The sequence below is a fragment of the Kitasatospora sp. NPDC087314 genome, from assembly GCF_044744365.1.
In the GTDB taxonomy this organism is placed as follows: Bacteria; Actinomycetota; Actinomycetes; order Streptomycetales; family Streptomycetaceae; genus Kitasatospora.
In genome coordinates this window covers 226,990-454,270 of sequence record NZ_JBIUYE010000001.1, presented here as the reverse complement: position 1 = coordinate 454,270, position 227,281 = coordinate 226,990, and the positions used below count along the sequence as shown (strand labels likewise).

General features: G+C 72.8%; 201 protein-coding genes, 1 tRNA gene, 1 other RNA gene, 1 pseudogene and 3 riboswitches (2 of these 207 running past the window's edge). Of the genes and pseudogenes, 100 read left to right on the top strand and 104 right to left on the bottom strand.

Features of this window, described 5'->3' with window-relative positions; genetic code table 11:
* The 6 genes from ACIO5E_RS02065 to ACIO5E_RS02040 all read right to left on the bottom strand — a co-directional run.
* Positions 1–108 carry the start of a hypothetical protein gene (locus ACIO5E_RS02065; protein WP_400662465.1) on the bottom strand. The gene continues 1,038 nt to the left of window position 1, outside the view, so 108 of the gene's 1,146 nt are visible here — the first part of the coding sequence; the start codon lies at positions 106–108; the stop codon falls past the left edge of the window.
* 53 nt (positions 109–161) lie between these two features.
* Positions 162–1,208, bottom strand: a complete 1,047-nt coding sequence (locus ACIO5E_RS02060; protein WP_400662463.1) for an NlpC/P60 family protein — start codon at positions 1,206–1,208, stop codon at positions 162–164.
* Positions 1,209–1,435: 227 nt separating this feature from the next.
* On the bottom strand, positions 1,436–2,587 hold the full coding sequence (locus ACIO5E_RS02055; protein ID WP_400662461.1) for an NlpC/P60 family protein: 1,152 nt from the start codon (positions 2,585–2,587) through the stop codon (positions 1,436–1,438).
* A 10-nt stretch (positions 2,588–2,597) separates the two neighbouring features.
* A riboswitch (cyclic di-AMP (ydaO/yuaA leader) is annotated at positions 2,598–2,751 on the bottom strand.
* Between the two features lie 334 nt (positions 2,752–3,085).
* Positions 3,086–4,120 (bottom strand): NlpC/P60 family protein, encoded by a 1,035-nt coding sequence (locus tag ACIO5E_RS02050; protein ID WP_400662459.1) that lies wholly within the window; start codon positions 4,118–4,120, stop codon positions 3,086–3,088.
* Between the two features lie 200 nt (positions 4,121–4,320).
* On the bottom strand, positions 4,321–5,799 hold the full coding sequence (locus tag ACIO5E_RS02045) for an NYN domain-containing protein (protein ID WP_400662456.1): 1,479 nt from the start codon (positions 5,797–5,799) through the stop codon (positions 4,321–4,323).
* Positions 5,800–5,937: 138 nt separating this feature from the next.
* Positions 5,938–6,201 carry a hypothetical protein gene (locus tag ACIO5E_RS02040; RefSeq protein ID WP_400662453.1) on the bottom strand — a complete coding sequence of 88 codons (264 nt, stop codon included), beginning with the start codon at positions 6,199–6,201 and terminating at the stop codon, positions 5,938–5,940.
* A gap of 201 nt (positions 6,202–6,402) precedes the next feature.
* On the opposite strand from ACIO5E_RS02040, the gene ACIO5E_RS02035 reads away from it, so the two are divergent.
* Positions 6,403–7,185, top strand: coding sequence for a rhomboid family intramembrane serine protease (locus tag ACIO5E_RS02035; protein ID WP_400662450.1), 783 nt, complete (start codon positions 6,403–6,405; stop codon positions 7,183–7,185).
* Between the two features lie 42 nt (positions 7,186–7,227).
* Complete coding sequence (locus ACIO5E_RS02030) at positions 7,228–7,509, top strand: Lrp/AsnC ligand binding domain-containing protein (RefSeq protein WP_030240061.1); 282 nt, start codon at positions 7,228–7,230, stop codon at positions 7,507–7,509.
* Positions 7,510–7,523: 14 nt separating this feature from the next.
* Here the strand turns inward: ACIO5E_RS02030 and ACIO5E_RS02025 are convergent, their stop codons facing one another.
* The 3 genes from ACIO5E_RS02025 to ACIO5E_RS02015 all read right to left on the bottom strand — a co-directional run bounded on the left by ACIO5E_RS02025 (position 7,524) and on the right by ACIO5E_RS02015 (position 10,842).
* Positions 7,524–8,888, bottom strand: a complete 1,365-nt coding sequence (locus ACIO5E_RS02025; RefSeq protein ID WP_400662448.1) for an aminotransferase class V-fold PLP-dependent enzyme — start codon at positions 8,886–8,888, stop codon at positions 7,524–7,526.
* 50 nt (positions 8,889–8,938) lie between these two features.
* Positions 8,939–9,056: riboswitch (SAM riboswitch) on the bottom strand.
* 143 nt (positions 9,057–9,199) lie between these two features.
* Entirely contained in the window at positions 9,200–10,276 is a 1,077-nt protein-coding gene (gene trpD, locus ACIO5E_RS02020; RefSeq protein ID WP_280674575.1) for an anthranilate phosphoribosyltransferase, read from the bottom strand.
* A gap of 140 nt (positions 10,277–10,416) precedes the next feature.
* A complete protein-coding gene (locus tag ACIO5E_RS02015; RefSeq protein ID WP_280674577.1) occupies positions 10,417–10,842 on the bottom strand; it encodes a hypothetical protein in 426 nt (141 codons plus the stop codon).
* A 395-nt stretch (positions 10,843–11,237) separates the two neighbouring features.
* Between ACIO5E_RS02015 and ACIO5E_RS02010 the strand changes: the two genes are divergently transcribed.
* From ACIO5E_RS02010 to ACIO5E_RS01990, 5 genes are all read left to right on the top strand, one after another.
* Positions 11,238–11,858, top strand: a complete 621-nt coding sequence (locus ACIO5E_RS02010) for a heme-copper oxidase subunit III (RefSeq protein ID WP_280674579.1) — start codon at positions 11,238–11,240, stop codon at positions 11,856–11,858.
* A 187-nt stretch (positions 11,859–12,045) separates the two neighbouring features.
* Positions 12,046–12,855: a c-type cytochrome gene (locus tag ACIO5E_RS02005; protein ID WP_400662444.1), complete on the top strand. Its 810-nt coding sequence runs from the start codon at positions 12,046–12,048 to the stop codon at positions 12,853–12,855.
* 8 nt (positions 12,856–12,863) lie between these two features.
* Positions 12,864–13,916, top strand: a complete 1,053-nt coding sequence (locus ACIO5E_RS02000; protein WP_400662442.1) for a Rieske 2Fe-2S domain-containing protein — start codon at positions 12,864–12,866, stop codon at positions 13,914–13,916.
* The gene (locus ACIO5E_RS01995) at positions 13,913–15,571 is read left to right on the top strand and encodes a ubiquinol-cytochrome c reductase cytochrome b subunit (protein ID WP_280674585.1); all 1,659 of its coding nucleotides are present in this window, start codon (positions 13,913–13,915) and stop codon (positions 15,569–15,571) included. The genes ACIO5E_RS02000 and ACIO5E_RS01995 overlap by 4 nt, the downstream gene beginning before the upstream one ends.
* 107 nt (positions 15,572–15,678) lie before the next feature.
* The gene (locus ACIO5E_RS01990; protein ID WP_400662438.1) at positions 15,679–16,050 is read left to right on the top strand and encodes a GntR family transcriptional regulator; all 372 of its coding nucleotides are present in this window, start codon (positions 15,679–15,681) and stop codon (positions 16,048–16,050) included.
* Positions 16,051–16,079: 29 nt separating this feature from the next.
* On the opposite strand, the gene ACIO5E_RS01985 is transcribed toward ACIO5E_RS01990, so the two are convergent.
* The 4 genes from ACIO5E_RS01985 to coxB all read right to left on the bottom strand — a co-directional run bounded on the left by ACIO5E_RS01985 (position 16,080) and on the right by coxB (position 20,556).
* A complete protein-coding gene (locus ACIO5E_RS01985) occupies positions 16,080–17,336 on the bottom strand; it encodes an Ig-like domain-containing protein (protein ID WP_400662435.1) in 1,257 nt (418 codons plus the stop codon).
* A gap of 177 nt (positions 17,337–17,513) precedes the next feature.
* Entirely contained in the window at positions 17,514–17,930 is a 417-nt protein-coding gene (locus tag ACIO5E_RS01980) for a cytochrome c oxidase subunit 4 (RefSeq protein WP_400662433.1), read from the bottom strand.
* On the bottom strand, positions 17,930–19,705 hold the full coding sequence (ctaD, locus tag ACIO5E_RS01975) for a cytochrome c oxidase subunit I (RefSeq protein WP_400662430.1): 1,776 nt from the start codon (positions 19,703–19,705) through the stop codon (positions 17,930–17,932). The genes ACIO5E_RS01980 and ctaD overlap by 1 nt, the downstream gene beginning before the upstream one ends.
* Complete coding sequence (gene coxB, locus ACIO5E_RS01970; protein ID WP_400662427.1) at positions 19,702–20,556, bottom strand: cytochrome c oxidase subunit II; 855 nt, start codon at positions 20,554–20,556, stop codon at positions 19,702–19,704. Before coxB ends, ctaD begins: the two co-directional genes overlap by 4 nt.
* A gap of 362 nt (positions 20,557–20,918) precedes the next feature.
* Between coxB and ACIO5E_RS01965 the strand changes: the two genes are divergently transcribed.
* On the top strand, positions 20,919–22,316 hold the full coding sequence (locus tag ACIO5E_RS01965) for a cysteine desulfurase/sulfurtransferase TusA family protein (protein ID WP_400662424.1): 1,398 nt from the start codon (positions 20,919–20,921) through the stop codon (positions 22,314–22,316).
* On the opposite strand, the gene ACIO5E_RS01960 is transcribed toward ACIO5E_RS01965, so the two are convergent.
* The gene (locus tag ACIO5E_RS01960; RefSeq protein ID WP_400662421.1) at positions 22,309–23,286 is read right to left on the bottom strand and encodes a carbohydrate kinase family protein; all 978 of its coding nucleotides are present in this window, start codon (positions 23,284–23,286) and stop codon (positions 22,309–22,311) included. The two genes, ACIO5E_RS01965 and ACIO5E_RS01960, sit on opposite strands and share 8 nt — an antisense overlap.
* A gap of 282 nt (positions 23,287–23,568) precedes the next feature.
* On the opposite strand from ACIO5E_RS01960, the gene ACIO5E_RS01955 reads away from it, so the two are divergent.
* Together ACIO5E_RS01955 and ACIO5E_RS01950 are read left to right on the top strand one after the other, a co-directional pair.
* On the top strand, positions 23,569–23,778 hold the full coding sequence (locus tag ACIO5E_RS01955) for a hypothetical protein (RefSeq protein WP_400662418.1): 210 nt from the start codon (positions 23,569–23,571) through the stop codon (positions 23,776–23,778).
* 126 nt (positions 23,779–23,904) lie between these two features.
* A complete protein-coding gene (locus ACIO5E_RS01950) occupies positions 23,905–24,594 on the top strand; it encodes a hypothetical protein (RefSeq protein ID WP_400662415.1) in 690 nt (229 codons plus the stop codon).
* 84 nt (positions 24,595–24,678) lie between these two features.
* Here the strand turns inward: ACIO5E_RS01950 and erpA are convergent, their stop codons facing one another.
* Positions 24,679–25,032, bottom strand: coding sequence for an iron-sulfur cluster insertion protein ErpA (gene erpA, locus ACIO5E_RS01945; protein WP_280674605.1), 354 nt, complete (start codon positions 25,030–25,032; stop codon positions 24,679–24,681).
* 245 nt (positions 25,033–25,277) lie between these two features.
* Between erpA and ACIO5E_RS01940 the strand changes: the two genes are divergently transcribed.
* Positions 25,278–26,138, top strand: a complete 861-nt coding sequence (locus ACIO5E_RS01940; protein WP_400662412.1) for a GNAT family N-acetyltransferase — start codon at positions 25,278–25,280, stop codon at positions 26,136–26,138.
* Between the two features lie 82 nt (positions 26,139–26,220).
* On the opposite strand, the gene ACIO5E_RS01935 is transcribed toward ACIO5E_RS01940, so the two are convergent.
* Together ACIO5E_RS01935 and ACIO5E_RS01930 are read right to left on the bottom strand one after the other, a co-directional pair.
* Positions 26,221–27,588, bottom strand: coding sequence for a pyridoxal phosphate-dependent decarboxylase family protein (locus ACIO5E_RS01935; RefSeq protein ID WP_400662409.1), 1,368 nt, complete (start codon positions 27,586–27,588; stop codon positions 26,221–26,223).
* Between the two features lie 197 nt (positions 27,589–27,785).
* Entirely contained in the window at positions 27,786–28,250 is a 465-nt protein-coding gene (locus ACIO5E_RS01930; RefSeq protein ID WP_280674611.1) for an Lrp/AsnC family transcriptional regulator, read from the bottom strand.
* 372 nt (positions 28,251–28,622) lie between these two features.
* Here ACIO5E_RS01930 and nadA point away from each other — a divergent pair, with 372 nt between their 5' ends.
* Positions 28,623–29,807 carry a quinolinate synthase NadA gene (nadA, locus tag ACIO5E_RS01925; RefSeq protein ID WP_280674613.1) on the top strand — a complete coding sequence of 395 codons (1,185 nt, stop codon included), beginning with the start codon at positions 28,623–28,625 and terminating at the stop codon, positions 29,805–29,807.
* Between the two features lie 87 nt (positions 29,808–29,894).
* On the opposite strand, the gene ACIO5E_RS01920 is transcribed toward nadA, so the two are convergent.
* Both ACIO5E_RS01920 and ACIO5E_RS01915 read right to left on the bottom strand, forming a co-directional pair.
* A complete protein-coding gene (locus ACIO5E_RS01920) occupies positions 29,895–30,188 on the bottom strand; it encodes a hypothetical protein (RefSeq protein WP_400662405.1) in 294 nt (97 codons plus the stop codon).
* A 38-nt stretch (positions 30,189–30,226) separates the two neighbouring features.
* Positions 30,227–31,030: a PspA/IM30 family protein gene (locus ACIO5E_RS01915; RefSeq protein ID WP_400662402.1), complete on the bottom strand. Its 804-nt coding sequence runs from the start codon at positions 31,028–31,030 to the stop codon at positions 30,227–30,229.
* A gap of 298 nt (positions 31,031–31,328) precedes the next feature.
* Here ACIO5E_RS01915 and ACIO5E_RS01910 point away from each other — a divergent pair, with 298 nt between their 5' ends.
* On the top strand, positions 31,329–31,925 hold the full coding sequence (locus ACIO5E_RS01910) for a DUF3043 domain-containing protein (RefSeq protein ID WP_400662399.1): 597 nt from the start codon (positions 31,329–31,331) through the stop codon (positions 31,923–31,925).
* A 158-nt stretch (positions 31,926–32,083) separates the two neighbouring features.
* Complete coding sequence (locus ACIO5E_RS01905) at positions 32,084–32,824, top strand: class I SAM-dependent methyltransferase (RefSeq protein ID WP_400663397.1); 741 nt, start codon at positions 32,084–32,086, stop codon at positions 32,822–32,824.
* Between the two features lie 17 nt (positions 32,825–32,841).
* Here the strand turns inward: ACIO5E_RS01905 and ACIO5E_RS01900 are convergent, their stop codons facing one another.
* The gene (locus tag ACIO5E_RS01900) at positions 32,842–33,042 is read right to left on the bottom strand and encodes a hypothetical protein (protein WP_400662396.1); all 201 of its coding nucleotides are present in this window, start codon (positions 33,040–33,042) and stop codon (positions 32,842–32,844) included.
* A gap of 116 nt (positions 33,043–33,158) precedes the next feature.
* Here ACIO5E_RS01900 and cobU point away from each other — a divergent pair, with 116 nt between their 5' ends.
* From cobU to ACIO5E_RS01865, 7 genes are all read left to right on the top strand, one after another.
* Positions 33,159–33,731 (top strand): bifunctional adenosylcobinamide kinase/adenosylcobinamide-phosphate guanylyltransferase, encoded by a 573-nt coding sequence (cobU, locus tag ACIO5E_RS01895; RefSeq protein WP_400662394.1) that lies wholly within the window; start codon positions 33,159–33,161, stop codon positions 33,729–33,731.
* Between the two features lie 28 nt (positions 33,732–33,759).
* Positions 33,760–34,875, top strand: a complete 1,116-nt coding sequence (locus tag ACIO5E_RS01890) for a nicotinate-nucleotide--dimethylbenzimidazole phosphoribosyltransferase (protein WP_280674624.1) — start codon at positions 33,760–33,762, stop codon at positions 34,873–34,875.
* A gap of 88 nt (positions 34,876–34,963) precedes the next feature.
* Positions 34,964–35,743 carry an adenosylcobinamide-GDP ribazoletransferase gene (locus tag ACIO5E_RS01885; protein WP_400662392.1) on the top strand — a complete coding sequence of 260 codons (780 nt, stop codon included), beginning with the start codon at positions 34,964–34,966 and terminating at the stop codon, positions 35,741–35,743.
* A gap of 257 nt (positions 35,744–36,000) precedes the next feature.
* The gene (locus ACIO5E_RS01880; protein WP_400662389.1) at positions 36,001–37,506 is read left to right on the top strand and encodes a leucyl aminopeptidase; all 1,506 of its coding nucleotides are present in this window, start codon (positions 36,001–36,003) and stop codon (positions 37,504–37,506) included.
* Between the two features lie 406 nt (positions 37,507–37,912).
* A complete protein-coding gene (lpdA, locus tag ACIO5E_RS01875) occupies positions 37,913–39,301 on the top strand; it encodes a dihydrolipoyl dehydrogenase (protein ID WP_280674629.1) in 1,389 nt (462 codons plus the stop codon).
* 56 nt (positions 39,302–39,357) lie between these two features.
* Positions 39,358–41,094: a 2-oxoglutarate dehydrogenase, E2 component, dihydrolipoamide succinyltransferase gene (sucB, locus tag ACIO5E_RS01870; RefSeq protein ID WP_400662386.1), complete on the top strand. Its 1,737-nt coding sequence runs from the start codon at positions 39,358–39,360 to the stop codon at positions 41,092–41,094.
* Between the two features lie 184 nt (positions 41,095–41,278).
* Complete coding sequence (locus tag ACIO5E_RS01865) at positions 41,279–41,794, top strand: DUF4240 domain-containing protein (protein WP_280674832.1); 516 nt, start codon at positions 41,279–41,281, stop codon at positions 41,792–41,794.
* Positions 41,795–41,809: 15 nt separating this feature from the next.
* Here ACIO5E_RS01865 and ACIO5E_RS01860 read toward each other — a convergent pair whose 3' ends face one another.
* Together ACIO5E_RS01860 and ACIO5E_RS01855 are read right to left on the bottom strand one after the other, a co-directional pair.
* Positions 41,810–42,874 (bottom strand): DUF2510 domain-containing protein, encoded by a 1,065-nt coding sequence (locus tag ACIO5E_RS01860; protein WP_400662383.1) that lies wholly within the window; start codon positions 42,872–42,874, stop codon positions 41,810–41,812.
* 177 nt (positions 42,875–43,051) lie between these two features.
* Positions 43,052–43,549: a GNAT family N-acetyltransferase gene (locus ACIO5E_RS01855; protein ID WP_400662380.1), complete on the bottom strand. Its 498-nt coding sequence runs from the start codon at positions 43,547–43,549 to the stop codon at positions 43,052–43,054.
* A 64-nt stretch (positions 43,550–43,613) separates the two neighbouring features.
* On the opposite strand from ACIO5E_RS01855, the gene ACIO5E_RS01850 reads away from it, so the two are divergent.
* From ACIO5E_RS01850 to ACIO5E_RS01840, 3 genes are all read left to right on the top strand, one after another.
* A complete protein-coding gene (locus ACIO5E_RS01850; protein WP_400662377.1) occupies positions 43,614–44,519 on the top strand; it encodes a TIGR01777 family oxidoreductase in 906 nt (301 codons plus the stop codon).
* 564 nt (positions 44,520–45,083) lie between these two features.
* Entirely contained in the window at positions 45,084–46,415 is a 1,332-nt protein-coding gene (locus ACIO5E_RS01845; protein ID WP_400662374.1) for an NAD(P)/FAD-dependent oxidoreductase, read from the top strand.
* Between the two features lie 105 nt (positions 46,416–46,520).
* Positions 46,521–47,027, top strand: a complete 507-nt coding sequence (locus ACIO5E_RS01840; RefSeq protein WP_400662371.1) for a cation:proton antiporter — start codon at positions 46,521–46,523, stop codon at positions 47,025–47,027.
* Positions 47,028–47,267: 240 nt separating this feature from the next.
* Here the strand turns inward: ACIO5E_RS01840 and ACIO5E_RS01835 are convergent, their stop codons facing one another.
* Complete coding sequence (locus tag ACIO5E_RS01835; protein WP_400662368.1) at positions 47,268–49,160, bottom strand: regulator; 1,893 nt, start codon at positions 49,158–49,160, stop codon at positions 47,268–47,270.
* 309 nt (positions 49,161–49,469) lie between these two features.
* On the opposite strand from ACIO5E_RS01835, the gene ACIO5E_RS01830 reads away from it, so the two are divergent.
* The 7 genes from ACIO5E_RS01830 (at position 49,470) to ACIO5E_RS01800 (ending at position 57,318) form a co-directional block, all read left to right on the top strand.
* On the top strand, positions 49,470–50,231 hold the full coding sequence (locus ACIO5E_RS01830; RefSeq protein WP_400662365.1) for a 3-hydroxybutyrate dehydrogenase: 762 nt from the start codon (positions 49,470–49,472) through the stop codon (positions 50,229–50,231).
* A gap of 320 nt (positions 50,232–50,551) precedes the next feature.
* Entirely contained in the window at positions 50,552–51,943 is a 1,392-nt protein-coding gene (locus ACIO5E_RS01825; protein ID WP_400662362.1) for an MFS transporter, read from the top strand.
* A 59-nt stretch (positions 51,944–52,002) separates the two neighbouring features.
* Positions 52,003–53,910: a helix-turn-helix domain-containing protein gene (locus ACIO5E_RS01820; RefSeq protein ID WP_400662359.1), complete on the top strand. Its 1,908-nt coding sequence runs from the start codon at positions 52,003–52,005 to the stop codon at positions 53,908–53,910.
* Positions 53,911–54,088: 178 nt separating this feature from the next.
* A complete protein-coding gene (gene lipB, locus ACIO5E_RS01815) occupies positions 54,089–54,859 on the top strand; it encodes a lipoyl(octanoyl) transferase LipB (RefSeq protein WP_400663394.1) in 771 nt (256 codons plus the stop codon).
* 179 nt (positions 54,860–55,038) lie between these two features.
* A complete protein-coding gene (gene lipA, locus ACIO5E_RS01810) occupies positions 55,039–55,992 on the top strand; it encodes a lipoyl synthase (protein WP_280674647.1) in 954 nt (317 codons plus the stop codon).
* Between the two features lie 223 nt (positions 55,993–56,215).
* Positions 56,216–56,401 carry a hypothetical protein gene (locus ACIO5E_RS01805; protein WP_400662356.1) on the top strand — a complete coding sequence of 62 codons (186 nt, stop codon included), beginning with the start codon at positions 56,216–56,218 and terminating at the stop codon, positions 56,399–56,401.
* Between the two features lie 218 nt (positions 56,402–56,619).
* Positions 56,620–57,318, top strand: a complete 699-nt coding sequence (locus ACIO5E_RS01800) for a DUF4191 domain-containing protein (RefSeq protein ID WP_400663391.1) — start codon at positions 56,620–56,622, stop codon at positions 57,316–57,318.
* A gap of 150 nt (positions 57,319–57,468) precedes the next feature.
* On the opposite strand, the gene ACIO5E_RS01795 is transcribed toward ACIO5E_RS01800, so the two are convergent.
* A complete protein-coding gene (locus ACIO5E_RS01795) occupies positions 57,469–57,936 on the bottom strand; it encodes an RDD family protein (RefSeq protein WP_280674653.1) in 468 nt (155 codons plus the stop codon).
* A gap of 264 nt (positions 57,937–58,200) precedes the next feature.
* Here ACIO5E_RS01795 and glnA (ACIO5E_RS01790) point away from each other — a divergent pair, with 264 nt between their 5' ends.
* Positions 58,201–59,613, top strand: coding sequence for a type I glutamate--ammonia ligase (gene glnA, locus ACIO5E_RS01790; protein WP_400662352.1), 1,413 nt, complete (start codon positions 58,201–58,203; stop codon positions 59,611–59,613).
* Between the two features lie 1,145 nt (positions 59,614–60,758).
* On the opposite strand, the gene ACIO5E_RS01785 is transcribed toward glnA (ACIO5E_RS01790), so the two are convergent.
* The 3 genes from ACIO5E_RS01785 to ACIO5E_RS01775 form a co-directional block, all read right to left on the bottom strand.
* Entirely contained in the window at positions 60,759–62,549 is a 1,791-nt protein-coding gene (locus ACIO5E_RS01785) for an ATP-dependent nuclease (RefSeq protein ID WP_400662349.1), read from the bottom strand.
* 88 nt (positions 62,550–62,637) lie between these two features.
* Positions 62,638–62,853 carry a KTSC domain-containing protein gene (locus ACIO5E_RS01780; protein WP_400662346.1) on the bottom strand — a complete coding sequence of 72 codons (216 nt, stop codon included), beginning with the start codon at positions 62,851–62,853 and terminating at the stop codon, positions 62,638–62,640.
* A gap of 565 nt (positions 62,854–63,418) precedes the next feature.
* Entirely contained in the window at positions 63,419–65,392 is a 1,974-nt protein-coding gene (locus ACIO5E_RS01775) for a restriction endonuclease (protein ID WP_400662343.1), read from the bottom strand.
* Positions 65,393–65,792: 400 nt separating this feature from the next.
* Here ACIO5E_RS01775 and ACIO5E_RS01770 point away from each other — a divergent pair, with 400 nt between their 5' ends.
* From ACIO5E_RS01770 to ACIO5E_RS01760, 3 genes are all read left to right on the top strand, one after another.
* The gene (locus ACIO5E_RS01770) at positions 65,793–66,188 is read left to right on the top strand and encodes a hypothetical protein (RefSeq protein WP_400662340.1); all 396 of its coding nucleotides are present in this window, start codon (positions 65,793–65,795) and stop codon (positions 66,186–66,188) included.
* 367 nt (positions 66,189–66,555) lie between these two features.
* Positions 66,556–66,813 carry a hypothetical protein gene (locus tag ACIO5E_RS01765; RefSeq protein WP_400662337.1) on the top strand — a complete coding sequence of 86 codons (258 nt, stop codon included), beginning with the start codon at positions 66,556–66,558 and terminating at the stop codon, positions 66,811–66,813.
* Entirely contained in the window at positions 66,810–67,556 is a 747-nt protein-coding gene (locus ACIO5E_RS01760; protein ID WP_400662334.1) for a hypothetical protein, read from the top strand. The genes ACIO5E_RS01765 and ACIO5E_RS01760 overlap by 4 nt, the downstream gene beginning before the upstream one ends.
* Before the next feature lie 1,103 nt (positions 67,557–68,659).
* Here the strand turns inward: ACIO5E_RS01760 and ACIO5E_RS01755 are convergent.
* Positions 68,660–69,697 (bottom strand): PP2C family protein-serine/threonine phosphatase, encoded by a 1,038-nt coding sequence (locus tag ACIO5E_RS01755; RefSeq protein ID WP_400662331.1) that lies wholly within the window; start codon positions 69,695–69,697, stop codon positions 68,660–68,662.
* 266 nt (positions 69,698–69,963) lie between these two features.
* Positions 69,964–71,181 carry a cytochrome P450 gene (locus tag ACIO5E_RS01750; protein ID WP_400662328.1) on the bottom strand — a complete coding sequence of 406 codons (1,218 nt, stop codon included), beginning with the start codon at positions 71,179–71,181 and terminating at the stop codon, positions 69,964–69,966.
* Positions 71,182–71,360: 179 nt separating this feature from the next.
* Between ACIO5E_RS01750 and ACIO5E_RS01745 the strand changes: the two genes are divergently transcribed.
* Complete coding sequence (locus ACIO5E_RS01745; RefSeq protein WP_400662325.1) at positions 71,361–71,717, top strand: arsenate reductase family protein; 357 nt, start codon at positions 71,361–71,363, stop codon at positions 71,715–71,717.
* 18 nt (positions 71,718–71,735) lie between these two features.
* Here the strand turns inward: ACIO5E_RS01745 and ACIO5E_RS01740 are convergent, their stop codons facing one another.
* Complete coding sequence (locus ACIO5E_RS01740; protein ID WP_400662322.1) at positions 71,736–72,206, bottom strand: pyridoxamine 5'-phosphate oxidase family protein; 471 nt, start codon at positions 72,204–72,206, stop codon at positions 71,736–71,738.
* Between the two features lie 103 nt (positions 72,207–72,309).
* Between ACIO5E_RS01740 and ACIO5E_RS01735 the strand changes: the two genes are divergently transcribed.
* Together ACIO5E_RS01735 and ACIO5E_RS01730 are read left to right on the top strand one after the other, a co-directional pair.
* A complete protein-coding gene (locus ACIO5E_RS01735; protein ID WP_400662319.1) occupies positions 72,310–72,858 on the top strand; it encodes a DUF1697 domain-containing protein in 549 nt (182 codons plus the stop codon).
* A 136-nt stretch (positions 72,859–72,994) separates the two neighbouring features.
* Positions 72,995–73,552, top strand: coding sequence for an FHA domain-containing protein (locus tag ACIO5E_RS01730; RefSeq protein ID WP_400662316.1), 558 nt, complete (start codon positions 72,995–72,997; stop codon positions 73,550–73,552).
* Here ACIO5E_RS01730 and ACIO5E_RS01725 read toward each other — a convergent pair.
* Entirely contained in the window at positions 73,549–73,716 is a 168-nt protein-coding gene (locus ACIO5E_RS01725; RefSeq protein ID WP_400663459.1) for a hypothetical protein, read from the bottom strand. The genes ACIO5E_RS01730 and ACIO5E_RS01725 overlap by 4 nt on opposite strands.
* A gap of 69 nt (positions 73,717–73,785) precedes the next feature.
* On the opposite strand from ACIO5E_RS01725, the gene ACIO5E_RS01720 reads away from it, so the two are divergent.
* The gene (locus ACIO5E_RS01720) at positions 73,786–74,379 is read left to right on the top strand and encodes a DUF6891 domain-containing protein (protein WP_400662313.1); all 594 of its coding nucleotides are present in this window, start codon (positions 73,786–73,788) and stop codon (positions 74,377–74,379) included.
* Between the two features lie 46 nt (positions 74,380–74,425).
* Here ACIO5E_RS01720 and ACIO5E_RS01715 read toward each other — a convergent pair whose 3' ends face one another.
* From ACIO5E_RS01715 to ACIO5E_RS01705, 3 genes are all read right to left on the bottom strand, one after another.
* On the bottom strand, positions 74,426–74,833 hold the full coding sequence (locus ACIO5E_RS01715; protein WP_400662310.1) for a hypothetical protein: 408 nt from the start codon (positions 74,831–74,833) through the stop codon (positions 74,426–74,428).
* A gap of 229 nt (positions 74,834–75,062) precedes the next feature.
* Positions 75,063–75,842: a hemerythrin domain-containing protein gene (locus ACIO5E_RS01710; protein ID WP_400662307.1), complete on the bottom strand. Its 780-nt coding sequence runs from the start codon at positions 75,840–75,842 to the stop codon at positions 75,063–75,065.
* Positions 75,843–76,204: 362 nt separating this feature from the next.
* A complete protein-coding gene (locus ACIO5E_RS01705) occupies positions 76,205–77,263 on the bottom strand; it encodes an alpha/beta hydrolase (protein ID WP_400662304.1) in 1,059 nt (352 codons plus the stop codon).
* A 450-nt stretch (positions 77,264–77,713) separates the two neighbouring features.
* Between ACIO5E_RS01705 and ACIO5E_RS01700 the strand changes: the two genes are divergently transcribed.
* Positions 77,714–78,457: an SDR family oxidoreductase gene (locus ACIO5E_RS01700; protein WP_400662301.1), complete on the top strand. Its 744-nt coding sequence runs from the start codon at positions 77,714–77,716 to the stop codon at positions 78,455–78,457.
* A 203-nt stretch (positions 78,458–78,660) separates the two neighbouring features.
* Here ACIO5E_RS01700 and ACIO5E_RS01695 read toward each other — a convergent pair whose 3' ends face one another.
* The 3 genes from ACIO5E_RS01695 to pulA all read right to left on the bottom strand — a co-directional run bounded on the left by ACIO5E_RS01695 (position 78,661) and on the right by pulA (position 89,070).
* Positions 78,661–80,400 carry a carbohydrate-binding module family 20 domain-containing protein gene (locus ACIO5E_RS01695; RefSeq protein ID WP_400662298.1) on the bottom strand — a complete coding sequence of 580 codons (1,740 nt, stop codon included), beginning with the start codon at positions 80,398–80,400 and terminating at the stop codon, positions 78,661–78,663.
* Between the two features lie 269 nt (positions 80,401–80,669).
* On the bottom strand, positions 80,670–83,003 hold the full coding sequence (locus ACIO5E_RS01690; protein ID WP_400662294.1) for a M4 family metallopeptidase: 2,334 nt from the start codon (positions 83,001–83,003) through the stop codon (positions 80,670–80,672).
* Positions 83,004–83,553: 550 nt separating this feature from the next.
* Positions 83,554–89,070, bottom strand: a complete 5,517-nt coding sequence (gene pulA / locus ACIO5E_RS01685) for a pullulanase-type alpha-1,6-glucosidase (RefSeq protein WP_400662291.1) — start codon at positions 89,068–89,070, stop codon at positions 83,554–83,556.
* Between the two features lie 315 nt (positions 89,071–89,385).
* Here pulA and ACIO5E_RS01680 point away from each other — a divergent pair, with 315 nt between their 5' ends.
* On the top strand, positions 89,386–90,351 hold the full coding sequence (locus tag ACIO5E_RS01680; protein WP_400662288.1) for a phosphatase PAP2 family protein: 966 nt from the start codon (positions 89,386–89,388) through the stop codon (positions 90,349–90,351).
* A gap of 54 nt (positions 90,352–90,405) precedes the next feature.
* Here ACIO5E_RS01680 and ACIO5E_RS01675 read toward each other — a convergent pair whose 3' ends face one another.
* Positions 90,406–93,441 carry a bifunctional [glutamine synthetase] adenylyltransferase/[glutamine synthetase]-adenylyl-L-tyrosine phosphorylase gene (locus ACIO5E_RS01675; RefSeq protein WP_400662285.1) on the bottom strand — a complete coding sequence of 1,012 codons (3,036 nt, stop codon included), beginning with the start codon at positions 93,439–93,441 and terminating at the stop codon, positions 90,406–90,408.
* 289 nt (positions 93,442–93,730) lie between these two features.
* Positions 93,731–95,092: a type I glutamate--ammonia ligase gene (glnA, locus tag ACIO5E_RS01670; RefSeq protein WP_280674688.1), complete on the bottom strand. Its 1,362-nt coding sequence runs from the start codon at positions 95,090–95,092 to the stop codon at positions 93,731–93,733.
* Positions 95,093–95,255: 163 nt separating this feature from the next.
* Here glnA (ACIO5E_RS01670) and ACIO5E_RS01665 point away from each other — a divergent pair, with 163 nt between their 5' ends.
* Positions 95,256–97,013 (top strand): NAD+ synthase, encoded by a 1,758-nt coding sequence (locus ACIO5E_RS01665; protein WP_400662282.1) that lies wholly within the window; start codon positions 95,256–95,258, stop codon positions 97,011–97,013.
* A gap of 3 nt (positions 97,014–97,016) precedes the next feature.
* On the opposite strand, the gene ACIO5E_RS01660 is transcribed toward ACIO5E_RS01665, so the two are convergent.
* The 3 genes from ACIO5E_RS01660 to ACIO5E_RS01650 form a co-directional block, all read right to left on the bottom strand.
* Positions 97,017–98,075, bottom strand: a complete 1,059-nt coding sequence (locus tag ACIO5E_RS01660; RefSeq protein WP_400662279.1) for an endonuclease/exonuclease/phosphatase family protein — start codon at positions 98,073–98,075, stop codon at positions 97,017–97,019.
* 209 nt (positions 98,076–98,284) lie between these two features.
* Entirely contained in the window at positions 98,285–98,935 is a 651-nt protein-coding gene (locus ACIO5E_RS01655; protein WP_400662276.1) for a TetR/AcrR family transcriptional regulator, read from the bottom strand.
* 165 nt (positions 98,936–99,100) lie between these two features.
* Entirely contained in the window at positions 99,101–100,711 is a 1,611-nt protein-coding gene (locus ACIO5E_RS01650) for a DHA2 family efflux MFS transporter permease subunit (protein ID WP_400662273.1), read from the bottom strand.
* A 314-nt stretch (positions 100,712–101,025) separates the two neighbouring features.
* Between ACIO5E_RS01650 and panB the strand changes: the two genes are divergently transcribed.
* The 3 genes from panB to ACIO5E_RS01635 all read left to right on the top strand — a co-directional run bounded on the left by panB (position 101,026) and on the right by ACIO5E_RS01635 (position 103,871).
* On the top strand, positions 101,026–101,895 hold the full coding sequence (gene panB / locus ACIO5E_RS01645; RefSeq protein ID WP_400662271.1) for a 3-methyl-2-oxobutanoate hydroxymethyltransferase: 870 nt from the start codon (positions 101,026–101,028) through the stop codon (positions 101,893–101,895).
* Positions 101,896–102,039: 144 nt separating this feature from the next.
* On the top strand, positions 102,040–103,062 hold the full coding sequence (locus ACIO5E_RS01640; protein ID WP_400662268.1) for an ATP-binding cassette domain-containing protein: 1,023 nt from the start codon (positions 102,040–102,042) through the stop codon (positions 103,060–103,062).
* Complete coding sequence (locus ACIO5E_RS01635) at positions 103,059–103,871, top strand: ABC transporter permease (protein WP_280674702.1); 813 nt, start codon at positions 103,059–103,061, stop codon at positions 103,869–103,871. The genes ACIO5E_RS01640 and ACIO5E_RS01635 overlap by 4 nt, the downstream gene beginning before the upstream one ends.
* Positions 103,872–103,988: 117 nt before the next feature.
* Here the strand turns inward: ACIO5E_RS01635 and ACIO5E_RS01630 are convergent, their stop codons facing one another.
* Entirely contained in the window at positions 103,989–107,366 is a 3,378-nt protein-coding gene (locus tag ACIO5E_RS01630) for an AfsR/SARP family transcriptional regulator (RefSeq protein WP_400662265.1), read from the bottom strand.
* Between the two features lie 181 nt (positions 107,367–107,547).
* Between ACIO5E_RS01630 and ACIO5E_RS01625 the strand changes: the two genes are divergently transcribed.
* Complete coding sequence (locus ACIO5E_RS01625; RefSeq protein ID WP_400662264.1) at positions 107,548–108,363, top strand: site-2 protease family protein; 816 nt, start codon at positions 107,548–107,550, stop codon at positions 108,361–108,363.
* On the opposite strand, the gene ACIO5E_RS01620 is transcribed toward ACIO5E_RS01625, so the two are convergent.
* A complete protein-coding gene (locus ACIO5E_RS01620; RefSeq protein WP_280674709.1) occupies positions 108,360–108,551 on the bottom strand; it encodes a hypothetical protein in 192 nt (63 codons plus the stop codon). The two genes, ACIO5E_RS01625 and ACIO5E_RS01620, sit on opposite strands and share 4 nt — an antisense overlap.
* Before the next feature lie 116 nt (positions 108,552–108,667).
* Positions 108,668–109,360, bottom strand: a complete 693-nt coding sequence (gene npdG, locus ACIO5E_RS01615) for an NADPH-dependent F420 reductase (protein WP_400662261.1) — start codon at positions 109,358–109,360, stop codon at positions 108,668–108,670.
* Positions 109,361–109,407: 47 nt separating this feature from the next.
* Here npdG and ACIO5E_RS01610 point away from each other — a divergent pair, with 47 nt between their 5' ends.
* Positions 109,408–110,013, top strand: coding sequence for a hypothetical protein (locus ACIO5E_RS01610; protein WP_400662258.1), 606 nt, complete (start codon positions 109,408–109,410; stop codon positions 110,011–110,013).
* Between the two features lie 142 nt (positions 110,014–110,155).
* Positions 110,156–111,442, top strand: a complete 1,287-nt coding sequence (locus ACIO5E_RS01605) for an MFS transporter (RefSeq protein ID WP_400663388.1) — start codon at positions 110,156–110,158, stop codon at positions 111,440–111,442.
* A gap of 41 nt (positions 111,443–111,483) precedes the next feature.
* Here ACIO5E_RS01605 and ACIO5E_RS01600 read toward each other — a convergent pair whose 3' ends face one another.
* Positions 111,484–111,714 carry a hypothetical protein gene (locus ACIO5E_RS01600; protein WP_280674717.1) on the bottom strand — a complete coding sequence of 77 codons (231 nt, stop codon included), beginning with the start codon at positions 111,712–111,714 and terminating at the stop codon, positions 111,484–111,486.
* Between the two features lie 104 nt (positions 111,715–111,818).
* Between ACIO5E_RS01600 and map the strand changes: the two genes are divergently transcribed.
* A complete protein-coding gene (map, locus tag ACIO5E_RS01595; protein ID WP_400662254.1) occupies positions 111,819–112,664 on the top strand; it encodes a type I methionyl aminopeptidase in 846 nt (281 codons plus the stop codon).
* Between the two features lie 48 nt (positions 112,665–112,712).
* Here map and ACIO5E_RS01590 read toward each other — a convergent pair whose 3' ends face one another.
* Positions 112,713–113,414 carry a bifunctional DNA primase/polymerase gene (locus ACIO5E_RS01590; RefSeq protein ID WP_400662252.1) on the bottom strand — a complete coding sequence of 234 codons (702 nt, stop codon included), beginning with the start codon at positions 113,412–113,414 and terminating at the stop codon, positions 112,713–112,715.
* A gap of 426 nt (positions 113,415–113,840) precedes the next feature.
* Between ACIO5E_RS01590 and ACIO5E_RS01585 the strand changes: the two genes are divergently transcribed.
* Together ACIO5E_RS01585 and ACIO5E_RS01580 are read left to right on the top strand one after the other, a co-directional pair.
* Positions 113,841–114,071: a hypothetical protein gene (locus ACIO5E_RS01585; protein ID WP_280674723.1), complete on the top strand. Its 231-nt coding sequence runs from the start codon at positions 113,841–113,843 to the stop codon at positions 114,069–114,071.
* 43 nt (positions 114,072–114,114) lie between these two features.
* Positions 114,115–114,312, top strand: a complete 198-nt coding sequence (locus tag ACIO5E_RS01580) for a hypothetical protein (protein ID WP_400662249.1) — start codon at positions 114,115–114,117, stop codon at positions 114,310–114,312.
* Positions 114,313–114,348: 36 nt separating this feature from the next.
* On the opposite strand, the gene ACIO5E_RS01575 is transcribed toward ACIO5E_RS01580, so the two are convergent.
* Positions 114,349–114,993: a PadR family transcriptional regulator gene (locus tag ACIO5E_RS01575; RefSeq protein ID WP_400662246.1), complete on the bottom strand. Its 645-nt coding sequence runs from the start codon at positions 114,991–114,993 to the stop codon at positions 114,349–114,351.
* A 175-nt stretch (positions 114,994–115,168) separates the two neighbouring features.
* Here ACIO5E_RS01575 and ACIO5E_RS01570 point away from each other — a divergent pair, with 175 nt between their 5' ends.
* Together ACIO5E_RS01570 and ACIO5E_RS01565 are read left to right on the top strand one after the other, a co-directional pair.
* Positions 115,169–115,567, top strand: a complete 399-nt coding sequence (locus ACIO5E_RS01570) for an ACT domain-containing protein (protein ID WP_280674727.1) — start codon at positions 115,169–115,171, stop codon at positions 115,565–115,567.
* Positions 115,568–115,668: 101 nt separating this feature from the next.
* Complete coding sequence (locus ACIO5E_RS01565; RefSeq protein WP_400662242.1) at positions 115,669–115,926, top strand: Prokaryotic metallothionein; 258 nt, start codon at positions 115,669–115,671, stop codon at positions 115,924–115,926.
* Positions 115,927–115,998: 72 nt separating this feature from the next.
* Here ACIO5E_RS01565 and rnpB read toward each other — a convergent pair.
* The 3 genes from rnpB to ACIO5E_RS01550 form a co-directional block, all read right to left on the bottom strand.
* An RNA gene (gene rnpB, locus ACIO5E_RS01560) (RNase P RNA component class A) lies at positions 115,999–116,395 on the bottom strand.
* Positions 116,396–116,408: 13 nt separating this feature from the next.
* Complete coding sequence (locus ACIO5E_RS01555) at positions 116,409–117,896, bottom strand: MFS transporter (RefSeq protein ID WP_400662239.1); 1,488 nt, start codon at positions 117,894–117,896, stop codon at positions 116,409–116,411.
* A gap of 151 nt (positions 117,897–118,047) precedes the next feature.
* Positions 118,048–119,505: an RNB domain-containing ribonuclease gene (locus ACIO5E_RS01550; RefSeq protein ID WP_400662237.1), complete on the bottom strand. Its 1,458-nt coding sequence runs from the start codon at positions 119,503–119,505 to the stop codon at positions 118,048–118,050.
* 209 nt (positions 119,506–119,714) lie between these two features.
* On the opposite strand from ACIO5E_RS01550, the gene yaaA reads away from it, so the two are divergent.
* Positions 119,715–120,500, top strand: coding sequence for a peroxide stress protein YaaA (yaaA, locus tag ACIO5E_RS01545; protein ID WP_400662235.1), 786 nt, complete (start codon positions 119,715–119,717; stop codon positions 120,498–120,500).
* 83 nt (positions 120,501–120,583) lie between these two features.
* Here the strand turns inward: yaaA and ACIO5E_RS01540 are convergent, their stop codons facing one another.
* The 3 genes from ACIO5E_RS01540 to ACIO5E_RS01530 are packed head-to-tail and all read right to left on the bottom strand — an operon-like array spanning position 120,584 to position 123,331.
* Positions 120,584–121,723 carry a bifunctional RNase H/acid phosphatase gene (locus tag ACIO5E_RS01540; RefSeq protein WP_400662233.1) on the bottom strand — a complete coding sequence of 380 codons (1,140 nt, stop codon included), beginning with the start codon at positions 121,721–121,723 and terminating at the stop codon, positions 120,584–120,586.
* Between the two features lie 4 nt (positions 121,724–121,727).
* Positions 121,728–122,471, bottom strand: a complete 744-nt coding sequence (locus tag ACIO5E_RS01535) for a zinc ribbon domain-containing protein (RefSeq protein WP_400662231.1) — start codon at positions 122,469–122,471, stop codon at positions 121,728–121,730.
* Between the two features lie 23 nt (positions 122,472–122,494).
* Entirely contained in the window at positions 122,495–123,331 is an 837-nt protein-coding gene (locus tag ACIO5E_RS01530) for a Nif3-like dinuclear metal center hexameric protein (RefSeq protein ID WP_400662229.1), read from the bottom strand.
* A gap of 853 nt (positions 123,332–124,184) precedes the next feature.
* Between ACIO5E_RS01530 and ACIO5E_RS01525 the strand changes: the two genes are divergently transcribed.
* The 6 genes from ACIO5E_RS01525 to ACIO5E_RS01500 all read left to right on the top strand — a co-directional run bounded on the left by ACIO5E_RS01525 (position 124,185) and on the right by ACIO5E_RS01500 (position 133,990).
* Positions 124,185–127,181: a lanthionine synthetase LanC family protein gene (locus ACIO5E_RS01525; protein ID WP_400662227.1), complete on the top strand. Its 2,997-nt coding sequence runs from the start codon at positions 124,185–124,187 to the stop codon at positions 127,179–127,181.
* Positions 127,178–129,169, top strand: coding sequence for an alpha/beta hydrolase family protein (locus ACIO5E_RS01520; RefSeq protein ID WP_400662224.1), 1,992 nt, complete (start codon positions 127,178–127,180; stop codon positions 129,167–129,169). The genes ACIO5E_RS01525 and ACIO5E_RS01520 overlap by 4 nt, the downstream gene beginning before the upstream one ends.
* A gap of 188 nt (positions 129,170–129,357) precedes the next feature.
* Positions 129,358–129,501 carry a VenA family class IV lanthipeptide gene (locus tag ACIO5E_RS01515; RefSeq protein ID WP_159398410.1) on the top strand — a complete coding sequence of 48 codons (144 nt, stop codon included), beginning with the start codon at positions 129,358–129,360 and terminating at the stop codon, positions 129,499–129,501.
* 151 nt (positions 129,502–129,652) lie between these two features.
* Complete coding sequence (locus ACIO5E_RS01510) at positions 129,653–131,308, top strand: ATP-binding cassette domain-containing protein (protein ID WP_400662221.1); 1,656 nt, start codon at positions 129,653–129,655, stop codon at positions 131,306–131,308.
* A gap of 506 nt (positions 131,309–131,814) precedes the next feature.
* Positions 131,815–133,650, top strand: a complete 1,836-nt coding sequence (locus ACIO5E_RS01505; protein ID WP_400662218.1) for an ATP-binding cassette domain-containing protein — start codon at positions 131,815–131,817, stop codon at positions 133,648–133,650.
* Positions 133,651–133,816: 166 nt separating this feature from the next.
* Positions 133,817–133,990, top strand: a complete 174-nt coding sequence (locus ACIO5E_RS01500) for a hypothetical protein (RefSeq protein WP_280674760.1) — start codon at positions 133,817–133,819, stop codon at positions 133,988–133,990.
* Between the two features lie 73 nt (positions 133,991–134,063).
* Here ACIO5E_RS01500 and ACIO5E_RS01495 read toward each other — a convergent pair whose 3' ends face one another.
* Positions 134,064–135,152 (bottom strand): alcohol dehydrogenase catalytic domain-containing protein, encoded by a 1,089-nt coding sequence (locus ACIO5E_RS01495; protein WP_400662216.1) that lies wholly within the window; start codon positions 135,150–135,152, stop codon positions 134,064–134,066.
* Between the two features lie 222 nt (positions 135,153–135,374).
* Here ACIO5E_RS01495 and ACIO5E_RS01490 point away from each other — a divergent pair, with 222 nt between their 5' ends.
* From ACIO5E_RS01490 to ACIO5E_RS01475, 4 genes are all read left to right on the top strand, one after another.
* On the top strand, positions 135,375–136,037 hold the full coding sequence (locus ACIO5E_RS01490) for a class I SAM-dependent methyltransferase (protein WP_400662213.1): 663 nt from the start codon (positions 135,375–135,377) through the stop codon (positions 136,035–136,037).
* Positions 136,038–136,207: 170 nt separating this feature from the next.
* Positions 136,208–137,398, top strand: a complete 1,191-nt coding sequence (locus ACIO5E_RS01485) for a hypothetical protein (RefSeq protein WP_400662210.1) — start codon at positions 136,208–136,210, stop codon at positions 137,396–137,398.
* A gap of 7 nt (positions 137,399–137,405) precedes the next feature.
* A complete protein-coding gene (locus ACIO5E_RS01480; RefSeq protein WP_400662208.1) occupies positions 137,406–138,371 on the top strand; it encodes an N-acetylmuramoyl-L-alanine amidase in 966 nt (321 codons plus the stop codon).
* A gap of 196 nt (positions 138,372–138,567) precedes the next feature.
* Positions 138,568–139,497: a hypothetical protein gene (locus ACIO5E_RS01475; RefSeq protein ID WP_400662205.1), complete on the top strand. Its 930-nt coding sequence runs from the start codon at positions 138,568–138,570 to the stop codon at positions 139,495–139,497.
* Positions 139,498–139,585: 88 nt separating this feature from the next.
* Here the strand turns inward: ACIO5E_RS01475 and ACIO5E_RS01470 are convergent, their stop codons facing one another.
* The 3 genes from ACIO5E_RS01470 to ACIO5E_RS01460 form a co-directional block, all read right to left on the bottom strand.
* Complete coding sequence (locus ACIO5E_RS01470; RefSeq protein WP_400662202.1) at positions 139,586–140,647, bottom strand: prenyltransferase; 1,062 nt, start codon at positions 140,645–140,647, stop codon at positions 139,586–139,588.
* Entirely contained in the window at positions 140,644–141,378 is a 735-nt protein-coding gene (locus ACIO5E_RS01465) for a class I SAM-dependent methyltransferase (protein ID WP_280685598.1), read from the bottom strand. The genes ACIO5E_RS01470 and ACIO5E_RS01465 overlap by 4 nt, the downstream gene beginning before the upstream one ends.
* Before the next feature lie 82 nt (positions 141,379–141,460).
* Entirely contained in the window at positions 141,461–142,771 is a 1,311-nt protein-coding gene (locus tag ACIO5E_RS01460) for a glycosyltransferase family 4 protein (protein WP_400662199.1), read from the bottom strand.
* A 241-nt stretch (positions 142,772–143,012) separates the two neighbouring features.
* On the opposite strand from ACIO5E_RS01460, the gene ACIO5E_RS01455 reads away from it, so the two are divergent.
* From ACIO5E_RS01455 to ACIO5E_RS01425, 7 genes are all read left to right on the top strand, one after another.
* The gene (locus tag ACIO5E_RS01455) at positions 143,013–143,621 is read left to right on the top strand and encodes a TetR family transcriptional regulator (RefSeq protein ID WP_400662197.1); all 609 of its coding nucleotides are present in this window, start codon (positions 143,013–143,015) and stop codon (positions 143,619–143,621) included.
* A gap of 102 nt (positions 143,622–143,723) precedes the next feature.
* A riboswitch (cobalamin riboswitch) is annotated at positions 143,724–143,799 on the top strand.
* A gap of 117 nt (positions 143,800–143,916) precedes the next feature.
* Positions 143,917–145,152 carry a prenyltransferase/squalene oxidase repeat-containing protein gene (locus ACIO5E_RS01450; protein WP_400662194.1) on the top strand — a complete coding sequence of 412 codons (1,236 nt, stop codon included), beginning with the start codon at positions 143,917–143,919 and terminating at the stop codon, positions 145,150–145,152.
* 41 nt (positions 145,153–145,193) lie between these two features.
* Positions 145,194–145,817, top strand: coding sequence for an SCO2322 family protein (locus tag ACIO5E_RS01445; RefSeq protein ID WP_400662191.1), 624 nt, complete (start codon positions 145,194–145,196; stop codon positions 145,815–145,817).
* Between the two features lie 45 nt (positions 145,818–145,862).
* Positions 145,863–146,966, top strand: a complete 1,104-nt coding sequence (locus ACIO5E_RS01440) for a CbiQ family ECF transporter T component (protein ID WP_400662189.1) — start codon at positions 145,863–145,865, stop codon at positions 146,964–146,966.
* Positions 146,963–148,564, top strand: a complete 1,602-nt coding sequence (locus tag ACIO5E_RS01435; RefSeq protein WP_400662186.1) for an ABC transporter ATP-binding protein — start codon at positions 146,963–146,965, stop codon at positions 148,562–148,564. The genes ACIO5E_RS01440 and ACIO5E_RS01435 overlap by 4 nt, the downstream gene beginning before the upstream one ends.
* Positions 148,561–149,394: an ECF transporter S component gene (locus ACIO5E_RS01430; protein WP_400662183.1), complete on the top strand. Its 834-nt coding sequence runs from the start codon at positions 148,561–148,563 to the stop codon at positions 149,392–149,394. Before ACIO5E_RS01435 ends, ACIO5E_RS01430 begins: the two co-directional genes overlap by 4 nt.
* Positions 149,395–149,458: 64 nt before the next feature.
* Positions 149,459–150,445: an RICIN domain-containing protein gene (locus ACIO5E_RS01425; protein ID WP_400662181.1), complete on the top strand. Its 987-nt coding sequence runs from the start codon at positions 149,459–149,461 to the stop codon at positions 150,443–150,445.
* A gap of 150 nt (positions 150,446–150,595) precedes the next feature.
* On the opposite strand, the gene ACIO5E_RS01420 is transcribed toward ACIO5E_RS01425, so the two are convergent.
* The 4 genes from ACIO5E_RS01420 to ACIO5E_RS01405 form a co-directional block, all read right to left on the bottom strand.
* Positions 150,596–151,339, bottom strand: a complete 744-nt coding sequence (locus ACIO5E_RS01420) for a hypothetical protein (RefSeq protein WP_400662178.1) — start codon at positions 151,337–151,339, stop codon at positions 150,596–150,598.
* A gap of 313 nt (positions 151,340–151,652) precedes the next feature.
* Positions 151,653–152,345 carry a DUF4232 domain-containing protein gene (locus tag ACIO5E_RS01415; protein ID WP_400662175.1) on the bottom strand — a complete coding sequence of 231 codons (693 nt, stop codon included), beginning with the start codon at positions 152,343–152,345 and terminating at the stop codon, positions 151,653–151,655.
* Between the two features lie 333 nt (positions 152,346–152,678).
* Positions 152,679–153,824, bottom strand: coding sequence for an RNA polymerase sigma factor (locus tag ACIO5E_RS01410; protein ID WP_400663385.1), 1,146 nt, complete (start codon positions 153,822–153,824; stop codon positions 152,679–152,681).
* Between the two features lie 8 nt (positions 153,825–153,832).
* On the bottom strand, positions 153,833–154,240 hold the full coding sequence (locus tag ACIO5E_RS01405) for a YciI family protein (RefSeq protein ID WP_400662172.1): 408 nt from the start codon (positions 154,238–154,240) through the stop codon (positions 153,833–153,835).
* Positions 154,241–154,729: 489 nt separating this feature from the next.
* Between ACIO5E_RS01405 and ACIO5E_RS01400 the strand changes: the two genes are divergently transcribed.
* The 5 genes from ACIO5E_RS01400 (at position 154,730) to ACIO5E_RS01380 (ending at position 160,311) form a co-directional block, all read left to right on the top strand.
* Positions 154,730–155,845: a Rieske 2Fe-2S domain-containing protein gene (locus tag ACIO5E_RS01400; RefSeq protein WP_400662170.1), complete on the top strand. Its 1,116-nt coding sequence runs from the start codon at positions 154,730–154,732 to the stop codon at positions 155,843–155,845.
* A gap of 113 nt (positions 155,846–155,958) precedes the next feature.
* Positions 155,959–156,918, top strand: a complete 960-nt coding sequence (gene pip / locus ACIO5E_RS01395) for a prolyl aminopeptidase (RefSeq protein ID WP_400662168.1) — start codon at positions 155,959–155,961, stop codon at positions 156,916–156,918.
* A 145-nt stretch (positions 156,919–157,063) separates the two neighbouring features.
* Positions 157,064–157,255 (top strand): LysR family transcriptional regulator, encoded by a 192-nt coding sequence (locus ACIO5E_RS01390; protein ID WP_400662165.1) that lies wholly within the window; start codon positions 157,064–157,066, stop codon positions 157,253–157,255.
* Between the two features lie 235 nt (positions 157,256–157,490).
* Positions 157,491–158,696, top strand: a complete 1,206-nt coding sequence (locus ACIO5E_RS01385; protein ID WP_400662163.1) for a glycosyltransferase 87 family protein — start codon at positions 157,491–157,493, stop codon at positions 158,694–158,696.
* A gap of 1 nt (position 158,697) precedes the next feature.
* Positions 158,698–160,311 carry a DUF2079 domain-containing protein gene (locus ACIO5E_RS01380; protein ID WP_400662160.1) on the top strand — a complete coding sequence of 538 codons (1,614 nt, stop codon included), beginning with the start codon at positions 158,698–158,700 and terminating at the stop codon, positions 160,309–160,311.
* A gap of 137 nt (positions 160,312–160,448) precedes the next feature.
* On the opposite strand, the pseudogene ACIO5E_RS01375 reads toward ACIO5E_RS01380, so the two are convergent.
* The 3 genes and pseudogenes from ACIO5E_RS01375 to ACIO5E_RS01365 all read right to left on the bottom strand — a co-directional run.
* Positions 160,449–160,646, bottom strand: a pseudogene (locus ACIO5E_RS01375) (antibiotic biosynthesis monooxygenase family protein); the annotation flags it as partial.
* A gap of 199 nt (positions 160,647–160,845) precedes the next feature.
* Positions 160,846–161,178 (bottom strand): hypothetical protein, encoded by a 333-nt coding sequence (locus ACIO5E_RS01370; RefSeq protein ID WP_400662157.1) that lies wholly within the window; start codon positions 161,176–161,178, stop codon positions 160,846–160,848.
* A 151-nt stretch (positions 161,179–161,329) separates the two neighbouring features.
* A complete protein-coding gene (locus tag ACIO5E_RS01365) occupies positions 161,330–161,794 on the bottom strand; it encodes an ATP-binding protein (protein WP_400662155.1) in 465 nt (154 codons plus the stop codon).
* Between the two features lie 168 nt (positions 161,795–161,962).
* Between ACIO5E_RS01365 and ACIO5E_RS01360 the strand changes: the two genes are divergently transcribed.
* Both ACIO5E_RS01360 and ACIO5E_RS01355 read left to right on the top strand, forming a co-directional pair.
* A complete protein-coding gene (locus ACIO5E_RS01360; RefSeq protein WP_400662152.1) occupies positions 161,963–163,246 on the top strand; it encodes a hypothetical protein in 1,284 nt (427 codons plus the stop codon).
* Between the two features lie 17 nt (positions 163,247–163,263).
* Positions 163,264–163,977 carry a creatininase family protein gene (locus ACIO5E_RS01355; protein ID WP_400662149.1) on the top strand — a complete coding sequence of 238 codons (714 nt, stop codon included), beginning with the start codon at positions 163,264–163,266 and terminating at the stop codon, positions 163,975–163,977.
* A gap of 61 nt (positions 163,978–164,038) precedes the next feature.
* On the opposite strand, the gene ACIO5E_RS01350 is transcribed toward ACIO5E_RS01355, so the two are convergent.
* Positions 164,039–164,365 carry an antibiotic biosynthesis monooxygenase gene (locus ACIO5E_RS01350; protein ID WP_280685582.1) on the bottom strand — a complete coding sequence of 109 codons (327 nt, stop codon included), beginning with the start codon at positions 164,363–164,365 and terminating at the stop codon, positions 164,039–164,041.
* 87 nt (positions 164,366–164,452) lie between these two features.
* Positions 164,453–164,863, bottom strand: coding sequence for a cupin domain-containing protein (locus ACIO5E_RS01345; protein WP_400662146.1), 411 nt, complete (start codon positions 164,861–164,863; stop codon positions 164,453–164,455).
* Positions 164,864–164,926: 63 nt separating this feature from the next.
* On the opposite strand from ACIO5E_RS01345, the gene ACIO5E_RS01340 reads away from it, so the two are divergent.
* Together ACIO5E_RS01340 and ACIO5E_RS01335 are read left to right on the top strand one after the other, a co-directional pair.
* Positions 164,927–165,403: a MarR family winged helix-turn-helix transcriptional regulator gene (locus ACIO5E_RS01340; RefSeq protein WP_280685580.1), complete on the top strand. Its 477-nt coding sequence runs from the start codon at positions 164,927–164,929 to the stop codon at positions 165,401–165,403.
* 38 nt (positions 165,404–165,441) lie between these two features.
* Positions 165,442–166,452 (top strand): S41 family peptidase, encoded by a 1,011-nt coding sequence (locus tag ACIO5E_RS01335; protein ID WP_400662142.1) that lies wholly within the window; start codon positions 165,442–165,444, stop codon positions 166,450–166,452.
* A 58-nt stretch (positions 166,453–166,510) separates the two neighbouring features.
* Here ACIO5E_RS01335 and ACIO5E_RS01330 read toward each other — a convergent pair whose 3' ends face one another.
* Positions 166,511–168,610: an MFS transporter gene (locus tag ACIO5E_RS01330; RefSeq protein WP_400662139.1), complete on the bottom strand. Its 2,100-nt coding sequence runs from the start codon at positions 168,608–168,610 to the stop codon at positions 166,511–166,513.
* A gap of 309 nt (positions 168,611–168,919) precedes the next feature.
* Between ACIO5E_RS01330 and ACIO5E_RS01325 the strand changes: the two genes are divergently transcribed.
* The gene (locus ACIO5E_RS01325) at positions 168,920–170,053 is read left to right on the top strand and encodes a peptidoglycan-binding protein (protein ID WP_400662137.1); all 1,134 of its coding nucleotides are present in this window, start codon (positions 168,920–168,922) and stop codon (positions 170,051–170,053) included.
* Positions 170,054–170,070: 17 nt separating this feature from the next.
* Here the strand turns inward: ACIO5E_RS01325 and ACIO5E_RS01320 are convergent, their stop codons facing one another.
* The 4 genes from ACIO5E_RS01320 to ACIO5E_RS01305 all read right to left on the bottom strand — a co-directional run bounded on the left by ACIO5E_RS01320 (position 170,071) and on the right by ACIO5E_RS01305 (position 174,795).
* Positions 170,071–170,661, bottom strand: coding sequence for a TMEM165/GDT1 family protein (locus ACIO5E_RS01320; RefSeq protein ID WP_400663383.1), 591 nt, complete (start codon positions 170,659–170,661; stop codon positions 170,071–170,073).
* Positions 170,662–170,860: 199 nt separating this feature from the next.
* Positions 170,861–171,643: an ABC transporter permease gene (locus ACIO5E_RS01315; protein ID WP_400663380.1), complete on the bottom strand. Its 783-nt coding sequence runs from the start codon at positions 171,641–171,643 to the stop codon at positions 170,861–170,863.
* Positions 171,644–171,714: 71 nt separating this feature from the next.
* Positions 171,715–173,325, bottom strand: a complete 1,611-nt coding sequence (locus tag ACIO5E_RS01310; protein WP_400662134.1) for a dolichyl-phosphate-mannose--protein mannosyltransferase — start codon at positions 173,323–173,325, stop codon at positions 171,715–171,717.
* A 165-nt stretch (positions 173,326–173,490) separates the two neighbouring features.
* On the bottom strand, positions 173,491–174,795 hold the full coding sequence (locus ACIO5E_RS01305) for an MFS transporter (protein ID WP_400662131.1): 1,305 nt from the start codon (positions 174,793–174,795) through the stop codon (positions 173,491–173,493).
* A gap of 146 nt (positions 174,796–174,941) precedes the next feature.
* Between ACIO5E_RS01305 and ACIO5E_RS01300 the strand changes: the two genes are divergently transcribed.
* Positions 174,942–175,502, top strand: a complete 561-nt coding sequence (locus tag ACIO5E_RS01300; protein ID WP_280685576.1) for a MarR family transcriptional regulator — start codon at positions 174,942–174,944, stop codon at positions 175,500–175,502.
* A gap of 106 nt (positions 175,503–175,608) precedes the next feature.
* On the opposite strand, the gene ACIO5E_RS01295 is transcribed toward ACIO5E_RS01300, so the two are convergent.
* The 3 genes from ACIO5E_RS01295 to ACIO5E_RS01285 form a co-directional block, all read right to left on the bottom strand.
* Entirely contained in the window at positions 175,609–177,408 is a 1,800-nt protein-coding gene (locus ACIO5E_RS01295; RefSeq protein WP_400662127.1) for a glycosyl hydrolase family 18 protein, read from the bottom strand.
* Between the two features lie 310 nt (positions 177,409–177,718).
* Positions 177,719–178,339, bottom strand: coding sequence for a hypothetical protein (locus ACIO5E_RS01290; RefSeq protein WP_400662125.1), 621 nt, complete (start codon positions 178,337–178,339; stop codon positions 177,719–177,721).
* A gap of 159 nt (positions 178,340–178,498) precedes the next feature.
* Positions 178,499–179,059 (bottom strand): DoxX family protein, encoded by a 561-nt coding sequence (locus ACIO5E_RS01285; RefSeq protein ID WP_400662122.1) that lies wholly within the window; start codon positions 179,057–179,059, stop codon positions 178,499–178,501.
* A 201-nt stretch (positions 179,060–179,260) separates the two neighbouring features.
* Here ACIO5E_RS01285 and ACIO5E_RS01280 point away from each other — a divergent pair, with 201 nt between their 5' ends.
* Entirely contained in the window at positions 179,261–179,893 is a 633-nt protein-coding gene (locus ACIO5E_RS01280; protein ID WP_400662120.1) for a MarC family protein, read from the top strand.
* 66 nt (positions 179,894–179,959) lie between these two features.
* Here the strand turns inward: ACIO5E_RS01280 and ACIO5E_RS01275 are convergent, their stop codons facing one another.
* Entirely contained in the window at positions 179,960–180,499 is a 540-nt protein-coding gene (locus ACIO5E_RS01275; protein WP_400662117.1) for an NADPH-dependent FMN reductase, read from the bottom strand.
* 63 nt (positions 180,500–180,562) lie between these two features.
* Positions 180,563–180,997 (bottom strand): Lrp/AsnC family transcriptional regulator, encoded by a 435-nt coding sequence (locus tag ACIO5E_RS01270; RefSeq protein WP_280685570.1) that lies wholly within the window; start codon positions 180,995–180,997, stop codon positions 180,563–180,565.
* Positions 180,998–181,211: 214 nt separating this feature from the next.
* On the opposite strand from ACIO5E_RS01270, the gene ACIO5E_RS01265 reads away from it, so the two are divergent.
* The 5 genes from ACIO5E_RS01265 to ACIO5E_RS01245 all read left to right on the top strand — a co-directional run bounded on the left by ACIO5E_RS01265 (position 181,212) and on the right by ACIO5E_RS01245 (position 185,339).
* Positions 181,212–182,042: a tryptophan 2,3-dioxygenase gene (locus ACIO5E_RS01265; RefSeq protein ID WP_400662112.1), complete on the top strand. Its 831-nt coding sequence runs from the start codon at positions 181,212–181,214 to the stop codon at positions 182,040–182,042.
* Between the two features lie 14 nt (positions 182,043–182,056).
* A complete protein-coding gene (kynU, locus tag ACIO5E_RS01260) occupies positions 182,057–183,283 on the top strand; it encodes a kynureninase (protein ID WP_400662109.1) in 1,227 nt (408 codons plus the stop codon).
* A gap of 73 nt (positions 183,284–183,356) precedes the next feature.
* Positions 183,357–183,992: a TetR/AcrR family transcriptional regulator gene (locus tag ACIO5E_RS01255; protein WP_400662107.1), complete on the top strand. Its 636-nt coding sequence runs from the start codon at positions 183,357–183,359 to the stop codon at positions 183,990–183,992.
* The gene (locus ACIO5E_RS01250) at positions 183,989–184,753 is read left to right on the top strand and encodes a glucose 1-dehydrogenase (protein ID WP_400662104.1); all 765 of its coding nucleotides are present in this window, start codon (positions 183,989–183,991) and stop codon (positions 184,751–184,753) included. Before ACIO5E_RS01255 ends, ACIO5E_RS01250 begins: the two co-directional genes overlap by 4 nt.
* Positions 184,754–184,841: 88 nt before the next feature.
* The gene (locus tag ACIO5E_RS01245) at positions 184,842–185,339 is read left to right on the top strand and encodes a hypothetical protein (protein WP_400662101.1); all 498 of its coding nucleotides are present in this window, start codon (positions 184,842–184,844) and stop codon (positions 185,337–185,339) included.
* 142 nt (positions 185,340–185,481) lie between these two features.
* On the opposite strand, the gene ACIO5E_RS01240 is transcribed toward ACIO5E_RS01245, so the two are convergent.
* A complete protein-coding gene (locus ACIO5E_RS01240) occupies positions 185,482–186,954 on the bottom strand; it encodes a choice-of-anchor A family protein (protein WP_400662099.1) in 1,473 nt (490 codons plus the stop codon).
* A 262-nt stretch (positions 186,955–187,216) separates the two neighbouring features.
* Between ACIO5E_RS01240 and ACIO5E_RS01235 the strand changes: the two genes are divergently transcribed.
* From ACIO5E_RS01235 to ACIO5E_RS01225, 3 genes are all read left to right on the top strand, one after another.
* A complete protein-coding gene (locus tag ACIO5E_RS01235) occupies positions 187,217–187,924 on the top strand; it encodes a 4'-phosphopantetheinyl transferase family protein (RefSeq protein ID WP_400662096.1) in 708 nt (235 codons plus the stop codon).
* Between the two features lie 140 nt (positions 187,925–188,064).
* A complete protein-coding gene (locus tag ACIO5E_RS01230; RefSeq protein ID WP_400662093.1) occupies positions 188,065–188,547 on the top strand; it encodes a DUF2269 family protein in 483 nt (160 codons plus the stop codon).
* 56 nt (positions 188,548–188,603) lie between these two features.
* Entirely contained in the window at positions 188,604–189,440 is an 837-nt protein-coding gene (locus ACIO5E_RS01225) for a helix-turn-helix domain-containing protein (RefSeq protein ID WP_400662091.1), read from the top strand.
* Between the two features lie 7 nt (positions 189,441–189,447).
* Here ACIO5E_RS01225 and ACIO5E_RS01220 read toward each other — a convergent pair whose 3' ends face one another.
* Entirely contained in the window at positions 189,448–189,921 is a 474-nt protein-coding gene (locus ACIO5E_RS01220; RefSeq protein WP_400662088.1) for a hypothetical protein, read from the bottom strand.
* A 167-nt stretch (positions 189,922–190,088) separates the two neighbouring features.
* Positions 190,089–191,078, bottom strand: a complete 990-nt coding sequence (locus tag ACIO5E_RS01215; RefSeq protein WP_400662085.1) for an Lrp/AsnC family transcriptional regulator — start codon at positions 191,076–191,078, stop codon at positions 190,089–190,091.
* A 112-nt stretch (positions 191,079–191,190) separates the two neighbouring features.
* Here ACIO5E_RS01215 and ACIO5E_RS01210 point away from each other — a divergent pair, with 112 nt between their 5' ends.
* The gene (locus ACIO5E_RS01210) at positions 191,191–192,081 is read left to right on the top strand and encodes an inositol monophosphatase family protein (protein ID WP_400662082.1); all 891 of its coding nucleotides are present in this window, start codon (positions 191,191–191,193) and stop codon (positions 192,079–192,081) included.
* A 59-nt stretch (positions 192,082–192,140) separates the two neighbouring features.
* Here ACIO5E_RS01210 and ACIO5E_RS01205 read toward each other — a convergent pair whose 3' ends face one another.
* The 6 genes from ACIO5E_RS01205 to ACIO5E_RS01180 form a co-directional block, all read right to left on the bottom strand.
* Complete coding sequence (locus ACIO5E_RS01205; RefSeq protein ID WP_400662079.1) at positions 192,141–193,058, bottom strand: amidohydrolase family protein; 918 nt, start codon at positions 193,056–193,058, stop codon at positions 192,141–192,143.
* Complete coding sequence (locus ACIO5E_RS01200) at positions 193,055–194,689, bottom strand: acyl-CoA dehydrogenase family protein (RefSeq protein WP_400662077.1); 1,635 nt, start codon at positions 194,687–194,689, stop codon at positions 193,055–193,057. Before ACIO5E_RS01200 ends, ACIO5E_RS01205 begins: the two co-directional genes overlap by 4 nt.
* Positions 194,673–195,431 (bottom strand): TetR family transcriptional regulator, encoded by a 759-nt coding sequence (locus ACIO5E_RS01195; RefSeq protein ID WP_400662074.1) that lies wholly within the window; start codon positions 195,429–195,431, stop codon positions 194,673–194,675. Before ACIO5E_RS01195 ends, ACIO5E_RS01200 begins: the two co-directional genes overlap by 17 nt.
* A 137-nt stretch (positions 195,432–195,568) precedes the next feature.
* Positions 195,569–197,053, bottom strand: coding sequence for a S28 family serine protease (locus tag ACIO5E_RS01190; protein ID WP_400662072.1), 1,485 nt, complete (start codon positions 197,051–197,053; stop codon positions 195,569–195,571).
* 321 nt (positions 197,054–197,374) lie between these two features.
* Entirely contained in the window at positions 197,375–198,307 is a 933-nt protein-coding gene (locus ACIO5E_RS01185) for a serine protease (RefSeq protein WP_400662069.1), read from the bottom strand.
* Between the two features lie 131 nt (positions 198,308–198,438).
* Positions 198,439–199,068: a TetR family transcriptional regulator gene (locus ACIO5E_RS01180; protein WP_400662066.1), complete on the bottom strand. Its 630-nt coding sequence runs from the start codon at positions 199,066–199,068 to the stop codon at positions 198,439–198,441.
* A 159-nt stretch (positions 199,069–199,227) separates the two neighbouring features.
* On the opposite strand from ACIO5E_RS01180, the gene ACIO5E_RS01175 reads away from it, so the two are divergent.
* From ACIO5E_RS01175 to ACIO5E_RS01165, 3 genes are all read left to right on the top strand, one after another.
* Positions 199,228–199,383, top strand: a complete 156-nt coding sequence (locus tag ACIO5E_RS01175; RefSeq protein ID WP_350593115.1) for a hypothetical protein — start codon at positions 199,228–199,230, stop codon at positions 199,381–199,383.
* Between the two features lie 34 nt (positions 199,384–199,417).
* Complete coding sequence (locus ACIO5E_RS01170) at positions 199,418–199,720, top strand: DUF4190 domain-containing protein (RefSeq protein WP_400662064.1); 303 nt, start codon at positions 199,418–199,420, stop codon at positions 199,718–199,720.
* Between the two features lie 209 nt (positions 199,721–199,929).
* Positions 199,930–200,814 carry a metallophosphoesterase family protein gene (locus ACIO5E_RS01165; protein ID WP_400662061.1) on the top strand — a complete coding sequence of 295 codons (885 nt, stop codon included), beginning with the start codon at positions 199,930–199,932 and terminating at the stop codon, positions 200,812–200,814.
* A 79-nt stretch (positions 200,815–200,893) separates the two neighbouring features.
* On the opposite strand, the gene ACIO5E_RS01160 is transcribed toward ACIO5E_RS01165, so the two are convergent.
* The 9 genes from ACIO5E_RS01160 to ACIO5E_RS01120 form a co-directional block, all read right to left on the bottom strand.
* Complete coding sequence (locus ACIO5E_RS01160; protein ID WP_400662058.1) at positions 200,894–203,482, bottom strand: FtsX-like permease family protein; 2,589 nt, start codon at positions 203,480–203,482, stop codon at positions 200,894–200,896.
* On the bottom strand, positions 203,479–204,234 hold the full coding sequence (locus tag ACIO5E_RS01155; RefSeq protein ID WP_400662055.1) for an ABC transporter ATP-binding protein: 756 nt from the start codon (positions 204,232–204,234) through the stop codon (positions 203,479–203,481). Before ACIO5E_RS01155 ends, ACIO5E_RS01160 begins: the two co-directional genes overlap by 4 nt.
* Positions 204,231–204,509 (bottom strand): SHOCT domain-containing protein, encoded by a 279-nt coding sequence (locus ACIO5E_RS01150; protein ID WP_400662053.1) that lies wholly within the window; start codon positions 204,507–204,509, stop codon positions 204,231–204,233. The genes ACIO5E_RS01155 and ACIO5E_RS01150 overlap by 4 nt, the downstream gene beginning before the upstream one ends.
* A 301-nt stretch (positions 204,510–204,810) precedes the next feature.
* Positions 204,811–205,488: a response regulator gene (locus tag ACIO5E_RS01145; RefSeq protein WP_400662050.1), complete on the bottom strand. Its 678-nt coding sequence runs from the start codon at positions 205,486–205,488 to the stop codon at positions 204,811–204,813.
* The gene (locus tag ACIO5E_RS01140; protein WP_400662048.1) at positions 205,485–206,747 is read right to left on the bottom strand and encodes a sensor histidine kinase; all 1,263 of its coding nucleotides are present in this window, start codon (positions 206,745–206,747) and stop codon (positions 205,485–205,487) included. Before ACIO5E_RS01140 ends, ACIO5E_RS01145 begins: the two co-directional genes overlap by 4 nt.
* A gap of 110 nt (positions 206,748–206,857) precedes the next feature.
* Positions 206,858–209,392 carry an ATP-dependent Clp protease ATP-binding subunit gene (locus tag ACIO5E_RS01135; protein ID WP_400663377.1) on the bottom strand — a complete coding sequence of 845 codons (2,535 nt, stop codon included), beginning with the start codon at positions 209,390–209,392 and terminating at the stop codon, positions 206,858–206,860.
* 88 nt (positions 209,393–209,480) lie between these two features.
* A complete protein-coding gene (locus tag ACIO5E_RS01130) occupies positions 209,481–210,185 on the bottom strand; it encodes a VIT family protein (protein WP_400662045.1) in 705 nt (234 codons plus the stop codon).
* 237 nt (positions 210,186–210,422) lie between these two features.
* Positions 210,423–210,635, bottom strand: coding sequence for a hypothetical protein (locus tag ACIO5E_RS01125; protein WP_400662043.1), 213 nt, complete (start codon positions 210,633–210,635; stop codon positions 210,423–210,425).
* Positions 210,636–210,720: 85 nt separating this feature from the next.
* Positions 210,721–210,792: transfer RNA gene (locus tag ACIO5E_RS01120), tRNA-Val, on the bottom strand.
* Positions 210,793–210,959: 167 nt separating this feature from the next.
* On the opposite strand from ACIO5E_RS01120, the gene ACIO5E_RS01115 reads away from it, so the two are divergent.
* Together ACIO5E_RS01115 and ACIO5E_RS01110 are read left to right on the top strand one after the other, a co-directional pair.
* Entirely contained in the window at positions 210,960–212,321 is a 1,362-nt protein-coding gene (locus ACIO5E_RS01115) for a hypothetical protein (protein WP_400663375.1), read from the top strand.
* A 97-nt stretch (positions 212,322–212,418) separates the two neighbouring features.
* The gene (locus tag ACIO5E_RS01110; RefSeq protein ID WP_280676698.1) at positions 212,419–212,640 is read left to right on the top strand and encodes a zinc ribbon domain-containing protein; all 222 of its coding nucleotides are present in this window, start codon (positions 212,419–212,421) and stop codon (positions 212,638–212,640) included.
* 53 nt (positions 212,641–212,693) lie between these two features.
* Here the strand turns inward: ACIO5E_RS01110 and ACIO5E_RS01105 are convergent, their stop codons facing one another.
* From ACIO5E_RS01105 to ACIO5E_RS01095, 3 genes are all read right to left on the bottom strand, one after another.
* Positions 212,694–213,533: an HAD family hydrolase gene (locus tag ACIO5E_RS01105; RefSeq protein ID WP_400662041.1), complete on the bottom strand. Its 840-nt coding sequence runs from the start codon at positions 213,531–213,533 to the stop codon at positions 212,694–212,696.
* A complete protein-coding gene (locus ACIO5E_RS01100; protein WP_400662038.1) occupies positions 213,533–215,962 on the bottom strand; it encodes a phosphoribosyltransferase in 2,430 nt (809 codons plus the stop codon). The genes ACIO5E_RS01105 and ACIO5E_RS01100 overlap by 1 nt, the downstream gene beginning before the upstream one ends.
* A gap of 148 nt (positions 215,963–216,110) precedes the next feature.
* On the bottom strand, positions 216,111–217,307 hold the full coding sequence (locus ACIO5E_RS01095) for an HpcH/HpaI aldolase/citrate lyase family protein (RefSeq protein ID WP_400662035.1): 1,197 nt from the start codon (positions 217,305–217,307) through the stop codon (positions 216,111–216,113).
* A 384-nt stretch (positions 217,308–217,691) separates the two neighbouring features.
* Here ACIO5E_RS01095 and ACIO5E_RS01090 point away from each other — a divergent pair, with 384 nt between their 5' ends.
* Positions 217,692–218,870, top strand: a complete 1,179-nt coding sequence (locus ACIO5E_RS01090; RefSeq protein ID WP_400662033.1) for a TerD family protein — start codon at positions 217,692–217,694, stop codon at positions 218,868–218,870.
* A gap of 66 nt (positions 218,871–218,936) precedes the next feature.
* Here ACIO5E_RS01090 and ACIO5E_RS01085 read toward each other — a convergent pair whose 3' ends face one another.
* Positions 218,937–219,686, bottom strand: a complete 750-nt coding sequence (locus ACIO5E_RS01085) for a Tellurium resistance (RefSeq protein ID WP_280676708.1) — start codon at positions 219,684–219,686, stop codon at positions 218,937–218,939.
* 348 nt (positions 219,687–220,034) lie between these two features.
* On the opposite strand from ACIO5E_RS01085, the gene ACIO5E_RS01080 reads away from it, so the two are divergent.
* Positions 220,035–221,195 carry a DUF2637 domain-containing protein gene (locus ACIO5E_RS01080; protein WP_400662029.1) on the top strand — a complete coding sequence of 387 codons (1,161 nt, stop codon included), beginning with the start codon at positions 220,035–220,037 and terminating at the stop codon, positions 221,193–221,195.
* Positions 221,196–221,265: 70 nt separating this feature from the next.
* On the opposite strand, the gene ACIO5E_RS01075 is transcribed toward ACIO5E_RS01080, so the two are convergent.
* From ACIO5E_RS01075 to ACIO5E_RS01055, 5 genes are all read right to left on the bottom strand, one after another.
* Positions 221,266–222,360, bottom strand: a complete 1,095-nt coding sequence (locus ACIO5E_RS01075; protein ID WP_400662026.1) for a DUF475 domain-containing protein — start codon at positions 222,358–222,360, stop codon at positions 221,266–221,268.
* Between the two features lie 150 nt (positions 222,361–222,510).
* A complete protein-coding gene (locus tag ACIO5E_RS01070; RefSeq protein WP_280676714.1) occupies positions 222,511–223,089 on the bottom strand; it encodes a TerD family protein in 579 nt (192 codons plus the stop codon).
* A 210-nt stretch (positions 223,090–223,299) separates the two neighbouring features.
* Positions 223,300–223,875 carry a TerD family protein gene (locus tag ACIO5E_RS01065; RefSeq protein WP_400662024.1) on the bottom strand — a complete coding sequence of 192 codons (576 nt, stop codon included), beginning with the start codon at positions 223,873–223,875 and terminating at the stop codon, positions 223,300–223,302.
* Between the two features lie 197 nt (positions 223,876–224,072).
* Positions 224,073–224,531 (bottom strand): peroxiredoxin, encoded by a 459-nt coding sequence (locus ACIO5E_RS01060; RefSeq protein WP_400662022.1) that lies wholly within the window; start codon positions 224,529–224,531, stop codon positions 224,073–224,075.
* 224 nt (positions 224,532–224,755) lie between these two features.
* Positions 224,756–225,196 (bottom strand): DUF3052 domain-containing protein, encoded by a 441-nt coding sequence (locus tag ACIO5E_RS01055; RefSeq protein WP_400662019.1) that lies wholly within the window; start codon positions 225,194–225,196, stop codon positions 224,756–224,758.
* Between the two features lie 517 nt (positions 225,197–225,713).
* Between ACIO5E_RS01055 and aceE the strand changes: the two genes are divergently transcribed.
* Positions 225,714–227,281, top strand: the 5' portion of a protein-coding gene (gene aceE / locus ACIO5E_RS01050) for a pyruvate dehydrogenase (acetyl-transferring), homodimeric type (protein ID WP_400662016.1). 1,183 nt of this gene lie beyond the right edge of the window; only the first 1,568 of its 2,751 coding nucleotides appear in the window; it begins with the start codon at positions 225,714–225,716; the stop codon falls past the right edge of the window.

The following is a 227,281-nucleotide window of genomic DNA, read 5'->3' as shown; positions in this document are numbered from 1 at the left end:
CCGCCGGTCCGCCGCCCGCCCGGTCGGCGCCGCGGGGGCGGCCGGCGGCAGCGACAACTGGGCCAGCCCACCGGCCGCGAGCAGCAGCGCACCGCGCCGGGACAGCACGCGGCGGTCCCCGCATATCGGCCGGGGGCCGTCGGGGTCGGACGGCGTCGGGCTCAGAGCCGGACCACCCCCGTGACCGGCATCGTGTTGACGCTCTCGTAGCGGACCTTGGCACCCGGGTAGGGGGCGTGCACGATCACCCCGCCGCCGGCGTACATGCCGACGTGGTGCATGTCCCGGTAGAAGATCACCAGGTCTCCCGGCCGCGCTTCGGAGAGGCTGACCCGCTGACCGGCGTACGCCTGGGCCTGCGAGGTGCGCGGCAGGGTCACTCCGGCCTGCCGCCAGCTGTAGTACATCAGACCGGAGCAGTCGAAGGCGCGGGGCCCGGTGGATCCGTAGACGTAGGGCGAGCCGATCATCCTCACCGCGGCGGCCAGCGCGGCCGCCCCGCGCTCGGAGGCGGGCGGGGCGGAGCCGAGGTCCAGCCGGTCGGTGCCGCGGGTGGCGCGCCGCTCGGCGTCCTGGGCGTCCTGGACGGCCAGCCGGGTCCGCTCGGCGGCGCCCAGGCTGTTGAGCAGCCGCTGCGCCGTGGCCAGCCGCTGCTGGATCTGCTGCTTGCTGTCGGCGAGCGAGCGGCGGGCCTGTTCCAGGTCGGCGAGCTTGCCGGAGGTCTCGGTGCGGCGCTGGTCGAGCCGGCGCTGGCGGGTGACCAGTTCGTGCAGGGTCTCCTGCTGCCGCTCGGCGGCCTGGCCGAGGGTGCGGGCCCGGTTCAGGTAGCCCTCCGGGTCGGTGGAGAGCATCAGCTGGACGGTCTGGGCCATACCGCCCCCGCGGTACTCGGCGCCGGCCACGGTGGCGAGGTCGCCGCGCAGCTGGTTGAGCTGGTCCTGGGCGGCGGCGACCTCGCCCTGCAGGACGGTGGTCTCGCCCTGGAGGCGCTGCTGGGCGTCCTGCGCGGCGTTGTACTTCTCCGACGCCTGCTCGGCCTCGTCGTAGAGCTGCTCCACCTGCGCCCTGACGTCCTTGTGGGTGGGCGTGTCCGGCGTGCCGGGGGCCGCCTGGGCGCTGCCGCCCGCCGTCACGCCGAGGGCGGCGGCGGCGGCCGCGGTCAGCACCAGCGCACGGGCGAGCAGTTGGGAACGGCGGTGCACGGGCATGGCGGCAGCGGCTCCAATCCTGCGGTGCGGCCCCGCCGCCGCACCAAAGGGGCGGCCCTCGAAGCGGGAGTCCGGTGGCAGACGTTAGCGAGTCCGGGCAACCGAGTCCAAACCCCTCCCAACTCGAATATTTGACCAGTAATCGGACACCAGCCCGAGTCGCCGGAAAAGCCGCAGGCCCGGCCTTCCGTGGTGGAAGGCCGGGCCCGTCAGGACCTGAGCGGGGATCAGACCCGCACGATGGAGGTCAGCGGCATGTTGGAGACCGCCTCGTAGCGCACCGACGCGCCCGGCTTGGGGGCGTGCAGCACCTGGCCGTTGCCGGCGTAGATCCCCACGTGGTGGGCGTCGCCGAAGAAGATCAGCAGGTCGCCGGGCTGGGCCTGGGAGAGGTCCGTACCGATCCGGGTGCCGGCGTGGGCCTGCTCCTGCGAGGTGCGCGGCAGCGACACGTCGACCTGGTTGAACGCCCACACCATCAGGCCGGAGCAGTCGAAGGAGCCCGGACCGGAGGCGCCGTACACGTACGGGCTGCCGATCTTGGAGGCGGCGATGGACAGCGCGGCGGCACCGCGCGAGCTGCCGGCGGTCGGCTTGGGGGCCGGCGCGGACACCTGGGCGCTCGGGTCGGTGCGGCTGCTGTCGCGGGAGGAGCGGTCGGCGCCCTGCTGGGCGGCGGCCTGCTGAGCGGCGGCCTGCTGAGCGGCCTTCGCGGCGGCGTCGGCCTTGGCTTTGGCCTCGGCGGCGGCCTTCTCCTCGGCCGCGCGCAGCGCCTGGCGCTCCTGCTCGGTCAGGGTGTTGAGGAGGTCCTGCGCGGCCTTGAGCTTGCCCTGGACCTCGTCCTTGGCCGACTTCAGCTGCTGAGTGGTGGTCTCCATCTCGGCGAGCTTGCCCTGGGCCTCGGAGCGCACCTGGTCGAGCTTGCGCTGCTCGTCCTGGAGCTGCTTGAGCTGGCCCTTCTGGGTGCCACCGGCCTGGTTCAGGGTGTCGGCCTGGCTCAGGAAGTTGTCCGGGCTGGCGGAGAACATCAGCTGGACGGTCTGGGATATACCGCCGTTGCGGTACTGCTCGCCGGCGATCTCGGCCAGGCCGCCCTGCAGGTCGGTCACCTGCGCCTGCTGCCGCGCCACCTGGTCCTGCAGGCCGGTGACCTGCTTCTGCAGCTCCTGCTGCTTCTCCTGCGCGGCGTTGTACTTCTCCGACGCCTGTTCGGCCTGCTCGTTGAGCTGGTCGACCTGCTCCTTGACCTGGTCCTTGGTCGGCTGCGGGTCGGCGTGAGCGCCGGACTGCGCGGACAGCGCGACGGCTGCGGCGGCGACACCGGTCAGGATCGACACCCGGGCGCGGCCGGCGGGCTTGGGACGACGATGGGACGCCACGAAGGCGGACTCCTTCTTCCTACGGCCGCCTACCGGGTGAGCTGACGGGTTCGGGCCGGAAGCATGCCCTACGACGCCTCACGGCCGTTCCACCGGCCGACCTGGCGCCGATTCACCCCGGAGGAACGTGGTTCCCCGGCTCCGCTCGACAGCGCCCCCGACTGCTGGGCTCCCCGTCGGGCAGGCACTCGGCCCGCCCCGCTGCGTCGCGAACTCGACGGAAACCACCGCCGCCACCCCGGCTGGGCGATCGACAGTGCGGTGGTTCGAAGCATGACCCTAGTAACTGAACCGTGATCCGTTCAAATCCTTGTCAGAAAAAAGACGGAAGAAGACCAAAGTTCTTCTGTGAATATGACAGATGGTGATCACCGCCACACGCAAAGCTGATCGGCTTTCACGATGTGGTCGCCCGGCGGGCAAAACCGAACGCCACCCCCCGGTCGGAGGGTGGCGCGGATCACAGGCCCGGACGGGGCCGGCGGGCGTGTCGGGCCGTCAGACCCGGCGGATCGTGTTGATCGGCATCGCGTCGGCCTTCATCACCTTCACCACGTCGCCGGTGTGCGGCGCGTGCACCACCATGCCGTTGCCGATGTACATCGCGACGTGGTGCCGGTCGGGGCCGTAGATGACCAGGTCGCCCGGCTGGGCCTGGTCCAGCGTGACCCGGGTGCCGACGTTGCCCTGCTCCTGCGAGGTGCGCGGCAGCGAGATGCCGGCCTGGCCGTACGCCCAGACCATCAGGCCCGAGCAGTCGAAGGTGGTCGAGCCGGTGGCGCCCCACACGTACGGCGAGCCCTGCTTGCTCATCGCCTTGGCGACGGCCACGCCCGCGTAGCCACCGGCCTGCGGGAGGCTGCCGAGGTCGGTGCGCTCGCTGCCGCGCGAGGCCCGGTCGTCCTGCGTCTGCTGGGCGCGCAGCGCGGCGCGGTCCGAGGCGCTGAGCGAGTTCAGCAGGTCCTGAGCTGCCTTGAGCTTCTGGTTGACGTCCGACTTGGCCTGGTTCAGGTCCTTGGTGGTGGAGTCGAGTGAGGCCAGGACGGCGGCGGCCTCGGCCTTCTCCTGGTCCAGCCGGCGCTGCTGGTCCAGCAGACCCTTGAGCGCCTCGGTCTCACTGGTGCTGGCCTGCTGGACGGTGGAGGCCTTCTCCAGGTAACCGGACGGGTCGGAGGAGAGCATCAGCTGGACGGACGGGTCGATCCCGCCGGTGCGGTACTGCTCGCCCGCCACACCGGCCAGGCCGGTCTGGAGCCGGGTCATCTGGTCCTGGCTGCGGGCCACCTGGTCCTGCAGCTGGTCGGCCTGCTTGCGGAGCTGGTCGGCCCGCTCCTTGGCGCCGTTGTACTTCTCAGCCGCCTGCTCCTGGTCCTGCTGGAGCTGGTCGATCTGCGCCTTGACGTCGCTCTTGTTCGGCTGGGGCGCGGCGTGCGCGGCGACCTGTGCGGAGAGTGCGACCGCAGTCGCAGCGGCGGCAGTGAGCACGGAGACCCGCGCGCGGCTCGGCTGCTTGGGACGGCGGTGGGAGGCCAAGGGAACTGCTCCTTCTTCCATCGGCCTCACCCGATCAGGTGAGAATCCGGAAAATAGGTTTGACGCCAGACCCTAGTGAAGATCTACGCGTTTTGCCACTCCCCCGAAGGCGTGAACTCCATTTCCCCCGCTGAATTCACGGGATGTGCACACCCTCGCAAACAGGGCGCTGACCAGGCGTCATCCCGCCCGGGCAGTGGTCAGGGCCGGGCCAGCCGGTTCAGCAGCAGAACGGAGGCCACGGGGCGCGCGCCCGCCTTCCGCACGCCCTCCGCGACCTCCCGGTCGGTGGACACCACCACCACCGGCCGGCCCTGCGGTTCGGCCCGCACCAGACGGCGGATCAGCTCGTCCGCGGTCTCCCCGGTCCGGCTGAACCGTACCCGCACACCGCGCGGTGGCGCCATGATCACCGGAACGTCCAGGTCCTGCCCGTCGAACACACAGGTGACCTCCGCCTGGGTGCGCTGGGCCAGCATCGCCAGCCCGCCCAGCAGCCGGATCCGCTGCTGCTCCAGCGGCAGCGCCGGATAGCCGGTCTTGGTCACGTTGTAGCCGTCCACCACCAGGTGCACCTGCGGGATCGCCAGCAGCTGGTCCAGCAGCGCCGGATCGTCGTCGGCCAGGCCGCGCCGGGCCACGTCGTGCGGCGAGGCCGACCCCGGCACCACCGCCTCCACCAGGTCCGCCGGGCGGATCTGGGAGACCGGCAGCGCCAGCTCCCGCTGCAGCCCCTGTGCCGACTGCAGCACGGTGTCCAGCAGCAGCCGCAACCGCATGTCCTCGACGCTGCGCCCCTCGCGGGCCGACCGGCGGCCCTGCTCGGCGGCGGTCTCCAGCTCCCCGACCCGGTGCCGCAACCGCCGGGCCTCGGTCTCCGCGGCGCCGCGCTCGGCCGCCGCCTGCGCCTTCGCGGCCTCCAGCTCCCCGGCCAGCCGCCGGGTCTCGGCCTGCGCCCGGCGGGTGTCGCTCTCCAGCGAGCGCACCTTCTTGCGCAGCGACTCGGCCTCCCGGCGGACGTCCTCGGACTCCGCACGCTGCCGGTCCAGGTCCGCCCGGGCAGCCGCCCGCAGCTCGGCCAGCTCGGCCTGCAGCTTCTCCACCAGCCGGGCGGCCTCGGCGGCCACGCCCTCGGCACCGGCCCGCTCGGCCTCCTCCCCGGCCTCGGCGACCAGCCGGCTCCAACCGGCCGAGCGCACCAGGTAGGCGGCGGCCGCGACGTCCATCGGATCGGCGGCGCCCGGGACACTGCCCGACTCCAACGCCTTCACCAGGTCCGGCTGGCCCAGCCGCAGCCGCTCCGCTATCCGCACCCGGAAGGCCGGCTCCGCCTCCAGCGCCGCGGCCAGCGCGGTGGCCGCGTACTTGGCCCGGCGGGCCGGGGTGAACTTGACGTACTGGCGCAGGCTCTGCGGCAGCTCGCCCTGCGGCAGTCCGCCGAGCGCGTCCGAGGCCAGGCCGACCACGCGCCGGCGCACGCCCTCGGGCAGCGGCCGGTCGAGCTTCTCGACGGCCTGCTCCGCCTCCGCCGACCCGTCGGTGCCACCGCGCTCGCCGGAGTCCGCCGCCCCGCCGGGGGCCGAGGACTCGGACGGGGCCGTGTCCGCGGCCGGCGCCTGCGCGTCCGCAGCGGGCTGAAGCCCCTGCGCTTCGGCGGGCTCCCTCGCTGCGTCCACCACGTCCTCGGCTCCGATCCTGGTCCTACGGGGCACGGCCCGCGGCCGCCGCCCCTGTCGTCACGCTCCGTGCGTCCTGTCTGTATTGTCCCAGTGCGGTGGCCGGGCGCGCCGCGCACCCGTCCACCGGACCGTCGGGCGTCAACCCTGCTCGGCGGGGGCCTCCGCGCCCTCGGCGCCCGGACGGGCCACCAGCTCGACCTGGTCCACGGCGTTGCACCAGCGGCAGCGCACCGACTCGACCGTCTCGCTCAGCACCTCGGTCTCCTCGACCTTGGACTCGCCGGCCAGGTCGAAGTGCAGGAACTCGGTGACCCGCGCGGTGCGGGTCAGGTCGAAGCGGGTGAGGTTTCCGCACAGGGTGCAGCGCCAGCGCGTCTCGGCAGTCAGGGCGGGGACGGTCATCGGGGGTCCTCTCGGGTGGTCCCTGGGTGGGCTAGGCGCTCCCCCCGGAGCCCCGGCGTCGGCGGCGGGAGGCGGGAATGCCCGCCCCAAGCCTATTGCCTGAGGCAACCGTCCCGGCCACCGGTCAGGGGAACCGCAGGGCTAGTCCACCTGCCGTACAAGGCGGTGTCACACGCCCTGGCCGGAGGGATGCTTGGCCGCATGGCACTGACCGCCCCCGGGCACACCGACGCGCGGGGCGACCGCCCGGCCGTGCCCGCCCCGGTGGTCACCTACACCCTGATCGCGGTCAACACCCTGGTGTTCCTGCTGGGCCCGGCCGCCGGGCTCAACCCGCTCTACGGCACCGGCCAGACCCGGCTCTGCGCGGAGCAGCGGTACGAGCAGCGCTGGGGTGTCATCCCCGCCGAGGTACTGGCCGGACGGCCGCTGACCGCCGAGCAGCTGGCCGAGGCCCCGGAGCCGGCCCCGGGCTGCCCGGCCAGGCCCACCCCGGGCAAGCGCCCGGCGCTGTCCGTCCTCACCGGGCTCTTCCTGCACGCCGGCTGGCTGCACCTGCTGGGCAACCTGCTCTTCCTCTACGTCTTCGGCCCCACCGTCGAACAGCGGCTGGGCCGGGCCCGGTACGCCCTCTTCTACCTGGCCGCCGGCAGCCTGGCCACGTACGGCTTCGCCCTCGCCGAGGCGCACTCCGCGGACTCCACCCGGGTGCTGATCGGCGCCTCCGGCGCGATCTCCGCCGTCCTCGGCGCCTACCTGCGCTTCCATCCGCGCTCCCGGGTGACCACGCTCGTCCCGCTGCTGCTGTTCCTGCCGCTGCGCTTCCCGGCCTGGCTGGTGCTCGGCCTCTGGTTCGCCCTGCAGTGGTGGTCGGTCCACTCGGCCGGGCCCGGGGTCGCCTATCTGGTCCACGTGATCGGCTTCTCGGCGGGCTTCCTCTACGCCTGCACGGTGGTCAGCCACCCCCCGCGACGACCCGGCTGACGCCCGATACGCTGGCGGCACCCCACGAAGGAGCCCGAAACAGTGATCACCGCCATCGTCCTGATCAAGACCAGTGTCGACCGCATCCCGGAGATCGCCGAGGCCATCGCGGCCATCGAGGGCGTCAGCGAGGTGTACTCGGTGACCGGTGGCTACGACCTGGTGGCGATGGTCCGGGTGCGCCGGCACGACGACCTGGCCGAGGTCATCCCGGGTCGGCTGAACAAGGTCCCCGGGGTGGCGCACACCGAGACCCAGATCGCCTTCCGCACCTACTCCCAGCACGACCTCGAGGCCGCCTTCGCCCTCGGCCTGGACGAGTAGCCCCGCCGGCCCCGTCAGCCCTCCCGGCGCGTGTCGACGACGCAGCGGCCGCCCTCGTTGCGGTAGTTCCACGCCGCACCGTCCGTGACCAGCTCGCGGACGGCGGTCAGGAAGCGGTCGACGTGCTCGTCCGGGGTCCCGGCCCCGAAGCTCACCCGGATCGCGTTCAGGCTGCGCTCGCCGGGCAGCGACGGCTCGGGCGCCCCGCACTCCGAAGGGGCCACGTCCTCCTCCCCCAGCAGGGTGCGCAGCAGCGGGTGCGCGCAGAACAGGCCGTCGCGGACCCCGATGCCGTACTCGGCGGACAGCGCGGCCGAGAAGTGCGAGCTGTTCCAGTCCTGGACGACGAAGGACAGCACGCCCACCCGGGCCGACCCGGCGCCGAACAGGTTCAGCACCTTGACCTGCGGAATCTCCGCCAGCCCCGCCGTCAGCCGGGCGATCAGCTGCCGCTCCCGGGCCTCCAGCGCGTCGAAGCCCGCCTCGCTCAGCGCCCGGCAGGCCGAGGCGATCGCGTAGGCGCCGATGACGTTCGGCGAACCGGCCTCGTGCCGGGCCGGGCCGCCGTGCCACTGAACGGCCACCGAGCCGTCGGCCTCCCGGGCCACCGTCCGGGTCGCGCCGCCGCCGGCCAGGTACGGCTCGGCCGCGTCCAGCCAGTCCGCCCGACCGGCCAGCACGCCGGCGCCGAACGGCGCGTAGATCTTGTGGCCGGAGAAGGCGATCCAGTCGACGTCCAGATCGCGCACCGAGACCCGGTGGTGCGGGGCCAGCTGGGCGGCGTCCAGCACCACCCGGGCGCCGTGCCGGTGCGCGGTCTCCGTCAGCTCGGCGACCGGCCAGAGCTCGCCGGTCACGTTGGAGGCGCCGGTGACGCAGAGCAGCTTGGGGCCCTCGGGCGCCCCGGCGAGCGCGGCGTCCAGGGCTGCGACCGCCTCGGCGTGCGAGCGCGGCGCCCTCAGGTAGCTGACGTCCAGCCCGGCGTGCGCCCAGGGCAGCAGCGAGGCGTGGTGCTCGGTCTCGAAGGCGAACACCCGGGTGCCGGCCGGGACGGCCGCGGCGAGCAGGTTGAGCGAGTCGGTGGTGGCCCGGGTGAAGACCACCTGGTCGCCCTCGCGCAGGTCGAGGAACTCGGCGACGGTGCGGCGGCTCTGCTCGAACAGGTCGGTGGACAGCTGGGAGAGGTACCCGGCGCCGCGGTGCACGCTGCCGTAGTACGGGGCGTAGGCGGCGACGTCGTCCCAGACCCGCTTCAGCGCCGGGGAGCTGGCCGCGTAGTCGAGGGCCGCGTAGCCGACCTTCTCACCGCTGGCGAGCGGGACCTGGACGTCGTGGCCGAGGACGGCGAGCGGGGCGCAGAGTTCGGTGGAAACGGACATGGGAATGCACTCCTTCGGGGTGTGGGACCCCGGGAGTGCTAGTCGTCGGGCGTCCGCGCTTGCCGCGCGGACGGTTTGCCGAGCGACCCGGTCCTCACCCAGGGCACCCCGCCACGGACGGAGGGTTGCCGGACAGCAAGCTGGGGCTTGACGCTGTCACTCATGACCTGGCGAAGACTCTAGGTCGCGTCCCGCGGGTGGTCAAACAGGTATCCACCATCCGGACGGCGCTCCCGCCCGCCCGCCACCGGGCTGGGGGGGAACGCGAGGAGCCCGTGCCGGCGTCCCGGCACGGGCTCCCAAGTACCGCGTCACACCCGGCTGGTGGCCTCCGACCAACGCCGCAGCAGTTCCTGCGCCGCGCCCGAGTCGATGGCCTGCGCCGCCCGCGCCATGCCGGCGGCGAGCTGCTCGGCGAGCGGCGCCTCGCCCAGGTCGAGCGCGACCAGCGCCGCCGCCGTGTTCATCAGGACGGCGTCCCGCACCGGCCCGTGCTCACCGGCCAGCAGCCGGCGCGCGACCTCGGCGTTGTACCCCGGGTCCGCCCCGCGCAGCGTCTCGATGCCGGCCAGCTCGATGCCGACGTCCCGCGGGTCGAAGGTGGTCTCGGTGACGGTCCCGTCCCGCACGATCCACACCCGCGAGGTGGTGGTGATGGTCAGCTCGTCCAGGCCGTCGTCGCCCCGGAAGACCAGGGCGGTCGAGCCGCGCCGGGCGAGCACCCCGGCGATCAGCCCGGCGAGCCGGGTGTCGAAGCAGCCGATCGCGTGCGCGGTGACCTTGGCCGGGTTGGTCAGCGGACCGAGGATGTTGAACGCGGTCGGCACCCCGAGGTCGCGCCGGGCGGTGGCGGCGTGCCGCATCGACGGGTGGAACTTGGCCGCGAAGCAGAAGGTGAGCCCGACCTCCTCGGCGACCTCGGCGATCCGCCGGGCCGGCAGGTCGAGGCTGACGCCGAGCTTCTCCAGCACGTCCGAGGAGCCGCTGGCCGAGGAGGCGGCCCGGTTGCCGTGCTTGATCACCTTGGCCCCGGCCGCCGCCGCGACGATCGCCGACATGGTGGAGATGTTGACGGTCTTGGCCCGGTCGCCGCCGGTGCCGACGATGTCCACGGCGGGGCCGGGGATGTCCAGCGGCTCGGCGTGCGCGTACATCGCGTCCACCAGGCCGGTGATCTCGTCGACCGTCTCGCCCTTGGCCCGCAGCGCCACCATGAACCCGGCCACCTGGACGGGGGACGCCTCGCCGCTCATGATCCGGTCCATCGCCCACGCGGTGGCCGAGCGGTCGAGGTCCTCCCCCTTCAACAGCGCCGCCAGGACGTCCGGCCAGGCGCGGACCACCTGCGCGGGGTCGGTACCACCGTTCGCAGGGTTCACGTTCACCATGGCTGACTCCAGCTGTTGTCGGGTTCCCCGCAGCGGGGGGACGTCCGTACGGATGGAGTCAGCCTATCGACCGGCGGCGTGCCCACGACCCCGTCTTCTCTAGTACTGAGACGGCGCCGTCCGCCCTGCGGCGACCTGGCTCAACGGCCGACCGGGGCCCGCTTGGCCAGTCGCGCCCGCAGCAGGGTGGCGACCGCCTCGGCCAGCGCCACCGGGTCCACCGGGCGGGAGATCGCGGCGTCGGCCCGGCTCCACGCGGCCAGCCAGGAGTCCTGCGGCCGTCCGATCAGCACCAGCACCGGCGGGCAGCCGTAGATCTCGTCCTTGAGCTGGCGGCCGAGCCCGAGCCCGCCGGCCGGCACCGCCTCGCCGTCCAGGATGCAGAGGTCCACGCCGCCCTTCTCCAGTGCCTTCAGTACCGCGGGGGTGGTCGCGCACTCCAGGTAGGACAGTTCCGGAAGGTCCTCGGCGGGCCGACGGCCGAGCGCCGTCAGCACCTGCTCGCGGGTGTTGCGGTCGTCGCTGTAGACGAGGACGGTGAGCGTCTCGTCGGTCGTGTACGCCATGGGCCCTGCTCCCTCAAGTGTGATCCGGACCACGTTCGCCTGATCCGGATGCTACTCCCGATCACCGCTCGCCGAGCCCCCCTCGCCGACGTTCCTTCTCAAGGCGCCGCGCCCGGGACTCACCCGCCCGGAGGACAGCCCGTCACCCGGACCCGCCCGGTCCACCCGTACGGCCGACACGGCGCCCGCGCCCTACCGCCGGAGGCTCCGCCAGACGTGCAACGACACGCTGGGCAACGGGGTCGCAGGCTCCTCCGAGGAACCGTCAGAAAAGGGACACGCCGCTGCTCAGCCGCCATCCGGACACCCCGTCGCCCCTCAGGGGGGCATACCGCACGCACCGGACACTCCGAGGGACACCCCCCGACGTGAAGACGGAATAAGGGACCGACATAATGTCCGTCGTGGCGACAGCAACAGCAGTAGAAACCGGGCACGCGCACGGATCGGTCAACCGGCCGAACATGGTCAGCGTCGGAACGATCGTCTGGCTCAGTTCCGAGTTGATGTTCTTCGCGGCCCTCTTCGCGATGTACTTCACGCTCCGCTCCGTCAAGGGAGCCGAGTTCTGGACCGAGAAGGCGCACGCCCTCAATGTGCCCTTCTCTTCGGTCAACACCACGATCCTGGTGCTCTCCTCGCTGACCTGTCAGCTCGGCGTGTTCGCCGCCGAGCGCGGGGACGTGAAGAAGCTCCGCTCGTGGTTCGTCATCACCTTCGTGATGGGCGCGATCTTCATCGGCGGCCAGATCTTCGAGTACACCGAGCTGGTCAAGAAGGACGGCCTCTCGCTGTCCTCCGACCCGTACGGCACGGTGTTCTACCTGACCACCGGCTTCCACGGTATGCACGTGACGGGTGGTCTGATCGCCTTCCTGCTGGTCCTGGGACGGACGTACGCAGCCAAGCGCTTCACGCACGAGCAGGCCACCGCCGCGATCGTCGTGTCGTACTACTGGCACTTCGTCGACGTCGTGTGGATCGGCCTGTTCGCGACCATCTACCTGATCAAGTAACCAGCTGATCAAGTCGCTGGCCACCGGCTTCGGTCCCCGCCCTCACCGGCGTCGGGCCGATTCTGCCGGTGGCGACGCTCCCACCGACCGACCGCGCGCGCAGCCCTAGACAGGCAGCCTCGTGCCGGCCAGACCGGCCGCCGGGTGCACCCACCAGTCGACCAGATCCTGACACCGGGGTTATTCCGTGAAAAAGCTCTCCGCACGACGGCGCCACCCATTGGCGGCGCTGGTCGTCCTACTTCTCGCCCTGGCGGCAACCGGGGGGCTGTACGCCGCGTTCGCGCCCGCCGACAAGGCGCAGGCCGACGTCGCCGCGCAGTCGCTCGCGATCGATGAGGGCAAGAAGCTCTTCGCCGTGGGCTGCTCCTCGTGCCACGGCCTGAACGGCCAGGGCAGCAGCGACGGTCCGAGCCTGGTCGGCGTCGGCTCCGCCTCCGTCGACTTCCAGGTCGGCACCGGCCGCATGCCGGCCCAGCAGCCCGGCGCCCAGGTGCCGCGCAAGAAGAACATCTACTCGCAGGCGGAGATCGACCAGCTCGCCGCCTTCGTGGCCTCGCTCGGCCCCGGCCCGGTGACGCCGACCAAGGAGCAGTACACCTCGACCAACCCGGACGACATCTCCAAGGGTGGCGAGCTGTTCCGCACCAACTGCGCCCAGTGCCACAACTTCGCCGGCCAGGGCGGTGCCCTGACCAAGGGCAAGTACGCCCCGTCGCTGGAGGGCGTGGACGCCAAGCACATCTACGAGGCCATGCAGACCGGCCCGCAGCAGATGCCGTCGTTCCCGGACACCACCATGCCCGAGGAGCAGAAGAAGCAGATCGTGGCCTTCGTCCGCCACACCACCAACGATGAGCCCAACCCCGGTGGTCTCACGCTCGGCAGCCTCGGTCCGGTGACCGAGGGTCTGTTCGGCTGGATCTTCGGTCTCGGCACGCTCATCGCGGTCGCGATCTGGGTCGCCGCCCACACCACCAAGGCCAAGAAGTCATGAGCCACGACATGTCAGAAGAGAAGCTTCCGGAGTCACACGGCTCCGCCGGTGAGGTCGCCGAGCACGGCGACCCGTTCGCCGACCCGGGCCTGCCGGCTCACGAGCCCCGCCGCACCGACATCGACGAGCGGGCCGCCAAGCGGGCCGAGCGCCAGGTCTCGCTGATGTTCGTGGTCTCGATGATCGCCACCGTCGGCTTCATCGCCTCGTACGTGGCCATCGACCCGGACAAGATCGTCTACATCTTCCCGCTCGGTCACGTCAGCGCGCTGAACTTCGCGCTCGGCCTGACCCTGGGCGTCGCGCTGTTCATGATCGGCGCGGGTGCGGTCCACTGGGCCCGCACGCTGATGTCGGACGTCGAGCTGCCGGCCGAGCGTCACCCGATCGAGGCTGACGACGAGGTCCGCGCGGACGTCATCGACCAGTTCAAGACCGGTGCCGCGGAGTCCGGTTTCGGCCGCCGCAAGATGATCCGCAACACCCTCATCGGCTCGATGGCGCTGGTCCCGCTCTCCGGCGTGGTCCTGCTCCGCGACCTCGGCCCGCTGCCCGAGAAGAAGCTGAAGGAGACGGGCTGGAAGGAGGCGACCCCGGTCAAGCCGCTGCAGCTCATCAACATGAGCACCAGCCAGCCGATGAAGGCCGAGGACATCGTCGTCGGCTCGCTGACCTTCGCCATGCCCGAGGGCCTGCACGTCCACGACGAGGACTTCCAGCAGGCGATCGCCAAGGACGCCCTGATGCTCGTGCGCATCGCGCCGGACGACATCAAGGACGACAAGTCCCGGGAGAAGGGCTTCGAGGGCATCCTCGCCTACTCCAAGATCTGCACGCACGTCGGCTGCCCGATCAGCCTCTACGAGCAGCAGACCCACCACGCGCTCTGCCCCTGCCACCAGTCGACCTTCGACCTGGCGGACGGCGCGCGCGTCATCTTCGGCCCGGCCGGCCACCCGCTGCCGCAGCTGAAGATCACCACTGACGAGAAGGGCTTCCTGGTCGCCACCGGCGACTTCGAGGAGCCCGTCGGCCCGAGCTACTGGGAGCGTGCTCGATGAGTAGCGCGAGCAGCACCACCTCCGGTGCCGCCAAGCCCGCCAGCACGCGCGCCAAGCCCGCCAACAAGTGGGAAGCCGCCGCGGACTGGACGGACGGCAGGCTGGGGATCTACTCCCTCGCCAAGGCCAACCTGCGCAAGATCTTCCCGGACCACTGGTCCTTCATGCTGGGTGAGATCTGCCTCTACACGTTCGTCATCATCATCCTGACCGGTGTCTACCTGACGCTGTTCTTCAAGCCCTCGATGGCCGAGGTCGTCTACAACGGCTCGTACGTCCCGCTCAAGGGCATCGGGATGTCCGAGGCGTACGCGTCGACGGTCGACATCAGCTTCGAGGTCCGCGGCGGTCTGCTGATCCGGCAGATCCACCACTGGGCCGCCCTGGTCTTCGTGGCCGCGATGCTCGTGCACATGATGCGCGTGTTCTTCACCGGCGCGTTCCGCAAGCCGCGTGAGATCAACTGGGTCTTCGGCTTCCTGCTGCTGGTCCTGGGCATGTTCGACGGCTTCTTCGGCTACTCGCTGCCGGACGACCTGCTGTCGGGCACCGGTATCCGCTTCATGGAAGGCGCGATCCTCGCCGTCCCGCTGGTGGGCACCTACGTCCAGATGTTCCTGTTCGGGGGCGAGTTCCCCGGCCACGACATCGTGCCGCGCTTCTTCACGATCCACGTGCTGCTGATCCCGGGCATCATGCTCGGCCTGCTGGTGGCGCACCTGATCCTGGTCTTCTACCACAAGCACACCCAGTGGGCGGGCCCGGGCAAGACCGAGAAGAACGTCGTCGGCATGCCGCTGATGCCGGTCTACATGGCCAAGGCCGGTGGCTTCTTCTTCCTGGTGTTCGGCCTGATCGCCGCCATCTCGGCGATCGCCACGATCAACCCGATCTGGGCGTACGGCCCGTACCGCCCGGACCAGGTCTCCACGGACGCCCAGCCCGACTGGTACATGGGCTTCTCCGAGGGTCTGATCCGTGTCATGCCGGGCTGGGAGGTCGGCCTGTGGGGCCACACCCTGAACCTGGGTGTCTTCATCCCGCTGATGATCTTCCCGCTGGTCCTGGTCTCGATCGCGGTCTACCCGTTCATCGAGGGCTGGATCACCGGCGACAAGCGCGAGCACCACATCCTGGACCGCCCGCGCAACGCCCCGGTCCGCACCGCGCTCGGCGCCGCCTGGATCAGCCTGTACCTGGTGCTGCTGGTCGGTGGTGGCAACGACCTGTTCGCCACCCACCTGCACCTGTCGATCAACTCGATCACCTACTTCGTCCGCGTCGGCTTCTTCGCGGTGCCGGTCATCACCTTCATCATCACCAAGCGCTGGTGCCTCGGCCTCCAGCGCCGGGACAAGGAGAAGGTGCTGCACGGCCGCGAGACGGGCGTCATCAAGCGCCTGCCGCACGGCGAGTTCGTCGAGGTGCACGCCCAGCTGCCGCAGAAGGACCTGTACAAGCTCACCGCGCACGAGCAGATCCAGCCGGTCGAGCTGCCGGCCCAGACGGACGAGAACGGCGTGGCCGCCAAGTCCGGTCTGCTCAACCGCACCCGGGCCAAGCTCTCCCGCGGCTTCTACGGCGGCGGCAGCCAGATCCCCAAGCCGACGTCCGAGGAGCACCACGAGATCACCAGCGGCCACGGCCACCACTGATCCCGTACGCGCCACAGCGTCACACCCGAGGGCCGCTGACCAGAGTTCTTCTGGTCGGCGGCTCTCGGGCTTTCCCGTCCCCCGTCCGTACCCTCCAGGAGCCCCTCGTGCAGTTGTCCGTCGACCCCGCCGCCGCCACTCCCCCGTACGAGCAGATCCGGGCCCAGATCGCCGAGCGGGCCCGCTCCGGCGAGCTGCCGACCGGGCTGCGGCTGCCCACCGTCCGGGCCCTGGCCGAGGAACTGGGGCTGGCCGCGGGGACGGTCGCCCGGGCCTACCGGGAGCTGGAGGCGGACGGCGTGGTGGAGACCCACGGCCGGCGCGGCACCCTGATCGCCGCCACCGGCGACACCGCGCACCGGCTGGCCGCCGCGGCCGCCACCGAGTACGCCGAGCGGGCGACCCGGCTCGGGCTCTCGCACGTGGACGCGCTGGCCGCGGTGGACACCGCCCTGCGGCTGGCCTACGCGGGGGCCTGAGGAGGCCTGCGCGGGCCCGCCGCGGGGGCTCAGACCTCCGGGCGGATCATCCCGGCGGCGTGGGCCTGGGAGGCCGGCACGGTGGTGCTGACGGGCTGTCCCAGGGCGCCGTGCTTGACCCAGTCCGTCCAGGAGACGTTCCAGTCCCCGAAGCCGTTGCCGAACGGCTCCATGGTGGCGCCGTGGCTGTTCACCACCGTCACCAGGTCCCCCACCCTGGTGTTCTGGTAGAACCACTTGGCGTCGTCGGTGCTCATGCCGGTACACCCGTGGCTGACGTTCGCCACGCCCTGCGAGCTCACCGACCAGGGCGCCGCATGGACGTACTCGCCGCTCCAGGTCACCCGGGTGGCCCACTCCACGTCGAGGTCGTAGGCCTCCGAGCTGCCGGCAGCTATCCCGATCGTCTCGCCGTTCATCCGGACGGAGCGCTCCTGGCCGAGCACCACCTTGACGCCGTTGCGGGTGTCGAAGCCGGGCTTGCCGGTGGTCACCGGGATGCGCCGGACCCGCTTGCCGTCGCGGAGCAGGGTGAGCTCGTGGGTGGCCGCGTCGACCACCGACTCGACCCGGTCGCCGATCCGCAGGCTCAGCGCGCTGCGGTCGCCGCCGTAGAGGCCGTCCGCGATCCGGCTGCCGGTGCCGTCGAAGGCCAGCGAGACGGTGGCCCCGGACGGCCAGTACTCCTCCGGGCGGAAGTGCAGGTTCTTGTCGTCCACCCAGTACCAGGCGCCGGTGACGGCGGGTTGGGAGGCGACGGTCAGGGCGCGCTCGACCTCCTGGCGGGCCTGGGGGTCCTTCACCGCCTCGGACAGCTGCACGGTGAGCGGCTGGCCGACGCCGTAGACGCCACTGCCGGAGGAGTCCGGTCCCAGCTTCGCGGTCAGCAGCCGCTGCGCGGCGAGCGTGCTGAAGCCCGCGGTGGTGTCCCCGCGGCCGCCCTTGCCGTCGTCGGCGGCGATCCGCACCGAGTAGTCGGTGCCGGCCTTCAGCCGGCCGGTGGTCTGCCAGCTGTGCTGGTCCTCGGCGAGCTGTCCGGCCACCACCCTGCCGTCCGGGCCGACCACGGTGACGTCGGTGAGCCGGCTGCCGGGCACCGAGGTCACCGTGACCGGCCGGGAGGGATCGACCTTGCCCACGGCCGAGAGATGGACGAGCGGGGCCGCGTCGATCCGGTGGGGACCGGTCGCCTTGTCGCTGTCGGACGAGCAGGCGGCCAGCGGGGCCAGCACTGCGAGGGTCAGCGAGATGCCGCCGATACCTGCGATTCCACGCCTGTCGGCCATGACCGCCTCCGAGGGTTCGCATGATTGATCAGATCGTATGAACGGCGTGAGGCGAAGCGACATCCGAGCGACCATCCGTTCACCCGGGCGAGTGAGGCGGTCACCCTGGGGAAGCAACAGGGCCGGTCCCCCCGTGCGGGGGGACCGGCCCTGTTGTCGGCGGCGGAACCAGGGAACCTACTGGTTCTGGTTCTCGCCCCGGTAGAACTCGAAGACCCAGCCGAAGAGGCCGATCAGGATGATCGGGATCGACCAGAACAGCAGCCACCAGCCGAAGATCACACCGAGGAACGCCAGCGAGCCACCGATCGCCAGGGAGAGCGGCTGCCAGCTGTGCGGGGCGAAGAAGCCCAGCTCGCCGGAGTCGTCCGCGACCTCGGCCTCGGGGTTGTCACCCGCGCCGCTGTCCACCCGACGGGCGGTGAAGGCGAGGTAGTACCCGATGAAGGCACAGAGCGAGAAGGCGAGGAAGAGCGCCGTGGTGCCGGCCGCCTCGATCCCGTGGTCCGAGTGGTTGGTCCACAGGCCGTAGGTGATGGCCATCGCGAGGACGAAGACCGCCAGGCCGAGGAAGATCTTTCCCTGTTCCTTCATCAGGCGTCGCCCTCCTTCTTACCCTTGTCCAGCTTCGGGGCGTCGTACTTCGCCGGGGTCACACCGGCGAGGTGCTTGGCCGGCTCACCGTGGTTCTCCAGGTAGTCCAGCGCGGCGATCTCCGGGTGGTGGAGGTCGAAGGCCGGGGATTCGGAGCGGATCCGGGGCAGGGTGAGGAAGTTGTGCCGCGGCGGCGGGCAGGAGGTCGCCCACTCCAGCGAGCGGCCGTAGCCCCACGGGTCGTCGACCTCGACCTTCTCGCCGTACTTGGCGGTCTTCCACACGTTGTAGAGGAAGGGCAGCATCGAGGCGCCGAGCACGAACGAACCGATGCTCGAGACGGTGTTCAGCGTGGTGAAGCCGTCCGAGGCCAGGTAGTCGGCGTAGCGGCGGGGCATGCCCTCCGCACCGAGCCAGTGCTGGACCAGGAAGGTGGTGTGGAAGCCGAAGAACAGCGTCCAGAAGGTGATCTTGCCGAGGCGCTCGTCCAGCATCTTGCCGGTCATCTTCGGCCACCAGAAGTGGAAGCCGGCGAACATCGCGAAGACGACGGTGCCGAAGACCACGTAGTGGAAGTGGGCGACGACGAAGTACGAGTCCGAGACGTGGAAGTCGATCGGCGGGGAGGCCAGCAGAACACCGGTCAGACCACCGAACAGGAAGGTGACCAGGAAGCCGACCGTCCAGAGCATCGGCGTCTCGAAGCTCAGCGAGCCCTTCCACATGGTGCCGACCCAGTTGAAGAACTTCACACCGGTCGGGACCGCGATCAGGAAGGTCATGAAGGAGAAGAACGGCAGCAGCACCTGGCCGGTGACGTACATGTGGTGCGCCCACACCGTCACGGACAGACCGGCGATCGCGATGGTGGCCGCGATCAGACCGGAGTAGCCGAACATCGGCTTGCGGCTGAAGACCGGGATGATCTCCGAGACGATGCCGAAGAACGGCAGCGCGATGATGTACACCTCGGGGTGGCCGAAGAACCAGAAGAGGTGTTGCCACAACATCGCCCCGCCGTTGGCGGGATCGAATACGTGGGCCCCGAATTTACGGTCCGCCTCCAGGGCGAACAGCGCGGCGGCCAGGACCGGGAAGGCCAGCAGGACCAGCACGGCGGTCAGCAGGACGTTCCAGACGAAGATCGACATCCGGAACATCGTCATGCCGGGGGCGCGCATGCAGATGATCGTGGTGATGAAGTTGACCGCACCGAGGATCGTGCCGAAGCCGGAGAAGGCCAGACCCATGATCCACATGTCGGCGCCGACGCCCGGCGAGCGGACCGCGTCCGACAGCGGGGAGTAGGCGAACCAGCCGAAGTTGGCGGCACCGTTCGGGGTGAGGAAGCCCGCCACCGCGATGGTCGAGCCGAAGAGGTACAGCCAGTACGCGAACATGTTCAGACGCGGGAACGCCACGTCCGGGGCGCCGATCTGCAGCGGCATGATCCAGTTCGCGAAGCCGGCGAACAGCGGCGTCGCGAACATCAGCAGCATGATCGTGCCGTGCATCGTGAACGCCTGGTTGAACTGCTCGTTCGACAGGATCTGGGTCCCGGGACGAGCCAGCTCGGCGCGCATGACCAGGGCGAGGATGCCACCGATCAGGAAGAAGGCGAACGACGTGCCCAGGTACAGGGTGCCGATCGTCTTGTGGTCGGTGGTGGTCAGCCACTTGATGATGGTCGAACCCGGCTTGCGGGTCCGCTGCGCCCCGACCGTGACGGCCCCGGCGCCCCCGCCGGCCGCGGCGGGCTCGTTGAGGATGGTCACTTCTCTTCACTTCCCATGGTCGTGATGCCGGAGGGCACCGCGCCGGTCTGGCCCTTGGCCCGGAGGTCCGCCAGGTGCTTGTCGTAGTCGGCGCGGTCGACGACCTTGACGTTGAACAGCATGCGCGAGTGGTCGACGCCACAGAGCTCCGCACACTTGCCCATGTACTCGCCCTTGACGGTGGGGGTGACCTCGAACTTGTTCACCACGCCCGGCACGACGTCCATCTTCATCATGAAGTTGACGGGCCAGAAGTCGTGGATGACGTCACGCGAGGTCAGACGGAACTGAACCGTCTCGTTGACCGGCAGCCAGAGCGTCGGAGCGTCCTTGGGCGTACCGACGTCGTACGCGGCGTTCTTGTTGGCCGGGTCGGGGTTCTCGGTGTTCTCGTAGTTGAACGCCCAGCTCCACTGGAAGCCGACCACGTTGACCGTGTGCTGCGGCTTCTCGGAGACGGCGATCAGCTTCGACTCGTCGCGGGCGACGAAGTAGAAGAGCACCGACACGATGATGATGGGGACCGCGGTGTAGAGCGCCTCGATGGGCACGTTGTACCGGGTCTGCGGAGGGACCTCCACGCCGGTGCGGCTGCGCCGGTGGAAGATCACGCTCCAGATGATCAGACCCCACATCAGTACGCCGACCACCAGCGCCGCGATCCAGGAACCCTGCCACATCTGGAGGACCATCGGCCCTTCCTTGGTGACGGGGCTCGGGAGGCCAAGCCTGGGGAGGTCGTTGGCCGAGCAGCCGGTGGCGGTCGCGATGACGAGGCCCAGTGCCAGCGCCTGAGGCAGCTTCCGCCGCATCGTGCGCCGCGGCGAGCGGTCGGAGCCGTTGGGACTCACGTAGCGCCTTCCCGAAGTCTCGCCCGCCTTCGCGTCGCCCCGCGGAGGATTGTGAGCCTCCCCGGCGACCCGTCCACGGGCACGGTTTGAATGCTTATGCGGGCCAAACCCTACTCCAGCCTTATGCGCTCCTGACGGGCAGCCCCCGGTAACGCGCCGCCCGGTCGCCCGATCAGGCCCGGCAGGGGCTGCGTCGCAGGTCATCGTAGGCATTCGAGGTCCTTACGCCCGATCGGGGGATGGCGTCGAACAACGCGGGTGACGGTCCGTCGGACGAGGACGAAGCGGACATTCGGGGTGATCGACTGACGGCCGGTAAGCGATGTCGTCGGGCCGGAAGGCCTCCGGATGTGCCGTTAAATGTGACCGTGTACTTCGACGCGGCTTCGACGGCCCCTCTGCACCCCGTCGCACGGCAGGCACTGATCGCCGCCCTGGACGAGGGCTGGGCCGACCCGGCCCGGCTGTACCGCTCCGGCCGGCAGGCCCGGATGCTGCTGGACGCCGCCCGCGAGACGGTGGCCGAGGCCCTGGGCGCCCGGGCCGACGAGATCGCCTTCACCGCGAGCGGGACGCAGGCGGTCCAGCTCGGCATGCAGGGCGCGCTGACCGGCCACCGGCGGCGCGGCGGGCACCTGGTGCACTCCGCGGTGGAGCACTCCAGCGTGCTGCACGTCGCCGAGGGGCACGAGGTCGGCGGCGGCACCGTCTCGGTGGCGCCGGTGGACCGCGCCGGACGGGTCGACCCGGAGGCCTTCGCCGCGCTGCTGCGCGCGGACACCGCGCTGGCCGTCCTGCAGAGCGCCAACCACGAGGTGGGGACGGTCCAGCCGGTCGGCGAGGTCGCCGGGCACTGCCGCGAGGCCGGCGTCCCGCTGCTGGTCGACGCGGCGCAGAGCGTCGGGCGGATGGACGTCCCGGCCGGCTGGTCGCTGCTGACCGCCAGCGCGCACAAGTGGGGCGGGCCGCCCGGGGTCGGGGTGCTGGCGGTGCGCAAGGGCGTCCGGTACGTCTCGCCGCTGCCGGCCGACGAACGCGAGGGCGGGCGGGTGCCCGGCTACGTCAACGTCCCGGCGATCGTGGCCGCGGCCGCCTCACTGCGGGCCGTCCGGGCCGAGGCCGAGCGGGAGAACGCCCGGCTGCACGCGCTGGTGGAGCGGATCCGGGCCCGGGTGCCGCAGCTGGTGCCCGAGGTCGAGGTGGTCGGCGACCCGGTGCGGCGACTGCCGCACATCGTCACCTTCTCCTGCCTGTACGTGGACGGCGAGGTGCTGCTCACCGAGCTGGACCGGGCGGGCTTCGCGGTCTCCTCCGGCTCCTCCTGCACCTCCTCCACCCTGACGCCGAGCCATGTGCTGGCCGCGATGGGGGTGCTCACGGAGGGGAACGTCCGGGTCTCGCTGCCCGCCGGGACGGCCGAGGCGGACGTCGAGCGCTTCCTCACCGTGCTGCCGGAGCTGGTCGCGGGCGTCCGGGCGCCCCTCGGGCTGGACCTGCCGGCGCCGCGGGTGCAGACGCGGACCCTCGTCATCGACGCCCTGGGCAAGCGGTGTCCGCTGCCGGTGATCGAGCTGGCGAAGCGGATCGGCGAGGTGCCGGAGGGCGGCACGGTCGCCGTGCTGTCGGACGACGAGGCGGCCCGGCTGGACATCCCGGCCTGGTGCGAGATGCGCGGGCAGGAGTACGCGGGCGAGGCCCCGGCCGCCGACTACGGCGGCGACCGGGGCACGGCCTACCTGGTCGTCCGGCGGACTACTTGACCAGGTGCGCGCGGACGTCCGCGGCGGCCTCGGCGCCGTAGGCGTCCTCGAAGCGCTTCAGGAAGACGGTCGGGCGCAGCTCGTACTCCTGGGTGCCGACGGTCTCGATCACCAGGGTGGCGAGCATGCAGCCGAGCTGGGCGGAGCGCTCCAGGTCCAGCTGCCAGGACAGGCCGGCCAGGAAGCCGGCCCGGAAGGCGTCGCCGACGCCGGTCGGGTCGACCTTCGCCTCCTCGGCGGCGCAGCCGACCAGGATCGGCGCCTCGCCCTTGCGCTCGATCCGCACGCCCTTGCTGCCCAGGGTGGTGATCCGGGTGCCGACCCGGGTGAGGATCTCCTCGGCGCCCCAGCCGGTCTTGCTCTCGATCAGCGCGGCCTCGTACTCGTTGGTGAAGAGGTACGCGGCGCCGTCGACGATCTCCCGGATGTCGTCGCCCTCCAGGCGGGCCAGCTGCTGGGAGGGGTCGGCGGCGAAGGCGTAGCCGCGGGTGCGGCACTCCTGGGTGTGCCGGACCATGCCCTGCGGGTCGTCGGCGCCGATCAGGACGAGGTCGAGGCCGCCGACGCGGTCGGCGATCGGCTTGAGCTCGATGTTGCGGGCCTCCGCCATGGCACCGGTGTAGAACGAGGCGATCTGGTTGTGGTCCTCGTCCGTGGTGCACATGAAGCGGGCCGTGTGCCGGGTCTCGGAGATGTGGACGGAGGTGCAGTCCACGTTGTTGCGCTCCAGCCAGCTGCGGTACTCGGCGAAGTCCGCGCCGGCCGCACCGACCAGGATCGGGCGGAGTCCGAGCACGCCCATGCCGAACGCGATGTTCGGCGCGACCCCGCCGCGGCGGATGTCCAGGGTGTCGACCAGGAAGGACAGCGACACGGTGTGCAGCTGCTCGGCGACGAGCTGGTCGGCGAACCGACCGGGGAACGTCATCAGGTGGTCGGTGGCGATCGAGCCGGCGACGGCGATACGCACGGAAGGTCTCCTCAAGATGGCTACAGGGCCAGCGGGCAGGCACGGGTGAACCCACTCACGGTACCGGGCCCTGGGCGGGCGGCAGCAAGACCGCCGCAATCGGCCACCCCTGCGGGCGGTGGTGGCACCCGCCGCCGTCGAACGTGTACTACCTCCGGGTAGCACTGGTGGGCGGGCCGAGCACCGGCCTAGTGTCGGCAGCAGGGGCCCCGTCGGACCAGGTCCGGGCCCCGTCGTCGACCGTGGCAGTGCGGCCACGGCCCTGGATCGGAGCGATGCCCGATGATGTCCAACCACCCCCCGCTGACCGCCCTCCGGGACGGAGCGGACGGCGAGACCCTTGACGCGCTGGTGAGTTCGTCCCGGCGACTGCGCCGTTTCTGGCCACTTCTGGCGTCCGGCCCGGAGCCGACCGCGCCCGCCCGGAAGGGGTTCCGGGTGCCGTCCCGTGCGCAGCGGCTGGTAGCCGGGATGGCCGAGTACGGCAACTGACCCGGTGCCCGGCCCGGCCACGGGGCAGGGCCGGGGCCGGGTGGAACCGGATCCGTCCGGGTCACGTCACATCCGCGCGGAGCGGCCGAGCGGGCGGCGCCGCTGAGCCCTCGGGAGGATGTACAGATGGATCTGGAGACGATGCCCCGGCGCGGTCGGCGGGTGACGGCCCTGGCGGGTCTGGTGCTGGCGGCGGCGGTCACGGTGGCCGGGTGCAACGGGGACGGCAAGACCTCCTCGGACTCGGCGGCGGCCGGCGCGGCCTCGGCCACGACCTCGGCCGGCACGACGGCGTCCCCGCAGGCCCCGGCGGACCCCGCCACCCCGCCCGCCGCCACCCCGCCCTCGGACCCGGCGTCCGCACCGGCGGCGAGCCCGTCGACCGGCTCCTCCCCCGGCTCGGCCGCGCCGGCCCCGGCGCAGCCGTCGGCGACCACCTCACCGGGCACTCCCCCGGGGATCGCGGTCGGCGAGCCCGACCCGGCCGGGACGGGGGCGCGTCCGGCGGTCTCCTACCGGGTGGACGGCAGCAACCGGCTGACCGTCTACTTCTTCGGCGGGGTCTGCCAGCAGTACGGGCTGAAGGCGGACGAGTCGCACCCCGGCCGGGTGGGCGTCAGGATCGTGGTCGCGGCGCCGATGCCGTCCGGGCAGGTCTGCAACGCGCTGGCCAAGCGGCAGACGGTGTCCGCCGACCTGCGCTCGCCGCTGGCGGGGCGGACGGTGACCGACCAGTCGAGCGGCCAGAACGTGCCGCTGGAGGCCGACCCGCACATGGGCCCGGACCCGGTCACGCCGGACGTCGCCGGGCAGTAGGGCGGGACACGGTGAAACGCGAAGGCGGCCCCGGGGAGATCCCCGGGGCCGCCTTCGCGGTGCGGCCCGACTGAGCGGTACCGCTTAGCTGAACGAGTCGCCGCAGGCGCAGGAGCCGGTGGCGTTCGGGTTGTCGATCGTGAAGCCCTGCTTCTCGATGGTGTCGACGAAGTCGACGGTGGCGCCGCCCAGGTACGGGGCGCTCATCCGGTCGGTGACGACCTTGACACCGTTGAAGTCCTTGATCACGTCGCCGTCGAGCGAGCGCTCGTCGAAGAACAGCTGGTAACGCAGGCCGGAGCAGCCACCGGGCTGGACGGCCACGCGGAGCGCGAGGTCGTCACGGCCTTCCTGCTCCAGCAGGCCCTTGACCTTGGCCGCGGCGGCATCGGTAAGGAGGATGCCACTTTCGACAGTGGTCTCGTCCTGGACGGTCATCTGCTTTCTCCCGGTCTTGGCGACGGTCTACCGCCAGTGCCAACCACCGGCCGTCCGGATTCATTTCCCGGACGGAGGTTGTTTCGTCGGCCTGTCGGCGGCGGAATTTCCGTGGGCCGGGTGTGCCACCCGCGTCCCCTACGCTCCCCATGCTCGCACAACCCGGGAGGACGGGTCACCGCCCGAGTCACGGAATCCGGGGGAACCGGCCCCGGGCCGGGTCGGCGGACGCCAGGATGGTGGCCATGATCCTGCGCCAGGTCAGGGACACCGCCGCCGACGCGGAGGCCGTCCAGGAGCTCGCCCTCGCCGCGTCCGCCGACCCGGCCCGCCCCGGGCCGGCCGCCGTGCCGACCCCGCTGCAGCCGGCCCGGGTCAGACACCTGGCGCGCACCGACCCGGCGGGCTGCTGGCTCGCGGAGAGCGGCGGGCAGCCGGTCGGTGCGGTGCTGTCGATGCGCCGGGAGGGCCTGTGGACGCCCTCGCTGTTCGCGGTCCGGCCGCAGGCGCAGGGCAAGGGCGTCGGGCGGCTGCTGCTGGAACGGGCGGCCGCGCATTCCCGGGGCTGCCTGCGCGGGATGGTCTGTGTGTCGGCCTCCCCGGCGGCGGCCCGCCGCTACCGGCTGGCCGGGTTCACCCTGCACCCGGCGATGCGGCTGACCGGGCGGGTGGACCGGGCCGGGCTGCTCGATCCCGGGGACATCCCGGTGCACCGGGGCAGCGCCACCCACCGGCACCTGCTGGACTCGGTGGACCGGCGGCTGCGCGGCTCCGCGCACGGCCCGGACCACGAGCTGATGCTGGGCCACTTCGAGGAGTTGCTGATCGCCGACGCGCTGGCCGGCAGCGGCTACTGCTACCGGGACGGCGGGGAGGTCAAGCTGCTGGCGGCCACCACCAAGCGGATCGCCGCCCGGCTGCTGCGCGAGGCGCTGGCCCGGGTGCCGGACGGGGTCGAGGCGCGGGTGGAGTTCCTGACCGCCGAGCAGGAGTGGGCGCTGGACGTCGGCCTGGAGGTGGGACTGACCCCGCGCAGCGGGGGCTTCGTCGGTCTGCGCGGGATGCGGCCGCCGGCGCCGTACCTGCCGAGCGGCGCCTTCCTGTAGACGGTCGGCCGGTGGGCCGTGCAGCCGGTGAACGCCAGGACCCCCGCCGTGCCCGGCGGGGGTCCTGCGCAGGAGCGTCGGCTCAGGCCATGGTGTCCAGGATCTCCCGGACCATCTCCATCGTCGTGCCCGGGTGCAGGAAGGCGAAGCGGGCGACCGTCTCGCCGTCCCAGCCGGTGGGGGTGACGAAGCCGATCTGGTCCGCGAGCAGCTGCTTCGACCAGCGGTAGTAGTCCTCGGTGGTCCAGCCCTTGCGCTTGAAGCAGACGGCCGAGAGCTGCGGGTCGAACAGCAGCTCCAGGTGGTCGGCGTCGCGGATGAGCCGGGCGGTGTCCTGGGCCAGCTTGAGGCCGGCCTCGATGGCGTCGGTGTACGCCTGGGTGCCGTGGACGGCGAGGGAGAACCAGAGCGGCAGGCCGCGGGCGCGGCGGGTGAGGTGGTAGGCGTAGTCGGTGGGGTTCCACTCGTCGCCCTCGGTGTGCAGGACGTCGAGGTAGGAGGCGTCCTGGGTGTGCACGGCGCGGGCGAGCTGCGGGTTGCGGTAGAGCAGCGCGGCGCAGTCGAAGGGGGCGAACAGCCACTTGTGCGGGTCGACGACGAAGGAGTCGGCGTGCTCGATGCCGTTGTAGCGCTCGCGCACCGAGGGGGCGAACAGGCCCGCGCCGCCGTAGGCGCCGTCGACGTGGAACCACAGGTCGCGCTCGCGGGCGACCTCGGCCAGGCCCTGGAGGTCGTCGATGATGCCCTCGTTGGTCGTCCCGGCCGTGCCCACCACCGCGATGACGGTCTCCGGGTGGGGGTCGGCGGCCAGCGCGGCGCGCAGCGCCTCGCCGGTGAACCGCCGGTTCACGGTGGGAACCGTGAAGGCCTCGACGCCGATGATGTTGAAGGTGTTCTTGACCGAGGAGTGGACCTGGTCGGCGACGGCTATGCGCAGCCGTGCCTCCGGGCCGACGCCCAGCCTGCGGCGGGCGGTGTCGCGGGCGACGACGAGGGCGGAGAGGTTACCCGCGGAGCCGCCGGAGACGAAGGTGCCACCGGCCGAGGCGGGCAGGCCGGCGCGGTCGGCGATCAGCCGCAGCACCTGGTTCTCGGCGGCGATCGCGCCGGCCGCCTCCAGCCAGGAGATGCCCTGCAGGGACGCGCAGGAGACCACCATGTCGAAGAGCAGCGCGGCCTTGGTCGGGGCGCACGGGATGAACGACAGGTAGCGCGGGCTGTCGGCGGAGATCACCGCGCGGGACAGCTCGTGGTCGTAGAGCTTGAGCACGTCGACGGGGCTGTTGCCGTCCGGGTTCAGCAGGCCGGCCAGCTGGGCGCGCAGGTGCTCGCCGTCACCGGGGTCGTCGAGCGGGACGGGGTCGTACTGCAGCCGCTCCCGCATGTAGTCGAATACCAGGTCGACCAGTTCGTTGTCGGGCCGGTGCATGCGGTCGGGGGCTGCGGACACGGCTGTCCCTCTCGGCTGTGGGGTGTCGGGGGATGCCTGGTCGGCGGGACGGTTCACCGCGTCGACCGGACGTGATCAGCGTAGGCAGCGGGAGGGGTCCGCCGCGCGTCGGAACGCGGCTGGTCAGGCAGGTTTCGGGCGTCTTCGACCCGGTCCGCGCAGGATTCCTGCGCACCCGCGAAAGGGGGCCGAACGGGTCAGCCGATGAGCTGGGAGAGGACGACCGAGGAGCGGCTGCGCTGGACGCCGGGCTCGCGCCGGATGCGCTCGATGACGGCCTCCAGGTGGCGCATGTCGGCGGCGCGCAGGTGGACCAGGGCGTCCGGGTCGCCGGTGACCGTCCAGGCGGCGACCACCTCGGGGAACTGGCGCAGGCTGGCGAGGATCTCCTCGGGGGCGGTCCGCTCGCGGCAGTAGACCTCGACGAAGGCCTCGGTCTGCCAGCCGAGCACCGACGGGTCGAGCACCACGGTGAAGCCGCGCACCACGCCGCGGGCCCGCAGCCGGTCGATCCGGCGGCGCACGGCGGTGGCGGAGAGGTTCACCTGCACGCCGATCTCGGCGTACGAGGCGCGGCCGTCGCTGCCGAGCCGGGCGAGCAGGAGCCGGTCGGTCTCGTCCAGGTCGGCCCCGACCACCTCGTGCGCTCGGCTGCTGGTCATCGGTGCGGGGCTCCACGGGTCGTACGGGTCGGCGGCGGCCTCGGCCGGAGGGGGTGCGGCCACTGCCGAAACGGTTCGCCAACCATTCTGGCGGATGTCAGGAGCGAGTTCACCGCTGGCAGATGACCGCCGCGGGTCCGTTTCCGGTCCACTGCCGGTCGGCGCGGGCCCGGCGCCCCGACGGACCCGGACGCGCCGCCACGGCCGGGATATCGATTCGGCCACGCCCGGAAGCATCCGATTCGGCGAGCGGTTCTCGTCACATCGACAGGATGGCCATCGTCACTCTGACGCTAACCGGTTATCATAGATAGCGTCAGATAGACGAAAAGGCTTCACCGCTTGATCGGCCGCACAGAAGGGCACCCGCCCGTGACCACCACCATCACCGAGACCTACGGCGTCGACCCCACTCCGACGCCGCTCGCTCTGCTGCTGCTCGGCCGCGAGGCCGACCCGAACAGCGAGCGCGGCGTCGAATGCCCCGGTGACCTCCCCCCTGCCTCCGACCCGAACCTCGTCGAGCGCGCCCGGGCGGCCAAGGCCGCGCTCGGCGACCGCGTCTTCATCCTCGGGCACCACTACCAGCGCGACGAGGTGATCGAGTTCGCCGACGTCACCGGCGACTCCTTCAAGCTCGCGCGCGACGCGGCGGCCCGCCCGGAGGCCGAGTACATCGTCTTCTGCGGCGTGCACTTCATGGCCGAGTCCGCCGACATCCTCACCGGCGACGCCCAGCAGGTCGTCCTCCCGGACCTCGCGGCCGGCTGCTCGATGGCCGACATGGCCACCGCCGAGCAGGTCGCCGAGTGCTGGGACGTGCTGACCGACGCCGGCATAGCCGACGTGACCGTCCCGGTCTCGTACATGAACTCCTCCGCCGACATCAAGGCCTTCACCGGCAAGCACGGCGGCACCATCTGCACCTCCTCCAACGCCAAGCGCGCCCTGGAGTGGGCCTTCGAGCAGGGCCAGAAGGTCCTCTTCCTGCCCGACCAGCACCTCGGCCGCAACACCGCGGTGCGCGACATGGGCCTCTCGCTGGACGACTGCGTCCTGTACAACCCGCACAAGCCGAACGGCGGCCTGACCGCCGAGCAGCTGCGGGACGCCAAGATGATCCTGTGGCGCGGCCACTGCTCGGTGCACGGCCGGTTCAGCCTGGACTCGGTGAACGACGTGCGTGAGCGGATCCCCGGCGTCACCGTGCTGGTGCACCCCGAGTGCAAGCACGAGGTCGTCTCGGCCGCCGACATGGTGGGCTCGACCGAGTACATCATCAAGGCGCTGGACGCCGCCGAGCCCGGCTCCAAGTGGGCCATCGGCACCGAGCTGAACCTGGTCCGCCGCCTCGCCAAGGCCCACCCGGACAAGGAGATCGTCTTCCTGGACCGGGCGGTCTGCTTCTGCTCCACCATGAACCGGATCGACCTGCCGCACCTCGTCTGGGCGCTGGAGTCGCTGGTCGAGGGCCGGGTGCCGAACGTGATCACCGTCGACCCGGAGACCGAGAAGTACGCCAAGGCCGCGCTGGACCGGATGCTGGCCCTGCCGTAGTCCGACCCGGATCCCGGGACACGACGAAGGGCGGGCCCCCTCCCACCGGAGGGGGCCCGCCCTTTCGTCTGGCACCGGCCGCGGCGGCTACTCGGGGTAGCCCGGGATCACACCCTCGCCGTCGGCCATCAACAGCTCGCGGACCTCTTCGATCGTCGCCTCGGAGCTCGGCAGGATCAGCTCGGACGGCTCCAGCGAATCCAGCGGCACCGGGGTGCCGAACCGCTTCACCGCGTCCAGCAGCTTGCCGTAGGCCCGACGGAAGTGCTCCTCGTCCCCCGACTCCACTGCGGTGACGAGCTCGGCATCGAGCTCGTTGAGCAGGTTCAGGTGGCTTTCGCCGACCTCGAACTGCCCCTCACCCATGACCCTCATGATCATGCCGTGCGTCTCCCTGGTTCCGTGGGATGGAGCTCAGATCACTTGTTGTAGTTGATGCGCGGGGTGTCCTGCTGCGGCTGGGCCTCCGACTGCTGCGGCTTGCCCTGCTCGATCGCGGCCGGACCGGAGGACGGGCCCGACAGCTCGGCCTTCATCCGGGCCAGTTCCAGCTCGACGTCGGTGCCGCCGGCCACCCGCTCCAGCTCGGCCTCGATGTCGTCCTTGCGGCCGAGACCGCTCGCGTCGTCGAGCGCGCCGGAAGCCAGCAGCTCGTCGATCGCGCCGGCCCGGGCCTGCATCTGGGCCGTCTTGTCCTCGGCCCGCTGGATGGCCAGGCCGACGTCGCCCATCTCCTCCGAGATGCCGGAGAAGGACTCGGCGATGCGGGTCTGCGCCTGAGCGGCCGTGTAGGTGGCCTTGATGGTCTCCTTCTTGGTCCGGAAGGCGTCCACCTTCGCCTGCAGTCGCTGGGAGGCGAGCGTGAGCTTCTCCTCCTCGCCCTGCAGGGCCTGGTACTGCGTCTCCAGGTCGGTGATCTGGGACTGCATGTTGGCCCGGCGGGTCAGCGCCTCGCGCGCGAGATCCTCACGGCCCAGGGACAGGGCCTTGCGACCCTGGTCCTCGTACTTCGCCGACTGCTGCTGGAGCTGGGTCAGCTGGAGTTCCAGGCGCTTGCGCGAGGTCGCGACATCCGCGACGCCACGCCGTACCTTCTGCAGCAGTTCGAGCTGCTTCTGGTAGGAGTAGTCGAGCGTCTCTCGGGGATCCTCCGCCCGATCCAAGGCTTTGTTCGCCTTGGAGCGGAAGATCAGCCCCATACGCTTCATGATTCCGTCGCTCATGGGCCTCGGGTGCCCCCTTCTCCGGCCTGCGGTCTCTATCTCGTTACCAGACACGACGAGTGTATGTGCAGCGAGCCCGTCGCCGCAGTGCACCTGCCTGCTACAAGACTGCTACAGCGACGAGCGGCAGTTCCTCATCCCCCGGGTGGATCCGCCTCTCATCCCCCCATAGTCCATCCGATTGATCCCCTACGGGAAGAGCCCGGGAGACCCCATCGGACGCCGACCTCCCGGATCGATATGCGTTTGGGTCCCGGGCGACCCCGAGAAGTCGACCCGCACCCCGTACGCTGGGGGTGTGTTCCGACGCCGTTCAGATGATGCCGCCGCCTCCGCCACCGTGCTGGAGAAGCAGGACGAGACGACCCAGCGCCACCCCCAGGCCAAGAAGGGCCGGCCAACGCCCAAGCGCAGTGAGGCCGAGGCCAACCGGCGCAACCGGGTGACGGTGCCCAAGGACCGCAAGGAGGCCGCCCGCCAGGCCCGCGAGCGGATGCGCTCCGAGCGCGAGAAGCAGCGCACCGCGCTGCTGGAGGGCGACGAGCGCCACCTGCCGGCCCGGGACAAGGGCCCGGTGCGCAAGTTCGCCCGCGACTACATGGACTCCCGCTGGTCGCTCGCCGAGTTCTTCCTGCCGGCCGCCGTGGTCATCCTGGTGCTGAGCATCATCAAGGTGCCGGCCATCCAGCTGCTGTCCACGCTGCTGTTCCTGCTCTTCTTCGTGCTGGTGATCCTGGACTTCGTCCGCCTCGGCTTCGGTCTGCGCAAGCAGCTCGCCGAGCGTTTCGCCGGCCAGAACACCCGCGGCACGGTCGCCTACGGCCTGATGCGCATCCTGCAGATGCGCCGGCTGCGACTGCCCAAGCCGCAGGTGCGGCGCGGGGAGAAGCCCTGACCGCCGAACCGGTGGACTCCGGCTGGGCCCCGCCATCCTGGGAGGGGCCCGGCCTGTACGCGTTGCCGGGGCAGGGGGACGGCGGCCACGACCGGATCGGCCAGGAGCGTCGGCTGCCCTCGCGCAGCGGCTCCTTCGCCGGCGGCACCGGTGCCTGGCTGGACCGGCTCGGCGGACTGCGCAACTTCGTCCGCCAGGAGCTGGTCTCCCGGCAGCTCGCCGAGCAGCTGGCCGGCCGCACCGCGCAGCGCGTCCTCGACATCGGCTGCGGCCAGGGCACCCAGGCGCTGCGCCTGGCCCGGGCCGGCCACTACGTCACCGGCATCGACTCCGACCCGGTCGCGCTCGGCGTCGCCCAGGGGGCGCTCGCCGAGGAGCCGCCGGAGGTCCGCGGCCGGATGCAGCTGCTCAGCGGCGACGCGCACCAGTGCGGGCGCTGGTTCGGCCCGCGCAGCTTCGACGTGGTGCTCTGCCACGGCGTCCTGATGTACCTGCCCGACCCGGACCCGATGATCGCCTCGCTGGCCCGGCTGCTGGCACCCGGCGGGCTGCTCTCGTTGCTGGTCCGCAACCGCGACGCGCTCGCCCTGCGGCCCGCCGCCGCCGGGGACTGGCGGGCCGCCCTGCACGCCTTCGAGAGCGACCGGTACTACAACCGGCTCGGGCTGGCCGCTCGTGCCGACCGCCTCGCCGACCTCTGCGTCACGCTCACCGAGGTGTCGGTGCCGCTGAAGCACTGGTACGGCGTGCGGATCTTCACCGACAACGCGCCCGACGACGCGACCCCGCCGGTGGACGGGCGGCAGCTGGCCCAGCTGCTGGAGGCGGAGGACCGGGCCGGCCGCACCGACCCGTACCGGCAGGTCGCCGCGCTGCTGCACGTGATCGGCGCCAAGTAGCCGCCCGGAGGCGGCGGTTACGCCTCGTGCAGGCTCATCGAGTAGACCACCCGGTCGTCGTCCAGCAGGACCGCCGTGTCGACTCCGTCCTCGGCGAGCTGCTTCCAGGACTCCCCGATCCAGGTCTCGGCGTCCCCCTGGCCGGCGAACTCCTCCTGGCCGCCGTTCGGCGCCACCACGGTGCCGTCCGTCTTCTCGTACCGCCACGTCCAGACCATGCCCGGCTCCTCCCACCGACGACGCTGCCTGTGTGCTGCGCACCTTAGCCTGCCCGGCCCGATCTTCCGTATGCCTGGGCGGACGGTCCGGATGGCCGGTCGGGCAGGATGGGCGCATGGCGACCCACCCCCCGCTCCCCCGCACGCTGCTGCTCGGCGGCGCCCGCTCCGGCAAGTCCACCCGGGCCGAGCAGCTGCTCGCCGACCGCCCGGACGTCCTGTACGTCGCCACCGGCGGCACCCGGGACGGCGACACCGAGTGGGCCCAGCGGGTCGCGCTGCACCGCGAGCGGCGGCCGGCGAGCTGGCGCACCGCCGAGACCTGCGACCTGGAGGCCGTGCTGGCCGACCCGGCCGACCCGGCGCCGGTGCTGATCGACTGCCTGGCGCTGTGGCTGACCGCGGTGATGGACGAGTGCGGCGCCTGGGACGACGCGGTCTGGGCGGACGGCGGCGAGGCCGCCGTCCAGCGGCGCTGCGAGGCCCTGGCGCGGGCCTGGGCGGCCACCGGGCGGACGGTCGTCGCGGTCAGCAACGAGGTCGGGATGGGCGTCGTCCCGGCGACCCCGGCCGGTCGGCGCTTCCGCGACACCCTGGGCCGGCTCAACATGGCCGTGGCGGACGCCTCGGAACGTGTGCTGCTGGTGGTGGCCGGGCAGGTTCTGACGGTCAAGCCAGCCGCGGCCTGAACATCCGCGGCGTGTAGCCTTCCGGACGATGGACACGACCGTGGATCTCGATACGTTCTCCTCGCTCGTCGAGCGCCCCGACGAAAGCGCCCGACGGGCCGCCGAGGAACGCTGGCAGGAGGCCGAGCGGCCGCGCGGCGGGCTCGGCAAGCTGGAGGAGCTGGGCAGCTGGCTCTCGTCCGTGCAGGGGCGCTCCCCCGTACGGCCGGTGTCGGCCCCCAAGGTGCTGCTGTTCGCCGCCGACCACGGCGTGGCAGCGCTCGGGGTGTCCCGGCTGCCCGCCAAGGGCGGCACCGCCGCACGGGTGCGCGCGGTGCTGGACGGCACCGCGCCGATCGCCCGGCTGGCCCGGCGCTACGGCGCCGAGGTGCGGGTGGTCGACGTCGCGGTGGACACCGATCCCGCCGACTTCCCGGACGAGGTGGTCACCCACCGGATCCGGCGCGGCTCCGGCCGGATCGACGTCGAGGACGCGCTCACCCCCGAGGAGACCGCACGGGCCTTCCGGGCCGGCATGGCCGTCGCCGACGAGGAGGCCGACGCCGGCACCGACCTGGTGCTCCTCGGCGACCTCGGCGTCGGCTCGACCACCGTCGCCGCCGTCCTGGTCGGCGCGCTGTGCGGAACGGACGCGGCCGCCGTCACCGGGCGCGGCTCGGGCGTCGACGACCGGGTGTGGATGGTCAAGTGCGCGACCATCCGGGACTCCCTGCGGCGGGCCCGGCCGGTCCTCGGCGACCAGCTGGCACTGCTCGGCGCCACCGGCGGGGCCGACTTCGCGGCGATCACCGGTTTCCTGCTGCAGGCCGCGGTGCGACGGCTGCCGGTGGTGCTGGACGGCGTCGTCTCGGCGGCCTGCGCGCTGGTCGCGCAGCGGATCGCCTTCCGGGCGCCGGAGTGGTGGCGGGCCGGGCAGTCCAGCGGCGAGCCCGCCCAGGCGAAGGCGTACGACCGGCTCACCCTGACGCCGCTGCAGGACCAGGGGATCACCATGGGCGAGGGCGTCGGCGCGCTGCTGGCCCTGCCGCTGCTCCAGGCCGCGGGCGACGCGCTCGCGGACGAGGCGCCGCAGCCGTACGTGCCGCCGGCACCGAAGGAGCAGCCGAAGCTGCCGTCGGCGGCGGACCTGCTGCGAAGGCTGTAGACGCAAGGTCATGGGCGCCCCGTCCGGGGTGCCGGGGGCTCGCCCCGGCACATCGGGCGGGGCGCTTCCGGTTGAAGGGAAACACGTCGTGCAGGGCGCCAGTTGGGCCGAGGGGCTCCGGTTCGGGTTCGGGACGCTGTCCGTGCTGCGGGTACGGGTGGAACGGTGGGACCGGGCGGCGGCGGCGCGGGCGATGACGGCGGCCCCGGTGGTGGGGCTGGTGCTCGGGGCGGCGGCGGCCGGGGCCGGGGCGCTGGTGGCGTGGCTGGCGGGCGGACTGCTCGGGGCGGTGGCGGCGGTGGGGGTGCTGGCCGCCCTCACCCGGGGACTGCACCTGGACGGCCTGGCGGACGTGGCCGACGGCCTGGGCAGCGGGAAACCGGCCGAGGACGCGCTGCGCATCATGAAGCAGTCCGACATCGGGCCGTTCGGCGTCCTGACCCTCGTGCTCGTGCTGCTGGCCCAGATCGCCGCGCTGGCCGGGCAGTTCGCCGAGTCGACGACGCGCGGGGCGCTCGCGGTGCTGGCCTCGGCGGTGGCCGCGCGGTGCGCGCTCGCCTGGGGCTGCCTGCGGTCGGTGCCGGCCGCCCGGCCGGGCGGCCTCGGCGCGATGGTGGCGGGCACCGTCCCGCCCGCCGGGGCGGTCGCGGGGACGGCCGCCGCGGCGCTCGCGCTGGCCGCACTCGGATCGTTTGACGGATCGTCATTTCTCCGCCTCCCGGCCGCCGTTGTGCTCGGCGCCGGCTGCGCCCAGCTGCTACTGCGGCGCTGCGTACGGCGGTTCGGCGGAATCACCGGGGACGTGCTCGGCGCGATGGCGGAGACCGCCGCGACCGGCGCACTGTTCGCCCTGGCGTTGCTCGGCTGACACCGGGCGGCGCGTGATCCCAGCATGCGGACTACCATGCGGGGAGCACCGCAGCCCTGCACCGTGGCAGGTCCTGCCCGCCCGGCGCGACCGAGGAGCCGGGGCCTCTGGTGTGCGTGGCCGCGACGCGCGGGTGCGCGCGCCAGGGGGCCCGGACCCGGGGCGCGTCGGGCGGACCGGCCTGCGACGCCGGGCTGCGCCGGTGCGGCAGCCTCGCCGCAACCGGCCGTGGACCGCGAAAGAACAGGACGCATTACGTGACTGCATTGTCTGTGAGCACCTCCTCCGCCGCCTCGCTGCGCGCGGACGCCCTGGTGGTCGGTGTCGCCAAGGGCCCCAAGGGCATCGTGCTGGCCCCCGGCGCCGAGGCCGTCAACGAGGCGTTCGAGGGCAAGCTGACCGAGGTCCTCAGCACCCTGGGCGCGACCGGCGCCGAGGGCGAGGCCGTCAAGGTGCCCTCCCCCGCCGGCCTGAAGGCCGCGCTCGTGCTCGCGGTCGGCCTCGGTGAGGCCGCCGAGGCCGGCTACCAGCTGGAGGCGCTGCGCCGCGCCGCTGGTGTCGCCGCCCGCACCCTGGCCGGCGCCAAGAAGGCCGCGCTGGCGCTGCCGACCGAGTCCGCGGACGAGGTCGAGGCGGTCGCACTGGGCGGTCTGCTCGGCGCGTACGCCTTCGGCACGTACAAGGGCGACGGCAACGGCAAGGAGCCGGTCGGCGAGCTGGTCGTGCTGGCCCCCCGCAAGGGCAGCAAGGACGCCAAGGCCGCCGTGGAGCGCGCCGCCGCGATCGGCGAGGAGATGAACCGGGCCCGTGACCTGGTCAACACCGCGCCGAACGACCTGAACCCGAAGAGCTTCGCCGCGATCGCCCAGGCGGCCGGCAAGGAGCACGGCCTCAAGGTCGAGGTGCTGGACGAGAAGGCGCTGGCCAAGGGCGGCTTCGGCGGCCTGCTGGGCGTCGGCAACGGCTCGACCAACCCGCCGCGGCTGGTGAAGGTGGTCTACACCCACCCGAAGGCGAAGGCCACGCTGGCGTTCGTCGGCAAGGGCATCACCTACGACTCGGGCGGCATCTCGCTGAAGCCGGCCGGCCACAACGAGACCATGAAGTGCGACATGGCCGGCGCCGCCGCCGTGTTCGCCGCCGTGGTGGCCGCCAAGCGCCTGGGCCTGGCCGTCAACGTGACCGGCTGGCTGGCGCTGGCCGAGAACATGCCGTCCGGCACCGCCACCCGCCCGGGCGACGTGCTGCGGATGTACGGCGGCAAGACCGTCGAGGTGCTGAACACCGACGCCGAGGGCCGCCTGGTGCTGGCCGACGCGATCGTGCGCGCCGGCGAGGAGAACCCGGACGTCATCGTCGACGTGGCGACCCTGACCGGCGCCATGGTGCTGGCCCTGGGCAACCGCACCTTCGGTGTGATGTCCAACAACGACGAGCTGCGCGACACCCTGCACACCGTCGCGGGCGAGGTGGGCGAGCAGTCCTGGCCGATGCCGCTGCCGGCCGAGCTGCGCAAGGGCATGACCGAGTCGACCATCGCCGACCTGGCCAACATGGGCGAGCGGATGGGCGGCGGCCTGGTGGCCGGCCTGTTCCTGAAGGAGTTCGTGGCCGAGGGCATCGACTGGGCGCACCTGGACATCGCCGGCCCGGCCTTCCACGAGAGCGCGCCGTTCGGTTACACGCCGAAGGGCGGCACCGCGAGCGCGGTGCGCACCCTGGTCCGTTACGCCGAGCAGACCGCGGCCAACGGCAAGGCCTGATCAGGCACCCTCCCCGACGGGGGCCCGGCGCGTGTGCGCCGGGCCCCCGTCGGCGTTCCGGCACCGGTTCGGTTACCTGCGGGTAGGCCGGGACGTCGCCTCGCACCTCTGTTCGCTGCGGGCGAAACTTTGTTCCACACTGCGGAAGAGCCGGCGTGACGGGGCCGCCCCGACGCCCATCCGGCGGCTGTCAACCCCGCGTTGAGCTGCGATGATGCCCTTCCGTCGGGGGTGTTCCCGCCCTGGTGACCACTCCGCGGGACACCCCTGGGGTGGACCCGGACATCAGCCACCGCGAACAAGTGCGAAGATGTATTTCCGGCACGACTGGGCGCCCCACAAAGGCTTCCGACCCACCGGACCGCGACCGGCCCGGCGACTCACCCCATTGCATGGAGGACGTGACGTGGCGAACGACGCCAGCACCGTTTTCGACGTAGTCATTCTCGGAGGCGGAAGCGGCGGTTACGCCGCGGCGCTCCGCGCCGCTCAGCTGGGCCTGAGCGTCGCCCTGGTCGAGAAGGGTGAGCTGGGCGGCACCTGCCTGCACCGCGGCTGCATCCCGACCAAGGCGCTGCTGCACGCCGCCGAGATCGCGGACGAGACGAAGGAGGCCGCCGAGTTCGGCGTGCTGGCCACCTTCCAGGGCATCGACATCAACGGCGTCCACAAGTACAAGGACGACGTCATCGCCGGCCTGTACAAGGGCCTGCAGGGCCTGGTCGCCTCCCGCAAGGTCACCTTCATCCAGGGCGAGGGCAAGCTCTCCTCGCAGACCTCGGTGGACGTCAACGGCCAGCGCATCGAGGGCCGCCACATCGTCCTGGCCACCGGTTCGGTGCCGCGCTCGATCCCGGGCCTGGAGATCGACGGCAACCGCGTGATCTCCTCCGACCACGCCCTCAAGCTCGACCGCATCCCGAAGTCGGCGATCATCCTCGGCGGCGGCGTGATCGGCGTCGAGTTCGCCTCGGTCTGGAAGTCCTTCGGCGTCGAGGTCACCATCGTCGAGGCGCTGCCGCACCTCGTCCCGCTGGAGGACGAGAACTCCTCCAAGCTGCTGGAGCGCGCGTTCCGCAAGCGCGGCATCAAGTTCGAGCTGAAGGCCCGCTTCTCCGGCGTCGAGTACACCGAGACCGGTGTCCGCGTCTCCACCGAGAACGGCAAGCAGATCGACGCCGACCTGCTGCTCGTCGCCATCGGCCGCGGCCCGGTCTCGGCCGGCCTCGGCTACGAGGAGAACGGCGTCGCGATGGACCGCGGCTACGTCCTGGTCGACGAGTACATGCGCACCAACGTGCCCACCATCTCGGCCGTCGGCGACCTCGCTCCGACCCTGCAGCTGGCCCACGTCGGCTTCGCCGAGGGCATCCTGGTCGCCGAGCGCCTGGCCGGCCTCAAGCCGGTGCCGATCGACTACGACGGCGTCCCGCGCGTGACCTACTCCAACCCCGAGGTGGCCTCCGTCGGCATCTCCGAGGCCAAGGCCGTCGAGCTGTACGGCAAGGAGAAGGTCGTCACCCTCAAGTACAACCTGGCCGGCAACGGCAAGAGCAAGATCCTGAAGACCGCCGGCGAGATCAAGCTCGTCCAGGTCAAGGACGGCGCCGTGGTCGGCGTCCACATGGTCGGCGCCCGCATGGGCGAGCAGGTCGGCGAAGCTCAGCTGATCTACAACTGGGAGGCCCTGCCGGCCGAGGTCGCGCAGCTCATCCACGCGCACCCGACCCAGTCCGAGGCCCTGGGCGAGGCGCACCTGGCGCTGGCCGGCAAGCCGCTGCACGCGCACGACTGATCACGCCCCCACCCCCCATTTCCAGTTCGCAAGACTTGATAGGAGTCGCTGAAACCATGGCGGTCTCAGTAACACTGCCCGCGCTGGGCGAGAGCGTTTCCGAGGGCACCGTCACCCGTTGGCTGAAGGCCGAGGGTGAGCGTGTCGAGGTCGACGAGCCGCTGCTCGAGGTGTCGACCGACAAGGTCGACACCGAGATCCCGGCGCCGGCCTCCGGCATCCTGGCCTCGATCAAGGTCGGCGAGGACGAGACCGTCGAGGTCGGTGCCGAGCTGGCGATCATCGACGACGGCTCCGGTGCCCCGGTCCCGGCCGCCGCCCCGGCCGCCGAGGCCGCGCCCGTCGCCGCCCCGGCCCCGGTCGTGGAGGCGCCCGCCGCCCCCGCCCCGGTCGCCGCGCCGGCTCCGGCCGCCGCTCCGGCCGCTCCGGCCGCTCCGGCCGGCGACGCCACCCCGGTCCTGCTGCCCGCGCTGGGTGAGTCGGTCTCCGAGGGCACCGTCACCCGCTGGCTGAAGGCCGAGGGTGAGACGGTCGAGGTCGACGAGCCGCTGCTCGAGGTCTCCACCGACAAGGTCGACACCGAGATCCCGTCGCCGGTCGCCGGTGTCGTGGTGAAGATCCTGGTCGGCGAGGACGAGACCGCCGAGGTCGGCGCCCAGCTCGCGCTGATCGGCGCCGCTGGTGCCGTCGCCGCCGCTCCGGCCCCGGTCGCCGCCCCGGCCCCGGTCGCGCCGGCCCCCGTTGCCCCGGCCGCCCCGGCCCCGGCTGCTCCGGCTCCGGTCGCCGCTGCCCCGGCCCCGGTGGCCGCTCCGGCCCCGGCTCCGGCCGCTCCGGCCCCGGTCGCGCCGGCCGCCCCGGTGGCCGACACCGGTGACGCCTACGTCACCCCGCTGGTGCGCAAGCTCGCCGCCGAGCACGGCGTCGCGCTGACCGCCGTCGCCGGCACCGGCGTCGGCGGCCGCATCCGCAAGCAGGACGTCATCGCCGCCGCGGAGGCCGCCAAGGCCGCTCCGGCCCCGGTCGCCGCCGCCGCTCCGGCCGCTGCGCCGAAGGCCGCCGCCGCGCCGTCCGCCCTGCGCGGCCAGACCGTCAAGATGACCCGCATGCGCAAGGTCATCGGCGACAACATGCTGAAGGCCCTGCACGAGCAGGCCCAGCTGACCAGCGTGGTCGAGGTGGACGTCACCAAGATCATGTCGCTGCGCGGCAAGGCCAAGGAGGGCTTCCTCGCCCGCGAGGGCGTCAAGCTGTCCCCGATGCCGTTCTTCGTCAAGGCCGCGGCCCAGGCGCTGAAGACCCACGCGGTCGTCAACGCCCGGATCAACGAGGCCGAGGGCACCGTCACCTACTTCGACACCGAGAACATCGGTATCGCGGTGGACTCCGAGAAGGGTCTGATGACCCCGGTCATCAAGGGTGCGGGCGACCTCAACATCGCCGGTATCTCGAAGAAGACCGCCGAGCTGGCCGCCAAGGTCCGCGACAGCAAGATCACCCCGGACGAGCTGTCCGGTGCGACCTTCACCATCAGCAACACCGGCTCGCGCGGTGCGCTGTTCGACACCGTGATCGTGCCGCCGAACCAGGTCGCCATCCTGGGCATCGGCGCCACCGTCAAGCGCCCGGTGGTCATCGAGGCCGACGGCGGCACCGCCATCGGCATCCGCGACATGACCTACCTGTCGCTCTCCTACGACCACCGCCTGGTGGACGGCGCCGACGCCGCCCGCTACCTGGTCGCGGTCAAGGAGATCCTGGAGGCCGGCGAGTTCGAGGTCGAGCTCGGCCTGTAAGGCACTTCGGCCGTTCCGGCCGTATTCGGCTGCACCCGAGCCCCGCGTCGTCCCCGGACGACGCGGGGCTCCGCCGTTGCCGCGGACGGCACAGGGCTCCGCCGCTGTCTGCGTCGAACATCACCAGCGTTTCGCCGGGCCATGGCATGCGCGGGGGCTGGCTAACGGGGATGCTTGAGCGGTGATGGACGAGACCGACTTCTGGCAGATGATCGACGAGACCTGGGAGGCCGCCGAGGGCGATCCGGACGAGCAGGCCGACCGCTTGGTGGAACGGTTGGTCCAGCTGACCCCGGACGACGTCATCGACTTCGCCCGGCTGTTCGAGGCCCGGTTCCAGCGGGCCTACCGCAACGACCTCTGGGGCGCCGCCTACCTGCTGCTGGACGGTGCCTCCGACGACACCTTCGACTACTTCCGCTGCTGGCTGATCGGCCAGGGCCGGGAGGTCTTCGAGGGCGCGCTGGTCGAGCCGGACGACCTGGCGGACCTGCTGCCGGAGTTCGACGAGGAGGAGGACGGCGAGGCCGAGGACCTCGGCTACGCCGCCGACGAGGCGTACGAGCAGCTGACCGGCCTGCCGCTGCCCGAGGTCGGCGGGCGGCAGCCCGGGCGGCCGGCCGGCGCGGCGCTGGACTTCGACGACCCGGACGTCATGGCGAAACGGTTTCCCAAGCTCTGGGAGCGCTACGGGGACTGACCGGGTCCGGCCGCGTCAGGTGGTGCTGCCGCTGCCTGACGTGCCGTCCTGCTTGACGCCCTTGAGGATCTGGTCCAGCACGGACGCGTCCGGCGCGCTCGGGTCGTCGTCCACGCCGCCCTCGAAGACCACGAAGCCGCCGCCCTTGGCCGGGACGGCGGCCAGCAGTATGTAGCCCTGGGTGCCGTCCGAGGTGCGGATGTGCCAGCGCACGGCGTAGCCGAACACCCCCGCGACGGTCGCGTAGCCGGAGCCGGAGTCGGTGTGCGAGCTGATCCCGGTGAAGATCTGGCCGGCGTACGCGGGCATCGCGGCCTCGGCGGCCGCCTTGGCGGTGGTGCCCTGGACGGTGTCCTTCTCGACCGAGAACTGGCCGCGGATGCAGGAGTTGCCGTCGGCGCAGGTGTAGCGGCCGGTGCCGAGGAAGACCGTCGAGTGCGCGGAGTTGGCCGCCGCGTCCCAGCCGTCGAACACCGGGATGGTGATCGCGTGCTGGGGATCCGGGGCGGTGCTCTTGAGGGCCGGCGCCGGCTTGGGCGTGGGCACCGTCGGCGTCGGGGCGGGCGTGCCCGCGGTCGGACTGGGGCTCGGGGCGGGGCCGACGCTCTGGGTGACGGTGACCGTCGGGTTCGGGGTCGGGTCCGCCTTCGGGGAGCCGCCGCTGAGCGCGATCCCGGCGATGATCCCGCCCACGGCCAGCACGCCGACCGCGATGGCGACGATCACCCCGGGCTTCATGCGGCCGGGCGCCGGCGGCTGCGGCGGGTAGCCCGGTGCCGGGTAGCCGTAGCCCGCGCCCTGGGCTGGGTAGCCGTCCTGGCCCGGGTAGCCGTACGCCGGGGCGGAGGCGCCGCCCGGGTAGCCGTAGCCGGGGGCGTCCTGCGGGCCGCCGTAGCCGTACCCGGGCTGCGGGGCCGTGGGCGGCCAGCCCTGGGTGGGGGCGTCGGCGAGCCGGCCGGCGCCGCCCTGGAGCGGGCGCACCTCGCTGGTCCAGGCGTTGCCGTCCCACCAGCGCTCGTGACCGGGGGTGCCGTCCGCACCGGGGACCGGGTACCACCCGGGAGGCGTCGAGTTGCTCACGGCCGTACGGTACCCGGCGGGGTGCTGGTCCAGACAGGGCGGGTCGGTCACGACTCTGCACCACCCGTCTCGGCTGATGATCCGTCAGGTTTGGTGGCAGGTACGGCCGGAGGACCGGTCGGGCCGACGGCCCGTCCGGAGGTCGGGTCGGTCGGGGAGCCGGGTCGGTCGGGCCGGTCAGTCCGCCAGGCGGCGGGCCATCCAGATGTCGTCCACGTAGGACCCGTCGATCAGGAACTCCTCGGCCAGCGAGCCCTCGACGACGAAGCCGCAGCTCTCGTAGAGCCTGCGGGCCGGGACGTTCCAGCCGAGCACTCGCAGGGTCAGCTTGCGCGCGCCCTCGGCCCGGGCCGCCGCGCAGGCGGCCCCGACCAGACTCCGGCCGACGCCCCGGCCGCGGACCTCGGCGTCGACGGCCAGGCCCTGGATCTGCCGGACGTGCCGGTTGCTGGCCAGCGGGGTCGCCGGGACCTGGCGGATGTAGCCGACGACGCGGCCGTCCAGGAGGGCGAGCAGGAACTGCTCCGGGGCGTGCCGCTCGTCGAAGACGCCGTCCTCCTCGGGCGGCTGCGGGGAGACGTCGGACAGCGGGGACCAGGCGGCGCGGTTGAGGACGGCGAGTTCGCCCTCGTCCTCGGGCCGAGCTGGTCGGATGATCAGATCGTCCTCGTGCATGCGCGCCATGCTAATGAGACGCCTGCAAACATGACAGGGAATTGAAAACTGCGAGGATGGGCGTATGCGCATCGCTGTCACAGGCTCCACGGGATTGATCGGTTCGGCCCTCGTCCGCTCCCTGCTGGCGGACGGCCACGAGGTGGTCCGGCTGGTCCGGCACCGCTCCAGGACGGGCCCGCAGCCCGACGGAAGTACCGCGATCGGCTGGAACCCGCTGCTCGGCCAGGTCGAGCGGGACGGGCTGGCCGGGGTCGAGGCGGTGGTGCACCTGGCCGGCGCCGGGGTCGGCGACCACCGCTGGACGGACTCCTACAAGCGGGAGATCCGGGAGAGCCGGGCGCTCGGCACCGAGACGCTGGCCGTCGCGCTGGCCGAGCTCAAGGAGCCGCCCCGGGTGCTGGTCAGCGCCTCCGCGGTCGGCTGGTACGGGCAGACCGGCGACCGGGTGATCGACGAGGACTCCCCCGCCGGCCGGGACTTCCTGGCCGAGGTCTGCGTGGAGTGGGAGGCGGCCGCGCGGCCGGCCGAGCGGGCCGGGATCCGGGTCGTCCACCCGCGCACCGGGATGGTGCTGTCCGCGGCCGGCGGGGCCGGCGCACGGCTGTTCCCGCTGTTCAAGCTGGGCCTGGGCGGACGGCTCGGCAGCGGGCGGCAGTACTGGAGCTTCATCTCGCTGGCCGACCAGGTCGCCGCGCTGCGGTTCCTGATCGACCGGGACGACCTCTCCGGCGCCGTCAACCTCACCGCGCCCGACCCGGTCACCAACGCCGAGCTGACCGCGGCGCTCGGGCGGGCGCTCGGGCGACCCACCCCGTTCCCGGTGCCGGAGGCGGTGCTCAAGGTGGTGCTCGGGGAACTCGCGGTCGAGGTGGTCGGCAGCCACCGGGTGGTGCCGCGGCGGCTGCTGGACGCGGGGTTCCGCTTCGCCCACCCGGACGTGGACTCGGCGGTGCGCGCGGCGCTGTGAGCGGGTGCGGGGTGGGCGGTGCCAACGGCGTGAGCCGTGCGCCGTGCGCTGTCGTGTGCGTGGCGGTGCGCGCGGGTCCGGGCGTGCCGTGCGGGTCCGGGTGTGCCGCGCGGCGATGTGAACAGTGCGTCGCGGCGCGCGCCGCGGTGCACGCGGGTCCGGGTGTGCCGCGCGACGGTGTGCGCGGGCGGCTTTGGACCGGGTTCGGACCGGGCTCGCCGACCGCTCCGGCGTACGGCGGCTACGGCATTCGCCCTGGCCAGGGGCATATGCCGGGCGGAGGTCGGACGGGGCTCCGGGAGGGGGCGCATGGGAGCACAGACCGGGCGCGTCGCACGCCCCCGGTGACCGTACGCGCCCGCCGACCCCAGAACCCGGCCCCAACGGCGCACTGTCCGTGACCGCGCCCCGGTCCGGTGCCGCACGCCCCCTCCCGACCCTTGGATCGGGTCCGATGCGCTTGTCTGATGGTCGTACTGACTGGGCATCACACCGTCGGACCGTGTCCCGGCACCCCGCTGCCTGCGTCGGCCGGAGCCCCGGGACCAGGGAGGGAGCACGCCAGTGCCCACATACGACTTCACCCGCCGCGCCCGCCGCCCGTCCGACCCGGACGTCGTCGTGATCGGCGCCGGACTCGCGGGCCTGGCCGCCGCCCGCACGCTCGCCGGCCACGGCCTCACCGTCCAGATCCTTGAGGCCACGGACCGGATCGGCGGCCGGATGGCCACCCGCGAACTGGACGGCTTCCGGCTCGACGACGGCAGCCACCTGCTGAACACCGCCTTCCCCGAGCTCCGCCGCGTACTCGACCTCGACCGCCTCGACCTGCGCCCGCTCGCTCCCGGCGTCCTCGTGCACAGCGGCGGCCGCCGCTACCGCACCGGGGACCCTCAACTCACCACCGCCCGGCAGGCCGCCACCCGCGCCCCGCTCGGCAGCCCGCTGGACAAGGCCCGGCTCGGCAGCTGGCTCGGCCGGCTCGCCGCCACCCCCGCCGGCCGGCTCCAGAACCGCCCGGAGACCACCACCGCCCGCGCGCTGACCGGCCACGGGCTCGCCCCGCGCACCCTCGACGGCTTCCTGCGGCCGCTGCTCGGCGCACTGCTCAGCGACCCGGCCCTCGGCACCAGCAGCCGGATCGCCGACCTGGTGCTGCGCTCCTACGCGCGCGGACGGCTCTGTCTGCCCGCCGACGGGATCGCGGCCGTACCGGCCCAACTGGCCGCCGCCCTGCCCGCCGGCATCGTGCGCACCGGGGTGCAGGTCACCTCGATCGCCGCCGACGGCGTGGAGACCGTCGGGCACGGGCGGATCGGCGCCCAGGCCGTCGTCGTCGCCACCGACGCCCGCTCCGCCGCCCAGTTGCTGCCCGGGCTGCGGCTGCCGGACTTCCACCCCGTCACGACCTTCTACCACGCGGCCGACCGCGCCCCGCTGAGCGAGGCCGTCCTGCTGCTCGACGGCGACCGGCCCGGCGGGCAGCCTCCGCTGGTCTCGCATTCGCTGGTGCTCAGCGAGCTGCACCCTTCCTACGCCCCGGCCGGGCAGGCGCTGGTCGCCACCACCGTGCTCGGGCGGCGCTCCTTCGACGCCGGCGGCCCGGCCGGGCTGGAACCGACGGTCCGGGCCCGGCTCGCCGAGCTGTACGGCGCCTCGACCACCGGCTGGCAGTTCCTGAACGTGCGGCACGTCCCGGACGCACTGCCCACGATGCCCCCGCCGCACAATCCCCGGCGCCCGGTGCGGGTGCTGGCCGGGCTGTACGTCGCCGGGGACCACCGGGACACCAGCACCGTGCAGGGCGCGCTGGTCTCCGGGCGGCGGGCGGCGCAGGCGGTGCTGCGCGACCTCGGCGTCCCGGCCACCGCACGGGAGGCCGAGGCGGCGGCCTGACCCGTTCGGACGCCCGGAGTGCTCGGGCGCTCCCGGACGGGCTGAGCCCGCAACGCGCCGGCGATCCTTCCTAGCCGGTGCCCGGAACACGCCGGCGGTCCTGACATGCTGCTCGGCGCCTTCACCGCCGGGACCATCTCCCGCCTGCTGCTCTCCGACATCCGCCAGGCCGAGGAGGAGGTGATCGAGGCCAAGCTGGAGAGCATCGGCTTCGGCTTCCTGGCGCCGGTGTTCTTCGTGGTCAGCGGAATGAACTTCGACCTGACCGCCCTGCTGGACGACCCCGGCACGCTGCTGCTCGTCCCGGTGTTCCTGCTGCTGCTCCTGGTGGTACGCGGACTGCCGGCCGGACTGCTCGCCCCGGCCGGGCTCGGCCGGCGGGACCGCGCGGCGCTCGGGCTGTACGGCGCGACGGCGCTGCCGCTGGTCGTGGTGATCACCACCATCGAAGTGGACGACGGGCACCTGCCGTCGTCGACGGCGGCCGCACTCGTGGGCGCGGGCATGCTCTCGGTGCTGGCGTTCCCGCTGGCGGCGCAGCGGGTACGCGGCGGCGTCCGGCCACCCGCGCCGGAGCCGGGACGGCCGCGCGTCCGGGCCGAGAGCTGGTGAGTCGCTCCCGGTCGCACTCCCCGGCCGCCAACGGGCGGCGGGGGAAAGCCCTTTCGAAGGCGTTCCGGCAGACGCTTCCCAGCGGCCCTTCCGAGCGGGCCTTCCGAGCGGGCCTTCCGACCGGGCCTTCCGACCGGGCCTTCCGACCGGCCCCTTCGACGCCGGCGCACCCCTCCGGCCCCGGGCGGTACGGGCTTCCGGGACCGCCGGCTCGTCCGACAGTCCCTGGATCACGAGTCCCTAGATCACGCCCGCCTGGCGGGCCGTCTCCTCGAAGGCGCGTGCCACCGGGCTGCCCCGGTAGGGGATCAGGCGGCGGTGGAAGTCCCGGACGTACTCCAGCGAGCGGGCCGAGCGCATCTCCCCCGCCGCCCGCAGCGCGTCGGTGGCCATGGTGCAGGCCTCGTCGAGGTCCCCCATGCCGAGCCGGGCGGTGGCCAGCACCAGCCGGCAGAAGATCCGGCTGCGCGCATAGGCGGGCGAGCGCAGCCTCAACGACTTCTCGGCGTGCTGCGCGGCGGTGCGCCACTGCTGCAGGTCCCGGTAGCAGTGGGCGAACTCGTCGGAGAGCTGCGCCTCGTCGAAGTACCGTGCCCAGGAGGGCAGTTCGTCACCCGCCCGGGCCGCGGCCAGCGACCGCTCGGAGCGTACCAGGGCGGTGGTGCAGGCCCGGACGTCGCCCAGCAGGCCGTGGCCGCGGGCCTCGGCGGCGTGCATCAGCGACTGGACCACCGGCGGCACCGCCGTGCCCACGCCCTGCTGGGCGACCCGGGCCAGCTGGACGGCCTCCCGGCCGTGGCCCAGGTGGACGGCCTGCTGGCTCATCGTCACCAGGACGTACCCGCCCAGCGCGCGGTCCCCGGCGGCCTGGGACAGGCGCAGCGCCTGGACGAAGTAGCGCTGGGCGAGGCCGTGTGCGGCGATGTCGAAGGACGTCCAGCCGGCCAGCCTGGTCAGGTCGGCGACCGCGCCGAACAGTGCCCGGCCGATCTGCTCGCCGTAGCGGCCGCGCAGCATCGGCTCGGCCTCGCTCTCCAGGTAGCGGACCAGCGCCTGCCGGGCGTGCCCGCCACCGTAGGCGTGGTCGAGCGCGCGGAAGAGGTCGCCGACGGCACGGATGGCGGCGATGTCGCCGCGGCCGACCCGCAGGGCCGGGCGTTGCTCGCGGGCCGGGTCGGTGTACGGCGGCTCGACGGCGGCGGGCGGGCGGCGGCTCTGGGTGGGGACCCGGCCGATGGGGGGCACGGCGGTACCGGCCGTGCCCACGGTGGGGCGCGTGCCGGGCGTGCCGGGAGCCGGGCCGCGCGCTGGGCTCACGGGGGGCGCGCCGGGCGTACCGACCGTTCCGGCCGCGGAGGGCACGGAGGGCGTGCCGGACGGGCCGTGCACGGGTGCGGACGCGGGCGGCGGGCCGGTGGCGGCGTCGGGGCGGGCCATCGTCGAGCCGTCCCGGGCGACGCGCTCGTCGGTGCGGCCGATCAGCCAGTCCCGGCTGGGGACGACCAGGCCGGCCGGGGTGAAGGCGATCCGGCGCAGTTCGGACTGCGGGCCGTTGTCCTTGCGCCACATGCTCGCCACGATGTCCACCGCCTCCTGCGGGGTCTCGGCGAACTCCAGCCCGGCGTACACCGGGGCGCAGGCGTCCAGGCCGAGGTCCTGGGCGGTGAGGCGGCGGCCGAGGCGGCGGGTGAAGACCTCGGCGATCAGCGCCGGGGTGGCGCCGCGGGGCTGCTGGCCGCGCAGCCAGCGGGTGACCGAGGTCTTGTCGTAGCGCAGGTCGAGACCGTGTTCCAGACCGAGCTGGTCGACCCGGCGGGCCAGGCCCGCGTGCGAGAAGCCGGCCTCCTCGATCAGCGCGGCGAGTTGGCCGTTCTGCGGGGCCGCTCCGGAGGGGCCGGAGTGCCCGGCATGGCCTGGGTGACCGCCCGTCGGCGCGGAGGCGGGGGCGGGCCTGGCGGGTTCGTGCCGGTCGGTTGTGGCCTGCGCGGGCAGCCGCAGTTCGTCGGCGGTCGGGGCGTCGGCGGTCAGGGCGTCGGGGGCGTCCGGCAGGGCCCGGCCGACCGGGCCTCGGTGCTGGCCGAGCGGGTCGAGCGGTCCGTACGCCGGGCTGTCGGTTGCAGGCCGTTGGGGCATGTCAGTCAACACCTCTCGGACGTCGCGCCGGGCTCTACCAGCACTTCGGCTGCCTGGGGCGGCGCCCCCTGTCGGGAATCGGCGTGAATGTAGCGAGCATTCGGGCGCTATGGGTGGATCTGACCGAGCAATCCTCCGAACGGGTGAAGCAATCGCGCCCATTGTGGGGAAGCGAGGCCAGGGCGGGTTTGGCCTTCCGCGGTCGAACCGTCGATCGACGGTCATGGCGACGGGCACCACAGCCCACCGGGATGCTGTAGCGGCCCGCCACATGGGAGCCAGGCCCCCGAATTCCTACCGTTCTCGGCCATGGACACCACTACAGACCGCCCGCTCGACGGCCGGACGGCCCTGGTCACCGGGGCCGCCTCGGGCATCGGCCGAGCCTGCGCCGAGGCCTTCGCCGGGGCCGGCGCCCGGGTCTACGTCGTCGATCTCGCGGCCGGCCCGGCCCGGGAGCTCGCGGAGCGGATCGGCGGCCGCGCCATCGTCGCGGACCTCGGCGACCCGGAGGCCGTGGAGACCCTGCCGGACGACGCCGACATCGTGGTCAACAACGCCGGTCTCCAACACGTCGCGCCCGTCCACGAGTTCCCGCCCGACCGCTTCACCCTCATCCAACGTGTCATGGTCGAGGCCCCGTTCCGCATCCTGCGCCGCACCCTCCCGCACATGTACGAGCAGGAGTGGGGGCGGGTGGTCAACATCTCCTCCGTCCACGGCCTGCGGGCCAGCGCCTTCAAGTCCGCCTACGTCACCGCCAAGCACGCCCTGGAAGGCCTCAGCAAGACCGTCGCCCTGGAGGGCGCCCCCTACGGCGTCACCAGCAACTGCATCAACCCCGGGTACGTCCGAACTCCCCTGGTGGAGCAGCAGATCGCCGCCCAGGCCCTGGCCCACGGCATCCGCGAGGACGAGGTCGTCGAACGGGTCATGCTCGACCGCACCGCCCTCAAGCGCCTCATCGAACCCGACGAGATCGCCCAACTCGCCCTCTGGCTCTGCTCCCCACCCGCCTCCTACATCACCGGCGCCAGCCTCCCCGTCGACGGCGGCTGGACGGCGCACTGAGACAGGAGGTGGAAAGCGAAGGAGAAGATCCACGGGCGGGAAACGTGTACGGGCCCCTCCGGGGAGGAGGCCCGCGCCCGCACGGGGAGCGCAGGCCCGGCCGTCTCGATCTCGATCGGCCCCGTCGTCGCTTCGGCATCGCCGAAGCGACGACGGGGCGACCGGTGCAAGGGTGGGGGCCGAGGTGGTTATGGAGTGGCAGGCCATATCAGCGCCGTTGACTATGTGGGTTGCCAACATGGGCCGCGCCTCCGGGACTTCTCTACCTTGTGGCGACATCGTCCCCGTCCCCCTCCCCCCTGGACCTGGAAGTGGTGACCATGAACGCCTCTGCACGTGGTTCGGCGGCGACCAGTTCACTCCCCCGAGTGGTGGCTGCGAGCCTGATCGGCACGACCATTGAGTGGTACGACTACTTCTTGTACGGAACAGCAGCCGCGTTGGTGTTCGGCAAGGTGTTCTTTCCGAACAGTGATCCGCTGACGGGGACGCTGCTGTCGTTCCTCACCTATGCGATCGGGTTCGCCGCACGGCCGGTCGGGGCGCTGGTGTTCGGGCACTTCGGGGACCGGGTGGGGCGGAAGAAGCTGCTCGTCGTCAGCCTGCTGCTGATGGGCGGGTCGACCACGCTGATCGGGGTGTTGCCCACCTACAGCTCCATCGGGGTGGCGGCGCCGGTGCTGCTGACGGTGCTGCGGCTGGTGCAGGGCTTCGCGCTGGGCGGGGAGTGGGGCGGGGCGGTGCTGCTGGTGTCGGAGCACGGAGACCAGCGGCGGCGGGGGTTCTGGGCGTCGTGGCCGCAGGGCGGGGCACCGGCCGGGAACCTGCTGGCGGCGGGGGTGCTGTCGCTGCTGACGGCGGTGCTGTCGGAGCAGCAGTTCCTGTCGTGGGGGTGGCGGGTGCCGTTCCTGCTGTCCGCGGTGCTGGTGGGGGTCGGGATGTGGATCCGGCTGGCGGTGGACGAGTCGCCGCTGTTCAAGCAGGCGCTGGCGGCGGCCGAGAAGCGCAAGGCGGCCCGGAAGGCAGCCGAACAGCCGCCGCTGGTGGCCGTGTTGCGGCACCACTGGCGGGAGGTGCTGGTGGCGATGGGCGCCCGGATGGCGGAGAACATCTCGTACTACGTGATGACCACCTTTGTGCTGACCTACGCCGTCACCCACGCGCACTTCTCGAAGCAGACCGCGCTGAACGCGGTGCTGATCGCCTCGGCGATCCAGTTCGCGCTGATCCCGCTGTTCGGCGCACTGTCGGACCGGGTCGGGCGCAAGCCGGTGTACCTGGTCGGCGCGGTCGGGGTGGGCGCCTGGGCGTTCGTCTTCTTCGGGCTGGTGGACACCAGGTCGTTCGGGTCGCTGCTGGTCGCGGTGACGATCGGGCTGGTGTTCCACAGCGCGATGTACGCACCGCAGGCCGCGTTCTTCTCCGAACTGTTCGCGACCCGGATGCGGTACTCGGGCGCCTCGATCGGGGCCCAGTTCGCCTCGGTGGCGGCCGGCGCGCCGGCGCCGCTGATCGCGACCGCGCTGCTCAAGGACTACGGCAGCGCCACCCCGATCTCGGTGTACGTCGCGATCGCGGCGGCGATCACCGTACTGGCGGTGCTCTGCGGGCGGGAGACCAGGGGCCAGGACCTCGCGGAGGTCGAGCCCGAGGCGGCGGCCGGGGCGGAGGCGGAGGCCGCCACCGTGGCCGGAAAGCCCGCCACGGCCTGACGGCCGAGCCGCTACGATCGCGCTTCCGCCGGACACGACGCCGATTGGCGGCACGCACCATGAACCACCCTCACGAAAGCTCCGCGCCCGCGCTGCGGCGGCTGCTCGACCTGCTCGCCTCCGGCGCCGCCACCGAGGACTTCGCCGACGTGCTGGCCGACGCCCGCCGCCGTGGGGCGCCGGCCGCCGTCCTCGCCGAGATCGACGACGCCACCTGGCAGGCCCTCCGGGTACATCGCACGCTGCGCCAACACCGGCGCCGGGAGGCGGAGTTGACGGCCCTGTTCGACACCGCCGGGGACCTCGCCGCCTCCCGGGAGCTGGACACCGTGCTGCAGGCGATCGTCCGCCGCGCCCGAATGCTGCTCGGCACCGACACCGCGTACCTGACCCTGCCGGACGTGGCCGCGGGCGACACCTACATGCGGGTCACCGACGGCTCGGTGTCCGTCCTGTTCCAGACCCTGCGGCTCAGCCTCGGCGACGGGCTGGGCGGCCTGGTCGCGCAGACCGCCCGCCCGTACGCCACCCCCGACTACCGCACCGACGAGCGGTTCCACCACACCGGCACGATCGACGCGGGCGTGCTCGACGAGGGCCTGGTGGCGATCATCGGGGTGCCGCTGCTGCTCGGCGGCGAGGTCATCGGGGTGCTGTTCGCAGCCGACCGCTCGCCGCGCGCCTTCTCCCCCGACGAGGTCGCGCTGCTGTGCACGCTGGCCGCGCACGCCGCGATCGCCCTGGACACCGCCAAGGCACTGGCCGACACCCGGGCCGCGCTCGCCGAGCTGAACAGCGCCAACGAGCTGGTCCGCGCCCACTCCGCCGCCGTCCAGCGCGCCGAGCAGGCGCACGACCGGCTCACCGACCTGGTCCTGCGCGGCGCCGAGGTGCCGGACGTCGCCGCCGCCGTCGCGGCCCTGCTGGGCGGTGGGATAGCCGTTCTCGACGCCGAGGGCGAGCCACTGGCCGGGAGGTCCGCGCCCGCCGCCGAACTGGCGGAGGCGGTCGCCGCGTCCCGGGCCGAGGGGCGATCCGTCCGGCACGGCGAGTTGTGGGTGTGCGCGGTCCTGGCCGGGCACGACGCGCTCGGCACCATGGTGCTGCGCGGACGGCCCGACCTCGACGACGCGGACCGGCGGCTGTTCGAGCGGGCCAGCGTGGTGACCGCGCTGCTCCTGCTGCTGCGCCGCTCGGTGGCCGAGACCGAGAACAGGGTCCGCGGCGAACTGCTCACCGACCTGCTAACCGCCCCCGACCGCGACCCGGCCGGGCTCACCGCACGCGGCCGCCGGCTCGGCGTCGACCTCGCCCGCCCGCACCTGGTCCTGGTCGCGGAACCGGCCGAACCCGTGGGGTCCCCCGGCGCGGACCGCGGCCGGCTGGCCGGGGCGGCCCGCCGGTACCTGTTCGGCTCCCGGGGCGTCGGCGCCGAGCACGGCGACGCGGTGGTGCTGCTGGTGCCGGAGGCCGGCGACCCCGAGGAGGCCGCCCGGCAGGCCGCCGAGCGGCTGGCCCGGCTGGCCGGCTTCCCGGTCACCGTGGGCGCCGGCCGCCCGGCCGCCGGCCCGCCCGCACTGGCCGCCTCGTACGCCGAGGGCCTGCGCTGCGTACGGGCGCTGCGGGTGCTCGGCCGCGCCGGGGAGGGCGCCTCGGCCCGGGCGCTGGGCTTCCTCGGGGTGCTGCTCGGCGACGGTCACGACGTGGACGGCTTCGTCGGCGCGGCGCTCGGCCCGCTGCTCGCCTACGACGCCCGGCGCGGCACCGAACTGGTCCGCACCCTGCGCGCCTACTTCGACTGCGGCGGCAGCCTCACCCGCGCCAAGGACGAACTGCACGTCCACGTGAACACCGTGGTCCAGCGGCTGGACCGGGTCGAGGCGCTGCTCGGCCCGGACTGGAACCACCCCGAGCGCTCGCTCGAACTCCAGCTGGCACTGCGGCTGCAGCTGCTCTCGGGTGGCTGAGCGGCCGTCCCTCGGGCGGCCTCGGGTAGCCCCAGGCAACCTCGGGCGGCCCCCGGTAGACCCCGGCGGTCTCGGGCGGCTGGCCGGTCCGTACGGGCGTGGGCGTACAGTGGCGAGGTTGGTCTCGAACGCCTGGCAAGGAGCGGCAGCGGTGAGCGAGAACGTCGATTTCGTTCGAATGGGGATAGGCGAGGGCGCCATCGCCTACCAGGAGGCCTGGGAGGAGCAGCAGCGCCTGCACGCGCTGCGGGTCGCGGACGAGATCCCCGACACCGTGCTGCTGCTGGAGCACCAGCCCGTCTACACGATGGGCAAGCGCACCAACCCCGCCGACCTGCCGCTGGACGGCACCCCGGTGGTCGAGGTCAACCGGGGCGGGGAGATCACCTGGCACGGCCCCGGCCAGCTGGTCGGCTACCCGATCGTCAAGCTGCCCGACCCGATCGACGTGGTCGCGTACGTCCGCCGGCTGGAGGAAGCGCTGATCCGCGCCTGCACCGAGTTCGGCGTCGGGACCACCCGGGTCGAGGGCCGCAGTGGCGTGTGGGTGCTGGGCGAGTCCATCCCGGACGCCGTGGTGGACCCGGCGCAGGTGGTGGACATCGGCAGGCTGACCCTGCGCATGGGCCTGCCGCTGGGCATCGACCCGCGGCTGGCCGGCCCCGAGTACGCACCGTCCAACGCCGGCCAGCGCGGCGACGACCGCAAGCTCGCCGCGATCGGCGTGCGGGTCGCCCGCGGGGTGACCATGCACGGCTTCGCGCTCAACTGCGACCCGGACATGACCTGGTTCGACCGGATCGTGCCGTGCGGCATCCGGGACGCGGGCGTCGCCTCGCTCGCCGGCGAGCTGGGGCGCGGCTTCACCGTCGGCGAGGCGCTGCCGGTGGTCGAGCGGCACCTGGCGGACGTGTTCGCGGAGCTGCCGGAGCCGGCACTCACCCGCTGAGGACCGTACCGCCCGGCACACCCCGGACGCTCCCGGCGCCCTCGGCACCCTCGGCACCACCCGGGAATCTACCGGCCAGTAGCTCTGTTGCCCTGCGATTGCGGGGCAACAGGCGCCGCGAAGGCCGTACAACCACAGGCGTACCCTGGGGGTACCCCGTCTAGTTCTAGGAGTCGCACGTGTCCGCTGTCGCGCCCGACGGCAGGAAGCTGCTCCGCCTGGAGGTCCGCAACAGCGAGACCCCCATCGAGCGGAAGCCCGAGTGGATCAAGACCCGCGCGAAGATGGGCCCGGAGTACAACGCCCTCCAGTCGCTGGTGAAGAAGGAGGGGCTGCACACCGTCTGCCAGGAGGCCGGCTGCCCCAACATCTTCGAGTGCTGGGAGGACCGCGAGGCGACCTTCCTCATCGGCGGTGACCAGTGCACCCGCCGCTGCGACTTCTGCCAGATCGACACCGGCAAGCCCGCCGAGTTCGACCGGGACGAGCCGCGCCGGGTCGCCGAGTCCATCGTCACGATGGACCTCAACTACGCCACCATCACCGGCGTCGCCCGCGACGACCTGCCGGACGGCGGCGCCTGGCTGTACGCCGAGACCGTGCGCCAGGTGCACGCGATGACCGCCGACCGCGCGAGCGGCCGCACCGGCGTCGAGCTGCTGATCCCCGACTTCAACGCGGTGCCCGAGCAGCTGGCCGAGGTCTTCTCCTCCCGCCCCGAGGTGCTCGCGCACAACGTCGAGACGGTGCCGCGGATCTTCAAGCGGATCCGCCCGGCATTCCGCTACGAGCGCTCGCTGGACGTCATCACCCAGGCCCGCGCGGCCGGGCTGGTGACCAAGTCCAATCTGATCCTGGGCATGGGCGAGACCCGCGAGGAGGTCAGCCAGGCGCTCGCCGACCTGGTCGGCGCCGGCTGCGAGCTCATCACCATCACCCAGTACCTGCGCCCCTCGCTGCGCCACCACCCGGTGGAGCGCTGGGTCAAGCCGCACGAGTTCGTCGAGCTCCAGCAGGAGGCCGAGGAGCTGGGCTTCGCCGGGGTCATGTCGGGCCCGCTGGTGCGCTCCTCCTACCGGGCCGGCCGGCTGTACCGGCAGGCGCTGGAGCGGCGCGAGCAGGCCGCGGTCTGAGCCGGCGCCTTGAGCCGCCGCTCTTGAGCCTGCGCCCTTGAGTCGCCGCTCTCGATCCGGCGCTTTTGAGCCAGCCGCATCGAGCGAAGGGCGGAGCCTCGGCTCCGCCCTTTCGGTTTCACCACGCTTTGACTCGCTGGTCACCGGCTGGTAACACGGGGTGGTGATGATGGACTCATTGCGAGCGTTCGATTCTTCTCAGCCACGAGGGGAGCTGTTCGGCATGCGGATGCGAATCCGGTCGGTCGGGGTTGCGCTGCGGTTCGCCGAGAGCGTCCTGCTGGCGGGCGGCCAGCGGCAGGCCCGGCGCAACGCCTGGGCGGCGGTCTGCGAGAACCGCCGGTACGCGGCGGACCGCCGGCACGACGCGCCGTCGCCCGGGCCGGTGGGGACGTCCGCACGACGGTGACGTCCGGACGGCGGTGAGGCCGGGGCGCCGGTGAGGCCGGGGCGCCGGTGAGGCCCAGTCGGCGGTGAGGCCATGTCGGCGGTGACGTCCGGACGGCGGCAAGGGCGGCACTCCGCCCGCGGCCGCCGGTCGCTGTGTGCGACGGCGCAGGGCACTCGAGTCACGGATCGAGCGAACGGGTACCCGGGCTTGGATATCCCGTACCCGTGCCACGTACCATGAGCGTTATGGCGAGGGAAACATCCGAGAACCCCGGGCGACTGAAGCAGATCCGCCTGGCGTACACCATGACCAAGAAGGTCGACACCAAGATCGGCCTGATCATCGCCGGCGTCGGCCTGCTGACCTTCGGCGTGTTCCTCGCCATCGGCTTCGCAATCGACCACCCCATCTACCTGGGCATCCTGGGCTTCATCGTGGCCTTCCTGGCCATGGCGATCGTCTTCGGGCGCCGGGCCGAGCGCGCGGCGTTCGGACAGATGGAGGGGCAGCCGGGCGCCGTTGCGGCGGTGCTGAACAACATCCGACGTGGCTGGAGCTCCAACTCCACCCCGGTCGCGGTCACCCGTAACCAGGACGCGGTCTACCGCGCGGTTGGCCGGGCCGGCATCGCGCTGATCGGTGAGGGCAACCCGAACCGGGTGCGCCAGCTGCTGGCCTCCGAGAAGAAGAAGATGGCCCGGGTGGTCGGCGACGTGCCGGTGCACGACATCGTGGTGGGCAACGGCGAGGGCGAGATCCCGCTCAAGAAGTTGCAGATCCACCTGATGCGACTGCCCCGCGCCATCACCGCCGCCCAGGTCACCGAGACCAACGACCGTCTGCGCGCGCTGGGCGACCTGCTCTCCAAGGCGCCGATCCCCAAGGGCCCGATGCCCAAGGGTGCCCGGATGCCCAAGGGCGGCCAGGTCCGCTGACCCTCCCCCGTCCCTGACGACACGTGAACGGCCCCGCCGCGGAGATCCCGCGGCGGGGCCGTTCATCGTTGTGCGGCGGGGCCGTTGGACGCCGGGGCCTAGATCCGGGCCTCGGCGCCGGGGCCTAGATCCGGACCTCGGCGCCGGGGCCTAGATCCGGACCTCGACGGTGCCGACCGCCTTGTCGTGCAGGCCGCGGGCGTCGCGGTCCCAGACCAGCGGCGGCACCACCAGGCAGAGCAGCAGGGTGCGCAGCAGGACCTGCGGGATGGTCGCGCGGCCGCCGTCCAGGCGGATCACCCGCAGGCCGAACAGCCGCTTGCCGACGGTCGTGCCGGTGGTGGCGAGCAGCACCGCCGCGACCACGAAGTAGAGCGGGCTGGTCCACAGGTTCGCCTCGGCCGGGCTGCCCTTGCCGATCAGCCCGTAGGCGATCAGGGCGACCAGCCAGCCGTCCACGAACAGGGCGCCGATGCGACGGCCGGGGCCCGCGATCGAACCGGGGCCCTCCTTGGGCAGGCCGAGGCGCTCGCCGCGGTAGCCGAAGTCGGCTCCCATCTTCTCGGCGGCCGCCTTCGGGCCGTCGATCCACGATCCCAACGCTTCTCTGGTGTCCACGAATCCACATTAACCGGGCGGCCCGCCCGCACCGCCACCGGCTCCCCCGAACGCCACGGGCGAGTGAATCGCGCTGCCGGAGCTTTCCAAGTGGTCCAGACCACTTGTACACACCCGACCCGGTCGGTGGTGCGTTTTGCCCCCGTACGGTACGACTTTGCCACCCGATCGGCGGCCGTGGTTAACATTTACGAAACGACCGGGTCACCGGCCGGAAACGGCCCGTTCCTAGGGTGAGCCCCATTCGCACGCCGAGGAGGATGTATGTTCAACAACGCCGCCGAAGTGAAGCAGTACATTCAGGACAACGACGTGAAGTTCGTCGATGTCCGCTTCTGCGATCTGCCGGGCGTCATGCAGCACTTCTCCGTACCTGCGGCGACCTTCGACCCGTCCGAGATCCTGATGTTCGACGGCTCGTCGATCCGCGGCTTCCAGGCCATCCACGAGTCCGACATGGCCCTGGTCCCGGACCTCGCCACGGCCCGGCTCGACCCGTTCCGGACCGAGAAGCACCTCAACATCAACTTCTTCATCCAGGACCCGGTCACGGGCGAGGCCTACAGCCGCGACCCGCGCAACGTCGCCAAGAAGGCCGAGGCCTACCTCGCCTCCTCCGGCATCGCCGACACCGCGTTCTTCGGGCCCGAGGCCGAGTTCTACGTCTTCGACTCGGTCCGCTTCGAGACCAGCGCCAACGCGTCCTTCTACCACATCGACTCGGAGGCCGGCGCCTGGAACACCGGCGCCGCCGAGGGTGACGTACGCGGCTACAAGGTCAAGTACAAGGGCGGCTACTTCCCCACCCCGCCGGTGGACCACTTCGCCGACCTGCGCGCCGAGATGTCGCTGGAGCTGGCCAAGTCCGGCCTGGAGGTCGAGCGCCAGCACCACGAGGTCGGCACGGCCGGCCAGGCCGAGATCAACTACAAGTTCAACACGCTGCTGCACGCCGCCGACGACCTGATGCTGTTCAAGTACATCATCAAGAACGTCGCCTGGCGCAACGGCAAGACGGCCACCTTCATGCCGAAGCCGATCTTCGGCGACAACGGCTCGGGCATGCACGTCCACCAGTCGCTGTGGACCGAGGGCTCCCCGCTCTTCTACGACGAGCAGGGCTACGCCGGCCTCTCCGACACCGCCCGCTACTACATCGGCGGCCTGCTCCGGCACGCCCCCTCGCTGCTGGCCTTCACCAACCCGTCGGTGAACTCCTACCACCGTCTGGTGCCGGGCTTCGAGGCGCCGGTCAACCTGGTGTACTCGCAGCGCAACCGCTCGGCCGCGATCCGCATCCCGATCACCGGCTCCAACGCCAAGGCCAAGCGCATCGAGTTCCGCGCGCCCGACCCGTCCTCCAACCCGTACCTGGCCTTCTCGGCGATGCTGATGGCCGGCCTCGACGGCATCCGCAACAAGATCGAGCCGCTGGAGCCGGTCGACAAGGACCTCTACGAGCTGGCCCCCGAGGAGCACGCCAACGTCCCGCAGGTGCCCTCCTCCCTCCCGGCCGTGCTCGACTCCCTGGAGGCCGACCACGAGTACCTGCTCGCCGGCAACGTCTTCACCCCGGACCTGATCGAGACCTGGATCGACTTCAAGCGCACCAACGAGATCGCCCCGATCGCCCTCCGCCCCCACCCGCACGAGTTCGAGCTCTACTACGACCTGTAGGACCCCCTCTGACCTGCGGGAACGCAGTTTGATCTCTCATCGTTTCCGCAGGTCAGGCAAGGTTCTGACCTGCGGAAACACCTGGCCAGGGGTCGACTTCAACACCCCTGGGACTCGCGATGTGAAATGAGTGTGAAATGAGCACGCGTAGATCGAACTCGCGATGATCACCTCGTTGCCCTTGCCAGCACTGGGTAGTACGCCATCTCGCTACTTTCAGTAGTCCCCGCTCGTGGCCTGCCAACTCAACAGGTTCGATCTTTTGCCAGCATTGCCTCTCCCGCAGGCAAGGCGTCACCCACGCTCGCCAGTTCCCGCCGATCAAGAGGACATCCGAGAAGGCAGGGAGTACACCGGACGTCGGCAAGCAATGTCCGTCGAGAATCAGCCGGCTCAGGCAGCAGCAAGCCCGGCGGCGGCCACGGAGACGACAGCAGACAGGACAAACAGTTGAGGCCAACTGCCGAGCGGGTCGATCAGGACTGCGCCTACCCATGGGGCGAGGGCTGCGGCCACAGCGGCCGGGGCTCCCAGGAGGGCGCTCAGTCGTCCGTAGGAAGCGGTACCCCACAGCGGTGGCTTGGAGGAGGGTCCGGTTGCCCCCGACGGCGCCGGCCAGTATGGACAGGGTGATCAGCAGGGCGGCAGGGCCGGGCGTCGCATCGAGGGCGAAGGTAGTGGCCCTGCTGGCGGCGATCAGTACGCCGGTGCGCGCCCGGGCGGCGAGCGGTGCATAGAGGATGCGGCCCAGCGTCTGCCCCAGGCCGCCCAGTCCGCGGGCCCAGGTCGCCAGCATCGGACTGAAGTAGCGCGCGGTCAGTAGCGGGACCATTCGGACTGCATAAATCCGCTTGTCGGTGGCGCGTGGGACTCTTTGAACATGACGCTCCGGGGTAACTACTCCCAGCGAAGGTGCTCCAATACACACGGACGGTGTCTCATGGGCGGCGCACGGGTGATACGCACGAACAGAGTCCTACCACCCGACCCGAACGGCTGTCGGTGGTGCGGCGACGCCCAAGGCCACCACGGCACTCAGTGGGTGGCCTCGGTCGGTCAGCACACTTGGGCGGAGCCGACGCCCGAGCAGCGGCTTCGCCGCATGCAGGCGCGGCGGGCGGCCCGGCAGGCCGCGTCCGCAGCAGTCACCACAGATGCGGCCCCGCGTTCCGGGCGCGGATGACCAGATCATCGAAGAGCTTGGTGAGGTCCTCGGGAATGCGCTCCTTGGGCAGGTGTGCGGCGATCCCGACCATCAAGTCCTCCTTGGACTGAGGCCCCTCCAGGGAACCGGTCTTGAACATGACCAGCAGCGCGGAGCTGAACTTCTTGCCCGACCGCAGCCCGGCTACGTCGCCGGGCTGCCACGGCCCCGAGCCGTCGGTTCGCGGCCACAGGGCGTTGGCCGTGTCAGCCCAGTCCGCGTTCTGGAACAGGTCCTCCAGTTCGTTGGGCGCGCCCAGGTAGAAGCAGTGCTCGTCAGGAGTGAAGCCATACTGCTTGAGCTTGTCGTCGCGGAAGACCTGCTTCTGGTTCGTACGGCTGTCCTTGTCGACCACGAATGCCACGTCCCGGCGGTGGTCGGCCAGGAACTGCGCGAAGCGCAGCGCGCCCTCGTTGCTGCCACCGGCCATCAGGCACACGCCTGCGGACTGGATAGGTACGCCAGCGTGCTTGCGGAAGAGGATCGGAAACGCGGACGTCTCCGATACGCCCTCCACGGCGACGAAGAACCGCTCGTGCAGCAGGACGCTGTTGCGGAACCCGAGCGTCGTCGCGATGGTCGACAGGTGGCGGCGCACGTCCACGTCGGCGCCGCCTTCATCGAGGACCTCCACGCAGACCTGTCCCTGGTGGGTGCGCAGGTGCACCACGGAGGAGATGTCGACCCCGTCGATCAGGTTGAGCGAGTGGGTGGCCACGATCACCCGGGCGTTCGGCTGCGCCGACTGCCCCTGGATGAGCGACATGATCTGCCGCTGGCGGGTGTAGTCCAGATGGGTGTCCGGCTCGTCGTAGACGAACACGACGTCGCTCGTGGTGCCGTCGTCGTTCTGGGTCAGCTCGTTGCTGCTCTCCCAGAGGGCCAGGGAGATGCGGCGGGAGCGGCCCGTTCCGGCCGAGGACAGAGGGATGCGACGTCCGCCCGCGTCCACAACGGTCAGTTCCACGCCAGTCAGCGCGGGCTTGACCTTCACCTGCGGGTCGAGCTCGACCGACGGCAGTTCACACCGGTCCGCGATGTGCTCGCGAATGCGGTCGATGTCCGCGGTCAGCGAGTTCGCGAGGTACTCCTCAAGCTCCTCGACCCGCTTGGCGGCGTCATCGGCTCGGGTGTATTCCCGCAGGCGAGACCCCAGCAAGGTATGGATCACCGTCTCGGGCGCCTGGACCGCATCGCCGCGGAAGTACACGAGCGACGGCAGCGCGGCCTCCACGGAAGGGTCCGCCGCTACCCACGCGTCGACCTGCGGCATGGTGTCGGCAAGCTGCCGCAGCGGCTGTTCCCAGCTGTCGCGCGCGGTGGCTGGGCCGACCGGGAGTACGCCGTAGGAGTTCGCGGTCGTCTTCAAGGCAGGGAGCTTGAGTGACGCGAGGTCCTGCAGCCCCGCCTCCTCGCACACGCGGCGCCGCACCTCCAGGAACGAGCCCGCCTCCGGCCGGTAGCGGCGCCGGATCCGCACATGCTCGGGCAGGCCCAGGTCTTCCTGCTCATGGGGACGCAGTGCGAAGGAGCCCTCGACCACCGCCTGTGCCACGCGCGCCTGTGCGTCGGCGTCCTCGGCTTCGCCCTCGCCGAGGTAGGTCAGGTCACGCTCGCTGAGTGCTGTGCCCTCCAACAAGAACGCGAGGGCGTCCAACAGCGCCGTCTTCCCGCCCTCGTTCTGGCCAGTCAGTACGGTCTGCCGCAAGACCGGCACCTGCTTGATCTCCACGAGGCAGCGGAAACCCTCGACCGACACATCACAGATCTGCACGCACGCCTCGACTTGGCCAGGAACGGGTGGACTCAGAGGGACCGGGTCAGCCCGCAAGCTTGCGGGTCGGGTAGCGCCCCTTGATATGCCGGGCCACGAACCCGCCCTTGCTCGCGGCGGCCAGAAGTGCGGTGTGCACCTGCGCGGGCACGCGTGTGTACTCGTAAAGGGATCCGCTACGGAAGGCGATCTGCAGGGTACTGGAGCAGTCGTCGTAGCCGACAGACAGGACATTGGTGGACTGGACCGGCTGGTGCAGCACAGTGCCTCCTGCGATTGATGCGCCGGAAGGTGCCCGGTTGGCCGTTGATGCTATCAACAGTACGCCAAGAGCCTGCCCGGAAAGGGAGGTTGCGTCGGGCCGCATGCCAACCATCGGACGGGGTGGGAGTCTACGGGTTTGCCAGGGCCTGGCCCGGCGCCGCCTGGCCTGACGTCGCCCTCCTCATCGCCCCGGCCCGGCTGGTCATCCAGTGGGCGTTACCCCACCGAGTGGACACTTCTGAATGGGCGCCTCACTCCTGACTCCCCGGCACATTGGCCGCGACGATGTCCTGTATGCCAAGCCGGCCCCGGGCGTCCGGCTCCGCGCCGCCGAGCTCCTGGGCGGACCTCTCTCGACCGCCCGGCCTACGAGGACACCGACGAGGGCATCACCGCCGCCGCCACCGCATGGAACTGACCGACATCCGGAACAGGCCCTGGACGAAACAGCACGGTCCTCATGCGTCCTCAACTGACACCGGGCGCTGAACAGGGTGCCGACGTCCACGTCAAGATCCCCTGCCCTCAGCCGCGGTGCGGGGCGAGCTCCGGCAGATGCGCACCTAGAGGCCCCTCTCGATCGAAGTCGCGATGGCGCGAAGGCGCTTCGCTGCCGATCGCGCGTCACCGATCCGGTAGGTCGCGTAGCGCGGATCCTGCAGGTCCTCAATGCTCCGCACGATGTCCAAGTCAAGGCGGGCAAACAGCCTGAACGTGTCCAGCAGTTCGTCGATGTTCGGCGCCAACGGCGACCTGCGCTCGATCAGCGAGACGTCGCGTGCCGAAACTGCCTCCTCCGTCTCCGACTCGGTCTTGAGTCGGGAGATGACGAGGGACAGGATGTCGAGCTCGCGCTGCCGCGTGTCGATGAGCCCGGCGAGCCTGGACAGCCCGTCCGGCGCCTCGAATAGCATCCCAACGTCCGCTGGCCGCAAGCCGAGCGCCTCGGCGGAGCTAACAACCTGGCCCAACTCGTCGGCGGTGATGAGCGCCCACTGCTTCCGCTTGGCCATGTTCTTGATCGTGTCGCCGCTGAAAGCGGGGCCGATGATAGCGACGTACTCCGCTGAACGCTTCTCCTTGTGTGTGTCGATTGCCACGTCGCTCACGTTGTTGTGCGTGACCCGACCGGATGACGTCGACTTTCCCTCCACGATCGCCGTCCGCAACGACCCGTTGCCGTCGTACCACTGCACGAGGATGTCGGTGTCACCGGAACCGCTGATGCGCTGGGCGCGGAAACCCATGTGCCTGAACGCGCTCTCGATGTACACCTCGAAGGCCACACCGGGTGCCGCGCCGTCGGCGCCCGGGTCGACGGAGCTGCGTGTCAGTGATTCCACGATGAGCGAGAGCTTGTCTGGTTCGGCCGGCGCACCCGACGTGCTTTGTGCCAGGTCCGACGACAGCTCCAGCTCCCCGGCGGCCTCCGGCAGGTGCGGTTCGGCGAGGGGGAGCGTCTCGATGAGGCGCAGCCCGGTCGCCGTGGCCTGGACCGACGACCAGGACGTCTCGATGAGCAGGCCCGATTCGACCATGAAGGCCGTGAGCCACCGCACCTTGTCCTTGTTCAAGCCGTATGTGAAGCCTTCCCGATACACGTCATTCCTCGGAATATTGGCCTTCGCCGCACGGATCAGCTCGCCGACGAACTTCATGTTCGCGTGAAGGATCCGGATGAAGTCAATGTCCGATCCCGACCGCAGCCACGCCTTGGCAGCCGGCGTTGCCGTGAACACCCCTCGGCGGACCTCCAGAAGCAGCCCGGCGGCCCTCATGAACGGCAGCATGCTGTCGACGCTGCTACGTTTCAGGCTGAACCGGTCCGCGATGAAGCCCAGCAGTGCTTCCTTCTCCATCTGGTCCTCTGCTGCCGCGATGCACGTCCGCAGGTTCTCGATCTTATTGGGGTCCTCCTTCGGGCTCGGAACCCAGATGTTGTAGGTATTCCTGACCTCCTGGGCGCCGTCGGTCGCGGCTAGGTGCGCGAGGAGCGCGGCGATCTCCTCCGGAGCTTCGGGAATGTCGACCGCTTCGCCCGAGTCGTGCAAGGCCAGGGCCGAAGGCGTCACGACTTCCCAGGTGGCGAAGAGCGACCGTCCTACAGCGGTCGCGCCCTGCTTCCGCTCTCCCAACCATTCGGTCAGCCCCAGGACTTCGAGCCAGGTCATCCGGAAGCGCGTGTTGTTGACAGTCGTCCAGCCGAGGTTGTACGACTCGACCAACTCGGCATTGGCCTCTTCGACCGTCAGCGGCTCGCGCACGAGGAGCCCGAGCACCTCGGCAAATAGCCGAATCCGCTCGGCCATCAACGAGGCGAGACGTGAGCGCGACTTGTCCGAGAGCAGAGCGGAGCCCTCGGAAGTCAGTTGGAGGAATCCTTTTCGATTCTGGATCAACCCCATCGGACGCAGCGCGTACGAGTACCGCCGCCAGGACCTCGACGACTCCACACTCGACAGCTGCGGCCGCGCGTCGAGATCCGTGGCCTCACCATCGCCGATCCTGCGAACGAGCTCAAGGGTGAGCGGGAACATCTCGTCCTTCCCGCAATGGAGGTCCGGTACGGATGACGTCTGCTGCATCCACCTGCTCCGCTGCGCCCCGAGAGCGAGCGCGCTCGCGGCGGCCGGTTGGCTGGTCACGCTGGAGAGGTCCGGAGTCATTATGGTGCGGCCATTCCGTTCATACCACTGTCGGGTGATTCGGCAGAGACTCCTGCCACGCGCGCACGTTACTGCCCACCGCTGACAGGCGAGACCCAACTCGCAATGAAGGGAACTGAACTGAACGAACAGCAGCTGATCAGGATCGAAATGCGTCACATCCTGTCGCCACTGCTGCCGGGCAACCGCGCAGTGAACCCTTGGCGCAGTGGCTGGAACCTCCCGCGCAGCGACGCGAACAGCATGGACCCGGGCGAGGTAGAGGTCCGGCGTGCCCACACCGTCGACCCAACTCGCCGAGGACCTTCCTGCCGCCCACAAGGCCCTCCTCGGCATCGCTCTGGCCACGCTCCTGGCCGCCGTGCTTGGCCTGCTCAACATCGGCCTCGCCACCGTCCGCGACCGGACCCGTGAGCTGACCATCCGTCGCGCCACGGGCGCCACCCGCTCGGTTCGCCGCCGTCCTGCTCGCCCCGTCATCCTTGGCCTGCTCACCGCGGTGCTTACCGTCTCCGGGACTTGCGCCGCTGTCACCCTGCTCGTCCCGCTCCTGATCGATCCGGCCAGCGCCCTGCACCGCCGGCTTCCCGACCGGGGCCGCACTCGACGGCGTCGTCATCGCCCTCCCTCGGCGGCATCGTTCCGGCCGTCCTCCCCACCCGTGTAGACCTGGCCCAGGTACCCCGTGAGCGAGGAAGGCACCTGTCCGCGCAGTAGACGCGGTGCACAGACATCCCCAGCAACGCCTTTCAGACAGCGCTCAACGTTGCCCGGCCAGGACCGCACTACGGCCGATACTGTCGACGAACCTGGCACGCAAGACGGTCCAGGCCGGGTTGTGCAACCCACGCAAGGGCTGTCCAGCTACTTCAAAGGAGAACCGTCCCATGTACGGAGAAGCAGTTATGGCAGTGAGTACGGGAGCCGCCAGTGGAGTTCTCTCCTACCTACTCCAAGGCCAGGTCGACGCACTGAGCACACGGATCTCAGCCATCTTCCGTCGCAGTAGCAACCCCCAAGAGGAGGCCTCCGCCTTGCAGATGCTGAATGAGCACGCGGAAGCGCTGACCCGGCGCGAGATTACTGAGCGTGCTGTCACCGACAACTGGACCGAGCTGTTCGCAGCTTTTCTTAGTGCCCACACCGACGCCCGGGCCGATATCGAGGAACTCGCGACCGCAGCACCAAACAGGACGACTACCATCGGCTCCCAAAACAATTACAGCTCTGGGGTATTCATCGGCAACAACCACTATGGTGAAATCAATATCAGCACTCGGGGCGACAGGTGACCGCCGACGCCCCAGTGCCCCAAAAGTCGCAGCCGATTCAAAATAACTACGGCAACGGTGCATTTATCGGCGGCGACCAGCATGGCGACATCAATATTCACCACGAGATCGACCCGAAAACCAAGGCCACACTCGCGAAACTGGGAAAGTCGGCACCTAGGCTTTCCCAGATGCTCGAAAATGCCCTGCGCGACGGAATAATCTCACCCGACACTGCCAGTCAGCTCTCCGTGGCCGCCCGAAGCATCAATGAAGACGTAGCCGACCGGCTCACATACGCCTCACATCGGATAAATGAGGACGTCGCCGGCCTTCTCACCCATGCAAGCCGCAGCATCAACGAAGATGTGGCAAGCCAGATAGCCCACGCTGCGGATCAACTTTCCCAGCTCTCTACAAGGATTGACTTCGAATCGCTTGATAATCTAGCAAGGCGCCTTGAGGGAATTCTCGGATCTCACAATAATGGCAGCTTCGGCGAGCTCGCAGTCCGACTCGAAAGCAGCATTGAAAGCCTTGGCGCTGCAACGGATCAAATGAATCACCTAAAAGGCGGCAGCATCCACACAGCAGAGCTCAAGCAAGTGACTTTATCACTTGCGGAGATTGCGAAACGAGTCGAGGCAAGAGTAACGCCACCTCCCCCGATAGTCCTCCCCGACTGGGAAGGAAGATTGCGGTGGCTTGGCATTGGAATTTTCCTTGGGATTGCGATATCAATTATTTTCGCAGCCTACTCATAGAAGACCTCGTTCCTGACTTTGGCCCAATGCAGCCGACGGGAGCCGCAAGGTCGACCCGCTCTCCTCACCGGCTACAACACAAACGGGGAGATTGCCTGGGAGCAATGGTCCTCCTCTTCGCCAACCGGGCCCAGACCCATCGGATCGGGATGACTCGACGACAGCTGCCCCGAACTCGCCTCCCGCACCCTGCAAGAATTCACCACTCCCTCCATAAGGGGCACTACACGATTTCAGATGCAGATGGCCACTAAAGGAGCTGCTCGGGTGGTCCTGCAGCCGTCACTCGCATCAGAAATCAGCTGGTCCATCCTGAAATCCTCACATACCACCTCTACACGCACGAAAGTCTGACAGTCGAGGCCTGGCGAATTTCCCTGCACTGCGCGACTCTGATAATTCTCCACCGCATCGATTATCGCGACTCTTACCATAAGCAGGTGCGCCTCAGAGGGTAGGCCAGTGATGGCCAGCGATTGCCACTTGGGAAGATCCCCCCACACGGCACCGATCAGCCTGCCGCCTGTGCAGTTCCAGATGCGTCAGCCCTGGCTGTGGACGCCGAGCCCCGTCCGCGCAAGCATTCGCCGCGTATTCCAGCGACCCTACGTAGCGACGGCCGCGCACAGTCGCCACGACGCATTCATCACTACTCGGCGCTTCTCACCACAGCTCGTCGTCAAGGCCGTCGCATGTGCACTGGTTGTGAAATGATCTCCCGTGAGGTTCATATTTCCGCAGGTCAGAGGCATGCTCGATCAGAACTACGACCTCTAAATCGCGGTCATCGGCCTTGATCGGCCGGTGGGCCCCGTCGTGCTCCTTGTGGGGACGGCGGGGTCTTTGGTTGGTGGTGGTGGCCGGCGACGGGGCTTGGGGTGGCCGGTGCGGGTGGGGACGGCCGATCGGGTGAATCAGTGTCATCGAGCGTTGTGCCGAGGAAAGTCCGGCTGGATGGTCCGGCCGCCTGCTCGGCACCCTGCCACCGGGCGCTGCGGTGGACACCGGCCGCTCGCCCGGCTGGAGCCCGGTCGCCCCCGGTCCCAACACCTGGGGCTACGCCACCGGCGCGTTCCGCCCGGGCGAGCGGCCCCCGGGGCGGCCTACGGGCGTTCCGGGGTGAGGGCCAGGACGGCGAGGTCGTCGGCGAGCAGGCCGGCGTACTCGTGGACGTCCTGGGCCAGGAAGGAGACCAGCCGGTCGGGCGAGGTGGTGCCGAGGGCCGCGAGGCGGCGGTCGAGCGGGTAGAAGGCGCCGGTGGCGTCGCGGGCCTCGCTCACGCCGTCGGTGTAGAGCAGGACGGTGTGGCCCGTGGGCAGGGCGACCGCGGTCGGCTTGCCGCGTTCCTCGGCGGGCCCGAGGTGGCCGAGGCCGAGGGGGAGTTCGTCCGCGCAGGACACCGGGGTGATGGTGTGGCCGGTGAGCAGGAGCGGGGTGGTGTGGCCCCGGTTGATGATCTCCACGCAGTCGGAGCCCGGCCGGTACTGCAGCAGGACGGCGGTGACGAACAGCTCGTCGTCGCCCCGGTCGGCGGCGTCGCGCAGCACGGCGCGGTCCAGCTGGTCGGCGAGGTCGACCAGGTCGGGGGTGTCGTGCGCGGTCGCCCGGAAGGCGCCGAGCACGTCGGCCACCGTCCGGACCGCGCCGAGGCCCTTGCCGCGGACGTCGCCCAGCAGCACCCGGACGCCGAAGCGGGTGTCGCACACCTCGTACAGGTCCCCGCCGACCAGCACCTCGGCCTGGGCGGGGCGGTAGAGGCCGGCCACCTGCAGGCCGCCCGCCCGTTCGGGCACCGGGCGCAGCACCGTGCGCTGCAGGGTCTCGGCGACCGTACGGGCGTGCAGCAGGGTGCGGTTCTGCCGGGTCCGCTGCCAGGACAGGGCTGTGCCCATCACCCCGGACAGCAGCGTGGCGATGTAGACCCAGACGTGGTGCTGCTCGTTGATGTGGCCCGCCCGCAGGGCCAGCACGAGTTGCAGCGCCAGGGAGCCGACCGTGGCGGTGGCGGTCAGCGCCGGGCCGTAGCTGAACGCCGCCACGACGGGCAGTGCGGTCAGCAGGAAGCCGGCCGCGACCGCGTCCGGGACGACCGCCTCGGCGACTAGGTCGAGCAGCAGCAGGAGCACCGGCAACCAGGGCACCCAACGCGGCACCCTGGGTTCCACGGCCGCCCGGTGCGGCGGGCGGGGTGCTACGGGCACGGCGGGGACCTCCTGGCCGACCGGTCCGGAATGACCGGTTCGTCCCTCCATGCTCTCCTACGAACGGCCCGGTCACGAACGGCCGAATGTCCCGATTTTCCCGGCCGGCCGGGCCTGGACGCGCGGCGTCAGGCCTGGTAGACGGACTGTGACGAACGCCCTGGCCCGCGGGACGGGAGCGAGGGCGGGGACGGGGGTGAGGGCGGTCAGCGCACGGTCACCGGCAGGGTGTCGAAACCGCGCAGGACCAGGCGATCCCGCCGGCTGGGCACGCCGCCGGGGGCGAGTCGGGGAAAGCGGTCCAGCAGGGCGGGCATCGCGACCTCGGCCTCCAGCCGGGCCAGCTGGGCGCCCAGGCAGTAGTGCGGGCCGCCGCCGAAGCTGAGCGGCTGGCTGTCGCCGCGGGTCGGGTCGAACACCTGCGGGCGGTCGTACCGGGCCGGGTCGTGGTTGGCCGCGCCGAGCAGCAGGAGCACCACGTTACCGACCGGAACGGGCAGGTCCTCGACGGCGAGCCCCTCGGTCAGTGCGACCCGCGAGGTGAGCTGGACCGGGGAGTCGAAGCGCAGCACCTCGTCGGTGAACGCGGCCGGGGTGATCGCCCCGCTGCGCAGGCCCGCGGCCGCCTCCGGGTGGCGGAAGAGCAGGGCCAGGCCGTTGCCGAGCAGGTTGGTGGTGGTCTCGAAACCGGCCACCAACAACAGCACCAGGTTGGCCAGCAGCTCCCGGGCGGGGAGCCGCTCCGGATCGTCGACGGCGATCCGGGCCAGGTCGGTGACCAGGTCGTCCTGCGGGCGGGCGAGGCGCTCGGCGGCCAGTTCGGTGAAGTAGCCGGCGAGCTCGTCGGCGGCCGCGTCGGCCTCGGTGAGATCGGAGCGGTCGTCGATGAACTCCAGGGCGACGGTGAGGTCGGAGGCGAGGTCGCGGAAGCGGTAGCGGTCCTGTTCGGGGACACCGAGCAGTTCGCAGATCACCCCGACCGGCAGCCGGAAGGCGAAGGCGTCCATGAAGTCCACCGGCGAGCCGTCGGCGCCCTGCTCGGCCATCCCGTCCAGGAGCCGGGCGACCGCCGCTTCCACGGCCGGGCGCAGCGCGGCGACCCGGCGGGCGGTGAACACCGAGGCGATCAGCGAGCGGACCCGGGGGTGGTCGGGTGCGTTGCGCTGCAGGATCGAGCGGCCGAACAGCGCCATCGACGAGTGCTCGGCGAACTCCGGGGCCAGGCCCGCCATCATCTCGGCGGTCGCGACGGCGAAGGCGGGGGTGCGCAGCACCTTGTCGGCCGCGGCGTGGCCGGCCACCAGGAAGGTGTCCGGGCCGGCGGGCATCGCCGCGCCCAGCTCGTGCGCCCGCGCGTACAGCGGGTACGGGTCGGCCCTGCCCTCGCTGGTCAGCAGTTCCTCGATGATCGACGTACCGTCCATCCGGTGCACCCCTCCCGAAGCCCACGTTCCTGATTCGTGAACCACCGACGGGGGCAATGGAGTTCCCGCCCGGCCGGGTTCTGGCCGGGTTCCCGTCCGGCCCGGGCGCGCATCCGGCCGCGGCTCCGTGCGGCCCGGGTTCGCACGCGGGCGTCGAGGCGGCTCGGTAGGGTGGCCGTATGGAAATCTGGATCAACCCGCGCTGCGGCAAGTGCCGGTCGGCACTCGGCGAGCTGGAGGCCGTCGGGGCCAAGTACACCGTGCGGCGCTACCTGGAGGATCCGCCGACCGCCGCCGAGCTGGAACAGGTGCTGGAGCGACTGGGCCTGGAGCCGTGGGACATCACCCGCATCGAGGAGCCGGTCGCCAAGGACCTCGGGATGAAGCGGTGGTCCCGGGAGCCGGAGGACCGGGCGCGCTGGATCGCGGCCATGGCGGAGCACCCGATCCTGATCCAGCGGCCGATCATCACCGCGGACGACGGCCACGCCGTCGTGGCCCGGACCCCTGAGGCCGTCAAGTCCGTACTGCCGTAGGGACGCCGCCGGGGGCGGTCAGTGCAGCTCGATCCGCTGCACCGGCCGGCCCGGGTGCCAGTTGGAGATCCACAGCCGGCCGTCCTCCACGGCGGTGTGCACCACCTGCTCCAGGTCCAGCCGGAAGGCGTGGAAGGGGGTGGGCGGCGGCTCGGGAAGATCGGCCACGTAGGCGGTCAGTTCGGCCTCGTCGGTGATCTCGACCGCGCGGCCGGAGACCTTGGAGTCCCCACCGGCCATGGTCTCGTCCCCCGGGTGGGCGTGCAGCGCGAAGCGGCCGTCCCGCTGGAGGTCGCGTGCCTTGACCGAGCCGTACATCGACCCGATCATCAGGTCGGCTCCGATGAAGTCGACCTCCGTCCCGCTCACCCGGGGCGAACCGTCCTTGCGCAGCGTCGCCAGGACGTGGTGCTTGTCGGCCTCGAACCGGGCCCGTACGAGGGGCGCCAGATCGGGTGCCTGTTGCTCGAAATCCTGCCAGGTAGCCATGGCGCCAGTCTGGCACCGGGCGCCGACAGTCGCCGGGCATCCCCGCCGGCCGGGTGCCCGCCGTCGCCCGGGCACTGTCGGTGGCCGGTGCCAGACTGGCGGGGTGACCACCACGACCACGTACATCGCGTTCCTGCGGGCCATCAACGTCGGCGGCCGGACCGTGAAGATGGAGCGGCTGCGGGCGCTCTTCACCGAGCTGGGGCTGACGGGCGTGCGCTCCTACATCCAGAGCGGCAACGTCTTCTTCAGCGCCGACGAGCCGGACCGCACCGCCCTCACCCGGCGCATCGAGGAACACCTGGAGCGGTCGCTCGGCTACCCGGTGCCGGTGATGCTGCGGACGGTCGACGAGGTGGCCGCGCTGCTCGCGGCCGAGCCGTTCAGGGGCATCGAGGTGACGCCCGACATCCGGCTGGTCGTCGCCTTCCTCTCCGAACCGCTGCCCGCCGCCCTCGCCCTCCCCCGCACCTCGCCGAAGGGCGACCACGAGGTGATCGGTGCCGACCCGGGCGCCGCGTACGTGGTGGTCCATCTGCGGGACGGCCGGTGGGTTACCGGGGACCTGTTCGGCAAGGCCTACCGGGGGTCGGTCACCGCCCGGTTCCTGCACACCACCGAGAAGATCCTGGCGGCCGCCCGGAAGGGCTGACCACCTCCTGCCGGCCGCCACGGCGACCGGAACCGCGGTCGCGCACCAGGCGTCTGGAGTGCAGTGACGTACTCACTCCGCGCCGGCGCACGGCGTGATCTGGACAGTCGGAGCCGGCCGAGCCGAGAATCGGGCCATGACGTCTCCTGAGTTCCGCACCGGCGCGGTCTCGCCCTCCGGCGCGGTCCGCCCCTCCGACGCCGAACGGGACCAGGCGCTCGGGGTGCTCAAGGACGGCGCGGGCAGCGGGCGGCTGTCGCACGACACCTTCCTCGGCCGGATGGAGATCGTCCTGCACGCCACCAGCCGGGGCGAGTTGGACGAGGCGATGAGCGGGCTGCCGACCGGGAACCCGGTCGAGCGCCTCCTGCTGCGGACGGTCGGCCGGATCTCCGCGTTCGGGGACCGGTTGAGCCGGGCCTGGCGCGCCGAGCGGCTGCCCGGGCTGAGCCTGCCGGAGACCGGGGCCGGGCAGTTGACGATCGGTCGGGTCATCGGCTCGGGGTTGCGGCTGCACGACGCCTCGGTGTCCCGGAAGCACGCCGAGCTGCGGCACGAGGGCGGCGGCTGGGTGCTGTACGACCTCGGCTCGACCAACGGCACACACGTGAACGGGCGCCGGATCGCGGGCGGGGTCCGGGTCCGGCCGGGCGACCAGGTCCGGTTCGGGAACCTGGAGTTCCGGCTCGCCTAGGGCCTGTCGCTCCCCCGGGCTGCCGGTCGGTGCGGGAACCGCCGCGGGGCCCGCTGTCGCGGCGGCCCGGCGTACACGTCGAAGCCGCCCCCGGCGCCGGCGACCAGGATGCGCTCGGCGGCCAGCAGTCGGGTGATCAGCGGGGGTTGCAGGAGGGAGGTCACCGGCGGACGGTGGCGCTCACGGTCGGCCGGGGCGGTGGCGCTGTCAGTGGTGGGTGCAAGGATGCGGGCATGACCCAGGAGACGGCTCCCACCCCCGACGTGCTGCGCGAAGCCCGCGAACGGGCCCGCGAGTTGATCCGGTGCGGTTTCCAGGAGCCGGACGAGATAGCCGAGTCCCTGGTCGAGGTCCTCGACGACCAGGGACTGCCGCAGGAGGAGGCGGAGCGGATCGTCGCTCCGCTGTGGGCCGAGCGGCTGGCCGAGCAGGCTTCCTGGCCCGCGACCACGGACGTGGACCGGCTGGCGGCGGCCTTCGACGCGCTGGAGGAGGAGGGCGTCGTCGCGGCGATGGACTTCACCTGCTGCGCGGGCTGCGGCTATGCGGAGATCGGCGGCGAGGCCGGCGAGGGCTCGCACGGCTTCGTCTTCTTCCACCAGCAGGACACCGAGGCGGCGGCCGACGGGCGGGGCCTGATGCTGCGTTACGGCGGGTTCCACACCGGGGAGGAGGCCGCCGAGGTGTCGGAGCGGCGGACGGCCGAGGTCGGGCGGGCGGTGGTGGCCGCGCTGGAGGCGGTCGGGCTCCCGGTGGAGTGGGACGGTTCGCCGCATACGGCGATCCGGGTCGCACCGCTGGAGTGGCTCAACCGCCTGCCGGAGTAGGCGCCGGGGAGGCCTGGGTGAACGTCTGGGCAGCGTGCGGGCGGTGTCAGCCGCGGGTGACGTGCAGTTCTGCGTAGCGGTCGCCCTTGTTCGCCTTGTGCAGGGTGACCTTCGCCTTGCCGATGGCGGTCTCGGCGTCCTTGTCGACGGTCTTCCGGTCGTCGCCGACGGCCACCTCGACCGTGCGGTCGGTGATGTGGCCGACCGTCATCTTCACGGTGTGGCTGCCGCCGAAGACCTGGACGGTCTTGGAGGCGTCGGCATCGTCGGTGCGGACGACGACGTCGCAGCTGTCGTCGTCGAGGCACAGCGAGCCGCTGCCCCCACAGGCGGTCAGTCCGGCGCCGAGCGCCAGGACGGCGCCGGCGGCGAGGAGCGCCGGGCGGCGGCGGGCGGGCACGAGGCCGTGGCGGTCGCGGGTTCGGTGGGAGTTCGGTGCGCGTCCTGTGGTCATGGTGTCGACGGTAGGCGGCCGGGCACACCCCGCCATCGCCCGCCGGCGGTACCCGCCCCCTGGCCGGGCCCGGAGCACCCGGGCGACCGTGGCCCCGAGGACGGTGGGGTGAATCCCCTAGGGGGAAACGGGAGTTGAGCCACCAGGGTCAGACGCCAAGGCGACGACCGCATATGCCTCAGGCGCATGCCACGCGCGTAGATCGACGGGCCGCGAAAAGGACCGGCGGTCAGTCGCCGAGGCCGCCCAGTCCGGCGGACGGGCCCCACAGCGGCGCCATGCAGCGCTGGTAGGTGGCCTGCCAGTGCGGCCAGTTGCGGGCCACGTCGTCGTCGCACTCGGCCAGCAGCCGCTCGACCAGCGCCGGCTCCACCCCCTCCAGCAGCCACGCCAGCGCGTCCGCCGCGCCCGGACCGTCCGCCGACCGCAGCAGGTCCAGCAGCTCGCCCAGACCGCCGAGCCGGGAGCTCTCCGGGATCACCCGCTCCATCCGGGGCAGCAGTTGGCGCTCCTCGATCCGCAGGTGCGTCTCCAGCCGGGCCGCCAGGTCCTCCATCGCGTAGGCCACCGGCCAGGCGCTGCCGGTGTCCCGGCTGGCGATCCGGACCAGCGTGGTGACCCGGGTGAACGAGTGGTCGAGGTTGTGGTGGTCCGCCTCCAGCCAGTTGAGCAGCAGCCGCAGCTCGGGCGCGAAGCGGCGCACGATCGGCCAGATCCGGGTGTCCTGCTGCTCGTGGTGGCAGGTCAGCATCGCGGTCACGAAGCTCCAGTGCCGCAGCAGCGCCTCGCCCGCGTCGTCCTCCCCGGGCTGGAGCAGCCGCAGCGCGTTGGGCAGCCGGGCGAGGTCCCGGCGCAGCGCGGCGTGCACCAGCCGCAGCCCGGCGAAGCGGACCGTCCCCGGCTCCTCGGCGGCGGCCCGCACGGACGCGGCCGCGCCCCGGGTGTCGGCCCCGGGCTCTGCCTGCGGGGGCACGGAGGGGGACGGCTGGGGCAGCAGATGGATCGGCATGGCACTCTCTTCACAACGTCGTGGGGCGGGCGGGGACGGCCGGTGGAATGCGGCCCCATCCAAAGTGCTCACAGTCGATCAGAAGTGAATCAATGTCCGATTGACGCGCAGGTCACAGGCGTTTTCGCGGACGGCGACGGTTCCTCGCGAAGCGCGCGCCGGGTCTGCGGGCGACCTGCGGACTAAGACCGACCGGCACATGGTGGGTGGCGTCGCGCCGCCCACCATGTGCCGGTCGGTCCAAGCCGAAACGCCGCGGGCCCGGAGCACCTGGTGGTGCCCCGGGCCCGCGGCGTACGGGTGGCCGTGCCGGTCGGCGGACGAGTGCCCGCACGAGCGCCCGTGCGGGTGGCGGTACGGGATCAATCGGCCGCCGGGCCGGCCAGGTTCTTGGTGAGCCACTGCAGCGTGTCCGGGATCATCTTCTTGAAGTCCGAGGTCAGGTGCTTGCCACCGGGCTGCTCGTAGTACTCCAGGGACGCCGGCGGGGCGGCCTTGGCGACCCAGGCCTTGACCAGCTTGGTCTCGTACGGGTTGGCACCACCCGCGGTGACCAGCATCTTCACGTCGGCCTTGCCCTGGGCGACCAGCACGTCGGGGTTGTTGGCCTGCCGCTCTGCCTCGTGGCCCTTCCACAGCCCCGAGTCGGGGACGTAGTAGCCGTCGATCGGGACGGCGGCCTTGTAGACGTCCGGGTGCTGCAGGGCGAGCTTGGCGCTGCAGAAGCCACCGGTGGAGGCGCCCATCACGCCCCAGCCGTCGCGGCCCTTCACGGTGCGGAAGTTGGCACGGACGAAGTCCGGGATGTCCTGGGCCATCCAGGTGCCCATCTTGGGCTGGCCCGGGATGTCGGAGCAGTCCAGCGCGTTGTGCTCGTCGCTGTTGAAGTTCTGCACCGGCATGATCATGATGAACGGGTGGGCCTTGCCCGCCTTGACCAGTGCCTCGTTGTCCTCCTGGATCGGCAGCTGGTTGTCGGTCCAGGTGTTGTAGCCGTTGCTCTGGCCGCCCGCGAAGAGGGTGAGCACCGGGAAGCCGGTCTTGGCGTACTTGGGGTCGTTGTACTCGGGCGGCAGCCAGACCCAGACCTTGCCGGAGACGCCGGACTTCGCACCGGTCACCGTGGTCACCATGATCGGGCCCGCGGCGGTGTCCCGAGCCTTGGTCAGGGTGGCGTTCGGGCCGGTGGGCATCAGCACCTTCCCGCTGGCGACCGCAGGCTCCGCGTTGGCGGGCGCGGCCGTGGCGGCGCCCGCGGGAGTTCCGCCCGCGGCGGTGCCGCTCGCGCCCGGGGTGCCGGCCGCCTTGGCGCCGTTCTCCTTCCCGCCGCCGGAACTCCCGCAGGCTGCCAGCGAGGCGGCCAGGGCGAGCACGGCGGCGCCGGTCAGGACGGCGCGGGAACGGGACGACTGCCTAAGCACGGTGAGGACTCTCCGACCGATGTCACGCCCGGTCCGTCTGGCCGGGCTGTGGCCCCCCGGTGGGGCCGGACAAGGCCCGGGGGCGCGGCGCTGGTGCGGTCCCCGGGGTGGTGGCGCGCCCTCCCTCGCGGTGGCGCGCCTTCCTGCGATCTTATGACGTGGGCCGGGGTGGCCCGGTTGCGTGGTGGCCACCGGAAATCCAATGTTTGTTCGCGATCAGGTAAAGACCTTCACCTCTCCCCCGGTCGACGGGGGCCGAACGGCGGGGGCACGGTCTCCGGCCTGCCCGACGGCGTGGATTTCGGGGCCTTCGACCAGTGACGGCGGCCCGCGCATCCGCAACGATCGGCTCACGCCCGGGACCCGCGCGGACCATCGAGCCGGGCGAACCGCTACCGGGCAGACCAGCACCGGGCCGACCATCGGCCCGGGCAGACCGAGGAGAGCGCCATGCCCCAGCAGATCGCCGTCGTCACCGGAGCCGGGAGCGGGGTCGGCCGGGCCGTGGCGGTCGAACTGGCCGCGGCCGGCTGGCAGCTGGTGCTGGCCGGCCGACGGGCCGAGCCGCTGCGGGAGACCGCCCGACTGGGCGGCGCCCCGGCCGCGGTGGTGCCGACCGACGTCACCGACCCGGCCGCGGTGGACGCGCTGTTCGCCGCGGCCGCCGAGCGCTTCGGCCGGGTGGACCTGCTGTTCAACAACGCCGGCACCTTCGGCTCGGCCGTGCCGGTGGAGGACCTGGAGGTCGAGGCCTGGCGGGCCGTGGTCGACCTCAACCTGACCGGGGCCTTCCTCTGCGCCCGGGCCGCGTTCCGCCGGATGAAGGCGCAGGACCCGCAGGGCGGCCGGATCATCAACAACGGCTCGGTCTCGGCGCACGTCCCGCGCCCGCACTCGATCGCGTACACCGCGACCAAGCACGCGATCACCGGGCTGACCAAGTCGCTGTCGCTGGACGGCCGCCCGTACCGGATCGCCTGCGGGCAGATCGACATCGGCAACGCGGCCACCGACATGACCGCCGCGATGAGCGCCGGGGTGCGGCAGGCGGACGGGCGGATCGCGGTCGAGCCCACCATGGACGTGGCCGACGTGGCGCGTACCGTCCGGCACATGGCCGAGCTGCCACTGGAGGCGAACGTGCAGTTCGCCACCGTGATGGCGACCGCCATGCCGTACATCGGACGGGGCTAGGTCCTGCCCAGGGTCCGCCGGGCAGGGCCCGGACCGGACGGGGTCGAGGACGCGGGGGTCGAGGACGCCGGGGTGGCTCTCGTCCCGCGATGGTGCCGGCGCCGCCTCGCCGGCCGAGGTGCGAAGCGGCGCGGCCGCCCCCACGGGGGACCCCCGTCAGGCCGGGCTGACGGGGGTCCCGGGGTCGGAGGGGTGCGTCAGTCCTACGGCCGCCAGGTGTCGTTCAGGGTGACCGGGCCCGAGGCCGGCGCGGTCGCCGTCCGGTTGGCCCCGGACTCCCAGGTCACCGCGCCGCTCGCGTCCGTGCGGACGTACTTGTACTGGAAGGCGGTGCCGGCCGGCAGCGTGAGGGACAGCGACCAGACCGGGTAGCCGGCCGAGGAGAGCGGCAGTGCCTTGGCCGGGTCCCAGCCGCCGAGCGCGGGGATGTCGCCGACCACGGAGATGTTCTGGCCGTACGCGGTGGTCGCGTTGACGTTGAACGAGGCTCCGGAGGTGCTCGCCGCCCCGCCCTGGACGTACAGCGCGACCGCGTCGCCCGCGCCGATCGTCGCGGTGAACTGCCCGTTCGCACCCACCTGGTAGGTCGGGCCGGTGCAGCCGCCGCCCGGCTGCGGGTCGCCGTGCTGGACGTCGCAGTAGGTGCCGGCCGCGAGCCCGGTCTGGAAGGTCTGGGTGATCGCGCCGCTCTCGTGGTTGATCGCCACGTAGCCCTTGTTCCCGCGGCCGAAGGCGATCGCGTTGTTGCCGTTGGACCACCAGTTGGTCACGCCGGTGCCCGCGACGGCGTTGCGGAAGCCGACCATGTTGGCGATCTGCCGCCAGGCGTGGGTGCAGTTCCAGCCGTCCTGGTAGCAGGCGTTGACGGTGCCGCCGTTGGGCGGTCCGTCGTCCTTGTTGGTGAAGGCGTAGCCGGAGTAGACGTTGGGCGCGCCGTACGGCGAGGCGAGCAGGAAGACGTTGGCCAGCGTGTAGGTGCTGCCGTAGGTGTAGTTGAGGGTGGAGCCGTTGCGCTCGGTGTCCCAGTTGTCGACGAAGGAACGCGCCTGCGCGCTCGGCAGGTAGCCCCAGGAGGCACCCCAGGAGGCCAGGTTGGCGAGCTTGTCGCTGGTGAACATGCGCTTGAGGTCGGTGCCGACGCGGAACTCGTCGACGTCGCCGGTGCCGGTGTACTCGGTGGGCTGGACCGGCTCGCCGGCGCCGTAGATGACCTCCTGCACCCAGTAGGCCTTGGGGTTGGCCATCTTCGCCTTGATCGCGGCGAGGTCACCGGCGGCGATGTGCTTGGCGGCGTCGATCCGGTAGCCGTCGACGCCGAGCGAGCCGAGGTCGTCCAGGTAGTGCGCGATGGTGGTCTGGACGTACGCGCTGCCGGTGTCCAGGTCCGCGAGGCTGACCAGCTCGCAGTTCTGCACGTTGGAGCGGTCCTGGTAGTTGGTGATCGGCTGGCGGCAGGAGTGGAAGTCCTGGTCCTGGTAGGTGCCGGAGTAGGTGTACTTGGTGTAGGCGGTGCCGCCGGTGCCGGTGCCGGAGCCGGCCGTCATGTGGTTGACGACCGCGTCGGCGATGACCTTGACCCCGGCCGCGTGGCAGGTGTCGACCATGTTCTTGAAGGACGTCCGGTCGCCGAGCCGCCCGGCGATCTTGTAGCTGACCGGCTGGTAGGAGGTCCACCACTGCGGGCCCTGGATGTGCTCCTGGGGCGGCGAGACCTCGACGAAGCCGTAGCCCTTCGGGCCTAGCGTCGAGGTGCAGGCCTGGGCGACCGAGTCGAAGCGCCACTCGAAGAGGGTGGCGGTGACGTCCTTGCCGCCGTTGGCGGGCGGGGAGGCCTGGGCGGCGGGGGCGCCGAGGGAGGTGCCGAGCGAGAGCGCGAGCGCCGCCGAGGCGGCGAGCGCACCGGCCGCGCGGGCGGGCCGGCGGGTGGGGGCGGTGGTGACCACGTCGTCTCCTGGGGGTGGCTGGGGTGGGGCAGCCGGAAGTGAAGCCCGCGGCTGAGGTGGAGCAGCCGGAGGCGGAGCCTGCAGGAAGTTTCTGTAACTTGCCGGAAACTTGCAGCGCTGAACCTAGGGCCGCCGGGAGACAGCGTCAAGGTCCTGGGATGAACGTTTCTGCACGACCCGCCCGCGCACACGACAAGGGCCCGGCGACCGTAGTCGCCGGGCCCCTCACCTGTCCTGGTTCACCGGGCCCGCGGGGGCCCGGTCCGGCCTCAGCCGGTCTGGACGGAGGTGTCGTCGATCACGAAGCTCGTCTGCAGCGAGGAGTCCTCGGTGCCGGTGAACTTCACGGTGACCGTCTGGCCCGCGTAGGACGAGAGGTCGAAGGTGCGCTGCTGGTAGCCGGCCGCGGCGTCCACGTTGGAGTAGGTCTTCAGCGTGGTGCCGTTCACCGACACGGCCAGCTTGTCGTAGGCGGTGGTGCCGCTCTCGGCGGTGTCGACGTGCAACCAGAAGCTCAGCGTCGCCTTGCAGCCGGCCGGGATGGTCACCGTCTGCGAGAGCGAGTCGGTGTGCGAGGAGCCGTAGCCGTCCAGCCAGGCCTTCCACGAACCGCCGTGGGCCGCCTGCGAGGAGCTGTTGTCCACCACGCCGGAGCTGGTCGTCCACGGCGCCGCCGTGCCGGTCTCGAAGCCCGCGTTGCCCAGCAGCTGGGTCGGCGTGCAGGAACCGCCACCGCCGGCCACGGTCCAGGTGAAGCTGGTGGTCCCGGACTTGCCGGCCGAGTCCTTCACCGTGACGGTCGTGTTGTAGGTGCCCGCGGTGTTGGCGGTGCCGGTGATCGCGCCGGTGGAGGCGTTGATGACCAGGCCGGTGGGCAGGCCGGTGGCCGCGTAGGACAACGGCGCGGTGCCGCCGGAGGCCTTGATCTGCAGGTTCACCGCGCTGCCGAGCGCGGTGGACTGGTTGCCCGGGTTGGTGACGGTGACGCCGCCCGGGTTGGGCAGCGAGCCGACGTTGACGGCGGCCCAGGCGGTGGCGACCGCGTTGTACTCGGCGCTGTTCGCGCCGTACAGGTCGGTGGCCGCGTTCAGGGTCGCGGTGCGGGCGGCGGCGTAGTTGGTGGTGGAGGTCATGTACGCGGTCAGCGCCTTGTACCAGACCTGCTGGGCCTTGTCCCGGCCGATGCCGGTGACGGCGATGTTGTTGACCGTCGGGCTGTTGTAGCTGACGCCGTTGATCACCTTGGCGCCGCTGCCCTCGGCCAGCAGGTAGAAGAAGTGGTTGGCGACGCCGGACGAGTAGTGCACGTCCAGGTTGCCGACGCCCGAGTACCAGGAGTCGGCCGACTGGCCGTCCTTGGAGGGCTTGTCCATGTAGCGCAGCGGCGTGCCGTTGCCGTTGATGTCGATCAGCTCGCCGATCAGGTAGTCCGGCACGTCGGCGGACAGGTTGGCGTAGAACTCGACCATCGAGCCGAAGATGTCCGAGGTGGCCTCGTTGAGGCCACCGGACTCGCCCGAGTAGTTCAGGTTGGCGGTGGCCGAGGTGACGCCGTGGCTCATCTCGTGGCCGGAGACGTCGAGTTCGGTCAGCGGGTGGGTGTCGCCCGAGCCGTCGCCGTAGGTCATGCAGAAGCAGCTGTCGTCCCAGAACGCGTTGACGTAGCCGGTGTCGTAGTGGACCCGGCTCATGGCGCCGACGCCGTCGTTCTTGATGCCGTTGCGGCCGAAGGTGTTCTTGTAGAAGTCCCAGGTGACGGCGGCGCCGAACTGGGCGTCCACGGCGGCCGACTCGCGGTTGCTGGCCTGGCCGTTGCCCCAGGTGTCGCTGGACTTGCTGAACAGCGTGCCGTTGCCGGAGGTGCCGTTCTTCATGTCGGTGGTGTACTGGCCGCCGCGGGTGGCGTCCTTCAGCGAGTACGTCGAGCCGCTCTGGGTGGTGGTCAGCGGCACCTGGCCGACGAACACGCCGGTGCCGGAGCCGCGCTTGATGCCGTCGGCCTTGCTGAGCACGTCGCCCGTCTTGGCGTCGGTGACCACGTGCAGCTTGCTCGGGGTGCCGTCGGACTCGCGGCCGGCGACGACGGTCTCCCAGGCGAGCTTCGGGGTGCCGTCGGCGGCCCAGACGACCAGGCGCGGCGCGGTGTCGACGGCGGCGCCCTGCTCGGCGGCGAGCGCGGCGGCCTGGGCCTTCGGCGCGGCCTGGGCCGGCGTGGTGTCGACGCCGGTGAGGTTGGCCTCGCTGGCCTTGGTCACGCTCTTGGTGGCGCCCGCGGCGTCCTGGTGGACGATCAGGTCGCCGCCGAGCACCGGGAGTCCGGCGTAGGTGCGCTCGTAGCGCAGGTGGCGGCCGCCGTTGGCGTCCTGGACGACGTCCTTGGTGACCAGCTTCTCCTGGCTGCTCAGGCCCAGGGACTGGGCGACGGACGCGGACTGCTGGTTCGCGGACGCGATCAGCGCGGCCCGGGCCGACTGCTGGGTGGCGACGGCGGTCGGGGCGTCGGGCGTGGCCGCCTGGGCGATGACCGGTATGCCGGTCACCAGCAGCGCGGTGGTGGCGGCCATGACAACCGCTGCCTTCCGGGCGTGAGCGTAACGGGACATGCGGACTCCTTTTCCGACCGGTGCGGGTTCGCACGCGGTGGAGAGAACCTGGGCCGCAGGGTTGCGGCGCAGTGGGGGCCCCCGCCCGCGGTGTGCGACGGGGGTGCGGTAGCGGTGCTCACAAGTCGTTGCAGGGTTGGGAGGCGCTGCACCTGAACTGGTCAGCTGCACCGGGGGGTGGGGCCCCCTCGTCTGCAGCCGCAGGAATCGTGGCAGCAAACGAGCCGTTAATGACAGATGCATGCCACGGAATGGCCGATTCATTACCGAAACCGTATGCGCGACTGTTCGTCAGTTGTGTTACTCCATTGCGAACTCATGAACACGGTTTTCATGATCCGGGTAAAGTTCGATCACTTCCGGATGTCACTGACCAGCGCTCAGGGCTCCCGCCCGCACCACCCGGTGTCCCGCGGCGCCGAGCGGGCGCGGCACATCACACTTCCGGCCGTGCCATCGGTGGTTTCCGGCCACCGGTCGGCCAAAACGAAGCGGGTCCCGCACCGCCACAACGGCGGTGCGGGACCCGGGAGTTCCGGTTACGGTCCGATCAGCTCTGGACGAACACCGCCACGGTGCGGCCCGGCACGGTGAAGGTGCCGGTCGCGGCGTCGAAGCCGGACTGCTTCACCACCTCGTCCGCGCCGCCCGCCTGGACCGGATGCAGGGCCTGGCCCGTCCCCTTCAGGGCCGCCACGGTCTGCGCCTGCGCGGTCGGCGTGGCGTTGAACACCACGGTGACGCCCTTCTCGGCCCCCTTCAGCCCGGTGCCGTCCAGGTGCAGGGTGATCACCCCGGGCGTCTCGCCGGGCGTGCCGGAGAGCGGGTAGGACAGCCGCTGCTGGACGGCGGCCAGGGTCGGCAGGGAGAACAGCGGGGAGGACTGCTTGATCCGCAGGAACTGCTGGTACTGCGCGGTGGTCGCGCGGATCTCGGCCGCCCCCATGGTCAACTTCGGGTTGGCCAGCAGGGACTGCGCGGTCGGCCACATCTCCTTGTTGTCGGCCGCCGGCGGCAGGCCGCGGCCCCAGCCGTTGCCCTGCCCGGCGTCCCAGTGGATCGCGTTGAACCAGTCACCCGAGTCGTAGGAGTTGGCGTCCAGCGACTTGGAGCGCAGCAGGTCGCTGCCGGCCTGGGCGAAGCCCGCGCCCTGGGTGAGCGCGGTGAGCGAGAGCCCGAGGGCCTGCATCCGGGCCCGGTCGGCGGGCGCGGTGCCGGTCGGCAGCTTGTAGGCGAGCGCGTCGAACAGGTCGGTGTTGTCGTGGGCGTCCACGTACTCCACCGCCTCGCCCGGCGTGGCCGCGTACCCGGTCGGGGCGCCGTTGTAGTCGACCTGCGCGCCGGTGACGGCCTTGCCCGAGCTGTCGGTGAAGGAGTAGCCGGCCAGGTTGCCGGTCAGCCCGACCTTCAGCTGGTCCATCTGGTGCAGCAGCCGGACCTTCTGCTCCTGCGGGCCGCCGTTGGCGGGCGAGCCGTTGGGGTCGGTGTACAGGCCCGAGGCGAAGCCCTGCTGCGGGGCGGAGTTCAGCATGAAGTTGCCGCCGCGGGCGGCGTCGCGGATCCGGTCGTCGAAGGTGGCGATGCCGGTGCCGGCCATGTTGAGCTGGGTGGCCTGTTCGAACCGGGCGTTGTTCGCGACGACGCCGAAGTTCCAGCCCTCGCCGTAGAGGAAGACGTTCCGGCCGTCGACGCCGTCGGAGTCGGGCGTCATCTTCCGCAGCGCGGCCTGCACGTCCAGCATGGTGGATTTCGGGTCCAGGCCCATCAGGTCGAAGCGGAAGCCGTCGACCTTGTACTCGCGGGCCCAGGTGGTGACCGAGTCGACCACGAGCCGGTTCATCATGGCGTGTTCGGGCGCGGTGTCGGCGCAGCAACTGTCCGTGGTGACCTTGCCGTTGGCGTCCAGCCGCTGGTAGTAGCCGGGGACGATCCGGTCCAGCACCGAGTGCTCGGCCTGACCGCCGGCGGCGGTGTGGTTGTAGACGACGTCCAGCACCACCCGAAGTCCGGCCTCGTGCATCGCCTGCACCATCTGCCGGAATTGCACCGTGCGGGCAACGCCGTTCGGCTCGGTGGCGTACGACCCCTCCGGCACGGTGTAGTGCAACGGGTCGTAGCCCCAGTTGTACGCGTCGTCGGCGGCCACGGCCGCCACGCACTCCTGCTGCTTCGGGCCGTCCGGGGGAAGGGACTTGAGGTCACAGGCCGGCAGCTTCTGGTCGGCCCGGTTCTCCCGGATGGTGGCGATGTCGAAGGTCGGCAGCAGGTGGATGGTGGTCACCCCGGCCTTGGCGAGCTCCCGCAGGTGCTGCATGCCGGCCGACTGCGACTCGGTGAACGCCAGGTAGGTGCCGCGCTCGGCGGCCGGGACGGTGGTGTCCTCCACCGAGAAGTCCCGGACGTGCAGTTCCTGGATCTGCTGCTGCGCCGGCGGGACGGCCTTCGGGACGGCCTGCTCCTCCCAGCCCTTCGGCTTGAGCTCCTTGGCGGCCAGGTCGGCGACCAGACTGCGCCGGGAGTCGGTGGACAGCGCCACCGAGTACGGGTCGGTGACGGTGTTGACCACCACCTGCTGCACCGAGGGCGCCCAGACCTTCACCTGGTACAGGTAGTACTTGCCGTCCAACTCGGCCTTGTCGCGGACGACTTCCCACACGCCGGTCTCGTCGTCCAGCTTCAGCGGCAGCGTCTTCGGGGTGCCCCCGGTCGCGCTGTCGAAGACCTGGACGGACACCTCCTGCGCGGTCGGCGCCCACACCGAGAGCGCCACCTTGCCGTTGTAGTAGGCCGGGCCGAAGTCCACCCGGCCGGTGCGGCGCGCGTACAGGTCGTCCAGCACGCCCGGGGTCTGCACCCCGGTGGCGGCCAGGACGGCACCGCTGGGCAGGTGTTCGGTGAACAGCAGCTGGCCGCGCAGCGCCGCCGGGACGCGGGCGGTGTCGCGGGCGTCCACGGTGAAGGCCCGGTAGCCCGCCAGGTGCGGGTACTCGGCCTTCTGGGCATCGGTCAGGCCGCCCTGGACGGGGGTGAGCCGGATCCACCGGCCCGGCTTGGTCAGCGCGCCCTTGTCGGCGCGGATGCCGCCCTCGGGGTCGTACACCAGCTGGGCGCTGGTGCCGCCGGCCAGGGCCGCGTCGTTCGCGCCGTAGCCGGCCGGGACGACGACGGTCCTCGCGTCGATCCACTGGGCCTTGGCGCTGCCGAGGTCCAACTGCGCGGAGGCGGCGGGGTTCTGCGGCAGCAGGTAGCCCTCGCGGCCGCCGAGGATCCACACCTCGCGGCCGTTGACCGCGAAGTCCAGCGACTGGTCGGCGGGCAGGTCCTTGTCGTTGCCCTTGTGCAGGATGTAGCTGAGGCTGGTCGCGCCGGGAGCCAGCGGCACCTCGAAGACGGCGCCGAAGGCGTCGCGGCGCACCGGCGTCAGCGGCTTGCCCCAGTCGGTGGGGGTGGCGGCGCCGGTCCAGTCGTGCAGGCCCCAGCCGTCGTAGTCGCCGTCGGCCCGGTTGTAGTGGATGACGGCGGTGTCGGCGGGCGGTGTGTCGGCCGGGCCCGGGTCGGCGGTGCGCACGGTCGGGTCGCCCTGCTTCAGCCAGACCTCCCCGGCGGCGCCGACGTCGAGGTGGCGGTCGGCGTCCACGTCCTTGACGCCGTTCTTCTCGACGATGAACCCGACGTCCGAGGCGCCGGGCTTGAGCTTCACGTACGCGAAGGCGCCGTACGCGTCCCGCCCGGTGAAGGCGTGCCCGGCCGGCCACTGGGTGGCCTCGCCGTCGGCGAGGTCGCCCCAGGCGTAGAGGTTCCAGCCGTCGTAGTCGCCGTCCGGCCGGTTGTAGTGGACCACGGCGTACGGGCGGGCGCCGGCCGTGGGCACCGGCTTGGGTGCGGGGGCGCCGGTGGTGAAGCTCGCGGTGGCGGAGCGCAGCCGGCCGCTGGAGTCCTGGACGACGGCCTTGTAGCGGACGACCGTGCCGGGGGCGGCGGCGCTCAGGTCCTGGGTCACCGCGAAGAGTCGTCGGCCGTCGGGGCCGGAGGTGCCGGTGTCGGCGGTGCCCAGGGTCTGCCAGGGCCCGTTGCCGATCTGGGCGGCGAAGCTGACCCGGTCGAAGCCGCCGCCGTCCGCCGCGGCGCCCACGGTGACGGTGCCGCTCGCACCGTCCGCCGGCGGCCGCACCGCGAGCTGCGGCGCCGCCGTGGTGGGCGCCGGCTTGGCACCGGCCTTGAACACCACCGAGGAGAGCGCCGGCACGGTGACGGTGACCTTGCGGTCGGCCCCGCTGGTCGCCCGCTCCCCCGCCGCCGGGTAGATCCGGTCGAAGGCCGTCCCGGCCGAGAAGGTGTCCAGGGTGACGGTCTTCGCCTCGGCGGCGTTGTTGACCGCCACCAGGTACTCGATCTGCTGCCCGGCGTCGATCCGGGAGAAGGCGTACACGCCCGCGCCGTCGGCGGCGTAGCGCTCGATCTGGGCGCCGTCGGCGAGCGCCGGGTTCTCCCGGCGCAGCTTGGCCAGCGCGGCGACGTCCTGGTAGAGCCCGCCGTCCTGTCCGTACCGGTCGGCCGGGCCGGGGGTGCCGCCGAGCACCCGGTCGCCGTTGTACGAGGGCGTCCTGGAGGCGAACATGTCCTGTCGGGCGTCCTGGTCGCCGCCCGCGCCGGTGAAGCCCTGCTCGTCGCCGTAGTACACGACGGGCTGGCCCCGGGTGAAGAACTGCAGCTCGGTGCCGAGCCGGTCCTTCCTCAGCAGGGTGGCCTCGTCGGCGCCCGGGTTGTCGGCGAGCAGGAAGGAGCCGAACCGGCCCATGTCGTGGTTGCCGAGGAAGGTCGGCAGCTCGTACGCGTCGGTGTCGGCGGTGGTGTAGCGGTAGTCCTGGGCGTAGACGTCGGAGAGGTTCCGCGCCGAGCCGCCCTGGGAGACGTAGGAGCGGGCCGCGCCCTGGAACGGGAAGTCCAGGGTGGCCTGGAGCCTGCCCTTGGTGACGTACGGCGAGGTGATCGCCGGGTCGCCGGAGTAGACCTCGCCGAACATGAAGAACTTCTTGTTCCCCTGCTTGGCGGCGAAGTCCTTGAGCGCGGGCGCCCACTGCTGCCAGAAGGCCATGTTGACGTGCTTGACGGTGTCGATCCGGAAGCCGTCCACGCCGGCGTCCTTGACCCACTGCTGGTAGACCTTCTCGAAGCCCTTCACCACCCGGGGGTTCTGGGTGTCGAGGTCGTCCAGGCCGCTGAAGTCGCCCTCGGTGGCGGATTCGCCGACGAAGGTCGAGTCGCCGCGGTTGTGGTAGAGCGCGGGGTCGTTGAGCCAGGACGGGGTCTTGGCGCCGGCGTCGGCGGGGGTGCGGAAGACCGGGGTGTAGGGGAAGGAGTCCTTGGTCAGCCGCGGCCAGGGCGCCCCGGCGTCGGCGACCGCGGTCTCGTCGACCGGGTTGCCGTCCGCGTCGAGCGTCGGGTAGGCGCCGACGGAGCGGTAGGCGTGCTGCTGCTCGGCGTCGTCGATCACGTCGGCGGTGTGGTTGGTGATGACGTCGAAGAAGACCTTGATGCCGCGGGCGTGCGCCTTGGCTATCAGGTCCTTGAGCTGCTCGTTGGTGCCGAAGTGCGGGTCGACCTGGGTGAAGTCGGTGATCCAGTAGCCGTGGTAGCCGGCCGACGCCTGCGCGCCGCTGCCCTGCACCGGCTTGTTCTTGAAGATCGGGGCCATCCAGATCGCGGTGGTGCCGAGGCCCTGGATGTAGTCGAGCTTCTGGGTCAGGCCGGCCAGGTCGCCGCCGTGGTAGAAGCCCTTGTCGGCGGGGTCGAAGCCGTGGTCCAGCCGCCCGCCCGTGATGCCGCCGGTGTCGTTGGCGGGGTCGCCGTTGGCGAAGCGGTCGGGCAGGACGAAGTAGAACTGCTCGCGGGTGAGGTCGTGCCGCCCGGCGGTGGCCGCCAGGGCGGCGTCCGAGGGCGGGGCCGGCGCGGCGGCGGCGAGGGCCGCGGGGGCGCTGCCGAGGGTGGCGGCGGTCAGGGCTGCGGCCAGCAGGACGGCCGTGCGGCCGGGTCTGCGTCGGGGGCGGAGCGGCGGCGTGTCGGCCACTGGGGTCTCCCTTAGGGGAAGGGCGATCGAGTTCCCAGGAAGCTAGCGGCCTGCAATATGTTTCAGCAAGATGCAGAAACCGTTTCGTGCCGGGAAACTCCAGGCCTCCGGCCCTTGCCGCCACCCCGATTACTCCCTTCAGGCGGTCGGCGTAACAATGGGACGTATGTCCGTCCCGCCGGTAAGCACCAGACCCGACCGCACCCCCTACCCCGGTGGGAGTCGCCCCCTACCCCTCAAGGGGGACAGCCGGTGAAGAATCCACTGCCAGGGGATGATCGGAGGGCGACAGGACGTCTGGCAGACTTCTCGTCCATGGGGGAACCGACCGAGATCCAGCAAGGCCGCGCAAGGCGTGCCGAGGCGGCGCACGGTGGCGGTTCCGGAGCACGGCCGGCCTCTTCGGAACGCCTGCCCGACGGAGCCACCCGCGCCACCCGGACCCGCGCCGCCGCGCTGCGCGACCGCATCCGCGACCAGCGGCGCTCGCCGGCCCGACCGAGGATCTGGTTCGAACTGGCCCTGATCGGGATCAGCTACTGGATCTACTCGATCGTCCGCAACGCCGTCCCGGAACAGGAAGCGGTGGCCCAGAAGCACGCGCGCTGGATCTGGGACCTGGAACACTCCCTCGGCATCGCCGTCGAGCGCTCGATCAACCACGGCGTCGACAGCATCGGGTGGCTCATCACCGGGATGAACTACTACTACGCGACGCTGCACTTCGTCGTGACGATCGGCGTGCTGATCTGGCTGTACCGCCGCCACCCCGGCCGCTACGCCGCGGCCCGCGCCGTGCTGTTCGTCACCACCGGGATCGCCCTGATCGGCTTCTACGCCTTCCCGCTGGCGCCGCCCCGGCTGATGACCGACGGCGGGTTCATCGACACCGTGAAGGTCCACGGCACCTGGGGCTCGATGGCCTCCGGGCCCGCCGCGCACGTCTCCAACCAGTTCGCGGCGATGCCCTCGATGCACATCGGCTGGTCGATGTGGTGCGGGCTGGCCATCTTCTGTCTGGCCCGCCGGACGTGGGTCCGGGTGCTCGGCCTGCTCTACCCGGCGGCCACCCTGGTGGTCATCGTCTCGACCGCCAACCACTTCTGGATGGACGCGGTCGTCGGCGAGCTCTGCCTGGCCCTGGGCTTCCTCGCCGCCCGCTGGCTGTACCACTCCTGGGTCTACAAACTGCCCCAGGTGCCCGCCCGGGAGACGGTGGAGGAGCCGATCACCGTCCCCGAGCAGTGGAGCGAACAGGCGGTCGGCAGCGCACGGCGCTAGGACGAAGGACCATGCGAGAGGGGCCCCGGGCGGGGCCCCTCTCGCATGTTCGGCTCAGCCGTCGTAGAACAGCCGCTCCACCACCGCCCGGGCCCGCCGGGTGGTCCGCCGGTAGTCGTCCACCAACTCACCGCTGTGACCGGCGCCGTACCCGAGGTAGCGGGCCACCCCGGCCAGCTCCCGGGCCTCCCCGGGGAAGCTGTCGCCGGGCCGGCCACGGACCAGCATCACCGCCGAGCGCACCCGGGAGGCCAGCACCCAGGCCGCGTCCAGCACCTCCGCGTCCGCCCGCCCGACCAGCCCGGCCTCGACGGCGGCCGCCAGCGCGGCCCTGGTCCGGGTGGTGCGCAGGGCCGGCAGCTCGTGCCCGTGCTGGAGCTGGAGCAGCTGCACCGTCCACTCCACGTCGGCCAGCCCGCCACGCCCGATCTTGGTGTGCGTGGTCGGGTCGGCGCCGCGCGGCAGCCGCTCGGCCTCGATCCGCGCCTTGATCCGGCGGATCTCCACCAGGTCCCGCTCCGGCACCCCGGTGCCCGGGTAGCGCAGCGGGTCGATCAGCTGCCGGAACCGGGCACCCAGCTCCTCGTCCCCGGCCACCGGATCGGCGCGCAGCAGCGCCTGGCTCTCCCAGGCGTGCGACCAGCGCCGGTAGTACGCCGCGTACGAGGACAGGGTGCGCACCAGCGGGCCGCTGCGCCCCTCCGGCCGCAGGTCGGCGTCGACCAGCAGCGGCGGCTCGGTGGACGGCGCGCCGAGCAGGGTCCGCAGCTCGTGGCAGACCGCCTGGGCGGCCCGGGCGGCGTCCTGCTCCAGCGAGCCGAGCAGCGGCTCGTGGACGAAGAGCACGTCCGCGTCCGAGCCGTAGCCCAGTTCGCGGCCGCCGAACCGACCCATCGCGATCACCGCGATCCGGGTCGGCAGGTCCCCGTGCTCGGCCTCCCAGCCGGCCACGCAGGCCCGCAGCGCGCCCTGCAGGGTGGCGGCGTTGAGCGCGGTCAGCGCCTCCCCCGCCGCGTCCAGCGCCTCGGCCGGGTCCTCGTCGAGCCGGCCGAGGACGTCCGCGGCGGCGGTCCGGAACAGCTCCCGGCGGCGCACCGAGCGGGCGGCGGCGACGGCCGCGGCGGTGGACCCGGCCCGGCCGACGGCGGCCAGTACCTCCTGCTCCAAGGCGGCCCGGCCGCGCGGCACCAGGCCCTGCGGATCGCCCAGCATGGCGACCGCCTCGGGGGCGCGCAGCAGCAGGTCGGGGGCGAGCCGGCCGGCCGACAGCACCCGGGCCAACTGCTCGGCGGCGGCGCTCTCGTCGCGCAGCAGCCGCAGGTACCAGGGGGTGCGGCCGAGCGCGTCGGAGACCTGGCGGAAGTTGAGCAGCCCGGCGTCCGGGTCGGCCGAGTCGGCGAACCAGCCGAGCAGCACCGGCAGCAGGGTGCGCTGGATCGCGGCCTTGCGGCTCACCCCGGAGGCGAGCGCGCTGAGGTGGCGCAGCGCGGCGGCCGGGTCCGCGTAGCCCAGTGCCTCCAGCCGGGCCCGGGCCGCGTCCGGGGTCAGCCCGGCGGCGCCCGGCGGCAGTTCGGCGACGGCGTCGAGCAGCGGGCGGTAGAACAGCTTCTCGTGCAGCCGCCGGACCTCCACCGCGTGCCGCTTCCACTCGCGCTGCAGGGCGGCCACCGGGTCGGAGCGGGTGTCGTCGTTGATCAGCGCGGCCAGCGAGCGGGCCAGCCGGCGCAGGTCCTCGGCGCCGGTGGGCATCAGGTGGGTGCGGCGCAGCCGGTACAGCTGGATCCGGTGCTCCAGCGAGCGCAGGAAGCGGTAGGCGGTGTCCAGCGAGACGGCGTCCGCCCGACCGACGTACCCGCCGCGGGAGAGCGCGGCCAGCGCCTCCAGGGTGTTGCCGCTGCGCAGCGCCGGGTCGGTGCGGCCGTGCACCAGCTGGAGCAGTTGGACGGAGAACTCGACGTCGCGCAGCCCGCCCGGGCCGAGCTTGAGCTGGCGGTCCAGTTCGGTGGCCGGGATCGAGTCGATCACCCGGCGGCGCATCTGCTGCACGTCGGTGACGAAGTTGTCCCGGGCGGCGGCCTGCCAGACCATCGGGGCCAGCGCCTCGACGTAGGCGGCCCCGAGGTCGGCGTCCCCGGCGACCGGGCGGGCCTTGAGCAGCGCCTGGAACTCCCAGGTCTTGGCCCAGCGCTGGTAGTAGGCGAGGTGGCTGGCCAGGGTGCGCACCAGCGGGCCGTTGCGGCCCTCGGGGCGCAGGTTGGCGTCCACCGGCCAGATGGTGCCCTCACCGGTGGTGTCCGAGCAGAGCCGGGTGAGGGCGGCGGCGAGCCGGGTGGCGGCCTTGACGGCCTCGTGCTCGTCCACGCCCTCGGGCGGCTCGGCGACGAAGATGACGTCCACGTCCGAGACGTAGTTGAGTTCGCGGCCGCCGCACTTGCCCATCCCGATCACGGCGAGCCGGCAGGCCCGGGCGGCGTCCGGGTCCTGCTCGGCGGCGAGGTCCAGGGCGGTCTGCAGGGTGGCGCCGGCCAGGTCGGCGAGTTCGGCGGCGGTCTGCGCGAGGTCGGTGGTGCCGGTGAGGTCGCGGGCGGCGATGGCGAGCAGGCAGCGACGGTAGGCGATGCGCAGCGCGTCCGCCGGGCTGCGGCCGCCCGCCCGGCCACTGCCCCGGACGCTCTCGGCGAGCGCGCGGCGGAAGTCCTCCGGGCCGGGGTGCATGTCGCGCAGCTCGAAGGTGACCAGCACGTGCCAGTCGTGCGGGTGCCGGGCCAGGTGGTCGGCGAGCGCGGTGGAGACGCCGAGCACGCCGAGCAGCCGGTCGCGCAGCGGCTTGGAGGTGGTGAGGGTGTCGCGCAGGGTGTGCCGCTCGGCCTCGTCGGCGGCCTCCAGCAGCCGGGCCAGGCCGAGCAGGGCGAGGTCGGGGTCGGCGGTGGCGCCGAGCGCGTCCAGCAGCACGGGGTCGTCGGCCAGGCCTTCCAGGCCGGGCCCGGCCAGCAGCCGCACCGCCTGCGCCGGATCGGTGAACCCGCGCCGGACCAGCCTGTTCTCCGGCCGGCTGACCCGGCTCCCGGCCCGCTGTTCCTCCACCGCCATCGCCCCTCCGTCCGTCCGCCCCAGCAGGTTACGCGCCCTGGCGGCCCGGCGCCGGACACGACCGGCGGACACGACCGGCGGACGGACCCGCCCACCGCGCGCCGCGCCGCCCGTCGCTCCGTGACCCCGGGGCCGCGGTGTACGGCGGCGATGCGGCGTCCTGGTCGCCGGGCGCCGAGGCCTGTTCGTCACGTTCCGCCATGGCGAAACGATCCGCCCCACAGGAGGGCCCGCTGTCATCCGGCCGAACGACAACGGGCCCGAAGCTGTTCGAGAGGCCGTCAGGCGCTCAGAGCACCTGGAGGTTCTTGCGCAGCTCGAACGGCGTCACCTCGGAGCGGTACTCCTCCCACTCCTGGCGCTTGTTGCGCAGGAAGAAGTCGAAGACGTGCTCGCCGAGGGTTTCGGCGACGAGTTCGCTGCGCTGCATCAGGTCGATCGCCTCGCCGAGGTTCTGCGGCATCGGCTGGATGCCGAGCGCGCGGCGCTCGGAGTCGGACAGGGCCCAGACGTCGTCGTCGGCGCCGGGCGGGAGCTCGTAGCCCTCCTCGATGCCCTTGAGGCCGGCCGCGAGGGTGACGGCGTAGGCGAGGTAGGGGTTGCAGCCGGTGTCCAGGGAGCGGACCTCGACCCGGGTGGAGCCCTGCTTGCCGGGCTTGTACATCGGCACCCGGATCAGCGCCGAGCGGTTGTTGTGGCCCCAGCAGATGTAGGACGGGGCCTCGCCGCCGGCGCCGGCGGTGCGCTGGGAGCCGCCCCAGATGCGCTTGTAGGAGTTCACCCACTGGTTGGTGACGGCGGCGGTCTCGGCGGCGTGCTTGAGCAGGCCGGCGATGAAGGAGCGGCCGACCTTGGACAGCTGGTACTCGGCGCCGGACTCGTGGAAGGCGTTGCGGTCGCCCTCGAACAGCGACAGGTGGGTGTGCATGCCGGAGCCGGGGTGGTCGGAGAAGGGCTTGGGCATGAAGCTGGCGTGCACGCCCTGCTCCAGCGCGACCTCCTTCATGACCAGGCGGAAGGTCATGATGTTGTCGGCGGTGGACAGCGCGTCGGCGTAGCGCAGGTCGATCTCCTGCTGGCCGGGGGCACCCTCGTGATGGGAGAACTCCACCGAGATGCCCATCGACTCCAGCATGGTGATGGCCTGGCGGCGGAAGTCGTGGCCGACCCCGCGCGGGGTGTGGTCGAAGTAGCCGGACTGGTCGGCCGGGATCGGCGGGGTGCCGTCGCCGGGCAGGTTCTTCAGCAGGAAGAACTCGATCTCGGGATGGGTGTAGAAGGTGAAGCCCTGGCCGGAGGCCTTCTCCAGGGTGCGCTTGAGCACGAACCGGGGGTCGGCGTAGGAGGGCGAGCCGTCGGGCATCAGGATGTCGCAGAACATCCGGGCGGTGCCCGGGGTCTCCGAGCGCCACGGCAGGATCTGGAAGGTGGTCGGGTCCGGCTTGGCGATCATGTCGGACTCGTAGACCCGGGCGAAGCCCTCGATCGCCGAGCCGTCGAAGCCGATGCCCTCCTCGAAGGCCTGCTCCAGTTCGGCCGGCGCCACCGCGACCGACTTCAGGAACCCGAGCACGTCGGTGAACCACAGCCGGACGAACCGGATGTCACGCTCCTCAAGCGTCCGAAGCACGAACTGCTGCTGCTTGCCCATGGGGACAGTCTCACCTCTGCTCTTTACGCTTGTGTTACGCCCGGAAGACCCCCGAAAGCGACTGACCCCATCATGGCCGATCACCGCCCGGGACGGCAGTGCCGGCCCCGGCCCGACCCCCCGGGCAGCACATTGCGTCAGATCGACGATTACACTCGGGGGCATGCCCAATCTCCGTCTCGCCCTGAGCCAGATCGACCCCTGGGTCGGTGACATCGCCCGCAACAGCGATGAGGTGGTGCGCTGGACCAAGCAGGCCGTGGAGGCCGGCGCCCAGCTGGTCGCCTTCCCCGAGATGGCCCTGACCGGCTACCCGGTCGAGGACCTCGCCCTGCGCCACTCCTTCGTCGAGGCCTCCCGTGGCGCGCTGGTCGAGCTGGCCGGGCGGCTGGACGCCGACGGACTGGGCGAGGTGCCGGTGGTGGTCGGCTACCTCGGGCGCTCGGAGCACGCCTCACCGCGGTTCGGCCGCCCGGCCGGCTCGCCGCAGAACTGCGCCGCCGTGCTGCACCGGGGCGAGGTGGTGACCCGTTTCGCCAAGCACCACCTGCCCAACTACGGCGTGTTCGACGAGTACCGCTGGTTCGTCCCGGGCGACCAGCTGCCGGTGCTGCGGCTGCACGGGGTGGACATCGCGCTGGCCATCTGCGAGGACATCTGGCAGGACGGCGGCCGGGTCACCGCGGCCCGCGAGGCCGAGGCCGGGCTGCTGCTGGTGGTCAACGGCTCGCCGTACGAGCGGAACAAGGACGACCAGCGGCTGGAGCTGGTGCGGCGCCGGGCCGCCGAGGCCGGCTGCCCGCTGGCCTACGTCAACATGGTCGGCGGCCAGGACGAGCTGGTCTTCGACGGCGACTCGATCGTGGTCGGCGCGGACGGCGAGGTGCTGGCCCGCTCTCCGCAGTTCGAGGAGCACCTGCTGGTGCTGGACCTCGACCTGCCGGCCGCCGGCGGCGACCACACCGACGGCCTGCTGCTGAGCGACGGGCTGCACCTGGTCCGCACCGACCTGGGCGGCGAGCCGCAGGCCGCACCCGCCGGGGCGGCGGCGGCCGCCGAGGTCGCGCCGCGGCTGTCCGACGAGGCCGAGATCTGGGCCGCGCTGGTCGCCGGCACCCGGGCGTACGTCGCCAAGAACGGCTTCCGGTCGGTGCTGATCGGCCTCTCCGGCGGCATCGACTCGGCGCTGGTGGCCGCCATCGCGGTGGACGCGATCGGCGCCGAGAACGTGTACTGCGTCTCGATGCCCAGCCGCTTCTCCTCGCAGCACTCCCGGGACGACGCGGCCGAGCTGGCCCGCCGGACCGGGCTGCACTTCCGGACCGTCTCCATCGCCCCGATGTTCGACGCGTACATGGGCGCCACCGAGCTGACCGGCCTGGCCGAGGAGAACCTGCAGTCCCGGCTGCGCGGCACCCTGCTGATGGCGATCTCCAACCAGGAGGGGCACATCGTGCTCGCGCCCGGCAACAAGAGCGAGCTGGCCGTCGGCTACTCGACCCTCTACGGCGACTCGGTGGGCGCGTTCGGGCCGATCAAGGACGTCTACAAGTCGCTGATCTTCCGGCTGGCCCGCTGGCGCAACGAGGAGGCCGAGCGGCGCGGCGAGGTGCCGCCGATCCCGGAGAACACCATCTCCAAGCCGCCGTCCGCCGAGCTGCGGCCGGACCAGAAGGACAGCGACTCACTGCCCGACTACGACCTGCTGGACAGCGTGCTGGCCCGCTACATCGAGGGCGACGAGGGGCGGGACGCGATCGTCGCGGCCGGCTTCGACCCGGCCGTGGTGGACCGGGTGGTCCGGCTGGTCGACACCGCCGAGTACAAGCGGCGGCAGTACCCGCCGGGCCCGAAGATCTCGGTCAAGAACTTCGGCCGGGACCGCCGCCTGCCGATCACCAACCGCTGGCGCCGCGGCTGACCGTTACGAGGAGTACCGGTAGGTGGCGGCCACCGCGAGGTGGTCGCTGCCGTCCCGGGGCAGGGTCCGGGAGTCCACCGGCTTGAGCCCGCCCTTGCTCATGATCTGGTCGATCCGGGCCATCGGGAAGCTCGACAGCCAGCTGAAGCCGAAGCCGTCCCCGGCGGCGCCCTGGGCCGAGCGCATCTGCGAGGTGACCGGCGCCAGGCTGCGGTCGTTCATGGTGCCGTTGAGGTCGCCGAGCAGCAGGACCTTCTTCAGCTGCTCCGCCTGGATCGCGTCGCCGAGCGCCTGCGCGCTGACGTCCCGCTGGTCGACGGTGAAGCCGCCCTCGGCCTTCAGCCGCACCGACGGCAGGTGCGCGACGTACACCGCGACCGGGCCCTGCGGGGTGGTGACCTCGGCCCGGAACGCCCTGGTCCAGCCCATCTTGAGGTCCACCGGCGAGACTCCGCTGATCGGGTACTTCGACCAGAGGCCGACCGTCCCCTCCACCGCGTGGTACGGGTACGCCTCGGCGAGCCCGCTCTCGTAGCCGCGCAGCGCCTTGCCGGCCAGTTCCTGGAGGGCGACGATCTGGGCGCCGGAGGCCACCAGCCCCCGGACGGTGCCCGGCACGTCGGTGTTGGCGGCGGCGACGTTGTGGCTGACCACCGTCCAGTCGCCGGAGCCGCCGCTCTTGTCGGTGAGCAGGCCGCCGAACAGGTTGAGCCAGACCGCGACCGGCAGCAGCAGGGCGATCAGCGCGGTGGCCGAGCGGCGCAGCAGCGCGGGGACCAGCAGCACCGGTACGGCCAGGCCCAGCCAGGGCAGGAAGGTCTCCAGCAGGCTGCCGAGGTTGCCGACGCTGTTGGGGACCTCGGCGTGGAAGGCCATCAACCCGGCGGTGAGCGCGGCCAGCACCGCGAGCACCAGTCCGCGCCGCCAGGTGGTGGCGCCGCGGCCGTCCCGGCCCCAGTGCCGCAGGCCCAGGAAGCCTCCGGGACGGCCCGCGGGCGCCGGGGCGCTCTCCTCGCCCCAGGGCCCGGCCGTGCTCCGGTCGGTCCTGTCCGCCTGCGTCATCCGTGGCTCCCGTCGTTCGTGCCGTCGCCGGTCCGGTGTCCGGCCCGTGCGGTTACGGGCGGTGTGCCGGACCGGTGCCGGTTTGATCGGATACCCGGCTCAGCCTATGCCGGGACAGACGCGGGGCCCCGGGAGCGGGTTCCGGCGTGGCCCGGTTTGGTGAGCCAGACCACGCCGGGCGGTGCCGACCGGAGATTCGGACGCGGGGTTCAGTGGCCGGGGCAGCAGGCCACGGGCGGTGCGAGGCCTTCGAGCAGGGAGTCGACCATCCGCCGGGCCAGCTCCGGATCCTCCAGGTCGGAGTCGTCCGTGAGGATGCTGCGGTACAGGATCGGGCCCATCAGCATGTCGCCGAGCAGGTCGACGTCGAGGTCGGAACGGAGCACGCCCTCGTCCACGGCGCGGCGGATCAGGGCGAGCGCCGCCTCCCGGCGCGGCTTGATCACCCGTTCGCGGTAGGCGTTGTACAGCTCGGGCAGGCCCTGCATCTGGCCGAAGGCGGCCTTGAGCACCCAGCGGGAGCGCTTGGCGAGGCCGCGCCGGCGCATGTAGTCGATCATCTCGATCAGGTCGTCCCGGGCGGTGCCGCCGGTGGGCGTGGGCATCGGGACCTCCAGCCGGCTGACCACGTCGACCAGCAGGGCCTCCTTGTTGGGCCAGCGCCGGTAGATGGTGGCCTTGCCGACGCCGGCGGCGGTGGCGATGCCCTCGATGGTGAGCTCGGACAGCGTGGTGCCGCCCGCCATCAGATCCTCGACGGCGGCGAGGATGGCCTGCTCGGCGGCCTCGCTGCGCGGTCGGCCGCGGCGTGCGGTGGCGCAGGGTTGTCCGGTCCCGGCGACCGGGCTGTCCGTCTTCATCCCCGCTGTTCTCCCTCGCTGTCCACGTGGCGCGCGGGCGCCGTTCGGTTTCCGATGGTGGTCCGTGGGCCGGGCCGGGTGGTGGTCCGCCGCTCCGGAGCGTGGCCCTGCCGCACGGGGATCACCCGGGGCGACAGGGCCATTGTCGCTCAGCGCGGTCGCGGGTCAGGCGTCCGCGGCCACGGCCTCGCGGCTCTGACCGGGCTGTTCGGAGGCCTTCCCGGCCGGACCACCGGGGGCGGCCGAGCGGCGCGGCAGCAGGAACCAGGCGATCAGCGCGCCGACCACCGTGATGCCGGCGGAGAGCGAGGCCACCACGTGCATGGCGCTGATGAAGGCGTCGTCGGCCGGGCCGATCAGCGCGGCGCCCTTGGGGCCCATCCGCTCGGCGATGGCCAGGGTGGCCTCCAGCGACTCGCCGGCCTTGCCGCGCAGTTCGTCGGGCAGCTGGTTCAGCGTGTCGGTCATGCCGTCGCGGTAGACGGTGGAGAGCACCGCGCCGAGCACGGCGACGCCGAGCGAGCCGCCGACCTGGCGGAAGGTGTTGTTCACGGCCGAGCCCGCGCCGGCCTTCTCGCGGGGCAACGAGGCCATGATCGCGACGGTGACCGGCGGCATGACGTGCGCCATGCCGGTGCCCATCAGCAGGCCGAGCACGACCAGCACCCAGATCGGCGTGTTGACGGTCAGCAGGGTGTAGCCGACGAAGCCGACCGCGATCAGCAGCATGCCGACGGCGGCGGTGGCGGCGACGCCGAATCGGTCGACCACCAGCCGGGCCCGCGGGGCGAACAGCAGCTGGGCGGCGGCCAGCGGCAGCATCAGCACGCCGGCCTGGAGCGCGCTGTAGCCGCGCACGCTCTGGATGTAGAAGACGCCGAAGAACGAAACGCCCATCAGCGCGAAGAAGACCACGCCGACGACCACGACGGAGGCGCTGAACACCTTGTTCCGGAACCAGCTGACGTCCAGCGCGGGGAAGCGGGTGCGGCCCTCGAACCAGACGAAGGCGACCAGGGCCAGCAGGCCGACCAGGGTCGGCACCCAGGCCTCGGCGGCGGTGAAGTCGGCCAGCTCGCCGCCCTTGATGATGCCGTAGATCAGCGCGACCAGGCCGATGATCGACAGCAGCACGCCTATCGGGTCGAGCTTGCCCGGGTTCGGGTCCTTGGACTCGGGCACCAGGATCACCATCGCGATCACCGCGACGATCACGATCGGGACGTTGACCAGGAAGACCGAGCCCCACCAGAAGTGCTCGATCAGCAGGCCGCCGGTGATCGGGCCGATGGCGATGGCCAGGCCGACCGCGCCGGCCCAGATCCCGATCGCCTTGGGCTGCTCGGAGCGCTCGAAGACGTTCATGATGATGGCCAGCGTGGCGGGCATCGCGAGCGCGGCGCCGACGCCCATCAGGGCGCGGTAGCCGACGAGTTCACCGGGCGAGGCGGCCAGCGCCGAGAGCAGCGAGGCGATGCCGAAGACCACCATGCCGCCCAGCAGCGCGCGCTTGCGGCCGAAGCGGTCGCCGAGCAGGCCGGAGGTGAAGAGCAGCCCGGCGAACACCAGGGTGTAGGAGTTGATCGACCATTCCAGGTCGCTCTGGCTGGCGCCGAGGCCGACCGGCGCGGGGGTCGCGATGGTCTTCATCGCGACGTTGAGGATCGAGTTGTCGAGGACGACGACGAGCAGGGCGAGCACCAGGGTGCAGAGGATCGCCCAGCGCCGACGGTGGATGGCTTCCGGCACACGAGGTGGCGCGGCTGCGGTGGTCATTGGTCTTCCCGTCCGTGATGGTGTGACACTGGCGGGCAATTCCGAGCCATGGTCGTCTCGTAACCCCCCGCACCAGAGTAGCGCGCATTACGATACGAGACGACTCCGTTTCATAAAAACCCGGCAAAGCTCGCCCGGTCCCCGACCGGCTCCCCGACCGACCCGCGCGCCGCGGATCGAGCCGCCGGTGTGCCGCAGATCGCAGCCGGTCACCTGCACACCTCTTTGCGCTCACGCCGGGGCGTGCAAGCATGGAGGTGATCCGGGGACGCCGCACGGCGCCACGAGACGACAACCTTTCAGGAGTCCGTTCGATGAACGCTTCTTCGCCTTCGCCTGCCCAGAACCAGGCGACGACCGCCACCCTCTACGGCGGGGTCACCAGCCGCCGCGTCACCGTCCGCGACCTCGCCGCCGCCAAGCAGCGCGGCGAGAAGTGGTCGATGCTCACCGCCTACGACGCCCTCACCGCCGGGGTGTTCGACGAGGCCGGCATCCCCGTCCTGCTGGTCGGCGACTCCGCCGGCAACTGCCACCTCGGCTACGAGACCACCGTGCCGGTGACCATGGATCAGATGGTGATGCTCTCCGCCGCCGTCGTCCGCGGCACCAAGCGCGCGATGATCGTCGCCGACCTGCCGTTCGGCTCGTACCAGGAGTCCCCCGCGCAGGCCATGCACAACGCGGCCCGGCTGATGAAGGAGGCCGGGGTCGGCGCGGTCAAGCTGGAGGGCGGGGAGCGCAGCGCCCGCTCGATCGAGCTGCTGGTCGAGGCCGGCGTCCCGGTGATGGCGCACATCGGCCTCACCCCGCAGTCCGTGCACGCCTTCGGCGGCTACCCGGTCCAGGGCCGCGGCGACGAGGCGGCGCACCAGCTGCTGCGCGACGCCAAGGCCGTCCAGCAGGCGGGCGCCTTCTCCGTCGTGCTGGAGGCGGTGCCGGCCGAGCTGGCCGCCCAGGTCACCGAGCAGCTGGCGATCCCGACGGTCGGCATCGGCGGCGGGCCCGACACCGACGCCCAGGTCCTGGTCTGGACCGACATGGCCGGCATGACGGCGGGCCGGGTGCCCAAGTTCGTCAAGCAGTACGCCGACCTGCGGACCGTCCTCGGCGACGCCGCCCGCGCGTTCGCCGAGGACGTCCGCGGCGGCGCCTTCCCGGCGGCGGAGCACAGCTTCCACTGACGCCCCCGACCGGCCCCGCTCCCCCGCCCGGGAGCGGGGCCGCTGTCATCCGTGCTCCCCCGGTGACAGCGGTCTGACGGTGCGGCGCCGGGCCGGCCGTCGCGGTGACAGCCCGCTGACAGCCCGGCCGGACAGCCTGGGGGCATGACACGAATCGCCACCGCCCCGAACGACCGGGGGACCACCGCGGGCAACGCCGTCGAAGTCCGCGGCATCGTCAAGCACTACGGCTCCACCAAGGCCCTCGACGGGGTCGACCTCACCGTCCGCGAGGGCACCGTGCTCGGCGTGCTCGGCCCCAACGGCGCGGGCAAGACCACCCTGGTCCGGGTCCTGTCCACGCTGATCAAGCCCGACGCCGGCACCGCGTTCGTCGGCGGCTACGACGTCCTGCGCCAGCCCAAGCAGCTGCGCCGCACGATCGGCCTCACCGGCCAGTACGCCTCCGTCGACGAACTCCTCTCCGGCTACGAGAACCTCTACCTGATCGGCCGGCTGCTCGACCTCTCCAGCCGCGACGCCAAGGCCCGGGCCGCCGAGCTCCTGGAGCGCTTCTCGCTCACCGAGGCCGCCAAGCGGCCCGCCAAGACCTACTCCGGCGGCATGCGCCGCCGCCTCGACCTGGCCGCCAGCATGATCGGCCGCCCCCGGGTGCTGTACCTGGACGAGCCCACCACCGGCCTGGACCCGCGCACCCGCAACGAGGTCTGGGACGAGGTCCAGCGGATGGTCGCCGAGGGCAGCACCGTGCTGCTCACCACCCAGTACATGGAGGAGGCGGAGCAGCTCGCCGACGAGCTGACCGTCATCGACCGCGGCCGGGTGATCGCCAACGGCGGCGTGGCCGAGCTCAAGGCCAAGGTCGGCGGCCAGACCCTGCAGGTGCGCGCCGCCCACCCGGCCGAGCTGCCCGAGATGGCCCGCTGCCTGCACGACCGCGGCATCACCAGCGCCACCGTCTCCACCGACACCGGCCTGCTCGCGGTGCCGATCACCGACGACGAGCAGCTGACCACCGTCATCGGGGTGCTCGGCGGCCGCGGCTTCGCGATCGCCGGCATCGACACCAAGGTCCCCAGCCTCGACGAGGTCTTCCTCGCCATCACCGGCAAGCCCGCCGACACCGCGGACGCCGCCCCCAGCCTCGCCAAGGAGCCCGTCGCATGACCACCGCCACCATCGCCCCAGCCCGGGTGGAGGACACCCGGATCGGCCTGGCCGGCACCTTCCGCCACGTCGGCGCGCTGACCCGGCGCAACCTGATGCGGATCAAGGCCGACCCGGAGTCGATGTTCGACGCCGTACTGATGCCGATCATCTTCACGGTGCTGTTCGTCTACGTCTTCGGCGGCGCCGTCTCCGGCAACCAGGACGCCTACAAGCAGTACATGATCCCCGGCCTGCTCGGGCAGACCGGGCTCACCCTCGCGATGGCCGTCGGCACCGGCCTGAACAGCGACTTCCAGACCGGGGTGATGGACCGCTTCCGGACCCTGCCGATCGGCCGGGCCTCCGTCCTGCTCTCCAAGATGGCCGCCGAGACCTGCCGGGCGCTGCTCTCCTTCGTGATCCTGATCGGCTTCGCGCTGTGCATCGGCTTCGAGGTGAAGACCGGCCCGCTGGAGGTCGTGGCCGCCGTCGGCCTGTCGCTGGTGTTCGGTATGTCGGTCGTCTGGGTCTCGATGCTGCTGGGCATGGCGCTGCGCAGCGCCCAGGCCGTCCAGGGCGTGGCCATGCTGGTCCTGATGCCGTTGCAGTTCGGCAGCTCGATCTTCGCGCCGACCAACACCATGCCGGGCTGGCTGCAGACCTTCACCAAGGTCAACCCGCTGTCGGCGCTCGCCGACGCCTCCCGCTCCCTGCTCAACGGCGAGGGGCCGCTGGCCCACCCGGTGATGGTCGTGCTGGTCTGGTCGGCGGCCTGCACCGCGATCTTCGCCCCGCTCGCCGTCGCCCGCTTCCGCAAGCGGACCTGAGGACGACCGCCGGCCCTCTTCGGACGGAGGGCCGGCGGACGGGTCGGCCGGCGACCCGGGACAGGCGTCGGCCGACCGGACGGATCGGCTGACCGGCCACCGGGGGACGGGGGCCGGTCAGCCGATCAACTCGTCCAGCAGGCCCTGGGTCTGCTGCGGGGTCATGCCCAGGCCGACGTCGTGGGCGGCCTCGAAGGCGGCGTCGCCCAGCAGCCCCCGGAGGGCGGCCTCCGACCGCCCGCGCTCCGTGCGCTCCAGGTAGCCGCCCTTCGGGCCGTTCAGCTCATGGTGCGCGCCGAGCAGGACGGCGGCCTGCCGGGCCCGCTCCAGGTCGCCGTCGCGTTCGGCGAAGGCCCGCAGCAGCCCCACCACGGCCGGCACCACCATGACCGTCATCTGCTCGCCGAAGCCGGACGCGGTCCGCATCGACTTGAGCAGCCGCCGGCCCTCGGTGAGCAGGGCGAGCCCCCGCTCCGGATCGCCCGCCCGGGCCGTGATCCAGCCCTTGCCGCTGGTGAGCAGGCCGGCCACGATGCTCGGGGCGAAGCCGCCGACGCTGACCACCTCCAGCTTGTCCAGTTCCGCCAGCGCCTGCGCGTACTCGCCGCGCTCGGCGTGGATGCCGCAGAGCGTCAGGCGCCCGAACAGCAGCGCGCCGCTGGTGGACTGGTTCGCGCCCGGGGAGTCCAGCCCGGCCAGCGTCTCCCGGACGATCCGCTCGCCGCGCTCCATGTCCAGCTCCAGCAGGGTCGCGCCGAGGTTCACCCGCAGGATCGGCACCTCCTGCGGCGCCCCCAGCTCCTCGGCCAGCGCGATCGCCCGCTCGTACGCGGCGATGGCCGCCTCGGCCTCGCCCCGGTTGGCCAGCGCCTCACCGCGGGCCGCCTGGGCCTGGGAGATCCCCCAGAGGTCGCCGGCCCGCTCGTACAGCTCCAGGGAGCGCTCGCCGTCCCGGACGCCCTGCTCGGCCCCGCCGGGCCAGTCGTTCATCATCTTGGCCCGGATCTGCAGGATGAACGCCAGGTCGTTCAGGTCGCCGTGCACCTCGCAGCCGCGGACCGCGTCGTCCAGCAGGTCCTTCATCAGCTCCATCCGGCCGGCCAGGAACGCCCCGAAGACCCGCAGCATCGCGGGGAAGCGGTAGGACTGCGGCAGCTCCGGGGAGTAGGCGTCGAGCAGGTGCTCCGCGACCGCGATCGCCTCCGGATCGCCGAGCACCTCCAGGTTCCCCTCGAACATGCCGATCAGCCGGTGCATCGCGAGCAGCCGGCGGCACTCCTCGACCACCCCCGCGGGCATCGGCAGGCCGTACGCGAGGACGTTGCGCTCCAACGGCACCGGCGGCGGGACGTCCGGGCCGAACGGGTCCGGAGCCAGGGCGGCGACCGCGGTGTACCAGCCCCGGGCCTCCATGCTGTAGCCGCGCAGCGACCAGTACCAGCTCATGCCGAGGACGAGGACCAGTGCCTGCTCCTCGTCCCCGAGGTCGATCGCGCGGCGCAGCGCGGTCCGGACGTTGTCCTGCTCGCGCTCCAGCACCGCCAGCCAGTGCAGCTGCTGCGGGCCGTGGATGTTCAGGTCGGCGGTGGCGGCCACGGCACGGAAGTGCGCCAGGTGGCGGGCCTCGGTCGCGTCGCGCTCGGCGGCCGACTCGGCCAGCCGCTCGGTCGCGTACTCGTGGATGGTCTCCAGCATCCGGTAGCGCGGCAGGCTGCCGTCGTCCAGGTCGGCCACCAGGAGGGACTTGTCGACCAGCGACAGCAGCAGTTCGGCGACCTCCTCGGGTGCCACCTCGGCGCCGTCGGCGCAGATCGCCTCGGCGTCCTCCAGCCGCCAGCCGCCGGCGAACACCGAGAGCCGGCGCAGCACCGCGCGTTCGCGCTTGCCCAGCAGGTCCCAGCTCCAGTCGACCACCGCGCGCAGGGTCTGCTGGCGCGGCAGCAGGGTGCGGCTGCCCGCGGTGAGCAGCGCGAACCGGCCGTCCAGCCGGTCGGCTATCTGGCGCGCCGTCATCACCCGCAGCCGGGCGGCGGCGAGTTCGATGGCCAGCGGAAGGCCGTCCAGGCGGCGGCAGATCTCGGCGCAGGCCGCCGGGTCGCTGCGCGGGTCGAAGCCGGGACGGGCGGCGGCGGCCCGCTCGGTGAGCAGGCGCAGCGCCACCGGGTCGGGCAGCGGCTCGACCGGCAGCACGGCCTCGCCGGGCACGCCGAGCGGCTCCCGGCTGGTGGCGAGCACGGTCAGTCCGGGGCACTCGGCGAGCAGCACGTCGGCGAGGTCGGCGGCGGCCTGGATCAGGTGCTCGCAGTTGTCCAGGACGAGCAGCATCCGGCGGCGGCCGCAGTGCTCGACCAGGCGGCGCACCGGGTCCTCGGCACGCTTCTCCATCACCTCGGCGACCATGCTGCCGGTGTGCAGGACGATCTCGCGCAGGCCGAGTGCCGAGACCACCGCGGCGGGCACCGCCTCCGGGCTCTCCAGCGGGGCGAGTTCGGCCAGCCAGACGCCGTCCGGCCAGTGTCCGGCGGACTGTTCGGCGCGGCCGGCCTCGATCGAGAGCCTGGTCTTGCCGGAGCCACCGGGGCCGGTCAGGGTGACCATCCGGCCGGCCGTCAGGGCCTCGCGCAGGATGGAGAGGTCGGATTCACGGCCGACGAAGCTGGTCAGTCGGCCGCGCAGGTTGCCGGCGGGGCGCGACGGTTGGGGGGCGGGCGCCGGTTGGGGTGCGGGCGCCGGTTGGGGTGCGGGCGCCGGTACCGCTCGCGGTGGCTCCGCCACGGCCTCCGGCGGGGCCAGCAACTCGGCGTACAGGGACTGGAGTCGGCGCCCCGGGTCGACGCCGAGCTCCTCGGCGAGGGCGCGCCTGGTCCGCTCGTAGTGGCGCAGCGCCTCGGCGGTGCGGCCGCTCTCGTGCAGCGCCCGGATCATCAGGTGCTGCAGCGGCTCGTCCAGCGGCTGCCGTTCGCAGAGCTCGGCGAGTTCGGCGACCAGTTCGGCCGCGCGGCCGAGCCCGAGGTCGGCGGTGATCCGGTGGCGGCGGGCCTCGTCGTGCTGGGTCTCCAGCCGGGCTGCCGGGCCCCCGCGGTCCGGCAGATCGGCCAGGGCGGGGCCGCGCCACAGCGCCAGGGCGGCGCGCAGCCGCTCGGCGGCGAGCGCGTGGTCCCCGGCGTCGAGGGCGCGACGGCCCTCGGCGCCGAGCCGCTGGAACTCGGCGAGGTCGGTGGCGGGGCCGGTCAGCCAGTACCCGGCCGGGCCGGAGCCGACCTCGTCCCGGCCGATGGTGCGGCGCAGCCGGCCGACCAGGGTCTGCAGCGCGGCGGTGGAGTCCTGTGGTGGCTCGGCCTCCCACACCTCGTCCACCAGTTGGTCGGCGGACACCGGGCGGCCCTGCCGCAGGGCCAGCGCGGTGAGCAGCGCCCGTAGTCGCGCGCCGCCCAGCGGCACGGGCGTTCCGTCGTCGTGGCGGGCCGTCGTGGTCCCGAGGATGCCGTAGTACACCGGACCATTCTGGTCGATGGGCGCGGATCGGGCCGCACAATTGTGTGGGCCCCCTCCACCCGCGGTGGAACCCCGGCGGGGCCCTCGGACGTTCACGGTGGACGGCTTGTCCGGTCACCGGCCGACCCGGCATGATCGATCCCCTGGCCGCCCCTCCTCGGACACCCGGAGCACCCACACCATGACCTTCGCCGCCACGCAGCGCTCACGCAGCGAGGACCGCCGGATCAGCCCGGTGTTCTGGGTGCTCCTCGCCGTCCTCGGCACCTCGGGCTGGGCGGTGTACGCCGGCTACGGGAACGCCTCGTTCGGGGTGTTCCTGTTCGTGGTGGCGGGCTGGATGGTCTCGCTGTGCCTGCACGAGTACGCGCACGCGCGCACCGCGCTGCACGGCGGCGACATCAGCGTCGGCGCCAAGGGCTACCTCACGCTCAACCCGCTGAAGTACGCCAACGTGCTGCTCAGCTTCGTGCTGCCGATCGTGTTCGTGATCCTCGGCGGCATCGGCCTGCCCGGCGGCTCGGTCTGGATCGAGCGGGACCGGATCCAGGGCCGGCTCAAGCACAGCCTGATCTCGGCGGCCGGGCCGCTGGTGAACCTGGTGTGCGCGGCCTTGCTGCTGATCCCGATCGGCGCCGGCTGGCTGGACGACCCGACGGTGCACGCGGTCTGGAACGGCTACGAGCTGACCGTCTCGCCGTTCGCCGGCGCGCTCGGCTTCCTCGGCCTCCTGCAGCTCAGCGCGGCGCTGCTGAACCTGCTGCCGGTGCCCGGCCTGGACGGCTACGGGATCATCGAGCCCTGGCTGTCGTACAAGACCCGGCGCGCGGTCGAGCCGTTCGCGCCGTACGGGCTGCTGGCCGTGTTCGCGCTGCTCTGGCAGCCCGAGGTGAACTCGTTCTTCTTCGGGATCATCCACGACCTGATGAGCCTGTTCGGCGTGGACCAGGACTACGCGACGCTCGGCCGGTACCTGTTCAGCTTCTGGAAGAACTAACCCTGCTCGGCCGCCGCGGCGGCCTCGGCGATCTTCGCGCGGCGGCGGTTCATCCAGAGCACGTTGCTCGCCACACCCGCCATCGGGAGCCAGATCAGGCCCAGCCAGAAGCCCTGGGTCAGCGAGACCACGGCGGCCGCCAGCGCGAGGACGACGACGATCAGGGCGAAGAGGGACGTGCGGGGCATGGCGGGGGGCTCCTAGGGCCGGGTGCGGTCGGCCGGGTTGCGGCCGGACCCATTGTCGCCGACCTCACCTCCGGAACCTGTCCAGGGGTGAGGCCGACACGGCGTGGGGGTTCGGCTCAGACGTCCGTCACCCGCAGGCCCGCGTGGGCCTTGTAGCGGCGGTTGACCGAGATCAGGTTGGCCACCAGCGACTCCACCTGGTGGGCGTTGCGCAGCCGGCCCGCGAAGATCCCCCGCATGCCCGGGATCCGGGCGGCCAGCGCCTGCACGACGTCGGTGGCGGCGCGCTCCTCGCCGAGCACCATCACGTCGGTGTCGATCCGCTCCACCGACTCGTCCTGCAGCAGCACCGCCGAGAGGTGGTGGAAGGCGGCGGTGACCCGGGAGTCCGGCAGGAGCGCGGCGGCCTGCTGGGCGGCGCTGCCCTCCTCCGGCTTCAGCGCGTACGCGCCCTGCTTGTCGAAGCCGAGCGGGTTGACGCAGTCGACCACGATCTTGCCGGCCAGTTCCTCGCGCAGCGCGGTCAGGATCGCGGCGTGCCCGTCCCAGGGCACCGCGACGATCACCACGTCGCTCTCCCGGGCGGCGGTGGCGTTGTCGGCGCCGCGCACGCCGTGGCCCAGTTCGGCGGCCGAGGCCTCGGCCCGGGCGGCGTCGCGCGAACCGATGATCACCTGCTGGCCGGCCTTGGCCAGCCGCAGGGCGAGTCCCCGCCCCTGGTCGCCGGTGCCGCCGAGGACGCCGACCACCAGCTGGGAGACGTCCGGCAGCTCGTGGGCCGGGTTTGTCGCTGAATCGAGGGAAGTCATGCGCCGATCCTGCCAAATCCCCGGCCGGGCGCGACATTCTGGGCCGCATGGATGCGGTGAGAGTTTCGGCACTCCGGCAGCACCTGGCGGGCACCGGCTGGCTGGAGGCGGTCGGCGGCTTCGCCGGGGCGCTGCGGCGCTCGGTGTCGCGCCGCGGGGCGGGCGAGCTGCTGCTGGTCGGCACCGAGGCGTTCGAGCCCTGGCACCTGGCCGCCCACCTGGAGGACGAGGCCGCCTGGTCGGCCGTCCCCCGGCTGGCACCCACCCTGCTGCGGCACACCCCGCCGGCCGACGCCGCGGCGCACCTGGCGCACGGCCTGCGCCGGCTCGCCGCGCCCGGGCGCGGCGCCACCGTCCTGGTGGTGGCCCCGGACGCGGCCGGCGCCTCGCTGCTGGAGCGGGTGCAGGACGCCCGCAGGCACGGCGCGACCGTGCTCGCGCTGGACGGCGCCGCCACGGGCGAGCCGGGCGACCTCGGCGGGCTCGCGCACGAGCGGCTCGCCGTCGGCACGGCCGCCGAGGAGCCCTTCGGCCTGGCCCAGCACCTGGTCAGCGCCGCCGCCGGGCAGCCGCCGGCCCGGCGCGGCGGGCTGGACCGGCTCGCCGAACTCGCCGGCCGGCTGACCGCGCCGCCCGCGATCAGTCGCTGGTAGCCGCCGGCCGACCCTGGCCCTGGCTATCGCCCTGGAAAAACCCTTTGCGGCCGCGGGAGTGCCCGTCCGAGGATCGTGGTTCGTGAACGACGACGAACCCCCGCATCCCCCCGGGCGATTGCGCACGCTGCTGCGCTCGCTGATGCCCGACCTGTCGCCCTGGCGCGTCTCCCGCGACTTCCGCTTCCTGTGGCTCTCCGGCTGTGTCACCAGCTTCGGCAGCTTCCTGACCTACGTCGCCGTCCCGATGCAGATCAAGCAGCTGACCGGCTCCTCGTTCGCGGTCGGCCTGATCGGTGCCTTCGAGCTCGTCCCGCTGATCGTCTTCGGCCTGTGGGGCGGCGCCCTCGCCGACGCCCTGGACCGCCGCAAGCTGGTGCTGCGCGCCGAGGCCGGGCTGGGCCTGCTCGCCGGACTGCTGCTGCTCAACGCGCTGCTGCCGTCCCCGCTACTCTGGCCGATCTATCTGGTCGCCGCGCTGGTCGCGGCCTGCGACGGGCTGCAGCGCCCGGCGCTGGACTCGCTCACCCCGCGGATCGTCCCGCACCAGCACCTGACCGCGGCGTTCGCCCTCAAGTCCCTGTACCACAACGCCGCTTCGGTGGCCGGTCCGGCGCTGGCCGGTGTCGTGGTGGCATTCTCCGGGGTGGAGACCGCGTACGCGCTGGACGTGCTCACCTTCGCCGTCTCCCTGCTGCTGCTCGTCCGGATCCGGGCGGTGCCGCCGGCCACCGGCGCCGAACGGCCGTCGGTACGGGCGGTGCTGACCGGCATCCAGTACGCCTGGAGCCGCAAGGACCTGCTCGGCACCTACGCGATCGACCTCTGCGCGATGCTGTTCGCCTTCCCGGTGGCCGTCTTCCCGTTCCTGGCCTCCGAGTTGGGCGCGGACTGGGCGCTCGGCCCGATGTACGCGGCGTCCGCGGCCGGCGCCCTGCTGGTCGGGGCGACCAGCGGCTGGACGTCCCGGATCCACCGGCACGGGCGGCTGCTGGTGGTCGCCGCCGTCGGCTGGGGCGCGGCCATGGCCCTGGCGGGCCTGTCCGGGAGCATCTGGCTGGTGCTGCTCGGCCTGGCACTGGCCGGCGGCGCCGACGAGATCAGCGGGCTCGCCCGCTCGACCATGTGGAACCAGTCCATCCCGGACGAGGTCCGCGGCCGGATGGCCGGCGTCGAACTGCTCAGCTACTCCGTCGGCCCCCAGCTCGGCCAGGTCCGGGCCGGCACCATGGCCGGGCTGATCGGCGTGCGCGCCGCCGTCTGGACCGGCGGTCTCGCCTGCGTCGCCGCCGTCCTCGCGGTCGCCGCCGCGCTGCCCCGGCTGCTCGCCTACGACGACCGCACCGACCCGCACACGGCCGCCGTCCGGGTCGAGCACGAGCGGGCGGAACGCGAGCGGGAGCGGGCGGCCGCCACGGCGGCGGACTGACGGCTGCCGGGCGGGCCGGGGCCGGGGCGGCCGCCGGGCGGCTACTCGGCGTCGTCGCCCTTCGGCTGGTCGTTCCAGCGCGGGTCGCCCCGCCACTCCCGGTTGCGCTCGTCCGCGAGTTGCAGGGCGTGCGCGGCCTCCTCGGGGCTGTCGTACGGGCCGAGGCGGTCCTTGGCGGGGCACTCCGGCCCCTCCTCGACCTTGCCGTGCTTGATGCAGTAGAACCACTCGCCGGGCTTGCCGGTCGGCTTGCGGTGGAATCCCAGGGGCATGGCGCTCTCCCGTCGACGCGATGGGGTCGTACCGATCATTCCCCGGCCCGGGCCCGCGCGCACACCGCCCGGGTGGGCCGGGGGCGGCCGATAGACTCGCGGCCATGGCTCTCGTACCCGGCATCCAGTCCCCCACCCGCAAGGTCCCGGCACACATCGCGCGCCCCGAGTACGTCGGCCGGCCCGCACCGGCGCCGTACACCGGGCCCGAGGTCCAGACCGCCGAGACGATCGAGAAGATGCGGATCGCGAGCCGGATCGCCGCCCAGGCGATGGCGGAGGCGGCCAAGCTGATCGCCCCCGGCGTCACCACCGACGCGCTGGACGCCGTCGCCCACGAGTACATGTGCGACCACGACGCCTACCCGTCCGACCTGGGCTACCGCGGCTTCCCCAAGTCGGTCTGCACCTCGATCAACGAGGTGATCTGCCACGGCATCCCGGACTCGACCGTGCTGCGGGACGGCGACATCGTCAACATCGACGCCACCGCGTACATCCACGGGGTGCACGGCGACCTCAACGCCACCTACCTGGTCGGCGACGTGGACGAGGAGTCCCGGCTGCTGGTCGAGCGGACCCGCGAATCGCTCGACCGGGCGATCAAGGCGGTCAAGCCGGGGCGTCAGATCAACGTGATCGGGCGGGTCATCGAGTCCTACGCCAAGCGCTTCGGCTACGGCGTGGTGCGGGACTTCACCGGGCACGGCATCAACACGTCGTTCCACTCCGGCCTGATCATCCCGCACTACGACAGCGAGCGGGCCACCGAGGTGATCAAGCCGGGGATGACCTTCACCATCGAGCCGATGCTGACCCTGGGCACCTACGACTACGAGATCTGGGCGGACGGCTGGACGGTCGTCACCAAGGACCGCAAGCGCACCGCCCAGTTCGAGCACACCCTGGTGGTCACGGCGGACGGCGCGGAGGTCCTCACCCTGCCGTGACCCTCACGCCGCGGTGACCACGCCCCGCCGTGCCCCGGTGCGGCGTGGTCAGCCGATGAGCCACTGCTCCTCGGCGACCGCGCCCACCTCGGTGCAGGCGTCGGTGAGCACGTCCAGGACGCGCAGCGGGTCCGGCAGCGGCTGCTCGGGCCCGCGCAGCCACCGCACCTGGGAGCCGTCCGGCAGCGCGGCCGGCGGAAGCAGGGTGTACGAGCCGCGGCAGTGCCAGCGCAGGCCCGGGTGCTCGGACATGGTGTCCGGGGTGGAGTCGAGGACGCTCGGCCACCACTCGTCCTCGTCCTGCGGGGTGCCCCGGGTGGCGGTGAAGAACAGGTAGCGGTCCTCGCCGACGGCGGCGACCGGGCCCTCGACGCCCAGCTCGGTGAGCCGCTCCAGCGCCAGCCGGCCGGCTTCGGCCGGCACGTCCAGCACGTCGTGCGCGCGCCCGGTGGCGGTGATGAAGTTGGTCTGCGGGTCGCGCGCGAGCCAGCGGGCGAGCTGCTCGGGGTCGGTGGTGGCCTGGGTCTGCCAGGCGAAGGACACCGGGTGCTGGGCGGGGGCCGGACAGGCCACCCGGTCGCAGGAGCAGCGGTAGCCGGCCGGATGTGCGGCCGGCGCGAGCGGGAATCCGGCGCGGACGGCGCCGAGCAGCTGATCCAGTCTGGCGGCGGGGCCGTCCAGTTCACCCGGCCGGGCCCGCTGACGATCACGCTTCTGCCACCAGGTCGTCCACCTGCCGCCGGCTTCCATCGGGCCCCTTCCGCGCACTGCCGTGCCTGGTGCGACACAGCGTTCGACGTACCACTCGGACGCAACGCACGGCGCCCCCCGCTGCTTCCCGGGGCGGTGCTCGGCCCTGCTGTCCGCGCCCTGCCGACCGGAACCGGGGTCACCGGAGGGCCGACGTCCGGGTCACGGTACGCAGTCGCGGCAGCACGCTGTCCGCGCCAGGTCGGCCGGAGGGCACGCGGATTCGCGCCCGCCCGGCCCGTACGGGGCCCGCTGACCCGGGTGAACCCGAGGGCGTAACAGGAAGGATAAGGGTGCGCGGGGCCTCCGAATGACCGGGGGCGGTGCCTCTCCGGTCACACTCCCCGCACCCGGCCGACACACCGCCTGCGCGCGGCCGCCTGCGCCGCACTCCGGTCACCCGTACGGAGGTGAGACCCTGGTGGGGTGAAGAGCGCGGACACCGAATTCGTCGGCGGCCCCCTGGACGGCCGCATCCTCCCCATCCCCCTGGGGCCGTTGTTCGGCGTGCCGAAGACGTACAAGGTGCCGGTCCCCGCGCACGGCGACGTTCCGGCCCGCACACTGGTGTACGTCCGATCCAAGCAGGTGCGGGGCATCAGCTGGTTCTGGCGCTACGAGTTCGACGAGGCGGCCACCTCCCGCGCGTCCGGCTGACGGCCGCGCCGGCCGCCGTCCCCAGCCTCCCCGGGAGGACGGCATGGCGAGAACGGTACGGCACCCCAGAAGCCGCTCCCAGGCGGTCGCGCACCACAACCGACAGGTCGCCGGGATCACCGCGGCGCTGCTGGTGGCGGTCTGCCTCTACACCGTGGCGATCGGCCCGAACGGCTGGCTCTGGTTCGGCTGGGCGGTGCTGCTGCTCGCCTGCGTGGCCCTGTTCACGGTCCACTCCTGAGCAGCCGCACCGCCCGTGCCCGGCCCCCCGCGCCGGTCAGTCATCCTCGGCGAGGATCAGGTACAGCTTCTTGCGGGCCTCGGTGAGCACCGCCAGGCCCTTGGCGCGCTGCGCCTCGGTGCCCGTCGCCATCACCTGGCGGATCGCCTGGTCGACCGCGGCCAGTGCCTGGCCGACCTCCTGGACGGCCTCCCAGTCGACCTCCCGGCCGGCCTCCGCCCACGGCTCCGCGGGCCCCGCCTCGGCCTCGGCCCGGCCCGCCTCGGTGAGCGAGACCAGCCGCTTGCCGCCGACCTCCTCCGCGGTGATCAGGCCCTCCTCCTCCAGCAGTTGGAGGTTGGGGTAGATCGAGCCCGGGCTGGGCCGCCAGGCCCCACCGGTCCGCTCGGCGATCTCGGCGATCATCTCGTAGCCGTGCATCGGCCGCTCCTTGAGCAGTGCCAGCAGCGAGGCCCGGACGTCGCCGCGCCGGGCCCGGCCGCCCCGCCGGCCGTGCGGACCGCCGCGCCGGCCGCCGTGCCCGCCGAAGCCGTGCCCGAACGGGCCACCCATCGGCCGGCCGGGGCCGAACGGCGGACCGAATCCGCCGAACGCCTCACGGCCCTCGAACTCCCGACCCTCGAAGTCCGGCCCCGGCCCACGACGCCGACCGCCGTACGGGACCTCCCCGCGAAATCGCATGCCCGGGTTCCCCCGGTTTCCTGAGCGCATGGCGCCCACCTCCTGGTTCGACGAGCCAGTCGAGTTACTGTCTCGATAGTTCGACGATATATCGGTGACTGTCGCTCGTCAACGGATTCCGACACGGCCACCCCGCACGGCACCCGCCCACGGCCCAGCCGCTACGGTGACGGGCATGGCCGGTGAACGAGACCTCACGACGCTGCTGCACGGGATGCGCCCGCTGCTCAACCCGGGGCGGTACGTCTACTGCACGCTGCCCGCCAAGGTGCCCGCCGGGCTGCGGCCGGTGGTGACCGTCGCCGAGCCCGAAGGCGTCACGGTGGTCGTCGCCCAGGAGGAGGCCGACGCGCTCGGGCTGCGCTACGAGTACGTGGCGGCCTGGATCACCCTGCAGATCCACTCCGCCCTGGAGGCCGTCGGCCTGACCGCGGCCGTCGCCGGGCGGCTCGCCGAGGAGGGGATCAGCTGCAACGTGGTGGCCGGCTTCCACCACGACCACCTGTTCGTCGGCGCCGACGACGCCGACCGCGCCGTCCGGGCGCTGGAGGAGCTGGCCGGCCGGTCCGCCTGACGACGCCGTCGAGTGGCCGCCCCCGCGGGGCCCTCCGACACTGGGAATGGCGGCGCGGCCACCCCGGCCCGCCGACCCCCCACCGGAAGGAGACGGCCGCCATGGCCATCTGCGTCACCTGCGGCAACGACTACTGGCTCGCCTTCGAGATCAGGACCATCACCGGCGACACCTACACCTTCGACAGCTTCGAGTGCGCGATGGAGAAACTCGCGCCGCGCTGCGAGCAGTGCCAGGTCCGCATCGTCGGCCACGGCGTCGAGGTGGCCGGCCGCTTCTTCTGCTGCGCCAACTGCGCCCGTGTCAACGGCGGCCTGGGCGACCAGATCCGCGACGCCGTCGGCGCACGCCCCGCGTAGACCATCGGGCCGCGCCCCGCGGAGGACAGCGGGGAGAGTGCGAGCCCCGCGGAGGACAGCGGGGAAAGGGGGCGGAAGAGTCGGCCTGTACGCCGGGTTCTGTCTCCCGGGTTGCTTGCGCGGCCCGGGGAGGCGGCCATCCATCTAGGGCTGCCGTTGCCGACAGCCTCGTGCGGTCTACCCGCGGACTCGGGCGAGCAGCCCTCGATCATCCGCGCACGGCGCCCGAGGGCACCGATCTTGACCTTGCTCCAGGTGGGGTTTACCGAGCCGGCCGAGTCACCCCGGTCGCTGGTGGTCTCTTACACCACCGTTTCACCCTTACCCATCGCCGAAGCGGTGGGCGGTCTGTTTTCTGTGGCACTGTCCCGCGGGTCACCCCGGGTGGGCGTTACCCACCACCCTGCTCTGTGGAGCCCGGACGTTCCTCGGCGGGTCAGGGACCCGTCGCGACCGCCCGGCCGGCTCTTCCGCCGTAGTGGTCATCGTAGCCGCTCGGGCGGGGCCTCCCGTACACCGGAGCGGACCACGGACGGCTCGCCGCCGAGGCGGGCGGCCACCCGGGCGGCGGTCGCGGTGGCCCAGCGGGTGGTGGTGGCCAGGCCGAGGAGGAGGATCGCGCCGCCCAGGCCGACCAGGATCCACCAGCCGGCGTGGCTGGCCGGGGTGAAGCCGGTCGCCAGCGGGCCGACCACGGCCGAGGTGACGACCGTGCCGATCACCGCCACCCCCAGCGACTGGCCGACCTGGCGGCTCGTCGAGGCGACCGCCGCGGCCACCCCCGCCTGGGCGCGCGGCATGCCGGAGACGGCCGCGTTGGTGATCGGCGCGTTGACCATGCCGAAGCCGAAGCCGAACAGCGCGTACGACACCAGCAGCAGCACCGCCGGGGAGTCGGCGGTCAGCCTGGTCAGCAGCACCCCGCTCGCGGCCAGGCCCAGCCCGGCCGCGACCAGCGGGCCGCGCGGGCCCCGGCTGCCGACGATCCGGCCGGACAGCGGCGCGCAGACCAGCATCAGCACGGCCATCGGCAGCGTCCACAGGCCCGCCTCGACCGGGTCGTAGTGCCGGACGTCCTGCAGGTAGAGGGTGTTGAGGAAGAGGAAACCGCCCAGGGCCGCGAAGGCGCAGACCGCGGTGACGGTGGCGCCGGTGAACGGCGCGCTGGCGAAGAACCGCGGGTCCACCAGCGGCTCGGCCACCCGCCGCTCCCAGAGCGGGAAGGCGACCAGCGCGGCCACGGCGGCGGCCGCGAGGGCGAGGATCAGCGGGGACGTCCAGCCGTTGCCCGGGCCCTCGATGATCGCGGCGGTGCCGCAGCCCAGCAGGACGATCATCAGCGCCTGCCCGACCGGGTCCAGCCGGCGCGGCCGGGGCGAGCGCGACTCCGGGACGTAGCGGACGGTCAGGAGCATGGCCACCAGGGCGATCGGGACGTTGATCAGGAAGATCGACGGCCAGCCGGCCCCGTCCACCAGGAAACCGCCCAGCAGCGGGCCGAGCGCCATCGAGATGCCGACCACGCCGCCCCAGACGCCGATCGCCTGCGCCCGCTCCTTCGGGTCGGTGAAGGTGTTGGTGATGATCGACATCGCCACCGGGTTCAGCATCGAGCCGCCGACCGCCTGCAGCGCGCGGAAGGCCACCAGCCACTCCAGGCTCGGCGCCAGGCTGCACAGCAGCGAGCCGAGCGCGAAGCACACCAGCCCGGTCTGGAACACCCGCCGGCGGCCGAAGCGGTCGGCCACCGAGCCGAACAGCATCAGCAGCGAGGCCAGGACCAGGGTGTAGGCGTCGATGATCCACTGCAGTCCGGACGCCGGGGCGTCCAGGTCCCGCTGGATCGCCGGCAGGGCGATGTTCACCACGGTGTTGTCGAGGCCGACGATGAACAGGCTCAGGCAGCAGATCGCCAGGACGAGCAGGCGGCGGCGCCGCCCCGGAGCGGCGGGGGTCAGGGCATGGGGCACGGAACCGATCCTCCCACCCCGGCGGCGGGCGCGGGGCTACGAGGCGGACCGTCCGGGTGGCGGGGTCGGCGGCGGGCGGCGCGGCGAGCCGGAAGTGGGGGGCGGGTCGGCGGAGAACGGGCGGCGGACGGGCAGCGGGCCGGTGCGGGGATCAGACGGCGGCGAAGCGGACGGTGCGGGTGACCGGGTCGGCCTGCGTCAGCCGGACGTCGATCACCCGGCCGAGCGGCAGCGCCCCACGGGTGGAGTCGCCGTCACAGCGGGCCCGGACGGCGGGCTCACGCAGCTGCACGGTGCCGGAGGCGGGCCGCTTCCCGTCGACGTCGATGACCACGGCGGCGAAGTCCTCGCCCTCCCGGCCGGACAACAGCTCCGCCTCCACCAGGTCCACGCAGGCCCGTTCGACCTCGGCCGCGCGGCGGTCCCCGCTCGCCATCAGCGCCGGGACGGCCGGCAGCGCCTCGCGCGCCCAGTCCGGCACGTCCTCCCCCGCCGCCACCGCCGCGCACACCTCCTGCGCGAAGCGGTCGCCGAGCCGGCGCAGCGGCGCGGTGCAGTGCGCGTACGGCGCGGCGAGCGCGGCATGGCCCGGATCGGCCGGGGCGGGCAGGCCCCGGGACTCGTCGAAGGCGTGGTAACCGGCGCCGCGCAGCAGGCCGGTGCACGCGGTGAGGAAGGCGGCGTTCAGCGGCACGTCCGGATCCAGCGATCGGATCAGCTCCGGGTACGGGAGCGCCTGCGGCCAGTCCACGTCCAGCGCGGCGGCGATCCGGCGCAGCCGCTCGTACGCGGCGGCGGGAGCGGCCGGCAGGGTGCGGAGCAGGCCGACGCCCGCGTCGAGCATCATCTCGGCCGCGGCCATGCCGGTGAGCAGCGAGATCTGCGCGTTCCAGCCGTCGGCGGGGCCGAGCGCGCGGTAGCCGAGGACGTAGCCGTGCAGGGTCTCCTCGACCTCCTGCTCGGGCACCGGCAGGCTGATCCCGCCCCGCGCGCGCTCCTGCTCCTCGCGCAGCCGGCCGACGGTGGCGAGCAGGGCGAGCTGCTCGTCGGCGCCGCCGAGGTCCACCGCGCGCTGGACGGCGGCGTAGTCGAGCCGGCGGTGCGAGCGGACCAGGGCGCGGCGCAGGTCGGCGAGCACCACGGCGCCGTCGGCGTCCAGGTCCAGCTGCCAGAGCAGGGCGGGCCGGGGCTCGCCGGGCAGCAGGCTGGCGGCGTCCTCGGAGATCCGGGTGGGGTGCAGCGGGACGCGGTGGTCCGGGAAGTACAGGGTCTCGACCCGGCGGCGGGCCTCGGCGTCGATCGCGCCGCCCGGGCGGACGAACGCGGCGACGTCGGCGATGGCGTAGTACACCCGGTAGCCGCCGCCGGGGCGGCGCAGCAGGTGCATGGCCTGGTCGAGGTCGCGCGAGCCGGGCGGGTCGACGGTGAACAGCGGCAGTTCGGTGGCGTCGTACTCGGGCCGTCGGGGACGCTCGGCGACCTCCTCCGCCTCGGCCAGCACCGGCTCCGGCCACCCGGTGTGGACCTCCAGGCGGGCGCGGAGCTCGGTCAGCTCGGTGTTGATCCGGGCGGAGTCGGCGGCCTTGACGCGCAGTTTTCGGCGAGGCATGCAGGCAGCGTAGGGCGAATCGGGTGATTCCGGACGGAGGCCACGGACGGACGCGCCGGGCTCAGCGGCCCAGCAGGGACCTCAGGTCCTTGGCCTCCCGGCCCGGCGCTGCCCCGGGGGCTGGGGTTTGAGGACGGGCCCTGCGGCCCGGGACCGGTTTTGCGTAGGGTGGCGGGGTTCATCCGCCACAAACTGTTGAGGAGTCCGCTGTGCTGGTGCTGTTGCCGCCGTCGGAGGGCAAGGCCGCGTCCGGGGACGGCGTGCCGGTGGCGCTCGACCGGCTGTCGCTGCCCGGGCTGACGGCCGCGCGCGGCGAGGTGCTGGACGCGCTGGTCGGCCTCTGCCGGGGAGACGAGGACACCGCCGCCGAGGTGCTGGGGCTCAGCCCCGGGCTGCGCGGCGAGATCGCCCGCAACGCCGGGCTGCCGACGGCGGGCGCCCGGCCGGCCGGCGAGGTGTACACCGGGGTGCTGTTCGACAACCTGGGCCTGGCCACGCTGGACGCCGCCGCGTACGGCCGGGCCGAGCGGTCGCTGCTGGTCTTCTCGGGCCTGTGGGGCGCGGTGCGGATCTCCGACCGGATCCCGCCCTACCGCTGCTCGATGGGTGTGAAACTGCCCGGCCCGGGGGCGCTCGGCGCGTACTGGCGGGGCGCGATGGCCTCCGTGCTCCCGGAGGTGGCGGACGGGCTGGTGCTGGACCTGCGCAGTTCGGCGTATGCGGCGGCGTGGAAGCCGGCCGGCGAGGTGGTGTCCCGGACGGCGACCGTCCGGGTCCTGCAGGAGCGGAACGGCAAGCGCACGGTGGTCAGCCACTTCAACAAGGCGACCAAGGGCCGACTGGTGCGCGACCTGCTGGTCGCGGGGGCCGAGCCGAAGGCGCCGGGCGAGCTGATGGACGCGCTGCTGGGCCTGGGCCACCAGGTCGAGCTCGCGGCCGAGGGGACGGCGCGCAAGCCGTGGCAGCTGGACGTGGTGGTCACCGAGGTGCACTGAGCGGGGTCGAGCGCGGTGGCGGGGTCGATGACGAGCCCGCCACCGGCTCAGCGGTCACGGCACAGCGGTCACGGCTCACCGGCTCAGCGCAGGTGCGAGGTGTCGTTGAGCAGCCGCAGCGAGGCGTTGCCGTCCGCGTAGTACTGGACGGCGCAGAACGAGGCGGCGGACAGCTCCATCCGGTACAGCGCGTCCGGCGGGGCGCCGAGCGCCAACCGGACCAGCGTCTTGATCGGGCTGACATGGGAGACCACCAGCACGGTCCTGCCGGGGTACCGGGCGATGATCTTGTCCCGGGCGACACCGGCCCGGTGGGTGAGCGTGGTGAAGCTCTCGGTGCTACCGGTGGGCTTGGCCTTCGCCGAGCCGAGCCACGCCGCCAGGTCCTCCGGGTGGCGTTCCTGCACCTCGGCGAAGGTCAGGCCCTCCCAGGCGCCGAAGTCGACCTCGCGCAGCCCGTCCTCGTACCGGACCTCCAGGCCGAGCCGGGCCGCGACGATCTCGGCGGTCTGCCGGGTGCGGCGCATCGGCGAGGCCACCACGGCCTGGATGCTGCCGCGGGCGGCCAGTTCCTCGGCGGCCCGCTCGGCCTGCCAGCGGCCCTTGTCGGAGAGCTCCGGGTCGGAGCCGCCGCTGCCGGAGAAGCGCTTCTGCGGCGTCAGCGCGGTCTCGCCGTGGCGGAGCAGGACGAAGGTGGTCGGAGTGCCGAGGTCGGCCTCGGCCGCCCAGCCGGCCTTGGGGGCGACGGTCTCCAGCGGCGGTTCGTCGGCGGCCACGGCCGGCTGCGGCTGCCGCGGCTCCCACTGGCGGCCGGCCTTGCCCGCGTCCATCGCCTCGTTGGCGAGCCGGTCGGCGTCCTTGTTCCGCTCGCGCGGGATCCAGGTGTACGTCACCCGGCCGCGCGGCAGGATCGTCCGCGCCTCGGCGGCGAGCGGCTGCATGTCGGGGTGCTTGATCTTCCAGCGTCCGGACATCTGCTCGACGACCAGCTTGGAGTCCATCCGGACGTCCACCGAGGCGTCCGGGTCGAGTTCCCGGGCCGCCTTGAGGCCGGCGATCAGGCCCCGGTACTCGGCCACGTTGTTGGTGGCGTGGCCGATGAACTCGGCGGCCTCGGCGATGATCTGCCCGGTGTCGCCGTCCCGGACCACCGCACCGTAGCCGGCCGGCCCCGGGTTGCCCCGGGACCCGCCGTCCGCCTCGACGATGAAGCGAGCCGCCATCGGCTCAGACGCCCGTGTCCGCGGTACGGACCAGGATCCGCGAGCAGTTCTCGCAGCGGACCACCTTGTCGGCCGGCTCGGCCTTGATGGCGTTCAGCTCGGTGATGGAGAACTCGGTGCGGCAGCCCTCGCAGCGGCGCTGGTAGAGGCGGGCCGCGCCGACGCCGCCCTGCGTCTCGCGCAGCTTGGTGTAGACCTTCAGCAGGTCGGCGGGGATGACCTTGGCCACGGCCTCGCGGTCCCGCTTGACCTTGTCGGCCTCGCCGTCGATCTCCGCGAAGGCGGCGTCCCGGCGGGTCTCGGCCTCGGTGAGGACGACGGTGGAGTGCTGCAGGCGCGCGGTCAGCTCGGTGACCCGGGTCTGGGCGCTCTCCAGCCTCTCCATGATCTCCAGCACGACCTCCTCCAGATCGCCCTGGCGCTTGGCCAGCGAACCGATCTCGTGCTGGAGGTTCTCCAGGTCCTTCGGCGAGGTGATCGCGCCGGAGTCCAGGCGCTGCTGGTTGCGGGCGGACCGGGAGCGGACCTGCTCCACGTCCTGCTCGGCCTTGGTCAGCTCGCGGGTGGTGTCGCCCTGCTGGGCCTCGGCGGCGACCACCAGGTCCTTGAGCGCGGTGTGGTCGGCGGCGGCCTTCTCGATCTCGGCGTGCTCGGGCAGGGTCCGGCGCCGGTGGGCCAGCTGGTCGAGCTTCGAGTCGATGGCCTGGAGGTCGAGCAGGCGGATCTGGTCGGCGGGCGCGGCGTTCAAGCGGAAGGCTCCTGTGAATCGGATCAGGCAGTGAAGGACATGGGGGCGTGCGCGGTCCACGGGTCGGTGACCCGCTGGGAGACCTTGGTCTCCACGGCCCAGCCGCGCTGGTCGGCGGCGGCCTGCAGGGCCCGCTCGGCCAGGGCGAGCCAGGGCCACTCGGTGGCCCAGTGCGCGGCGTCGACCAGCGCGACCGGCGCCGCCTCGGCGGCCTCGGACGCCGGGTGGTGGCGCAGGTCGGCGGTGAGGTAGGCGTCCACCCCGGCCGCCCGCACCTCGGCGAAGAAGCTGTCGCCCGAGCCGCCGCACACCGCGACCCGGCTCACCAGCCGGTCCGGGTCGCCGGAGACGCGGACGCCCGCGGCGGTGGCGGGCAGGCCCTCGGCGACCTGCGCGGCGAAGGCCGACAGGGACAGCGGTGGCTCCAGCAGGCCGATCCGACCGGTGCCACGACGGCCCAGCGGGTCGGTCGGGTCCGGCACCAGCGGGCCGGTCACCCGCAGGCCCACCGCCTCGGCGAGCGCGTCCGAGACGCCGGGGTCGGCGTGGTCGGCGTTGGTGTGCGCGACGTGCAGGGCGATGCCGTTGCTGATCAGCGTGTGCACCACCCGGCCCTTGAAGGTGGTCGCGGCGACGCTCGTGGTGCCGCGCAGGTAGAGGGGGTGGTGGGTGACCACCAGGTCCGCGCCCCACTCGACGGCCTCGTCGACGACCGCCTGGACGGGGTCGACGGCGAACAGCACGCGGCCGACCTCGGCCTGAGGGTCCCCGCAGACCAGGCCGACGGCGTCCCAGGCCTCCGCCCACTGCGGCGGGTAGACCTCTTCGAGCGCGGTGATGACGTCGGACAGTTTCGGCACCTGTCGAGACTACCGTGCGCGCGGGCGCGGTCGGGCCTCGGCCGTTCGGCGACCGGCCTGCGGTGCGGCGGCGGTGGGTCGGTGGTGGGGTCGGTGGTGCGTCGGCACTGGGGTCGGCGCTGCGTCGAGGGCGCGTCGGTGGTGGGTCGGCGGTCTGGTTCGGACGCGGGCGCCGGGGGCGTACGGATGCGCGTCAACCTGCGGCGAGGGGCGCCCGGGCGGGCTCGCGCGAGCCGTGCGCGTCCGCACGCCCGGCGCCCGTTGCTCACATCCGGGCCCTCGTACGAATTCGAAACCGCCTCCGGATCACCCTTACGAGTGAAGTGACCGGCTGTGCGTTGAGCCGCTCACGTCTCGAAAGTAACTTCAGTCCTGCGAACGGGAGTTGCCCCGACAGTTGCCCCGACCGGGGGTCGGGAGGGTGCTCCGCCGGACACGGGCCCTGGCGAGACCGGGCCCGGAGCGGGCGCGGCCGGGGTGGTGTTCCCACCCCGGGGACGGCAGCCCGGGGGCGGTACTCCCGTTCAGGGGCGGTACTCCCGCTCCTTCCGAGGAAACCGATCAGGCCGGGCCGCGTGCCCGGGTGCCGGAGTGGTGGGCATCCGCGAGCGGCGGCCGAGACGAAGGGATGTGGTGGCGAATGGAGGCGGGCACATCGCTGCGTACGGCCGGGGACGGGGAATCGGCGGGCCACGGGCCGGATGCGGCCGGATCGTGGCCGGAGACGACGCGGGCGGCGCTGGCGGGTGCCGGCGCCCGGGGAGGCGGCGGCGACTGGGAGGTCACCGTCGAGGGCTTCTGGTGCACGGCCAGGCCGCCCGCGTCGGGCTCTTCGGGGTCGGGATCTTCGGATGTGGGGTCGCTGCCGGGGCAGGGTTGGAAGCTCCACGTCAGCGCGGCCTCGGCCGTGGGCGAGGCGGTGCTCGCGGCCGTCGTACGGGTCCTCGCCGACGACCCGTGCACCTTCAAGTTCGCCGCCGGGGAGGAGCGACTGCGCGAACTCAACTCCCGCAACAGCGACCGAGGTTCGGCAGGCAAGTTCATCACCGTCTATCCGGCCGACGACGCGCAGTTCCGGCGGCTGGCCGCCGCACTCGACCGGGCCACCGCCGGGCTGCCCGGGCCCGTCGTGCTCTCCGACCGCCCGTACCGACCCGGCAGCCGGGTGCACTACCGGTACGGCACCTTCGCGGCCCGCGCCGAGCTGGGCCACGACGGGGAGTACCGGTCGGTGCTGCGCGGGCCGGACGGGCAGCGGGCCGAGGACGTGCGTGGTGCCTCCTACCGGGCGCCGTCCTGGGCGCGGGACCCGCTGGAGCCTCCGGACGCGCCGAGGGCTGCCCGTCCCGGAGCGGCCAAGCGCGGCGGTGTGCTGCTCGCCGGGCGGTACGCGATCACCGCCGCGCTACGGCACAGCGCCAAGGGCGGGGTGTTCCTCGGCCGGGAGGCCGTCGGCGGCGGCGAGGTCGTGGTCAAGCAGGCCCGCGCCCACATCGAGGTCGACCGGGCCGGCACCGACGCCCGAGACGCGCTGCGGCACGAGGCCGCGCTGCTGGCCCGGCTGGAAGGACAGGGGCTGGCCCCCCACCCGATCGAACTGATCGAACAGGATGACTCCGTCTTCCTCGTGCAGGAACGAATCGCCGGGCAGCCGCTCGGCGCCTGGGTCGCCACCCGACTGCGGCGCGACGGCAGCCCCGACGTCGATTGGGCCGAAGCCGGGCCGGTCGCGCACGCGCTCCTCGACCTCGTCGAGCAGGTGCACGCCCAAGGGCTCGTCCTGCGCGACCTCTCCCCCGGCAATGTGATGGTCCGCCCCGACGGCGGCCTCCGGCTCGTCGACCTCGAACTCGCCGCCGAGACAGGTCGGCCCGCCGGATCCGCCGGTACCCCCGGCTACCGCGCCCCCGAACAGGGGCCGGGCCGGCTCGCCCTCGTGGCCGGCCCCACCGGCGCCGGGACCTGCGTCGCCGATCCGGCCGTCGACCGGTACGCCCTCGGCGGTCTCCTCTTCCTCCTCGCCACCGGCCACGACCCACTGCTCCCGGACGACCTCCCGCAGGCCCGCCCGGTCGCCGAACGCCTCGGCCGCTGGCTCGCCCTCGCCGCCCGCACCGGAACCACCGCCCGCCGCCTCGCCCCCGCCGTCCTCGGCCTCCGGGCAGAGGAGCCGGGGCAGCGGTGGAGCCTCGCCCAGGTCCGGACGGAGCTGGCGGGCGGGGGTGCGGTGGGCGACCCGGCGACGGGCAACGGCAGCGACGGCGGACCGGCCATGGGCAGCGGCCCGGTGGGCGGACCGGCGACCAGCGCGGCGGGTGTCCCGGCGATGGCCGCAGCCGCAGCCGCAAGCGCCGGACAGACCGACGGCGGCCGGGTCGGCAGCAACCGTGCCGCGACCACCGGTGGCGTGCAGGCCGCCGACGGTCGCGGGCCGGCGGCTGACGCACCCGCCGCCGTCACTCCCCTATGGCACGCCCCGACCCGACGGATCACGCCCGGCGAACGGGCCCGCGACGCGTTCCCCGCCGTCACCGACGGCCGGGCCGAGGCTGCGCCGACCGCCGTGCTCGACCGCGTGCTGCACGACGGTCTGCGGCACCTGGCCGCCACCGCCACGCCGCGGCGGCGGGACCGGCTGTGGCCGGTCGTGCCCGCCGGGGAGCGGACGGATCCGTGCAACGTGCAGCACGGCGCCGCCGGGGTGCTGGCCGTGCTGGCCCGGGCGGCGGCAACGGACGGGCTGCCGGACGAGGTGCGGGCGGAGGCCGCGCGGACGGCGCGGACGGCCGCCGGGTGGATCGAGCGGCGGCTGGCCGCCGAGCCGGTGATACTGCCCGGGTTGCACTTCGGGCGGTCGGGGACGGCCTGGGCGCTGCTGGACGCCGCCCGGGCACTGCACGACGACGAGCTGGCCGACCGTGCCGCCGCGCTCGCCCGGCGGATCGCCGTCGAGTGGCCGAACCCCGACGTCTGCCACGGCGCGGCCGGTTCCGGATTCACCCAACTCCGCTTCGCCGCCGATGATTTCGGAACGTACGGCACTACCGGCGACGACCTCACCCCTGACGGCCCCGGCGCTACGACCTTCCTGGCCCGCGCCGCCCGCTGCGGCCGCGCCCTGCTCGCCGCCGCCCGGCGCGAGCCGTACGGGACGGTGTGGCCGGTGCCGACGGACTTCGACTCGGCACTCGCCGGGATCACCCATCTCGGTTTCGCGCACGGGGTGGCCGGTGTGGGTGCCTTCCTGCTGGCCGCCGCCGAGGCGACCGGCGACCGGACGCTGCTGGCCGGCGCCGTCGAGGCCGGGCACACGCTCGCCGCGACCGCCCGTTGGGACGCGCCGCACGAGAGCGCCTGGTGGCCACAGAGCGCGGGCGACCCGGAGCGCGTCCGACTGTCGCACTGGTGCAGCGGTTCATCCGGTGCGGGCAGCTTCCTGCTCCGGCTCTGGCGGGCCACCGGCGACACCACGGCGCACGGCCTGGCGCTGGCCGCCGGGCGGGCCGTACTGGCCGGACGCTGGCACGGCGGAGTAAGCGCCTGCCACGGGCTGGCCGGCGACGGCGAGTACCTGCTCGATCTCGCCGAGGCTCTCGGCGAGCCTGAATTCCGCACCGGCGCCGAGGAGTTTGCGCAACTGATCGCCGCTCGATCGGCGCTGCGGGACGGCCTGCTGGTGCTGCCGGACGAGACCGGGACGGGCTGCGCGGCCGGCTACGGCACCGGCACGGCAGGCGCGCTGGCCTTCCTGCTGCGACTGCGGCACGGCGGCCCCCGGCCGTGGGTGGATCCGGTGTCGCCCGTCGTGCGCCAACTCCCGTGCGCGGCAAGCGGGGTGAGCGGGACGTGAACGTGGCCACCCGGACCGTCGCGCAGGCGCTGCGCAGGCTGAGCTTCACCTTCGCCACCGACGGTCGTCACGCCGCCTGCCTGGCCTCGGCCGCCGACGGTGGCTGGTACGTGGAGAGTTGGCGGCTGCCCTCGAACGGCGGTCCGGCCACGCCGCTGGCGCTGCCGCTGCCCGGCAACCGGTCGGAGAGCCTGCGCTCGCAACTGGTCGCGCTGCCGGACGGTTCGGTGCTGGTCTGCCGGCACGACGGCGATCGGCACGATCTGGTCCATCTCTCGTACGGCGAAAACGCCGCCGTGGAGCAGCAGTTGGCAACGATCCGGATGCCCGGGCTGCGGCTGCTGTCGCTCCCGGCTACCCCGGGGGCCGGTCCGCGGGCGCCGGTGGCACTCGCCCTCGGCACGGACACCCGCCCGGCCACCACCGCATGGCTGGTGCGCACGGACGGCAGCGAGCCCGAACAGGTCGCCGAGATCCCGGGGTTGCACGGCGGCGGCGCCTGGCTGGACCACGCCGGACTGCTGCTGTCGCTGGACCGGGTGAACGCGGGGCTCGTCCGCAGCGTGGTGCTGGACCTGCGCAGGGGCGTGACCACCCCGCTGCTGGAGATCGGCGATCGCAGCAACGACCGGCTGGTGCTGTTCGACCCGGACTCCCGGTTCGCGATGGTGCGCAGCGACGCGCCGGGCACCGACCGGCTCGGCTGGGGCGTGCTCGGCGGCGGGGCGCCGCTGCGGTTCCCGGAGTGTCTGCACGTCGCGGGCATGTTCCTGCGACCGGTCGCGCTGCGGCAGACGGCGGACGGCCCGCGGGTGGCGGTGCAGGTCGACCACGGCGCCGGCTCCGCGCTCGCCCTGTGGCGACCCGCCGCCGGTCGGCTGGACCCGCTGCCGGTGCCGCCGGGGCGGCTCGGCGCGGTCGGACACTGGGGCGAGGCGGCGCTGCGGCTTCCGTACTCCTCGCCCGACCACCCGGCGGCGCTGGCCGCCCTGGACGTGGACGCGCTGCTGGCGCACGGCCCGGCGACGGCCGCGTCCGGCCCGATGCCGCTGCCGCTGCAACTGGCCCCGCTGAGCTCCGGCCTGCCCGGTCCGTGGCGGGACACCGCCTTGCCCTGGCAGCCGGGTGGGCCGCGCACCTCCCGTACCCCGCCACCGGGTTGGCGCGTGGACGGCAGCACCGAGCCCGGGGACGGCGGCCGCTGGCAGCCCGCACAGAGCCTCGAACTCGCCGGTCCGGCCGGGCCGTTGGAGGCCGTGGTGTATGGCGGGGATGCCTGGCTGAGCAGCCCGCACCTGGTGCTGGCGCTGCACGGCGGCCCGGCGGACGCCTGGCGGCTGGAGTTCGACCCGGCGTTGCAGCGGATGGCCGCCGAGGGCCTGGCGGTGGTCGCGCCGAACCAGCGCGGCTCCACCGGCTACGGGGTGGCGCACGCGATGGCCATCCGGGGCGCCTGGGGCGGGCCCGATCTGGACGACGTCCTGTACCTGCTGGACGGCATCGCGGGCCAGCGCGCGGCGCTCGGCCTGGAGCCGCCCGCCCTGTTCGGGGTCAGCTACGGCGCGTTCCTGGCGCTGCTGGCGGCCGCGCACGCGCCGGCCGAGCAGGTGTCCCGCTGCGCGGTGGTCGCGCCGTTCCTGTCCGGCGCCCGGCTGCTGGCCGAAGCGGCCTCCCCCGTACGGGCGTTGGCCACCCGGCTGGGCGGCGGCGATCCGATCGCCGACGCCCGGGGCCCGCGCGACGTGCTGCAGCTGGCGCACCGGTTGAGCGCCCCGCTGCTGGTGGTGCACGGCAACCGGGACGAGGTCGTACCGGTGAGCCAATCCCGGTCGCTGCGGCACGAGTTGTTGCGGATCGGCCGGGTCGAGGGCGCGGACTTCCGGTACGTCGAGGCGGCCGGCTCCGGCCACGAGGTGCTCGCCGAGGAGGGCGCGGCCGTGCTGCACGAGCTGCTGGCCGCGTTCCTGCGGACCGGCCGACCGGGGTGACCTGAGCCCGGGCGCCGCGGTGGCTCGATACCGCGGCAGCTCGACATCTCGACATTTCGACACCCAGACTCCCGGGCCCCACGGCCCGGGGCACCACCCCGGTGCGGCGGACCGAGCCGCCCGGGGAGCGATACCCGATGCCCGCAGGCAGATCGCGGCGGGCGTAGTTCCAGGGGAGGAACCCGATCATGGAGAACATGGTGGACTTCGAGACCGACCTCGCGGCGCTGCAGGACCTGCCGGAGACCGAGTCCGTCGAGCTGACCGGCCACGGCGCCGGCTGCCAGTACACCTGTCTCATCCTGACCTGCCTGATCTTCACCAACAGCTGATCCAGGCGGTGAGCCGCCGGTGCCGTCCCTGCCTGTCCGGACAGGCAGGGACGGCACCGTCCGTTTCCCACGACCGGCCGACGACCCGGCCGACCCGACATCCCGACATCCCGACATCCCGACATCCCGACATCCCGACGGGAGCTTCGACTTGCCCCGCCGCCCCACCAGTTGGACCCTCGCACTCGGCATCGCCCTGCCGGTCGAGGCCGCCACCACGCTCGCCCTGCCCGCCGTCCTCGCCGCGGCCGTCGACGCCGCCCTCGGCCACCGGCCCGGGCCCGGCGCCTTCGTCCGGCTCGCCCTCGTGCTGGGCGTGGCCGCCGCCGCCAACGCCACCGCCGCCGCGGCCGGACCGGCCTGCTCCGCCGAGGCCACCGCCGCCCTGCGCGGACGCCTCGTCCGCCACCTGCTCGCCCTCGGACCGGGCGGCCGGCTCCGCCACGGACCGCCGCCCGGCGACCTGGCCGCCCGTCTGCTGGGCTCCGCCGGCGACGCGGGCGGCCGGCTGCCCGCCGTCCTCGGCGCAGCCACGGCGCTGCTCACCTCGGCGGGTGCGATCGTCGGGCTCGGGCTGCTGTCGCCGTGGCTGGCGCTCGCCTTCTTCGCGGGCGTGGTGCCCGGCGTGGTGCTGATCAGGCTCTTCCTGCGCGAGGCCGGGCCGGTGTTCGCCCGCTACCAGGCGGTCCAGGCCGACCTCGCCGCCCGGCTGAGCGACGCTCTCACCGGACTGCGCAGCATCCACGCCGCCGGCGCCGAACAGCGCGAGGCGGCACGGGTGCTGGCGCCGCTGCCGGAGCTGTCCGCCGCCGGGCACGCGCTCTGGGCGGCGCAGCGGCGCACCGCCTGGCAGGCCACCCTGCTGATCGCGGTGGTCGAGGTGGCGGTGCTCGCCACCGCCGGAGCGCTCCTCGCGCGCGGCGCCCTGGCCCCCGGGGCGCTCGCCGCGGCGGCCGGCTGGGCGGCGCTCGGCGCGGGACTGTTCGAGCAGGTCGAGGCGCTGGTCGGGGTGGCGCACGCGCGGGCCGGGCAGGGCCGGGCCGACGAACTGCTGGCGCTCCGGCCCCCCGAACCCGGTACGGCCACCCTCCCGGCGGGCGGCCGTGGGGAGGTGGTGCTGCGCGGCGTGGTGATGCGCGACAACGACCGGGTGCTGCTCGGCCCGCTCGACCTGACCGTCCCCGGCGGCCGTACGGTCGCGCTGGTGGGGCGCTCCGGCTCCGGCAAGTCCCTGCTGGCCGCGCTGCCCGGGCGGCTGCGCGACCCCGACGAGGGCACCGTACTGATCGACGGCGTACCGGTGGACACGCTCGCCCCGGCCGAGCTGCGGCACGCCGTCGGCTACGCCTTCGCCCGACCCGCACTGGTCGGCCGTACGGTTCGCGACGCGCTGGCCGGCGCCGGCCCCGCCGAGGCGGCGGCCGCCCGGGCGGACGGCTTCCTGCGACGGCTTCCCCGGGGCTGGGACACCCCGCTCGACGACCTCAGGCTGTCCGGCGGTGAACTGCAACGCCTCGGCCTGGCCCGGCTACTGGGCCAGCCCGCCCGAGTGGTCGTCCTCGACGACGCCACCTCGGGCCTGGACCTCGCCACCGAGTACCAGGTCACCGAGGCGCTCGACCGCGCCACCCTCGGCCGCACCCGCCTGGTGATCGCCCACCGCGCCGGCGTCGCCGCCCGCGCCGACCTCGTCGCCTGGCTCGAAGCCGGCCGCCTCCGCGCCCTCGCCCCACACACCACGCTCCTCACCGATCCCGACTACCGCGCCGCCCTGTCCGACACCACCCTCCAAGCAGCCACCGCCTGATGGCCCGCCACCGCACGCCGCCCGACGGCCACACCGAAAGTCGGCCCGATCGACTTCCGGCGCCGCCCACCCCAGCGCCCCCGCCGCCGCTACCGGACCAACCTGCGGCACCGCCCTGCACAGAAGATCGGCCGGACCGACTTCTGATGCAGCCGCCAGCCCCCGCCGCCCTCGCGCCCCAGCCGGGCCAACCCACTGGATCGGCTCGCATGGAAAGTCGACCAGACCGACTTCCAGTGCAGCCCTCCGAACCCGCCGCACCCCCGAGCCCGGCAACCGAAAGTCGGCGCCGCCGACTTCTCGCGCCGCAGCATGCCTCAGCAGGCACCTCGAACTGGCAAGACCGCCACCCCGAAGGCCCGCCCACCCACCTCGAACCGCCGCCCCCGCCCGAGCAACCGACGAACTCGGGCACAGGAAGTCGACGCCGTCGACGTCCTGCAACGCAGTCGGCAGCGGCGGGTGCTCGTCGGGTCGGCGTGGGAAGTCGGCGGTGTCGACTTCCCGTGTCCGGCTCCCCCGGGTGGGGGCTGCTGTTCCGGCAGCTCGCCGTCACGCGCGCGCCGCTGCTCCGGTTGCTCGCGTGGTCCGGGGTGGAGGCGTTGCCACCGCTGCTGTCCGGGCTGCTCGTGTCGGCCGCCGTCGACCAGGGGTTCCTGGTGGGGCGGCCGGGGGCCGGGGTGACCTGGCTGGCCGGGTTCGGTGCCGCCATGGCCTTCCGGGCGTACGCGGCACGGGCCGGGTTCCCGCACCTGGCGGGGGTGGTGGAGCCGCTGCGGGACGCCCTGGTCGAGCGGGTGGTCCACAGTGCGCTCGCCCGGCCCTCGGCGGACCCGGCCGAGGTCGCCCGGCTCACCGAACAGGTCGAGTCCGCGCGACAGTTGACCGCCACCCTGCTGCGCACCCTGCGCGGCGTCGGGGTCACCCTGGCCGCCGCCCTGGTCGGCCTGGCGCTGCTCTCGCCCGCCGTCCTACCGCTGGTCCTGCTGCCGCTGCTCGCCGCCGGGCTGCTCTTCGCCCGCCTGCTGCGCCCGCTGGTGGCGCGGCGGAGGACGGTCGTACTGGCCGAGGAGCGACTGGCCGCCGAGGCGGGCCGGGCGCTGCACGGGTTGCGCGACGTGCAGGCGACGGGCACGCAGGAGCGGGTCACCGAGGCGCTGACCGAGGCCGCCCGAGCGAGCGCCGCGGCTTCCCGCGCCCTGGGCCGGGCCTCGGCCCTGCGCGCGCTGGTCGTGGCGCTCGGCGGTCGGCTGCCCGTGCTGGCCGTCCTCGCCGCCGCACCGTGGCTGCTGTCCCGCGGCGCCCTGACCCCCGGCGAACTGCTCGGCGTCGCCACCTACCTGCTCCAGCAACTCGACCCGGCGGTACGGACCTTGGCGGGTACGGTCGGCGGCTGGCTCATCAATCTCGCCGTCGTCCTGGACCGCCTGGCCGGCACCACGAGCGACGCCCCGGTCGCGACGACCGTCGGCGGTGGCCGCCCCTCAGCTGCGAGCGCGGGTGCGCTGACGCCCGCCCCGCTGCCCAGCGCGGCGGGCGCCCCGGCCACCCCCGCCGCAGCGGCAGGCGCCACGGCCGCCCCGGCCGGTGGTGCAGTGGCGGGCCGGGCTCCGGAGGTGTGGATCAGCGCGCTGCGGTACGGGCACGGCGGCGCCGGGGCGGCGGTGCTGGAGGGGCTGGAGGCCGGGTTCGGGGCCGGAGAGCATGTGGCCGTGGTGGGCGTGAGCGGGGCGGGGAAGTCGACGCTGGCGGGCCTGCTGGCCGGCGTGTTGGCGCCGACGGACGGGGCCGTGACGGTGGGCGGGGTACGGCCGGCCGGGTTGGCAGGTGCGGAGCGGGCCCGGCTGGTGGCCCTGGTGCCGCAGGAGGCGTACGTGTTCCCGGGGCCGCTGCGGGACAACCTCTCCTGGCTCGCCCCGGGGGCCACGGACGATCGACTGGCCGACGCCGTAGCCACCTTGGGTGCCGGTCGGCTGGTCGCGCGACTGGGCGGGCCGGACGCCGTCCTGCGCGATCCGGACGTGCTGTCGGGCGGCGAGCGGCAGTTGCTCGCGCTGGTGCGGACGTACCTGTCCCCGGCACCGGTCGTGGTGCTGGACGAGGCGACCTGCCACCTGGACGCGGGCGCGGAGGAGCGGGTCGAGCGGGCCTTCGCCGCCCGGCCCGGAACGCTCGTCGTGGTCGCGCACCGGATCAGCTCGGCCCTGCGTGCGGACCGGGTGCTGCTGCTGGACGGCGGACGGGGGCTGCTCGCCCGGCACGGCGATCTGCAGGTGCTGTCCCCGCTGTACCGCGAGTTGGTGGGTCACTGGCTGGGCTCGACCGCAGGGCACGCGTCATGATCTCGATAGGATCTCCTCCGTTCCGGCCGTTATGGTGGCCGGGGCACGGGCCGCGATCACCGGCTGTGGCGCGTACCGAGCGCCCGATCGGGGACCCGACCGCGCGCGGACAGCGCCGGCCGGGCGCCGATGACCTGCACCCTCCGCACGGAAAAGACGATTTCAGATGTCCGACACCCTCACCGACACCACCGGACCCGCGGCCAACGGGACCGACGCCGACGAGAGCACGGCCGAGGACAGCGCGTCGCACGGCCGGCACCGCGGCCGGTCCGCCGCCGACGACAGGCCCGAGGCCGACCCGCACGGCCGGCACCGCGCCGCGGCGGACCGGGGCTGAGTACACCCGCACCGCGTGGGCCCGTCGGGGGGCATTCCCGGCGGGCCCTCGCGCCGTCGGGCCGCGAAGCGGCTCAGCCCAGCGTCACGACCGTCCGCAGCGCCTCGCCGCTGCGCATCTGGGCGATCGCCTCGTTGACGTCCGGCAGGGCGACGCGGTGGGTGATCATGCCGTCGAGGTCGATCCGCCCGGCCCGCCACAGGTCGACGACCAGCGCGATCGTGCGCGCCACCGGCGCCCCGCCGTAGAGCGAGGGCAGCAGGCGCTTCTCGTTGAAGAACAGCTCGCCCATGGTGAACTGCGCGAGGTCGTCCTGCGCACCGGCGCCGATCACCACGACGGCGCCGCCGCGCCGGGCCGCGTCGTAGCCGGCCCGGACGGTGGCGGCCCGGCCGACCGCCTCGAAGACGTAGTCGAAGCCGCCGCCGGGCAGGCCCTTCGCCGCCGCCCTGAGCTCCTCGGGGGCGATCGCCTCGGTCGCGCCGAAGGCCAGCGCCCGCTCGCGGCGCGAGGCGACCGGGTCGACGACGGTGATCCGGGCGGCGCCGCAGACCCGGGCGCCCTGCACGGTGGCGACCCCGACCCCGCCCGCGCCGATCACCGCGACGGAGGCGCCGGGCTCGACCCGGGCGGTGTTGACGGCGGCGCCGACGCCCGTGGTCACCCCGCAGCCGATCAGCGCGGCGACCTCGTACGGCAGGTCGGCGGGCACCTTGATGACGGCGTCCGCGGCGACCACGACCTCCTCGGCGAACGCCCCGGTGCCGTAGAACCCGGAGGCCTCGACCGCCGCGCCGCCCTGCTCGAAGCGGAAGCCGGGGGCGCCGAGCCGCCGCAGGCTGGCGATGCAGAGGTGGCCGCGGCCCCGCTCGCAGTGCGCGCAACGGCCGCAGGGCGCCATCCAGCAGAGCACCACCCGGTCGCCGGGGGCGAGGCCGGGCACGCCCTCGCCGACCTCGACGACCTCCCCGGCACCCTCGTGCCCGGGGACGAACGGCGCGGGCTGCGGCAGGACGCCGCTCATCGCGGAGAGGTCGGAGTGGCAGAGGCTGGCCGCACGCATCCGGACCCGTACGGTGCCCGGCCCGAAGCCGACCGCGGTCACGTCCTCCCGGACGTCGAGGGTGTCCTGGCCGGTCTTGTGCAGGACGGCTGCGCGCATGGAACTGCTCCCGGTGTGCCTCGGTGTCCGTGGTCGGGGCCGATTCTGGCACGGGCCGCGCGAGCCGACTAGAACACGTTCCAGAACGCCCCGCCCGCCCCGGCGCCGGAGACCGGCCGTGGGGGCGTGGCCCTGCCGGTGCCGGCGGGCCTACCGTCGAGTAGGGTCCGGGGCGAGCACGTCCGCCCATGTCCTGGACGTCCCGAGCCCGAGGAGCACCGCATGTCCGACCTGCTGGAGAGCGCCCGCCCGGCGCCCGAGGTGCTGGCGGCGTTCGAGGCGGCCACCGGGTTCATGCCGGTGGACGAGGGCCTGGCGCTGTACGCGGCGGCGGTGACGGCGGCGCGGCGCACCGGGCTGCCGGTGCTGGAGATCGGCACCTACTGCGGCCGCTCGGCGATCCTGCTGGCGGCGGCGGCCCGGGAGGCAGGGACGGTCGCGCTGACGGTGGACCACCACCGGGGCTCGGAGGAGCAGCAGCCCGGCTGGGAGTACCACGACCCGACGCTGGTGGACCCGGAGGTGGGGCTGATGGACACCCTGCCGCGGTTCCGCCGGGCGCTGCACGCGGCCGGGCTGGAGGAGCACGTGGTGGCCCTGGTGGGCCGCTCGCCGCGGATCGCGGCGCTGTGGGGACGGCCGCTGGCCCTGGTGTTCATCGACGGCGGGCACACCGACGAGCACGCGACCGGCGACTACGAGGGCTGGGCCCCGCACCTGGCGCCGGAGGGGCTGCTGGTGGTGCACGACGTGTTCCCGGACCCGGCGGACGGCGGCCAGGCCCCGTACCGGGTGTACCTGCGGGCGCTGGCCGAGGGCTTCGAGGAGGTCTCGGTGACGGGCTCGCTGCGCGTCCTGCGCCGGGCCGGAGCCGACGGGCGCTGACGGACGCCACCGACCGCCGAACCTCCCGGGCCGCCCGATCCTCCGAGCGGCCCCACAGCCCTGCCCGGATGCTCTAACGTCGTGCCGGAGCTGTCGGGCGGGGGTTCGAACGGTACGGTGTCCGCGCAGCACCAGGCAGAGCATCGGCGGACGGTGGGGGCTAGCGGCACATGACGGACCAGCACAACACCGCTCCGGCGGTCTGGGATCCCACCGCCCGCGGCGGCGCGGGCGGCTGGGTCCGCGGCCCGCAGCGCCCCGCCGAACCCCAGCCCACCGGCCCGCAGCCCACCGAGCCACAGCCCGCCGCACCGCAGCCCACCCCCGGCGCGGTCGGGGACCAGGGCCCGCCGCTGGGCGCCCGCCCGTACCTGGCCGCCGCCCCCGGCCACGAAGCCCCGGCCGCAGCCGGCTTCCCCGCCGCCCCGCGACCGCCGTCCGTGCCGCCGCCCGCGCCGTTCCCCTCCCACGTGACCACGCAGGCCCCCGGCCCCGGCTACGCGTACCCGCCGCAGCCGCCCGCCGGCCCGCCGCAGCCCCCGTACGGCCAGGCCGCCGGCCCGTACCCGGCCCAGCCCGGCCACCCCGCCGACCACCCCGACTACCCCACCGACTACGCGGACCCGGACGACGAGGACCGCCCCGTCAACCGGAAGGCGCCGCTGCTGATCGGCTTCGCGCTGCTCCTGGTGGTGGCGGTCGGCGGCGGCCTGCTGTGGGCCGCCAAGGGCGGCGGCGACAAGAAGGACCAGGCCGCGCCCGCCCCGTCCGCCGCCTCCACGACACCCAGCGGGAACCCGCAGCCGGTCCCGGCGCCCACCGGCACGGACGCCGCGCCGGGCGCCACCGACCCGGCCGCGCCCGCCGCGACCCCGAGTTCCACCGCCTCGGGCGCCGGTGCCAACGCCAAGACCCAGGCGCAGGCGCTGGACGACCTGCTCACCCAGGGCGAGAGCGCGAAGGCCCCGATCGGCAGCGCGGTCGCCAAGGTGATCAGCTGCCCGGCGAAGCCCGACATCGAGAGCGCGGCGCAGGTGTTCGACAACGGCGCCAAGCAGCGCGACGAACTGCTGCGCAAGCTCGCCGGGCTGAGCGCCTCCGACGTGCCGGGCGGCGCGGACGCGGTGGCGGCGCTGAAGTCCGCCTGGCAGCTGTCGGCCGACATCGACCGGGCGTACGCGAGCTGGGCGCGGGCGGTCGCCGGCCAGGGCTGCTCGGGCTCGGCCCCGACCACCGCCGACAAGAAGCGCGCCGACGAGCTCAACCCGCAGGCCACCCAGGCGAAGAAGGACTTCGCGGGCAAGTGGAAGCCGATCGCCGACACCTACGGCCTCACCCCGCGCACCCAGGACAGGATCTGACCCGCTCGTGACCGGCCCGACCGCTCGACCGCCCCGCCGTTCCACCCTGCTGCGCACCACCACGGTGGTGGGCGCGGCCGTTCCGCTCTGCCTGGCGGGCTGGCTGGGCTGGCAGGCCCTCGACGGTTCCGGCCCGGCGGGCAGCACCGCCGCACCGACCACCGCACCGGCCGCGCAGTCCGGCCCCACCACGCCCGGCACTCCCGCCCCGGAGACCGCAGCACCCGGGACCGCACCCGAGAGCGCCGCACCCGGCACCCCCGCCCCGGCCCCGTCGGACACTCCGTCGGACACCCCGTCCGCGCTCACCGGCCGCACCGTCGTGCTCGACCCCGGCCACAACCCCGGCAACTTCGCGCACCCCACCGAGATCAACCGCCAGGTCGACGTCGGCAACTCCCGCAAGGAGTGCGACACCACCGGCACCGAGACCAACTCCGGCTACACCGAGGCCGAGTACACCCTGGACGTCTCCCGCCGGGCCCGCGCGATCCTGGCCGCCCGCGGCGCCGCGGTGGTGCTGGTGCAGGACGGCGACCGCCCCTGGGGCCCGTGCGTGGACGAGCGCGCCCGGGCCGGTGCCGCCGCGCACGCCGACGTGGCGCTGTCGGTGCACGGGGACGGCGGTCCGGCGGCCGGCAGCGGGTTCCACGTGATCCTGCCGGCGAGGGTGGTGGCCGGGAAGGCGGACAACTCGGCGATCGTCGAGCCCTCGCGCCGGCTCGGCCTGCTGCTGCGCGAGCGGTTCCGCGCCGCGACCGGCGAGCCGTACGCGGACTACACCGCGAACGAGGGTCTGGACACCCGCTCCGACCTGGGAGGTCTGAACCTGTCCGCGGTACCCAAGGTGTTCATCGAGTGCGGTAACATGCGCAACTCGACGGACGCGAAGCGGATGACGGATCCTCAGTGGCGGCAGCTGGCGGCCCAGGGGATCGCCGACGCGCTGACGGCGTATCTGACCACGCGGTAAGGGAGTTGGGGCAGGAGCGGCCGGTGGTGTACGGCCCGCCCGGCCCGCGCCGTTTGCAACGACTTCGCCCCATTCCCGGTCCCGCCGTGCACCGGCGGTGCGGTTGGGCCTAGGCTTCTGGTCCGTTCGGGAGTTTCGGCCGGTCAGCCCGACCGCACGAACCGCCGTCCACGACACGTCAACGAGGGGAACGTTAGTGAATCTGCGCGCTCTCACCAGGGGAGACGCCGCCGTCGCAGGCGCGGCCGTCCTGCTTTTCATCGCCTCCTTCCTGCCTTACTGGACGGTGGACTGCACCGGCCGGTACTGCGACGGTGCGTCGCAGAACGCGTGGAGCACCCAGCTGTTCCCCATCCTGCCCTCGATCTACCTCCTCGGCATCGCCGCCGCGGTGCTGATCCTGCTGCACCGCTTCCAGGGCGCGGCCGCGGCCGGGCGCCAGGTGCTCGGCCTGCGGCTGGACCAGTGGGGCATCGCGTTCGCCGTCACCGCGCTGTGGACGGCGGTCTGGTCGCTGGGCGGCGGCCCGTCCGGCGGCAGCTTCGGCCACGGCTTCGGCGCCTGGCTCGGCCTGATCGCGCTGATCGTGCTGGCCGGTGCGGCCGCGGCCGCACCGCTGGTGCCCGCGCTGAAGGCCCCGCTGGTCACCGACCGCCCGGCCGCCGTCCCCTACCAGGGCGGTTACCCGACCCCGGGTCAGCCCGGCCAGCCGCAGCCCGGCCAGTACGGCTACCCGGCCCCGGGCCAGGACCCGAACCAGGCCCCGGCGTACGGCGCCCAGCCGGGCGGCTACGGCTACCCGGCGGCCGGCCAGCCGCAGCCGGGCCAGCCGGTGCAGACCGGTCAGCCGCAGGACGCGGCCGCCCCGGCCCCGCAGCCGGTCCCGGCCGCGCAGCAGCAGCCGGCCCCGGCGGCCCCCGCGGCCGACTTCGCGCCGTTCTGGTTCGCCGTCCCGGCCCCGCGTTCGCTGTCCCCGAAGGACAACCCGGCGGGCGCCCCGGTCGGCGAGCTGGTGCCCGGCACCTGGTACCTGGCGGTCGAGCAGCGCGGCAGCGCGCTGGTCGCCCAGCTGCAGGACGGCAGCGCCGGCCTGCTGACCGACACCTCGGGCATCCAGCGCGGCTGACGCCCCCGGTACGACGAAGGGGCGGGACCGGATCTCTCCGGTCCCGCCCCTTCGCGCTGTCCGTACGGACCCGATCGCCCTTACGGGCTCAGCAGCAGTCCTCGACCACCAGCCCGGCCGGCAGGTGCTCCCCGCCGAACACCGCGACCGTCGCCGGGTCGCCGCCGAGCGCGGCCACCGCGAGCAGCAGCGCGCCGGCCGTCCAGGTGGTGCGCTCCTCCGGCCAGACGGCGTCGTCCTCGAAGACGTACCCGGTCCAGTACGAGCCGTCCTCGTGCCGCAGGTGCTGCTGGATCCAGCGCAGGATCTCCACCGCGCGGTCGGAGCGCCCGACCGCCCAGAGCGCCAGGGCGAGTTCGGCGCTCTCGCCGCCGGTCACCCACGGGCGGTCGCTGACGCAGCGCACGCCGAGGCCGGGGACGACGAAGCGGTCCCAGTCCCGGTCGATCCGCTCCAGCGCCGCGTCGCCGCGCAGTCCGGTGCCGAGCACCGGGTAGTACCAGTCCATCGAGTAGCGGTCCTTGTCGAGGAACCGCTCGGGGTGGCGGGCGACGGCGTGCCCCAGCCGGCCGGCCGCGAGCTCCCAGTCGGGCTGCGGCTCCTCCAGGTACTCGGCGATGGCCAGGCCGCAGCGCAGCGCGTGCAGGATGCTGGACGAGCCGGTGAGCAGCGCCTCGTCGGCGGCGGCGCCGTCCTCGTCGAGGCGCCAGGCGATCGGGCCGCCGGGCAGCCGCAGGCGGACGATGAAGTCCAGGGCGCGCCGGACGACGGGCCAGATCCACTCCAGGAAGGCGTCGTCACCGGCGCTGAGGTGGTGGTGCCAGACCCCGACGGCCACGTAGGCGCAGAAGTTGGTCTCCTTGGCCCGGTCGGTGACCACGCCGTCGGTGTAGGCGGCGTACCAGGAGCCGTCCGGGTTCTGGTTGGCGGCGAGCCAGCGGTAGGCGGCCTCGGCGGCGGCGTGCTCGCCGGCGGTGTCGAGGGCCATCGCGGCCTCGGTGTGGTCCCAGGGGTCGAGGTGGTGGCCGGCGAACCAGGGTATGGCGCCGTCGGGGCGCTGCTCGGCCAGGATGCTGCGGACGGTGCCGGCGGCCTGGTCGGCGTCGAGCACCCCGTCGAGCAGCAGCACCTCGGGGACGGCGGCGGTCATGCGCCCACGCGCCGGGGCTTGGACGCGTACGCCACGAAGCTCTTGCCGATGACGGGGTTGAGCGCCCGCTCGGCGGCCTTGGTGAGCGTGCTGATCACCGGGGTGCCGACGATGTCCCAGACCAGCAGCTGGTGGTAGGCCTTGACCGGCAGCGCCTTGTCGTTGTTCACGCCGACCGCGCACTTGATCCACCAGTACGGCGAGTGCAGCGCGTGCGCGTGGTGGGTGCCGTAGGGCTCCAGGCCGGCGTCCTTGAGCTTGCCGAGCAGTTCGTCGCCCCGGTAGATCCGGATGTGGCCGCCCTCGACCTCGTGGTACTCGTCGGACAGCGTCCAGCAGATCTTCTCGGGCAGCCAGCGCGGCACGGTGACGGCGAGCAGCCCGCCCGGCTTGAGGACCCGGAACATCTCGTTGAGCACGCCCTTGTCATCGGGTATGTGCTCCATCACCTCGGAGATGATGATCTTGTCGAAGTACTCGTCCTCGAACGGCAGCGCCAGCGCGTTGCCCTCCATCGCGACCGCCGACGCGCCCTCCGGGGCCTCGCCGGCCTGCTCCATCGCGGCGAACCACTTCGTGACCTCGGCGATCTCCTCGGCGTTCTGGTCGAGGGCGATCACGTTGGCGCCGCGGCGGTAGCACTCGAACGCGTGCCGGCCCCCGCCGCAACCCAGGTCGAGCACCCGGTCGCCGGGGGCGAGCGGGAAGCGCGAGAAATCGACGGTCAGCACTGCAGGGCTCCCATTCCTATTGCTACCAAGCGGACTTGACGCCGCGTCAGATCGAACCCGCGCCGGGCCGGCGGCCGGAGGCTCAGGGCACGTACCGCCAGCCCGGACCGGAGCGGGCCCGGGCGCCGGCCCCGGTGGCGATCGCCGCGCGGTAGGCCTCGGCGGTCAGCTCGGCGGCCCGCTCCCAGGTGAACCGGGCCAGCACCCGCTCGCGGCCGGCCGCGCCGAGCCGGGCGCGCAGCTCCGGGTCGTCCAGCAGTCGACCGAGCGCCGCCGCCAGCCGGTCCGCCTCGCCCGGCGGCACGGCCAGGCAGGTCTCCCCGTCCGGCCCGGCCACCTCGGGGATCGCGCCGCCGGTGGTGGCGACCAGCGGGGTGCCGGTGGCCATCGCCTCGGCGGCGGGCAGCGAGAAGCCCTCGTACAGCGACGGCACGCAGGCCACCTCGGCCGAGCGGTAGAGGTCGACCAGCTCCCGGTCGGTCAGCCCGCTGCGGAACTCGATGTGCTCCGCCAGCCCGAAGCGGCGCACCGCCTCGGCCACCGGGCCGTCCTCCTTCTGCGGCTTGCCGACCACCACCAGGTGCGCGGGGCGCTCGGTGCGCACCTTCGCCAGCGCCTCGACCAGGAACACCAGACCCTTGAGCGGGACGTCCGCGCTGGAGGTGGTGACGATCCGTCCGGGCACCCGGGCGACCGCCTCGGAGGGCGACCAGAGCCGGGTGTCGGCGCCGATCGGCACCACCGAGATCGCGCCGGGCGCGGCACCCAGGTGCTCGGCGATCTCGCGCTGCGAGGTGCCGGAGACGGTGATGACGTGGTCCAGCCGGGCGGCGACCCGGCGCTGCATCCGGGTGAAGGCGTACCAGCGGCGCAGCGACAGCCGGCGCACCCGGGTGTCGGCGGCGTCCAGTTCCAACCGCCGGTCCACGGTGATCGGGTGATGGATCGTGGTGACCAGCGGGAAGCCGTGCCGGGCCAGGCCGAGCAGGCCGTAGCCGAGGGTCTGGTTGTCGTGCACCACGTCGTAGCGGCCCTTGTGCCGGGCCAGGTACTGACGGGCCCGCAGCGAGAAGGTCAGCGGCTCGGGGAAGCCGCCGGTGCGCATGGTGGCGAACTCCAGCACGTCCACCGGGCCGCGGAACTCGCCGCGGGCGGGCGTGCGGAACGGGTCGTCGGCGCGGTAGAGGTCCAGGCTGGGCAGCTCGACCAGGCGCACCGAGCCGGGGCCGTCGACCTCGTCCAGCACGGGGTACGGCTGGGCGCCGATCACGTCCACGTGGTGGCCGAGCCTGGCCAGCTCACGGGAGAGGTGCCGTACGTACACGCCCTGACCGCCGCAGAAGGGGTCCCCGCGGTACGACAGCAGGGCAATCCGCAGCGGCTGCGCGGTCATCCTCGGGCCCTCATCTCTAGCTGCTATCTGTGCTGCCGGTCGCTAAAGTAGATCAGGTTTCAGTGGCTGGGGAACTCGTCATCGACCATGTGAACAATGAGAGACCTCGAAGATACCGGCCCGTAGCTTTCGCTCCGGAGTCAGGGCTGGTGATTCCCGCCACGCCGATCCTGCCGACCTTGTGGAGCACGCCGCCACCCACGCGCCCCGGGAGCACTCCTTGCCGCCGCCGACCACCCCCATGAACCCCGCCGCGTCGCCACCCGCCCAACCGGGTGAGCCGCCGCTGACCGCCCGCCAGGCCGAACGCCGGCGCCGGATCCTGCGGGCCGCCACCGCCCTGGCCGCCCGGGGCGGGTACGAGGCGGTGCAGATGCGGGAGGTCGCGGAGAGCGCGCAGGTCGCCCTCGGCACGCTCTACCGGTACTTCCCGTCCAAGGTGCACCTGCTGGTCGCGGTCATGCTGGAGCAGTTGCAGGGCCTCCAGGAGCACATCCGGCGGCACCCGCCGACCGACCCCGAACCGGCCCCGCGCGTCGCCGACACGCTCACCCGGGCCTTCCACGCGCTCCAGCGCGAACCGCTGCTGGCCGAGGCGATGGTCCGGGCGCTGTCCTTCGCCGACCGCTCCGTCGGTGCCGAGGTCGACCAGGTCAGCACCGCCACCGGGCAGCTCATCCTGGACGCCATCGGCCAGTCCGGGCCGCCCAGCGAGAGCCAGCGTGCGGCCGTCCGGGTGATCGAGCACACCTGGCACTCGGCGCTGGTCGCCTGGCTCTCCGGCCGCGCCTCGATCGCCGAGGTCCGGGCCGACCTGCACACCGCGGCCCGGCTGCTCACGCTGCCCTGAACCGGCCCCGACTGGAACCTGTTCCTACTCCGGCGGGCCGTCGCGGCCGCCCCGGCGGTTAGAGTCGACGGGCAGCACAACTTCATCCCGCTCCTCCCCCGGGGGAAGCCGGTGCGAATCCGGCGCTGACCCCGCAACCGTGAGCCCGGCGCCCGTGACGGCCCGGGCGAGTCGGACCGCCCGTGGAGGGGCGAGCGGCCCGCCCGGGCCCGCCACGCGCACCGCCCGGCACCGTCGAGGACTACGGAACGGCCCCGCCAGGCCACCACCGCTCACCGAAAGGCACATCTCCACCATGCTCACCGCCGCCCGCCTGGGCGCCGCCGCCCTGTCCGCCGCGCTGCTCGCCGGCGCCACCGCCGGACCGGCCCTCGCCGACAGCCCCACGCCGACCGCCGCGGCCGTCCCCGACGGCCTGTACGGCAAGGGCGACCCGACGTACGACGGCGTCTGGCGGCAGTCCCTCGCCCTCACCGCGCTCGCGGCGGCCGAGGTCACCCCGGCGGACTCCGCCGTCGGCTGGCTCACCGGGCAGCAGTGCGAGGACGGCGGCTGGCCCTCGTTCCGGGCCGCCGGGGCCGCCTGCGACGCCAAGACCGAGGACAGCAACGCCACCGCCGTCGCCGTCCAGGCGCTCGTCGCGCTCGGCGGGCACCAGGAGGCCGTCGACAAGGGCGTCCAGTGGCTCAAGGCCACCCAGAACGCCGACGGCAGCTGGCCCTACAACCCCGGCAGCCCCGGCGACGCCAACTCCACCGGCCTCGCCGTGAACGCCCTGTTCGCCGCCAAGGCCGACCCGGCGAGCGTCGCCAAGGCCGGCAAGAACGCCTACGACGGGCTCGCCCTCTTCCAGCTCGGCTGCGCCGCCCCCGCCGACCAGCGCGGCGCCTTCGCCTACCAGCCCGACCCGAGCGGCGCCCTCGCCCCCAACGCCCTCGCCAGCGCCCAGGCCTCGCTCGCCGCGGCCGGCGGCCACCTGCCGGTCGCCACCACCGTCCGCGCCGACGCCGCCCCCAAGGCGCTCACCTGCCAGGACGGCGCCCCCTCCGCGCCGGTCCCGCACGCCGACTCGGGCGAGGCCGCCGGGGCGTACCTCGCCGCCCAGCTCGCCGCGGGCGACCACCACCTGACCCTCACCACCCCCGGCGCCGCCCCGACGCCCGACTACAACGCCACCGCCTGGGCCGCCCTCGGCCTCATCCAGAGCGGCCACCCCCAGCAGGCCGCCGGCGCCGTCGACTGGCTCGCCAAGGAAGGCGCCACCTGGACCAAGGGCGGCACCGACGCCGCCGCCACCGCCAGCCTGCTGCTCGTCACCCAGGCCGCCCACGGCGACACCGGCGCCCTGACCGGCCAGCTCACCGCGCTCGGCCCGGCGCCCAAGGCGACCGCCGGCCCGGCTGCCACCACGGGGGCCCCGAAGAAGAACGACGGCATGGGCCAGTACTGGCTGATCATCGTCGGCCTGCTCGTCGGCGTCGGCGGCGGCATCCTCCTCAGCCTCCAGCGCAAGCGCGGCCAGCAGCTGTGACACCCCACCCGGGCCGGCGCCGCGACGGCCGCCGTTCGCTCGTGGCCCTGCTCGCCGGCGTGGTGGTGCTCCTGGCCGCCGCCGCGCCCGCGCAGGCGGCGGCCGGGTACCGGTACTGGTCGTTCTGGCGCGGCGCCGACGGCGGGTGGGCGTACCAGCAGCAGGGCCCGGCGGTGTACGTGCCGCCGGACGGCGCCGTGGACGGCTGGCGCTTCGCGGTGAGTCCGGACGGCGGGCAGCAGGCCGCGCAGCCCCGGGCGGCGAGCGGCTTCGCCGCCGTCTGCGCGGACACGCCCGCGCAGACGGGCCGCAAGCGGGTCGCCGTCGTGCTGGACTTCGGCACCGCCGCCGACTCCGGCTCCGCCGAGACGCCGCCCGAGCAGCGGAACGCGTGTGCCACCGTCGTCCCGAACGCCACCTCGGCCGAGGTGCTGGCCGCCGTCGCCCCGCCGCTGCGCTACGACGGCAACGGCCTGCTCTGCGCCATCGCGGGCTTCCCGAAGGCCGGTTGCGCCGAGCAGCTCGGCGCCGCCGCCAAGCCGTCCGACCCCGAGGCCGGCGGCGACGGCGGCGGTCCGGACGTCGGCCTGATCGCCGGTGGCGCGCTGCTCGCCGTGCTGGCCGGCGGCGCCGTCTGGCAGGCCCGCCGCCGCCGCACCTCCTGACCCTCCCGGAAGACCGAGCCCCAGAACACCCACCTGGACTGATCCATGCGCACCGCCCGGAGCACCCGCCCGCCCACCGGCCCCCGCCAACTGCACCCCGGGGCCTGGTGGTTGTGGGCGCTCGGGCTGGGCGCGGCGGCGACCCGCAGCACCAATCCGGCGATCCTGCTGCTGCTCGCCGCCGTCGCCGGGTACGTGGTCGCGGCCCGGCGCGGCGACGCGCCCTGGTCGCGTTCGTACGGGGCGTTCCTGCGGCTGGGCCTGCTGGTGCTGGGCATCCGGCTGGTGTTCGCCGTCCTGCTCGGGTCGCCGATCCCGGGCACGCACGTGCTGTTCACGCTGCCCGAAGTGCCGCTCCCCACCTGGGCGCAGGGGGTACGGATCGGCGGCCGGGTGACCGTCGAGGGCCTGCTCGCGGCACTGTACGACGGGCTGCGCCTGGCCACCCTGCTGGTCTGCGTGGGCGCCGCGAACGCGCTGGCCAGCCCGGCCCGGCTGCTGCGCGCCCTGCCCGGCGCACTCTACGAGGCGGGCGTGGCGGTGGTGGTGGCGATGACCTTCGCGCCGAACCTGGTCGCGGACGTCCGCCGCCTGCGCGCCGCCCGCCGTCTGCGCGGCCGTACGGACAAGGGCGTCGCCGCCGTGCTGAGCGTCGGCCTCCCCGTCCTGGAGGGCGCGTTGGAGCGCTCCATCGCGCTGGCCGCCGCGATGGACACCCGCGGGTTCGGCCGCACCGCCGACGTCCCGCGCCGGCTCGCCCGGGCGACGGCCGCGCTCACCCTGGCCGGCCTGCTCGGGATCTGCCTGGCCGCGTACGGGCTGCTGACCGCCGGCGGCGCCGGCTGGGCGCCGCCGGTGCTGCTGCTGGGCCTGGCCGCCGCCTTCGCCGGGCTGCGGCTCGGCAGCCGACGGTCCGTCAGAACACGCTACCGGCCGGACCCCTGGGCGCTGCCCGAGTGGCTGACCGTCGGTTCGGGGGCCGCCGTCGCCGGACTGGTCAGCTACCTCTCCACGCAGGATCCGGCCGCCTTCGCCCCCACCGTCGTCCCGCCGACCGTCCCCGTGCTGCCACTGGCCGCCGTCCTGGCCGTCCTGCTCGGCCTGATACCGGCGTTCGCCGCCCCGACCCCGCCCCGGAGGGCTTCGTGATCACCTTCGAGCAGGTCTCCGTCCGGTACGCGGACGCCGCCGCACCCGCCGTCGAGGGCGTCGACCTGACCGTCCCCGAGGGCGAACTCTGCCTGCTGGTCGGCCCGTCGGGCTCCGGCAAGTCCACCCTGCTGGGCGCGGTGAGCGGGCTCGTCCCGCACTTCACCGGCGGCACCCTGCACGGCCGGGTGACCGTCGGCGGCCGGGACACCCGCGAGCACCGGCCGCGTGAACTCGCCGACCTGGTCGGCACGGTGGGGCAGGACCCGCTGGCGCACTTCGTCACCGACACCGTGGAGGACGAACTCGCCTACGGCATGGAGTCGCTGGGCCTGCCCGCCGACGTGATGCGGCGCCGGGTCGAGGAGACCCTGGACCTGCTCGGCCTCGCCGACCTGCGCGACCGCGCCCTCACCTCGCTCTCCGGCGGCCAGCAGCAGCGCGTCGCGATCGGCTCGGTGCTCACCGTGCACCCGCGCGTGCTGGTCCTGGACGAGCCCACCTCGGCGCTCGACCCGGGCGCCGCGGAGGAGGTGCTGGCCGTCCTGCAGCGGCTGGTGCACGACCTCGGCACCACCGTGCTGATGGCCGAGCACCGGCTGGAGCGGGTCGTCCAGTACGCCGACCAGGTGCTGCTGCTGACCCCGGGAGCCGCGCCCGTCCTCGGCGAACCGGCCGAGGTGATGGCGCACTCGCCGGTGCACCCGCCGGTGGTCGGCCTCGGCCGGCTCGCCGGCTGGCGGCCGCTGCCGCTGTCCGTCCGTGACGCCCGCCGCAAGGCCGCCGGGCTGCGGGAACGCCTCGACGGCCGCCGCCCGGACGCCGCCCCCGACCCGACGGGCGCACCGATCGCCACCGTCGCCCGCCTCGCCGTCCGGCGCGGTCCCGTCCAGGCCCTGCGCGGTGTCGACCTGGTGCTGCGCCCCGGCGGGATCACCGCCCTGATGGGCCGCAACGGCGCCGGCAAGTCCACCCTGCTGGGCAGCCTGGTCGGCCTGCACACCCCCGCCTCCGGCGCCGTGACGGTCGGCGGCCGCACTCCGCACCGCACCCGCCCGGCCGAACTGATCCGCGAGGTCGGCCTCGTCCCCCAGGACCCGCGCGACCTCCTCTACGGCGAGAGCGTCACCGCCGAGTGCGCCGCCGCCGACACCGACGCGGGCGCCGCCCCCGGCACCTGCCGCGCCCTGGTCGAACGGCTGCTGCCCGGCATCGCCGACACCGCCCACCCGCGCGACCTCTCCGAAGGCCAGCGGCTCACCCTGGCCCTGGCCGTCGTGCTCACCGCCCGGCCCCCGCTGCTGCTGCTCGACGAGCCGACCCGCGGCCTGGACTACGCCGCCAAGGCCCGGCTGGTGGAGATCCTGCGCGACCTCGCCGCCGAGGGCCACGCCGTCCTGCTGGCCACCCACGACGTCGAGCTCGCCGCCGAACTCGCGCACCGCACGGTGATCCTGGCCGAGGGCGAGATCGTCGCCGACGGCCCGACGGCGGAGGTGGTGGTCTCCTCCCCCGCCTTCGCCCCGCAGGTCGCCAAGGTGCTCGCGCCCGGCCCGTGGCTCACCGTCCACCAGGTCGCGGAGGCACTGAGCGCATGAGCCGCCCCGTCCCCCTCGGCCGCCGTTCCCGGGCGGCCCTGCTGCTGGTCTCGCTGGTCGGCGTCGCCGCCTTCGGCTGGCCGCTGCTCGCCTCCACCAAGTCCGCCCTGGTAGGCCACGCCACCGACGCCCCCTGGCTGTTCGCGCTGCTGCTGCCCCTGCTGCTCGCCGTCGTCATCGCCCAGATCTCCGAGGGCCGTACGGCGGGCGGCGGCGCACCCGGGCTGGACGCCAAGTCCGTCGCCCTGCTCGGGGTGCTGGCGGCGGCGGGCGCGGCGCTGCGGCCGCTCGGCGCGGGCACGGCGGGCCTGGAGCCGATGTTCTTCCTGATGGTGCTGTCGGGGCGGGTGCTCGGCCCGGGCTTCGGCTTCGTCCTCGGCGCGCTGTCGATGTTCGCCTCCGCGCTGCTGACCGGCGGCGTCGGGCCGTGGCTGCCGTTCCAGATGCTCGCCATGGGCTGGGTCTGCCTCGGCGCGGGCCTGCTCCCGGGCGCGGCGGGTCTGCGCGGCCGGCGCGAACTCGCCCTGCTGGCCGGGTACGGCGCGCTGTCGGCCGTCCTCTACGGCACGATCATGAACCTCCAGGGCTGGCCGTACATCGCGGGCCTGTCCGGTTCCCTCTCCTTCGTCCCCGGGGACCCGCTGCCCGCCAACCTGGTGCGCTTCGCCGCCTACTGCCTCACCACGTCCCTCGGGTGGGACCTCCCCCGCGCAGCCCTCACCGTCGTCCTCTGCCTCACCCTCGGCACCCCCGTCCTGCGGGCGCTGCGCCGCACCACCCGCCGGGCCGCCTTCGACGCACCCGTGACCTTCCAACCGCCGAGCGGGTGAACCCCCGTGCCCCGGCCGCGCCGCGCACCGCCGACGGCCCGATGCGTCCACGATCATCTCGACCGTGATCAGAACCCTCGCCCGCAGCACGGTCGTCGCCGCGACGACCCTCACCCTCGCCGTCGCCCTCGCGTCCCCCGCCGCCGCCGTCACCTTCATCGGCCGCGACGTGCCCACCACCGTGACCATCGCCCCCGGCCAGACCGCCGCCGTGCCGTGGACGTACCAGAACACCGGCGGCCCCGGCCTCCTCCCACCCTCCGGCATGACCGCCGTCTTCACCGCACCCGGCAACACCACCTTCGCCCCGCAGGCCACCGTCCCCACCCAGTACAGCGGCGACGGCTCCTCCTGGGGCACCAACAACGTCGGCCTGCGCAACTGCGCGCTCGGCACCGGGAACCGCACCCTGACCTGCGAGGGCTACGGCCTCAACGGGAGCCGCAGCGGCTGGCCGTCCAACGGATACTTCCGCTTCCTGCCGCAGGTCACCGTCGATGCCACGGCGCCCGCCGACACCACGCTCCCGCGCGGCAACGGCAGCTTCCGCTACACCGACCCCAACAACGGCACCGTCTACACGATCGACAACGGGACCCTCGACGTCGCCACCCCGCCCCGGATCCCGACCGGGATGTGTCTGGACGTGGGCAACACCCGGTTCAACGCCGACAACGTCCGCATCTGGCAGTGCCTGGACCACACCAACCAGCGCTTCGTCCTCGACGACGGCCGGGTCAAGGTCGCCGGCACCGTGGGCTCCGGGCAGGAGATGTGCCTCGACGCCGACAACACCGGCTTCAACGGGGACAACGTCCGCATCTGGGCCTGCGAGTACTCCCGGGCCGCCATCGCCAACCAGACCTGGCTGCTGCGCCAGGGCTCCTTCGTCCTGCAGTCGACGGCGGGCAGCGATCAGGAGATGTGCCTGGACGTCGGCACTACTCGCAACAACGGCGACAACGCCTTCATCTACCAGTGCGGCGCCGGCAACCCGAACCAGAAGTTCCTCGTCGAGAACGGCTACCTCAAGGTCCGCGACACCGTCTGACACTCACCGCGCAGCCGCCCCGCGACCGCGACGGGCCGCCCGCACATGGTGTCCCGCCCGGGGCACTCGTGGCGGCGCGGCCCGTCCGGCACCTGGCGGGCCGCCCTCGGCGGGCCGGGGCGGGGCGGTGAGGAGCGAGGTCCGCGGGCCTCAGCCCAAGGGGAGGGCTTTGACGCCCGAGAGCACCGGGATGAGCTTGAACCGACCGTCCCCGGCGCCGCAGGACGGCTGGGTGTCAGGGGTGTCGGAGATGTTCGTCCCGGCCCTGAACCGCCCGTCTCCGCTCGGGGCGAAGGTCGTGAAGTGGTCGCGGAAGCCGTCGTAGTAGTACATGCACTGGTGCAGGTTCAGGTACCGTCCGGCGGTCAGGTCCAGCGGCGTGGCGCTCGACAGCAGGGGGATGGGGAGGTCGGCGCCTCCGCCGCCGCAGATCGGGGCGGTGTCACGGGAGTTGGAGACGTTGGTGCCGGCGACGAACTTGGCGTCCGTGGTCCCGACCACCGTGGTGAGGTGGTCCTGGTCGAAGTCGCGCCAGTAGACGCACTGGTGCAGGTTCAGGTAGCGCCCGGCCGTCCGGTCGTAGCCTTCGGCGGCCGTGTAGACGCTGGGCTCGTAGTTCCCGTCCCCCGGACCGCACACGGCGGCGGGGACGGGGGTGTCGGAGACGTTCGTCCCGGCGCTGAACCGTCCGTCCCTGCTCGGGACCAGGGTGGTCATGAGGTCGAAGCTGGTCGGCAGGAAGGGGCCGTGGTAGACGCACTGGTGCAGGTTCAGGTACCGGCCTGCCGGGGGCGGCGGAGCGGTGCCGGCGGTGGCGACGGGAGCCGGGCCGACCAGGGCGGCGACGGACAGGGCGGCGCCGGCGAGGGCGGCGGAGCGTGGGGACAGACGCATGGGGGGAGGTCTCCGTGGTCCGGTGCGGCCGCTCCGAACGAGCGGCCGTCACACACGAGGCTTCCCCAGGGCGCCCGGTGTCCCCGGCTGCCGCCCGGGAACTTCACCTGAACGACCGGCCGCCCGCGCGGGCCGGGCCGGGCCGGTCCGGGCGAGGCCCCGCCCGTGGGCGGCCGTCCCGGTCAACTGGCCTGTCCGGCAGCCGTGCTGAGGTTCCGTGAGCTACCCGGCGGGGGCTCCGGCCACGCGGATCCATCATCTGGATGTGCGGCGCCCGGGACCACTTCGACGGCAGACGTCCAGGACGTGCGGGTCACTCGCCCTGACCGGCGCTTCCCATCGGGCCGACCTTCACCGGGGAGCCGGCGCCGCTCGTGGCGGGCAGCGTGCCGGCACCCGGCCAGGGAAGGGTGACCGACTTCGTCTCGTCCGGCGGGGTCACCACCAGCCCCGTGACGCGGACACCGGAGCCGCCGGACTTGTTGAGCGGGTAGCTGATACCGAAGAACGTCGACTTCCCGTTCTTGACGACGCCCGGAACGACCGGCTCACCGGAGCGCTTCGCGGACAGCGACCCCGCATTGGTCTTCAGGTCGACGCCCGCGTACCCGGAGATCGCGCAGTCCCGGCCACTGTGGTTCTTCAGCTCCACCACGACGGTGCCGTCGGTGTCGCCGTCGATCGTGCGCTCCACCGCCGTGATCTCCAGGTCGTCGGTGCGGCACTTGCCGCCCTTGCCGTTGTCGGTGGAGCTGGTCCCAGCAGCCGTACCCGTCCCGCCGGAGACCGTCCCACCGGGGCCCGACCCGCCGCCCGAGGTGGACGTGGCAGGCGCGGCGGGCGGGGTGGGCGCGGACGACGCGGTGGACGCGGACGATGCGGTGGGCGCGGTGGACGCGGACGACGGCTTGTTCTGCCCCGTGCCACCGTTGTCGTTCTGACAGGCCGTCAACGAGAGGCTCGCGGCAACGGCCAGGGCTGCGAAGGGGAGCTTGTAAACGCGCATCGTTCTTCCTCAGTATCGGTTGCCGGTGCCGGGCGCTCGGTACGGGTCGGTACGAGCGGGCGTTTCTGATCACCAGGACCCACCCGCCCGGCGAACCGTTCCGCCCAACCACCCCCCAATACAGTGCTGTTACACACACAGCAGGGGACCACACCCGCCACCACCGGGCGCACCCCGCCGGGATGCGCCGCCGGCCAGCCGGGACGGCGGTTCCCGCCACCGTTCCGCACCTGTTCGCGGCCGTCGCCCGCTGGGACAGACCCGTGACCCGGAGGATCTTGACTCGTGCTCAGGCGAACGGTTCGCCGAGCAGCACGGGACCGGCCGCGCCCCTCAGCGAGACCGGCGGGCGTTGAGCCGGGCGGCCTGGCGCGTCAGGTGGTCGCGCTCGGCGAGGTTGGGCGCCTTCAGGGCCGCCTCCGCGTAGAGCCGTGCCGCCGTCGCCAGGTCGCCGTCGCGCTCGTGGAGGTACGCCGCCACCGCGGCGTACCGGGGCAGTGCGTCGTCCAGTCCCGCGAGCGCCGCCAGCCCGGCGCGCGGTCCGTCGGCCTCGCCGACGGCCACCGCGCGGTTGAGCCGGACCACCGGGCTGGCGGTCAGGCGCACGAGTTCGTCGTACCACTCGACGATCTGCACCCAGTCGGTCTCCTCGGCGGTGGGCGCGTCGGCGTGGAGTGCCGCGATGGCCGCCTGGGCCTGGAACTCGCCCAGCCGGTCGCGGGCGAGAGCCGCCTGAAGGATCCCGACGCCATCGGCGATCGCCCCGGTGTCCCACCGACCGCGGTCCTGCTCGGCGAGCGGCACCAGGCTGCCGTCGGGCGCGGTCCGGCCGACGCGCCGGGCGTGGTGGAGCAGCATGAGCGCGAGCAGCCCCGCCACCTCGGGGTGGTCGATCGCGGCCGCGAGCTGCCGGGTGAGCCGGATGGCCTCGGCGGCGAGGTCGACGTCGCCGGAGTAGCCCTCGTTGAAGACCAGGTAGAGGACGCGCAGCACGGTGGCGACGTCGCCGGGCCGGTCGAACCGCACGCCGGAGACGGTGCGCTTGGCCCGGCTGATGCGCTGCGCCATGGTCGCCTCGGGCACCAGGTAGGCCCGGGCGATCTGCCGGGTGGTCAGCCCGCCCACGGCGCGCAGGGTGAGCGCGACCGCGGACGACGGCGTCAACGACGGGTGGGCGCACAGGAAGTAGAGCTGGAGCGTGTCGTCCGCCGCGGGTGCGGGCCCGGGCGCCGGCTCCTCGTCGACGCGGTCCTCACGCCGGCGGCGGGCGGTGTCCGCCCGGGTCGCGTCGAGGAACTTGCGCCAGGCCACGGTGACCAGCCAGCCCTTGGGGTCCCGGGGTCGGTCGGCCGGCCAGACCCGGACCGCCTCGACCAGCGCGTCCTGGACGGCGTCCTCGGCCGCCGCGAAGTCGGCTCCGCGGCGGACGAGGATCGTGAGCACGCTCGGGGTGAGGCTCCGGAGCAGGGCCTCGTCCATCGGGGAGGTCACTCCGTGATGGTGGGCGGCGCGGCCAGGAACGGGCGCACCTCCAGCCACTCGTGGATCGGCCTCCCGCCGGCCCCGGGAGCGGCCGACAGCTCCCCGGCCAGCTCGATCGCGCGCTCGTAGCTGTCGACGTCGATCACCATCCAGCCGGCGATGAGGTCCTTGGTCTCGGCGAACGGGCCGTCGGTGACCGGCGGGCGCCCCTCACCGTCGTACCGGACCCACGCCCCCTCGGGGGCGAGCGCCAGACCGTCGACGAACTCGCCGGTCCGCTCCAGCCGGGCCGCGAAGTCGTGCATGTACTGCATGTGCGCCGAGATCTCCTCCGGCGTCCACTGGTCCATGGGCACGTTGTTGACCGGGGCCGGAGCGCCGCGGTAGTGCTTGAGCAGCAGGTACTTGGCCATCGTGGTTCTCCTCGGTACTGGTGCGACCCATTGTGGTCGCGTTCACCACGGGGACGGAGCCGGGCGCGGGTTCTCGACACGCCGTCCGAACTTTTCTCGGCTCTTTCCGGCCGACCACCGGGTGCGCCCGCGCCGGGCCGTCACGCGGGACGGTGCCGGATCTGCATGCCGGGAGCGGCGGCGTTCGGTTCGGAGGGGGTGGGGTGGTCGCTCGGCATCCCCCTGACGGTAGCGCGGGTTCGGCGTCACCCGAACAAGGCGGCCTGGCGCCGCCAAACCAATGGATCATCACATTTACCCCTTGCCATCCTGATTGTTCGTGCAACCCCTCTCCATCTGTGACTAGCATGTGGGACGCATTTCATCCGGAAACAAATTGCCCCGTCAGATTGGCGCAGAACCACGGAATTTCCTTTGGTCTGATTTTCACATTTCCCGATTTCCCCTTGCGCCGCCGACTCGATCCGCCACCGGGCAGAAGGAGAACTCTTGCGCGCGTTCGGACAACAGGTCCACTCCGTCAGCAGCCGTCCGACCGCGGGCGACCTCGCCCTGCCGCCGGGGCTGCCCTACCCCGACGGCTGGTCCGCGCTCGCCTTCAGCGCCGAGCTGAAGCCCGGCACGGTGCTCACCCGTCAACTGGCCGGTGAGGACGTCGTGCTGTACCGGCTGCGGAACGGCCGCATCCGGGCGACCCGCCCGTACTGCCCGCACCTGGGGGCCCATCTCGGCCTCGCCGAGGTCGACGGGAACGACCTCGTCTGCCCCTTCCACCGCTTCGCCTTCGACCCGGACGGCAGGTGCGTGCGCACCGGTTACGGCACCACGCCGCCGAAGGCCGCCCTGGCACAGCTGCCGGTGCGCGAGGTGAACGACGCCGTCTTCGTCTGGCGCCATCACGACGGCCGGCAGCCGGACTGGGAGATCCCGGCGTGGCACGTCCTCGGCGACCGGCCGCCGCGGCACGCCGCCTGGGAGATGCCCGGCCATGCGCAGGACGTCATGGAGAACGCCGTGGACCTGGGCCACTTCCTCACCCTCCACGGTTGGGCCCGGGGCGAGTTGGCGGCACCGGTCGCCTTCGACGGCGTGACGTTCCACGTCTCGATGCGGGTGCAGGAGGAGTTCCCGCTCCTGGGCCGGCGCCAGGTCGAGATCGAGGTGGACGGCTACGGCCTCAGCTGCCTGCACAGCGACGTGCGCACGCCCGCCCTCGGACTGGAGATGTGCTCCCTGGTGATGGCCACCATGGTCGCTCCCGGCCGGATGCAGTTCCGGCAGGCGAGCCGGTTCTCCTTCGCGCCGCCGGCCGCCCTGCCGCCCGCGCTCGGCAGGGCGGTCAGCCGGTCGCTCTCGCGGCTGCTGTCGGGCCCGATGTTCAAGTGGAGCTGCGAGTTCACCGCGGCCGACTTCCCGATCTGGTCCACCAAGAAGTACCTGTCGCCGCCGCGACTCGCTCCCGGCGACGGCCCGATCGGCGCCCTGCGGCACTGGGCCCGGCAGTTCTACCCGCAGGACCACGACCACCAGGAACGCCTCCCCGCTCCGGCCACCGCCGCGCACCAGAACGGCCACAGCACCCCGAGCGCAGCCACCAAGCCGTGACCGCACGGCCCTCCACGCCGCCCGCCCCTTCGACGCAATACCCTTGTCAATGCGACAGTTTGAGGCGGAAACCAGTGGAACCCGACCGCGATCGCTCCGTAGGCTCGACGGTCATGGTTGATCTCTACGCTCCGACCCATCCCTACGACACCGGGTTCCTCGACACCGGAGACGGCAACCGCATCTACTACGAGCAGTACGGCAACCCCGAGGGCAAGCCCGCCGTGCACGTCCACGGCGGCCCGGGCGGGGGCGCGCCGCGGGGCCCGATGCGGGCCTGGGATCCCGAGCGCTACCGCGTCGTCCGTTTCGATCAGCGCAACTGCGGTCGCAGTACCCCGCACGCCAGTGACCCTGCCGCGGACATGAGTCTGAACACCACCTGGCACCTGGTCGACGACATGGAGCAGCTGCGCGAGCACCTCGGCATCGAGAAGTGGTTGCTCAACGGCGCCTCCTGGGGCACCACGCTCGCCCTGGCCTATGCGCAGCAGCACCCCGAGCGGGTCACCGAGATCGTCTTCCTGGCGGTGATGACGAGCAGCCGCACGGGGCTCGACTGGCTCTACCGGGGCGCCGGGCGGTTCCAGCCCGAGGCGTGGGACCGGTTCCGCGACGGCGTCCCCGCCGCCGAGCGGGACGGCGACCTGCTCGCGGCCTACGCGCGGCTGATGGAGAACCCCGATCGGGCCGTCCGGGAGAAGGCCGCCGCCGACTGGCTCACCTGGGAGGACGCGGTCGTCTCCACCGAGCCCAACGGCGTGCCCGGCATGTACAGCGACCAGGAGGTCGACGAGCAGATCGCGTTCGTCCGGATCTGCGCCCACTTCTTCAGCAACGGCGCCTGGCTGGAGGAGGACCAGCTCCTGCGCAACGCCCACAAACTGGCCGGGATCCCGGCGGTCCTGGTGCACGGCCGACACGACATGGGCTGCCCGGTCCAGGCCGTGTGGGAACTCGCCAAGGCCTGGCCCGACGCGCGACTCCACATCATCGAGGACGCCGGACACGCCGGAAGCCCCACGACGCACCAGACGGTGCGGACGGCCATCGAGGAGTTCAAGAACCACTGACCCTCCGCGGACGCCCACGCGCGGGGCCCCGGGATAAACATTGCTACTTCCGGGCCCCTCTATACGCTGTCCCGCAGCACGAAGCAGCACGGACAGCACGGAGCAGCGCGAGGGCGTTCGGGGGAGCCGGTGGAACTTTCGTCAGTTGCGCGTCTTCGAGGCGGTCGTCGTCCACCGCACCGTCACCGCCGCCGCCATGGCGCTCGGCCTCGCGCCGCCCTCCGTCTCGGAGCAGATCCGCACGCTGGAACGGAGCCTGGGCACCGAGCTGTTCGAACGGGTCCCGCGCGGGACGGCCCCCACCGCCCCGCGCGGGACGGCCCTCACCCCGGCCTGAGCTGGCCCCGGGCCGGAGGCGGCGGCCGGACCGAGTCGCGGTCGGCCTCAGAGGGGTCGGTTATGGTGGGTGGGCCCAGACGCTGACGACGGAACGATCTGGTCTATCTCAACGAGGTGCCATCGCAGTGCGGGAGTTCGGTCTTACACGGTGGGCACGGCAGGAAAAGACGGAGGAGTCCACCGACGCCCCGGCACCCACAAGATCGAAGTCCTGGACCATCGTAGCGGCCGTCGTGGCAGGGGTGTCACTGGCGGCTTTCGCCGTCGTGCGCCACTTCTTCCACCCGGCGACCATGGTCGACATGCTCGTGTACCGGGCCGAGGGCGCCGCAGTCGTCCACGGCCAGGACCTGTACGCGATGCGGCTGCCCGGCTGGGACCTGCCGGCCACCTACCCGCCCTTCGCCGCGATGCTCTTCGTGCCGAGCACCTGGTTCGACGTGAGCACCCTGCGGGTCCTGGTGATGCTCCTCAACCTCGCCCTGCTCGCCCTGGCCGTCCACCTCTCGCTCCGGCTGGTCGGGTGGCCCGCCGCCCGCCACCGTCCGGCCGCCGTCCTGCTCGCGACGGGCCTGAGCGTCTGGCTGGAGCCGGTGTACACCACCTTCCAGTACGGCCAGGTCAACCTCGCCATCCTGTGCCTGGTCCTGTGGGACCTGACCCGGCCCGACCGCAGTCGTTTCAAGGGCGTGGGCATCGGCCTGGCCACCGCCATCAAGATCACCCCGGGCCTGTTCTCCGTGTACCTGCTGCTGACCGGGCGGATCAGGGCCGCCATGGTCTCGGGCGGCACGTTCCTGGCGGCCGGCCTGATCGGCTGGATCGCGCTGCCCGACGCCTCCTACGGGTTCTGGACGAACTACCTGTGGGACCCGAGCCGGGTCGGCGTCACGGTCCTCATGGACAACCAGTCGCTCCGGGGGGCCATCTGCCGCCTGCTCGACGTCAACGACCCGGGCCTGGTCGGGCTCGCCGCCTCCGCGATCGTCGGGACGCTCGGCCTCGCGGTGGCCGTCCTCGCCGGGCGCTCCGCCCGGATCCTGCGCCGGGCCGACGCCTGGGGCGCGGTCTGCGCCGCGTTCACCGCGCTGCTGGTCTCGCCGATCAGCTGGACCCACCACTGGGTCTGGTGCATCCCCCTGATCGCGCTGCTGGTCGTGGAGGCCAGGACCAGGGCACGCAAGGTGCTGCTCGGCGTGACGCTGGCGGTGTTCCTCTCCCACGCCATGTGGACGGCGCCCCACCGGTGGGGCCGCGGCGTCGCCTGGTACTGGCAGCTGCCCGGCTCGATCTACCCGCCCCTGGGCATCGCCGTCCTCACCGTGGTGGGGCTGCGGCTGTACCGCGCACGGCGCCAGGCCGACACCGGATCCGGAACCGGCTGGTCCCTCCCGCGCAGCAGGACCGACCGCGACGCCGCGCTGACGAGTCAGGTCTGACGTGACCACCCAGACCGCGTCCGCACCGTCACCGCCCACCGCCGCACCCGGTGTCCGCAAGCCCTCCCCGGCCCTCGTGCGCACACCGGCCCGGCGCACCGCGCTGCTCGGCCTCCTCTGCTTCGCCGTCATGTGCGCCATCGGCATGCAGGGCTGGACGTCCGTGTCGCTCGGCGGCTTCGACCTCGGCATCTTCGACCAGGGCGTGCGCGGGTACGCCCACTTCGGGCTGCCCGTCTCGTCGTTGAAGAGCTACCACCACGAGTTCCCGCCGGGCTTCTCCCTGCTGGGCGACCACTTCTCCCCGGTCCTGGCCCTCCTCGCGCCGCTGTACTGGATCTGGGACGACCCGCGCTCGCTGATCATCGGCCAGGCCCTGCTCTTCGCGGTCGGCGTACCGCTGATCCGGCGGATCACCGCCCACTGCTTCGCCGCCGCGGAACCGAAGGCCGCCCGTCGGGCCGCCGACCTCGCCGGCCTCGTCTACGCGCTCGGGTGGCCGCTGCTGGTCGCCTCCCGGGTCGGGTTCCACGAGGTCGCCTTCGCGGTCCCGCTGACCCTGCTGATGCTGGAGCGCGGCCTCGCGCGGAAGTACGGCACCGTGGTCCTCAGCGCCGTGCTGCTCTGCTGCACCAAGGAAGACCTCGGCCTCATGGTCGGGGCGTACGGCCTGGTGCTGCTGCTGCGCACCCGCGGTACGGACGACCGCGCCGGCCGCCGCACGGGCCTCGGCCTGCTGCTGGGCGGCCCGCTCGCCGCGGCGGTGGCGATCAAGTGGCTGATCCCGGCGATGGGCGGCGAGCCGGGCTACTACTGGAACTACGCCAAGCTCGGCTCCGATGGCGGCGATGCCGTCCGCCACCTGCTGCACGACCCGCTGCTCCTGGTGCAGGCCGCCCTCGACCAGCCGCTCAAGCCGCTGCTGCTGCTCTGGCTCTTCGGCACCATGTGCCTGCTGCCGCTGCGGTCGGCGACCGTGCTGTGCGCGCTCCCGCTCCTGGCCGAGCGGATCCTCTCCAGCAACCCCAACCACTGGTCGATCGCCCGCCACTACGACTCCATGCTCTGGCCGATCCTGCTCACGGCGGCCATCGAGGTGCTGGGCAGGCTGACCGCCGCCGAGCGGACCGCTCGGCGGGCCCGCACGCTGGGCCTGGCGACGGCGGGCTGCGCACTGGTCGCCGCCGTACCGCTCGGACTGGCGCAGCTCGCCGTGCCGTCCTCCTGGCAGCCCAAACCGAGCGAGGCCGCCCTGGTACGGGCGGCCGCGCTCATCCCCGACGGCGCCTCGGTCGAGGCCGACAACCAGATCGCGCCGCGGCTGACCGCCAGGACGGACGTGGTCCTGGTGGACGGGACCCCACGAGGACGCGAGTACGTGCTCACCCGCTCCAACAAGCGCTCGTTCCCCTTCGCCACGGACACGCAGCAGGCGGAGCGGATCCAGCTCCTCCTGGACCACGGGTACCGGCAGATCTGGTCCGAGGACGGCGTCTCCCTCCTCCACCGCGAGAGCACCGCCACCATCCCCGGCGAACACGTCCCGGGCCCGGACAGCAAGCCCACCCAGGACCTGGTCCCCTCCGACGTGGGCCACAACCTCTTCCGCGGCTGACGCGCCCCGCGCGGTCGCGAGGACGCGTCGGGCCCTCAACCGCCCCGGTGGAGGAGGGGTTCACCGGCCTTCGCCGGGAACCGCGCCTTCACCGGGCAGGAAGAGGGCCGACCGTCCGGCCTGCGGCCGGCCAGGCCCTAGGCGCCCTTGGGGCCGGTCTGCTGGACGACGTCGAAGGACCAGACGGTGGAGCCGGAGGCGGCGGGCTTGGGCCGCTCGCCGCCTCCGCCGGTGCCCTGGTGCGCCGCCTTCATGGGGCCCTCCATCCAGGCCTGGAAGGAGGCCTCGTCACGCCAGCGGGTGTAGACGAGGTAGTCGTCGGTGCCCTCGACCGGGTCCGCTCCAGCCAGATCTGACGCATCAGCCGTAGTCGTGCGACGTCGATGAACGCGGGATCGGCGCACCATCCGGCGACGTCGCGATGCGCGGCGCGCCGCCTCGGTGAGAACGCCCGTACCGGCCAGGAGAACTGGCCGTTCAGGAGCCACCAGGTCAGCAGCCGGTCATGCCCCACCCGGAGCCGTTCGCCGACGGTCACCGCTCGACCGGGTAGAGCCGGACCAGGTACGGAGTCAGGCCAACGAACGCCAGCGTCCGTACCTCGCCGTAGGTGGCCAGCCGGCACCCGATCTTCTGCATCCCGGAGGGGCCGAACAGCTCGCTGAAGTAGTCCTGCTGTTCGGTGCTGAGCGGGAGGGCCCGGAGCGATCCCAGGAGCGCGGTAAGCGCGTCCGGCAGCCGCGAGAAGTGTGCGGCTTCCGTGACTCCGCGGACCTCAACCACCACCGGGATCGGGTACGACCCGGCTTCCGCCTCGCCGCTGACGGAGATCGGCTCCGTCCCGTCGTGGTCTCGAAGCGTCCTCATCGCGCCGACACCTCCCCCACGCGACGGGGGTGCCACATGTGGACGCCCGCCGTCTGGCCGTTGGCCACGATGTACCGCGCCACGGCCTTCCGCAGACCCGCACCGCAGTAGAAGCATCGCGTCGCCGCCGATCCGAACACCCGACCGTTCTTCATCTCACACCGCTTCCCGGGCCGACCAAGGCCCAGACGATCTTTCCGACACCTTCGGGGCGGGGCGCGCAGCCCCATTCCACGGACAAGGCCTCCACCAGGAACAGCCCCCGGCCCGACAACTCGTCGGGCGCAGTGGACCGCTGGATCGCCGGCTTCTCGCTGCTTGCGTCGTGCACCTCGATGCGGAGGTGGCCGCAGATCATCTCGAACCGGACGGCGATCTCCCGACCCGGCGAAACCCTGCCGTGGACGACGGCGTTGGACACCAGCTCCGTGAGCACGAGCTGCCCGTCCACCGCGAGGGCCGTGCCGTCGGGCATCCCGGCAAGGAACTTCCGCAGGTGTTCCCTGGCCGCACCGGCGGACTTACGGTGCCGGGTGAGCATCGCCCCGAACGCGGCTATCCCGGCGTCCGGCTCATTGGAATCGGCGTCGTCCCGGGGTTCTCCCGAGCTGATCACGTGCACCACCCTCCCGATGCCCGGCAGCGGCCGGAACAGGTTTTCCCGCCCGTGATTCCAGGCTGCCGGGAGGCGCTGCGGTCGACGTACCCAGCCCGAATACCCAGTGTGGGTAAACTCACAATCAATCAACTTCCGCACAGGAACGGCTGATCGACAACGGGGGCAATGGTGACCGAGGCTCGCGTTCCGGACCGGCTTCCATCAGGGCTGCTCGCCAACCCTGAGATGATCACGGCGTGCCGGAAACGGGACTTCTCCGCTGTGTTCCGGCTGCTCAAGCTGGCTGGCATCTACCCTTCGCTCATCGCGCGGGCCTGTGACCTGACCCCGAGCCGCGTCGGTGAGGTGATGGCGGGGAAGCGGCGGATCGAGAAGATCGATCTCGTCGAACGCATCGCAGACGGGCTGCACATTCCCGGTCACATGCTGGGTCTGGCCACCCGGGATTGGGAACAAGCAGCCGTGCCGACAAAGGCTCGGCGCTGTACGGTCGAGCCCCATCCTGCCGACACAAGGCCCGGCTCACCCTTCGACCCCGAGTTCTTCGTCAGCCACCTCCGCGGCCTCATGCCTGGCCACTACAGGACCGCCAATCTCCTGGGCTCCCGCTACGCGCTCGACTCGGTCACCCGACACGTCCAGGTGCTCGACCGCCTCCAGCAGACCACCGGCGGGAGCGCCCGGGACGAGATCCTCGCCATCGGCGCCCGGACCGCCGAGTTCCTGGGCTGGTTGAACCAGGACTTGGGCGACTTCGAGCAGGCCATGTACTGGTCGGACCGCGCCATGGAGTGGGCGCAGGAGTCCGGCGACGATGTCATGACCGCCTACCTCCTGTTCAGGAAGAGCAACCAGGCCACGGCCCGCCGCAGCGCACAACAGGCGGTCGGGCTCGCACGCGCCGCCCAGCGCTCGCCCGGAGCAACCCCACGGATCCGGGCCCTGGCCGCGCAGCAGGAGGCCCAGGGGCACGCGCTCATGGGCAATCAGCGCTTCGCCCAGGCCAAGTTCGACGAGGCCCACGAACTGGCCGCGTCACCGGACGACGAGCACCGCGACGACGCGCTCGACATGGCGTACTGCACCCCGACGTACATCGAGATGCAGCGAGCGAACTGCCTGCTCGAACTGGGGGACCCGCACACGGCGGTGGCCATGTTCGAGGCCGAGCTCCGGACGCTCCCTCCGGTCTACCGCAACGACCAGGGTGTGTACCTTTCCCGGCTGGCCCGCGCCTACGCGGTGTCCGGCGAGCCGGAGCAGGCAGCCGCGGCGGCGGACCGGGCGCTGTCGATCGCCATCGACACCGAGTCAGCGCGGACGATGGCGGAGCTGTCCGCCGCCGACAGGGCCCTCCAGCGGTGGAGCGGCGTGACCGAAGTCGCCACCTTCACCGGCCGCTTGAAGCTGATGAGCGGAACAGCGCCCTCTCGACCTGCGACAAGTTAATGAGAGAGGGTGGGACCATGGACGCACTGATCACGGCCGCCACCTCCGCAGACGAACGCCAGCGCGGCGCCAAGATCGCCGTGCTGCCGGTCGGCAGCTTCGAGCAGCACGGCGACCACCTGCCGCTCACCACCGACACCGTTGTCGCCAGCCTGATCGCCCAGCGGATCGCCGCCGACTACGACCTGTTCCTCCTGCCGCCCATCACGGTGTCCTGTTCGCACGAGCACGCCCACATGCCGGGCACCGTCAGCATCAGCGCCGCCACCCTCTACGCCGTCGTCAACGACATCTGGAAGTCGCTCCAGGCGTCCGGCGTTCCCGGCCTGCTCATCGTCAACGGCCATGGTGGCAACTACGTCCTCTCGAACGTCGTCCAGGAGGCGAACACCTCCGGCCCGCGCGTCGCCCTCTTCCCCGTCCGCGAGGACTGGCACCAGGCCCGCGATGCCGCCGGGCTGGAGAGCAGCGGCGCCGAGGACATGCACGGCGGCGAGCTGGAGGTGTCGCTCCTCCTCCACGGCGCCCCGGAGCTCATCCGCGAGGGCATCGAGCAGGACGACCACTCCGCCCCCGGGCGCCCTCACCTGCTCACCCTCGGCATGGCCGGCTACACGAAGAACGGCATCATCGGACAGCCTTCCCTGGGAACGGCGCAGAAGGGCCAAGCCCTCCTCGACAGCCTGTCCAAGGCTGCCGCCGCACACCTCTCGATCATCGCGGGCAGCTGAGTAGCACTTCGGGCCCCGCCCTGTCAGGGGAAGGGCCCGAAAAACAGAGCAGCAGAGCGCCCTAGGCGCCCTTGGGGCCGGTCTGCTGGACGACGTCGAAGGACCAGACGGTGGAGCCGGAGGCGGCGGGCTTGGGCCGCTCGCCGCCTCCGCCGGTGCCCTGGTGCGCCGCCTTCATGGGGCCCTCCATCCAGGCCTGGAAGGAGGCCTCGTCACGCCAGCGGGTGTAGACGAGGTAGTCGTCGGTGCCCTCGACCGGACGGAGGAGCTCGAACCACTCGAAGCCGTCCGAGTTCTCCACCGTGCCGGCCCGCGAGGCGAAGCGCTGCTCCAGCACCTCGCGCTGCTCGGCCGGGACCGTCAGTACGTTGATCTTGACGACGGACATGCCGCACCTCTCCTCGTCTGCCGGGGCGCGTGGACGGCCGCCGGCTCGGTTGCTGCCAGCAGTGTCCTACACCTCACACCCGACGGGTCACGCGATCCACGGCGGGAGGAGGCGCTCGTCGTCCTTCGGCGCGAGGCCGCAGGCACCGGGCGGGGTGACGGCGTCCGGGTTGTAGACGTGGGCGGGGGACGGCCCGGCGACGACGGCGGTGAAGCCGTCGGCGGTGGTGATCTGGCGGGCGACGTCGGCCGGGAGGACGAGGGTGTCGCCCGCCGCGACCGTCACCGGGCCATCGGCCAGCTCGACGGTGGCGGAGCCGGTGACGAACGTCCAGATCTGCTCGACGTCCATCGCGTGCAGCGGGCCGCTCTTGCCGGCCTCCATGTCAACCTTCCACATGGCGAGGGCGGTTGAGCCCTGGGTGGGCGAGGCGTAGGTGGTCATGACGGCGTTCGGCGTCTCGATGCGACGGGCGTCGGTGTGGCGGATCACGGGCATGGTTGAGAAACCCCTTAAGATGGTCAATGGCGTTGTCTATATGGTCAATGAGGTTGTCTATCCGTGTCAAGCGAACCCGCCCCGCCCGGCTTCGAGCTCCCGCTGCGCCTCCTGCTCGCCTTCCGGACGATCATCGACGAGCTCCACGAGCGCATCGCCCGTGAGGGCCACCCCGACCTGCGTCCGATGCACGGCTTCGTCTTCCAGGCGATCGGCCCGCACGGCACCACCGCCGTCGAACTCGGCCGCCGCCTCGGCGTCTCCAAGCAGGCCGCCGGCAAGACCGTCGAGAACCTGGAGCAGCTCGGCTACGTCGAGCGCGGCAGCGACCCGGCCGACGCCCGCCGCAAAGTGGTCCGGCTGACCGCCCGCGGCGTGGACTGCCTGGTCCGCTCGGCCCGGATCTTCGACGAGCTGCGCGCCGAGTGGTCCGCCACCCTCGGCGAGGAGCGGCTGCGCGAGGTGGAGACGGCCCTGCGCCTGCTCGCTCCCGGCGACCCGTTCCGCCTCGACACCCCTCGCTGGTTCGGGAGCCCGTGAGTCACCATCAGGGTCCGTACGAACCGCAGGGGGAGCCCATGAGGCCGCGCCGGGCCATCGCCGCAGCCACCGCAGCAACCGCCATCGCCGCACTGCTGCTGGCCGGCTGCTCCGCCGGGCCCCAGGCGGAGGGCGCGCGCCTCGCACCCGAGGCGCGCGGCTACCTCTCGGACGCCCTCGACCTCCTCCAGCAGCAGTCCCTGAACACCGCCGAGGTGAACTGGAAGGACGTCCGCGCCCAGGCGTTCACCCAGGCCGCCGAGGCCCGCACCCCGGCCGACACCTACCCCGCGATCAGCGGCGCCGTGGGCGCGCTCGGCGACCACCACAGCCGCTTCTACCCGCCCGACCAGGCGGGCCAGGTCGACGCCGACCCCGAGGTCGTCGACGCGCCGACGACCCGCCAACTCCCCGGCGGCATCGGCTACCTGGCCCTTCCCCGGGTGAACGGCGCGGAGCGCACCTACACCGAGTACGTCGCCCGCGGCCGCGCCGCCGTCACCGAGACCGACCGGGCGGGCGCCTGCGGCTGGGTGGTGGACCTGCGCGACGAGAGCGGCGGCGGGATGTGGCCGCCGCTCGCCGTCGCGGCGCCGATCCTCGGCGACGGCCCGGTCGGCGGCTTCGTCACCGCGGACGGCCGGCGGAGCGCCTGGTCGATCCGCGACGGCGTGCCGTACCTGGACGACGCCCCGCTGGCCTCCACCAACGGCGCCACCCCACTGGCCTCCCCCGGCCCGCCGGTCGCCGTGCTCACCGGACGCGGGACGGGCAGCGCGGGCGAGGCCGTCGCCATCGCCTTCATCGGCCGCCCGGCCACCCGCAGTTTCGGCGACCTCACCTACGGCGTGCCGACCGGCAACGCGCCGCACCGCCTCTCCGACGGCGCCGTCATCCTCCTCACCGGCGCCGCCGAGGCGGACCGCACCGGCCGGATCCACACCGGGCCGATCGCCCCGGACGTGACCGTCGGCGCCCGCATGGGCTCCGACCCGGTCCTCGACGCCGCCGCCGACTGGCTTGCCCGGCAGGCGGCTTGCGGCGGCTAGGGGCTGTTCGGCGGAACCTGCCGGGCCCGCGACGCGGCCCCCCAGCCCGGGACGACGGCTAGAACGACCGCCCCTCGCCGCGGTACGGCGGCTCGGGCCAGGTCCGGTCGGGGCGGTCGCGCCGGTCGGCGCAGAGGGCTGAGCTGAGGCGGGTGAGCAGGTCGGCGAGGTCGGTGGACTGCTTCTCGTCCCAGTCGCCCAGCAGTTCGGCGAGTTGCGAGCGCCGGGCGGCGACGAGCTTCAGCGCGACCTCCTCCCCGGCTTCGGTGAGCCGCAGCGGCAGGCCGCCGGAGCGGGCCGCGAGGCCCCGACCCTCGACCTCCCGGACGGCCTCGTCGACGACGGCGATCGGGACGATCCGCCGCTCGGCGAGTTCCGCCGGCTCGGCCGAGCCGTGCTGGTGGATCTGCAGGAGCAGCCAGCTCGAGGCGGGGTTGAGGTCGAGCCCGGCGGTGGCGGTGATCCGTCGGAAGAGGTCGCGCCGGGCTTCGCGGCTGCTCAGGACGGAGAGGGAGCGGGCGATCTCGTCCAGCGAGGAGCGTTCGACCGGGTTGAGGCCGATGGACTCGCTGAGGTCCGGGGCGGTGACGGTGGAGCGCAGCTTCTGCTCGCGCAGGAACAGCGACAGCACGAAGGCGACCAGCGCGACGGGCACCGCGTACAGGAACACCCGGGTGATCGACTCGGCGTACGCGTGGTGGACGGCCGCCTGGGCGGCGGCCGGGAGCCGGGTGATCACGCGGGGGTCGGAGGTGATGACCTCGGGGTGGAACCCGGGCGGCAGCGGAATTCCCACCAGGGCGTCGGCGAGCCGGTCGCGCAGCCCGCTCGCGAAGAGGGTGCCGAAGACGGAGACGCCGAAGGAGGCGCCGATGGAGCGGAAGAAGGTGGCCCCGGCCGTGGCGACGCCGAGGTCCTGGTAGCCCACCGAGTTCTGCACGATCAGCACCAGCACCTGCATCACCAGCCCCAGCCCGAGGCCGAAGACCAGGAAGTAGAGGCTCATCTCGGCGGTGCTGCTGTGCTCGTCCAGCCGGGAGAGCAGCAGCAGGCCGCCGGTGGTGACGGCCGTCCCGGCGATCGGGAAGATCCGGTAGTGGCCGGTGCGGGCGACGATCTGGCCGGAGCCGATCGAGGTGAGCAGCATGCCGAGCACCATCGGCAGCATGTGGATGCCGGACGTGGTGGGCGTGACCTGCATGACGACCTGGAGGAAGGTCGGCAGGTAGGTGAGCGCGCCGAACATCGCGAAGCCGACCACGAAGGAGATCACCGCGACCAGGCTGAACGTCCGCGAGCGGAACAGCCGCAGCGGCAGCACCGGCTCCCGGGCCGTCCGCTCGACCTCGACGAAGGCGAGCAGCAGTGCCAGGCCGAGCACGCCCAGGCCGACGACCTGCCAGGAGGTCCAGGCCCACGTGGTGCCACCGAGCGAGGTCATCAGCACCAGGCAGGTGGCGACGGCCGCGATCAGCGCGGTGCCGAGGTAGTCGATCCGGTGCTCGCGCCTGACCTCCAGCCCGTGCAGCACCGCGGCGATCACCACCAGGGCGACGGCACCGACCGGCAGGTTGATGTAGAAGACCCAGCGCCAGCTGAGGTGGTCGACGAACAGCCCGCCGAGCAGCGGTCCGAGGACGCTGGTCACGCCGAAGACGGCGCCGAACAGGCCCTGGTACTTGCCGCGGTCCCGCGGTGCGACGAGGTCGCCGACGATGGCCTGGGAGAGCACCATCAGCCCGCCGCCGCCCAGGCCCTGCAGGGCGCGGAAGGCGATCAGTTCGCCCATGTTCTGGGCGATGCCGCAGAGCACCGAGCCGAGCAGGAAGATCACGATGGAGGCCTGGAAGAAGCGCTTCCGGCCGTACATGTCGCCGAGCTTGCCCCAGAGCGGGGTGGCGGCGGTGGAGGCCAGCAGGTAGGCGGTGACCACCCAGGAGAGGTGCTCCAGGCCCCCGAGGTCGCTGACGATGGTGGGCAGCGCGGTGGAGACGATGGTCTGGTCCAGGGCGGCGAGCAGCATCGCCAGCAGCAGCGCGCCGATCGGCACCCAGAGCCTGGGGACGGTGACCTCCGGCGGCCCGGGCACGTCCGCCGGGCCCCGGTCGGGCGCGGCGTGGGGGTACTCCCGGCCAGAGGCTGGGGGAGGGTCCGTCATGGCGTCTCCGTAGGGTCGCGGGCCCGGCCGGTGCGGCAGGCCGTGCGGATGATCACTCCCAGCTCACCATGCTGTCAGAAATGCCCCGGTTTGTTCCGCCGGGTTGAGCCGAACGTAAGCATCCGGGGACGTCCGCCGCATCCCGTCCGTTCCTCAGGAGCCAACCGCCACCAACCGGCACAACACCCCCACCCGCCGCCGGACGCCCCTGTCCACCCTCCGGGACGTCCTGCATAATCAGGCGCGATCGTGAGCCCGGGAACGCCCCGGACCCACGGAGACCGCCCGAGAACCGAGGAGGACCGGCCGATGCCGGACCAGCACTGCCCGACGTGCGGCGCCGCACGCTCCACCGGGTGCGGCTGCGTCCCGGACCCGAGCCTCACCGAGACGGCCGTCCTCCCGCACCTGGAGGGCCCGCCGCTGGTGCGCCCGTACGTGCCGCAGGCGGTCGGCCAGGTCGCCGAGGAGGCACCGGCGGACGTCCCGCCGGTGGACCCCTTCGCGACCACCGTGCTGCCCCCCGTCGCCTCGGCGCAGCCGCCCCGCACCGCCGCGCAGCCGCCCGTCGCTCCCCCGCCGGCCGTTCCGCCCCTGGGGCCGGACGCCGACGCCTACGCCACCACCGTGCTGCCGCCGGTGCCCGCCTCCGGGCCGGGCGCCTACGCGGCGGCGACGGCGGCGCAGGCCCCGCCCGGCGACGACCTCGGCTTCTTCCCCTTCGACCACGCGACGCCGGGCGCCGAGCCGGAGCCGGAGGCCGTCGGCGGCCGGGCCGCGCGGAGGGCCGCCGAGCAGGCCGCGCGGAACCCGCTCGCCCGGCACAAGCTGCTGCTGGCCGGGGTGGGCGCCGGCCTGGTGGCGCTCACCATCGGCATCGCGTACGCGGTGACGCCCTCGCCGGCCCCGGCCACCCGGCAGGCGCAGCCGCTGCCCACCACCGTGGCGCCCGCGCCCGTGGAGCCGGTCACCCCCGCGCCGACGGACCCGACCACGCCGCCGCCGACCAGCGAGGCGCCGAGCCCGACGCCGACCAGGACCAGCCGGCCGAGCCCGACGAAGACCGCCACCCCGGTGCCGGGGCCGACCACCCAGGCCCCGGTCGCCGCTCCCCCGGCCCCGGTCCCCGTTCCCACCCCGACGCCCACCCAGGCCCCGACACCGACGCCCACCCCCACCCCGACCCCCACCCCGACGCCGACGCCGACCGCGACCACCAGGGTGCTCCAGCTCGGGATGACCGGGCCCGACGTCAAGGACATGCAGCAGCGGCTGTGGACCGCCGAGTGCGGATACGTCGACAAGTCGATCATCACCGGCACCTTCGACTACTGGACCCAGAGTGCGCTCAGGGACTACCAGCTCAGCAACCGGATCAAGGGCGAGACCAACGTCTACGGCCCGAAGACCCGGGCCGTCCTGGAGGCCGACCCGGGCTGCTGAGCATCCGCCGACCGGGCTCAGCCGGTGACGGCCTGGAAGATGCTGATCCCCGCCAGCAGCACCATGATCGCCGCCGCCACCCGGATGATCAGCTTCATCGGCACGTGCTTGAGCAGCTTCTGCCCGCCCACGATGGCGATCCCGCCGACCGCGCACAGCGCCAGCCACGCGCCGAGGCCGACGGCCAGCGGATCGGTGTACTTGGCGGCCAGGTTGGCGGTCATGATCTGGGTCAGGTCGCCGAACTCGGCGACCGCGACGACCACGAAGCTGGCCCCGGCCACCTTCCAGAAGCTGGGCGAGGACGGCTCCTTGGCGGCGTGCCCGTCCTCCTCCTCGCCCCCGCCGTGGAACAGCAGCATGGCCGCGCCGGCCAGGAACAGCACGCCGGTCACGCCCTCCACCCAGCGGTGCGGCAGCAGCGCGAGCAGGTGCCCGGCGGCGAGCGCGATGCCGACCTGGAGGGCGAAGGCGGCGGCGATGCCCGCGAAGACGTAGCTCGCGCGGTACTTGGTGCCGAGCACGAGGCTGGCCAGCGCGGTCTTGTCCGGCAGTTCGGCCAGGAAGATGATGCCGAAGGTCAACGCGGCAACGGTCAAGCTCATCAGGGGGGTTCCCTCGGTCTGGCTGCCCGGCCTCCGCAGCTCCGTCAGGGGACGCTTCGGCCCGACAGCACTGGTCATGGTCACAGCACTGCGGCCGAAGGTCTCGCCGGCACCGCCCCTGCGGATCAGGTGCCCCGGGCGCCGGGCCCGTGGGGGCCAGTATGTCGACGGTCCGGTGGAGGGCTACTCCCCTTCAACGTGCTCAAGGGTACCCGACGCCGTCAGGCGCCCCGGCGGTCACCAGCCCCCGCCCGACCAGCTCCAGCACCACCACGATCGCCACGGACTCCACCGCCAGCAGCCCGACCAGCACGAACAACTGCACCGCCCCGGCCTGGACGGGCGTGGCACCGCCGAGCAGCATGCCGACGAAGGCGCCGGGCAGGGTGACCAGGCCGACCGTCCGGGTCTGGTCGAGCGCGGGCACCAGCGAGGTCGCGGCGGCCGTGCGGCAGATCTCCAGCCGGGCGTCGCGCTCCGCGAAGCCGAGCGCCAGCGCCGCCTCCACCTCGCCCCGGCGCTGCCGCAGCTCGTCGAGGGCGCGCCGCCCGGCCAGCGAGGTGGCGGTGAGCCCGCCGCCGATCAGGATGCCCGCGACGGGGATGACCGACAGGCCCTTGAGCGGCAGCAGTCCGACGGCCAGCAGCAGGGCGAGCACCGGCAGCACCCCGGCGCCGATCGGGGCGGCGGCCCAGACCCAGCCGGGGCCGGGGGTCATCCGCCGCCCGGCGGTGCGCACCGCGACCGTGAACATCAGCAGCACGAACAGCGCCGACCACCAGAGCGAGCCGACCACCCAGGCGATCACCGCGGCGACGACGGCCAGCTGCACCACCGCGCGCAGCCCCGCCCGCAGCACCGCGTGCCCGTGCCCGAGCAGGCCCCACCCGGCCACCGCGACGGCGGCCAGCAGCAGGACGGCGGCGACCACCCCGAGCACGGGGGTGACCGGCAGCAGCTGGCTTCCCGAGGCGGCGAGCGGCACCGGCGTCGGACCGCCTGCGGTGCCGGGCGGCACCGGGGCCGGAGCGCCCGCGGCGGACGGGAGCACCGGGGTCAGATCCAGCTGGTGAACCACATCCGGTCCTGCCAGGACGTCATCGGGATCACCTCCGCCGTGTACAGCGGGTAGAAGAAGGCGAAGCAGCCGACGATGGCGAGCACGATCAGCCCGGCGCCGGCCGCGCCGATCCGGCGGCGCTCGGGGCTGCAGCCGGCCGGGCCCAGGATCGCGCCGAGCAGCTGGGCGACGGCCAGGCACAGGAAGGGCACCAGGACGACCATGTAGAAGGAGAAGACCGTCCGCTCCTGGTACTGGAACCAGGGCAGGTAGATCCCGGCCACCGCGCACAGCACGGCGCCCGAGCGCCAGTCCCGGCGGAAGAACCAGCGCCACAGCAGGTAGACCAGGGCGAAGCAGGCCGTCCACCAGAGCAGCGGGGTGCCGAGGCCGAGGATCTGGGCCGCACAGCCGCCGGAGGCGGTGCAGCCGCGCTGCCCGGCCGGGACCTGCTCCCAGTACATGGAGACCGGGCGGCCGTCGACCAGCCAGCTGAAGGGGTTGGACTGGTAGGTGTGCGGGGTGCTCAGCCCGGTGTTGAAGTCGTACATCTGCGAGTGGTAGTGCCACAGGCTGCGCAGCGGCGCGGGCACCCAGCTCATCGGCACCTGCGGCAGCGGGATGCCGAGGAAGCGGTCCGGGGACAGGCCGGCCCGGCCGTCGGCCCAGTGCCGGTCGTACCCGCCCTCGCCGCTGCGGCCGCTGGCGAGCCAGCCGCCCCAGGCGCCGACGTACACCACCAGGGCGGAGCCGACCATGGCGAGGAAGGCGGGCACGGCGTCCCGGCGCAGCATCGAGCGCCAGGGGCGGCGGGCGCCGGCCCCGCGGCGGCCGGACTGGTCCCACAGGACGGTCAGCAGGCCGAAGGCGGCGAGGATCATCGCGCCGTTCCACTTGACCGCGCAGGCGGCGCCGAGGAACACCCCGGCGGCGATCCGCCAGGGGCGCAGGCCGAGCCGGGCCCGGTCGCCGTCGGTGGCGGTGGCGAGCCGGGCGCGGACGTGGTCGCGGTCGATCAGCAGGACGCCGAAGGCGGCGAGCACGAAGAACATCTGGATGCCGTCGAGCAGACCGACCCGGCTCATCACCAGTTGGAGGCCGTCGACGGCCATCAGCAGCGCGGCGGTGCAGCCGATCAGGGTGGAGCCGAAGAGCCGGCGGCCGATCCGGGCGAGCATCAGCACGGTGACGGTGCCGAGCAGGGCGGTCATGAACCGCCAGCCGAAGGGGTGCAGGCCGAACAGCTGTTCACCGATCGCCATCACCCATTTGCCGAGTGGCGGGTGGGCGATGAACTCGGGCGCGGAGGTGAGCGGGATGCCCTGCGGGACGGCCAGGATGTCGGCGTTGGCGTGGTCCGGCCAGCTGCCCTCGTAGCCCTGTCGGAGCAGCGACCAGGCGTCCTTGGGGTAGTACGTCTCGTCGAAGACGAAGGCGTTGGGGTAGCCGAGGTTCCAGAACCGCAGCAGGCCGGCGAAGAGCGCGACGCCGATCGGCCCGAGCCAGCCGGACCAGTCGGCCGCCCGGCGGAGCAGCCGGCGCGGGGCCGGTGCCGGGGTGACGGGGGCCGGGGCCACCGGGGGGTGCGTGAGCGCCGTTTGCGTCATTGCCTCGCCGATCCGCCTGTCTGCTCTGCCCGTGTCTGCTGCGCCGGCCGGGGCCGGGCGGCAACAGCCACTGACACTATGTGGCGGTGGTCGTGAAGCCAAGCGCGACGGGCGCCGACCAGGTGACCTGGTCGACGCCCGTCGGCACGCCTGTTCGAACGGCGGTCACGCGGCGGTCTGCAGCTCCCGGACGACCGGGGTGCGGACCACGGCCGGAGCGGCGTTGTCCTGCTCCGCCGTGAGGTGCGGGCGCAGCCGCAGTGCCATGGCGACGATCAGCAGCGTGGAGCCCGCCATGGCCGCGAGGTAGAGCGGCCACGTGCCGGAGCCGACCAGCAGCACGCCGACGGCCGGGCCGACCGCGATCGCGATCTGCTTCACCAGGGCGTACCCCGCGTTGTAGGTGCCGAGCAGTCGGGTGGGGGCGAGATCGGCGACGATCGGGCCCATGGTGGGCGCCAGCAGCGACTCGCCGACGCCGAACAGGGCGTAGATCGAGACGATGGCGACCGTGGCGGCCATGGTCTCGGTCCGGATCAGGCCGGCCACCAGGGCCATCGCCCAGGCGCCGAGCCAGACCACGCCGGCCGCGGCCATCGCGGTGGTGCGGCGGCGGCGCGCGGTGATCCGCACCATGAACATCTGCAGGACGACGATGGTCAGCGCGTTGGCGCCGATCGCGAAGCCCAGGGTGGAGGGCGCGGTGCCGACGGTGTCGGTGGCGAAGGCCGCGACGCCGGACTCGAACTGGCCGTAGCAGGTGAAGAAGATCAGCCCGGCGAGCAGGCAGAGCCGCAGCATCGCCTTGTCGGCGACCAGCGCGCGCAGGCCGGTGGGGCCCTCGTTCTTCTCGTGCAGCGGGATCAGCGGGGCCGCCGGCATCCGGGCGGTGCCGGTGACCAGCGCCAGGCCGAGGAAGGTCGCCGCCTCGATGGTGAACAGCCGGGTCAGGCTGGCCGGGTCGGCGACGTTCACGATCTGCCCGCCGACCAGGGCGCCGATGCCCATGCCCAGGTTGATCAGGGTGAACTGGAGCGCGAACGCGTGCGAGCGGGTCGCGGCCGTCGAGCAGCGGACGATCATCGTGGCGAGCGCCGGCTGGCAGGTGGTGACACCCGCGCCGAACAGGAAGGAGGAGACCAGCAGGGCCGGGGTGCCGGTGGCGTGGCCGAAGGCGAACGCGCCGGTGGCGGCGAGCGCCGAGCCGACCAGCAGGACCGGGCGGGGCCCGTACCGGTCGATGCCGCGGCCGGTGAACGGGAGGACGGCGAGCGCCGCCAGCGCGAAGACGGTGAACACCATCCCGGCCGCCAGCGAGCCCAGCCCGCGCACCTGGTCCACGTACACGAACATGTACGGCATCGTGAACCCGCTGCCGAACGCGCTGAGCGCGTTGCCGATCTGGACGCGGCGCAGCGGGCCGCCCGCCCCGCGTCGCTGCTGTCCCCGCTGCTTCACCGTGCCGATCACCGTGCACATCCCTTCCTGGATTCAACTGGATACTCTTAAGTCCAGAAGATTTCAGAGCTAAAGTTTGACGAGATAAAGTCTTAGCACCGGAAGAGTGTGGAGTCAAAGGCTTAAGAGATGCACGCCCCCGTGCGACACTGGTCCGCATGACTACGGACAAGCCCGCGCCGGCCACCCCCAGGGAGCTCGGCATCGCCGAGCAGGTGGCCGTCTACCAGCGGGAATTCCCCACCGTGGACCCCCAGGTGGAGACCATCGTGCAGACCATGTCCCGGGTCGCCCGACGGATGGGCGTGGCCTACGACCGGCAGCTGACTGTGCTCGGGATCACGGCCGCCGAGTGGGAGGTGCTCAAGGCACTGGTGGTCTCCGGCAGCCCGTACCAGCTCGGGCCGGGCGAGCTGGCCAAGCGGCTCGGCCTGACCCCGGCCGCGATGACGCACCGGATCGACCGGATGGTGAGCGAGGACCTGGTCACCCGGGAGCGGGACGAGACCAACCGGGTGCGGGTGATCATCGAGCTCACCGAGAACGGCCGCGACAAGTGGCTGGAGTCGATGCGGATGGCGGCGGTGTTCGAGGAGGAGCTGCTCCAGGACATCTCGGGTGAGGAGCGGGCCGTGCTGTCGGCGCTGCTCGCGCGGATGCTGCGGCGGATCGAGGAGAGCCAGCCGGACGCGCTCGGGCGCACCGCCGACCTGGCCTGAAAGCCGACGAGTCCGGCCCGCCGGGGGTGCTCCCCCGGCGGGCCGGACTGCGTGGTTCAGGTACTGCGAGGGTCCGTCGGGCCCTCAGCTCGTGATGTCCGACCGGTCAGCAGGGACCGTTGTCGGTCCAGACGCCCCACTGGCCGCTCAGGCTCGGGTCGTCGCCCTTGGTCCACCACTTGTTGGTGTAGTAGTGGCCCTTCCAGGAGACCTTGGTGCCGCCGGCCGCGTAGGTGGCGTTGGCGTCCCAGCTCGGGGCGGCCGGGCAGCCGGCCGGCGAGGTCGGGGTACCGGTCGGGGTGCCGGTCGGCGTGCCCGTGGGGGTGCCGGTCGGCGTGCCGGTCGGGGTCGGGGTCGGCGTGCCGGTCGGCGGGGCCGGGCAGGCGGACGAGGAGCCGTTGGTGGCGTCGACCATCTTGTCGAACAGCGCGGTCTTGGTGCCCAGGTCGTACAGCGAGAAGGCGAAGGAGCCGCCGAGGCCGTTGCAGTGCGCGTAGTCGAGCTTGGCCTGGATCGACCTGGCGTCCTCACCGCTCCAGAAGGTGTTGCCGTCGTAGAAGTACGTGGCCTTGGCGTCGTCGTCCCAGAAGGTCTTGGACGGGTTGTCGACGAAGCCCGCGAGCTCCTTGTACATCTGGATGCCGGGGACGTTGCCGGACATCGCCGCGCCGGCCGCCGGGCTGGCGGCGGGCTGGAAGAGGCCGTTCTTGCCGTTGTTCTGGACGCCGGTCCAGCCGCGGTAGTAGAACGGGACACCCATGTTGATCTTGTTGGCCGGGAAGCCGCCGGGGATGCCGTAGTCCTTGTCGCCGACCGTCCACGCCTTGATGGCGTTGTCGATCGAGTACTTGCCGTTGCCCGGCTTGGCCGGGGTCGACGGGTCGTTCGGGCCGGAGTAGAGCGGGGCCTGGTGGTTGGTCGGACCCTGCGGGTCCCAACCGCCGTGCATGTCATAGGTCATGACGTCGAGGAAGGTCAGGTACTGACCGATCTTGTCGGTCTCGACGTTCATGATCTTGTCCTGGCCGGCGCCGACCGCCGCCGACAGGGCGTAGGTCTTGTTGTCGGCCTTGCCCTGCGCGTCCAGCTGGGTGCGGAACTCCTTCAGCAGCGCCGTGAAGTTCTGCTTGTCGGACGGGCTGGAGATGTTGCCGGTGTGGCCGCCGCCGCCCGGGTACTCCCAGTCGATGTCGATGCCGTCGAAGATGCCGGCACCGGTGCCCGGGCCGCCGTAGCCGGCGTCGCTCGGGAGGTTGCCCTTGATGAACATGTCGATGCAGGACGAGACCAGGTGCTTGCGCGAGGCGTCCGTGGCGGAGGCCGGCGAGAAGTACTTGGAGTAGGTCCAACCACCGATCGAGAGCAGGATCTTGAGGTTGGGGTTCTTCGCCTTCAGCTTCTTCAGCTGGTTGAAGTTGCCCGCGATCGGCTGGTTCCAGACGTCCCCGACGCCGTCCACCGAGATGTCCGCGCCGAAGCTCTTCTGGTAGTCGGCGAACGCGTCGGCCGCGCCGTCACCCGCGTTGGGGTTGTTGTCGTTCCCGTCGGCGGCCTTGGTGGCCTCGAAACACCCCAGGTCGGTCGGGTGGATGTTGGCGAAGTCGTAGATCAGGTAGTCCAGCTTCCCGGCCACGCCGGTGTCCTGGATCGTCTTCGGGTAGTACGCGTTGGCGTAGACCGACCACTGGTCGTAGTAGGCGACCTTGATGCCACCGCTGGTGGCGGGCGCGCCGGTGCTGTTGGTGGTGGCGGCGTTGGCCGCGCCGCCGCCGGTCAGCGCGAGGCCCGCGCCGAGCAGCACGGAGGCGGCGGTGCCGGCCGCGATGGCGGCCAGGCTCTTCGGACGACGTCGGCGGCCGCCCGCCGGAGCCGGGACCCCGGCCCTTTCAATGCGTGAACGCAGCATGGGTGCGTGACTCCTGGTTGTGGGGGTTTCCGTCGCCCCGGGGGGGTGCGCCCGAGGTGGGGTCGGGCGACCGGGACATGACAGATCAGGGGGTGGGGAATCGAGCGGATCAGCGGGATCGGGCCGTGACGGACACCGGGATGTGCCGAACCGGCGCCCGCGGCACGAGGCCGTTGACGCCGGTTCAGGGGCTCCCTGCACCTGGGCAATAAAAATGGACTAGACCAACTCCCCCGTCAAGGGGTCCCGTTGGGCCTTGAGCCGCGCTTAAGGTTCGACCCCCACCCGGATACCCCCGCCGACCTGGGCGTCAGTAGCGCACCGCGTTGGCCACCGCGGCCTTCAGGCTTCCCGAGAGGTCCCGGTTGCTGCGCGCGGTGGCCTGGGCGCTCTTCCCGGCCGCCACGTCCTGGACGGTCACCGCGGTCGCGTCCTGCAGCTTGCCGGAGTCGTCGGTGAAGTTGATCTGGATCACGTACCGGTACGACTGCTGCCCGCGGTTGGTGACGGTCAGCTCCACCTGCGCCTTGCCGTCCGGACCGGTGCCCACCGCCCCGACGGACACGTCCCCCTTGGCGTCCAGCCCGCCCTTGATCCCGGCGACCGCCGAGGAGGCCGCGGACACCGCCGCCGAGGCCCGCGCCTCCGCCGAGGAGATCACCGCCCCCGCCCCGCCGGCCGCCGAGGCCAGCGCCGAGGCGGCGGAGGCGGCGGCCGAGGCGCCCTGCTCGATCGCGGCGGCGGCCGAGGAGGCCGCGGTGCCCGCGCTCCCGCCGGAGGAGGAGCAGCCCGCCAGCGCCGCCGCGCCGACCACCGCCACGGCCAACGCCCAAGCCGCAGGCCGGCGTTGGCGGCGCGCCGGCGGCGCGTCCGGCCGCCGCGCGGTGACCCGCGGGCTCGAACCGGTCCGGGTGTGCGGCTGGCGGTCCATACGGTCCCTCGTTTCTGCCCCGGCGCCGGGCTGTCCGGCACACCTCCCCGCCCACCCTCCGAGGGCCGCAGGGGGAGCGCCAGCAGGGCTACTGCCTCCGGGTGACACCGGACGTCGGCACCGCACCGCGCGTCGGCACCGGCGTCGGCGCCCGCGCCGTCAGGACAGCCCCGAGCCCTCCTGCTCGTCCGCCTCCACCGCGGCCCGCTCCTCGCGCAGCCGCACCACGTGCCGGCGCCGGGCCACCACGCCGTACGCCCCGGCGACGGACGCCGTGAAGGCCAGCAGTCCCATCCACGGCCGGTCGAGCACGTGGCAGGTCAGGTGGTCCAGCGAGTACCGCCCCGGACCGGCCAGACCGAGCGCCAGCCCGGTCGCGCCGAGGAAGGCCGGGTACTCGTAGCCGCCGGAGGTCGCGAAGAAGCCCCCCGGCGCGTGCACCGCGACCGCGCCGGCCATCGTCCCGGCCACCACCGCGCCGGCCGCCCCGGTGGCCAGCCCGGCGACCAGCAGCACACCACCGCCCGCCTCGCCGGCACCCGCCGCGATGGCGCTCTGCCGGGCGGGGTGGAAGCCCATGTGCTCCATCGCCTGGGTGGTGCCCTCCAGGCCGCCGCCGCCGAACCAGCCGAACAGCTTCTGGGTCCCGTGCGCGATCAGCACCCCGCCGACCGCTCCGCGCAGGGCCAGCAGGCCCAGGTCCTTACGGTTCAGACACATGTCGCATCCTCGTTCCCGGGGGGGGTGATCCGACTTCCATGGGACCCGACAGCGCGCACCCGTTCGAGCCGGGGCCGCCATCCGGGGGAATTCGCCGGTCTTCCGGAATGAACCGCCCGCCCGTGAGATTCACGCCACGCCATGCCCGGCCGCGGGGCGTGGCGAAGCGGCCGCGCCGGGCCCCGCGGCCATGCTTGGCGCATGTTCGTCTTCAACCTGAGCAGCGCGTTCATCACCTTCTTCGCCGTGGTCGGCCCGCCGAAGACCCTGCTGGCCTTCGCCCGGCTGGCCTCCACCCGGAGCACCCAGGAGCTGCGGCGGCTGGCCGCGTGGAGCACGGTGATCTCGGCGGCGATCGGCCTGGTGCTCGGCTTCACCGCGGACGAGGTCACCACGCTGTTCCACATCAGCGACCAGTCGTTGCAGCTCGCCGGCGGGACGATCTTCTTCATCTACGCGGTCGCGCTGGTCTTCGGTCTCCACCTCGGCGCCGAGAGCGACGACGACGAGCACCTGCCGAACCACATGGTGGACGGCATCCGCGAGCTGCTGCTGCCGTACATCGCCAGCCCGCTCGCGATCACCGCCGTCCTGGTCGCTTCGCTCACCAAGAACGAATGGGGCTGGAAGGCCGTCGTCGCCGGGGCGTACCTCGCGGTCGTGGTGATCAACTACGTCTGCGTGGCCCTGCTCGCGCCGCTGATGCGGCGCACCCACCGCACCTCGCTGGAGGTGCTCTCCCGGCTGCTCGGACTGCTGCTGGCGGCGGTCGGCGTGGAACTGTTCCTGAACGGCCTGGACGGGCTCGGGGTGCACATGCTGGAAGGGCACTGAGCCCGGCCGCGCCCCCGCGGTCAGCCCGCGGTGGGCCCGGCGGTCAGCCCGTGATCGGCTCCACGATCAGCCCGCGGCGAGCCGGGCCAGCACCTCGCCGATCCGCTCCCGCACCAGCGGGTCGGCGACCAGCCCGTCCGGGCCGACCGCCCGGCGGTCCAGCGGGATCCGCACGCAGGCCTCGTCCAGCACGGCCGCGCCGGTGTAGCCGAGGACGGTGCGCAGGGTGGCCTCGGCGCCCTGGCCCCGGCCCGGGCCGGCCGCGTTGATCCAGCCCGTGGGCTTGTCCGAGATCTCCGTCCCGCCGACCGTCCAGTCCAGCAGGTTCTTGAAGGAGCCGGGCAGTGTCCCGGCGTACTCAGGGGTGCAGACCAGCAGCGCGTCGGCGGCCTCGACGGCGGCGCGCAGGGCGGCCACCGGCTCGGGCAGCGGGTCGGTGTCGTGGTCCGGGTTGAAGTGCGGCAGGCCGGACAGCCCCGCGTAGTAGGTGGCCCGGAGGCCCGGGGTGGCGGCGGCCACGGCGGCGGCGGTGCGCAGCACGGTCTCGTTGGTCGAGCCGGCCCGCAGGCTCCCGGGCAGCAGCAGGATGTGACGCTCGTTCGGCATGCCGAGGAACCTACCGCTCCGGTCGCACGGCGCCACGGCGAGCGGCACCACGGTGCTACGGCGCTACGGCGCGACCACCGGCCGCCAGGGCACCGGGCTGGAGAGGATCATCGAGCTGGACGGCTGGCCGTAGCCGCCGAGCCGGTCGCACAGGGCCTCGAAATCGGCCATCGTCGGCACCGCGACCAGCAGCGCGCAGCAGGCCCCGCCGGTCACCCGGTGCAGTTGGAGCACCTCCGGCCAGGCGGCCACCTGGGGGTCGCGCAGCACGCAGCGCGGGCCGTAGCACTGGATCTGGACCAGCGCGGTGATCGGCAGTCCGGCCCGGCTGAGGTCCACGTGGGCGTGGTAGCCGGTGATCACCCCGTCGGCCTCCAGCCGGCGGACCCGTTCGGCCACCGCGGGTGCGGACAGGCTCACCCGGCGGGAGAGTTCGTTGTAGGAGAGCCTGGCGTCGGTCTGCAGCTCGGCCAGCAGGCGGCGGTCCACGGCGTCCATGGCGGCTCCCGGAGTGACTGGAACGGGCGGTTTCGCGATCGTAAAGCGAATCGGCGGAACGCCTCGCGATCGAAAGCCGCAACGGCGGTTGCGGTGTCCGTCGACCATTCAACCGGGGGGTCGCACCGCCGCACAATGGGCACCCCGGCGGAACCAGGCCATCCGCCTGGTCGCCGGTCCGGGCGACACACCCGGGTGGATCAGGAGGCACGGGATGGGGCACGACACGGTGGAGACACCCGACCTGTCGTTCGGTCGGCACGGGGAGCCGGGTCGGGGCACCCCGTACGCCCGCTACGTGTGCCTGGACGAGCTGCACAGCCTGCAGCGTCCGCAGAGCAAGGAGCCGGCCGAGCTGTCGTTCATCATCACCACGCAGGTGATGGAGCTGCTGTTCGACCTGCTGCGGCACGAGTGGACGCTCGCCCAGCGGGCGCTGCGCGAGGACGACCTGCCCGCCGCGCTGGCCGCGCTGCGGCGCGGCACCCAGGCGCAGGACGTGCTGGTGGAGTCCTGGGACCTGCTGGCCACCATGACGCCGCAGGAGTTCAACGCCTTCCGCTCGGCGTTCGGCCAGGCCTCCGGCTTCCAGTCCTCGGCCTTCCTGCACCTGGAGTTCCTGCTCGGCAACAAGAACGCCGCGCTGCTGACGATGTACGACGGGATGCCGCAGACCCAGGCCGAGCTGGCCGAGGCGCTGCGCTCCCCCGGTCTGTACGACGACGCGCTGGCCCTGCTGGCCCGCCGCGGCCTGCCGCTGCGCCCGGAGCCCTCCGAGCAGCGCTACCGCGCCGACGAGGAAGTCGCCGCAGCCTGGCGCCTGGTCTACACCGACCCGGAGTACGCCGACCTGCAGCCGCTCGGCGAGGCGCTGCTGGACGTCGCCGAGCGGGTCACCCGCTGGCGCCAGCGCCACCTGTCCGCGGTCAAGCGGACCATGGGCGGCAAGCCCGGCTCGGGCGGCTCCAGCGGCCTGAGCTGGCTGCGCAAGTCCGCCGAGCAGGACGTGTTCCCGGAGCTGTGGACGATCCGGGACGAGCTGTGAACGAGGGGATCGACATGATCACGCGCGAGGAGTGCGCGGCGCTGGACGCCGTCGACCCGCTGGCGGCGTTCCGCAAGGAGTTCGCCCTGCCGGAGGGGGTGGTCTACCTGGACGGGAACTCGCTCGGCGCGCTGCCGGTGCGGACCCCGGAGCGGGTGCGGCAGGTGGTCGAGGAGGAGTGGGGCCGGGAGCTGATCCGCAGCTGGAACGACGCCGGGTGGTTCGAGCAGCCGTACCGGCTGGGACGGCGGATCGCCCCGCTGATCGGCGCCGAACCGGAGGAGGTGGTGGTCTGCGACACCACCTCGGTGAACCTGTTCAAGGTGCTGGTCGCCGCGCTGCGGCTGCGCCCGGGGCGGCGCACCGTGCTGGGCGACGGCGAGGCGTTCCCGACCGACCTGTACATCGCCGAGGGCGCCACCGGCCTGGTCGAGGGCGCGCGCAGCGTGCTGATCCGGCCGGAGGAGCTGGACCGGCACCTGGACGGCGACGTCGCCGCGGTGGTCCTGTCGCAGGTGGACTACCGCACCGGCGAGCTGCTGGACCTGCCCGGGATCACCGCCCGGGTGCAGGCCGCGGGCGCGCTGATGATCTGGGACGTCTGCCACTCGGTGGGCGCGCTGCCGGTCGAACTCGGTGCGGCGGGCGTGGACTTCGCGATCGGCTGTACCTACAAGTACCTGAACGGCGGGCCCGGCTCACCGGCCTTCCTGTACGTCGCCGGGAGGCATCTGGCGGCCGGTCCACTGCAGCCGCTGAGCGGCTGGTTCGGGCACGCCCGCCCATTCGCCTTCGAGCCCGGGTACGACCCGAAGCCGGGCGTCGGACGCTTCCTGACCAGCTCGCCCTCGCTGCTCGGCCAGGCCGCGCTGGGCGCCAGCCTGGACGTCTGGGAGCGGGCCGACCTGGCCGCCGTCCGGGCGAAGAGCCTGGCGCTGACCGACCTGTTCATCGGCCTGGTCGAGGGCCTGGACGGGATCGAGGTGGCGACCCCGCGCGAGCACGCCCGACGGGGCAGCCAGGTCGCGCTGCGGCACGCCGACGGCTATCCGGTGGTGCAGGCGTTGATCGAGCGCGGCGTGATCGGGGACTTCCGCGCACCGGACCTCATGCGGTTCGGCTTCACCCCGCTGTACCTGTCGTACACCGAGGTCTGGGACGCGGCCCGGCAGCTGGCCGAGGTGCTGGCGAGCGGCGAGTGGCGGGCGGAGCGGTTCTCCCGCCGGGGCGAGGTGACGTAGCCGGAGCCTTCCGGGGTGGCGGCGCCGGGGGCGCTCCTTGCCGTTAATAATGTGCAGCATTAACGTTGCGGGCATGGCAAGGACGTCGGCGGGCCACGAAACCCGCGAGCGGCTGCTGCGGGCGGCGGAGGAACTGTTTGCCACCCGAGGCGTGGAAGCCGCCCTGACCAGGGACATCACCCGACTGGCCGGACAGAGCAACCCGTCCGCCGTGCAGTACCACTTCGGCTCCCGCGAGGGCCTGCTCGACGCGATCATGGCCGGACGCCAGGAACGCACCGAGCAGGCCCTCGCGCCGCGTCTGCCCGCACTGACGGACGCGGACCTGCCCGGGCTGCTCGACGCCCTGGTCGCGGCCGAGGCCACCGAACTGCGCACCGACCAGGGCCGGCACTGCCTGCGGATCTCCGCCCAGGTCAGCCACAGCAGCGGGGTCCGCACCCGGACCCCGCACCCCACGCTGGCGGGCGGCGGCTACTGGCGGCTGATCGAACTGGTCGAGGACCGGATCGCCGCGCTGCCGGAGCCGATCCGGCTGGAGCGGATCGACCTGGCCCTCACCCTGATCGGCGCGGCCCTGGCCGACCGGGCGCAGCAGTACCTCACCGGGTCCACCCCGCTGACCGACGAGGAGACCTTCCTCGCCGACCTGGTGACGATGTCCGCCGCCATGCTCTCCGCCCCCACCCCCCGGAGGAGCACGTCGTGAACGACCTGACCGGCAAGACCGTCATCATCACCGGCGGCGCCCGCGGCCTGGGCGCCGAGGCCGCCCGGCTCGCCGTCGCGGCCGGCGGCAACGTGGTGATCACCGACGTCCTGGCGGACGACGGCAAGGCCACCGCCGCCGAACTCGGCGACCGGGCACGGTTCGTACGGCACGACGTGACCTCGGAGCAGGACTGGCGGCGCGTGGTGGACTTCGCGGCGGCGGAGTTCGGCGCGGTGCACGGCCTGGTCAACAACGCCGGCATATCCACCGGCTCGCTGCTGGCGGACGAGAGCGTCGAGCACTTCCGCAAGGTCGTCGAGATCAACCTGACCGGCGTGTTCATCGGCATGAAGACGGTCGTCCCGGCGATGCGCGCGGCCGGTGGCGGGTCGATCGTCAACATCTCCTCGGCGGCCGGCCTGATGGGCCTGGCGCTGACCGCCGGCTACGGCGCCTCCAAGTGGGGCGTGCGCGGCCTCAGCAAGATCGGCGCGGTCGAGCTGGGCACCGAACGGATCCGGGTCAACTCGGTCCACCCGGGCATGACCTACACCCCGATGACCGCCTCGGTCGGCATCCAGCGCGGCGAGGGCAACTACCCCAACACCCCGATGGGCCGGGTCGGCGAGGCGCCCGAGATCGCCACCGCCGTGGTCTACCTGCTCTCCGACGACGCCTCCTACGTCACCGGCGCGGAGCTCGCGGTGGACGGCGGCTGGACCACCGGCCCGACCGTCAAGTACGTCATGGGGCAGTGACGCAGGTCATGTCCAGGTAAAGTTCGATCCTCATCATCGCCGGGAAAGCTCCCCGCTGACTGTCCGTCAGCACCAAGGGGAGGCTTGCGTGAACATCGACCTCGGACCGCTCCAGCCCGAACCCTTCATGCTGGCCCTCGGGTTGACCCTGTTCTTCCTGGTCATGTGGACCCTCGGCCTCGGCATCCTCCCGCGCATCGAGCGGGTGAAGGCCGAGCGGTGGGACGCGACCGAGGGCCGCACCGAACGCGCGGAGGCCGTCCGCGCCGAGGCCGAGGCCACCCACGACGCCGGCCGGCAGGAGCTCGCACGGGCCCGGCACGAGGCGTCCCGGATCCGGCAGGAGTACGCCGAACAGGGCGCGGCCGCCGTCGCCGAAGCCCGTGCGGAGGGCATCCGCGACCGGGACCGGCTGGTCTCCGCCTCGCACGCGCGGATCGCCGCCGACCGGGCCGAGGCCGCCGACCGACTCCGGCAGGATGTGGGCGAGTTGGCCGTCACGCTGGCCGGCCGGGTGGTCGGCGAGCCGGTGCACGCCGTCGCCGCCGACCGCCGCACGGTGGACCGCTTCTTCGACTCCCACTGACCCCCGCCCACCCGGCGGGGGGCCGCCGCATGCCCGCGGGCGGGCCCGCCCCAGCACGGCGCAGGCCGCCCGGTCGGGGTCGACGACGCGGGCGGCCTGGGCCGTTGTTCGCTGCTTCCTGGGGCTCTGGGCCGGACAGGCCCTAGCTGTGGCGGCCGCGACGGCGGGCGGCCAGGACGACGAGGCCACCGAGGCCGAGCAGGCCGACGCCGGCCAGGCCGAAGACCACCGGGGCGTTGCCCGCACCCGTGGAGGGCAACTCACCGCCGTGACCGGGGTGGTGGCTGCTCGGGTGACCGGTGGGGTGGTGGCTGGTCGGGTGGTGGCTGCTCGGGTGACCGGAGTTGGACGGACTAGCCGAGGGCGAGGTGGAGCTCGCGGTCGGGGACGGCGTCGGGGAGGAGGAGGGCGACGACGACGGTGACGACGAGGGGGAGGACGACGGCGAGGAGGACGGTGAAGACGACGGGGAGGAGGAGGGCGAGGACGAGGGGGACGACGACGGCGAGGAGGATGGCGAGGTCGACGGCGACGGGCTCGGCGACACCTTGCAGTCCGGCAGGTCCCCGTCGAACGGGTAGCTGTGGATCTCGTAGCCGCCGGTGCCGGTGTGGATCAGGTTGCCCGCGAGGTACACCCGACCGTCCAAGCCCGGCTGGGCGATGGTCGTGGTGCCGCCCGGGTTCCCGGCCATGACCGAGCCCTGGAACTGGGCGCTGCCGCGGATCTCGGCCGAGGTCGCGGTGGGGAAGTTCCACATCAGCTTGGAGCGCATCCGGGTGGTCTGGTCGCCGGGCAGCGCCGTGCCCGTGTAGGTGTTGATGACCGGGCTGGCCCCGAGCATGTTCACCACGACGGTGGCCCCGGCCGGGATGTTGTTGAAGACCAGTCCGATCTGCCCGCCGCTCGGCGAGGCGAGGTTCCGGGTGACGTTGAAGACCTGCTTCATGCTGGTCCCGTCACCGGTGAAGGTCGCCTCGCTGTTGGTGACGTTGACCGTGCCGGTCGCGGTGGCCCGGCCGACGCAGCCGGAGACCTCCTCGATCTGGGTGAGCACCGTCCGGTACGGCGCGGCGGCGTTCGGGTCCTGGATCGACCGGCCGGTGGGGTCGATGTTGACCGTGCCGGAGACACTGCCGGCGTGCCGCAGGTTGCCGAAGGCCTGGCCCTTGGAGTCGCTGCCGCCGATCAGGATCCGGTTGCCGCTCCTGACGTCGACACTGCCGCCGGTCGTCACGAAGTCGCTGCCGTTCGGCGGCGGGACGCGCGAACCGACGCCCACGACACCCATGTTGTAGGCGCCGCCGCCCTGGCTCTTGTCGACGGTCAGGTTCCCCAGCGCGACGATCTTGCCCTCGGCCTCGGCGGCGCGGCCGGTCACCGTGTAGTCGCCGCCGGTGAAGACGTTGATGCTGGCGTCCCGGCCGGTGAAGTCGCCGTTGTTCGGCGGCGGCCAGGTGGCCGGGCAGCCAGTCCCCGTACAGGCACCCAGCGGCGGGGCCAGCGGCGCGGCCGAACCGACCGTCAGCACGGCGGCCATCGGCAGCGCGGCGACGGCGGTCGCCACGGCGACCCGGACGGCCCGGCGGCCGCGGGTGGCGGGTGTTCTCTTCACGGCGGTCGTTCTGTGATCCGACATACCGGTGCCCTGACCCATCGACACATTCCTCCGCGCATAGGAAAAGGAGCAGGCGCGCATAACCTGCTTATTCGTACTATCTGCTGGCGATCCAACAGATTCGGCATATCAAACCTCAAATCGGACGATTCCTACCCTGCAGATCCTCAGATCGGATTCGAAAACCAACCGAACGGCGCAGCGGCCGTCTCCACCCGACCCGGCCCCGGGCGGCGGCCGCGCCGGTTAGGTTGGGGGAATGACCTCCGAGGCCCAGGACCAGAGCACGCCGCTCGTCGCCGTCGCGCCCGCCGACGCCGTGCTGCGGCACCCCGAGGCGGGCGAGCACCTGCTCACCCCCGTCGAGCGCGAGCGCGCCGCACGCTTCCGGCACGAGTCCGGGCGGACCGACTTCACCGCCGGCCACGTGCTGGTCCGGCTCTGCGCCGCCCGGCTGCTCGGGGTCCCGGCCGCCGCGGTCACGCTCGCCCAGCAGTGCCCGGACTGCGGCCTGGCGGACCACGGCAAGCCGTACCTGCCGGACCACCCCGGGGTGCACGTGAGCCTGTCCCACACCCGGGGCGTGGTCGCGGCGGGGGCCGGATTCCAGCCGGTCGGCGTGGACGTCGAGCTGGCCGCCCGCGGCGGGTCGCTGGGCGCGGTCGCCCGCCGGGTGCTCTCCCCCGCCGAGCTGCGCCTGGTCGAGGCGGCGGCGGAACCGGACCGGGCGTTCCTGCGGCTGTGGGTGCGCAAGGAGTCGCTGATCAAGATCGGGCGGGCCACCCTGGACTCCCTGGCGTCCGTCGACCTCTCCGCCCTGCCCCTGGACGTCCCGCCCGGCGCCCCGCTGCGCAGCCGCCACCAGGACCTGCACCTGCTCGACTGGACCGACCCGGAGTACGGCGCCGCCGTCGCGGCGGTCAGCACCGCCGCGCCGCGGATCATCCAGCTGACCACGGCGGACTGAGCAGGACGGGGCGGGCAGGACGGGACGGGGCGGGCGGCAGGCCGCCGGATAAGCGGTGTTAGCGTGCCTGGTCGCGGGCGCGTCGCCACCGGACGCCCGCCGAACCAGCTGCCCACCGCCGAATTGAGGGTGTCCCCGCCATGGCCAAGTTCCTGCTGAGCCTGCACGTCCTCGTGTCGGTCCTGTTCATAGGCCCGGTCGCGGTGGCCGTCAGTATGTTCCCGCGCCGGGCCAAGGCCGCGCTGGCCGGTGGGCCGGACCAGGCCTCGGACGCGGGCGTGCTGCGGCTCCTGCACCGGATCACCCAGGTCTACGCGCTGCTGGGGGTCGCCGTGCCGGTGCTGGGCATCGGCCTGGCCCAGGTGATGGACGTGCTCGGGCAGTCCTGGTTGATCGTCTCGATGGTACTCACCGCGATCGCCGCGCTCTCGCTGCTGCTCTTCGTGCTGCCCGGACAGCAGGCCGCGGTGGACGCGCTCGGCCCCGACACCCCGGACGAGCAGCACGCCAAGGCCGTCCAGGGCCTGCGGCTGCTGCCGATGACGGCCGGGGTGTTCAACCTGCTGTGGGCGGTGGTCGTGGTGCTGATGGTCATCCGGCCGGGGTCGAGCACCGGCGTCTAAGACCGACCGGCAGGCCCTCTCCCGCGGGGCGGTCCCGGTCCAGTACCGTCCTGGCCATGACGATCATGGCGGGCATGGGCAGCCCGACGGGTACCGGAGTCGGCCCCCTGCTGCGCGGCTGGCGCGAACGGCGGCAGCTCAGCCAGCTGCAACTGGCCCTGCGGGCGGACTCCTCCGCCCGGCACCTGAGCTTCGTCGAGAACGGCCGGTCCCGCCCGAGCCGGGAGCTGGTGCTGCGGCTCGCCGAACACCTGGACGTCCCGGTGCGCGAGCGCAACACCCTGCTGCTCGCCGCCGGCTACGCCCCGCACTTCCCCGAGACGCCGCTGGACGACCCCTCGATGGACGCGCTGCGCGGCGGCCTGGAGCGGCTGCTCGCGGCCCACGACCCGTACCCCGCGCTGGTCGTCGACGGGAGCTTCCGGGTACTGGCGGCCAACCGCTCGCTCGGGCTGCTCCTCGACGGCGTCGCCCCGCACCTGCTGCAGCCGCCACTCAACGCGATCCGGATCGCCCTGCACCCCGACGGGCTGGCGCCGCGCATCGTGAACTACCCGCAGTGGCGGCGGCACCTGCTGGAACGGATGGAGCACCGGATCGAGCTGGTCAGCGCCGAGTTGCTGCGGCGGCTGTACGAGGAGGTCCGCGGCTACCCGGAGCCGGCGGACGCCCCGGGCCCGGACGGGGAGCACGGGGACGACACCGGGCTGTTCCCGTTCGCGCTGCCGATGCGGATCCGGCACGAGGGGCGGGTGCTGTCCTTCCTCTCCACCATCGCGACCTTCAACACGCCGCTGGACGTGACCGTCTCCGAGCTGGCCATGGAGACCTTCCTCCCGGCCGACACGGAGACGGTGCGGTTCCTGCAGGCCGCCGTGGGCCCGGAGCGCTGACCCCGGTTCAGGCGCGGTTGTCCGCGCGGCGGCGCGCGCGGTCGTCGGCACGGCTGTCGGCACGGCTGTCGCTCCGGCGCAGCGCGGTGAACTGCAGGACGGCGAACAGGGCCACCACCGCCGCCTGCGCCGGGATCCAGACGGCCCCGGCGGTGGTCGGCTCGAACCAGGCCGCCATCGAGACCAGGCTGAGCACCACCCAGGCCAGGTTGAGGTCGATCACCGTCTGCACGGCGAGCCGCGGCGGCCGGCGGCGGGCGGCCAGGGCGCCGACCCCGAAGGCGTAGACGGTGAGGAAGACCCCGAGGTCGAGCAGGGTGGTCCGGCCGACCCCGAGCAGGTCGCCGACCGGGCCGGCGAAGGCCAGGTAGACCAGGCCGTTTCCGCCGGTGACCAGCGCGTCCAGGGCGAGTACGCCGCGCACCGTCCACCGCGAGAGGACGGAGCCGGGGCCGACGGGCGTGAGGGCGTTCGCGGACATGGCGGATCAGCCTCCTGACGGGGTGGGGCCCGGCGGTCGTGGCGCCGCCCGGGTCCCACCACCCTGCCCGCCCGGGCGCCGGGCGTCGATTACCCCGCAGGTAAGGACCGGTGCGGGCAAGGGCTGGTGCGGGCACGGCTGGTGCAGGTCAGGTCAGGTCCGGCGGCTCACGGCCGGCCGGGGCGGCGGAGCAGGACTCCCGCCCGCTTCACCGCGCGGGCGGTGATCGTGGTCTCGGCGCGGGCCACCCCGAGCGGTCCGAGGGTGTCGGTGAGGAAGCGGTAGAGCCCGCCGTGGTCCGCGCAGAACAGGGTGGCCAGCAGGTTGGCCGGGCCGCTGGTGGCGAACACCCCGTGCACCTGCGGGTGGCGGGCCAGCGCCGTACCGACCTCGGCGAGCCGGCCGGGCGGCACGTCCAGCCAGAGGTTTGCGTCCACGGCCATGCCGAGCAGCCTCGGGTCGACGGTGGCGTGGGTGCGCAGCAGCCCCGCCTCGTCGAGCCGCTGCAGTCGGCGCCGGACGGTCGACTCGGCGGCGCCGACCGCCGCGGCCAGCGCCGCGTGGGACTGCCGGGCGTCCTCGCCCAGCCGGGCCAGCAGCGCGCGGTCGAGTCCGTCCGGCGGCGGGGGTGCGGCGGGGCGCGGGCCGGCGGGGCGGGCGAGCGCGGCGGCCTCCGCCTCGGTCAGGTAGCCGGCCTGCCACTGCCCGGCGTCCGCGAAGGCGTGCAGGACGGCGTGGGTGGTGGTCTCGGTGACGGCGGTGGTCGCGGGCAACTGCCCGTACAGCAGCCGGTCGCGGGCCCCGGCGTCGCTCAGCATGACGGCGCCGACCTCGTGCCCGCCGAGCATCACGTCGACGAACGGCACGTCGGGGCGGTCGGCCAGCGCCTGCGCGATGGCGTCCACCGTGCCGCGCAGCACCCGGACCCGCAGCAGCAGCGCGCCCACGGCGGCGTCCTCCACGTCGGGCAGCCGGACCACCCGCAGCACGTCGGCCTGCCGCATCCGGGCTAGGCGGCGGGTGACGGTCCGGGTGGAGACGCCGAGCACCTCGGCGATCCGGCCCGGCTCGCCCCGCCCGTCCACCTGGAGGGCGCAGACCAGGCGGCGGTCGAGGACGTCCAGCATGGTGTCCGGATCAGCGGTGGCGAGGTCCATGGTGTCCGATCTCCGTCGTCCGGCGGGGATTGATCGTCCTGTTCGGCAGCCCTGACGGTACTCCTTGTCCTGAGCGGCCGGGGAGTCCGGCCGGAGTGGAGGGACTGCTGCGATGGAGGCTGTGGCGATGGACGCGCTGGTGACGAGGGCGGCGGCGACGGAGGTGCGGGCGGCGACGGAGGCGACGGTGGAGCTGTGGACACTGGCGGACGGGGTGACGGCGGCGGCGCGCGAGGTCGGGGCGAAGCTCGCGGCGCGGCGGCCCGCCGAACCGACCCCGGCGCGGACCGCCGAGGAGGCCATGGCCCGCTTCGCCGAGGTGGACGGCCCGGCCGCCGCCGAGCTGCGGGAGCGGCTGACCGCACTGCGCCCGCAGGCCGGGTGGGCGGCGGAGGAACTGGACGGCTCGGTGCCCGCCAAGGGCGAGTGGTGGCTGTGCGACGCCACCGACGGCGCGGTGCAGTACCTGCTCGGGCAGCCGCACTGGGCGGTCACCGCGACGCTGGTCCGGGACGGCGCGGCGGTGCTGTCCGTGGTGCACGCCCCCGAGTCGGGCGGCGGGCAAGCGCGCGGCGGGCGCACCTACCGGGCGGTGCTCGGCGGCGGGGCGCAGCTGGACGGGCGGCCGGTCGCGCCGCTGCCGCGCGAGCTCGGGGCGGCCGTCGCCGCCACCAGCCAGCCGCCGTACGTCGGCGCCGACCCGGTGGCGCTGCGCCGGGCGGGCGAGTCGCTGTCCGCGATGGCCGGGGCGGCACTCGCGGTGCGCAACCTCGGGCCGACCGCGCTGCAGGTGGCGCAGGTCGGCTCCGGGCAGCTGGCGCTGTTCTGGGAGTACGGCCGGGACGCGGGCAACCTGCTGCCCGGCGCGCTGATCGCGAGCGAGGCGGGCGCGACGGTCACGGACGCCGCCGGGGCGGCCTGGACGGCCGGCTCCGACAGCTTCCTCGCCGCCGCGCCCGGGCTGCACGCGGACGCGCTGGGGGTGCTGCGGGCGGTGCGGTGATCAGTGGTGGGGTGACCAGGTGATCAGTGGTGCGGTGCGGTGATCAGGTGGTGCGGCGATCAGCTCGCCGGGTCGAGCCCGAAGAGCGCGGCGGCGTTGTCGTGGCAGACGGCGCGCAGCCACTCCTCCCCCAGGCCCAGCCCGGCCAGCGCCTCCAGCTGGTGGACGTAGCGGTACGGGATGTTGGGGAAGTCGCTGCCGAGCAGGACGCGGTCCTGGAGACCGCGCAGGCGCGGCAGTTCGGCGCGCGGGAACGGGTCGTCGGCCTCGACGAAGTCGGTGAACGCCATGGTGGTGTCCAACCGGACGCCCGGGTGGCGCTCGGCGAGGTCGAGGAAGTCCCGGTACTCGGACATCCCGAGGTGGGCGACCACCAGGACCAGCCCCGGGTGCCGGTCCAGCACCTCGCCGATCGGGCCGGGACCGGTGAACTTGCCCGCCACCGGCCCGGATCCGCAGTGGCTGACCACCGGGGTGCCGGTCTCGGCGAGCAGTCCCCAGACCTCGTCCAGCCGGCGGTCCGTCGGGTCGTAGCCGCCGACCTGCAGGTGCGCCTTGAACACCCGGGCGCCGTCCTCGATCGCCCGCGCCACGTAGGCGGGCGCCTCGGGCTCGGCGAAGAAGGTCGCGGTGTGCAGGCAGTCCGGAGTGCGGGCGGCGAAGTCGGCGGCCCAGGAGTTCAGCCACGCGGCCATGCCGGGCTTGTGCGGGTAGAGCATCGACGTGAACGCGCGGACGCCGAACTCCCGCAGCCGTTGGACGCGTTCGGCCTCGGCCTGGCGGTAGGTGATCGGCCAGGGGCGGTTGATGAGCGGACCGGCCGCGTCGAAGTACGCCCACACCTTGTCGAGGACGCTCTTCGGCATGAAGTGGGTGTGCACGTCGACGAGGCCGGGCAGGCCCAGGGCCTGCCAGAACGACCGGACGTCCGCCGCCTCGTCCACCTCGCCCACCCCGCCCACTTCCCCCGTGCTCATGCGGGCACCGGGCGGGCGCGGTCGATGATCCCGGCGGTGTCGACGCCGGACGGCAGGGTGCCGAAGGCGGCGCCGTGGTCGCCGCCGAGCCGGGTGGCGCAGAACGCGTCGGCCACCGCCGGGCTGCCGTGGCGGACCAGCAGCGAGCCCTGGAAGGCCAGCGCCATCGACTCGACCAGCCTGCGCGTCCGGTACTCCAGGTCGGTCAGGTCGGTGAGCTGCTTGCGCAGGTCCGCGACGGCCGCGTCCAGTCGGCGGTCCGCCCCGGCGGCCGCGTCGAGCTCACCGAGGAAGGCCTCGACCGTCTCCGGTCGTTTGGCCATGGCACGCAGCGCGTCCAGGGCGGCGACGTTGCCGGAGCCCTCCCAGATCGACACCAGCGGCGCCTCCCGGTAGAGCCGGGGCATCCCGGACTCCTCGACGTAACCGTTGCCGCCCAGGCACTCCAGCGCCTCGGCGGCGTGCGCCGGGCCCCGCTTGCAGACCCAGTACTTGGCCACCGCCAGGCCCAGCCGCCGTACCAGCGTGGCGGTTTCGTCCCCGGCCAGGGCCAGGTCGGTGGTCTGGGCGAGCCGCATCGCGACGGCGGTGGCCGCCTCGGACTCCACCACCAGGTCGGCGAGCACGTTGCGCATCAGCGGCTGGTCCACCAGCAGCCTGCCGAACGCCCGCCGGTACAGGGCGTGGTGAACAGCCCGGGTGGCGCCGTACCGCATGCCGGAGGCGGCGCCGATGGTGCAGTCCAGGCGGGTCATGTTGACCATCTCGATGATGGTCGCCACCCCGCGGCCCTCCTCGCCGACCAGCCAGCCGACCGCGCCGTCGTACTCCAACTCGGCGGAGGCGTTGGACTTGTTGCCGAGCTTGTCCTTGAGGCGCATCAGGTGCAGGCGGTTGCGGCCGCCGTCGGGCAGGACGCGGGGCAGCATGAAGCAGCTGAGCCCGCCCGGCGCCTGGGCGAGCGTCAGGAAGAGGTCGGACATCGGCGCCGAGGTGAACCACTTGTGGCCGGTCAGCCGGTAGGTGCCGTCCGCGTGCGGGGTCGCGGTGGTGGTGTTGGTGCGGACGTCCGAGCCGCCCTGCTTCTCCGTCATCGACATGCCGGCGATCAGCCCGCGCTTGGTGCGCGGCTCGCGCAGCCCGAAGTCGTACGTGGTGGCGGCCAGCAGCGGCTCCAGCTCGCCCGCCAGGGTGGGGTTGGCGCGCAGGGCCGGGACGGACGCGTAGGTCATCGAGATCGGGCAGGTGTGGCCGGCCTCGACCTGGCCCCAGACGAAGAACTTGGCGGCGCGGGCGGAGTGGGCGCCGGGCCGCTCGTCCCGCCAGGGTGCGGCGTGCAGGCCGTGCGAGACGGCGGTGCGCATCAGCTCGTGCCAGGCCGGGTGGAACTCGACCTCGTCGACGCGGTGGCCGAAGCGGTCGTGCGTGCGCAGCGCCGGCGGGTTCTCGTTGGCCAGCCGGCCCCACTCGGCGGCCTGCTCGGAGCCGGCCAGGCGGCCGAGTTCGCGCAGTTCGGGCTCGGCCCAGCCGGCGCCGGCCCGGTGCAGGGCGGCGAGCAGGGTCGGATCGGCGGCGGTGTCGTGTCCGTACGGCAGGGGCACCTGGTTGGTGACCTCATGCGTCGCTGTCATCGCGTCCTCCCAGGGCACGCAGGGTGAAGGAGACCAGGGCGGGGACCACGTCGGTGGTGACCGCGCTTTCGGTGGGGGTGGCCGTCTCGGTGGGGGCGGCGGTGTCGGTGCTTTTGGCGGAGTCGGTGGTGCTGGTGGTGCTGGTGGCTCTGGTGGGTGCGGTGGCTCTGGTGGGTGCGGTGGCTCTGGTGGGTGCGGTGGCTCTGGTGGGTGCGGCCGTGAGCGGGCCGGCCAGGGCCTCGCCGACCGCGCCGACCAGCGCGGCGGCGGTCAGCACCGGGTCCTGCTCGGGAAGTTCGCCGCTCGCCACGGCCGCGGCGATCTCGGTGGCGATCACGTCCCGGAACGCCCGGCGGAACACCAGGCGCTCGCCGTCCACGACCACGTCGGCCGGTTCGACCAGCAGCGCGTACGCCAGCCGGGGCGCGCGCAGGGCGCGGGCCGCGAAGGTCTCGACGACGGCGGCGATCCGCTGCTGGGGAGTCTCCCGGAGGGCGACGGCCGCGTTGACGGCGGCCATCTCGCGGGTGACCACCCGGCGGAACAGCTGCACGGACAGCTCGGCCTTGTTGGCGAAGTGCTGGTAGAGGCTTCCGGTGGCGATCCCGGCGCGGTCCGCCACGGCGGCCATGGTGCAGCCGCCGTAGCCGCGCTCGGCGAGCAGCAGGGCGGCGGCCTGCAGCACCGTCTCGCGCTGGGCATCCAGGCGGGCTTGGACGGCGGGGGTGCGTCGGTAGGCCACAGAAGTATTGAAGCACTGATTCACTGCTTCGGGGAGGGGCCGGACCGGTCCGCCGGCCCTGCCGTACGCACGAGGAGGCCGCCCCGACTGGGGGCGGCCTCCTCCTGGTGCGCTACCGGTGCGTGCGGGCCCCGCGGTTACAGCGGGCGGCGCTCCAGCTTCTGGCCCTCCTCGTCGAGCGGGCCGAACGGCGGGATCTGCTGCGCCTTGGCGAGCGAACGGGCGGTGTCCTGGTCGGCCAGACCGGCCCACTCCAGCACCTTGGCGGTCGCCTCCGCCGACTCGGCGGCCGGCAGCTTGCCGATGTTGGAGCCGTGGTTGCCGCCCGGCACGGTGTAGACGTAGCTGTCGTCACTGCCCCGACCGAGCTTGAAGGGCTTGGCGCCCCACGGGTCGTTGCCGCCGTAGACGAACATGATCCGCTCGGCGTCACGCTTCACCCAGCGGTCGATGTCCCGCATCGCGTTCGGGTTGAAGGTGGTCGGGATCTCCTTCGGCACGTACGAGCGGGCCGCGTACAGCTCCTTGTAGTCGTAGTGCAGCACGTCCTTCAGGTACGAGACGTCGAAGAACGGCGCGCCCAGCTCGGTGGCGGCCTGGTAGTAGTACGCGGTGTACTTCGCCAGCGACTGGTCGCTGTTGCCGGTGATGCCGGACTGCGAGTCGAACCACGCGTACAGCTCGTCGTCGGTCGCGGTGGCCGCGACCGGGACCTTGGCGCAGTCCGACTCCAGGCTGTACTGCCAGAACGCCCAGATCACGTCGAGCACGCCCGCCTCGTACGCCCGGTCCGGCGTGCCGAGGGTGTTGAAGGTGGAGCCGGCCGCCTTGTTGTCGGCCACGTAGCGGGTCTCCAGGCGGTCGCGGCGCACCAGCAGCTCACGCTGGGCGGCGTTCAGCGCGGCCCGGCACTCGGGGGTGCCGACGGTGCGGAAGAAGTCGGTGTAGGCGGCGTAGTCGTTGACATCGGTGTTGTTCGGCGCCACGTACGCGATCGTGCCCGCGACGTCGTCCGGGTAGAAGCGGCGGAAGTAGGTGGAGGACATGCCGCCCTTGCTGGCGCCGGTGGAGAGCCACTCCTGCTGGTAGATCCGCTTGAGTGCGGTCACCAGCTTGTGCGAGTCGGCGGCCTGCTGGCGGATGCCGGCCTTGGACCAGTCCGCCGGGTCGGGGCGCGACGGGGTGAAGAAGCGGTACTCGATGGACACCTGGTTGCCGTCCACCAGCCGGGTCGGCTCGGTGCGGGACGGGGTGGTGCCCAGCGTGTAGCCGTTGGTGTAGAAGACGGTCGGGCGGTCGTAGCCGCGGTGCAGCACGCTGAAGCGCTGCTGGAAAGTGCCCAGCCAGGGGCGGAAGTGGTCGATCGGCTGGGTGTAGGTGGCCAGGAAGTAGCGGTGGCCGGTGGTGGTGGGCTGCTCCGCGGTGATGGTCACCCCGGGGATCGCCGCCAGGCGGTCCTTGATGTCGGCGTTCGGGTCGTCGGCGGGGCTCCGGCCGTGGGCGGCCTCGGCGGCCCCGACGCCCTGGGCACCGGCGGCCAGCGCCGGGGTCGCCAGGCCGCCGAGCGCGAGCAGCGGTATCAGCAGGACGGAAACCAACAGCCTGCGTAGCGTGGTGGTCATCAACTCTCCATCGGATCAACGGACATGACTGCCGCCTTGTCGGCACAACTCTGCGGCGTGGGTGGTGCGGCGGCCGCCTGGTAGACGGCCGAATGGGCCACCCGCCGGTCGCGGGTGGCCCATCGGGGAACGGTGCTGGTCAGCGGGGTCGCCTCGGTTCCGTCGCGGGGACGGCGGCCGGGGGCGAGGTGGTGGTCAGGAGCTCCGCGTTTGTCAGCGGGGTGGTGGTGGTCAGGGGTCCTGCAGCTGTCGGCGGCGGGGTGGTGATCCGGGACCCTGCGGCTGTCGGCAGCGGGGTGGTGATCACGACCGGGACGGCGGTCAGGGCCTGACCAGGGTGCAGCCGGGCAGGGTGAGGTCGAATCGGTTGCCGGCGGCGAAACAGGCCGGGATGCCGTAGGTCTCCTGGGCGTAGCCGATGCCCTGGTGCACCGTCACCGCGCCGTTCTCGTCGACCTCACACGGGTTGTCGAGGGTGCAGGACTCGCCGCTCTCGTTGATCGTGTTGTTGACGGCGACCACCTGACCGGTGCTCGCGTCCACCACCGGCGAGCCGGAGGTGCCGCCGATCACGTTGCAGCCGGAGGTGTAGCGGACCGAGTCCTTGAAGACCCAGTCGGCCTCGTGCAGCCGGTAGGCGAAACCGTCGATCGAGCAGGAGTAGATCTTCTTCCAGTAGCCCGAGACGACCCGGATCGAGGCGCCCTGCGTGGGGTGGGCGGCGGAGACGGTCAGCGGGGCGATGCCGTACCGGGACTGGATCGAGGCGTAGCTGGTGTTCAGCTGGTAGATCGACACGTCGGTGTCGGTCATGGCGCCGTAGACCACCTTGGTCGCGCGCAGGGTGGCGAGCTTGCCGCCGGTGGAGCTGAGGAGGGTGAAGGTCCGGCTGGAGGGCTGGTTGAGGACCACCTCGCCGGGGCCGGGCATACCGGACTCCAGGCAGTGGCCGTTGGACAGGATGAGGGCCGGGTCGCTCGCGGCCGAGCCCGGCATCCGGACCAGCGAACCGGAGCAGTTGCTGAGCGCCACCGTTCCGGCGAAGGTGACGGCGGCGAGGGGGGCCGCCTTGGTGTCCTTGGTGTCCGCGGGCTGGGCGCCTTGCAGCTCGGCGCCCTGGGCCTGGGCGCCCTGGGCCTCGACGGAGGCGGTGGGGGCCTCCGGGGCCGCGGCCTGAGCCGGGAGGGCCCCGGCGAGGGCGGTGGCCCCGGCGACCAGGAGCGTAGCGAGCATGCCTATGAGCGGCTTCTTCATGAGAGACCTCTCGGTGTGGGGGTCCACCAAAGCTGGCGCGGACATGACCCACTGTCAAGAGTCAAGACATGCCCAAGAGACCACTCCGGCCGCAATGGCTCGTTCCAGCCCCCACCCGGGGCGAGCCATGGTCAACTCGCCTGCCAGTGACGCCGACCGAGGCTGATCAGGCGCAGTTGCAGACGCGCGGTCGCGGCGATCCGCCGCTCCCTGGCCGGATCCGACTCCTGCGCCTCCAACAGGGCCGACGCCGTCGAGACCATGTGGTCCACGTACAGCTCGGCGAGCATGCGCAGGTCCTGCTCGCTCCACCCGCGCGAGACCGGCTGAAGCGCCAACGCCTCCCCCACCTCGGCTGCGAAACGGCCGAGTTCGGCACCGATCGCCTCGCGGACCCGTCGGACCCCGCCATGCCGCTCGCGCGCCAGGAAGCGGACGTGCGCCCGGTGCTCGCGCACGTGCCGCTCGATGACGTCCACCGCACGGTCGATCAGCTCCTCGGCGCCGCCCGCCTCGGCGAGCACCGACCGGATCATGACGTGCAGGCTCGCCAGCGACTCCTCGACCAGCGCCACGCCGAGCGCGGCGAGGTCCGGGAAGTGCCGGTAGAACGCGGCCGGGGACAGCCCGGCCTCCCGGGTGACCTCGCGCACGCCCAGGCTCGCCAGGTTCTGATCGGCCAGCAGGTGCAGGCCCGCATCCAGCAACGCCCGCCGACTCTGCTGCTTCTGGGCCTGTCTGGCCCCAACGGTGTGACTCACGCCATTCAGTAAACAAGTGTTTGCCGAAATTGGCCAGTCGGGCGTAGAGTGAGGCCGAAGTCAGTGAACACTTGTCAACCGAAATCGACACCGGGCCGGTGCCGGTACCGGGCCGAGCTCGACATCGGGCCGGTACTGCCACGGCCGGAGGGGCCCGCCGTGATCCTGTTCTCCGCGCTGGTCGCCATGGGCGTCCTGATCGGCGCCGCCGCGCACACCTCGCTCCCCGTCTTCCTCACCGCCTCCGCCGCCATCACCGCCTGGCTGCTCGCCTTCGGCGCCCGCGAGGGCCTCGCCCGGCTGCGGCAGCGCTGACCCGGCCGCTTCCCAGAGAGGACCCGCCACCGTCATGAGCACTGTCACGAACCGTCAGAGCGGCGCCCGCAGCGACGCCCACGACGAGGCCCACGGCGACGCCCGCGAGGCCGACAACCTGGCCGTCGCCTCCTTCCTGCTCGGCCTCCCCGGTCTGCTCCTCTTCAACGTCGTCCTGGGGCCGCTCGCCATCACCCTCGCCACGCTGGCCCTGGTCCGCGGCACCCGGCGGCGCGGCCGCGCCGTCCTCGGGCTGGCCCTGGGCATCGCCTCACTGGCGATCCTCGCCACCACCACTGCCACCTCTCACGGGGTGCTCATGGAGTTCGGCTCCTGAGTCGGGCCCGTGTCCGGCTTCCGGTGGTTCGGCGCGCGTGGCTGGGCTTACGTGGCTGGGCTTACGTGGTGGGGCTTACGTGGTGGGGCGACCCGTCAGGCGCCCGCGCCGGAACCGGCCTTCGAACGACTGATCCCGCCAACCCGCCCCACGGCCCCCGTCCGCCACGTACTGTGGCGACAACGGACGGGTGACCACAGGGGGCAGGAGTGACTACCGAGTACCGCAGCGACGCGCCGTCGGAGCCGACCGGGGCGGGCGGGCGGCTCCTCGCCGTGAGCGACCTGCACATCTCCTACCAGGAGAACCGCGACCTGGTGGAGAAGCTGCAACCCAGCACCCCCGACGACTGGCTGCTCGTCGCCGGGGACGTCGCCGAGCTCACCACCAGCATCGAGTGGGCGCTCGGGCTGCTCGCCGAACGCTTCGCCCGCGTGGTGTGGGCCCCCGGCAACCACGAACTGTGGACCCACCCCGAGGACCCGGTGCAGCTGCGCGGTGTGGCCCGCTACAACCACCTGGTGGAGCTCTGCCGAAGCCTCGGCGTCGTGACCCCCGAGGACCCGTACCCGCTCTGGCAGGGTGCCGGCGGACCGGTCCGCATCGCCCCGCTCTTCCTCCTCTACGACTACTCCTTCCGTGCGCCTGGCACGACCACCAAGGAGGAGTCCCTGGCAGCCGCCTACGAGAGCGGCATCGTCTGCGCGGACGAGCGGATGCTCTACCCGGACCCGTTCCCGGACCGCGACTCCTGGTGCCGTGAGCGCGTCCGGCTGACCGAGCAGCGGCTGGCGGCCTGCGACCCGGACGTACCGCTGGTCCTGGTCAACCACTACCCGCTGGTTCGCCACCCCACCGAGATCCTCTGGTACCCCGAGTTCGCCCAGTGGTGCGGCACCGAGCTGACCGCCGACTGGCACCGTCGCTTCAACACCGCGGCGATGATCTACGGCCATCTGCACATCCCCCGGAAGACCAGCTACGACGGCGTCCCCTTCGAGGAGGTCTCGCTCGGCTACCCGCGCGAGTGGCGCCGCCGCGGGCTGCCGGACCCGCTGCTGCGGGAGGTGTTCCCGCAGGCCCAAACGTCCTGACCACCCGGGCCGGGCGGGGACGGTGGGCCTCCTTCCGGTGCATCCGGCTCTCCTTTCCCTGGGCTCTCACCCAGCGCTCTCACTCCGCCGCGATCGCCCGCAGGACGTCCAGCCGTGCCGCCCGGCCCGCCGGGCGGAGCCCGGCCACCGCGCCCGCCAGCAGCCCGGCCGCCAGCACCACGGTCAGCTGCCCCGGCGGTATCGCGAACGAGCCCGTCCCCGCGCTGTCCGAGGCCCGGACCAGCGCCCAGCCGAGGAAGGCCCCGAGCCCGAGCCCGCCGACCGTCCCGAACGCGGCCACCAGCACCGACTCCCAGCGCACCATGCCGCGCAGCTGGGCCCGGGTCTGTCCGACGGCCCGCAGCAGCCCCAGCTCCCTGGTCCGCTCGTACACCGCCAGCGTCAGCGTGTTGGCGATGCCCAGCAGTGCGATCAGCACCGCCAGCGCCAGCAGCGCATAGACCACCGACAGCATCATGTCGACGCCGGAGGCCGCGCTCGTCGCGTACGCGTCCCGGTCCTGTACCTGCGGGCTGCCGAACGGGACCAGGGCCTTCTCCACCGCCGCCTTCCCCGCGCCCGGGGAGACGCCACCGCGCAGCCCGACCGCGACCATGGTGTCCGCGTCCTGCCCCCGGTGCGGGGCCCAGGCCTGGCGGGTTATCAGGTAGTCGCCGGCCAGCCCGCCGCCCTCGTACAGCGCGCGGATGGTGAACGGCCCGCTCGTACCGTCGGTGAAGCCCACGGTGACGGCCTGTCCGAGCCGCCAACCGCGCTGCTGCGCCTCGCTGCGGGAGACCGCGAGGCCGTCCACGCCGAGCGCGTCGAGCGAACCGTCCACCCGGCCGAGGTCGACGATGCCGGACAGTCGGGCCGGGTCGGTGACGTCCAGTGTCCGACCCAGCCCGTCGATCCGGGCGACTCCCCGGCCGAGCCCGACCGTCTGCCGAACCTCGGGGAGCCCGGCGAGCGTGTCCGCCACCTTGGGGCTGATCCCGCTGCCGCCGGCCCCGAACGAGGAGGTGGTGACGGCCAGATCACCCGCGAAGGACTTGCTCACCGTGGCGTCCAGCGTGGCCTTGATCGACGCGCCGAAGACGGTGAACAGCGTCACCACCGCGACCCCGATCATCAGCGCGCTCGCCGTGGCGGCCGTCCGGCGCGGGTTGCGCGCCGCGTTGCGCCGGGCCAGCAGGCCGGAGACTCCGCGCAAGCGGGGCAGCGGCGCACCCAGCGTCCGGACCGCGAACGCCGCCGCGACCGGCCCGAGCACCACCACCCCCGCCAGCACCGCCAGCGCCCCGCCCGCCGTCAGCGCGACCGACGGGCCGTCGGTGGCGCCGAGGACGGCGACCGGCACGCCGCCCGCCAGGAGCAGGCCGCCGAGCAGCACCCGGGCAGCGCCCGCGCGCCCCTGGGCCGCCCGGTCCACGCCGGTGTCCCGCAGCGCCGCCAGCGGAGCCGTCCGTCCGGCCCGAACGGCGGGCAGCAGTGCCGAGCCCACCGCGACCAGCGTCCCGACCAGTAGCGGGAGCGCCACGGCGGCCGCCCTGATCACCATGCCGCCGGTCGGCAGGGCGAAACCGAGCGCCGAGAACAGCGCCTTGAGCCCGGCCGCCACGCCGATCCCGCCCAACAGCCCGCCGAGCGAGGCCGACAGACCCACCGCCAGCGCCTCCGCCAGCGTCGCCCCGAGCACTTGGCCGCGGACCGCGCCGAGCGCCCGCAGCAGCGCGTTCTCCCTGGTGCGCTGGGCGACCACGATGGCGAAGGTGTTGTGGATGGAGAACGTCGCGACCAGCAGGGCGATCCCGGCGAAGACCAGCAGCAGGGTGGTGAACATGCCCAGGAACCGCCCGGACAGCAGTTGGGTGCTCTCCTGGGTGGCCGCAGTGCCGGTGATCGCCTGGACGCCGGCCGGCAGCCGCGGGGTGATCCGGGCGGCCAGCTCCTGCTGCGTGACCCCGCCCGCCGCGCGGACCTGGATGGAGCTGGCCTGCCCCGCGCCCCTGGGCGTGAGGTGACGCTCGGCGTCCGCGAAGGTCAGCGCGGTGAAGGTGCTCGGCCCCATGCCGTCCGCGCTCGCCCCGAAGGTGGCGATGCCGACAACGGTGACCGGCACCGGATCGGGAGTGCGCAGCACGGTGGTGGAGCCGAGGTGCAGCCCGCCGCTCTTCGCCGCGCCCCGGTTCACCACCACCTCGCCCGGGGCGGCCGGCGCCCGGCCCTCGGTCAGCCGGTACGGGTTGAGCCGGCCGTCGGCGAGCCAGTTCCCCGCGAGGGTGGGCGGCCCCTGCCCGCCGATCGGTCTGCCGTCGGCGCCGACCAGCTGGCCCGCGCCCTGGACGGACGGCTCGGCGGCCGCCACTCCGGGGACGGCGCGCAGTCGATCGGCGAGCGCCGCGTCCACCGGCGCCCGCACGCCGCCGGCGGTGCCCGGGGAGTCCAGCACGTCGGCGCTGCGGACCACCACGTCGGTGCCCGCGTTCGCATCGGCGAAGAGGGTGTCGAAGTTGGCCCGCAGGGTGTCGCCCAGCACCATGGTGCCGGTCAGGAAGCCGACCCCGAGCAGGATGGACAGGAAGGTGCCGGCCAGCCGCCGCTTGTGCGCGCGCAGCGAGCGCAGGCTGAGCCTGGCCACGACCGTCAGCGGGCTCGTCGACGTCATGACCGCCCCCGCTCGAAGGCCTTCATCCGGTCCAGCACCAGACCGGCGGTGGGCCGCTCCATCCGGTCCACCAGCCGCCCGTCGGCGAGGAACAGCGCCTCGTCGGCGTGGCCGGCGGCCGTCGGGTCGTGGGTGACCATGACCACGGACTGGCCCATCTCGTCCACCGCGCGGCGCAGCAGGCCGAGCACCTCGCCGCCGGAGCGGGAGTCCAGGTTGCCGGTCGGCTCGTCGGCGAAGACCACCTGCGGCCGCCCGGCCAGCGCCCGGGCCACCGCGACCCGCTGCTGCTGGCCGCCGGACAGCTCGCTCGGGCGGTGGTGCAGCCGGTCGCCGAGGCCGACGACGTCGATCAGCGCCACCAACCAGTCCTCGTCGGGGGCCGCCCCGGCGAGGTCGAGCGGCAGGGTGATGTTCTCCCGGACGGTGAGCGTGGGCACCAGGTTGAAGGCCTGGAAGACGAAGCCGATCCGCTCCCGACGCAGCAGGGTGAGCCGCCGGTCGTTCAGCGAGCCGAGTTCGACGTCGCCGATCCGGGCACTGCCCGCGCTCAGCGTGTCCAGCCCGGCCGCACAGTGCATCAGGGTGGACTTGCCCGAGCCGGACGGACCCATGATCGCGGTGAACCGCCCGGCCGGGAACTCCACCGTCACGTGGTCCAGCGCGCGGACCTCGGTGCCGCCGACGCCGTAGATCTTGACGGCGTCGGCGACCCGGGCGGCGGTTCCGCGGACGAGGTCGAGTGTGGTCACTTCCCGGCACCCCCTCGGAACTGGTCCCGCGGCGACTCGCTGAGCACGGCACGCTTGGCGCGGTACTCCTCGGCGTCGATGTCGCCCTCGGCGTAGCGGCGGCCCAGGACGGCCAGCGGGTGGTCCGCCCGGGCCCCGGCTCCGCAGCCGCGCCGCCAGAGCGTCCGGCGCAGCACGGTGATCACCAGGACCACCACGGCGATCCATACCAGCGGGATCAGCAGGATCCAGGGACCGGGCCCGTGCCCTCCCCAATCGGCCAGCAGCGTGTACATGGTGGTTCATCTCCTCGGCGGTGGGCCTCCAGACCTCGGGCGGTTCCCGAGGTGACCAGAGCGTCCCGCCAAGCGGCCTCATCACGCGTCCTACCAGCAGCGGCAGTTGGGGTACTCCCGGGAGAGTACGGGTTGGCCGCGACACGCCGGGCCGGAAGTAGAGCGGTCGGGCAGGACCACCGGGTGGTGCGCGGCGGGCAGGCAGCACGGCGCGGCAGGCAAGCGGGACCAGGCAGCACGGCGCGGCAGGCGCGCAGGCAGCGGGACCCGGCAGCCCGGCGCGCCGCCGCACGGCGGACCCTCAGCCCAGCCAGCCCGGCCGCACCAGCCCCGACTCGTACGCCAGCACCACCAGTTGCGCCCGGTCCCGGGCCCCGAGCTTCACCATCGCCCGGCTGACATGCGTCTTCGCCGTCAGCGGGCTGACCACCAGTCGCCGGGCGATCTCCTCGTTGGACAGCCCCATCCCGACCAGCGCCAGCACCTCCCGCTCCCGCTCGGTCAGCATGGAGATGTCCGAGAGCCCGCCCGGCGCCGCCTCGGGCGCCTTCGAACGGGCCGCGAACTCGCCGATCAGCCGCCGCGTCACCCCCGGCGACAACAGCGCGTCCCCCGCCACCGCGACCCGGATGGCCCGCAGCAGGTCGGCCGGGTCGGTGTCCTTGACCAGGAAGCCGGCCGCCCCCGAGCGCAGCGCCTCGAAGACGTACTCGTCCAGCTCGAAGGTGGTGAGCACGACCACCCGTACGGAGGACAGCGCAGGGTCCTCGGCGATCCGCCGGGTCGCCTCCAGGCCGTCCATCCGCGGCATCCGGACGTCCATCAGCACGACGTCCGGCACGAGTTCGCGGGCGAGCCGCAGCGCCGCCTCGCCGTCGTCCGCCTCGCCGACCACCGCGAGGTCGTCCTGCAGGTCCAGCAGGGCCCGGAACCCGGCCCGGACCAGCAGTTGGTCATCCGCCAGCAGTACCCGAATCACTCACTCTCCACCTTCGGTGTCGGCAGCTCCGCCCGGACCCGGAAGCCGCCGCCCGGCAGCGGCCCCGCCGTGATGGTGCCACCGAACGCGGCCGCCCGTTCCCGCATCCCGGCCAGCCCGCTGCCCGACCCGCCGGCGTCGCCGAACACCGCCGGGCCCGGGTCCTCGACCCGGACCACCAGCGCGGCCGGATCGGTCCAGTCCAGGACGACGACCGCCTGCCGCGCCGCCGAGTGCCGGATCACGTTGGTCAGCGCCTCCTGGACGATCCGGAACGCGGTGAGGTCGACGCCGGCGGCCAGCGCGCGCCGCTCGCCGCGTTCCTGCACCTCGGCGGCCAGGCCCACCCGGTCGGCCTGGTCGGTGAGTTCGTCCAGCCGGTCCAGACCGGGGGCCGGGCCGCGCGGCGCCGCCTCCGGCCCGCGCAGCGTCGCGAGCACCTGCCGGACCTCGCCGAGCGCCTCCTTGCTGGTCGACTTGATGGTGACCAGCGCGGTGCGGGCCTCCTCCGGCCGCCGGTCCAGCAGGGCGAGCGCGACCCCCGCCTGGATGTTGATCAGCGACAGGCTGTGCGCCAGGATGTCGTGCAACTCCCGGGCCATCTTGAGCCGTTCCTCGTTGGCCCGGCGCTGCTCCAGCTGCTGCCGGTAGGCCCGGTGGGCGGCGATCCGCTCGCGCCGGAACCGGACCAGCTCGGCGCCCGCGGCCACCAGCAACAGCCAGGCCAACAGACCGAGTTCCGCCTGCCAGGAGAAGGCGGACGGCGGGGTGCGCTGCCAGTCCGCCGGCAGCGCGAAGGTGATCAGGACGTGCACCAGGTACACCCCGCCCAGGCCCGCCCAGGCCACCCGGCGGTGCCCGGAGCCGATCGCCGTGCAGCAGGCGATCAGCCAGCTGACGAACACCGGCCCGTACGGGTACCCGGCGCCCAGGTACGCCGCCGTCACCACCGAGGTGCCGACCACCGCCACGACCGGCCGACGGCACCGCAGCACCAGCAGGGCGGGGCCGATCAGCAGCAGGAGGTAGCCGACGGCGTCCAGCGGGACCCGCCCGCCCTGGTTCCGCCCGGCGAACGTCGACCCGACCACCTGGACCACGGCGACCGCCGCCGCCAGCCCGAGCGGCCGGCCCGCGTCGGCCGCCCGCACCCACGGCGGGCGCCACGGCTCGGGCGGCTCCCCCGAGGGCGGTCGCGGGCCCGGGGAATGCGGCGGCGGGCCCGGCGTTTCCGTCGGCGGGGACGTGGGCGGCATCATGCCCGGAAGGCTAGACCCGCGCCGCCTCCCCACGCGTCCTCCACCAGTGGCGTTCGGGCGTACTCCCACGGGAGTACGCCCGAACCCGGTCCCACCCGCTCCCCTCCCGCTCAGCCCTCTGCCGCGGCCTCCTGCGCCTTCTCCTCCGCCTCCTCGAAGGTCGCGGACGCCTCCGGCCGGGCCAGCGTGACCACCAGCTCGCCGTCGCTCACGTCCGCGATCAGCGTGTCCCCCTCCTGCACCGTGCCGTCCAGCAGCAGGTTGGAGAGCCGGTTGTCCAGCTCCGACTGGATCGTCCGGCGCAGCGGCCGGGCCCCGAACTCCGGCTGGTACCCACGGTTGACCAGCCACTCCTTGGCCGCCTCGGTGACCTCCAGCTCCACGTCCTGCGCCTTGAGCCGGCGCCGGCTGCGCTCCAGCAGCAGGCCCACGACCGACAGCAGGTCCTTGCGGGTGAGCGCGTGGAAGACGATCACCTCGTCGATCCGGTTCAGGAACTCCGGCCGGAACTGCTGGCGCAGGTCGCGCATCAGGTCGTCGCGGATCTCGTCCACGTTCCCGGCGTGGTCGAGGATGCGCTGCGAGCCGATGTTGCTGGTCATGATCACCACGGTGTTGCGGAAGTCGACCGTACGCCCCTGGGAGTCGGTCAGCCGCCCGTCGTCCAGCACCTGGAGCAGCAGGTTGAAGACGTCCGGGTGTGCCTTCTCCACCTCGTCGAAGAGCAGCACGCTGTACGGCTTGCGGCGGACCGCCTCGGTCAGCTGCCCCGCCTCGTCGTAGCCGACGTACCCGGGCGGGGAGCCGACCAGCCGGGAGACGGTGTGCTTCTCCTGGAACTCGCTCATGTCGAAGCGGATCATCCGGTCCGGGTCGCCGAACAGCAGCGCCGCCAGCGCCTTCGCCAGCTCGGTCTTGCCCACGCCGGTCGGCCCGAGGAAGAGGAAGGAGCCGGTCGGCCGGTCCGGGTCGCCCATCCCGGCCCGGCCCCGGCGCACCGCCTGGGCCACCGCGGTGACCGCCTCGTCCTGGCCGATCACCCGCTCGTGCAGATGGTCCTCCAGCTTGAGCAGCCGCTCCTTCTCGGTCGCGTTCAACTCCGCGACCGGGATGCCGGTCCGGGACGACAGCACCTGCGCGATGTCGTCGGCGGTCACGTCGACGACCTCCTCGCGGGACTCGGCGATGGACGTCAGCTCGTCCTCGGTCTGCCGCAGCTCGGCCTTCAGGTTGGCCGCCCGTACGAACTCCTCGTCCGCGACGGCCTCCTCCAGCTCCCGCTTGAGCTTGGTGATCCGGTCCTGCACCCCGGTCGCCTCGGTGGACCCGCTCAGGCTGCGCAGCCGCACCCGGGCACCGGCCTGGTCCAGCAGGTCGATCGCCTTGTCCGGCAGGAAGCGGTCGCTGACGTACCGGTCGGACAGCGTCGCCGCCGCGTCCAGCGCCTGGTCGGTGAACCGCACCTGGTGGTGCGCCTCGTACGCGTCCCGCAGCCCCTGCAGGATCTCGATCGTCTCCTCGACGCTCGGCTCGGGCACCAGCACCGGCTGGAAGCGGCGCTCCAGCGCGGCGTCCTTCTCCACGTGCTTGCGATACTCGTCCAGCGTCGTCGCGCCGACCACGCTCAACTCGCCGCGCGCCAAAGCCGGCTTGAGGATGTTGCCGGCGTCCATCGAGCCCTCGCCGCCGGCGCCCGCGCCGACCACGGTGTGCAGCTCGTCCAGAAAGAGGATCACGCTCTTCTCGGCCGCCGTGACCTCGTCGATCACCTTCTTCAGCCGCTCCTCGAACTCGCCCCGGTACTTGGAGCCCGCCACCAGGGCGGTCAGGTCGAGGGTGACCACCCGCTTGTCCTTCAGGCTCTGCGGCACGTCCCCGGAGACGATCCGCTGTGCCAGCCCCTCCACGATCGCGGTCTTGCCGACACCCGGCTCGCCGATCAGCACCGGGTTGTTCTTGGTCCGCCGGGAGAGGATCTCGACGGTCTGCTCGATCTCCTCGGCCCGCCCGACCACCGGGTCCAGCCGCCCCGAGCGCGCCTCCTCGGTGAGGTCCCGCCCGTACTCGTCCAGGATCGGCGTCTCGCTGGGGTGCGCGCCCGTGCTGCTGCGCTCCCCGCCGACGCCGCGCCCGTCCAACACCGTCTTCAGTGCCTCCTGCGAGGGCGCCGCGTTGCGCAACGCCGTCCCCGCCCCGGACCGCTCCTGGTCCAGCAGTGCGCCGAGGATGTGCTCCGGCCCGATGTACGAGGCCCCGGCCGCCTGCGAACGGGCGTGCGCGGCCAGCAGCGCGCGCTTGGCCGACGGCGTGAGCGCGGGCTGCCCGTCCACCGTGGCCGAGCCCCCCGACGGCAGCGACCGCTCCAGGTCGCCGGCCAGCTGGTCCGGGTCGATCCCCGCCCGCTCCAACATCCGGCGCGACGGCTCCACCCGGGTGGCCGCCCAGGCCAGGTGCCCGGTGTCGAGATCGCTGCTCCCGTCCTCGCTCGCCCGCTGCGCGGCCAGTCCCAACAACTCCTGCGAGGACTCGCTCAGCAGCCGTCCGATCGGCACCCGCTGCACCGCGGGCGGGGAGGCCATCGGGCTCATCCCGAAGAACCGGCTGAGCAGATCGGAGAACGGATCGTTCGATCCGAACGGGGGCATGGTCACGGCGCTTCACCTCTCCCAAGCGGTTTGCAGCCACACAAACACAACCCGCACGACCTCGCCTCCCGGCAGTCCCCGGACGGCTTCACCCGGTGAACCGTTCCAGCAGTACGCCCCCGCTGTACGTCACCGCCATCGCCAGCAGCCCGCCCACGACATTGCGCAGCACCGCCCGGCCCGGTCCGGCCCCGCCCAGCCGGGCACTCACCCACCCCGACAGCGTCAACGCCGCCACCACCGCCGCCGCCGTGACCGCCAGCCGCCACGACTCCGGCGGCAGCAGCACCGCCAGCAACGGCACCAGCGCGCCCAGCGTGAACGCCGCCGCGCTGGCCAGCGCCGCCTGCCACGGATTCGTCAACACCTGCGGGTCGATGCCGAGTTCACTCTGCGCGTGCGCCGCCAACGCGTCCCGCGCGGTGAACGCCACCGCCACCTCCCGGGCCAGGCCGTCCGTCAGCCCGCTGTCCCGGTAGTAGTCGGTCAGCTCGTCGAGCTCCCCCTCCGGATCGTCTGCCAGCTCCCGCCGCTCCTTCGCCAACGCGGCCCGCTCGGTGTCCCGTTGGGTGCTGACCGACACGTACTCGCCGGCCGCCATCGACATCGCCCCCGCCAGCAACCCGGCCACCCCCGCCGCCAGCAGCACCGTCCGCGACTCCGCCGCCCCCGCCACCCCGGTCACGATCCCGGCCGTCGACACCACCCCGTCATTCGCCCCCAGCACCGCCGCCCGCAGCCAGTTCAACCGCGCCGACAACTCCGATCGAGCCTGCCCGACCTGCCCGCTCATCCACACACCACCCCTCGGGGCCCACCACCTCCCCCGATCCTCACCCGCCCCCGCCACCCCCGCCACCTCCGCCACCCGCCGCATCTGATCGCATCAAGCCGCCGTATCTCGGGCGTTCAGCCGGCCCCAACGCCGAAAGGCCGACCCAGGAGCAAAGTGTCTCCGGGATCGCCCCTCCGAGGGGGGTGGGTGCGGATGCTTTCACACCCGACGACATCTGCTCTTCCAGACGACGAGTCACTGCCGAGAAAGTTGGCGGTCATCGACGAGCAGTAGCTCCTGGCCGGCTGGAACGGCTACTCCGGGCCGGAAGGCTCCATGGTGGTCGCTCGACACCGTCATCCACGCGCCGATCCGGTTCTCCATCAAGGCCGCGCCGGCCGCGGTCGGCGAAGCCGATTTCAAGTCCACTCGCGAGGCCATCGAGATCACGGACTCGGCGCTCTCCAAGCAGATCGCCCTGCTGGAGGACCCCGGGAGCGGCGAAGGGCCGGTTCGGGAGGATCACTCCTCCCGAACCGGCCCTTCGTGTCGGTGGGCGCGGACGGTTTCGAACCGCCGACATCTGCTTTGTAAGAGCAGCGCTCTACCGCTGAGCTACGCGCCCCCTGTCGCGGCCCGGTGGGGGCACGACGACTGCCTAGGGTACCTGGTCCCGGGGGGTGGTGTGGTGTCGGTGGTCGGGGAGTGGGACGGGTGGGGTGCCGGTGGGGTGGGGTGATCGGGAAGAATGGGGGCGGATCAGCGGGTCGGAGCAGGGAGCGCGCAGTGACGGTGGCCGGCGGGAGCGGGCGGGGGTGGCGTCGGGCGGGGGGTGCGCTGGCCGACGCGCTGGTGGTGCCGGTGGTGCTGGCGGGTGCACTGGGCACGGTGGCGCTGGCCTCCGCCGGGAGCGGCGGTTGGTGGGGCCGGCGCGGCGGGGAGGGTGTGCGGGCGGACGCCAAGGCGGCCCGGGACGCCGCGCAGGAGGCGTTCTACGAGCTGGACTCGACGCAGCGCGAGGTGCAGTTGGCGGTGGAGACCGTCCGGGCGGCCGAGGACGAGGCGACGGCACGGCGGGTGCTGGCCGACCTGGAGGCGATCTCCGGCCGGGTGGACCAGGTCACCGTGAACTACCTGGGTGCGCTGGACGCGTACAACCTGGACGACGAGGCGCTGGACGCCGGCGCGGCCACGCGGGCCCGGCGGCAGCTGGAGGACGTGAAGGGGCAGCTGGGCTCGGCCCGGGCGGAGCTGAACGACTTCCTGCAGCGGCTGCAGCCCGTCCTGCAACGCGCCGAGCAGCAGCTGATGCGGGTCACCCCCGCCGTCGAGCAGGCGAAGCGCGCGCTGCTCCAGGCGAGCAACGCGCTGGACGCGGTGCGCGGCGCCGGGCTGCGGGCGGACGACCTGGCGGCCCGGCTGGCCGAACTGGCACCGGAACTCGGGCTGCTGAACGAGGGGCCGGCCCGGCACGGGGTGGCCCCGACGCTGCGGCGCGCGGACGAGGTGAAGCAGCGCGCGGAGGCGATCGCGGCCGACGCCGGGCAGCTGCCGGAGCGGGCGCGGGAGATCGACCGGCGGGTGGCGAGCCTGCGGACCCGGATCCAGGCGCTGGAGACCAAGGCGGCGACGGTCGAGCCGGCGCTGAGCGAACTGCGCCGCCGGTTCAGCGCGGCCTGCTGGCAGGACCTCCAGCGGGTGTCGGAGCAGGTCGCGGAGACCGGCCGGGCGGCGGAGCGGAAGCTGGCCGAGGCCGCCCGGGCCCGGGACGAGCAGCGCTGGGCGGACGCGACGGGCGCGATCGGTACGGTGCGCGCCCTGCTGGACACGGCGGACGGGTCGGTGGTCGCGGTGAACGACCGGCTGCGGCAGCTGAACGAGGTGCAGCACGACCCGAACCGGGAGGTCGAGCGGGCCCGGTTCGCCCTGCGCGACGCGCAGCGGCTGGCGATGGCGGGCCGCAGCGCGCCGGACCCGCGGCACGCCGCCCCGCTGGACGAGGCGGTGGCGCGGCTGGACCGGGCGGTGGCCACCCTGGAGGCGGCCGGCCGACACCCCGACTACTGGCACTTCCTGACCGAGCTGGCGGGCGTGCGGGAGACGGCGGCGCGGGTGATCGGGCTGATCCGCGGCGATCTGGGCGGGCCCCGGTGAGCACGGTGAACGAACTGCGGTGAACAAGGTGGACGAGGTGAGCACGGTGAACAAGCCGCGGTAACCGTCCGCCGGACGGCCTGGGTACCCTGCCGGTATGCCACGCTACGACTTCCGCTGCCGCACCTGCGACGCCACCTTCGAGCTCCGCCGCCCGATGGCGCAGGCCGGCGCCCCCGCCGTCTGCCCACAGGGCCACGAGGACACCGTGAAGCTGCTGTCCGCCGTCGCCGTCACCGGCTCCGCTTCCGGTGGCGCCCCGCAGCAGGCCCCCTCCGGCGGCGGGGGCGGCTGCTGCGGCGGCGGCTGCTGCAGCTAGCGGCAACCACCGGCGGCCGGGGGCACCCGACCGCGGCTAGGACCCGACCGCGGCTAGGACGCGACCGGGGTCGCCGCCACCCGGGCCAGGAACCGTCGGACGATCTCCTCCCCCGCCGCCACCCCCACCTCGTCCAGGGCGGTGACGCCGGGGGCGGTCCACCCGCCGTCGGCGAGTTCGCCGTGCCCGGGCCGCCAGGCGGCGTCGGCGGCGAGCAGCAGGTCGGCGTCGAGCAGCGAGTCGCCGGCCGCGAGCACCGTGGTCGCACCGGAGCGCCGGACGGCTTCCGCCAGGGCGGCGCTCTTGCTGAGCGGCGCGGGCACGGCGTAGACCTTGCGGCCCTGGAGGGAGACGGTCCAGCCGCGTTCGGCGCACCAGCCGGTGAGTTCGTCGAGCCAGCCGCCGGGCAGTCCGGCGCGCTCGACGACGAGGTAGGCGAACAGGCCGTCGGCGACGCGGCGCTTGTGCGTCCACTCCGGGTCCGCGCTCAGCGCGAGCTGCCGGACGACCTCCTCCAACGGGGCCGCGCCGGCGGCGATCCGCGCGGTGATCTCGGCGCGCCAGTCCGGGTCGGGCACGCCGTCGACGAGCAGGTGCCCGCCGTTGCTGCAGATCGCGTACGCGGGGACCCAACCGGGCGTCGGGCCGGGCAGGTTGATCCGCTCGTACTGGGCGAGGGTGCGGGTGGTGGCGGGGACGAAGCAGGCCTGGCGGACGAGGTCGACGAGCAGCGCGGCGGCCTGCTCGGTCATGAAGGAGAGCGCCTTCCCGTCGTGCACCTCGACCGAGAGCAGCCGGGGCGCGAGCCGGTCGGGGACGTCCAGGGCGAGGGCCCGGTTGGAGTAGATGAGCGTGCGGTCGAGGTCGCTGGCCACGAGAACATCCGGGTGCATCAGGACTCCTTCACCAGAACGGCCGTACCGGAGGCGCCGGTCGCCCCTCGACTGTAACGGGGGTGGATGAGGCCGACGCACGAGTACGGCAGGCCGTCCACCTCCTCGACCCGGACGCCGCGTTGGGCGGCGAGCAGCCGGACGTGGTCGAGGTCGGCGCCGGCGCCGCGCCGGGCGAGGATCCGCCAGGGGACGCGGCGCAGCAGGACCCGGGTGGTCTCGCCGACGCCGGGTTTGACCAGGTTGACGCTGTCGATGCCGTACTCCGTGCTGATCCGCTCGACGGCGGCCCAGCCGGCCCAGTCGGGCGTGCGGTCCGGGTCGGCGGACAGCCGGCCGGCGGCGGCGACCGCCTCCGCGCGGACGGCGGCGAAGTGGTCGGCCACGGTGTCGAGGAACGCGGCGGAGGCGTCGCCGCCGGCCAGTTCGGCGTAGTGCTTGGCGCCGTGGAAGTCGTCCGGGCCGATCAGGCCGGGCCGCAGCACGGTGCGCGAGATCAGGCCGGAGACCGTGGAGTTGAGGCAGGCGGAGGGGATCAGGAAGTCGTCCCGGGTGCCGTAGGTGCGCACGCAGCGGCCGGGGTCGGCGAGGACGGCGAGGTCCGGATCGAAGCCGGTGCCGGCCAGGGCGTCGGCGAGTTCGCGGGTGATCGCGCCCTTGCCGGTCCAGCCGTCGACGAACACCACGTCGCCGGCGTGGTGGTGGGCGGCCAGGTAGCGCAGGGCGACCGGGTCGATGCCACGGCCGCGGACGATCGAGACGGCGTAGTGCGGGGTGTCGAGGCCGTGCGCGTGGCCGAGCCAGCGGCGGATCAGGATGCCGACGGGCGTGCCGGCCCGGGCCAGCGAGGCGAGCACCAGGCCGGGGCCTCGCTCGCGCAGCAGGGTCTCGGCGACGGTGCCGACGGCGAGCGCGATCCGGCGGGCGGAGGCGCGCAGTGCCTGGTGGAACAGCTCCTGGTACTCGGGGCTGGTCTGGTACTCGACCGGCAGCGACTCCGCGTAGTGCGCGCCGCCGCTCTGGACGGCCTCCTCGCGCTCCTCGGTGGGGGCTTCGAGCGGGACGCCGGAGAGGTCCTTGAGCAGCCAGGCCACCTCGTCGGGCCGGTACGAGGAGAACTCCGGGCCGTACAGCGGGGACGGCAGGCGGGACGGCCGGTGGGAGGGCAGCACCGCGAGCACCACCTGGTCGGTGACCTGCCGCAGCTGGCCGAGCAGGGCGCGCTCGCCCTCGTGCAGGGCCGCGGTGTCGGCGACGTCGTCGACCACCAGCACGACGGCGTCGAAGCGGCGGGCCGGGTCGGTGCCGGGGGCGACGTTGTAGGCGTAGCGCTCCCGCGAGGCGTCGTCCTGCGGGTCGTCGTGGGCGGGGAAGGCGAGGCGGGTGCGGATGGCGTAGCCGGGGTCGTCCACGGCGAGGACGGGCGACCGGGTGGTGGTGGAGTAGCGGACGCGGTCGCCGCCGAGCCGCTCGGCGAGCGCGTCGGCCAGCCGCAGCGGGGCGTACATCAGCTCCTCGAAGCCGAGGACCAGCACGCGCCGCGCCGTCGCGGGTATCGCCTCGGCCAGCTGTCCGGCCAACCCGGACAGGGCGGCGTCGAGTCGGGCGCGGTGCCGGGCGGTGAACCCGTGCCGGCCGCCGTCCGGGAGCCCGGCGGGCCAGTCCAGCTCGACCCGGACGAGCGGCGCGGGCGCACCCGCCGGCACGGCGGGGGCGTGGGCGGGCGCGACCTCGGCGATCAGCCGCTCAGCGCGGTCCAGGACGTCGGCGGGCAGCTCGACGGCACCGGTGGCGGTGGCCACCAGGTCGAGCCGGACGCCGAGTTCGGCGGCGGCGTCGACCAGCCGGCGGCGGTCGGCGGCGGAGCGCAGGTCGACCAGGGCGACCACGACGTAGTGGCCACGGGGGTGGCGGGCGTGCAGTTCGCGGATGGTGTTGAGGACCGTCCGGCCGGTCGAGAACTCGTCGTCGACCAGCACCAACGGGCCGTCACCGGCGAGGAGTTCGGGATCGGTGGGGAGCAGCAGGTGCGAGGTGGCGTGCGAGTGCTCCTCCTCGAAGCCGCCGAGCGGGGGCACCCCGGGCACCGGGCGGCGGGTGGAGTGCAGGTACGGGGCGTCGAGGCCGTCGGCGACGCTGTGGCCGAGGCCGGTGGCCGTCTCCGCGTAGCCGAGGACGACGGCCCGCGCGGCGGCCTCGTCACCGAGCAACGCGTGGACCCGGCGGCCGAGTTCGAGCCCGGCGCCGTGGACGACCGCGGGCCGCTGCGGGACGTGCTTGCCGAGCACGGTGGAGACCAGCAGGTGGGCGCGCTTGCGGTTCTCGCGCAGGGCCAGGCCCACGAGTTCGGGGAGGCGGTCCGATCCGGTCAGGGCGATGCCGGCCCGGTCGGAGACCCACCGGCCGGTCCACGTCTGCTGTGCTGTCACTGCTGGTCCTGCCTTCGAATGGTGCGGTGGTGCGGTCTTCGGATCGGTTGCGGCGTCGAGATCGGTCACGGCGTTGCGATCGGCTACGGCGTCGAGATCGGTCAGGACGTTCAGATCGGCACGGCGGCCCAACGCGGTGCAGCCCCCCTCAGCCCCCGCACAGGCAGGCCGAGAGCAGTTCCGCGAAGCTCACGTCCTCCCGGGCCACCCCGAACACCTCCGCCCGCAGCAGCACCCGCTCCGCCCAGGCGCGGTGCGGCCGGGCCTCGTTCATCTTGTTGGTGTACGCCGAGCGCAGGACCCCGCCGCCGTCCTGCTCCTGCCGGAGGATGTCCCGGGCGTCGCAGTACTCCTCGTGCGTGACCACGGACAGGGCGTGCACGGCGGGGACGTGGCTGGGGTGGATGCAGGTCTTGCCGAGCAGGCCGTTGGCCCGGTCGAGTTCGATCTCCCGGATCAGCCCGTCCAGGTCGTGCTCGATGATCCGCCGGCGGACCTCCTCGCCGGAGGCCAGGGCCGTCCCGGACGACTCGGCGAACGGCGTGCGGCGCAGCTGCGGCTTGAACATCCGCTCCTGCACCGGGAAGTACTCCCAGACCGGACCGGTGACGGTGTACCCCGTGCCGTCCGCCCGGCCGAGCACGTTGACCACCTCGCCGATCACCGCCGCGACCAGCGCGACGTCATACGCGGTGAGGTCGGGCGAGCGGCGCAGGCCGTACGCGGAGCAGAGGTCGGTCACGCCGAGGCGGACGGCGAGCACCCGCTCCCGGTGCCCGGCGAGCAGTTCGGCGATGCCGAAGAGCTGCTCGCGCCTGGTCTCCAGGTGGGCGAGCTCGGGCGATTCCAGGACGGGCATGGCGAACAGCCGTCGCCCGGTGGCGGCCTCGGCGGCGGCGAGGGCGGCCAGGTACGCGCCGCCGGTCTCGGTGGTGAACTTCGGCAGGACGAAGCCGGTGAGCAGGCCGACGGCCGGGCCGAGCCGCTCGGCCAGGTCGAGGATCTGGGAGGCGGCTCGGACTCTGATGAAGAGCAGGGGGTGACCCTGTGTGCAGTCGGTGAAATCCATGACCAGGTCATTCAACTGCTCGACCAGGTTCCGCTCCCCCGCGTCCACCTCGTGGTCGGCGATCGCGTCCTCCAGGCAGAGCACCATCGAAACCACGCCCCGAGCAGCCTGTTTGCGGATGTCGGCGGCCAACGCGGGCCGGGTGGCGGGGCTGTAGAGGGTGCCGCCGAGGGCGGTGGCGAGCACCGCGGGCTCGCTCCGGTCGGTGAACGGCCGGGGCTGTTCGAGGAAGAGGCGGCCGCGTACGTCGTCGGCGAGATGGCCGAAATGGCGCAAGGTGCTCTCCTCAGAGGATTGACGGCCACCGGTCCGTTGCCGGGGCGTGCGGCGGCGCGGGACGACACCACGATTCAGCGGGACGACACCATGGTTAACCGGTCCACGGGGCGCGGTGGTTCCCGGACGGACGCCGGCGAACCCCCCATCGTCCGACCCCGGTGGGCCCTTCGACCGCCCATCGTACGGACGGATTCCGGCCGTCCGCGGTTCCTCGGCACTGAACTCCCGGAACATCCCGGAACACCGCCGTCCGGATCACGGATTCACGGGAGAAGCACCAGCAAACCCACGGTTAGCGCAATTCTTGGCAAAGTCCGACCCCGTTGCGGCGGCCTCGGTCACGTTGTCCGAAGGGGTGGCGAACGGGCAGGATGGTCCGCTATGACGCACGTGATGGCCAAGGGCGCCAACATCGCACTGCCGGCGGCGGCGGTCCGTGCCGTGCTGCGCTGGAGCGCCACGCCCGGTGCGCCGGACGTGGACGCGTCCGCGCTGCTGCTCGGCGCCAACGGCAGGGTCCGTTCGGATGCCGACTTCGTCTTCTACAACCAGCCGCGACACCCCTCCGGTCTGGTGCGCCACCTGCCCAAGCAACAGACCTCCGGCGGCGCCGAGATCATCGACACGATCGAGGTCGAGCTCGCCAAGCTGCCCGCCGACGTCGACCGGGTGGTGCTGGCCGGCTCCTCCGAGGGCGGCTCCTTCCGCTCGGTGGCCGGGCTGCGCCTGATGCTCTTCGACGCCGCGACCGGCGACAGCGTGCCCGCGCTCGCCGAGTTCGCGATCTCCGACGGCGACAACGTCACCGCCCTGGTCGCGGGCGAGCTGTACCGGCGGGCCGGGGCCTGGAAGTTCCGGGCGATCGGCCAGGGCTACACCTCCGGCCTGATCGGCCTGGCCACCGACTTCGGGATCACCGTCGACGACGAGGCGGAGGCCGCCGCCGACGCGGCACCGGCACCGGCACCGACGTCCACCCCCACCGCCGCCGTCGACCCGCGCAGCACCCCGCTGCCCGCCCCGCGCCCGACCGCCCCGCCGGAGCCCGACACCTTCACCCTGGCCCCGGCCGTCCGGCAGCCCCCGGCCACCCCCCGGTCCCAGCCGCAGCCGCAGGCCGCCGCGGCCGCCGCGGGCACGGCGCCGACCCCGCCGCCGCCCCCCTCGGCGCCGCCGACCGTGACACCCCCGCCGACCGCACCGCCCACCGCGCCCCCGGCCGCGCCGCCGACCCCGCCCGCGCCCCCGGCCCACCAGCCCGGCACCGGGTACGGCTACCCCCAGCCGCAGCAGCCCCCCGGCACCGGGTACGGCTATCCGCACCAGCCGCAGCCCGGTACGGGGTACGGCTACCCGCAGCCCACCCCCCAGCCGTACCCGCAGCAGCAGGGCACCGGCTACGGCTACCCGAACCAGCAGCACCCCGGCAGCTACGGCTACCCGCACCCCGGCACCGGCCAACAGCAGCCCGCCCAGCCTGCCGCACAGCAGCCCGCGCAGGCGCCCACCGGCGAGGAGTTCGCCCTGCCGCCGCAGGGCCCGCAGTTCCAGCCCCGCTAGCCGAAGCCGACGGCGGGGCGGACACGGCCGACGGGGCGGCCCAGCACCCCGCCACCCGACGCCGCCCTACTCGGAGCCGCCCGACTGGCTCTTGTACCCGCGCTGCCACTGCATCCCGAACCCGTACAGCCGGTCGATGTCCGCCTGGAACCCGTTGACGTACCGCACCTCACGGCGCACCGTCAGCTGGTTGTCCCCCGCGTTCTCGATCAGCACCACCGCGCACGAGCGCGCCGCCCGGGCCCGCTCCTCCAGCTTGATCTCGATTCGCGGACCGGTCTGCGGCACGATCGTCACCACCGCGTGGGACTGCTCGAAGGCCGGCGTGCCGTCGTAGATGTACACGAAGATCAGCAGCCGTTTGAACTTGTCCTTCTTCTCCAGGTTGACGTACATCGTCTCGCCGGACGGCGCCCCGTACTGGTCGTCGCCGCTGAGCTTGATGTACGGCGGATGCTGGAGGTCGCCGAAGTAGCCGCCGAGCGGCTGCACCACGCCGCTGCTCCCGTCGGACAGTTCGTACATGCACGCCAGGTCCAGGTCGACGTTGACCTGCTGGTTCTGCACCGAGTCCGGCTCCAGCGGGCTCAGGATGCGCGGGCTGAAGAAGCGCTTGACGCGGTCCCCCGCGCTCGGCCGGACGGCCCCGGAGCGGGTGGTCCAGTGCAGGTTGACGTAGAGGTAGCCGGTGGTGGCCGCGGCCCCGGTGATCGCGTGCTGCGGGGTCGACTTGGTGAGTATGACCTTGTGCTGACCACCGGGGTTGTCGAAGGTGTAGTTCCGCTCCCCGCGCAGGTACTCCCAGATCGAGACCATCCCGTCCCCTCCCCCTGCCCCCGCCAGGCGATCTGACGGTCCGCCGCTCCATGATCGGGCATCAGCCCGGCCGTCCGATACCCGAACCGTCCTCTCCCCTACCCCGTGGGGCCCCCGGCGCTCACCGGCGGGTCGATTGGCAGGAGGAAGCCGCCCTCCCGTAACATGCCGCCCCTTCGGACGCGATATCGTCTAGCCGCACAGGTGTCCCGTCCGCCCCTGCGCGGGTGCGGCGGGAACGCCGTGCGGCGACGAACGAACCGTCAGGCGATCCCGACGCACCGGGAGCTGACCGCCTGTGTCGCTCTGTGAACCCGTCCCCTGCGGAAACCCGAGGCCCGACCCGCAATGAACCTGACCTCCATACAGCTGGTCTGGACCGTCGTCGGCGGCGCAGCCCTGCTGTTCGTCGCCATCCTGCTGGCGACGCTGCGTTTCAAGAACACGAAGAAGGAAGAGGCCGGCGACTCCTGGGAGCGCAGCGAGGAGCGTCGGCGGCGCAAGGAGATGATCTACGGCATCTCCTCCTACACGTTGCTGTTCTGCTGCGCCGGTGTCGCGGCCGCGCTGTCCTTCCACGGCCTGGTGGGCTTCGGCAAGGAGAACCTGGGGCTGTCCGGCGGCTGGGAGTACCTCGTCCCGTTCGGCCTGGACGGCGCCGCGATGTTCTGCTCGGTGCTCGCCGTCCGCGAGGCCAGCCACGGCGACGCCGCGCTCGGCTCGCGCCTGCTGGTCTGGGTGTTCGCGATCGCCTCGGCCTGGTTCAACTGGGTGCACGCCCCGCGCGGCGTGTCGCACGACGGCGCCCCGCAGTTCTTCTCCGGCATGTCGATCTCGGCGGCGATCCTCTTCGACCGCGCGCTGAAGCAGACCCGCAAGGCCGCGCTGCGCGAGCAGGGGCTCGTGCCGCGCCCGCTGCCGCAGATCCGGATCGTCCGCTGGCTGCGCGCCCCGCGCGAGACCTACGCGGCCTGGTCGCTGATGCTGCTGGAGAACGTCCGCAGCCTGGACGAGGCGGTCGACGAGGTGCGCGAGGAGCGCCAGGCGAAGCTGGACGCCAAGGCGCGCGCCCGCACCGCCGACCGCCGCGAGCGGGCCGAGCTGAAGGCCATCTCCCGTCAGGGCGGCATGCTCGCCCGGGCCCGCAGCGGCCGCCAGGTGCCCGCGCTCACGGCTGCCGGAGACGGCCCGAGCGCTACGGAGCCTGCCCTAGCCGCCGGGTCGGACACCACCGCCTCGCACCAGTCCGCCCCGGGCTCGCTGGAGCCGGCCTCGCTGAGCGCGCTGGACGCCGGCCGCCGCCCGCGCGCCGCCGTCGGCTCGTCGTACTCGTCGTCCTACTCCTCGTCCTCGTCCGCCGACTCGGCCTCCTCGACCGCCGGAACGGCCTCGGGCTCGTCCTACCGCAGCTCGACCGTCGACCTGACGGCCGACGACGACACCCTGTCGATGCCGAAGCTGGACTCGCTGGAGCGCAAGCTGCGCGCGATCGAGCAGCAGCTCGGCTGACCGCGCACGACGCGACGCGAAACGGCCGCCCCCGGAACCCCGGAGGCGGCCGTTCCCGCATGCCCGAGGGCTACGTGCCGGAACTCACCAGTTCCTTCTCGTCGTCCGCACCCTCGCGCCGGTTGCGCAGGATCGACGAACCGAGCGCCAGCCCGATGAAGGCGACGCCGATCAGGCCGGTGACGATCTCCGGGATGTGGTACTTGATCCCGACGAGCAGGATCACCGAGAGCGCACCGATCGCGTAGTGCGCGCCGTGCTCCAGGTAGACGTAGTCGTCCAGGGTGCCCTTGCGGACCAGGAAGACGGTCAGCGAGCGGATGTACATCGCGCCGATGCCCAGGCCCAGGGTGATCTGGAAGATGTCGCTGGAGATGGCGAACGCGCCGACCACGCCGTCGAAGGAGAACGAGGCGTCCAGGACCTCCAGGTAGAGGAAGAGGAAGAACGCCGCCTTGCCGCCGACCTGGAGGATCGATTTGCCGGACTTCTCCGCCTCCTCCTCGCGTTCGGTCTCCTCCTCCAGGCCCGATTCGAAGATCGAGGACAGGCCGCCGACCACGAGGTAGGTGATCAGACCGAGGACGCCCGCGAGCAGAACGGTTTCAGCGTGCTCCCCGGCGAAGAAGTTGGAGGCCAGCACCAGCACGACCAGGGCGACGACACTGGAGAAGGCGTCCAGCTTGCCGACCTTCTCCAGCGGGCGCTCGATCCAGGCCAGCCAGTTGTGGTCCTTCTCGTCGAACAGGAAGTCGAGGAAGATCATGAGCAGGAAGACGCCGCCGAAGGCCGCGATGGCGGGGTTGGCCGCCTCCAGGTACTGGCCGTAGGTCAGGCCGTCGTGCGTCTTGTCGGAGTGCAGCGCGAGGTCGATGACGGTCGCGGGGTTGAGCTTCGCGGTGAGGCCGACCACCAGCAGCGGGAAGACCAGCCGCATACCGAAGACGGCGATGAGCACGCCGACGGTCAGGAAGATCTTCTGCCAGTACGGGTTCATCCGCTTCAACACCGTGGCGTTGACCACCGCGTTGTCGAACGACAGGGAGATCTCCAGGATGGAGAGGATCAGCACGATGCCGAATCCTTGGGCCCCCCAGAGCAGTCCGGCCGCGATCAGGCCGATGACGGTGATCGCGAACGACCAGCCGAAAGTGCGGAGGAACACGGGACTTGGTTACCTTTCGGGTTTCGGGCCGTGCCGGGGGGCGGCCTCGTCCCGAGACGCCCTGACCGGGCCGCGCCCGGTCAGGTCACCCCCGCACTGCCCTCTGTTCTCATGATCGTTGGTTGGGTGCGATTGTTCTGATTTTCGCCCTTACTGTACGTTTACGCCGAAATCGAGGGCGATGCCACGCAGGCCGGAGGCGTATCCCTGGCCTACCGCGCGGAACTTCCACTCACCGGCGTAGCGGTACAGCTCGCCGAAGATCATCGCGGTCTCGCTGGACGCGTCCTCGGAGAGGTCGTAACGGGCGATCTCCTGGCCGTCGAGGGAGTTGACGACCCGGATGTAGGCGTTGCGGACCTGCCCGAAGTTCTGTAGCCGCGCCTCGGCGTCGTAGATCGACACCGCGAAGACCACCTTGTCCGCCTGTGCCGGCACCAGGTCCAGGTTGACCAGGACGACCTCGTCGTCACCCGTCTCGTCGCCGCCGGTGAGGTTGTCGCCGGTGTGCTCGACCGAGCCCTCGGGGCTCTTGAGGTTGTTGTAGAAGACGAAGTACTCGTCGCCGAGCACCCGGCCGCCACCACAGATCAGGGCGCTCGCGTCGAGGTCGAACGGTGCGCCCGTGGTCGAACGGGCGGACCAGCCGAGGCCGATCTGGACCTGCGTCAGGTTCGGCGCGGCCTTGGTGAGCGAGACGTTCCCGCCCTTGGCGAGCGTGACCACCATGACTGTTCTTCCTCCCTTGCCTTCTCCGGGGCGCGTCTACAAGGTGTAGTCCCCCGCGACCCCGGCCGGCCCCGTTTGGCCGGCTGAACTTCCTGAACTCACATCCTCGCAGCGCACGCAGCCGACACGAAGCCGGGGCGGCCCCGGACCGCGAAGGTCCGGGGCCGCCCCGTGCACGGCTTGCGCGCCGCCGCCTCGGCTGCCGACGGCTCAGACGTTGACGCCGAAGTCCTGGGCGATGCCCCGCAGGCCGGAGGCGTAGCCCTGGCCGATGGCCCGGAACTTCCACTCGGCACCGTTGCGGTACAGCTCACCGAAGACCATCGCGGTCTCGGTGGAGGCGTCCTCGGAGAGGTCGTAACGGGCCAGCTCCGTGTTGTCGGCCTGGTTCACCACGCGGATGAAGGCGTTGCGCACCTGGCCGAAGTTCTGCCCGCGGTTCTCGGCGTCGTAGATCGAGACCGGGAAGACGATCTTCTGCACGTCCGCCGGGACGCCGACCAGGTTGACCTTGATCGCCTCGTCGTCGCCCTCGCCCTCGCCGGTGCGGTTGTCACCGGTGTGCTCGACGGAGCCGTCCGGGCTCTTCAGGTTGTTGAAGAACACGAAGTTCCCGTCCGCGGCGACCTTGCCCTGGTCGTTGCAGAGCAGTGCGCTGGCGTCCAGGTCGAAGTCCGTCCCGGTGGTGGTCCGGACGTCCCAGCCCAGGCCGACGACCACGGCCACAAGACCCGGGGCCTCCTTGGTGAGCGAGACGTTTCCGCCCTTGCTCAGGCTGACACCCACTTGTCCTCCAAGAATCGGGAGGCACGCCCTGGTGCCCCCGGTGGTGCGGTTCGAGGCGCCGGCCGGCGAGCGGCTCCTGCGCCACCCGGCCAACGGACCGAGCGTAGTGCGCGGTTCCCGTCCGGATGCGCGAACGGGCCCGGCGCGGCTGTTCGAAGTTCGGCCGGACGGGGCCCGCAGCGCGGCTCCCGGGGCCGTCAGAGCGCGTCGAGGGCCTTCAGGTACTCCTGCGCGTCCCGGGCGTCCGGGAGGTCGTTGACGACGCTCCAGCGCACCACGCCCGCCGTGTCGATCACGAAGGTGCCGCGCAGGGCGCAGCCCTTCCGCTCGTCGAGGACGCCGTAGTCGCGGGCGACCTCGCCGTGCGGCCAGAAATCGGCCAGCAGCGGGAACTCCAGGCCCTCCCGGTCGGCGAAGACCCGCTGGGTGAACTGCGAGTCGCAGGAGACGCCGAGCACCTGGACCCGGTCGTCCTGCAGCCGCGGCAGCTCCCGCTGGATCGCGCCGAGCTCGCCGGTGCAGACACCGGTGAAGGCGAACGGGTAGAAGACCAGGACGACGTTCCGCTCGCCCCGGAAGTCGGAGAGGCGGACCGGTTCGCCGTGCTGGTTGTTGAGCTCGAAGTCCGGAGCCTCGGTGCCGACCTCGATGGCCATGGACGGGACCTTTCTGACGCGACCACGCCGCGCGGCGGCGCGGCCCAGCGCCATCCTCGCATCCGATCACCCGCGTTCCGCCGAACGGATGAGGCCCGGGCTTCCGCGCTCCACCCCTTTCGCCCTGGGCGAACGCGTCCGCGCCCGGCACCGCACGCCGGAAACGGCCGGGCCCCGCCGGAGGGATCCTCCGGCGGGGCCCGGTCCGGGGCTTCAGAATCCGCTCAGCGCTTGCCGCCCGGCTTGGCCGTGGACTTGGTCGCGAGCCGGGTGGCCGCCCAGTCCTTGGCGACCGCGATCGAGCTGGTCTGGGAGAGACCCGCGGTGCGGGCCGCATCCGCGATGTCGGACGCCTCGATGTGGCCGTCGCGCCCGGTCTTGGGCGTCAGCAGCCAGATCAGACCACCTTCGGCCAGGTACTCCAGGGCGTCGACGAGGGAGTCGGTGAGGTCCCCGTCGTCGTCGCGGTGCCACAGCAGGACGGCGTCGGCGACGTCGTCGTAGTCCTCGTCGACGAGATCCGTCCCGGTGAGCTCCTCGATGCCGTCGCGGAGATCCTGGTCAGTGTCGTCGTCGTACCCCAGCTCCTGAATGATCTGGCCTTCTTCGAAGCCGAGACGGGCCGCCGGGTTGGACTTGTCCGCGGGGTCCGCGGTCGCGCTCACGGGAATAACCTCCAGTATTCGGCTCGGCGTCCATGCCGAGGCTGTGGCCGTAGTCCACACGGGCGCGGCGGTTCGCGCAAGTACCCGACCCCCGATCCCCCCCAAAGGTTGACGTGTCGCACCGGGACACGCCGTCCGGACGTGTCGGGAATCACACCGATTTGCCCTTCTCTGTGTAGGACAACGATGCTTCGGGTGGTCCCGGCCCACAGGCCGTACACGTGCCCGAGATGCGAACGGCATTCGGGTCCGCGCGTACGCGGGCGTAGAGTCTCCTGTTGGCCCTCACCCCGGCCGCCCGCCATCGGGCGGACGGGAAACCAGGTCGGACCACCTCTGTTCGTAACACCCGGGGGTGTGCGGGGCGGGCGAAGACGCCCGGACCGCGCACCACCAGACCGTCCCGCCCACCAGGCGGAACGGTTACCGATCGGTAGAGATGACGGATCTCCGAGCGCGGTAGCACGATGGAGGCGGCGCGACACACCTCAGTTTCGACCGACAGTGAAGGAACAGCGTGGCTTCCGGATCCGATCGCAACCCGATCATCATTGGCGGCCTTCCGAGTCAGGTCCCGGACTTCGATCCCGAGGAGACCGCGGAATGGCTGGAGTCGCTTGACGCGGCCATCGACGAGCGGGGGCGCGAGCGTGCCCGCTACCTGATGCTCCGCCTGATCGAGCGCGCCCGCGAGAAGCGTGTCGCCGTGCCCGAGATGCGCAGCACGGACTACGTCAACACCATCGCGACCAAGGACGAGCCGTTCTTCCCCGGCAACGAGGAGATCGAGCGGAAGATCCTCAACGCGACCCGCTGGAACGCGGCCGTCATGGTTTCCCGGGCGCAGCGCCCGGGCATCGGCGTGGGCGGCCACATCGCCACCTTCGCCTCCTCCGCGTCGCTGTACGACGTCGGCTTCAACTACTTCTTCCGCGGCAAGGACGCCGAGGGCGAGTCCGGCGACCAGATCTTCTTCCAGGGCCACGCCTCCCCCGGCATCTACGCGCGCGCGTTCCTGCTGGACCGACTGTCCGAGCGGCAGCTCGACGCGTTCCGCCAGGAGAAGTCGAAGGCCCCGTACGGCCTGTCCAGCTACCCGCACCCGCGGCTGATGCCGGACTTCTGGGAGTTCCCGACCGTCTCGATGGGCCTCGGCCCGCTCGGCGCGATCTACCAGGCCCGGATGAACCGCTACCTGGAGCACCGCGGGATCAAGGACACCGCCGACTCGCAGGTCTACGCCTTCCTCGGCGACGGCGAGATGGACGAGCCGGAGTCGCTGGGCCAGCTGTCGCTGGCCGCCCGCGAGGGCCTGGACAACCTGACCTTCGTGGTCAACTGCAACCTGCAGCGCCTGGACGGCCCGGTCCGCGGCAACGGCAAGATCATCCAGGAGCTGGAGTCCCAGTTCCGGGGCGCCGGCTGGAACGTGATCAAGCTGGTCTGGGACCGCAGCTGGGACCCGCTGCTCGCGCAGGACCGCGACGGCGTCCTGGTCAACAAGCTGAACACCACGGTGGACGGCCAGTTCCAGACCTACGCCACCGAGACCGGCCAGTACATCCGCGAGCACTTCTTCGGCAGCGACCTGCGCCTGCGCAAGATGGTCGAGAGCATGACCGACCAGCAGATCCAGCACCTGGGTCGCGGCGGTCACGACCACAAGAAGATCTACGCGGCGTTCAAGGCGGCCCGCGAGCACAAGGGCCAGCCGACGGTCATCCTGGCCCAGACGGTCAAGGGTTGGACGCTCGGCCCCAACTTCGAGGGCCGCAACGCCACCCACCAGATGAAGAAGCTGACGGTCGAGGACCTGAAGCGCTTCCGCGACCGGCTGCACCTGCCGATCACGGACAAGCAGCTCGACGAGGGCTACCCGCCCTACTACCACCCGGGCCGCGACTCCGAAGAGATCCAGTACATGCACGACCGCCGCAGCGAGCTGGGCGGCTACGTGCCGACCCGCAAGGTGCGCCCGCGTCAGCTGGAACTCCCCGGCGACGACGCGTACAAGGCGGTCAAGAAGGGGTCCGGCAACCAGACCATCGCCACCACCATGGCGTTCGTCCGGGTGCTCAAGGACCT

Excerpts from the sequence above, each read along its gene's own strand:
- ACIO5E_RS01775 (WP_400662343.1), bottom strand. The coding sequence starts at position 65,392 with ATGTTCCCGCTCACCCTTGAGCTCGTTCGCAGGATCGGCGATGGTGAG.
- ACIO5E_RS01660 (WP_400662279.1), bottom strand. The coding sequence starts at position 98,075 with ATGACGCAGGCGGACAGGACCGACCGGAGCACGGCCGGGCCCTGGGGC.
- ACIO5E_RS01635 (WP_280674702.1), top strand. The coding sequence starts at position 103,059 with ATGACCACCGCCACCATCGCCCCAGCCCGGGTGGAGGACACCCGGATC.
- ACIO5E_RS01205 (WP_400662079.1), bottom strand. The coding sequence starts at position 193,058 with ATGAGCACGGGGGAAGTGGGCGGGGTGGGCGAGGTGGACGAGGCGGCG.
- ACIO5E_RS02010 (WP_280674579.1), top strand. The coding sequence starts at position 11,238 with ATGTCCGTCGTGGCGACAGCAACAGCAGTAGAAACCGGGCACGCGCAC.
- ACIO5E_RS01235 (WP_400662096.1), top strand. The coding sequence starts at position 187,217 with ATGACCTCCGAGGCCCAGGACCAGAGCACGCCGCTCGTCGCCGTCGCG.
- ACIO5E_RS01335 (WP_400662142.1), top strand. The coding sequence starts at position 165,442 with ATGAGGCCGCGCCGGGCCATCGCCGCAGCCACCGCAGCAACCGCCATC.
- ACIO5E_RS01600 (WP_280674717.1), bottom strand. The coding sequence starts at position 111,714 with ATGCCCCTGGGATTCCACCGCAAGCCGACCGGCAAGCCCGGCGAGTGG.
- ACIO5E_RS01295 (WP_400662127.1), bottom strand. The coding sequence starts at position 177,408 with ATGCTGCGTTCACGCATTGAAAGGGCCGGGGTCCCGGCTCCGGCGGGC.
- ACIO5E_RS01185 (WP_400662069.1), bottom strand. The coding sequence starts at position 198,307 with ATGAAGAAGCCGCTCATAGGCATGCTCGCTACGCTCCTGGTCGCCGGG.
- ACIO5E_RS01140 (WP_400662048.1), bottom strand. The coding sequence starts at position 206,747 with ATGATGCCGCCCACGTCCCCGCCGACGGAAACGCCGGGCCCGCCGCCG.
- ACIO5E_RS01405 (WP_400662172.1), bottom strand. The coding sequence starts at position 154,240 with ATGGCCAAGTACCTGCTGCTCAAGCACTACCGCGGCGCTCCGGCCCCG.
- ACIO5E_RS01255 (WP_400662107.1), top strand. The coding sequence starts at position 183,357 with ATGGCAAGGACGTCGGCGGGCCACGAAACCCGCGAGCGGCTGCTGCGG.
- ACIO5E_RS01355 (WP_400662149.1), top strand. The coding sequence starts at position 163,264 with ATGGACGCACTGATCACGGCCGCCACCTCCGCAGACGAACGCCAGCGC.
- ACIO5E_RS01455 (WP_400662197.1), top strand. The coding sequence starts at position 143,013 with ATGAACCCCGCCGCGTCGCCACCCGCCCAACCGGGTGAGCCGCCGCTG.
- ACIO5E_RS01890 (WP_280674624.1), top strand. The coding sequence starts at position 33,760 with ATGGACACGACCGTGGATCTCGATACGTTCTCCTCGCTCGTCGAGCGC.
- ACIO5E_RS01420 (WP_400662178.1), bottom strand. The coding sequence starts at position 151,339 with ATGCGTCTGTCCCCACGCTCCGCCGCCCTCGCCGGCGCCGCCCTGTCC.
- ACIO5E_RS01330 (WP_400662139.1), bottom strand. The coding sequence starts at position 168,610 with ATGACGGACCCTCCCCCAGCCTCTGGCCGGGAGTACCCCCACGCCGCG.
- ACIO5E_RS02035 (WP_400662450.1), top strand. The coding sequence starts at position 6,403 with ATGGCACTGACCGCCCCCGGGCACACCGACGCGCGGGGCGACCGCCCG.
- ACIO5E_RS01150 (WP_400662053.1), bottom strand. The coding sequence starts at position 204,509 with ATGTACACGCTGCTGGCCGATTGGGGAGGGCACGGGCCCGGTCCCTGG.
- panB (WP_400662271.1), top strand. The coding sequence starts at position 101,026 with ATGAACGCTTCTTCGCCTTCGCCTGCCCAGAACCAGGCGACGACCGCC.
- ACIO5E_RS01490 (WP_400662213.1), top strand. The coding sequence starts at position 135,375 with ATGTCCGACCTGCTGGAGAGCGCCCGCCCGGCGCCCGAGGTGCTGGCG.
- ACIO5E_RS01285 (WP_400662122.1), bottom strand. The coding sequence starts at position 179,059 with ATGTGTCTGAACCGTAAGGACCTGGGCCTGCTGGCCCTGCGCGGAGCG.
- ACIO5E_RS01270 (WP_280685570.1), bottom strand. The coding sequence starts at position 180,997 with ATGGACGCCGTGGACCGCCGCCTGCTGGCCGAGCTGCAGACCGACGCC.
- ACIO5E_RS01570 (WP_280674727.1), top strand. The coding sequence starts at position 115,169 with ATGGCCGGTGAACGAGACCTCACGACGCTGCTGCACGGGATGCGCCCG.
- ACIO5E_RS01110 (WP_280676698.1), top strand. The coding sequence starts at position 212,419 with ATGCCACGCTACGACTTCCGCTGCCGCACCTGCGACGCCACCTTCGAG.
- ACIO5E_RS01625 (WP_400662264.1), top strand. The coding sequence starts at position 107,548 with ATGACCTTCGCCGCCACGCAGCGCTCACGCAGCGAGGACCGCCGGATC.
- ACIO5E_RS01730 (WP_400662316.1), top strand. The coding sequence starts at position 72,995 with ATGACGTCTCCTGAGTTCCGCACCGGCGCGGTCTCGCCCTCCGGCGCG.
- ACIO5E_RS01325 (WP_400662137.1), top strand. The coding sequence starts at position 168,920 with ATGCCGGACCAGCACTGCCCGACGTGCGGCGCCGCACGCTCCACCGGG.
- ACIO5E_RS01985 (WP_400662435.1), bottom strand. The coding sequence starts at position 17,336 with ATGGCCGACAGGCGTGGAATCGCAGGTATCGGCGGCATCTCGCTGACC.
- ACIO5E_RS01740 (WP_400662322.1), bottom strand. The coding sequence starts at position 72,206 with ATGGCTACCTGGCAGGATTTCGAGCAACAGGCACCCGATCTGGCGCCC.
- glnA (WP_400662352.1), top strand. The coding sequence starts at position 58,201 with ATGTTCAACAACGCCGCCGAAGTGAAGCAGTACATTCAGGACAACGAC.
- ACIO5E_RS01300 (WP_280685576.1), top strand. The coding sequence starts at position 174,942 with ATGACTACGGACAAGCCCGCGCCGGCCACCCCCAGGGAGCTCGGCATC.
- ACIO5E_RS01415 (WP_400662175.1), bottom strand. The coding sequence starts at position 152,345 with ATGCGCGTTTACAAGCTCCCCTTCGCAGCCCTGGCCGTTGCCGCGAGC.
- erpA (WP_280674605.1), bottom strand. The coding sequence starts at position 25,032 with ATGACCGTCCAGGACGAGACCACTGTCGAAAGTGGCATCCTCCTTACC.
- ACIO5E_RS01280 (WP_400662120.1), top strand. The coding sequence starts at position 179,261 with ATGTTCGTCTTCAACCTGAGCAGCGCGTTCATCACCTTCTTCGCCGTG.
- ACIO5E_RS01450 (WP_400662194.1), top strand. The coding sequence starts at position 143,917 with ATGCTCACCGCCGCCCGCCTGGGCGCCGCCGCCCTGTCCGCCGCGCTG.
- npdG (WP_400662261.1), bottom strand. The coding sequence starts at position 109,360 with ATGACTTCCCTCGATTCAGCGACAAACCCGGCCCACGAGCTGCCGGAC.
- ACIO5E_RS01640 (WP_400662268.1), top strand. The coding sequence starts at position 102,040 with ATGACACGAATCGCCACCGCCCCGAACGACCGGGGGACCACCGCGGGC.
- ACIO5E_RS01345 (WP_400662146.1), bottom strand. The coding sequence starts at position 164,863 with ATGCCCGTGATCCGCCACACCGACGCCCGTCGCATCGAGACGCCGAAC.
- ACIO5E_RS01855 (WP_400662380.1), bottom strand. The coding sequence starts at position 43,549 with ATGCACGAGGACGATCTGATCATCCGACCAGCTCGGCCCGAGGACGAG.
- ACIO5E_RS01105 (WP_400662041.1), bottom strand. The coding sequence starts at position 213,533 with ATGCACCCGGATGTTCTCGTGGCCAGCGACCTCGACCGCACGCTCATC.
- ACIO5E_RS01835 (WP_400662368.1), bottom strand. The coding sequence starts at position 49,160 with ATGCCCCAACGGCCTGCAACCGACAGCCCGGCGTACGGACCGCTCGAC.
- ACIO5E_RS01470 (WP_400662202.1), bottom strand. The coding sequence starts at position 140,647 with ATGACCGCCGCCGTCCCCGAGGTGCTGCTGCTCGACGGGGTGCTCGAC.
- ACIO5E_RS01170 (WP_400662064.1), top strand. The coding sequence starts at position 199,418 with ATGAGCACTGTCACGAACCGTCAGAGCGGCGCCCGCAGCGACGCCCAC.
- ACIO5E_RS01920 (WP_400662405.1), bottom strand. The coding sequence starts at position 30,188 with ATGATCATGAGGGTCATGGGTGAGGGGCAGTTCGAGGTCGGCGAAAGC.
- ACIO5E_RS01160 (WP_400662058.1), bottom strand. The coding sequence starts at position 203,482 with ATGACGTCGACGAGCCCGCTGACGGTCGTGGCCAGGCTCAGCCTGCGC.
- ACIO5E_RS01915 (WP_400662402.1), bottom strand. The coding sequence starts at position 31,030 with ATGAGCGACGGAATCATGAAGCGTATGGGGCTGATCTTCCGCTCCAAG.
- ACIO5E_RS01460 (WP_400662199.1), bottom strand. The coding sequence starts at position 142,771 with ATGACCGCGCAGCCGCTGCGGATTGCCCTGCTGTCGTACCGCGGGGAC.
- ACIO5E_RS01930 (WP_280674611.1), bottom strand. The coding sequence starts at position 28,250 with ATGACCAGCAGCCGAGCGCACGAGGTGGTCGGGGCCGACCTGGACGAG.
- ACIO5E_RS01215 (WP_400662085.1), bottom strand. The coding sequence starts at position 191,078 with ATGGACCTCGCCACCGCTGATCCGGACACCATGCTGGACGTCCTCGAC.
- ACIO5E_RS01690 (WP_400662294.1), bottom strand. The coding sequence starts at position 83,003 with ATGTCCCGTTACGCTCACGCCCGGAAGGCAGCGGTTGTCATGGCCGCC.
- ACIO5E_RS01750 (WP_400662328.1), bottom strand. The coding sequence starts at position 71,181 with ATGGACGGTACGTCGATCATCGAGGAACTGCTGACCAGCGAGGGCAGG.
- lipB (WP_400663394.1), top strand. The coding sequence starts at position 54,089 with ATGGGGATAGGCGAGGGCGCCATCGCCTACCAGGAGGCCTGGGAGGAG.
- glnA (WP_280674688.1), bottom strand. The coding sequence starts at position 95,092 with ATGGGCAAGCAGCAGCAGTTCGTGCTTCGGACGCTTGAGGAGCGTGAC.
- ACIO5E_RS01830 (WP_400662365.1), top strand. The coding sequence starts at position 49,470 with ATGGACACCACTACAGACCGCCCGCTCGACGGCCGGACGGCCCTGGTC.
- cobU (WP_400662394.1), top strand. The coding sequence starts at position 33,159 with ATGGCGACCCACCCCCCGCTCCCCCGCACGCTGCTGCTCGGCGGCGCC.
- ACIO5E_RS01955 (WP_400662418.1), top strand. The coding sequence starts at position 23,569 with ATGATGTCCAACCACCCCCCGCTGACCGCCCTCCGGGACGGAGCGGAC.
- ACIO5E_RS01980 (WP_400662433.1), bottom strand. The coding sequence starts at position 17,930 with ATGAAGGAACAGGGAAAGATCTTCCTCGGCCTGGCGGTCTTCGTCCTC.
- ACIO5E_RS01610 (WP_400662258.1), top strand. The coding sequence starts at position 109,408 with ATGGATGCGGTGAGAGTTTCGGCACTCCGGCAGCACCTGGCGGGCACC.
- ACIO5E_RS02025 (WP_400662448.1), bottom strand. The coding sequence starts at position 8,888 with ATGTCCGTTTCCACCGAACTCTGCGCCCCGCTCGCCGTCCTCGGCCAC.
- ACIO5E_RS01060 (WP_400662022.1), bottom strand. The coding sequence starts at position 224,531 with ATGGCCATCGAGGTCGGCACCGAGGCTCCGGACTTCGAGCTCAACAAC.
- ACIO5E_RS01430 (WP_400662183.1), top strand. The coding sequence starts at position 148,561 with ATGAGCCGCCCCGTCCCCCTCGGCCGCCGTTCCCGGGCGGCCCTGCTG.
- ACIO5E_RS02040 (WP_400662453.1), bottom strand. The coding sequence starts at position 6,201 with ATGACCGTCCCCGCCCTGACTGCCGAGACGCGCTGGCGCTGCACCCTG.
- ACIO5E_RS01440 (WP_400662189.1), top strand. The coding sequence starts at position 145,863 with ATGCGCACCGCCCGGAGCACCCGCCCGCCCACCGGCCCCCGCCAACTG.
- ACIO5E_RS01840 (WP_400662371.1), top strand. The coding sequence starts at position 46,521 with ATGCTGCTCGGCGCCTTCACCGCCGGGACCATCTCCCGCCTGCTGCTC.
- ACIO5E_RS01950 (WP_400662415.1), top strand. The coding sequence starts at position 23,905 with ATGGATCTGGAGACGATGCCCCGGCGCGGTCGGCGGGTGACGGCCCTG.
- ACIO5E_RS01410 (WP_400663385.1), bottom strand. The coding sequence starts at position 153,824 with ATGGACGAGGCCCTGCTCCGGAGCCTCACCCCGAGCGTGCTCACGATC.
- ACIO5E_RS01565 (WP_400662242.1), top strand. The coding sequence starts at position 115,669 with ATGGCCATCTGCGTCACCTGCGGCAACGACTACTGGCTCGCCTTCGAG.
- ACIO5E_RS01675 (WP_400662285.1), bottom strand. The coding sequence starts at position 93,441 with ATGGCGGTGGAGGAACAGCGGGCCGGGAGCCGGGTCAGCCGGCCGGAG.
- trpD (WP_280674575.1), bottom strand. The coding sequence starts at position 10,276 with ATGGTGAACGTGAACCCTGCGAACGGTGGTACCGACCCCGCGCAGGTG.
- sucB (WP_400662386.1), top strand. The coding sequence starts at position 39,358 with ATGGCGGTCTCAGTAACACTGCCCGCGCTGGGCGAGAGCGTTTCCGAG.
- ACIO5E_RS01070 (WP_280676714.1), bottom strand. The coding sequence starts at position 223,089 with ATGGTGGTCACGCTCGCCAAGGGCGGGAACGTCTCGCTCACCAAGGCC.
- ACIO5E_RS01620 (WP_280674709.1), bottom strand. The coding sequence starts at position 108,551 with ATGCCCCGCACGTCCCTCTTCGCCCTGATCGTCGTCGTCCTCGCGCTG.
- ACIO5E_RS01220 (WP_400662088.1), bottom strand. The coding sequence starts at position 189,921 with ATGTCCGCGAACGCCCTCACGCCCGTCGGCCCCGGCTCCGTCCTCTCG.
- ACIO5E_RS01080 (WP_400662029.1), top strand. The coding sequence starts at position 220,035 with ATGAACCTGACCTCCATACAGCTGGTCTGGACCGTCGTCGGCGGCGCA.
- kynU (WP_400662109.1), top strand. The coding sequence starts at position 182,057 with ATGATCACGCGCGAGGAGTGCGCGGCGCTGGACGCCGTCGACCCGCTG.
- ACIO5E_RS01200 (WP_400662077.1), bottom strand. The coding sequence starts at position 194,689 with ATGACAGCGACGCATGAGGTCACCAACCAGGTGCCCCTGCCGTACGGA.
- ACIO5E_RS01865 (WP_280674832.1), top strand. The coding sequence starts at position 41,279 with ATGGACGAGACCGACTTCTGGCAGATGATCGACGAGACCTGGGAGGCC.
- ACIO5E_RS01575 (WP_400662246.1), bottom strand. The coding sequence starts at position 114,993 with ATGCGATTTCGCGGGGAGGTCCCGTACGGCGGTCGGCGTCGTGGGCCG.
- ACIO5E_RS01500 (WP_280674760.1), top strand. The coding sequence starts at position 133,817 with ATGTCCGACACCCTCACCGACACCACCGGACCCGCGGCCAACGGGACC.
- ACIO5E_RS01995 (WP_280674585.1), top strand. The coding sequence starts at position 13,913 with ATGAGTAGCGCGAGCAGCACCACCTCCGGTGCCGCCAAGCCCGCCAGC.
- pip (WP_400662168.1), top strand. The coding sequence starts at position 155,959 with ATGGTTGATCTCTACGCTCCGACCCATCCCTACGACACCGGGTTCCTC.
- ACIO5E_RS01370 (WP_400662157.1), bottom strand. The coding sequence starts at position 161,178 with ATGAGGACGCTTCGAGACCACGACGGGACGGAGCCGATCTCCGTCAGC.
- ACIO5E_RS01550 (WP_400662237.1), bottom strand. The coding sequence starts at position 119,505 with ATGCCTCGCCGAAAACTGCGCGTCAAGGCCGCCGACTCCGCCCGGATC.
- ACIO5E_RS01190 (WP_400662072.1), bottom strand. The coding sequence starts at position 197,053 with ATGACCACCACGCTACGCAGGCTGTTGGTTTCCGTCCTGCTGATACCG.
- map (WP_400662254.1), top strand. The coding sequence starts at position 111,819 with ATGGCTCTCGTACCCGGCATCCAGTCCCCCACCCGCAAGGTCCCGGCA.
- ACIO5E_RS01720 (WP_400662313.1), top strand. The coding sequence starts at position 73,786 with ATGACCCAGGAGACGGCTCCCACCCCCGACGTGCTGCGCGAAGCCCGC.
- ACIO5E_RS02060 (WP_400662463.1), bottom strand. The coding sequence starts at position 1,208 with ATGCCCGTGCACCGCCGTTCCCAACTGCTCGCCCGTGCGCTGGTGCTG.
- ACIO5E_RS01230 (WP_400662093.1), top strand. The coding sequence starts at position 188,065 with ATGGCCAAGTTCCTGCTGAGCCTGCACGTCCTCGTGTCGGTCCTGTTC.
- ACIO5E_RS02000 (WP_400662442.1), top strand. The coding sequence starts at position 12,864 with ATGTCAGAAGAGAAGCTTCCGGAGTCACACGGCTCCGCCGGTGAGGTC.
- ACIO5E_RS01130 (WP_400662045.1), bottom strand. The coding sequence starts at position 210,185 with ATGAGCGGGCAGGTCGGGCAGGCTCGATCGGAGTTGTCGGCGCGGTTG.
- ACIO5E_RS01265 (WP_400662112.1), top strand. The coding sequence starts at position 181,212 with ATGGGGCACGACACGGTGGAGACACCCGACCTGTCGTTCGGTCGGCAC.
- ACIO5E_RS01135 (WP_400663377.1), bottom strand. The coding sequence starts at position 209,392 with ATGCCCCCGTTCGGATCGAACGATCCGTTCTCCGATCTGCTCAGCCGG.
- ACIO5E_RS01225 (WP_400662091.1), top strand. The coding sequence starts at position 188,604 with ATGACGATCATGGCGGGCATGGGCAGCCCGACGGGTACCGGAGTCGGC.
- ACIO5E_RS01310 (WP_400662134.1), bottom strand. The coding sequence starts at position 173,325 with ATGACGCAAACGGCGCTCACGCACCCCCCGGTGGCCCCGGCCCCCGTC.
- ACIO5E_RS01495 (WP_400662216.1), bottom strand. The coding sequence starts at position 135,152 with ATGCGCGCAGCCGTCCTGCACAAGACCGGCCAGGACACCCTCGACGTC.
- ACIO5E_RS01745 (WP_400662325.1), top strand. The coding sequence starts at position 71,361 with ATGGAAATCTGGATCAACCCGCGCTGCGGCAAGTGCCGGTCGGCACTC.
- ACIO5E_RS01210 (WP_400662082.1), top strand. The coding sequence starts at position 191,191 with ATGGAGGCTGTGGCGATGGACGCGCTGGTGACGAGGGCGGCGGCGACG.
- ACIO5E_RS01360 (WP_400662152.1), top strand. The coding sequence starts at position 161,963 with ATGGTGACCGAGGCTCGCGTTCCGGACCGGCTTCCATCAGGGCTGCTC.
- ACIO5E_RS01700 (WP_400662301.1), top strand. The coding sequence starts at position 77,714 with ATGCCCCAGCAGATCGCCGTCGTCACCGGAGCCGGGAGCGGGGTCGGC.
- ACIO5E_RS01715 (WP_400662310.1), bottom strand. The coding sequence starts at position 74,833 with ATGACCACAGGACGCGCACCGAACTCCCACCGAACCCGCGACCGCCAC.
- ACIO5E_RS01850 (WP_400662377.1), top strand. The coding sequence starts at position 43,614 with ATGCGCATCGCTGTCACAGGCTCCACGGGATTGATCGGTTCGGCCCTC.
- ACIO5E_RS01485 (WP_400662210.1), top strand. The coding sequence starts at position 136,208 with ATGACGGACCAGCACAACACCGCTCCGGCGGTCTGGGATCCCACCGCC.
- ACIO5E_RS01275 (WP_400662117.1), bottom strand. The coding sequence starts at position 180,499 with ATGCCGAACGAGCGTCACATCCTGCTGCTGCCCGGGAGCCTGCGGGCC.
- ACIO5E_RS01655 (WP_400662276.1), bottom strand. The coding sequence starts at position 98,935 with ATGAAGACGGACAGCCCGGTCGCCGGGACCGGACAACCCTGCGCCACC.
- ACIO5E_RS01825 (WP_400662362.1), top strand. The coding sequence starts at position 50,552 with ATGAACGCCTCTGCACGTGGTTCGGCGGCGACCAGTTCACTCCCCCGA.
- ACIO5E_RS01605 (WP_400663388.1), top strand. The coding sequence starts at position 110,156 with ATGCCCGACCTGTCGCCCTGGCGCGTCTCCCGCGACTTCCGCTTCCTG.
- ACIO5E_RS01680 (WP_400662288.1), top strand. The coding sequence starts at position 89,386 with ATGGGGGAACCGACCGAGATCCAGCAAGGCCGCGCAAGGCGTGCCGAG.
- ACIO5E_RS01820 (WP_400662359.1), top strand. The coding sequence starts at position 52,003 with ATGAACCACCCTCACGAAAGCTCCGCGCCCGCGCTGCGGCGGCTGCTC.
- ACIO5E_RS01290 (WP_400662125.1), bottom strand. The coding sequence starts at position 178,339 with ATGGACCGCCAGCCGCACACCCGGACCGGTTCGAGCCCGCGGGTCACC.
- ACIO5E_RS01090 (WP_400662033.1), top strand. The coding sequence starts at position 217,692 with ATGACGCACGTGATGGCCAAGGGCGCCAACATCGCACTGCCGGCGGCG.
- ACIO5E_RS01580 (WP_400662249.1), top strand. The coding sequence starts at position 114,115 with ATGGCGAGAACGGTACGGCACCCCAGAAGCCGCTCCCAGGCGGTCGCG.
- ACIO5E_RS01540 (WP_400662233.1), bottom strand. The coding sequence starts at position 121,723 with ATGGCGGCTCGCTTCATCGTCGAGGCGGACGGCGGGTCCCGGGGCAAC.
- ACIO5E_RS01900 (WP_400662396.1), bottom strand. The coding sequence starts at position 33,042 with ATGGTCTGGACGTGGCGGTACGAGAAGACGGACGGCACCGTGGTGGCG.
- ACIO5E_RS01665 (WP_400662282.1), top strand. The coding sequence starts at position 95,256 with ATGCCCAATCTCCGTCTCGCCCTGAGCCAGATCGACCCCTGGGTCGGT.
- ACIO5E_RS01805 (WP_400662356.1), top strand. The coding sequence starts at position 56,216 with ATGCGGATGCGAATCCGGTCGGTCGGGGTTGCGCTGCGGTTCGCCGAG.
- ACIO5E_RS01590 (WP_400662252.1), bottom strand. The coding sequence starts at position 113,414 with ATGGAAGCCGGCGGCAGGTGGACGACCTGGTGGCAGAAGCGTGATCGT.
- ACIO5E_RS01085 (WP_280676708.1), bottom strand. The coding sequence starts at position 219,686 with ATGGTCTCGATCTGGGAGTACCTGCGCGGGGAGCGGAACTACACCTTC.
- ACIO5E_RS02015 (WP_280674577.1), bottom strand. The coding sequence starts at position 10,842 with ATGGCGTACACGACCGACGAGACGCTCACCGTCCTCGTCTACAGCGAC.
- ACIO5E_RS01515 (WP_159398410.1), top strand. The coding sequence starts at position 129,358 with ATGGAGAACATGGTGGACTTCGAGACCGACCTCGCGGCGCTGCAGGAC.
- ACIO5E_RS01940 (WP_400662412.1), top strand. The coding sequence starts at position 25,278 with ATGATCCTGCGCCAGGTCAGGGACACCGCCGCCGACGCGGAGGCCGTC.
- ACIO5E_RS01710 (WP_400662307.1), bottom strand. The coding sequence starts at position 75,842 with ATGCCGATCCATCTGCTGCCCCAGCCGTCCCCCTCCGTGCCCCCGCAG.
- ACIO5E_RS01650 (WP_400662273.1), bottom strand. The coding sequence starts at position 100,711 with ATGACCACCGCAGCCGCGCCACCTCGTGTGCCGGAAGCCATCCACCGT.
- ACIO5E_RS01350 (WP_280685582.1), bottom strand. The coding sequence starts at position 164,365 with ATGTCCGTCGTCAAGATCAACGTACTGACGGTCCCGGCCGAGCAGCGC.
- ACIO5E_RS01800 (WP_400663391.1), top strand. The coding sequence starts at position 56,620 with ATGAGCGTTATGGCGAGGGAAACATCCGAGAACCCCGGGCGACTGAAG.